This is a genomic window from Cytobacillus kochii (assembly GCF_044790165.1).
Taxonomy (GTDB): domain Bacteria; phylum Bacillota; class Bacilli; order Bacillales; family Cytobacillaceae; genus Cytobacillus; species Cytobacillus kochii.
This window is the reverse complement of the sequence record NZ_CP085254.1, coordinates 402438-633123: the sequence shown is the minus strand read 5'-3', so window position 1 is coordinate 633123 and position 230686 is coordinate 402438. Positions and strand designations below refer to the sequence as shown.

Genomic DNA, 230686 nt, shown 5'->3' with positions numbered 1-230686 from the left:
GCCCTCGTCTAAGATATATTTAACACAATCAAAATGAATTCGTTAAACAAAAAAAGCCTCTATTAAAATAGAAGCTTACATTTGCAAAATCCAAACGATGAGTGGTCCGATGATTGAACCGATAATGGCACATATAGACATTGTAATGGAGCTAATTGAAAAAGCGAGCTCATCATATTCAGCCGCTTTTGCCGTACCCATTGCATGTGAAGTGCCGCCAAGTGCAATTCCACGGCCAATAGATGTGTATATCCGCAAATATTTAAAAATATAAGGGGAAATAATTACCCCGAAGATTCCCGTAATCGTTACCCCGACAACTGCCATGGAAGCATTACCTTCTAACACTTTAGCTACTTCTATTGCGACAGGTGTTGTAAGTGATTTTGGTAGCATTGAAATGATCAGTGCAGAATCAATACGAAGTGCCTTTCCAAGGAGACCCACACTTAACATCGCTGTTAGAGTTGCAATAAACGCCCCACCTATAATCGTGAAAAGGTATTTTTTCAAAAAATCACGTTGTTTGTATAATGGATAGGCTAGGGCAACGACGGTCGGACCTAATAATGATGTAATGAACTGCCCACCTTCCATGTATTTATCATATGAAATACCTAAGCTTACTAGAATGATAATCATTAGAACTGTACCTGACAAAATTGGTAACAAGATAGGTAGTGGATACCTTTTATATAGCGATGAAACAACGAAGTAGATAACTAAAGTGAGAAGTATCATAGAGATTGAGAAGAAGATGTCTCGCATGCTTGATCCGCCTCTCTTTGTTGTGTCTTTTTCGCAAAATACTGGGTTGTTTTACCAGATACTGCCATTGTAATCATTGTACTCACCAATATCGCAATAATCAGTAATAATCCGTGCACAGATAGTAATTCTGGGTAATCCATAACCCCCACCGTTGCTGGAATAAAAAACAACATCAGAATACTAAGCAGAAACTGCGCACCACTCTCTATCATTTTGACGGGCACAATGTTAAAACATAAACAAACAAATAATAGCAACATACCAATAATATTTCCTGGTATGGTTAATGAGAAAAAATGCTGAATAGAGATTCCTATAAAGGAAAAAATATATAAAATACAAACTTGTAAAATAACCAATAAAACTTTCATCATTCACGCTGCTCTATTTTCCTGAGCAACTGCCCTTCTTTCTATTAATAGGATGATAGATTGGCCATCATTTCAGAATAAAAATGATCAAGATGTCTAACCATAGCCTTTTTTGTGCGATCAATATCTCCTGACCTTAACCCTTCTATGATCAATTGATGTTCATTATAAACCGTTTCGATACTCACTCTTTTATTTAATATATATAACCCATACCAATTTACATAATCTATTAAATTACGAATAATTTGATACAATCTTTCATTGTTTGTTAACTCTGCCAAAAATAAATGAAAGGCAGAATCATGATACATAAATGCGACAGGATCCTCTTTCAATTCAAAAAGTTGCTGGTCCTTTTCCTCTAGTTTATGTAGCATCTCCTGATTTAATAATGGGATTAAAAGTTCAATGACGAGCGCTTCATTCGCTTTTCGCAATTGAAATACTTCATTGACATCTTTACGCTCTATCTCTTTCACTGAAATCCCTTTTCTCGGTAATGATTGTACCCAGCCTTCCATTTCTAATTGTTGAAGTGCTAACTTTAAAGGCGTCCGACTAATCCCTAGGCTTTCGCTCAAGGTACGTTCATGAATCGTTGAGCCTGGTGCAATATCATGTTGAATAATCGCCCTTTTTATTTCACGATAGGCATGATCCTTAAAAGAAGGTGGTTGTTCAACCTTTTGAAAAACCATACAATCTCCCCTTTGAAAATTTGGTATCTGCATCTGGTATACCAGATGCCAACTAAGAAAGTATACCAGTTGTTGCAATAAACAACAATAGGTGATTGTAAAGAATATATGCTTGATATCTTTTTATCATCACTATATATTTCACACCCACTTATTATGACAAGAAAAAGACTCCCTAGATGAGAGTCTGAATAAACAAAATATCTTACTTACCGTAGATTATCATGATTGTTTCCATTCCATTGAAATATTTCTTGGTTGGAATCCCAGTGACTCGTACAATCCAATGGCTGGGTTACCGTGATAAGCTGTTAATCGAAATTCTTTGAACTGTTGTTTTCTTAGCTCCTTCATCGCTGCCATCATTAATTGCCGACCCATTCCTTTTCCTCTATTGTTTTCTTGCACATACAATTCATAAATGAAGCCAATTTCTTGCTCGGTCATTTCGTCTCTTTTTCCACCAAGCAGCACCCATCCCATTAATTCATCATGTTCTACAGCAACAAGATATTCTCCCCCGTTACTTCTTATAGATTGAACCATCTCTCTCAGTTTACGCTCTTCTGGTTTAGAACGGTTTAATGTACCTTCATACACTGATTGAACAGATAACTTTAAAATACTTTCTACCTCTTTTTCAGTTGGCTTTCTGATCTCCAATGTGTTTCTCTCCTTTTCTTGCTGGTTTCCAATGCGTCCATTGTCTTATATCTTGGTCAGCTAACCAATCGTAAAATTGCTCACTATTTATGATTCCATTTTCTAAGACTGCTCGATACACAAAAATGGAAGGGTAGGTTAAGTCTCTCTTAGAGAGTTCCTCTTTTATTGATAGGATGTGTGTTCTTGATTCATTTGTTAACGAATATTGCATATCCTTCACAAGATCCCTAGACAAAGGTCCCTTATGACTTTTTGGGAATAACCACATATCGATTTTCCAAATTTCTAGATCATCATACTTATATAAAATCTTAAAATAGAGGCCATTAAATGATTCATTCATGTAATTGTGATATTTAATATCTACTATTTGTGGGTGGTCAACAACCTCCGCTAACATTCTAAACACTTGATTGGCATTAGGTTCATCACAAAAGACTTCGATATCAATATCACGATCGACCATTAAATCATAAGCATAGGCTCCCACTACATATCCTTCTCCTATTCGAGACCACCTTTCAAGTAAAGAAAGCTCCTTCAATATTTGTTTAGCGCGCTCTTTTCGTTTCCCTGCTCTTTCTAATAACATCGTAACCTCCAACTATTTCATTTTTAAAAATTATTTGATTTTATTAAATGTAAGAGGTTTTGTCAAGATAAAAAACGCGTGGTCTCATCTCCCACGCGTGAGTAATATAATCTTTATTCATCATCCAATTGCTGATCCAACCCTGCAACAAGATTATCCATGAGTACTTTTACAGATTGAAGGGTAGCCTTTTGATAACTTTCTCCTGCCCAAAGTGACATGAAGTCGGTCTGATTTTGTTTCGCTGCCACTAATCTTATCGCTTGTGTTAAGTCATTTTGAAGTGGATAAGGTAAGCTAGTTTGGTTTTTCATTTGTTCCATAAAACGGTTGTGAATCCCTCTTGCCCATTTACCCGAAAAGGCTTCTGTCAAACTTGTTTCCTTATTAGAAGAGACAAGCGTTTTCTTATAAGCGGGATGAATGCCACTTTCTTCTGTTGCTAAAAAAGCAGTACCCAATTGGACACCCTCAGCTCCTAAGCGAAAGGCAACTTCTGCATCCGAAGCATCCATTATGCCACCCGCCGCAATGACTGGAATACTGATCTCATCCGTAACTGCTGGAATAAGGTCAACTAACGGAATAAGGGAATGAAGTGCATCACCGATAAAAGTACCACGATGACCGCCTGCTTCTTTCCCTTGTACAACAAGAAGGTCACAACCTCTCTCTTCCCAGAGAACAGCTTCTTCTACTGATGTTGCTGTACCGATTACTTTTGTTCCTTCTTTTTGTAATTCTTTTATCACTCCTTCTTCTGGAATACCAAATGTGAAACTACATATCGGAATAAGAGATTTCATCACAACTTCTAATTGCTGTTCATAAAATAAGCGGTGATCTTTTCTTGGTAATTGAAGCGGTGCATCAATTTGAAGTTCGTTACGGAATACTTCTAATGATTCAATCGCCCTTTCTTCCTCTTCTTTTGTGAAAGCGATATCATTCTCAGGTATAAATAAGTTGATGCCAAAAGGGTGATTGGTTTTTTGACGAATATCATGAATCATCGTTTCCATATCCATTGGGCTCATATAACCCGCACCGATATTTCCAACACCACCATACATCGAGGTTCTACTAATTAAATCAACAGTCGTCGCTCCTCCTGCCATTGGTGCCTGGAATATTGGGTATTTCGCCTTTAACATATCTGTTATTCTATTTTGGTTCCAACTCATTTCCCCTCACCTCTTATTTTAATTTTGCAATAATGCTCTCAGCCACACTATGCCATAAACTTGGATCAGATTGATAGGTTTCTCCAATGCTTTTATAAAGCTCTTTTTGAGCCTGTTCAAAGCTTGGATCTTCCTTAGCAGGTAGGGAGGTTCTTCTCTCCATCACATAATCTTGTAATCTTGGTGCACGGGGGCCCCATACAGCTTGTTCTAAACCTGCTTCATCGATAAATACAAAAATAGGAATTGCTCGTGCTGTTCCGTTTGTTAAGTATTGATCCATTAATTCTAAGTTGCTATCTCTTAGAATAAACCGTACTTCCATACCGATTTCCTCAGCAATTTTTAATAGAACAGGATTATTAATCATCGCATCGCCACACCAATCCTCAGTAAGGACAATCGCTTGCAGATTTTTTTGCTTGACCTCTTGTAATGCTTCCTTTTCTTCTTCACTAAGTGAAAAACCCTCATAAATGGTAAGCATACCTTCTTTGTTTACTTGCATATGATGAAGATATTGCTCTTTCGTTAGACCCTTTTCAAACCATTCTCTTAATTCCATTTCCTTTGCACATCCCTCTTACGTTTTTATCCAATCATATCATACCATTGAACGATTAAAGTATGGCACTAATTTGCTTCATATGATGTTCGTCATGTGCAGCAAGACCGATGAGATAATCATATAGGCTTATTTTCTTATTGCCAATGATTAATGGTTTATGCCAATACGAATCTGGAATTTTAGAGATTCTTTCTATTATTAGTTTTCTTTTTACAAGCAATTCTGCAATGATTGTCTCCTGTGATTGATTTCTTGCTGCTTCCGCGGCTGTTGGATTCATTTCTTCTGCAGAAGGAGCTTTCGGTAGAGGAAGGTCTAATAAAACAAATGGTAGACGCTTTTTTAAAATAAATTCATCCCACGGAATAAAATGACCTACCACTTCAGCGACCGACCATTTTCCTTCATTTATTTCTTTTCGCCAATGGCTTGTTGGGATTGATTCTATAAATTGAATAAACTGTTCATGATGGCGGATCATCGCTTGTTTTTGCGATTGCACGGTATCACCCCTCATCAGTCATTTATAGCCAAATCTCATCACCAAGCTTTACCTTCCCCGTTTGAATCACTTTTGCATAAACACCAAAATGATTATGATTGGTTCTAATAATCTCTTTATGTATGGCAGGCGTCCTTTTTCCATTTTTCGGATCTACAGTAATAATCATGCAACGTTCGCAAGGCTTAGTTATCTCTATCACCACTTCTTCTCCTATTTTCATTTGGTTGGAGATCCAATCATGTTCCGAAAATGGCCGATCGTAATCAGTATGGATAATAAAGTTGGGACGGAAACGCTTCGGATCGATTTCACTTTTTCCAAGTTGCTTACTTAAATATTGTAGTGATGAATGGGTTACTAACAAAAGGGGAGCTTCTTCAATAGCCCCAATGGGTACATAGGATGGCGTAAAAGAATGAAAAGATAAATCTCTTCCACTTTTCAGACGAAGATCTTGCCTCCACCTCTCATCATTCCATCCGTACCTCTCTCCATTTGCTGTATGTATTTGTAACTCCGGGTATGTATCTTCTTTTTCCTCACTGACAAAAGTGGCTTGATATGCTGCCATTTCTTGATATTGAGTGATCGTAAGGTATTTTCCTTGCCTACTCCTATCTATAATGACGTGGCTTCGGTCGCCATACACACCGTATGGTAAAACCCTAGTGGACTCAACATTTTCACCGCCAAATGACTTGACAGGATAACGTAATAATGACGAAAGAACACCAATTCTTTGCATGCTCTTACAACTCCTCTATGACCTGGTGTCGAAACTTGAACCTTCTTCTATTCCTCTCCGACATAATTCCTCTTATTTCCCAGGAAAGTATCTGATTAACGACATTTCCCTCATGATTATCGCTTCAATTCAGCAAATCTCTCAATTGTGAAAGGGGAAATATCCACTGACGAAGTTTTTCCTCGGATTAGTTCGCTTAAAACATGACCAACTACACTACTAAATTTAAATCCATGACCGGAAAATCCCGCTGCGATTGCTACATTCTCATATTGAGGATGTTGATCAATAATAAAATGCTCATCTGGCGTCATCGTGTACATACAGGTTTTACCAAATTGCACATTTGTTTTTTCAGTGAAATATCTCCCTAGAAATGTTGTAAGCTCTTTCTCATCATCCTCATTAAAAGGCTGCACTTCTTGTTTACTCTCTATTCTCTGAACAGCCCCATCATGCCTTCCTAGTTTCAATCCTGAACCGTCTATACTAGGAAAGCCATAATAATGACCTAATGGCGATTCAAATGTAAAAGCTGGAAACTGTTTCGCCTCATAAACATCCTCTTGTGCTTCATACCAGGCGAAAGTTTTCCGAATCGGATTTAATGGAAGCTGCAAGCCCAGATAACTAAGGATGGAATTTGTGCCAGCTCCTGCTGATACAATTAACGAGTCTCCTGAATAATGGCCATCCTGTGTAGCAATATTAACAATTCCTTCTATAATAGATAAGTCAGTAATTACACTATCAGTCACGATTTTAGCACCATAGGACAAAGAAAGTCTCCGGTATGCCTCGATACAATCTTCACACTTCAAAACCCCAGATGTCGGCTCATGATAAGCAACCATTCCTTCATCTAAATGTAATGCACTCCATTTAGTATTGACCGTTTCATGTGTGTAAACATCTAGTGGTAATTGATATTTCTCCGCACTTGTTTTGACCTCCTTCATAAAAAGAGAAGTCTCGCTACCAATATTTAAAACACCTGTTTGTAAAAACAACTCCATTTCGGATTCTTTCTCTACTTCTTCCCATAGTTGTTTAGCCTTTAACAAGAGTGGCACATAAGCATGTCCTTCACCATAAGCATATCTAATGATTCTCGTCTCACCATGATGACTTCCTTTCTGATGAGGTGGCCTATTCGCATCAATAAGCAAAACCTTTTTGCCCTCTTTCGCTAAATAATAGCCTGCCGCCATCCCCATCGAACCTGCGCCGATAATAATTGTATCGTAATGCAATTTTTATCCCCTCCAAGATGCTAAACTATAAGTGTTTTTTTATTTAATTTTCTAAATACTATCACCATTAGCCAATATACCACAGGAACGGGAAGACTTTTGTCGAAATTTGTTGCAATTGTTTAACAATCTCTTCAAAGAAGGGGTCGTGCATACAAAAAGCAGGAAAAATTAACAAAAAAAGATTGATTTTATAAAATATAAAACTCCTCAACAATCAAAGTGTTTTATTTTATAAACCAATCTGTTATCCGAAGAAATCATTAAATGACCATATAATAAGAAAGATACTTACGACACCCCAGGCCACTGTACCTAAAATCCAGTATATAATTGCTTGCATATCTCTATCTCTTTTGTACGCCCCATTTTCACCTTGAGCCACTAGCCTCGCGAGTTTATTCTCCATCCTTTTTTTCATAGAAGCAACTGTGATAAAACCGGAAACAATGATGAATAGAATCATCCAATGCAAAAGGTTCACACCTTTCCCTCCGCTTCGTTTTAACCATCATAACATAAACTAGCGAGGTACTCTTATGCGTGGGTTAAGAAAGAAAAAATATCAAAAGAGATATAGAATATCTGCAAGTTGTTTCTATAAACTGCATTTTACCTTAAGTAAAGTGGTTGTAAGTCAAATTATTTCGATAAAAACGATCGTTGAACTAAGTTAAAAACGGTCAATTACTTGCAAGGTTGTTGGGAAAGCTGTAAGAACTTCAGCAGTTCCTTCTTCGTTTATATAGACATCTTCTTCAATTCTCACCCCACCAAATCCAGGTATATAAATCCCAGGTTCTACCGTGAAAAGTAAACCTTTTTCAACTAAATGATCGTTCTTTTCATGAATAGAAGGCTCTTCATGAACATCAATACCTAATCCATGGCCCACGCGATTATTAAAATATTGTCCATAGCCTGCCTCTTGGATCACTCGGCGAGCCGCTTTATCAATTGAGCCGATTGGGATACCTGCACGGGCTGTTGAAACACCCGAAAGTGTAGCCTGCCTTACAATTTCATAGATATTCTTTTGCTTAGTCGTTGGTTCTCCTAAAACAAAAGTACGTGTGATATCGGAACAATACCCATCCGCAACTACCCCCATATCAATTAAGAGAAAGTCACCTTTTTCGAGCTTGTTCTGATCAGGGTGCCCATGTGGTAAAGATGATTTTGCACCTGAGAGGACCGTTGTAGAAAAAGAAGGACCATCGGCACCGAATTTTCTCATTAAATAATCAAACTCTGATACTAAATCGAGCTCTGTCATCCCTTTTTCAATTTTCTTCAATCCCTCAGCGAGTACTTTTTCAATAATTGTTACTGCATGTAAAACCTTTGTCCGTTCAGCTGGCGTTTTCAGCATTCTTTGGTTTGCTATGAACCTACCTATATCTTGATAATTAAAATGCGAAAAAACGTTTTTAAGTTGTTCTTGTTGATAAAGAGTGATCTCTTTTATTTCCAATCCTACTATCTGATTATTCACTTGGATGACTGATTTTAATTTTTCATATGGATTTTCATCATCACTAATCGGAATAATGTTTTTCACATACGAATGCTCGCTAGCTGCTTCATAGTCTAATGCTGGCACAAATAAGTACTCCTCACTCTTTTGTAGATCAATAACAACCGCCATGAATCTTTCATACGGTTCACTATTAAACCCCGTATAATAGAAAATGTTTTTAGGTTGCGTGACGATAGCAAAATCAAGTTTCTGCTCATTTAAATATAACTGTAATTGTTTTAACCTTTTTTGGTAAATACTCATTTTAAATTCCCCTTTTTTATAGTATATGTAAAATTATTATACTATTACTGTATAAAACATGATAAGATAAAAAAGCAAAAAAAGAAAGGATGTCACCTCAATGGATGATATATATAAGAAAATTAAACAACTTCGGTACGAGCAAGGCATGACATTGAAAGAACTAAGTGAGAAAACGGAGCTATCTGTTAGTTTTTTATCACAAATTGAAAGAGGTGCCTCTTCATTAGCTATCACTTCTTTAAAAAGGATTGCTGATGCTTTTGGGGTTAAAATGATTCATTTCTTTGAAGAAGATGATGATTTTCATTATGTAATGAAAAAAGAGAACCAACGACCATTTAAAATGGAAAGCTCGGACTCTACTTTTATTAAACTAAGTGGTCATTTTCCTGAACGGAAATTGGAACCATTTATCGTAAAGTTAAAACCTCGACAAAAGGATGTTGAACTGCTAAGACACCCAGGTGAAGAGTTTTTCTATATATTACAGGGGGCACTCATTGTAAGAGTGGAGGATGAGGAATATCATCTAAACGAAGGAGAAACCATCCATTTTCCATCAACCGTACCTCATATGTGGGAAAACCCACTCAATCAAGAAACAATCATTATTTCAATTACAACCCCTGCAATTTTCTAATAAACATCATTTTGAATGGAGAAACAAGATGAGCATAAATGATTTGATTATTTTTATTGTTGCCGCTTTCCTTTGTGTCGGTGCACTTGATAAAATATGCGGGAATAAATTAGGACTAGGTGAGCGATTCACTGCAGGAATGATGACGATGGGCTCCCTCGCGTTATCTATGATTGGGATCATTTCTTTAGCACCCGTCATAGCAGCCATATTAACACCTGTGATTTCTCCCGTTTATGAATTTGTAGGCGCTGACCCAGCAGCGTTCGCCAATACTCTTCTCGCCATTGATATGGGGGGCTATTCCCTAGCCACTGAGATGTCCATTAGTGCGGATTCAGAACTTTTCGCTTGGGTCTTCCTTGGCACTATGATGGGACCAACTATCGTATTTACAATCCCTGTTGCCTTAGGACTCATTGAAAAAGAAGACCAACCTTATTTTGCGAGGGGTATTCTAGTGGGACTTATTACAGTACCTTTTGGTTGTTTAGTTGGAGGCCTAGTTGCTGGATTACCGTTTTTGATGATTATCAAAAACTTGATTCCTACCATTGTATTCTCTTTGCTAATTGCTTGGGGATTATGGAAAAAGCCCGAAAATATGATTCGAGGATTTGCCATCTTCGGTAAATTTATCGAAATTATTGCAATTATTGGTCTTACAGCGATTATATTTGAAACATTAACAGACCTAACACTGATCCCCCATTTAACGCCAATTGAGGAAGGGATTCAAACAGTCGGTTCGATTGCTATTTTCTTAGCGGGCGCTTTTCCTTTGGTAGCTTTTATTTCGAAATATTTCAGGAAACCACTCAGTAAGGTGGGATCTTGGTTAAAACTAAGTGATAAATCAACAGCCGGGTTGATTGCTTCACTCGCTCATAATATTCCCATGTTGATCATGCTAAAAGATATGGAACCGAGAGGCAAGGTCGTTAATGTTGCTTTTGCTGTAAGCGGAGCCTTTGTTCTAGGAAGTCATTTAGCCTTTGTCGCCGGTATTCAGAAAGAAGTCGTATTTGCCATGATAATTGGCAAGTTAGTGGGGGGCATTAGTGCCGTTTTATTAGCAATGATTGTAAGTAGGGATCTGAAGAAGCAGCATACATTTCGCTAAAGCGAGTCATCCTCTCAACTGATGATAAACTTTAGTGCTAGGGGAATTTTCTTATTTGTATAGAGACGGAAATCACAAATGAATAGTAACTGCTGGTGTTGAAAATGGTAGTAGATAAAACTGAGTTGTTCGTTTTGGATAGATTATCGTTGAAGATCCGGTTAAGTTAGCATGTGTTTTCTTTTTTGCAGTGTTTGTATGACAGGGGGGCTTTTATTAGTCGCGATTCTCTTGGTTACGCTACTTATATAGCAAGGATTCCTTTTATCAGTCGCGATTCTCCGGGTTACGCTACTTATAGAGCATGGATTCCTTTTTTCAGTCGCGATTCTCCAGGTTACGCTACTTATATAGCAAGGATTCCTTTTATCAGTCGCGATTCCCTTGGTTTCACTACTTATATAACGGGGAATCCTTTTTTTAGTCGCGATTCCATCTTTTGACTCCCAAACACCTGCATTTAGCCATAAAAAATTTCTATCCGATAAAAATACTCTTTTCATTGCAGGGCTGGCACCATTTATACAAAATGTAATGACTTTATTGAACTAATCAACTTTATTGCATTGCCATGACTAAACGAAAAAATCCAGACAATTGTCCGGATTTTTTTGATTAACGCTTTTGTATTTCCTGCATTAATAATTTATTTACGATTTGTGGATTCGCTTGTCCTTTTGTTGCTTTCATCATTTGACCAACAAGGAAGCCGACTGCTTTTTTCTTCCCATTTTTGAAATCATCAATGGATTGAGGGTTATTATCAAGGATTTCAGTAACGATAGCGAGTAGCGCTGATTCGTCTGAGATTTGCACTAATCCTTTATCTTCAACGATTTTCTTTGCTTCTCCACCATTCTCAATTAATTCTTTGAAAACAGTTTTAGCAATTTTTGAAGAAATTGTTCCATCTTCAATTAACGCAATCATTCCTGCTAACCCTTCTGCTGTTAGCTTTGTTTCATGTAGTTCGAGCCCTTCTGCATTAAGATAGGCTGATACCTCACCCATGATCCAGTTTGAAGCTTGTTTCGGCTCTGCTCCCGCTGCAACAGTCGCCTCAAAGAAATCCGCTGTTTCCTTTGTTACGGTAAGGACACCTGCATCATAGGCAGGTAAGCCGAACGTATCAATATAACGTGTTTTACGTGCATCTGGTAGTTCAGGAATTTCCGCACGAATACGGGCTTTCCAATCTTCATCAATCACAATATCTAATAAATCCGGCTCTGGGAAATAACGATAATCATCAGAACCTTCCTTCACACGCATCAACAATGTTTTCCCAGTAGCTTCATCAAAACGGCGTGTCTCTTGTTCAATGACACCGCCCTCACGAAGGACTTCTGCTTGGCGCTTCTCTTCGTACTCTAATCCTTTACGAACAAAGTTAAAAGAGTTTAAGTTCTTCAGTTCTGTTTTTGTACCAAATTCCTCCTGTCCGACAGGTCGTAATGAAATATTGGCATCACAACGTAAGGAACCTTCTTCCATCTTACAATCAGAAACACCAGTATATTGTACGATTGATTTTAGCTTCTCTAAATACGCATAGGCTTCATTTGGTGTGCGTATATCCGGCTCAGAGACAATTTCAATTAAAGGTGTTCCTTGACGGTTATAATCGACTAAAGAATAACCTTTGCCATGTGTTAATTTACCCGCATCTTCTTCTAGATGAATACGCGTAATCCCGATTTTTTTCTTATAGCCATCTACTTCGATCTCAATCCAACCATGTTCTCCAACCGGTTTGTCGAATTGAGAAATCTGATAGGCCTTTGGATTGTCCGGATAGAAATAGTTTTTACGATCGAATTTCGTCACTGGTGCAATCTCACAGTTTAGGGCCATAGATGCCTTCATCCCGTATTCAACTGCTTTTTTGTTGACTACTGGCAGTACACCTGGATAACCAAGGTCAACAACAGTTGTGTTTGTATTTGGCTCTGCACCGAAATGGTTCGGGCTCGCAGAGAAAATTTTTGAATCTGTTTTTAATTCAACGTGGACTTCAAGTCCGATGACTGTTTCAAATTCCATTATTCCTTGTCCCCCCTTACAGCTCCGGTTTTTGTTTATGGAAATCAGTTGCTTGCTCAAATGCATGAGCAACACGATAAACCGTGCTTTCATCAAAGTGCTTACCGATAATTTGCAACCCTAATGGTAACCCTTCTGAGAATCCACAAGGTACAGAGATACCTGGTACACCAGCAAGGTTCACAGGAATGGTCAAAATATCGTTCGCATACATTGTTAATGGGTCTTTCGTTTTCTCACCGATTTTAAATGCCGGTGTTGGCGTTGTTGGTCCGATAATTACATCATACTTTTCAAAGACGTTTTCAAAATCTTGTTTAATTAGTGTACGAACCTTTTGCGCCTTTTTATAATACGCATCATAATAACCTGAGCTAAGAGCAAATGTACCAAGCATAATACGGCGTTTTACCTCATCACCAAATCCTTCAGAACGAGACTTTTTATAAAGGTCAATTAAGTTCTCTGGATTTTCAGTGCGGTAACCGTAACGTACACCGTCAAATCGTGCTAAGTTAGCCGAAGCTTCAGAAGAAGAAAGTAAATAATAGGCTGCAAGTGCATATTTAGAATGCGGAAGGGAAACCTCTTCCCATGTTGCTCCTAATTTTTCTAATACTTTAAGGGAAGCAAGCACCGATTGTTTGACATCTTCTTGCACACCTTCGCCTAAATATTCTTTCGGAACAGCGATTTTCAATCCTTTCACATCACCGGTTAAGCCTTCAGCAAAATTCGGTACACTCACATTAGCTGAAGTAGAATCCATTGGATCTACACCAGATATCGTCTGTAAAAGATACGCATTATCTTCAACAGTACGTGTAATTGGTCCCACTTGGTCAAGAGATGACGCAAACGCCACTAAACCAAAGCGAGATACACGACCATATGTAGGCTTAAGCCCAACAACACCACAGAAAGATGCTGGCTGACGAATCGAACCACCCGTATCTGATCCTAGTGAAAATAATACTTCTCCTGCCGCAACTGCTGCAGCTGATCCACCAGACGAACCACCAGGAACCGTTTCGATATTCCATGGATTGCGTGTCGCTCTGTAACTTGAGTTTTCATTTGAAGATCCCATAGCAAACTCATCCATGTTTAATTTACCGATCGTAATGGTTTCTGCTTCTTTTAATTTCGAAACAACCGTTGCATCATAGATTGGATCAAAATTATCTAATATTTGACTTGCACAAGTTGTTCTTAAACCTTTTGTGACTAAGTTATCTTTGACACCGATTGGCATCCCGAATAACTGACCTTTTTGTTCGTCCGTTCCCAATTTACCATCGATTTCTTTTGCTACTTGACGTGCATGCTCTTCATCTAATGTTAAGAAGGCTTTTACTTTGTCATCTACTTCAGCAATTCTTTTATAAGATGCGTCGACTAAATCAGTCGCTGAAATCTCTTTTTTATGTAAAAGCTCATGAAGCTCAGACACTTTATGATCAAATAAACTCAAAATGTTTCCCCTCCAACTAATCCATGATTGACGGCACTTTAATATAGCCGTCTTGTGAATCAGGTGCATTCTTCAGAACTTCCTCTTGCGGCAGTCCTTTTGTTGCCTCATCTTCACGTAATACATTGTTCATATCCAACACATGGGAAGTCGGTTCCACATGATCGGTATCTAACTCGTTTAACTCTTCGGCAAACGAGATAATTGCATCTAGCTGATGTTGGAATTGCTCTGCTTCTTCTTCCGTAATCGCTAATCTCGCTAGGTTCGCCACATGCTTAACCTCATCAATTGTAATTCTAGACATATAGACACCTCCAAATTCAAATAAAAATACACAATTATATTGATCATATCAAACTTTCACGCGTTAAAGCAACATGAAGATCTGATCGTTTTCACCACCCTTTATTTTACCACGAGTTCAATAGATCGCCTAATGGACAAATAATAGAAATTCACTTTTGATACAGGGGTCAAAAAACTTCCAGATAGAGGAGAAGGATTACGTAGTTTGTAAATTCGTTAGCTATAGAGTAAGACGTCAATGACAAAGTAGGGATGGGTGGTTCAGAGGGTTGAAGAGCCACAAGAGAACCTAGAATTCTATATCGTGGCCCTCGTTCTGATTCTTTACATGAAACCAACGATTCCCCCCTTGGACGCCCTCACCTCTGCGGCTTCATTTGCAACCGGTAATTCTTATCAGCCCCAAAGCATTTTCTACCACAACTCGACAATAAAAGAGAACCACATCCATATAAAAAAGATGAAGCCATTTATGCTGCTTCATCTTTCTCGCCTGCTTTAAAGCGTGTTGTTTTATCCCATCCAATCGTTAAGCCTCTCACACGATGATAAAGATAAATCGCAAACGCGCGAATCAGTAAGATGACGAATAGTTGGGCATACGTAAAATACATAATTGCCCCAACAAAAAGGCTTGTTAGCGAGAGCTGTTGATTTACTGCTAAACTGCTTATAATTTGGATGGAATATACAACATAGCTCATTAACCAAATCATCAATAAAGGAGCGGCCATTTCGGGAAAATTAATACCGAATAAGCTACCGACAAAAATAACATTTGAAGTAATTAAGAAAAATATAAATACAAAATAGGTTAAAAGATGTTGCATACTATGAAAGAAAGTTTTACCTTTCCAAAAATGAATATCCTTGAAGCTCTTCTCTAGTAAATAAAGATTACCAATGAGCCACCTTGTTCTTTGTTTTAAAAAGGTTTGAAGATTCTCTGGTTCCTGTTCCCACGTTTGTGCATATGGAACAATCGGTAATACATATCCCTTCTGGGTAATTCGTATCGTCAACTCCGCATCTTCTGCAAGTGCATACGGGTCATACCCCTCTAGCTCATCAATGACAGAACGTCTTAAAAGCATATTAGTTCCCGGTAAAGAGCCAAGGTTAAACAATTTCCACCTACCGCTTTGCATTGTCAATTGAAATACTTGAAACTCTATTGAGATCATCCGCGTGAGCCAATTTTTATTTTGATTAAGGGTACGAACAACTCCGACAGCTCCGGCTGCATTCTCTGTTTGTTCTGCTATTTCTACTAGCTTTGTCACAGCATCCGAATCTGGCTGATTATCCGCATCGTACACAAGAAAATAATCAGATTGGCTAATACTCAATCCATAATTAAGCACTCTCGACTTTCCCTTAGGCTCGCCAGGCGGGACCTTAATATAGTGAATACGCGAAAAGTTTTCTGCAAAACTTCTAGCCATTGCCGCTGTTTGGTCTATCGACTGGTCGTCTAATAAGAATACATCAAGGTGACCAGGATACCTTAATTTCATCATAGCATTCAGCGTATCCTCAAGAATTAACCCTTCATTATGCGCAGGGATTAAAATAGCAACAGAAGGATATTTCAAAAGAGGTCTACGCTTTCTTTCTCTTTCCCTTTTATAATGCAAAACACCAGAGACTAATAAAATCGTATAATAAATAAGCAAAAACCAAAAGAAAGCCATAATCAAGAGTAACACGACCTTAAACATTCAACTTCTCCTCCAGCAACATCTGATAGACCTCGTCAAAATCGACTATAGCATAATCGCGAAATTCGATAGGTGGCTGAATCATGTTCATTTGCTGACGTAAATTACTTACCAGTCGGTTTTGAAATTTAATGACGCCTTCTTCATTCGTATTTTGCAAGAAAATAATGAAAGACGCACCTTCACTCATAAAGAAATCGAAATCACTCCGCATAGTTTCTTCTATTACATTTTGTATTAAGCCTTGCCAAGCCTTTTGAGTCACTCCACTATTTAAACCAGATACCTTTAATAGGAAACCTGTTTCATTCCTTCTATTCATTCCCCGCAATGTTATTTTGCTACGTTCATAAAACTCCTGTTTTGTAAGCATTAGTCCGTCTGAGTCCATATATTTTCTTAAAGCAACCGTTTCCGCTAATAATTCTTTCATGCGGATGTCCATACTTAAAAAGCTATGCCTGATAAAAAGGAGAGGCACAACAGATAATACATAAGATATAAATAAAGAAATCAATTGCACCTGATTAAAAACCGTTTGTAAATAACTGAAATAACATAATAGAAAACCATATAACACAGTGAGTGCACTTATAACTATATAAGACCATTTTGGGGAAAGGAAAAGAATGACCATAACACTAGCTAGTAGAACTGCCCAATGGAAAAAAAAGACCCCAAGAGATGAGGAGTGAATGGCAATCGCAAATAATAAGAAATTTCCTACCATAAAGAGAAACAATAATAAAGAGAAGTTAGCTTTTCGAATAATCATCCCATAGCCTCCGTGTGACCAAACTCAAACTTCTCTCATCATACTCGATTGTCTTACGATTTTCATTGCATAATCTTTGGTAAACTTTCATTTCACAACAGTTAATCAATCTTCCCAATAAAAATGCGCGTCAAAGACTTTGTATGGCGGTTCACTGAGTATTGTTGGGATGTCTATCTGAAAATCTAAATACTGATCTACATCTGCTTTTGTCAAAATAACATAATGATATGCTTCTACGATTTTTTTTATTGCCCAAATTTGTTTACTCCATGTCTCAGATGGCCATTCACACACAGTATGACTTGCTAAAAAGTCACTACTTCCGCTACTACCATGTCTCGTCATTTCACCTTTACCCATAATAACTACGGGCGCTAGCCTTGAAATATATAACCATAAACCCTTCATAGATACTTCACCATTTGCTAATACTTCTTCCTCTTCCTTTTGCCAGAGAAACACACTAACATAAGAGGCAAATCCACTGCCATAATGGTCAAAATCCGCTTCATACAACAACCCTTTTAATCCACCTATCTCCCCTACCAAATGGGAGATGTAGTGTTCCATCTGGGCATCATCACCTTGTATAAAAGGGTAGAAATCACCCACTCGCTTTCCTTGAATAACCTTTTTTAATAAATTTTCCGTAAGTAACGTCCTTTTATCCATTACTCTCATTCCTCCGCCCCATTAAGATCGTAGAATAATAGATATCGCCTATTTTTTTATCATCCTTTAATTCTCCTTCTACGATAAAGCCAAGTCGTTCATACAGTGCAATCGCCTTTCGATTTGTTTCTAATACTTGCAGCGTTACTTTTCTAATCCCTTTTTGATCTGCCCATTGCAACATTTCTTGAATAAGACTTTTTCCTATAGATTGTCCCCAATATTGTTTTTTCACAGCAACACCAAACTCCAATCGATGTGAAGTCCTCTTTAATTGGCCACCTTTAGCTCTTAGGAAACCCACAAGGTGACCTTTTACTTCTGCTACTAAAAATATACTATTCTTTTCAACTGACTCAGACCGTATCATCTTTTCAAAATCTGCCGTACTTAAAAAATCTTCTCCACGCTCCCGGTCAAAGTAATCCGTCTCCCCGTCCACAATCAACCTTAACTGAGTTAATCCTTCCGCATCCATCACTGTCGCTTTGCGAATATGAAAAATTCTCGTTTCCATTCATTTTCTTCCTTTCTACCACTTTTGCAAACCTATACCAAAGTTGTAACGCTTCCTCTGAATCATTGGCTCCGATTCAACTCGGTTATGTAATTATTGTTCTTGCACACAACATAAACTTCTAACAATTCAGTACTATCTTCATGTACAAATAAGTGTAAAGTTTTCTCATCAAATTTAAAAATATTTAACGCCTTCTGTTTAGATTAAAAACGAATGAATTTCATCCTCATTCGCTTAAAAAGGATCTCCCTATCTTTATATAATCGGCAGGCATTTACTCGTTTTAGTCTAATTGACAGCATCCCCAATCGCAAAATGAGAAATGTCACTCGCCCCCCATCCATACCCGCAATCTGGCTCCTCCCTTTTTGCTTACGGAGACAGTAACTTTCGTTTGTCCTATGATGTTTATTCTTCTTATCACCATTAAAAAGAGACCGTATGCATACGGTCCCCTCCCCCGACTTTCTATCCATTTCTTCATTTTTATAAAAAATCCTTTCTTAAAAACCAAATAAAACACTAATTAACCAGGCTGATGCATAAAACACCATAAACTGAACGCCTGAACCAATTCCTAGGATTTTATTCAAAAGTCCCCCAATTGCCGCCATTGTAAAGGTGAGTACGATACCGACTAATCCTGCTTCGTGAAAAGCCAGTAAACAGGCTAAACCAATAAACATAGCAACGATTGCCTCTTGACTAATAAAGCGCATAACCAAAACGGTTGCCTTTCTCGCGTAATTCATTGAAAACGGGTAAGCAATTAGAGTAGCAATGATAAGACCAATTGCTCCATATAAAAGAAAATCTAAAGGGTCTAGGTAATTATGGAGATTATTAACCGGATCACTTGTAAACACTGGTGGTGCATTAAATAACGGTGATGCTGGTCCTAATGCAACAGGACTCAACGGAATACCAAATGCTATTAAAGGAATGATTGCTTCGGCAATATAGGTTGACTCTGTGACTCCATTCATTGTTGTTAAACTGGACGTTGATTTTTTATAAATCCCTTTCGATCTAGAACCCACAATTTCCCCCATTAAGGAAGTCATCCCTACAGGGCTAAATACAAATGTCAAAGAAGAAATAAAGCTTGTACCAGTCGTTTGCATCGTTTGCCTTTTTGTCAGTATTTTAAATGGATTAGGAAAAAATCCGGCCCATGATTTATTATCTGGTGCCAAATGATACTCTTTAGGACGATCTCTTTGAATGGTCTGTCGTGCATTTCCTGACAGTGCAAACAAAATATCAGTAAACATTGGACCGATCGCAATTCCTAAAAAGAAACTAATGGTTAAATGCTTATCTAATATGCTAAAACTTAATACATCTAAACTTTTAATAAAAAAGGCTAAAGGGATAATCATTAAAACACTTACCCATTTCCCTTTAGAGAAAAAAGCGATTAAAATGGCCGCTAACGTAAAAATCAATCCTGAAGCTGATTTAAAAAAGTCCGCAAATTGTCCAAGGAATTGTCCTAATAAGACAGCTGTCGGTAAGGCGATAAAAGCACCAATCACACCACCCGATACCATTTTCCTTAATGCAATATGAGGCATCCCTAGCCTTCTTAAAGCAGAGGCATGATCAATTAATGGAACAGCAGTTGTATCTCCCGGAATACCCATTAACGCTGTAGGAACGGCATGAGTTAAGTGTTTGGCAAGTACAGCTGCCATAAAAAAGGCAAACACAGCTGCCGGAGGAGCTCCTAACAAGATAACTAATAAGGTAAATGGCACCATTATAGCCGTTTCATCTGTTCCAGAGATTAACCCAATTAAAGAAAATAGAATAGCACCAATTAGAGCTAAGCATATGGATATGAGGAGGATACTCATTTCTTATCGTCCTCCCCAATTGTCCTAAACTTATCGAGAACGCCAAGTGCTTCCATTTCTTTTTTCGTAACAGGATCTTCTTCAATTAATAAATATTCTTCCTTTGGATCTAACTGCATATCTTTAAAAATCTCTTCCATACTTTCAAGAGAAGTTTCTTCTTCTGTCAGCACTCTACTAGGTTTAAATATAAAGGCACATAAAGCAAGTGATAATACACTACCACCAATGCCAAGCAATAAAGAATACGACGATACCATCTTTTCGCTGGCAAACAGAGGAAATAATCTTTCCCCTAAAAGGTAGCCACTTAAACTAAGAATGATACTTATAATAATTGCTAGAATAATATTACGAGGTAAAACTGTATCACCTAATATTTCAAGATATTTAGGTGTTTCATTTATTTTATCTAGTTCTACGCTTTGCTTCTCCTTATCTACATGTAAATTAGGAGCCATTTTAAATCCTCCCTTGTATCTCTTTTGTTAATTGTAAGATTCGATCAAACCTTACATCTTTTTCCTTTACTGCTTCAGCAACGACTCGTCCAATCTCATCCCCTGTTGCACCAGCCATAACAGCTAAGTTTTTTGCATGAAGGGCCATATGTCCTTTTTGGATACCATCAGTTGCTAAAGCTCTCATCGCAGCTAGATTTTGCGCTAAACCAACGGATGCAATACAACAAGCTAACTCTTCTGCTGATTGAATACCTAATATTTTTAAATTTACTTTGGCAACCGGATGAGTCTTCGTAGCGCCACCAATAATACCAACAGGCATCGGAAGTTCAATAGATCCAACTAAGTCACCTGCTCGATTTTCTTCCCATTTCGTAAGGGAACGATATTGCCCAGTTACTGTAGCGAAAGCATGGGCGCCCGCCTCAACTGCCCTTGTATCATTCCCAGTCGCGAGTACAACGGCAGATATACCATTCATAATCCCTTTATTATGTGTAGCCGCTCGATAAGGGTCAGCATCTGCAAATTCGTAAGCGTTTACAATCTTTCGTACAACTTCTTCTCCACCAAGTTGATCCTTTGAAAATACCGCATGAGCTCTAGCTAATCGTCTGTCAGCCAAGTTAGAAATAATTCTAAGAAGCGCTTTTCCTGAAGTAATATTCTCTATCAATGGTGCAATTGATTCCGCCATTGTATTGACAGCATTCGCCCCCATTGCATCCTTTGTATCTACTAATAAATGAACCACAAGTAAAACCTCATTCACCGTTTGGATAATCTTTACCTCTATATCTATTGCCCCTCCACCAATAGCTACTAGAGTTGGATCCTTTTCGTTGCATATTTTCAAAATTTCTGATTTCTTATCATACACCCTTAATCTTCCAGCATACGGATCTTCAACACCTATTACTTGTATCTGTCCAATCATTACCGATCCACTTAATGACGCAAAAAAACCACCTTTATCATACGATGCCTTCGCTGCATTACTTGCGGCAGCGACTACGGAAGGCTCTTCAGTTGCCATCGGTATAAAAGTGTCCTTACCATTAATTTTAAAATTTGTTGCTACCCCTACAGGAATTGAAATTGAACCTAACACATTTTCAATCATGGCATCTGCCGTACTAATAGAAAGGGGTTGTTTGCCAATAAGTATTTCCTTATCTTCCTCTGTCAAATGACACGCTTCTGATATTATTTGAAGTCTCTCTTCAACCGAAAATCGATGAAAACCAGATAGACGACTATTCATTCCATTCACTCCTTAGTACTTTTATTTAATATCATTCAACTTAGTTGAATGATATTAAATAAAATATTACACCCCCTTTAGGTAAAAGTAAATAAAAAATCTGAAAATTATAAAGGGTTTTGGAATCTCTTGAGAAGATCATCCAAAACCCTACTATTATCTTTCATCTGCTTGTATAAAAATGGTTAATACTTTTGCTTCCATTTTTTCTACTGGTAAAAACACATGTGGAATGGTACCAGCAAAATACGCACTATCACCTTCATGTAATAAGTATTTTTCTCCATCATAAGAGAGATAAATTGAACCTTTTAATATGTATATAAATTCGTCTTCTAAATGTGTGTATGGACCTTCTTTAGCTGAGTCCTCCAAAACCGTCACAACAACTGGATCAATCTTACTGAACGGAGATCGATTAGCTAATGTTTCATATAGATAGCCCATTTCCTTATTGCCAACCTTTGTCGTGCGGCTTTGACTCGGAGAAAGCACTAAATTTTTACTTTCATTTTCTTCAAGCACCCAAGATAAGGGAATATCTAGTTGATTAGATATTTTTAACAAAGTTGCCACAGCAGATGCTGTTTGACCATTCTCTATTTTAGAAATGAGACTTTTCGTTAGCCCACATTTTTCTGCTAAATCTTGTTGTGTCATTTGCTTGTTTAATCTAGCTTGCTTAACTCTCTTACCTATTTGCCTTAACTCGATTAGAAACCTCTCCCTCATATCTTTTAATAAAATTATATAATGAGGTTTGTATGGTTTCAAATAAAGTTTCACTCTTTTCAACTAAGTTGAATTAGAAAAAGGCCGTTATCCCACGACCTTTCTCCCTTTATTTTCTAAATATTTTCTTCATCCATTGTTTAAATCCAGCCTCAGTTTGATTCGCTTCTTTGTAAACCTTACTTTGTTCTTGCACATAAATGTCATCATGATCAATGGCATAATCATATGCGAGGACAAGACCAAGGTCCGAGTTGTAGTCCTTGTTCGTGACAATGGTAAATGACATATGCTGTTCAGACGCTAGTTTGGCATATTTCGATATGTCACGATAAGCAATATGACCATTTAAATATACGCGTGCTTGTTTATTTTTCGTCATCGCTTCTTTTACTTCTTTCATGATACCTGGTTTCCTTACTTGCGCCTGTGTCAAAGCGATAACGGTTCTTTCTCTCAGCGTGCCCAGAAATTTTCTACGTTCATCTGGCTTCGTTTCTTTTTTTCCATAAATTCCTTGTGTAATATAATCATCAACCTTCTCAGCCATACCGTTATTACCTCCACCTCATCAATCAAACGTTTCATTAATGGATATGTTCGTTTTAGTATACTTGCCCATTGACTTGAACTCAACTCTTTCACTTAAGCGTATGAAAATTTGGGCAAAAGGTGATTAGTGGACCTGGTATTTATTCACTTTTCTTTGGAGGACTTGGAATCGTAGTACAATCATGAGAGGAACACAAATGTACATTATCGATTATTCTAGACTGGACAAAAACATCATAGAACATATGCTTAATTGGATTTCATTGTGCACTCAGTTTTGGTTTTTGTTTTTAGTGACTTGCTAATTTCTTTTGATACGCACTCAGCTCCGGTTTTTCTTCTGAGTGACTTGCTAATCCTCTTTGATACGCACTCGGCTCCGGTTTTTCTTCTGAGTGACTTGCTAATCCCCTTTGATACGCACTCATATTTACTTTTCCTTCTGAGTGACTTGCTAATCACTTTTGCTAGGCACTCAGCTTCCGTTTTCTTTCTGAGTGACTTGCTAACCCCTTTTGATACGCACTCATATCCACTTTTTCTTCTGAGTGACTTGCTAATCCCCTTTGCTACTCACTCATTTCTACTTTTCCTTCTGAGTGACTCGCTAATCCCCTTTGCTACTCACTCAGCTTCTGTTTTCCTTCTGAGTGACTCGCTAATCACCTTTGCTACGCGCTCAGCTTCCATTTTCTTTCTGAGTGACTCGCTAACCACTTTTGATACGCGCTCAGCTTCCGTTTTCTTTCTGAGTGACTCGCTAACCACTTTTGATACGCGCTCAGCTTCCGTTTTCTTTCTGAGTGACTTGCTAACCCCTTTTGATACGCACTCATATCTACTTTTCCTTCTGAGTGACTCGCTAATCCCCTTTGCTACTCACTCATTTCTACTTTTCCTTTGGAGTGACTCGCTAGTCTCCTTTGCTACTCACTCATATCCACCTTTCCTTTTGAGTGACTTGCTAATCACTTTTGATACGCACACATATTTACTTTTCCTTTTGAGTGACTCGCTAATCCCCTTTGCTACTCACTCATTTCTACTTTTCCTTTGGAGTGACTCGCTAGTCTCCTTTTCTACGCACTCATATCCACCTTTTCTTTTGAGTGACTCGCTAATCCTCTTTGCTATGCACTCATTTCCACTTTTCCTTCTGAGTGACTTACTAATCCCTATTTCTTTCCGCCCTAACTGCATTAGATTACTTTTGTGGCCACCTTCGCTTTTACAAAAAAAAGGCCTCCCCATCTAAAGTAGGGAGGCAAAAAAATTGGAGTTATTATTAGGGCAATACAAAAAATTACACTTGAACTTCTTCATCCTTCGTAAACTGTTCTTCTTCGGTTGAGCCTTTTAGTGCGGTTGTGGATGATGTACCACCAGTAATAGTCATGGAAACTTGGTCGAAATAACCTGTTCCTACTTCACGTTGATGTCTTGTTGCCGTGTAACCATCTGCTTCACTAGTAAATTCACGTTGTTGAAGTTCAGAGTAAGCTGCCATTCCACGATCCTTATAACCTAGAGCAAGTTCAAACATGCTGTGATTTAATGAGTGGAAACCAGCTAATGTCACGAATTGGAATTTGTAACCCATTTTTCCTAACTCAACTTGGAATTTAGCAATCGTTTCTTCATCCAATTTCTTCTTCCAGTTAAATGAAGGTGAGCAGTTATACGCTAGTAGTTTGCCAGGGAACTTCTCGTGAATAGCATCTGCAAATGCCTTTGCTTCTTCTAAGCTTGGCTCTGATGTTTCGCACCAGATAAGATCAGCATATGGTGCATAAGCAAGTCCTCTTGCAATCGCTTGATCTAAACCTGCTTTGGTCCGGTAAAACCCTTCCGGTGTTCTATCACCAGTAATAAAAGCAGCATCATATGGATCAACATCACTAGTAATTAAATCAGCGGCATTCGCATCGGTTCTTGCAATGACTAGTGTGGGTACACCCATCACGTCTGCTGCTAATCTAGCAGATATTAAGTTTTTCACTGCCGTTTGTGTAGGAAGTAATACTTTCCCACCAAGGTGTCCACATTTTTTCTCCGAAGATAATTGATCTTCAAAATGGACCCCAGCTGCACCTGACTCAATCATGCCTTTCATGAGTTCATACACATTTAGCTGTCCACCAAAACCAGCCTCTGCATCTGCTACAATTGGTGCAAACCAATCAATTGATTCATCTTGTTCCATATGGTGAATTTGATCCGCTCTTTGTAGCGCTTGATTAATACGTTTCACTACATTTGGTACACTATTCGCTGGATATAAACTTTGGTCCGGGTACATTTGTCCAGAAAGATTCGCATCAGCAGCAACTTGCCACCCGCTTAAATATATCGCTTTTAACCCCGCTTTTACTTGTTGTACCGCTTGATTGCCTGTTAATGCACCTAATGCATTTATGAAATCTTCCTCATTAACGAGCTTCCATAACTTCTCAGCCCCTCTACGAGCAAGCGTATATTCGATATCAATTGATCCTCTTAGTTTAATAACCTCTTCTGCAGTATAAGGTCTTTCAATCCCCATCCAACGTGAATCATTTGCCCAAGCCTCTTGTAATTGTTTAACTCTTTCATTCGCCATCTGTTAAATCCTCCTTTAATCATTTGAATAAAAAACCCGTCTTTATTGTTGTATTACAATAACCTCTTAACAATTTGTATTATATAACAGACAATCCATTATTGGAACTGTTTTATTCAAAATAATCTGATATTATTTTCGACAAATATCGACAAACACGATAAAACCATTGATATACCAATGTTTCCAAAGGCAATAAATATTTTAATTGTTATAATACAGATTGAAAAACATTCAAAATGACAAACTAGAAAACTTTCATTTGTTTGGTATTAGTTCTATTCTAATGACGAGTTGCTTTATAAAGTTTTAGAATGAGAAGTCTTGAAGTTTTTGCTCTTTTGACTGTAGGAAATCCTTTAAGGATAGCGCAGCAACCCTCTTTTGCTTTGCTATTTTTCTTTCAATTTGTATGGGTAAACTCGCTTTGCTCGGGCAGCTTTCCGTTTTTCTGTAGAGTTGCACGCACTATCTCGCTTTCCTCCGCTATCTTTCCGATTTTCAAACAGAGTTGCACGCGAAACCCCTCTTTTGCTCCGCTATCTTCCCGGTTTTCGGCACAGTTGCACGTGCAATCGCCCTTTCCCCGCTATCTTCCCGTTTCCCCACAATGTTATCCGAGCAAACTCTTTAATACTAGCTATCCAACCAGATTTCAGTAAAAGTCTACTCATAACCACCCTGGCTAAGGATTGTCGAGTAATGTTTGTCATCCACTCACTACTACTTCAACTTTTGTCAGTAGATTTGGTAAAGGTATGTAGATAAAAAAAGGCACTCACCGTATTTTGGTGAGCACCTTTTGAATAAACAGATTAATACATTTCAGAAGTTGTTTTTGCTTGCATGTGTAGCATGATGTAGTCAGGGCCACCCGCTTTTGAGTCTGTTCCTGACATATTGAATCCTCCAAATGGTTGGTAACCGACAATCGCCCCTGTACAACCACGGTTGAAGTAAAGGTTTCCGACATGGAAATCTTCACGTGCTTTTTGGATATGTTCACGGTTGGTTGTAATAACAGCACCCGTTAAACCATACTCCGTGTTGTTTGCCACTTCAATTGCATGGTCGAAGTCTTTTGCTTTTGTGAAACCGACAACTGGGCCGAAGATTTCTTCTTTCATGAGACGAGCTTCTGGATCAAGATCAGCGAACACTGTTGGTTGAATGAAATAACCTTTAGAGTCATCGCCTTCTCCACCAGCTACTAATCTTCCTTCTTGTTTACCGATTTCAATATAACTCATGATTTTATCATATGCAGCTTGGTCAATAACCGGTCCTGTAAAATTGCTTGTGTCTTCCGGATTACCAGCTTGTTTCTCTTTTGTAATTTCAATTACGCGCTTTAACACTTGGTCATAAACATCTTCAACGATGACTGCACGTGAACAGGCAGAACATTTTTGACCAGAGAAACCGAAGGCTGAAGCTACGATTGATTGAGCAGCAAGCTCTAAATCTGCTTCTTTATCTACAACAATGGTATCTTTACCGCCCATTTCAGCAATGACACGTTTAATCCAGATTTGACCATCATTTAATTTTGAAGCTCTTTCGTTAATACGAAGGCCAACATCACGAGATCCTGTAAATGATACGAAACGAGTATCTTTGTGATCTACTAAATAGTCACCTACTTCTGCGCCACTTCCTGGTACAAAATTCAGTACACCTTTTGGTAGACCGGCTTCTTCCATAACTTCTACGAATTTCGCAGCCACAATTGGCGTTGTAGAAGCGGGTTTTAATAGAACGGTATTCCCTGCAACAATAGCAGCAACGGTTGTACCTGCCATAATCGCTAATGGGAAGTTCCAAGGAGAAATGATGATACCAACGCCAAGAGGAATATAATCATAACGATTAAATTCATTTGGTCGACTGTTAACAGGCACACCATCTTTAATTGCAAGCATTTGACGCGCGTAATACTCTAAGAAATCAATCGCTTCAGCTGTATCAGCATCTGCTTCATTCCATGGCTTCCCTGCTTCCTTTGTCAATAAGGCAGAGAATTCATGTTTACGTCTACGAATGATGGCTGCTGCTTTAAATAACACATCTGCACGTGTTTCTGGCTTCACTTTCTTCCATGATTGGAAGGCTTTAACTGCAGCTTGCATCGCTTTTTCAGCTAGCTCTTGGTTCGCTTTTGAAACGCGACCAATGATTTCTTCTTTATTCGCTGGGTTTACAGAAACGATTTTATCTTCAGTAGAGATACGTTCTCCATCGATTAATAAATCATAATCTTGACCTAAATAACCTTTAACCGTTTCTAAACCTTTTAAATACCCTTCACGGTTTTGCTCAACGCTAAAATCAGTAAATGGCTCATGCTTATAAGATTGTACCATTTTTTCATCCTCCTATAAGTTCACATCAGTCATTTTGAAATGTTGCTACAATTGGCACATTTCAGACTGTGAAAAGATTAACCCTAACAATTATTATACTACCATAATTAGAGAAAATTCAGCAATGATTCTACTAATACTATTTTTAGAAAAATAATAAAGTTTCTATTAAATTGATTTTTTTCTCCTATTGATCAAGGATCTACCTAGTTGATACATAATAGTATGCTAGTGATCAAAAGACCACTTCTTTTATATTAAAGTGGTCTCTCGTTTTAAATACATTAATAAGTTGACTCGTAATTTCTATACGTCTTTCCTTTCCATAAAGTGACTAGAGCAATGATTAATCCAATAACAGAAAAGGACAAAATGACTAATTGGATATCAATTCCCTTGGACACGAGTATAGTGACAGTGGCATAAGCCAACGGGTCAAAGCCGTTCATCGCTAAGAAAACAATACTCATCACTCTTCCCATAATCCTTGGGTCTGTATCTTCTTGTGCTGAAGTGAAGAATGGAATAGAAACAAATGTCATCGTAAATCCAATAAAGAAAGCTAAAGCTGTCAATATATACAAATTGGGAATTTGGCTAAATGCTATCGCAACCATTAGTGTTGCAATTAGACCAACAATAGAAGTGAACCCCCTACGGCGTATTTTAACCATCCCAATAATAGCAGTACTAACTAACATCCCCACTCCTAATGCTGATTCAATGTAACTAAGATTGATTGGTGAACCTCCGTACGTCTCTACTAAAATGGGAATCGCAATAGAAATCGCACCAAAAGCAAAGAAATTTAACGTGATTAAAATAAGAATGCCTGTGATCAAAAATTTGCTCGCTTTGACATATGAAAACCCTTCGATCAAATCTTTTATTGGTGTTTGTTTGACTGTATTGTCTACTGGACCTTCTTTTAAGAATGGTGGAAACATAAAGAAAGCAGACAACAGAACAATAATGGCTGAAACTAAATAACCTGTTGTCACGCCAGCGAACTCCATGATACTTCCAGAAATAATCGGACCAACAATAAAACCAATTTGACCTAATCCCTGAATGATTGCGTTCGCTTGTTTGATCTGGTGTACTTGTACCAACTTGGGAATTAATGAGGTTCCGGCTGGTCCAGAAAAAGCATCTAGTGTTCCAAAAAAGAACCCCAAAATAAGCAAATAAACAAATGTTAATTGACCTGCATTGTTTAGTAAAAAAATGAGTACGAGTAAAACACCTTGGATGGTACTCGTAGTGAACATAATGGTCGTCTTCTTATATTTATCAGCAAGTACTCCACCAAATGCCATCATAACTACTCTAGGTACAGTAATGGCAATGAGGATCATGCCTAGTGAACTAGCAGACCCTAAATCTGAAATTACAAACCAAGTAGTTGTCATGAAAAACATACTAAATCCAATAATCGCCAAAAAGCTACCTATAAATAAGAAAATAAAAGGGGTGTTTCTCATTAAAGAATATCGTTGTTCCATTCATACCCTGCCTCTCTCCTTCTATCTACACCCAATCATAGAAGATAACGTAACGTGAGATGCAAGCTTTTTTTTTAATAGAAAATACTTTTTTATAGATGATTGTGGTTTAAAAGGGTAAGAAAAGAAGACAAGAGAGATATTTGGCAAACTAATACTTGATAAAGCCTTCTAAGCTGAGTTAGAAGGCTTGTTTTCATAACCAAGAATTTGAGAGGGTACGTTATTGATGAGTGAACTACATCAACGTAATCCTCCTTTCAACCAAGCACGAGGCCGGTGCATGCCAACTGGAATTTGAATTAAGCTCGTTTTCCCTTTAGAAGCGAGTCCATAGAGTTGATCGCATTGACTGACAGAATACCCCAGTAGTGAATGCCCTCCCAAATCTAAAGCAGACGCATGCAAGAGTAATCGTTGTGTTAGTAGGCCTGCCTCCATCTGTTGAATACGGTATCCTCGGTAACCCAATGAATCTTTATAATGGCTTTTATCCCCTATTACATGCATACAAAGCGGCACTTGATATAAATTAACATTAGGCATCACTAAGCTTGAATGTAAAAGCGGACGATAATCACCTTCTTTCATTAGACGAAGCATATGATTTTCATTGTCATAAGCATAAGCCCCATTCGGTATCCCCTCCACATTGTATAGGCTTCCGTATAAAGCTACGCGCGCAGCAACATGGCCGTCTGTATCATCAAGATCGTGATGATAAGAGAAGGAACATGTCTCCTTTAACAAGGTTGCTAGAGTCGCTTGCCTTATTTCCCCCATCATAAAGTCTGCGTCTGGAGAATACCGTTTCTTACAAATCGATGAGAAATCATATGAATAGTTTTGTGTATTTGGCAAGGTTATATCAGTACCAGAAGTGAATGTTTCACCTTGGCGCCTTACCTTTCTAAAAGACGCTGATGAATCAAACATGGCAGCTTCATTGAGCTTTCTGAGTAACGGATAGTCCATGGTCTTTGACAGGTTATGAGGTAGGTGACCTAATTGCGCTATTTCGGCGCACAATGTATGGGAGGACACCATTTCTTTAGTCGTATGGACAATGGCTTCAGTTGATATCGGAATGACTGCGTAGACACTTTCGTCTTCTTCAGATAGACCTAGTAGATGATTCATTGCTCGGTCTAAAAATTGATAGCAAACTTTCGTATTGTAATCTAATTGATCAGCTACTTCTAATAATTGTCCAATGAGCACCCCAGTATCTAGTCCCTGTAATCGATAAGAAAAATGATTGTATTTATAAAAATTTTTCCAAAAGAAGGTGGAAATAAAAACAGTGCAAAAACAATCTTCAATCACTGTCCCCAAACTTTTGGAAACGAATGTATCAAAATTTCCTTCCCGTAACAAAATGAGGCGGTGATGAGCAACATCATAATGGTAGATGCCTGTTTTAGCATCTTCAAGTTTCATATATACATATATTTCATTAGGATAAAGCGCCCCACCGGAGGGAACATATCTCCGCAATGATTGAGTGTCATGAGGGAGACGGACATATTGAGTTATTCCATAGGTATACCATAGCAAATGCCCAATCTCCTTCAATGTAGGCATTAGATTTTGGTGAAGGGTTGAAGGTACATTAGCGTTTAACGGAATAGCTGGTAACCCACGGTACAATTTATACGGAAGGGGGGCCCCTTCCCAATCGACCTGCCAATCGGGTGGAGCAAGTTTCTCTGTATCAAAGTGGAGATTGTGTATAAATGTATCTAACTCCAATTCTTTCATCCTCCTCTCCTTCCATTATGGAAACGGGTGAGGAAGTGGGTTCAGCTCTTCATACGATAAGTGCTTCTTCCTATACCCTAGCTGCTTTGGCACCTTTAGTACTCTATCTAATCCTTTCACCCGTGTCAGGTGATGACCAAATGTCATTGGCAACATCCCAGGAATAATGACCTTCACACAATACAATCCATTCTCTTGAATAATTGGTGTTGTTTGGTCAACGACAATCACTTCTAGATTATTTTCACGGAACGTCTGAAGAACTTCGTGAAGGTCATCTTTCAAATCGTTGTATACTGGTGGCTTCTTGAATTCTTCAGCAAATGTACGTAATGGCCCTTGATTATTCAAAATAAACGTTAGGTATTCTTCCGCCTCGGGTAGACCGTACAACATGCCATGATCCTCCATTGTTCTTACTTTAAACGGATCTTCAAGCATCTCCTCGTATTTCTGCCTATTTGTTGCTAATTTCTCATCATGAACAAACATCATGCCCGCTAGCTCATAGATGGCACTTTTGACAGCCCTTACTGGGTCCATATGAGCACCTGCAGCACAAATAATATTTACACCTGTTTCTCTTCTATTTTTTGCTACTGCCCACACACTTGGGATACCATGTTCCATCGTCGAATTGTAAAAATGAAGATCGTACCCTGCCACCTCACGTACCCGATCAACCATTAAGTGCAATTCCTTGTCATCTGCAGAACTTAAATCAAGACGTGGCAATGGCAGTTTCGCATACCAAGTGAGTAAAAAGGAATCTCGCTCAACGACTTCCATTACTCCATGAAAAATAGCTTCCTCCAGGCTACCTCCGATTGCACATCCGTTTGAAGTCTCATAAACAAAACCTTCCCCACAACCTAAACTGTAATAAGCAAGTAATTCTGGGACAAGAATAGATCGTTCTTGTAAGAATGAATAACCCCAAACCCAATTCATTGGTTTATTAGGTTCGAATGATTGATACGGAAAATGAGGATTCTCATAATACTCAGGTGAGTGTAAACCAACAGTTGAAGGGTTTAAGGCTTGATCCATAACATCTAGATAACTTCCTCGTACAACCCTTCTTTTTCCCCTAGGCTCGATACCGCAATATCGTTCTAAACCTTCCAAAATAGCTGTTAACTCACTCATTCGATAAGAGTTAGATCTTCCAGCCACTCCCTCGCTTGCACCAAACAGTGGCATATTCATAAGAACATCCGCAAAGGGAAGTGTCCAATCCTGTATTTTTCCATTGATTACTCCCGTCCGATGATCGTAATAATCTCTTAATAGCACGGTTTCTAATTCTTCAATTGAACGACAGCGATAACCAGCACCTTGAATTTTCGGACTAGATTGCAACTTAATTTCCGCTAATTCCGCTGTATCTTCTGGAATGTCCCCACATATTGGGCACATTGGGTCAAAGGAAAAATGATGAGATGAATGCATGAACGTTTTAAGATTTGTAATGAACAGTTGATTTTCTAAATGATCGGTCTCTCCTTGAAGAATATAATCCACTTCTGTACATAATAAAGTTGTCATTTGCCAAAGACCCGTTCGTGATGCCCATGCGTCTTGCGGGCGACTTTCTCCTGATAATTTATAATATAGCCCCCACATTTCTTTAGAATCTGTACCTGCTATGATGCGCCTTACGTCGGCGCAACGTGAACATCCCCGTTTTCCCGGTTGTACAAATGGACCAATAATTCCCTCACCAAAAGAAACAAAGCCACGGAGCCATGGAATATTTTCCTTTCTGAATTTTTCTTCTGCTTGTTGATGAACGGAGGGCTGCCAATTATCATGCAATACGAGCGCCAATGTTGTATCTTCAGGAAAATCCGTTAATAGATCTTGCCGTGCGACTGTATAATTACTAGACAATTGCCTATAGACAAAATCGGCCAGTTTACCATTACCGACGATGACAATCATTAGCGTACCTCCTTACAAATCTGTACACCATAAACCCCAGCTAACTCTTTTCTTAAAAATGGTTCAAAAGAAAGATCGTAAACAACGATCTCTTTATGACCCTCTTTTAATTTGTAGATAGCAGATTGTAATAACTCCGTTTTTGTCATATGCTCACATGAAGGAATGTTTAGTTTTGCTTCTTTCCCTCTTATACCATCATGAGAGTTCATTTTCTCCCCCTCACGGATTGTTGCCTCATTTTGTACATTCAATAGTGCTTTTTGCAAAGCGTGACTTAGTGCTAGTGTGATATTTAAACCAGAACTAATGTATTTAAAGCCATTTGACTCTATGCATATAACAGGAAAGCCTAATATTTCATTTCCCATACGGATAGTGGGTGGACCATTTAAGGTGGTCAGTGACTGTAAATAATATCTACAACTACGATCCTCTATCTCCTCAAGATTTACAGGTAACAGCGATTGTTGCTGGTCAACTGGAAGACCTCTCCTTTCCTCTTCTAAATACCCTTGTAGCCCACGACAAACTGCTTCTGCAAGGCATTCACCAGCACCAATACCCATAAATCCACTTATTCTACCTTTCACCATTTGTGAAACATACATCTCCAGTCCAGTAAGCCCTGCTTCCCTTCTTGCTTCTTCATGTGTTAGACCCGAGCATAAAGCCTTCTTCAAAAGAGTAGCCGGTCCTTTTGCCAATGGATTTACTGCTTGAACATAACATTGTGAAAGCGGAAGCTGTGTTAAGTCCTTTTCTTCCCAAATATGAAGAATCCCTGTTTCTTTAGCAGTTAATAAACTAAAATATTCTAAAAGATTGTTTGCGTTGGGCTGTTCCGTATTCTCTCTCAGAAGTCGGTTGTTTAAATCATAGACAAGTTCAGGTTTAAATGTAAGATTTTCAACTAATGGATGTGAATAGTACGAAATCCATTCACCTTGCAAACTTTCAAGATTTAGCAAATAGAATTGATTGTTTTCTTTCTTATCAATTGCTCCTGTCACCTGCTTAAAAAACTCAAAAACAATAATATTCGCCAATAAAGCACCTGCGGTCGAAGAATAGGGCTGTTGCTTACGTTCTTGTTCCAATATTGCCTCATGCATTCGACGCCATGCAGATTCCCAGCATCCCTCTGTTTCTGAATCAACTACAGGCCCTGCCATTCCCACCTGCTTTAGATATAAGGCAGGAAGGAAGGCTTTCTTTTCTTCTTTACAAACCTGATTAATCTCCTTCACTTCGTCTATATCTGCATTTTGGGAAACATATAATATCCAATCAAATGACTGTACTACTTCTCTCCAATTCTTACTGTAAGGAATTTCCTCCACTTTCACGGTAGGATCATCCTTTTTGGCATGATTCACTATTTCATTAATCCGCTCATGGTCTGTTGGGACTGCTTCTGTCATCATCACATGAAAGGTTGGTAGCCCTGATTCCAACAATGCAGATGTCAGCGAAACGAATAGAGAACCAGATCCCATCACTAATACCTTTGCTTGGCGATACGTTTGAAAACGATACGCACCTGAATCAACAAAACTCTCAATGAATTCAATTTGTGAAGCGTATTTTTCTAGAACACTTGCGGGTAATTGGTGTGATTGATCTTGACTCGTATCTCTAACATAACCTTTCGTAAGTAAAGCCTCACCAATTTCATATACTCTGTTTCGATAGGGAGTGGTCAAACCCGCAGTGAGTTCTTCCAAAGTATGATTTCCATTAAACATAGGTATCAGCTTTTCAATCCATTGATAAATAGTGCCTCCATCCATCCAAAATGAACTGGCGTTATTCCTAAAATAGACGCCTCCCTTTGGGTCTGGTAGATAAAATGTATCATTCTTCACTTTGAGACGTGAGGTTGCTTTCAATTTCGTCATGTAGCCCCTCCTTCGATCTGAGCATTCATTAAATATTCCTTATAATTTATGTATTTGTATTTGTCCATTATGAATAACGAAAAAGAAGCCCCTAACATAGGGACTTGCAGAGTGTATACACACGCTTCATTATTCATTTTGTGACGAGAGAACGAAGGTAACTTACACTGACACTTGCCTTTAAAAAAGGAATTGTTAAATAAAGAACCCGAAGCAACCAAAACAACCAAAACAGCCTGCACATCTAAAACCGCCACAACCACCACAGCGAAAACCACCACAACCTCCGCAACCACCACAGCCGCCACAGCGACGCATATCATTAAATTGAACTGGTACTGGTGCTTGATATTGAATAGGTGTTAATTCACCCACCTGATATTGATCCATTCCAAGTGATTGAAGTTCATTTTGAAAATTTTGCATTTTTTCTTCCCCTTTTTAGGTTTAGTCCGTAGAAAGAGAGTCTAAAACCGCTCTCTGTAACAAACTATGATGTTTTTAGGTAGTTGTTACTGATGTAAAAGCCCATTTGGCAAAGAACATTAAATTTGTTTTTTTCATACCTTATAGAAATACAAAAGGAGGTGGTTCCCATTTATTTAGATTTCTTATCAAAGTTTGGTGTTGGAGGAGCGCACCCGGGTGGTTTTGAATTAACAAAGGCGCTTCTTATGAATGAAGAATTAGACGCTACGTCGCAAATTTTAGATGTAGGCTGCGGAACCGGCCAAACAGCCGCCTTTTTGGCTACTAATTCAGGAGCAAACGTAACTGGGGTTGATATTAATCCGATTATGGTGGAAAAAGCAACCCATAGAATGAAAGAAGCTAAACTTCCAGTACGTATTTTCCAAGGTTCTATCGAGGCACTCCCATTTGAAGATGAGAAATTTGATTTAATTATGTGCGAATCAGTCCTTACTTTTGTCAATCAACCGAAAGCGCTTAAAGAGATTTTTCGTTTATTAAAAAAGGGGGGGCGGTTCATTTCTAATGAGTTTACTGCCAATGTCTCACTCCCTCCATGGATAGCAGATGAAATCAACCGATTCTATGGGATCAACTCTGTCCTCACCGAAGCAGAATGGCACCGTTTATTTGAAGGGGCAGGATTTACGAACATTCGCGTAAGTGGTCAAAATCAGTCGATGCTCCAATACAATCCCAACCCTGATTTTCTTTATTCAAAGCACATTGAACCAGAGCTTTATACCGTAATGACCGAACATTTTAACCTATTATTGAAATATAATGAGCTATTGGGCTACCGGATATTTGCATGTGGAAAATAAACAAATTATTATCCACCCACCCGTGATACACATGATCTCATTGGTAATAGGAGTTCCATCGGGTGGCTACCTCCTTTTTTCAAACAAGAACATAGATTGCATATATTTAGGTGCTAAAGCATATTACATATGTTAGGATTATTTAAATAAACTAAAGGAATGGGACCAATGAAAAAAGCAGTTCTTATAGCCTCCTAAAATCAGAATATATTTTAGGAGGCATTAAAAGATGAAATTCACTAAAATCGACATAAATAATTGGGAACGTAAAGAGGTTTTCAATCATTTCTTAAACCAACAAACTAGCTTTAGTATCACTAATAACATTGATATTACTGAGCTATACCAATTTACTAAAGAAAAAGGATATCAATTTTATCCTGCTTTTATTTTTTTAATTACACAAGTTGTCAATACAAATAAACATTTTAGAATGAATGTTACTGCTAAAGGTGAGTTAGGATACTGGAACAGAGTGATTCCTATGTATACGATTTTTGACAAGGAGTCAGCGTTATTTTCCGCTATTTTCACCGATATCGATGAAGGCTTTGAAAGGTTCCACATGGATTATGTGACCGATACTGAGTTATATACTGGTACAGGAAAATTGTTTCCTAAAGCACCCGTACCTGAAAATGTCGTTAATATATCTATGATTCCATGGACTACTTTCACTGGATTTAACTTAAATATTAATACAAATCCAAATTACCTCCTGCCAATAGTTACTGCGGGTAAATTTTTCAATAAGAAGGGAAATATTTATTTACCACTTTCTCTACAGGTTCATCATGCTGTCTGTGACGGTTATCACACCGCTCTTTTTATGGACACATTTCAGCGCCTTGTTCAAAATCCTAAACAAATGCTTAAGTGAATGAGAAATTATCCACCGACTACATCAATTTAGTCGGTGCTTTTTTTAAAGTAAAGGTCATAGGCAAATACCTAAAAATTATTCCACAAATAGAGCTAGATTTTCTAATGTTGATTGTAAACCTATATCATGATCTTCCTTGTTTATTCCTTTAGGGACATTTTCACATATAATGGTGACTTTTGTTCCTTTTGCAAGAGGTTCAAATAGCCATGTCTGTTTCATTTCACCAGTGAATTCGGGGGATTCTGAGTCAAATATTACTAGTTGTATTATCTTTTTATCGGGAACTAATTCTAAAAATTTCCCTTGATACACATCACTGTTCTCAGTAGTTTTTCCATATGAGGGTTGGTTTCCTCCATAGAAGAGTGTCATTTTGTAAGTTCCCTCTTCCCACGGTTCAAAATCTTCAACATAACCTGACATTCCTTTAGGTGGGAGCCATGATACTAAAGCTTTCGGATGGAGAAATGCCTCATAAATCGTGTGTGATTTTGCCATGATCACTCTTGAAGCTGTATCTGTTCTATTTTCCATATCAAAACCTCCTTCGGTCTATCATTTTTTGTGCAATAAATGTTGATATCACAAATAACCTTAGTTCCACTATTTCTTCTACGGAAGCATAGATTACTCCTTCTTCAGCTAATCTGACCTATTTGATCATAATGACGCTTTTGATAGATGGGTAAGTTTCAATACAAGTTTAACGTACGATTATGAAGAATTTTAGAGAGCATGGGATGCTTACTGATTTCTTCGATTGCTTTCGCCGTTGGACCGATTTACGCGGGATGTACAAGTGCACAGGCAAAATCATTCGTTGTCACTGTCGGAATAATACCTAGTTGCAGGCGGAATTCGTCCCGCTACCTTTAGAGTACTCTCTAAAAATCTTCGAAAAGACAGTATGTTGGGCACTTAATCCTTGTCTTTTTGTTCCAACCAACCTAATCCCATTGTAAATAAAAAAACGACGCTTAAAAGTAGCGGCGTTTTTTCGTTTTATTGATAAATATGAACAAATGGTTCGGCTTCGTTTGCGTTTCGGACGATTAATGATTCTGGTCCGTTGACTGATGTGACGCTTACTTGGACAGAGATGTATTCTGGAAACATACTAACGACTTTGCTGGTTACATATTGGGTGAATCCAACACTTTCTGACTTACCGTAAAATTGTATAGGTATATCTATATTTAGCTGTTGCAATTGATCCCCAATATAGAAACCTTTTCCAATGACACCATTAAAATTAGGGAAATATTTTTCAACATCTTGCTTGAAATTCAAGAAATTCGTATAGTCTTCACGATACTTCTCTTCGGCTGTATTAGATGGGAATAAAATATAGTCTTCTTTTACATCTTCCCAACCACTTAGCTGATTACTCCCCTCAGCGGCATGCGCATAGGCGAAGAAGTTTCCTGGAACGACAGACGTTCTTTCCGATTGTTCAAATAGCGCAATGGTAATCGGTACGTTCTCAAGGCCTTCTTGTTGTCTTAATCTCTTTATAATTTCCTCAGCCATCTTTTTGCCTTCTGCTTCTACTTTACTATGAGAAATATCTTCTTCATACGTGGCACCGTAGGCTTCTTTTTGATAATAATGGACGGAATTAAGTGCCAAACCAATCACGACACCGCCAAGTTTCACCTTATTATCGCCATCTTTTACAAGATAGTTATGTTCTAAAATATGGGCTAAATAAAGAGGTGCACGGGCGTTTCTTTCTTCTTTAGTCCCTTTACCATCATCGACAGGGTTTAGACCGAGATTTTCTTCCTCCGTCATATCTTTTTCTTCTAATTGTTCTTTCGTATATTGGCGACTTAACCATGATGAAATCGTGGTTTTATCAAGGTATTGTCCTTCTTGGAAGAAGAACTTTTCCGTATCAAAATGGTTCTGAGCAACTCTCATTAAACCTGTTTCGAATTCATTAATATCATATTTTGTATTAACATTATTAACGACTAAACCGCGTGACTCACTTGGCTTAAAAGGTAGGATTGTCCGATAGTACGAATCGGATATTTTAAAGTTTGGTATGATCGCCTGTTCTTCTTCGCTGCTCTCATTTTCATTTTGCACAACCTCTTCTTGCTGGTTAAAACTAGGTGCACAACCGGCGAGTAAAAGAACGAATGACAGCGACACTGCCATGAGTTTTTTCACGATTTTCACCTCTTACGAATTTAATTCCTCAATCAATTTTTCCTCGTCCCAAATAGTAATACCTAATTCCTGAGCTTTGGTTAATTTAGAGCCTGCGTCTTCTCCGGCAATGACTAAATCTGTTTTCTTACTTACACTGCCAGAGACCTTGCCTCCTAGAGCTTCAATCTTTTCCTTTGCTTCATTTCTAGCAAGCTGTTCTAATTTACCCGTTAACACAATGGTTTTACCAGCAAAAAAAGAATCAGATTCCGCTATATTTACAGGTTTTGGTCCCTTATAAGTCAGATTCACTCCAACATCTTGTAACTCTTGAATGAGAGATGTTACTTCTTCTTGTTCAAAATATGTGACGAGTGCATCAGCCATTTTATCGCCTATTTCATTAATGCTAATAAAATCATCCATGGTTGCCTGCTGGATTTTACCCATCTCTCCAAATGTTTGCGCAAGCGTTTTTGCCGCTTTCGCCCCCACATGACGGATCCCTAATCCAAATAATAATTTTTCTAAAGAATTATCCTTAGAGACTTCAATGGCCTTTAGCAAGTTGTTAACAGATTTTTCGCCCATTCTCTCTAATTGAATAAGCTGTTCATACGTTAGATGATAAATATCTGCCACATCTTCAATTAACTTTTCTGCAAATAATTGGCTAATTACTTTTTCCCCTAGCCCGTCAATATTCATCGCATTTCGTGAGACAAAATGAATAAGCCCCTCTCTTATTTGCGCAGGACATTTCGGATTAATACAACGAAGTGCAACTTCTTCCTCTAAACGTACAAGCTCACTTTCACATGCCGGGCAATGAGTTGGCATATGAAAATCAACTTCTTCTCCCGTTCTTCTTTCAGGTAATACATTGACAACTTCAGGGATGATGTCGCCTGCTTTCTTAATCACAACGTAATCACCTAGCTTAATATCCTTTTCACGAATAAGGTCTTCATTATGAAGGGATGCACGTTGTACGGTAGTACCAGCCACTCTAACAGGTTCAAGTAATGCTGTTGGCGTTACAACACCGGTGCGCCCAATACTTAATTCAATATCTTTTAACTGCGTGACTACTTCTTCAGCAGGAAACTTATAGGCAATCGCCCATCTCGGACTCTTTGCTGTTGTCCCGAGTTCATCCTGTTGGTCATATGAATCGACTTTAATAACGATTCCATCAATATCATACGATAAGTCTGGTCGGTTTTCTGTCCATTTCTCGATATATTGGATGACCTCATCTATATTTTTACACTTCTGGCGCTCTTTGTTCGTTTTAAACCCCTGAGAGTCAAGAAAGTCCAGACCTTCACTATGAGAACGAATACCCGTTTTCCCCTCGTCAGCCATAGCATAAACGAATATATCTAAATTTCTTGATGCAGCGATTTTGGGATCTAATTGCCTAAGTGAACCCGCAGCAGCATTTCGAGGGTTCGCAAAGGGTTCCTCACCTCGTTCTTCTTTTCCTTTATTTAAACTTAAGAACGATTTCCTTGGCATGAACGCCTCTCCGCGTACTTCAAAGGTTACCGTTTCCTTTACCCGCAGAGGAATGGAACGAATGGTGCGAAGGTTAACGGTAATGTTTTCACCAATGGAGCCATCTCCACGCGTTGCTCCGATTGCAAACAATCCATCTTCATAGCGAAGAGAGACAGCCAGTCCATCAATCTTTAACTCGCAGACATATGAGATATGCTCACCCACTGCCTGGCGAACACGACGGTCAAAATCCCTTAAGTCTTGCTCATTAAATGCATTGGCTAAACTGAGCATCGGCGTGCGATGTTCAACTTTTTCAAACATATCTAATACTTGCCCACCGACCCGATGCGTTGGGGAATCTTCTGTTTTCAACTCTGGATGTTGCTCTTCAAGTGCAATTAGCTCATGAAGAAGCTGGTCATATTCTGCATCAGGCACAGATGGTTGATCAAGTACATGATATTCATAATTATATTGATTAAGGAGATTTTGCAAATCCTTGACCCTTTGTTCTACCTTCTTTTCCTCCAAGACGTTCAACCCTTTCCTTTAACCTTTCGAAATCGGGGCAAATTTAGCAAGTAATCTTTTAATACCTACTGGCTTTGGAAAAGCAATATCAAGCTCCATTCCATCACCTTCACCTTTGACACTTACAACTGTTCCAGTACCCCATTTACCATGCACAGCTTTATCTCCAACTATCCAATTCATCCCGCTACCACCTGTATTTTGTACAGCTGGACGAACAACTGCTTTACGAGCAGGTTGCATACGATTTCCTGAAGGACCATTAAACGTGGACTGACCTCGATTAAGAGGTTTTGCTTTTGGCTCTAATCCTTCTAATAAATCAGCCGGAATTTCCTGAATAAATCTGGACGGTGGGTTCATGTTTGTACGGCCAAATAGTGTACGCATTTGCGCATTTGTTATAAATAACTGCTCTTCTGCTCTCGTAATCCCTACATAAGCAAGTCGACGTTCCTCTTCCATTTCTGCTTCTTCCATTAATGAACGACTATGAGGGAATACACCTTCCTCCATACCCATTAAAAAGACAACTGGAAATTCTAATCCCTTTGCAGAGTGAAGCGTCATTAATACAACTGCATCCGCTTTCTCACCGTCATCATCCAACTTATCAATATCGGCAACAAGCGCCAAATCTGTTAAGAAGGCAACAAGTGTTTTATCTTCGGACGCATCTTCAAAATTCTTCGTTACAGATAGAAACTCATCTAAGTTTTCCAAACGACTTTGAGACTCGATAGATTTCTCCGCTTTTAACATGTCACGATAGCCTGACTTGTCTAACAGTTCCTCTACCAATTCTGTCACAGATAAGTATTCTTGCATTTGTGTATAATTCTTTACTAAATCACGAAACTCTATAGCAGATTTTGTGATTTTTGGGCTTAAGCCAATTAATTCGATGGATTCAAGTGCTTCAAACATTGTCATATCATGCATGGTTGCAAAATTAGCAATCTTATCAACTGATCCAGAACCAATCCCTCTTTTAGGCACATTAATCACCCGCTGTAGACTTATATCATCATCAGGGTTGGCAATTAATCGTAAATAAGCCAATACATCTTTAATTTCTTTACGATCATAGAACTTAATTCCGCCAACAATCGCATATTCAATATTCGATTTTAATAGCATTTCCTCCATGACCCGGGATTGGGCATTTGTACGATATAGAATAGCAAAATCGGCAAGCTTGCGATTCTGACTTTGCGCTAATTCTTTAATTTTACTTACGACAAATTGTCCTTCGCCTTGCTCACTGTCTGCACGATAATACTGAATTTTATTTCCTTCAGGATTTTCCGTCCATAAGTTTTTCGCTTTGCGATTCATGTTTTTATCAATGACGCCGTTAGCTGCGTTTAAAATTCTTTGCGTGGATCGATAGTTTTGTTCTAGCAAAATGACTTGTGCTTGTGCATAATCTTTTTCAAAGGATAAGATATTGGCAATATCTGCCCCGCGCCATCTATAAATAGATTGATCCGAGTCTCCAACCACACATATATTTTGGAAACGATTCGCTAATAATTTTACTAGCATGTATTGCGCTCTATTCGTATCTTGATATTCATCCACATGGATATACTGAAATTTACGTTGATAGTATTCTAATACCTCAGGGACGCGATTAAATAATTGAATCGTCTTCATAATAAGATCATCAAAGTCTAATGCATGATTCTTTCGCAGACGTTTTTGATAATCTGTATACACATCACTTGTCACTTGGGAGAAATAATCACCGGCAGTCTTGGCGAATTCCTCTGGTTCAATTAGTTCATTTTTTGCAGAACTAATCGTCCCTAAAATTGCTCTAGGATCGAACTTTTTCGGATCTAAATTCCGCTCTTTTAAGATACTCTTAATAACAGATTGCTGATCAGTAGAATCTAATATTGTGAAGTTACGATTGAATCCAATCCGATCAATATCACGACGTAATATTCTCACACACATAGAGTGAAAAGTAGAAATCCAGATTTCTTCAGCCACACCGCCCATCATCGCACGAATACGATCTCTCATTTCTCTTGCGGCCTTATTCGTAAAAGTGATTGCTAAAATATTATATGGATTCACGCCCTTCTCTACCATTAAATAAGCAATGCGATGGGTAAGTACACGCGTCTTACCACTTCCTGCTCCAGCCATAATAAGCAAAGGACCATCTGTTGCCTTTACAGCCTGTTGCTGCTCCTTATTCAAACCATTTAATAATTTATTAGATAAATATTGCATTCCTTTTCTTCACCACCATACAAACATTTGTTCTGTTTTTAGTCTATCCTGATTAATTTGGTTAATCAAGATTTATTGTTTCACAGCTTCTACTGTTTTTAATGCGATTTTAATATCATCATAAACGACATTTCCAACGACAACTACATCTGCATAAGCGCCCATTTCTCTTGCTTGTTCCACAGAGGTAATCCCGCCACCATAAAATAATATTGTTTCTTCTAATGTTCGACTTACTTCTTTCACTATTTCTACATTGCCGTAAGTACCGCTATATTCCAGATAAAAAATCGGTAAATGAAACATTTTTTCCGCCATCATTGCATAGGCTTTGACGTCTTCTATCGTTAAATTCGTATCCGCACTCGTTAATTGAGCGACTTTACAATCTTCATTTAGCACGCAATATCCTTGCATAAGAATCTCGTCCCAATTCATGATCTCGCCAAATTCCTTAACTGCTTGATGGTGCATTCCATTAATCCATTTGGAATCTTTACTATTTAAAACCGTCGGGATAAAAAACAAATCATACCCAGGTGTAATCGACTCAAGTGTGGAAACCTCTAACACACATGGAACTGTATATCTACGAACACGCCCCATAAGATCAAGCACCCGCTCAAGCGTAATGCCATCTGTCCCCCCAATAATAATCGCGTCCGTGCCAGACTCGCACACTTTCTCTAAATCTTCATCAGATATATATTTATTAGGGTCAAGCTTAAACGCATGGTGCCACGCGCGAACATCATACATACATAGTTCCTCCATTCTATCTTTCCATTCAATCATTATATCATTTGAGAAGCATTTCAAAAAGGAAACAGCTAATGAAGTAAGAATGGATTTATTTGGCTAAATTAACATCATTGCAGACAATGCGATTCACCATGTAAATGATTCATTCGATTCCGATGCGATTTCTGTTTTGGCTGATTAGATTTTCTTTTGGGATCTGTTTTCTGACGCGTTTCTCTTCTAATCCAATCAGATTTGATCATGGAGTCCAGCTTCTGACGCGTTTCTCTCCTATTCCAATCAAATTTCCTGTTGGATCCAAGTTTCTGACGCGTTTCTCTCCTATTCCAACCAAATTTCCTCTTGGGTCCAAGTTTCTGACGCGTTTCTCTCCTATTCCAACCAAATTTCCCCTTGGATCCAGGTTTCTGACTCGCTTCTCCCTTAATCCAATCAAATTTCCTCTTGGTGTCCAGTTTCTGACTCGCTTCTCACCTATTCCAATCAAATTTCCTCTTGGTGTCCAGTTTCTGACGCGTTTCTCTCCTATTCCAACTAAATTCCCCCTTGGATCCAGGTTTTTGACGCGCTTCTCCCTTAATCCAATCAAATTTCCTCTTGGTATCCGGTTTCTGCCGCGCTTCTCCTCTAATCCAATCAAATTTCCTCATGAAGTCCAGTTTTTGACTCGCTCCTCACCTATTCCAACCAAATTTCCTCATGGTGTCCAGTTTCTGACGCGTTTCTCACCTATTCCAACCAAATTTCCCCTTGGATCCAGGTTTCTGACTCGCTTCCCCCTTAATCCAATCAAATTTCCTCATGAAGTCCAGTTTCTGACTCGCTTCTCCTCTAATCCAACCAGATTTCCTCATGGTGTCCAGTTTCTGACGCGTTTCTCTCCTAATCCAACCAGATTTCCTCTTAGGACCAAGTTTCTGACACGTTTCTCTCCTATTCCAACCAAATTCCCCCTTGGATCCAGGTTTCTGACTCGCTTCTCCCTTAATCCAATCAAATTTCCTCATGAAGTCCAGTTTTTGACTCGCTCCTCACCTATTCCAACCAAATTTCCTCATGGTGACCAGTTTTTGACGCGCTTCCCCCCTATTCCAATCGCTTTTTCTACTAGTACCTGATTTCCTTTCCAAAACAAAAAAACCGTGGGTGCTGATTCCCTCGGTTCGGTCGCTTCTATCGCTGTGGGTTCTATTATTTTTCTGTTGTTTCTTCTTCTTTAATTCTTTCTAATGCCATTTCGTAGGCATCGTTTCCGTAGTTTAAGCAACGTTTCACACGCGAGATTGTTGCAGTACTTGCACCTGTTTCTGTTTCAATCTTATGATAAGTTTTTCCTTCTCTAAGCATACGAGCTACTTCTAGTCTTTGCGCTAATGATTGGATCTCGTTCACAGTACATAAGTCATCAAAAAATCGATAACATTCGTCTAAATCATTTAGTGATAATACCGCCTGAAATAATTGATCTAATTCTTGTCCTCGTAGTTTATTAATTTGCATAATATTTACCCCTTTTTCATTTTTTAGTTAATTGTTACCGACTGATTGATTCCTGGCTCTTGTGGAATGACATTCACCCATGTTTTCCCCGGAGCAAGTGGTTGCTCTTTTCCATCGATTACTGGATAAATTCTTCCTTCTTTATTCACCCAGTTCACTTCAGACATCATACCTCTTTGAATAAGATAACCTTTACCCCCTGAAGTCAAATCAATGTCACGTCGGCCTTCTCCATCTATCACTGTATGCTTCGCTTCTATGATTAAAATATTGCTTAATAACACAGGGTCACCTGTGTCATAGTCTGTTGTCCATTCACCATCTGAAGATCTTTTGTATGCTTTCGTTGTTTCATCATAATCATATGTGACATCAAAACGTTCATCTTTTCCATAACTTACTGCAATCTCCTCGGCCACAGAGCCACTCAGTTTATCCGCTTCTTCGTCAGTTAAATGAGCAAAAGCAGCTGGTGCCCCGTCCAGCTCATAATTCTTTTCCTTAGCCCCTTGTTCAATATGTGCAAAAGAAATATATGAATTATGCGGTGCCTGGCGATCACGCACACGTTCAAAAAGTGTGCCATCATAATATAAGCCATTCAAATGATCCACATATTCATCAGCAAGCATCTTCTTTGCCTCTGGACTATTTCCATGAGCAATATAAAGACTATTAAACCCTTTCGCCAGTTCAATATAATATTCTCTGGCACTGCGTACTGGCCCAACTCTATCCGGTTGTTCACTTTGAAAAATAGCAAGGAATCGCGTGACTTCACCTTCAGCCAGTAATTCATAAACAATATCCGCTTGAGTCAATCCTGATTGTGGTCTTGCTTTCGGATGATTGTTAATCATAACTGCTATAGCACGCTGATTCCCATTTCCCTCTTGAGCTATGCCTGTGAGAGGATAAACTATCTTTTCTTCAGGCGAATCCACACTTTCTTCACCTTGATTATCCATACCATTTAACTCTTCGTTTGCTGGATCCTCAACTGTTTCATTCTTGCTGCATCCTGTCACCAAAAGTATTGCTACGAGAGACGTAGTCACCCATTTGTTCAGCATGATGCACCCCTTATCACTATATGATTACCCTCTTTTACATTTTAACGCATCATAGTTGGAAAGAGTACAGTTTTATTCATGACATCATACATTCCTCGCTGTGTAACCCTGATATAAGGGAGATGAGTGGAGGAAAAAAATAATAATGTATAAATTGGATCGGCAAAACGATAACCTCTTTCTCGCAAATAGGCTAATAAGGTTCTTTCTTCCTCAATCAAATCTTCCACTCTTTTATTCGACATGATGCCCTTTAATTTAAGTGGGATTTCTGTAACAATGTTCCCTTGCTCAGAAATAACAATTCCCCCACCTATTTCTTTCATGTGATTAAAAGCATTCATCATGTCTTTCTTGCTTTTCCCGATTAAGATAATATCACCGGTATTAGAATAAGAACTTGCTAAACCGTCTAACTCCTTAGCAAACCCTTTAATCACCGTATTCACACGCCACTTGCCTTTACGGTCAATTAACATGAAGAAACACTCGTCATGCTCCTTACTTAGCTCATCGCCGGAAATATCAATGGCTAATGAGTAAGGCTTTGTGATAACTGCGCTCTCCATTTTAATACCGAACGGCATCGAAAATTGCATATCATGAGAAGTAAGCTCCCAGTTCATTTCTAGCGGTTCAAATCCAAACTCTTCCCATGCCATATTATCTTCAAATGGTGTATTTTCACCATCTTTCCTTATCCACTTACCTTTTGCTAACACACTAACAGGCGTTGGGTTACTTTCATTCTCAAGGAAATTGATATTAGCCACTCTACCTGTAGCGATATTTCCATGCAGATGTTGGATGTTATAATACTTAGCTACGTTATTTGTACCCATATTATACGCATCTATTGTCGGCACCCCTTTCTCAAGGGCAATTCGGATCATCTGATCAATAATCCCTTGATCGGAAAAGGATGAAGAAGAGCCATCTGTTGTAAAAATAAATGATTCATAATGATCAATGCCCAATTCATGCATTTCATCCAATAACTGCGGTAAATCAGGTCGAATTGATGAATAGCGTAACGATACAGTATATCCTTGCATCAAACGATTCATAATCTCTTGTCCGTTAATCGCTTCATGGTCGCAATCAGCACCGAGCAGCATTAACTTTGCTAAAGTCTTTTCTGACGCCCCAGGAAAATGACCTTCGATTTGTTTTCTCATTCTTTTCGCTTCTTGCATCCAATGGAGCATCAAATCATCACCATCGAGTAACTTCGGCCAGCCAGTTAACTCCCCACCTTGTAATACTGCATCATGCTCTAACCAAGATTTAATATTACCATGCGAAAATGTTGTCTCTTCATTTTGTATTTCCGTTTGCGCATCAAATCGGCACCACCAGTACATCGTTGAAGGGATATTTCTCATTTCCTTCAAAAATGAAAACGCTTTCTTTTTCTCTAATTGTAATGCTAGCACCATATTATCATTAATCAAAGTGGTCGTGCCAAATTGCGCTGCATAACGAGCAAAGGAAAGGGGATTATATAACTGAAATGGATGTGCATGTGGTTCAATATATCCTGGAACAAGTGTCATTCCATTACAATCAACAATTTCACAGCCTTCTAACTTGTCAGGAAGCTTTTCACCGACATAAACAATACGATCACCGAGAATCCAGATATTCGCATGTACCCATTTTTTAATTGCTTGATTTAAGTAACGAGCATTTTTCAGTAACATCGTTGGCGCAATACGCCCATCTAGAACAGATACATGTTCACGTAGATGTTTGTTTTTCCAACGGTATCGCTGTTCTAGCACTCTGTTTCCTCCTTTTATGGTAACTACAATTATCTATTTTTATTTTTCGTTTACGATAATGAAGCAGCATTCATGTTGCCTATTATCATAACATATATAGCTTTTTAACGCAGTAAAGAATAACAAATATTTGTTAATTTTTTGTGAAGGAGGTCCTTTTATGAATGTTAAACCCAATATTGGTATCATTCAGGCATTAATCCGTATTACTTGTGGATTAACCATTGTTGCTTGGAGTGCCACAAAGCTCGTTAAAAAACCTTGGAGTGATCGCTTTCTCATTCTTATTTCACTTGGTGCAATGAAGGTCGCAGAAGGTATTGTCCGCTATTGTCCTATCATTGCCTTATTTGAAAAAGGGAAAGAGAGTATAAAAGATTCTGACCACCAGTTTAAACCACCTATGGATTTTTTAAAAGAGCAAAAGTTATTAAAGGATACTGATTTTGAATGAAAAATATGCCCCCTTATTTTTTTGGGGGGCATTTTCATTTTCCCTATCTATTTTTCTATAGTCGAATGTGCTATCGCCTTAAAGCCAATATCCCTGCGGTAAAAGACTTCTTCTGTTGTTAAATACGTTAGCGCATCATACACTTGCTTTTGTGCGTGTACTAAGTCCATTGCTTTGCTACCAACAAGTAAGACTCGGCCGCCATTTGTTGTGAATGTACCTTTGGCATTTTTCGCCGTTCCTGCATGAAAGACAAATGCTTCTTCTGCTACTTTTTCGATTCCTATTAGTTCGGCACCACTCTCATATGCATCCGGATAACCATTGGCTGCGACCACAACTCCAAGCATTGCCTCCTCATGCCATTCAATCACAGGCTTATGTCCAGCAATTACTTCTAACATGACATGGGCTAAGTCTGACTTCATTCTAGGTAAGATAACTTGCGTTTCCGGATCACCAAAGCGGGCATTGAATTCAATTACCTTTGGCCCTTGTTCTGTCGCGATAAGTCCCGCATAGAGAACGCCACAAAAACTGCGATCCTCTTTAACTAATGCTTCTGCAGCTGGAATTAAAATCGTTGCAATCGCTGTTTCAACCGTCTCCTTGCTGATGTGGGGAACAGGTGAATAAGCACCCATTCCTCCTGTGTTTGGTCCTTTATCTCCATCGAAAGCGCGTTTATGGTCTTGAGCAATTTCTAAGGGAATAACTGTCTCTCCATTAACAAAAGCCATTAATGAAAATTCTTCACCAGCTAAAAATTCCTCAATAACGACTGTAGCAGAAGCTTCACCAAATTTTTCTCCAACTAACATATCCGCTAACGCTGCTAATGCTTCACCTTCTGTCATCGCAACAACAACGCCTTTTCCGGCAGCTAATCCATCCGCTTTAATAACAATTGGTGCTCCTTGTTCTTTCACATAAGCACTTGCAGCCTCATACTGATCAAACACTTCATAGCTTCCTGTTGGAATGGCATATTTCTTCATGAGCTCTTTTGCAAAGGATTTACTTCCTTCAACTTCAGCCGCTCGACTTTTTGGTCCAAAAACAGTAAGTCCAGCTCCCTCCATCTTATCAGCCAAACCTTCAAGTAAAGGAACTTCAGGTCCAATAACTGTTAATTCAACATGATTATCGAGCGCAAAAGCAATCAGCTCTTCTTGTTCTTTCTCGGAAATATCAATGATCGTCGCTACATCTTCCATTCCTGGATTTCCCGGTGCAACAAACACTGTTTCCACTTGGCTGCTTTCACTTAACTTTCTACTGATGGCATGCTCACGTCCGCCTCTACCGATTACCAATACGTTCATTTCATGTTCTCCCCCAGTTTAATGTTTGAAATGTCTCACACCAGTGAATACCATTGCCAGGCCATACTCATTTGCTTTTTCAATCGATTCCTGATCTTTAATCGAACCACCGGGTTGAATAATAGCGGTAATACCAGCTTTAGCTGCTGCTTCAACTGTATCATTCATTGGGAAAAAGGCATCGGATGCCATAGTTGCTCCTTCAACTGCTTTCCCTGCTTGCTCGATCGCAATTTTTGCAGAGCCGACACGATTCATTTGACCTGCACCAATACCTAATGTTTGGTCGCTATTATTGACAACAATCGCATTCGACTTCACATGCTTGACTACTTTCCAGCCAAGTTTGAGTGATTGCCACTCTTCCTCCGTTGGTTCTCTTGTTGTCGCAACAGTAATATTCGCTTCTTCAAGACCATAAGTATCGTAATCTTGCGCTAATAAACCGCCTTCAATAGAAGTTAGACGTTTTTCAGTCTTTTTGTTTCCTTCAAAAGGAATAGTTAATAGTCTTAAATTCTTCTTCCCTTGTAAAATCTCAAGTGCTTCCGCTGTAAAAGAAGGCGCTATAATGATTTCTAGAAAGATTTCATGAAGTTTCGTTGCTGTTTGTGCATTTACTTCACGGTTAAGGGCAATAATCCCCCCAAAAATAGACACAGGATCAGCTGCAAAAGCTTTAGAGAAAGCATCATAAATATCTGTGCCATTTCCGACACCACATGGGTTCATATGTTTTACTGCAACAGCAGCCGGTCCGTCAAACTCTTTAACAATTTGTAACGCTGCATCAGCATCATTAATATTATTGTAAGACAGCTCTTTTCCATGTAGTTGTGTAGCGTTAGCAATCGAAAAGACCGACCCTAAAGGTTTGCGATAAAAGGAAGCTTTTTGATGAGGGTTTTCTCCATAACGTAATGCTTGTTTTAATTCATACGTAACTGTCAACTTTTCTGGCTGCTCTTCTTCTGCTAATTCTGTCATATATTCAGCTATCATTGCATCGTAAGCAGCTGTATGACGGAATACTTTTGCTGCTAGCTTGCGTTTGGTTGCAGCATCTACAATGTCATTTTCTTTTAATTGTGTAATGACTGTTTCGTAATCAATTGGATCAACAACAACTGTCACATGTGCGTGGTTTTTAGCAGAGGCACGTAACATCGCAGGACCACCGATATCAATATTTTCAATTGCATCTTCCACTGTCACATCTGGCTTAGCAATGGTTTGTTGGAAAGGATAGAGATTCACACATACCACTTGAATCGGATGAATCTGATGTTTTTCTAACTGTGCTTGATGAGATGAATCATCGAACTTAGCTAGTAATCCACCATGGATAAGCGGATTTAATGTTTTTACTCTTCCTTCTAAAATTTCAGGAAATCCTGTAACATCACTTACACCGATTACCGGAACCCCAGCTTCAGCAATTGCTTTTTTTGTTCCACCTGTTGAAACAATTTCAAATCCTAATTCGTGAAGTTCTTTCGCAAATGCTGCTACACCATTTTTATCTGATACACTAATAAGCGCACGTTTTTTCATCGTTCATTTTCCTCCCTGTAAGATGTTCCTCTTAGGCGTTTTCGTTTAAAAGCTTTTGTAATACTTCTGGATAAAATTGATGCTCTACTTCATGAATGCGATTCTGCAATGCTTCTTTCGTATCACCTGGTAGGATGGCTACCTTTCTTTGATCAATAATCGGACCCGTATCCATCCCTTCGTCTACATAATGAATGGTTACACCTGTTTGTTTCACTTCTGCAGAAAGCGCTTGTCCAATAGCATCTTTACCAGGGAATGCTGGTAAATAAGAAGGATGGATATTAACAATTCTCCCGCCATATTCACGTAAAAGAACATCCCCAATAAGACGCATATAACCTGCAAGAACAATAAAATCTATGTTTGCATTCTCTAATTCTACTAATATTTGTTCTTCATATGCTGTTTTACTCGTAAACTCTTTCGCACGAAAAGCAAAGGTTGGAATCCCTTCATTTACAGCACGTTGAATACAGTAAGACTCTGGCTTATCACTTATCAGTAGTTTAATGTCTACCTGCAATTCATCGTTTTTAAAGGCATCAACAATCGCTTGAAAATTTGTTCCACTGCCAGATGCAAAAATGGCGATATTTTTCATGATAACCTCCGTCTAATTAAAGGATTGAAATCCCCTCTTGCTGTGTAACTTTACCAATCACACTTGCTTTTTCACCAATTTGATTAAAGTGATTGACTACTTTTTCAGCATCCTTAACAGGAACAATTGCCACCATTCCGATGCCCATATTAAATATATTGTACATATCCTTACGCGCAAGCTTACCTACTTCTTCCATCAGCTTAAAAATCGGCTGAATCTCCCAACTACCCTCGATTAATTCAGCTCCTAAGCCTTGAGGTAACACTCTTGGGATATTCTCGATAAATCCGCCACCCGTAATATGAGCGAAGCCTTTTACATCAAATTGCTTTAATGCCGATAAAACTGATTTCACATAGATTCGCGTTGGTTTTAGGAGTTCTTCACCTAACGTGCTCCCTAGTTCTTCTCTAAACTCTTGCAATGAGAGTTTTGCATCCTCTAAAAATATTTTCCGTACGAGAGAATAACCATTGCTATGGATTCCGTTCGATGCAAGGCCGATTAAAACATCACCCTCTTGAATATTTGAACCATCGATTAAATCACTCTTTTCACATGCACCGACAGAAAATCCCGCTAAATCATACTCTTCTTCACTGTACATTCCAGGCATTTCCGCTGTTTCTCCACCAACAAGCGCACAACCTGCTTGCTCACAACCGTCAGCTATTCCTTTGACAATGGCTTCTATCTTTTCTGGCTCAGCCTTCCCACAAGCAATATAATCTAAGAAGTAAAGAGGTTCTGCACCTTGAACAACGATATCATTGACACACATAGCAACGGCATCAATCCCAATTGTGTCATGCTGATTCATCATAAAAGCTAGCATCAGCTTTGTTCCGACACCATCTGTCCCTGATACAAGCACAGGTTCTTTTAAGCCAAGTGATGACAAATCAAACATGCCTCCAAAACCGCCAAGACCACCGATTACACCAGGTCTCATCGTTTTCTCCACATGCTTCTTCATACGGTTCACTGCTTCGTAACCCGCTTCAATATCTACGCCAGCTTGTTTATAAGCATTCGCCATTCCTATCCACCTCACCAATTTATTAACAGGTATTCTTTCAATCTAGCATCATACGCCAAGTATTCGCACCAAAACGTATTGTTTAATTTCTAAGAATAAAAGTAGCAAACCATGTTGCTACTTTATTATTTATACTTTTTCGTACGGATGTAGTGTGCTTGGATAAATCTCCGTTGGATACTTCCCTGTGAAGCAAGCTAAGCAAAGACCTCTTGTCTCGCCTTCTTCTTCTCTTCCAATGGCATCGATCATCCCTTTTGGACTTAAAAAAGTAAGGGTATCAGCACCAATAATTTCGCGAATCTCTTCTACAGAACGATCAGAAGCAATCAATTCTTCTTTTGTTGAAGTATCAATGCCATAGAAGCATGGGTTTTTGATCGGTGGCGAGCTGATGATTACATGTACTTCAGTCGCACCTGCTTCCTTTAACATCGTCACAATACGGCGGCTCGTTGTTCCACGTACAATGGAGTCATCCACCATGACAACTCGTTTCCCTTCAACAACACCTCTAACAGGTGATAGTTTCATCTTCACTCCTTGTTCCCGCAATGACTGTGATGGTTGGATAAATGTCCGACCAACATACTTATTCTTAATGAGACCCATCTCATAAGGAATCCCTGTTGCTTCAGCATAACCAATGGCTACGGAAATACTTGAATCAGGTACACCAGTTACGACATCTGCCTCAATCGGAACTTCGACAGCAAGATGCTTCCCTAAATTTTTTCGCGCTGTATGGACATTGATGCCATTAATATTGCTATCTGGTCGGGAGAAATACACATATTCCATCGCACACATAGATATATTTGAAGCCATTGCGAACATTTCAGAACGGAACCCATTATCATCAATGACTAATAACTCTCCAGGTAATACATCACGAACAAACTCAGCTCCGACAATATCGAAAGCACATGTTTCGGAAGCAATTACGTAAGCATCCCCAATTTTGCCTAGAGATAGAGGGCGGAGACCATTCGGATCAACCGCAACCATCATTTCATTTTCAGTCATAATTAAGAAAGCATAAGCGCCTTTTACCATGGACAAGGCATTCTTCACACGCTCTTTATGAGAAGATACACCGCCTCGTTTAATTAAATGAGCTAATACCTCGGTATCTGAACTCGTTTGAAAAATACTTCCCTGTGCTTCTAATTGATATTTAAGGGCTGTAGCATTCGTTAAATTTCCATTGTGACATAGAGCTAGACCGCCATTTTGTGATTGGAATAAAAGTGGTTGAACATTCTCATAGCCCCCGCCACCTGCAGTAGCGTATCTAACATGACCAATTGCTGAAGTTCCTTTTAGTTCTTGAATAGCATCTTGAGAGAAAACCTCTGTGACGAGGCCCTCTCCTTTTACACCCTTCAACTTATCTCCATCTGTTACAACAATACCTGTACCTTCTTGACCACGATGCTGTAGGCTATGCAATCCGTAATAAGTAATTTGTGCTGCTTCCGGATGACCCCAAATACCAAAGACGCCACATTCCTCATTTAAACCTTTTATTTCTGCAAGCATGCTGGTATAGCTCCCTTCCACGCTTTATTTAGCACTTCTGTTTGCTCTTTGATCACAAGTTCGTCGTTCACAGTAATTTCAAGTGCTTGCTCATTTGTTACTTCACCAATGAGTGTAGCATTTGTTAATTGTTCAAATGCTTCTTTGTTCTCCTTCTTCACACTTAGAAGGAATCTAGATTGAGATTCACTGAACAATTGTGTTGTCGCTTCCCCAGTTAACTCAAGTTTTGCACCTAATTGATTCGCAAATAAGCTTTCAGCTACTGCCACTGCTAACCCACCTTCTGCAAGATCATGTGCAGATGATAGTAACCCTTGGTGAATAGCTGTTAAGACTTTTTCTTGATTGGCTGCTTCTACTGTTAAATCGATTGCTGGTGCTTGCCCGAAGATTTTTTTGTAGCTTAGCTTCTGTAGCTCACTGCCACCAAATTCCGCTCTCGTATCACCTAATAAATAAATCAGGTCGCCTGCTTGTTTGAAGTCTTGTGTTGTCACATGCTCAATATTCTCCACTAGACCAACCATCCCGATAACTGGCGTAGGATAAATCGCTGTGCCGTTTGTTTCGTTATATAATGAAACATTACCACCTATGACCGGCGTATTTAATGTACGACAAGCTTCACTGATGCCATCAGCAGATTTTTGAATTTGCCAGAAGATTTCAGGCTTTTCCGGATTACCGAAGTTTAAGTTATCCGTAATTGCTAACGGCGCGCCACCAGAACAAACGATATTACGTGCTGCTTCCGCTACAGCTATTTTTCCGCCTACTTCAGGATCTAAATACATATAGCGTGAATTACAATCCGTAGTCATCGCTAGTCCTTTTTTCGTTCCACGGATACGGATAACTGCCGCATCAGATCCCGGAGCTACGACTGTGTTGGTTCTTACCATATAATCATATTGGTCATAAACCCACTCTTTACTAGCGATCGTTGGTTGTTGTAATAAAGACAGTAGCGTTTCTTTATGATCATCAACTGCGGGAATATCATTTTCCATCGCCTGGAATTCACGGTAATAAGCTGGTTCTTTGGAAGGCTTATGGTATACAGGTGCTTCTTCTGCTAGTGCATCTGTTGGTACATCTGCCACTACTTCGCCTTTATGAATCAAACGTAGTTGTTTATCATCTGTCACACGGCCGATTGCCACGGCTTCTAAATCATATTTGGAGAAAAGGTCAACAATTTCTTGCTCTCTTCCTTTCGTCACAACAATTAACATTCTTTCTTGTGACTCCGATAACATCATTTCATAAGCAGTCATTCCTGTTTCGCGCTGTGGCACTAAGTCTAGGTTCATTTCGATCCCTGAACCAGCTTTACTTGCCATCTCTGCAGATGAACTCGTTAATCCTGCCGCGCCCATATCTTGAATCCCTACTAATGCGTCAGATTTTACAAGCTCAAGGCATGCTTCTAATAGCAGCTTCTCCATAAATGGATCACCTACTTGAACAGCCGGACGATTCTCCTCTGATTGATCCGTTAATTCTTCAGAAGCAAAAGTAGCACCGTGAATGCCATCACGCCCAGTTTTGGCACCCACATACATGACTGTGTTACCTACCCCATGCGCTTGCCCTTTTTTAATATCTTTATGATCAATTAAGCCGACACACATCGCATTAACAAGTGGATTCCCTTCATAGGAAGCGTCAAATTGCACTTCTCCACCGACTGTTGGAATGCCGATGCAATTACCATATCCAGCAATCCCCGCTACTACTTCTTCAAAAAGGTAGCGAACACGAGGAGTATCCAATTCTCCAAAGCGTAAAGAGTTGAGGAGTGCAACAGGTCTTGCGCCCATCGAGAATACATCGCGGATAATACCACCCACACCCGTTGCTGCCCCCTGATAAGGTTCAATCGCAGATGGGTGATTATGGCTTTCAATCTTGAATACAACAGCCTGTTCATCTCCTATATCAACAATTCCGGCACCTTCTCCTGGACCTTGTAACACATGCTCGCCTTTTGTAGGGAACTTACTTAATACAGGCTTAGAGTTTTTGTAGCTACAATGTTCTGACCACATAACAGAGAAAAGTCCGATTTCAGTATAGTTTGGTAGGCGACCTAAAATCTTTTCAACCATTGCAAATTCGTCATCTGACAAACCCATTTCCTTATATACTTGTTGTTCTTTTAGTTGTTCTGGACTTGGTTCAAGCATTAACGACATGTGATTCCCTCCATTGTTTCACAATTGATTGAAAAAGTTTTAACCCATCAGCGCCACCTATTAGCTCATCTACCGCTCTCTCAGGGTGGGGCATCATGCCAAGCACATTGCCCGCTTTATTCGTAATACCAGCAATATTACTTAAGCTACCATTCGGGTTAACATCATGGTAAGTGAAAACAATTTGATTGTTTTCTTTTAAACTAGCAAGTGTCACTTCATCACAATAGTAGTTTCCTTCACCATGCGCTACTGGTATGGTAATCACTTCATCTTGTTCATATCCTTGCGAGAACATTGTTTGATTGTTCTCGACTTTTAATTGAACTGGACGACAAATGAATTTTAAGCTTTCATTTCTTCTCATCGCCCCTGGCAGTAAGCCTGCTTCTAGTAAAATTTGAAAACCGTTGCAGACGCCTAATACCGGTTTCCCTGCCTCAGCCGCTTTAATCACTTCCTTCATCACGTGACTAAAACGCGCAATGGCACCGCTTCGCAAATAATCGCCGTATGAAAATCCTCCCGGTAATAGAATGCCATCAAAACCATCTAAGCTTTTTTCATCGTGCCAAACATATTCCACATCACAGCCCAGCTCATCTTTTACTGCATGATACATGTCAATATCACAGTTCGACCCTGGAAAAACAATCACAGCAAACTTCACTGAGCAACAGCCTCCTCGATTTCAAAACGATAATCTTCAATCACGACATTTGCAAGTAATCTTTCACACATTTCTTTTACTACTTCTTCAACAGGACGCTCTGACTTTTCAATCGAAAGCTCCAAGTATTTTCCGATGCGCACATCTGACACTTCGTTGTAATTCATGGAATGCAAGGAGTGCTTAACAGCATTTCCTTGTGGATCTAATACGCTCTCTCTTAATGTGACGAACACCTTTACTTTATACATGAAGTTTTCCTCCCAGTCTGGATAAAATATTTTCATAAGCATCTGTTAAATTGCCAAGGTCGCGACGAAAAACATCTTTGTCGAGCTTTTCATTCGTTTTTAAATCCCAAAAGCGGCATGTATCAGGTGAAATTTCATCTGCTAACAGAATAGCACCTGATGCATCCTTTCCGAATTCCAATTTAAAATCGACGAGGCGGATGCCCAACTCTTTAAAAAATTGTGATAATACTTCATTTACTTTCAATGCTTTTTCTTTTAAAATAGCGACTTCTTCTTCTGTTGCTAAATCCATGATTTCTATATGGTCCTCTGTTAATAATGGATCACCTAAATCATCGTCCTTATAATAAAATTCGACAATTGGTCTTGTTAATGGTTTTCCTTCTTCCACGCCAAGCCTTTTTGCAAAGCTGCCTGCTGAAGTATTTCTCACAACAGTTTCTAATGGAATGATGTCCACTTTCTTTACAAGTTGCTCATTCGGAGATATTTGCTTCACAAAATGAGAATCAATACCAAGCTCCTTTAGTTTTGAAAATAGCAAGCTAGTAATCTCATTATTTAAACGGCCCTTACCGTCAATACTTGCTTTCTTCTCTCCATTAAAAGCAGTAGCAGCATCTTTGTATTCTAGCCAAACGATAGATGCATCATCTGTGTTGTAAACCCTTTTTGCTTTTCCTTCATAAACAAGTGAACCTTTTTGCATGACTTGCGCCTCCCAATCATGAAAATTAGCAATATTCTTACTAGGTGAAATGAATGGGGAGAGGAGGAAAAACTTCTTCTCCCCATTATTTTTTATAAACCTAAACGATTAAAGATCGTATCTACATGCTTCAAATGGTGATGATAATCGAAGCAATCATCTATCTCTTCTTTTGTTAAAAGGGAAGTGATCTTTTCATCTTGATCAATTAAGCTGCGGAATGGTACTTGTTTTTCCCATGATTCCATTGCTTTTGGTTGAACAGTATCATACGCTTCTTCACGTACAAGGCCTTTATCAATCAATGCGAGCAATACACGTTGAGAATAAATAAGCCCTAACGTACGATCCATATTTCGTTTCATATTCTCAGGATATACCGTTAAGTTCTTCACAATATTGCCAAAGCGGTTAAGCATATAATTCAATGCAATCGTTGCATCTGGTAAAATCACGCGCTCCGCTGAAGAGTGAGAAATATCACGCTCATGCCACAATGACACATTTTCATACGCGGTCATCATATAACCACGAATAACTCTTGCCATCCCTGTCATATTCTCTGACCCAATCGGATTACGCTTATGAGGCATCGCTGAAGAACCTTTTTGTCCTTTTGCAAAGAATTCTTCCACTTCACGTGTTTCACTCTTTTGCAGGCCCCGTATCTCTGTGGCAAACTTCTCGATGGACGTGGCAATTAATGCAATCGTGCTCATATAATGTGCATGACGATCACGTTGTAGTGTTTGTGTAGAAATAGGTGCTGGCTGAATACCAAGTTTTTCACAAACATATTGTTCAACAAATGGATCGATATTCGCATACGTACCAACAGCACCAGAAATTTTACCGAATTCAACGCCAGCAGCCGCCTCTTTAAAGCGTGCCAAGTTACGTTTCATCTCTTCATACCATAAAGCCATTTTCAAACCAAAAGTAGTCGGCTCCGCATGCACACCATGTGTACGTCCCATCATTACTGTGTTTTTATGCTCTTGTGCTTTTACTTTAAGAATTTCTACAAAACGCTCGAGGTCTTTTAGTAAGATATCATTTGCTTGCTTTACTATATATGAAAGTGCAGTATCGACAACATCTGTAGAAGTAAGGCCATAATGGACCCATTTACGTTCTTCACCAAGTGTTTCAGAAACGGCACGTGTAAAGGCAACGACATCATGTCTTGTTTCTTCTTCTATTTCTTTAATTCGCTCAATGTCAAATGAAGCTTTTTCACGGATTTTAGCTACATCCTCTTTAGGAATATCTCCAAGCTCAGCCCAGGCTTCGCAAGCAAGAATCTCCACTTCTAACCAAGCTTGGAAACGGTTCTGTTCTGTCCAAATAGCTCCCATCTCTGGGCGAGTATAACGATCAATCATGATTTATCCTCCGATCTTTTCTGCAGCAATTTGCCATATGTCACTTTGTTCTACTTCACGTAAAGCTTCCTCTACGTTGTCGCGAAGCAATGTCACATGACCCATTTTTCGTTTAAACTTCGCTTCTGCTTTCCCGTATAAATGAACCTTCCAATCCGTTACAGCAGGAATGGACTGAATAAGAGGTTCAACATGCTCTCCTAATATATTGACCATTACAGCAGGTTTTAGTAATTCTGTACTTGCTAATGGCCAATTACAAACTGCACGAATATGCTGTTCGAATTGTGAAGTTTCACATGCTTCAATAGAGTAATGACCTGAATTATGCGGCCTTGGGGCTAGTTCGTTAATATAGATCTCATCATTTTCTCCAAGGAACATTTCCACCGCAAGTGTACCAACTAGCTCAAAATCATCGGCAATTTTTTTTGCCTCTTCTAAGGCCGTTTGAGAAGCTACTTCAGAAATTCTCGCCGGTACAATCGTTTGATGTAGAATATTATCTTTATGAACATTTTCCCCAACTGGCAAGAAGGCTGTTTCACCATTGGGATTCCTGAAAACAATCACTGAGATTTCTTTTTGAAAAGGAATGAACTTCTCTAAGACGCATGCACCATGATTTAATAATTCATTCGCCTTTTCTATTTCGGCTTCGTTATGAATTACATATTGTCCCTTGCCATCGTATCCACCCCTTGCTGTTTTTAAAACAGCAGGAAAGCCAAGCGCTTCTATATTAGCATAAATATCTTCCGTTGCGTGAATCTCTGCGTATGGGGCAACAGTCGCACCTGCTTTTGTGATCGCTACCTTCTCTTTTATACGATCCTGTGTCTGTGATAATACATGTGAACCTTGAGGCACATAAGCATTCTCACAAAGCCAATCAAGCGCCTCAGCACTAATATTTTCAAATTCATATGTCACAATATCACTTATAGCTGCTAATTGTTTTATTGCATTCATATCATCATAAGCTGAAACAATCTTCACATCTGCCACTTGACCACATGGGGAATCTTCCGTGGGATCCAGTACAGCTATGCGAAAACCATTCGCTTTGGCCGATAATGCCATCATGCGACCTAGCTGCCCTCCACCAATTATGCCGATTGTTTGACCAGGTAGTATGGTTTGTTTAGACAAGATCATCACTACTTTCTAACACTTGTTGTTTTGTTCTTTCTCGCCTATCTTCTAACCGTTTAGCAATTTCCTCATCAAAGGCGCTTAAGATTTGTCCTGCCAGTAACCCTGCATTTGTTGCCCCTGCTTTACCAATAGCAACTGTAGCAACTGGGACACCCCCAGGCATTTGTACAATGGATAATAAGGAATCTATCCCGTTTAACGCTTTAGATTGAACTGGGACACCAATGACTGGTAGCGTTGTTTTAGCGGCTACCATTCCAGGTAAGTGTGCGGCACCCCCTGCTCCTGCAATAATGACTTTGATTCCTTTAGCTCTTGCACTTTCTGCATAATCAAACATCAAATCAGGCGTTCTGTGTGCAGATACGACTTTTTTTTCATAACCGACTTCAAGCTCATCTAAAATGTCACAAGTATGTTTCATCGTTTCCCAATCTGATGTACTACCCATGATGACGGCAACTTCGATTTTCATCCTTCTCCTCCATTCCTTTTTGTCCAAAAAATGAAAAAGCCCAGATAGAATCCTCGCTCTAATCTAAGAGAGAAAGATTCTGTCTGAGCCATTCATTCATAAATTGAAATGTTATGAATTTAGAGACACTAGTCCCTTGGACAAACAAGAAGCTTTCCCTCATAGTCCGAGTATTTACGGTTCCCGGGTAGAGACTCATGGGCCATATTCCCATTATTATATGAGGGGGTAAAATGTTGTTAGGTTTTCTTTCAATTTCATCTTAACAACTTCCGAATTGTCCGTCAATGATAATCTCGAACGATTAAAGAAGTCAGAAAATTAATGTTCGTGTTTTACTACAAAAGTTGTCCTTCAAAGACTATTTTTTGCCCTGCAGGTTCATATTCTGTCTTCCCATTTTTCTTCATTTCTTTAAAGTACGGTTTTTCCATTCTTCTTATTGGAAAATAGCCTTCTTGCTTCATGCGATCTAAGCATTGATCAATGGTTTCATTTTCCAACACTTCAAATTTCTTTTTCTTTTGACTCACTTAAATAACTTACCTTTCTTAACAGATTTAACCCAGAAGCCACCATATATCGTTTTTGGTTCATAAGCAATGATAAAGGCCTTCGGATCAAGTGTTTTAATCGTATCATACAGCTTTAATTCATACTTTCTTGGAGTTAAGATTTGCAGTGCCATACGGTCCCCTTCAAGCCCATTCGCAGCCCAAGACGTTACACCATATCCTTTGGCCCGTAAATCCTTTGGTAAATCTTTGTCATACTCCTTCGTTATTACATTAACAGTAATATAGCCAAGTGCAAGCTTTTCTTCAATTTTCATCCCAACAATGACACCTATTCCATACCCGACTGCATAGGCGATAATGTTCTGTATCTGGTCTAAATTATCTAACACTAAGCCTAGACCAATGACATAAATAACAATTTCAATCATACTAATAAATGCTGCCTGATAACGCTGCCCTTTTAATGTTAATATCATACGAATCGTAAAAAAGGACACATACACAATATTAATAACCAAAATAATCGTTACCATTACAAGGCCATTCTCTAACATTTTAACACTCCTATCTCACTTCAAACCTTCTTATTACCTTTATACCCAAACTTTCAAGGTTAAATGACTACTTTCCTGTTCGATTCCCCAAATTTCCTAAATTAAACGCTTGAAACAATGTACCATCTTCATATAAAAGAATACTCTGTTATACAGGATGTATGCCTAATGATCGGAAAAGAGGTGGAGAGAGATGGTCTTTTGGTATCCATTTTACGCACATCATGCAAATTTCCAAACTGAAGGCGAAGGGGTTCGTGAAAGTGAGAGACTGGCATTACTAGGCGGCGCTCTCTCTGCTATTGGGAGCATAATCGTAGTCATTGGTCTTTTTGATCAACTAGAAGAAGATGAAGAAGGCATAACTGAATCGGAAAGTGAAGGAATACTTAGTTTAGAGTCATTTAGATTAGCCTTACTAGGAAGTATAATTGTAGCTGCCGGAGAAAGTATCGGAACCGTATCCATTATAAGGGGGATTAAAGAAGATGAAATTATCTCTCGCGAAGAAGAAAGGGAAAAGAATTTAGTAAAAACCAATATGACAAATATGCAAACACAACTCCAATATATGCAAGAAGAGTTGAATCAACTAAAGAACATTACATCAACCCTACAACAAGAAAACTATCAAATACGGACAGAATTGTATCACTTTTATCGGTATTTACAGATTAAATAGAGGTTGCACACTTTCATACTTAAACTCAAAAAAGCATGTAATCTTATAGAGACCTAGTAAATAATCACGAAAAAAGAGCACATACAAATGATGTGCTCTTTTATTTTGCCCGGCAACGTCCTACTCTCACAAGGGGACAGCCCCTAACTACCATCGGCGCTGAGAAGCTTAACTTCCGTGTTCGGTATGGGAACGGGTGTGACCTTCTCGCTATCGCCACCGGACTATGAAATTGTAAGGGAATCGTTCCCTCAAAACTAGGTAATGTTGAAGAAGATATTTATTGAGTAATCGCCTGTTTGGTTAAGTCCTCGATCGATTAGTATTAGTCAGCTACATGTGTCGCCACACTTCCACCTCTAACCTATCAACCTGATCATCTTTCAGGGATCTTACTAGCTTGCGCTATGGGAAATCTCATCTCGAGGGGGGCTTCATGCTTAGATGCTTTCAGCACTTATCCCTTCCGCACATAGCTACCCAGCGATGCCTTTGGCAAGACAACTGGTACACCAGCGGTGCGTCCATCCCGGTCCTCTCGTACTAAGGACAGCTCCTCTCAAATTTCCTGCGCCCACGACGGATAGGGACCGAACTGTCTCACGACGTTCTGAACCCAGCTCGCGTACCGCTTTAATGGGCGAACAGCCCAACCCTTGGGACCGACTACAGCCCCAGGATGCGATGAGCCGACATCGAGGTGCCAAACCTCCCCGTCGATGTGGACTCTTGGGGGAGATAAGCCTGTTATCCCCGGGGTAGCTTTTATCCGTTGAGCGATGGCCCTTCCATGCGGAACCACCGGATCACTAAGCCCGACTTTCGTCCCTGCTCGACTTGTAGGTCTCGCAGTCAAGCTCCCTTGTGCCTTTACACTCTACGAATGATTTCCAACCATTCTGAGGGAACCTTTGGGCGCCTCCGTTACTCTTTAGGAGGCGACCGCCCCAGTCAAACTGCCCACCTGACACTGTCTCCCATCCCGATAAGGGATGTGGGTTAGAATTTCAATACAGCCAGGGTAGTATCCCACCGACGCCTCCACCGAAGCTAGCGCTCCGGCTTCTAAGGCTCCTACCTATCCTGTACAAGCTGTACCAAAATTCAATATCAGGCTACAGTAAAGCTCCACGGGGTCTTTCCGTCCTGTCGCGGGTAACCTGCATCTTCACAGGTACTATAATTTCACCGAGTCTCTCGTTGAGACAGTGCCCAGATCGTTACGCCTTTCGTGCGGGTCGGAACTTACCCGACAAGGAATTTCGCTACCTTAGGACCGTTATAGTTACGGCCGCCGTTTACTGGGGCTTCGATTCAAAGCTTCGCGTGAGCTAACCTCTCCTCTTAACCTTCCAGCACCGGGCAGGCGTCAGCCCCTATACTTCGCCTTGCGGCTTCGCAGAGACCTGTGTTTTTGCTAAACAGTCGCCTGGGCCTATTCACTGCGGCTCATCAAGGCTTTAACACCCTAATGAGCACCCCTTCTCCCGAAGTTACGGGGTCATTTTGCCGAGTTCCTTAACGAGAGTTCTCTCGCTCACCTTAGGATTCTCTCCTCGCCTACCTGTGTCGGTTTGCGGTACGGGCACCTTATTCCTCGCTAGAGGCTTTTCTTGGCAGTGTGGAATCAAGAACTTCGGTACTAAATTTCCCTCGCTATCACAGCTCAAGGTATATGACCATGGGATTTGCCTCATGGTCCCTCTAACTGCTTAGACGCACATCCAATCGTGCGCTTACCCTATCCTCCTGCGTCCCCCCATCACTCAAACAGAATACGGTGGTACAGGAATATCAACCTGTTGTCCATCGCCTACGCTTTTCAGCCTCGGCTTAGGTCCCGACTAACCCTGAGCGGACGAGCCTTCCTCAGGAAACCTTAGGCATTCGGTGGATGGGATTCTCACCCATCTTTCGCTACTCATACCGGCATTCTCACTTCTAAGCGCTCCACCAGTCCTTACGGTCTAGCTTCAACGCCCTTAGAACGCTCTCCTACCACTGAACATCAACGATGTTCAATCCACAGCTTCGGTGATACGTTTAGCCCCGGTACATTTTCGGCGCGGAGTCACTCGACCAGTGAGCTATTACGCACTCTTTAAATGGTGGCTGCTTCTAAGCCAACATCCTGGTTGTCTAAGCAACTCCACATCCTTTTCCACTTAACGTATACTTTGGGACCTTAGCTGGTGGTCTGGGCTGTTTCCCTCTTGACTACGGATCTTATCACTCGCAGTCTGACTCCCATGGATAAATCTTTGGCATTCGGAGTTTGTCTGAATTCGGTAACCCGATGAGGGCCCCTAGTCCAAACAGTGCTCTACCTCCAAGATTCTTACGCATGAGGCTAGCCCTAAAGCTATTTCGGAGAGAACCAGCTATCTCCAAGTTCGATTGGAATTTCTCCGCTACCCACACCTCATCCCCGCACTTTTCAACGTACGTGGGTTCGGGCCTCCATCCAGTGTTACCTGGACTTCACCCTGGACATGGGTAGATCACCTGGTTTCGGGTCTACGACCACATACTCATTCGCCCTATTCAGACTCGCTTTCGCTACGGCTCCGTCTGTCCAACTTAACCTCGCATGTAATCGTAACTCGCCGGTTCATTCTACAAAAGGCACGCTATCACCCATTAACGGGCTCTAACTACTTGTAGGCACACGGTTTCAGGATCTCTTTCACTCCCCTTCCGGGGTGCTTTTCACCTTTCCCTCACGGTACTGGTTCACTATCGGTCACTAGGGAGTATTTAGCCTTGGGAGATGGTCCTCCCTGCTTCCGACGGGATTTCTCGTGTCCCGCCGTACTCAGGATCCACTCTGGAGGGAACGAAGTTTCAACTACAGGGCTTTTACCTCCTATGGCGGGCCTTTCCAGACCTCTTCGTCTATCTCGTTCCTTTGTAACTCCGTATAGAATGTCCTACAACCCCAAGAGGCAAGCCTCTTGGTTTGGGCTAATCCCGTTTCGCTCGCCGCTACTCAGGGAATCGCGTTTGCTTTCTCTTCCTCCGGGTACTTAGATGTTTCAGTTCCCCGGGTCTGCCTTCCATACCCTATGTATTCAGGTATGGATCCTATCCCATAACGGATAGGGGGTTTCCCCATTCGGAAATCTCCGGATCAAAGCTTACTTACAGCTCCCCGAAGCATATCGGTGTTAGTCCCGTCCTTCATCGGCTCCTAGTGCCAAGGCATTCACCGTGCGCCCTTATTAACTTAACCATTGTTCGGCTTGCGATAAGCTACGCATTTCGGCGTCAGCTCACTCGTCAACATCCTCATGTGCACAAGACGCACACTCCGGTGTTTCCTCGCTCGCTTCCTTGAACTGCTTGCTTCTCACAACCCTCACGGTTGTGTGTTTTAAAAAAAGTTTAGTATCTCTACTCTATTACTATTATATAGAGAGAAAATAACTAAGGTGGCGATTACTCGGTAATCTTCTTCATTACATTATCTAGTTTTCAAAGAACGATTGAATCGAGAGATTATACTCTCAAAACTGAACGAACAGTCCAACATCAAGTTAATTCCGTATATTCCTTAGAAAGGAGGTGATCCAGCCGCACCTTCCGATACGGCTACCTTGTTACGACTTCACCCCAATCATCTGTCCCACCTTAGGCGGCTGGCTCCAAAAGGTTACCCCACCGACTTCGGGTGTTACAAACTCTCGTGGTGTGACGGGCGGTGTGTACAAGGCCCGGGAACGTATTCACCGCGGCATGCTGATCCGCGATTACTAGCGATTCCGGCTTCATGTAGGCGAGTTGCAGCCTACAATCCGAACTGAGAATGGTTTTATGGGATTGGCTAAACCTCGCGGTCTTGCAGCCCTTTGTACCATCCATTGTAGCACGTGTGTAGCCCAGGTCATAAGGGGCATGATGATTTGACGTCATCCCCACCTTCCTCCGGTTTGTCACCGGCAGTCACCTTAGAGTGCCCAACTGAATGCTGGCAACTAAGATCAAGGGTTGCGCTCGTTGCGGGACTTAACCCAACATCTCACGACACGAGCTGACGACAACCATGCACCACCTGTCACTCTGTCCCCCGAAGGGGAAAGTCCTATCTCTAGGATTGTCAGAGGATGTCAAGACCTGGTAAGGTTCTTCGCGTTGCTTCGAATTAAACCACATGCTCCACCGCTTGTGCGGGCCCCCGTCAATTCCTTTGAGTTTCAACCTTGCGGTCGTACTCCCCAGGCGGAGTGCTTAATGCGTTTGCTGCAGCACTAAAGGGCGGAAACCCTCTAACACTTAGCACTCATCGTTTACGGCGTGGACTACCAGGGTATCTAATCCTGTTTGCTCCCCACGCTTTCGCGCCTCAGCGTCAGTTACAGACCAGAAAGTCGCCTTCGCCACTGGTGTTCCTCCAAATCTCTACGCATTTCACCGCTACACTTGGAATTCCACTTTCCTCTTCTGCACTCAAGTTCCCCAGTTTCCAATGACCCTCCACGGTTGAGCCGTGGGCTTTCACATCAGACTTAAGGAACCGCCTGCGCGCGCTTTACGCCCAATAATTCCGGACAACGCTTGCCACCTACGTATTACCGCGGCTGCTGGCACGTAGTTAGCCGTGGCTTTCTGGTTAGGTACCGTCAAGGTACCGGCAGTTACTCCGGTACTTGTTCTTCCCTAACAACAGAGTTTTACGATCCGAAAACCTTCATCACTCACGCGGCGTTGCTCCGTCAGACTTTCGTCCATTGCGGAAGATTCCCTACTGCTGCCTCCCGTAGGAGTCTGGGCCGTGTCTCAGTCCCAGTGTGGCCGATCACCCTCTCAGGTCGGCTACGCATCGTCGCCTTGGTGAGCCGTTACCTCACCAACTAGCTAATGCGCCGCGGGCCCATCTGTAAGTGATAGCAGAACCATCTTTCAATCTAATTATATGTATAAATAGATATTATCCGGTATTAGCCCCGGTTTCCCGGAGTTATCCCAGTCTTACAGGCAGGTTGCCCACGTGTTACTCACCCGTCCGCCGCTAATCTTTGGGAGCAAGCTCCCTCAGATTCGCTCGACTTGCATGTATTAGGCACGCCGCCAGCGTTCGTCCTGAGCCAGGATCAAACTCTCCAATAAAGTGTTTGATTAGCTCATTTGCACCTATGGTGCTTTGTTGCTGATAAATCAGCTTTTTTAGAATTACGCTTGACGTTTTACGTTCGTTCAGTTTTCAAAGAACAATCTCGTTCGCTTCAGAAGCGACTTTATTAATATAACATTCTCGCAATCTATTGTCAACAACTTTTTAAAATTCTTTTTTCGAAAGTAATCTTAGAAAGCATTATCAACGACTGTTTTATAATAGTATCATCCCTATCTACTTTCGTCAACAACAAATATAAAGTTTTTTTATAAAAATACTATTGTTGTATATATACCTCCTTTATAAGGCATTTAAACATTTATTTCTTAATCGTTCGAGAAACTCTTATTCTTCTTACAAAGCAATTAGATTTCCTCACTCCTTCGATTTGAGTAAGAAGAATAGAACCAATGTTTTTGTCAAAAACTCAAAATCTCGCTACTCATTTCTTCGCTTTATAAGCTTAACTGTTCCTCTTTGGCTAATGGATTCTTGTCACATCACTTTGAAATACCTAATCACACCATTTCCATCATGATTGTATCAGTTTAGTAGAATTAACTTGTAAAATCTCAGGAAATATATGTAGAAATAGAACATACATAATAGAGAAAGTAAGAGACCTTTGCAACTACCAGTCGCTAAGTTGCAAAGGTCTGCTACCAAAAATGAAATTTTCACCCTATAAATAACAAAATAGCCAGTCCCAATAAATGATGGGAACTGGCTATTTAAGGAGTGGATATTTCCTCCTAGATATTATTTCAAGAAAATAAAGTACAGAACAAATACTACAAATAGGAAGTACATAATTGGATGAATCTCTTTCGCTCTCCCTTTAACAATCATTGTAATTGGATAAAAAATAAATCCAATTGCAATACCTGTTGCAATACTATAGGTAAGAGGCATCGCTAAGATAGTTAAGAACGCTGGTACCGCTATTTCAAATTTCGTCCAATCTATATTACCTAATGAAGCAACCATTAATACCCCTACTATAATTAGGGCCGGTGCTGTAACTGCTGATGTAACTACTGACACAATTGGGAAGAAAAAGATTGCTAGTAAGAATAAGACACCTGTTACAATAGCAGCAAAACCTGTTCTTGCACCTGCAGCGACCCCTGAAGAAGATTCTACATAAGAAGTCGTTGTAGATGTTCCTAAAATTGAACCTGCAACAGTTGCTGTTGAGTCAGCAAGTAAAGCTTTTCCTGCTCTTGGTAATTTACCGTCCTTCATTAATCCCGCCTGATTCGCTACACCTACAAGTGTACCTGCTGTATCAAAGAAGTCTACGAATAAAAATGTTAATACAACCACAAGCATTTGTGTTGAGTAGAATGATGCGTCTCCAAAAGAACCGAATGCTTCACCAAAAGTTGGTGCAATACTTGGTACTGCTCCAACGACTTTATGAGGCACATCCACCAGGCCGAAGATCATACCAACAACTGCCGTTACGACCATCCCAATGAAAATACCGCCTTTTAAACCTCTTGTCATTAAAATAACAGTAATAATAATACCAAAAATAGCTAATAACACATTACCATCAGAGAAATCACCTAAACCAACTAACACTGCGTCATCATTTGCAATAAGACCAGCGTTTTGTGCACCAACAAATGTAATAAACAAGCCAATCCCTGCAGATACTGCAAATTTTAATGGTGCTGGAATCGCATTAATAATTTTTTCTCTAATACCGGATAGTGATAATAGAATGAAAATCACACCCGAAATAAATGTTCCAGCTAAAGCATGTTGCCATGAAATACCCATTGTCAGTACGACAGTATAAGCGAAGAATGCGTTTATACCCATACCTGGAGCAAGCGCTATTGGATAACGAGCGATAACCCCCATGAGGATTGAACCAATCGCGGCTGCTAAAGCTGTAGCAACAAAGACTGCCCCCATGTCCATTCTCATAGCATCTGGAAGATCTGGTACATCTGCTAACGATAGTACAGCAGGGTTGACTGCTAATATATAAGCCATAGCTAAGAATGTTGTAATCCCGCCAATAATCTCACGGCGAAAATTGGTGCCGAGTTCGTCGAATTGGAAGTACTTTTTCATTTTTAATTTTCCCCCTAAAGTTGGCATTAAAAAAACTTCGGAAAGCAACCGAAGTCTTGACAACAGGGATGGTATAAGTAACATGGAATGTAAAAATAAGATTAGTATAATAATTAAAGCACATTCCCTTATTACGCACACACATCAAGTAGTCAAGTCATTTACGGTAACTTGGTAGAAACTTTTGGGCCATATTCCCAACATTATACGAAGATGTTTTTAATATTTAATTCTCTATTATATTAGCAATTAAAAAAGTCCTAGTCAATATAAAAAACGAACATTTTTAGTCCGTTTTTTACCATTGTTCGGAATTAGGTTTATTTTCCACTTTATTTACGTAATTTCATTTGGTTTTACTATAAACCAAATGGATTTATGAAGCAATACTTCTTTTATTTAAGCAATATTTGGTAGGCAAATCGATTACCATTTGGAACATCTAGTTCCACATCCCCAATATAGGAAAAACCAGCTTTCTGAATAACCTTTTGCATGACTTCATTTTCGGGATGGGTGTCAATGCGAATATCACGAAATCCATTGAGCCTAGCAGCGGTAATTAAATGTTGAAGCAATATCGTCGAATAACCCTTTCCTTGTATCTCTGGGTCAATCGCTACTCGATGAATCGATGCATACGGCGTTTCTGCTTTCTCCCAATTCACTAATTGCTCATAAGGTTCTTCTGGCGCAGTTAAAATCGTGCCAATACCGACTTTTCGTTCATCCGCCATCAACACGTAAGCTTCCTTATTCGAAATATCCTGTGTAATGATTTCTCGATTGGGCCCATCTCCATCCTGCCATTGTGGGATACCTCTTTTAACAATCGTTTCCCTTGCTCGGTCAACAATGGACATGATTTCATCTAACTCTTCTAATTGTGCCTGTTTTAAATATAACACCTAACACCCTCCCAAAAAGAATACTTATTAAAAAACCTTAGAATCCAAACTAGGATTCTAAGGTGTATTGTTTTATTCCCACTCAATCGTTGCTGGTGGCTTAGAAGTAATATCATACACTACGCGGTTGATATGGTCCACTTCATTAACGATTCTTGTTGAGATAACTTCAAGCACATCCCAAGGAATACGTGCCCAATCGGATGTCATTCCATCAATTGAAGTAACGGCGCGGATACCAATTGTGTAATCATACGTACGCGCATCGCCCATTACACCTACGCTACGAATGTCAGGTAGGACAGTGAAATATTGCCACACATCTCTTTCAAGACCAGCATTTTTGATTTCTTCACGAAGGATCGCGTCTGATTCACGGACGATTTCAAGTTTTTCTTCAGAGATTGCACCAAGAACACGGATACCTAAACCAGGACCTGGGAATGGTTGTCTCCAAACGATATCATCTGGAATACCTAATTCTGTTCCAAGTGCGCGTACTTCATCTTTAAATAAAGTATTAAGCGGCTCAATTAATTGGAATTGCATATCTTCAGGTAGTCCACCTACATTGTGGTGAGATTTGATTGTTTGCGCTGTTGCAGTACCACTTTCGATAATATCTGTATAAAGTGTACCTTGTGCTAAATAATCAATACCTTCTAATTTATGTGCTTCATCATCAAATACGTAAATGAATTCATTACCGATAATTTTACGTTTTTTCTCAGGATCACTGACACCTTCAAGTTTGCTTAAGAAACGCTCCTTAACATCTACTTTAATGACATTCATATTGAAGCCTTCAGAGAAAGTTTTCATAACGCCTTCTGCTTCATCTTTACGCAATAAACCGTGATCAACAAAAATACATGTTAATTGGTCACCAATCGCTTTATGAATAAGAACAGCAACAACAGAAGAATCCACTCCGCCACTAAGTGCACAAAGGACTTTCTTATCTCCAACTGTTTGGCGAATTTTTTCCAATTCAATTTCAATAAAGTTCTCCATAGACCAATCGCCTTTACAGCCACAAATACCGAAAACAAAGTTTTTCAGCATATCATTACCGTATACAGAATGACGTACTTCTGGGTGGAATTGAACTCCGTATAACCCACGTGCTTCGTCACTAATCGCTGCGACAGGACAAGAAGGGTTAGTACCATCAATTGCAAAACCTTCTGGTGCTTCAACGACTAAGTCACCATGACTCATCCAAACCACTTGCTCTTCAGGAAGATCGGCAAATAATTTAGATTGATTTTGTAATTTTAATACAGCTTTACCGTACTCACGCTGCTTTGCACCTTCTACTTTTCCTCCGAAATGCATCGTCATTAATTGCATACCGTAGCAAATACCGAAGATTGGTAGACCTAATTCAAAAATTTCTGGATCACAACGAAAAGCATTTTCGCCGTAAACACTGTTTGGACCACCAGAGAAGATGATTCCTGTTGGATTCATTTCTTTGATTTCTTGTGCAGTAATGGTATGCGGATGTAATTCACTATAAACGCCAAACTCCCTAATTCTGCGTGTAATCAACTGATTGTACTGACTACCAAAGTCTAGTACAACGATCATTTCCTGGTCATGCAATTCTACTTTCCCCGTCACGCTGTTCACCTCGTCAACATTGATAGAATGATTCCCTCATTCTTTTATTCCACTTCATATATGAAGAGTGACTCCGAATGTATCATTTGTAGGTTATCCAACACCTACTATTTCATACAAAAAACTAGAGTTCTTCCCCCGAAAATATAGTCAGAAGGCAGAAATCTAGCTAGGCTAAATATATTCTGCCTTCATAGTCAGACTGTTATAGGCAGTCTGGTAGAGACTCTCGGACCATATTACCAAGGATATATGAAGGTTATTCGTTAAAATTATTGATAGTCATCATGCATATGAATCCATGACTTCTCATTCAACTATTTTAACAACAGGTTATTTTAACGGTCAAGCGATTGTGGCTTTTATTAAATTTTCCCACAATTCCTTATTTCTCTTCCAAATGCCCTTTTCTTGCTTACCACTATATAGATAAGCCTCGTAACTTGCCGTTAGCTGACTCATCTGTTGATGCCCAAGCAAACGATCGACCTCTTTGGCAAAAGAATGTAAGGTTTGTCCTTGTTTCCTTTTCATCCCGAACCGTGAAAATTCATGTAGTAAAACAAGGTACGCTTTCTCAAAATCCCGATCATTATTACGATGTTTGTATGTCCAAATATAGAAGTAAGGTAGCCATTTACCCCGTTTGATATACGTTAGGTAACCGATGAAAGCAAGCACGATGATTATTAAAATAATCTTTTTCCAATGTTGTTGAACCGCTTCCTTTACCGAATCCCATAGCTTCGTCAAACTAAAAGTGCTTGACGCTGTTTCTGTTTGTTCAGTCGTTTCTGCTTCATCTGGACTCTCTTCTCTTTCCGGTGTTTCCGTTTCCTCCGCGTTATTAGGCGTTGTTTCTTCATCTAAATCAAACTCATATTCTACAGGATTACTAAAACCTGTTGTTGGCTCAAACGGAATCCATCCAACGCCAGGAAAATAAGCCTCCACCCATGAGTGAGCATTGTTATTCGTAATGTCATAAGTACCAACAGTTAATTCATTTCCGTTGGTTCTTTCACCTTCTGTAAACCCTTTAACCCATCTAGTCGGAATACCAGCAGAACGGGCTAGCACGATCATTGCTGTTGAAAAGTTATCACAATAACCTAACTTCGTATCAAACAAAAATTGGTCGACATAATCTTCATCTGGTCCTGGCACAGCCACATCTCTTTGTGAATAAACAAAACCCGATCGAGCAAAATAGCCTTCAATCTCACGAATTTGGTTAAACCAATTATCATGCCCTGCCACAATCTCTTCTGCCAATTCACGCACACGATCAGGGAGATCTTCGGGTAATTGCGTATACCTTTCATAAAACGCTGAATCTAAACCGTGATTATCATTATTAACTGTATTCAATGCATTCACGCTATAAGTGGGTTCATTAAAGATTACGTCATAAGTTGGCATGAGAGAATCCTCTGCATATCTAATTGAAAATTTCTCAAGCGCTTCATTCAATTCAAATGGGATGTTTTCACTTTGAAAACTTTTTATCCCTAATGGATAGACAATTTGAGGACGTGCTCTGTTCATTTGTACATTACTGACTCTTTCCTCAACAACGACATTTTCATTCTCTGAAAATGATTCCAAAGGCACTTCTTCTCCTGATGCAAAAAACTGGCTGCCACGATCTTCTTCTGAAAGCTCCCACCCCTTACCTGTATAGACATCTTTGGTCTCTACTTTCCAATAATGGGGATCTTCCGTTTTCGCAACAAACACAAGAGTATCATCAGGAACAAAAGAGCCACCTAATAAAGAATCATCCTCACCATAGCCAATTTTCCGCACCCCTCCAGCTTCTTCATTTCTACTATCTTCATTAAATGAAGTGATATAAGGAACAGGATCAGGCCAAATCGGATCTGCCTTCGGTGCAGCGAAAGCAATGAGAGAACTGATGAGCACCAATCCACTTAGAGGGATCATCCATTTGCTTAGTTTCGATGGTTTCGTCTCAATATCTTCCTTCTCTAGTTGACGATAGAAGGCGAGAATCCCCATCATTAAAAATCCACAAATTACGGTTCGAATAATTGCCATTTCTGCATTATATGGTGTGAATGTATCAAGAACAGTAATATAGACCAATGTCATGAAAAAGAAAATAAAAATTTGTCTCCGTTGGATGAGCCAATATTGAATAAGGTAAGACATCAACCATAAAAGAATGAAGAATAATAAAGTCCTAAACATGTCTGTTATAGCGGTCCATTGCGCTTGTAACATCGTCAAAAAGTTATCAAATAACTCTTGAATCATCATAGGAAACGAGCCAATCAGTCCATATTGATCAAGAAAATAAATATACATTAAACTGAAGAAAATAATTGCTCCATTAATGACAAAACGGATGACCCAATGCCATTTTAAAAAATCCATCGCAAGGGCAATACATAGGAAAAGTAAGAACACCCACACATTCCCTGTATCCGTTAATTGCTCTAACGGCCTAATCCACTCCCAAATAAGGAGAAAACCAAATAAATAAAGAACCAAAGTAGAAAATCTCTTCATCATCCGCTCCTCACCTCCGAGAATGCGGCAGAAAATTGACCTTCATGCACAATTTGTATACGTATTCCTCTTGAAGTAGCGGTGTCTTTTAAACGAATTTCCTCTTGTACTGCTTGCTCTTCCTTTCTTTTCACAAGAAAAATCGTCACACTTCCTTTTTGAGAATAAAAGCTCGCCTTTTCAATCAAACGTTTGTTTAGTTTGGCAGTAACAAGCAGTAGTTGATCATTTTGTTGGGCAAGACTTCTTTCTACGTCTAACACTTGTTCTAAAGGACGTTTACTATCCGCCTTCACTGTAGCTAGATGATAAAAGATTCGTTGTAGCTGCCCTTCACCACCAAGAATTGGGAACTCCACTCGATTTCTCCCCGCTGAAAGGAACCCTACCTGTGCCCCTTTTCGCAGTATTGCATATACAAGAGAAGCGGTAAAAGAAACGATTGCTTCAAAATACACTTCAGGAAAACGATCCATGAGAAGATATACATCATGAGATTTGCGCTGTTCAAATTCTTTAACCATCATTTCATTACGCTTGGCGGATGTTTTCCAGTTTATCCAAGAAAAACGATCACCTGGTTGATATTCACGGACGCCTGTAGCCATAGAAGTATCTCTCTGCACCCTTTCATCTGAAGCCGTCATTCCTTGATCAAATTGATGACTGAATGGTTGATAAACCATTTCTTCATAAGTAGGATACACAATCATGCGGTCTTCGAGTGACATGTTTACTTCACGTTCGATTAATCCAAGTGGATCACCTATTTTCAGCCGAACATATTGGAAAACGTGCTCTCCGCGAGGGATTTCCTTAAATGATTGCGAAACAACGATGTTTTTACGAAATCCAGGAAATAACAGATGTTTCTTCATCTGGAGCGAAGAAGTTATATGATCTTCGACGACAAGAAAAAATACCGGAAAAGTCGTATCCATATGAATAGAAAGACGTATCGATAGTGTATCTCCTGCACTCACTTCTTGACTGGAAAGTTCTCTCTTTACATGGATACGATGCAACGGATACATTGCCAGTGCAAATGCATATAAACCAAACGGTAAAAAGCTATAAAATAAGAACCAGCTGACAAATCCTCCTTGAAACATCGCATATGAAAAAGTAATGAGTAGTAAAAGGAACAATAACACTAACTTCCATACACCCTTTACTGCGAATAACCACCGCCTCATCCTATTTCACAGCCTTTTGCACTGGTACCGGTGTAACATCGATAATCTTCTCAATCACTTGTTCTGCTTTGACCCCTTCAAATTTTGCTTCTGACTTGAGAATTAAGCGATGACTAAAGACCGCACTTGCTAAATATTGCACATCATCAGGGCGGACATAATCTCTTCCATGCATAAACGCATAGCTTTGTGATGCTTTCATTAAAGCAATAGACCCCCTAGGGCTAACACCTAAATACACATGTTTATGGTTTCTTGTTTGCTCAGCCATATGAACAATATAGCTTTTAATGGAATGATCGACATACACCTCTTTCACTTTCGCCTGCATGTCTCTCAGCTGTTCTAACTCCATTACTGGCTGTATTTCTTCTATCGGGAGTGCACTTTGAACGCGACTTAATAATTCAATCTCTTCTGTTCCTTCAGGATAACCCATACGCATTTTTAACAGAAAACGGTCAAGCTGCGCTTCTGGGAGTGGGTAAGTTCCTTCATATTCAATCGGATTTTGTGTCGCCATAACAAAAAAAGGGCTACCTAATTGATGAGTCACTCCATCAATTGTTACACTCTTCTCCTCCATCCCTTCTAATAAGGCGGACTGTGTTTTAGGGGATGTCCGGTTGATTTCATCTGCTAATATAATCTGACCCATTATTGGACCCGGGCGGAATTCAAATGCCATTTCTTTCGGATTATAAATTGAAACGCCTGTCACATCCGATGGTAATAAATCAGGGGTAAATTGAATTCTTCTAAAGTTCGCACCTAGCGATTTTGCCAGCGCTCGAACCATCATCGTCTTACCCACACCAGGCACATCTTCAAGTAACACATGACCACCAGATAATAAGGCAACCAAGCTCAATTCTGCCACTTCTCTTTTACCGATCATTACTTTATCTATATTAATGAGCACTTGCTCGACAACCGGATTCATTTTATGATTCATTGACCATCCTCCTGATTTTTTAATAAAGGCCATTCTTCTCCTTACTTATACTTCTATTCGCTAAATCTTGCTAAATTCCTGTGAAATCTACCATTCTTCGCACAAATTCATCTTCTTTCTTCCTATGATTTAGGAAAAAAAAGAATAAAAATGAACAAACATTTATAATTCTTATTTTATATGATTTAACACTTAAGATAAATCATTCAGACTCGGTTAAGTTGGCTTATAAATGGTTATATAAATGTTCATCCCTTCACAGTTACGACTAATCCCCCCTTCCCACATATCTTATATAGTTATAACGCTATTAAAGGGAAGGAGATGTTTAATCTGTGCACAAATAATTAATCTATTTAACCATGATCTTAACGTAAATAAAGTGATAAAATATCCTTTTCTTAACAAGGTATCCATCCGTTTTCAACATAAATGAGCCATAAAAAAAACGACATTCGCTCGGGAATGTCGTTTTTTTATTAATAAGATATACCCGTACGATAATGGGTCTCCTCAAAAGAGGCTTGTTCCGGGTCAAAATAATCTTCGTTATAGGCTGCAACAAAGGTATCATTTTCTACATAACCAGAACCCCAAGTAGGATCCATTGTTAGCCATTCACCATCCACCTTCACTTCTACCCAAGCATGGCGGCCACCGAGTGCCCCCCTAGTAAAACCAGAACCAGCATTACCTTCAACAAACCTTGCTTCCATGTCACTCGCCCTCAGCAAAGCAATGGCTAAGTAGGCATAGTCTTGACAAACACCTTTTTTCGTTTCCAATGCCTTTAAGGCACTGTCATCCCAATGAAAGTCATCTGTATTATACTTCTCCACATCATAAGCGATATGTTCGGCCACATAATCATAAATCGCCTTTGCTTTCTCACGGTCGCCTTCCACCCCTTGAAGCAGTTCTTCTGCTAAACTATTAATCTTCGGATGGTCGGACTGAACTCCACGAGACGGTAACAAATCCCGGCGATCTTCACCGGTATTGTCCACCTGAAATTTAGCTACGCTATAAAAGCGAAAGGTATCACTATTTTCTTTCGTAATCTCAGGTACACTAACCGTAATATCATAAGTACCTGGACCAAACCTCAAATAAAAGGAATCGTCAAAGCGAAAATCCTGAACTGGAATCACATCTAATGCCGTATCCTCACCCTTTTTACTCGATACATAAAGGTGTGTTGTCTCACTCGCTAATTCAGCTTCAGGTTGAATCATTCCACTGATGGTATAATCCCCACTCGATTCATCTCCACTGTATGCAGGCGTTTCTAAAGTTACCCCTCGTTCATTATAAAGGCTAGAGTACTCGATTGGCTCCATCGTTTGCTGAGATGTATTATTCACCATGAGAGTCGTAGCCGTTTGATAATAATTCTCTCGGTCACCATCCGGTACCATGACTTCCACTTTATGCAAGCCTTCTCCATAAAAGAGAGGCACCTCATAATCGAATTGGTGCTCTTGATTAACGGCGAGGACATGATTCCAATTATCCGTTCCCTTCGACACGCGAAGCATTACTGTATCTTCCTCATCCAATCCTTCTGCCACACCTTTTAATGGGAAAACTTCTTCTGCTTCAAAGAAGCTTGTATCCAACCCTAACGAAAGTCCTACTTCTTGACCATATGGTGTATACGTCACATCTCTCTTCACATCCGGATTCACATTATGAACAGTAAACCGTGCTGTATCATAATAATAATTCTCCCGCTCATCATCGGGTAATTGTACCTTTATATGATACGTACCTTCGCCATTAAAAAACTGAATATCCTGCTTGATTTGACCCTCTTTTATAGGCGCATAATATTCATGCTCTCTTCCGGCAACCCCGTCTTCCTCTGCCGTCACACTAATCCAAGCATAACCAGACTTCAATCCTCGATAATCCTCAATGCTCCCCTCAATCGTCACCGTACCATTCGCCGCAAACTCCCGGTACTCCGGCGAATCAAACGTTGCACCAATTTCATCACTATACGTCGTTAATGTCAAAGGCTCTAGCTCTAACTCCTTATTCTTTTCTTCCACTAACTGTTCATACGGATCAACCTGCTTTTTCACTTCTTCGCTACTCACGGCTCCCTTATCATTACAGCCGATCAGCAACATACCTGCCATCACAAGTAATATAGGAAACAACGAAACTCGTTTTAACATGTTAACCTCCTTACGAACCCTAATTATCAAACATATCATTACAAAAATCAGTTCAATCATACTTACGATACAAAAGTTAAAAAGTTTCTCTATCCAATTACCCCTTTTTTCACACTTTTACCACTATATGAATAACAATAAAAGATTTTCCTTTGCTTTACAAAAGGAGAAAGGAGTAAATGTGGATTTTGGGGGTTGATTCTTGGAGGTAGATGGTTTGGGATTGGTAAATATCAATTGATAAGTTGGATATTGTCAGCTATTACCTTCGTTCAAAACACTTTACCCAAGGGAATGAAACTGGAAAACACTATGAACTTATTATTCAACACTAACACCCCTAGGTATTACAAAAAAAAGCATCGGAGAGAGTCTGCAGGGTTATTCTCTTATTAGTTAGCATGAGAGATTCCCTCCTTTGGCTTGGGTTTGGTCGAAGTCGAGTTAGTCTCAACATTATTGTGGGTTTCTTAGTAAAGGTAATATCTTTTTATTAAAATCTCGCTTAGCAATCTCTTCCCTATTATTTGCTAATGATTGTTTTATATTTTGATGATCGATAGAAAGTTTCTTTCCTCTCTCATCTAATTCAAAGGTAGCCATGGACTTCTTTAAGTTTGTTTCCACTGTTGGTAACCATGCCTTTATTAGGGCTCTAATTGTAGATTTATCTTTAGACGGAACACCTAGTCCCTTTGTGGATAACAATTGACTTAATTCTTTATAAGGACCTTTTAATGCTCGCTCTCCTATTCCGAATGTATACATTAAAGTGCCATACTTTCCAAATGCATCCTGTAATCTTACTAAGTAGTTAATATCAAAATATCCAGATCCCCTAGTTACTTTTCTTTGCATTTCCCCAATATTATAATAAATCTCTTTAATTTTCTCTGGTCTTTTTGCTGCTTCTTTATTATGTTCAATCATTTGATCCAATTGTTCTTTAAATTGGGGATTACTCTTAATAATCCTATCTCGATTTTTCTCTAAAAGTTGATACATTTTTTCATACGTACTCATACCTTTTTTCATTTGAGGACCTATTCCGTTAATCGTATTATGCATTAGCGTAAAAAGGAAGTCTCCAAGAAACCCGTACCCCTAGTGACCTCCCTTTGCATATTACCTAAATTCATCACAATCTCTCTAATTTTTTTCGGCCTTTCATCCCTTCTTTACTTTGCTGCATTATGGCATTAATAGTGAATTCCATTTGAGGGTTCTCATTGAGAATATGATCTTTGTTTGTCTTAAGGACTTCATACATATCTTTGTAAGGTTTCAGACTCTTTTTCATTTGATGGACCATCTCAGTCCTTGCATTATCAGCTTTTGTATTAAATAAAACCAAGCTGTATAAAGGTACCTTCGCTTTTTCTAATGAAGGAACATTCCCATTACTATCTAAAATTAAATAACCTTTTCACTTTATCGGTTATTCTTTGTGTATAGGAAGTGATGAAATAATATTCATCATTTTGTTTAAAAGCAAAAGTCCACATATCCCACTTTTCAAATAAACGTTTATAAGCTTTAATATTTTTTTTATGATTTTTAGTTAGTTTTACATTAATCACTGGTTATACCTCTTATCTAAATAGTGGTTCCCACCTTCGCAGCACTGCTTTATTCATACTAAGTATACACTAATTAATTTGGTATATTTTCATCATATAACTTATCAATTTCATCTAAAGTTTCATCTAGATTCTCATATGATAAATCAATTAATACATCATTCAACATGTTTATAGAAGCATGATGGCTCTTATAAAACTCTTTAACAGATGAAATCATTTTATCTACCTGTTCCTTGGTAAGTTTATTATTATTCTGTAATTCATAAATTGATTGCATAATCATGTCTTCTTCTTTAAATAATTTAGCTTTCCATTCATTTTCCAGACTAATAATTCCCATTATTTCTTCGTTAGACTTTGAAATTGCACTTATTTTTTCACCACTACTCCACTTAATCCATTTCAGAGTATCATTTACTGTCTTACTTAATTCATCATTAAGCTGGTTTTGGTTATTCACATTTACATAGCTACCATCTGCTGCCTTGGCGATGTCTTTCAGTTGCTGTTCATCTTTACTGGCTAAATCAAATCCAATGACATTAACCACCGGTGAGATTCCCGAATCTTTTAATTCTTTCGCAGCTGCTACCGGATCGCCATCACATGTTTCAATTCCGTCACTGACAATATAGACAACGTTTTTATGCTCTTCTCCAGAGTACTTTGATAGATCCTCTTTCGCTTCCTTAATCGACTGCGCTAGCGGTGTCCATCCTGCTGGTTCAAAAGAATTAAGCGCAGAGGATAATTCTGACTCATTATATGTTTGCGATTCATATACTAACTCATTGGCAGCACAAGACATTTTCTTATCTTCATCTGAACCCGACCCCTCATGGCCATACACTCTTAAACTTAAATTCACATCTTCCGGTAATGTGGATGCAAACTCCTCGATCGATTCTTTAGCTAAATCCATCCTTGTTTTAGAACCCATATAATTCGCCATACTTCCACTGGCGTCCAATACAATTTCTACATTATATTGTTCTTTAGATGCTAATTCTTCGGCTTCCTTAGGCTTGTTTAAACTGCTTTCTTCAATAGAAACTTTCGGGTCTTCGTATGGCATCTTAAATACTGAATACAAATAGTTTGTCAAGTTCTGTAATTCCTCATGACTTGCATCCTCTGGTAAAGCAGGAATATCTTTTAAGATCGCCTCTATCCGCTCATCAACAAACATGATATCCTCAACACCTAACACACCAATAGGATATTCAACAACTTCTTCAATACTTTTAGGCAGTTCTCTCACAACCAATTCTTCATTATCTACGTCTTCCACTGATTCATTTTCCTCGTCCGATTTTTGTTGCTCCTCTGCTACTTCCGCTCCTGCTTTCTTTTGGTCATCTTCTTTTTGATTACTCGCCTCTTTTTCTGCTGAACAGGCGGCCAAGAGAAAGAAAAGAACAAGGAGGTAGAGTGTGAATCGTTTTTTCATGATTGAATCCTCCAGATATATAATTAAAAAATGCAATCGAGTGATTTTTTGAGGTGCCTCACTCATTTATCATTACGGATATCGCTGTTTTTTGTGAATATAAACACCGAAAAGCAGCCTGTAAGACTGCTTTCCTCCATTATACTTATTTCTATTTAGCACTATCTTGGTAAATTGAACTCTACACTTTCACCTTTGAACATATCTTTACCGTCTTCTCCAACAAACGGGCCAAACTGTAAGTCAAATGATTCAAATAGCTCGAACTCATCTTTGTTCATTAAGAAAACATGATATTTTTCACTCTGCTCTCCAGCTTTTAATTCTTTAGGTTCTTCAGGTTCTACCATACCTTGAGCTCTAATATGTCCTCTATCTTTATCTAAATCGACTTTGGAGCTAATATTCCAAAGACTAATAGGAGCATCTGTTTGGTTGTCTAAATTCAATTTAACAGTAATAGCAACGATGCCTTTATCTCCAAAGTTTCTGAAGCGCTCTTTATTATCTGGTGTTGGCTCAATTTCTGTATATTGAACACCTGCTAAAGTCACTTTTACATCATCTAATTGTTTTGTTTCATTAATAGCTGTTTCTTCAAAAATCATTTCTTTATTCGCCATATTTGCAGTTGTTAACCTATCTGGATAAAATGATGTAGCGTTATTTAATTCCTCTTGCTGACCGCCGCTATAAGGGAAGTCGAAAACAGCTTGTTGTTTATTGCTACCTGAGAATTGATTATTATCGGCTGCTCCGCCTTCAATAATGAATTTAGGTTTTACAGAATCTAACGCTTTAAACTCATCATTAGTGAAAATAAAAGAAATCAAACCTGATACTTTCTCTCCAGGTGCGAATTTCCCTACTTCTGTCTCTTTTTCTGATTTCGGAAATTCTTCTCGGACAAAAGTTTTATTAATATCATTAGTTATGTAATCAAACTCACTTCCGAACTGCACTCTATATATATTATTATAATAAATACCTTTATCTGTCGTATTATCAATGGTTACTTTGGCTGTCATTACATAGCCTTCTGTTTGATCTTTAAATGGTATAGTATAATCGGCGCTAACATCTGTCACCTTTACAATTTGGTACTCATCTACACTTACTTTAAATCCATCTAAATCATTTATAAATTGAGGATCTTTGTTCGTGAACACCACTTCAACATTACCTTGGGATTCTTCTTCAATATTAGGATTAAGCATGCCGTCATTACCATTTGAAGATTCCTCTTTTTTTTCTTCTTCCACTTCTGGTTCCGTTGTTGTTTCTTCTGCTTTAACTTCTTTTGTTTCTTCCTTAGGTGTGCTATTCGTTTCTTTTGCATTTCCACATGCCGCCATTAGCATAACGGAAGAAATAAGCGTAATCAAAAAAAGTCTTTTCTGTTTCATTCACTCACGACCTTATTCTGTTTATTAAAATATTCGCTTTCTGTATGGTCCTTGTGTTAGTTAGAAACACCATAAAAGTAGACCCCAACATACATTCCATTAATAAGTCTACTTTAAGAAGCTTCTTTTAACTTCATAAACTACTACTTTCTTCTTTTCTAATGGTATTTAAATGATTTTTACGCATAAACGGCAAAGCAATGGCCACTACCGCTGCAGCAATTGGAAAGCGATCACTTGATAATAACCATTCAAAAAGTGAAATGGGAACGAAGAGGATGTAGACAAATAACATAATAAATAAATAGATTCTTCTCCATTTACGTTCTTTCTGCGACATTATATCCCTCCTTTTTCTGTCTCCCGCCAACTATTAAAAATGTTTGTCAGAAAAATCACTTGAAGTGGTAATAAAAACATGAGTAGTACGATTTTTAAAGCTAAAGTTGTGAAATACACGTCAGTATACAGAGATAATAAATAAATCATGATATTCTCGAATACCAATTGAATAATACTTAATATAAAAATAACGAAAATCGCTTTGAAAAAATGAGCTTTAATAAATCCAACTGATTTTTTCAAAGCGGTTCTTAATTTTCCATTCTCCGCTAAGAAAAAAGGAACAAAATAAAATAATACAAGGACAACTAGACCAGGAATCACATATAATAAGCCACCGATAAAAATGCAAATAGAGTACAAGCAAGCAAACAAATAAATAGGTAATGCTTTTTCTATCGCGAACGAAATCGCTTGCTTGAGGGGATGATCAGCATCCTCACTTTCTAAAAGCGTATACTTAATGAATGGCAACTGAGCAATCGTAAGAAAAACAATCATGAAAATCCCATTAGCCACATCCCCAATCAAACCGGGATATTCAGCAAACCTTGTCTCGGCATAAATATAATTAACAATTATCGCATGCAAAAATAACAAGGGGACATATGTCAAAACTGACAACAACATTAACTTTAAAAAGTCTTGTATATATAAAGAGAAGGAGCTTGATAGAATACTTTTCATAGAGTCCTCCTGGTTATTTTGGGTTTCTTAAGACGGGGACTATTTTGTTTTCGAAATCCCTTTTACCTATGTCTTCTCTGTTTTTTGATAAAGACTGCTTTATATTTCTTTCATCTATTTGTAGCTTATTTCCTCTCTCGTCTAATTCGAATGTAGCAATCGATTTCCTTAATGTATCATTTGTTTTTAACCAGTCATTTAAAAGTGTTTGCAATGTATTTTTATCTTTCTTTGAAGAAAAGATAGTTTCATTAGACATTACTTTTTTTAACTCTTCATAATCCCTTTCTAATGAAATTTCATTTTTAGCTATGGTATACATCATCGCACTATATTTCCCATATTCATCTTCAAAACTGTCCATAAATGGGATATCAAAATAACCGATATTTCTTGTTACTTCTCTTTGCATATAGCCTAAATTGTAAATAATTTCTTTTATTCTCTTAGGTCGTTCAATTACTTTTTCATTATGTTCTACAATTCTATTAATCACTTGTACCATATGAGGATATTCAGACAATAATTTTTCTTGATTATCTAATAATATACGGTTCATTTCCTTATAGGTTAGGGGTTCTTTCTTTGCTTGAATGGCCATCCCTCTACCAGCGTTGTTCGCCATCGTATTAAAAAGTAACAAATAATAAGCAGGTAGTTTTGCTTCTTCTAAGGACAATACTTCCCCAGCTTTATCCATAATTAGATAACCACTAACTTTATTATTTAATTTTGCATAATCCACTATAAAATAATGTTGACCTTTATAAAAGAAAGCAAATTTCCACATATCCCATTTCTCAAATAGCCTTTTGTGCCTTTTTATATTCTTTATTTGTTCAGGTGTTGGATTAACATTTATCATACATATACCTCATTTAACTAAATACAGATTTAAAGAACCCTGTAACAGACTCTTTAGCTTTATTGAACTTATCTTTAACATTTGAGATAATTTCTTTTCTATTCCTATATAATTTTTGACCTAAACTAGCAATTGATAATACCCCACCAACCACTACCATCCCAGCAGCTATTGGTTGAGCACCGGGTATCATAGCAACTGCTGGCGCAAGTCCAGTAATGATTTCTCCTGTATTACCAACAAGGTCCCATGCAGCATTTGTTTTCTCTTCTGAAGTACTTGCTGAGTTTAACTTCCCAACATTATCAACTGTATCTTTAATAGCAAAAGGTAATGTAACTGCGGACACAACAGCATTTGCAGGTGTGAAAGTTTTTGTAGCATTATATAAATCATCAACGCTGGCAATATCAATTATGTCACTAGAGGATCTTATCATTTCGATATTTCTAAATTCATTAACTGTTTTTAAATTATCATAAACTTCCTTCCCCTTCAGCCCAACATCCGCTACATCATAAGCAGCATCAATTGTCGGGTCACCTTTGGCGAAAGTTTTGAATCCTGCTAGAACAAGATTGGAACGACTGGATGCATAATTGCTAAAGCCAGCTGTATCACCAGCACGAACCATTTCATCAGCAAAGTTAACTGTATTACCGATGACGTCATTTGTAACAAACTTTATACCGTCATAAGCCTTTGGATCTTCAAACTCAAAAAACGACTGATTATCAGATACTGTATTATTATACCTATCTAATGTATCCAGTGTCGGATTTTGATAGTCTGGGCTATATGGTGGTTGTGGATTGCCTGCAATGGGTCCTCCGGGTAAGTTTGAAGGATCATTTGGATTGTTTGGGTTATTTGGGTTATTTGGATTGTTTGGGTCATTAGAAGTGTTATTATTGCTATTATCGGAATTTAAATTTTGTTCCCATGGTGCATGTTCCCAAACCGGTGAGGTATTCCAATACGGCGTTACCCATTCAGATTGATTTTGCCATAATTGTTCATTCCACTCTGGTGAAGTTTCCCATCGAGATTGTTCCCACTCGGGCGGTGTCTCCCATTCGGGAGGGGTTTCCCATTCTGGTGGTGTCTCCCATTGAGGTCCACTCCAAGTTGGCGCATTATTCCAAGTCCCCCATGCATGTGCAACACTGGCATAACTACCTATATTCATAAACATGATAACAAATATGGATAATAGTGCAATGAGGACACGGTATGACCTTCTCATTGACAACACCTCCTAATCTTTTTTATTAATAACTAATATTCAGTCCCCATGCGAACGAATCGAATAATTCGAAAGATGGCCCCTGTCCTGTTTGTCTCACATGCCGTTGGTTATCAGAAAAGTATTCATCATACTTAAAGGCTTCGTACTTAGTAGCTGTCTTCACTTCAATTCTTTGGTTTTCGTTTAACCAGATTTCTGTTTCTGATACTTGGCCACCATTTCTTTGAATATTCGTACTTACTTCACTATAAATCTCACTTTCCGCATTACTTAATGATGAAGCAATGAACATTCTTAAAACATGGCTATCTGGTTTATTTAACTCACGCTTAATTATTTTATTGATTGCTTGATGTTTCTTTTCAGATTCTTTTAAGTAGTTGGGAAGTGTAGGAAGGAGCTCTTCTATTTGCTTTGATAATAATTCAGGTTCCTCTAGCTCTGGTGGTTCATAATCTTCATTATCTTCGTTTTCCTCTGCTTCCTCTTTGGCTTCCTCTTCCGCTTCTTTAAATTGATCTTCTAAATACTCATCATAATCTTCTATCGATAAAGCAAGATGCTTCGTTATAATACCTGAAGCAACAATGCTTGCCTGCTCAGCATTATTGGACGCATGTTCTTTTTCAATAAACACATTGGCAAAGCTTAGGATTAAAAGAAACATTAAAAAGAACACACTAAACAATCCAATGATAAATAGCATTGTGTTTCCTTTTTCATTCTTTAAATATTTCATTTACTCCATCACCCTGCCACTTATTTCTCTCGTAAAGGAAACCTTCGGAATATATCCCGCTATGCTATCTGGGATAAAAACCAAATCTAGGTTCACATGCATCCTTAAAGTGAAATGATTGTTACCGTTATTCATCGGATCGAGATCCATTATCTGTATGTTACCTCCGGCTTTATTAACAAGATTTCTTGCAGAACTGGTTGCATCAGTTATATCCTCAGTGACTGCATATGTCTTTGCTGCTTCATTCAATGCAGATTGGGCAATAATTGCCGCATAACCCGCAACCAAAAACTGCCACAAAATCATCATAATCAAGAAAACAAGGGGCACCATTGCTAAGAACTCGATTGTCGCTGAACCATCTTCATTATTGATTTTTTTCTTCATTTGATGCCCCTCCTTTTTAGTTTGAGACATTTTTTTCATAAAGTTTATCAATTTCATCTAAAGTTTCTTTTAAGTTTTCTTTTGATAAATCCATTAAGACTGTTTTTAGTTCTTCTATAGACTCATTATGTTTCTTATAAAATTCTTCTACTTTAGAGACAATTTTTTGGGATTGGTCATCGGAAATTTTGTCATCATTCTTCAGACTATATACCGATTGTTTAGTTAGATTTTTTTCTTTACGTAGTTTATTTTTCCATTTATTATTGACACTAATGATTTCCAGTATTTCTTTGTTTTTCGTACTAATAGCACTTAACGTTTCACTGTTCTTCCATCCAATCCACTTCAGAGTATCATTTACTGTTTTACCTAATTCATCATTGAGTTGATTTTGATTGTTTACATTCACATAACTACCATCTGCTGCCTTGGCGATTTCTTTCAGTTGCTGTTCATCTTTACTGGCTAAATCAAATCCAATGACATTAACCACTGGTGAGATTCCCGAATCTTTTAATTCTTTCGCAGCTGCTACCGGATCGCCATCACATGTTTCAATTCCGTCACTGACAATATAGACAACGTTTTTATGCTCTTCTCCAGAGTACTTTGATAGGTCCTCTTTCGCTTCCTTAATAGATTGAGCTAATGGTGTCCACCCTGCTGGATCAAAGGAATCAAGTGCGTTGGACAGTTCAGACTCATTATATGTTTTTGACTCATATACTAACTCATTGGCGGCACAGGACATTTTCTTATCTTCATCTGAGCCCGATCCTTCATGGCCATACACTCTTAAACTTAAATTCACATCTTCCGGTAATGTGGATGCAAACTCCTCGATTGATTCTTTAGCTAAATCCATCCTTGTTTTAGAACCCATATAATTCGCCATACTTCCACTGGCGTCCAATACAATTTCTACATTATATTGTTCTTTAGATGCTAATTCTTCGGCTTCCTCAGGCTTGTTTAAACTGCTTTCTTCAATAGAAACTTTCGGGTCTTCGTATGGCATCTTAAATACTGAATACAAATAGTTCGTCAGCTTCTGTAATTCCTCATCATTTGCATCCTCTGGTAAAGCAGGAATATCATTAAGTACCGCTTCTACATTCCTATCACCGAACATTGTATCTTCAGAACCTAGTATGCCAATAGGATATTCAATAATTTCTTCTATATTTTTTGGCAGTTCTTTTGCAACTAATTCTTCATTGATGGCTTCCTCAGCTATTTCATTTTCTTCAGAAGCTTTCTGTAATGTTTCTTGAGTTTCAGCATCTGTCTGTTCCTTTTGATTTTGGGTTTGCTGTGGTGTATCATTACTTTTCCCTTCATCAGACGAACAAGCTACAACCATTACGGAAAATAGTAGAAGCAGACAAATATAAACTGTTTTTTTCACATTAAAGCCTCCAACCATTGTTATAGTTAAATTAGCTACCTATGCTTTCTAGCATATCACTTATTTTAGTAACAATTGTCTCTGCCAAACCACTTCCTTGACCATCCATAGCCGTCGCAACCGCAAACATTAAAGCAACGATTACTGCCGCTAATCCTACCCATTCAATTGTTGATACTCCGTCTTCGTTATTAACTGCCTTTTGTGTTCTCGCATACAGAGCCTGCATTTTCCCGTTTACTTTTTCAATAAAATTTTTCATTTGTTTTTCCTCCTAAATAATTGGTTTTATTACTTCTAATTTTTTTGATGGCGTGAGCTAACCTTCAGTTAGAAATAATCACCCCTTTCAAAGATTTATATTTTATTAACTAAAGATATTCATAATACTGTTCTCACCATAGATCATGTTGAGAATCACTAATCCAATAATCAGCAACATAATCAGTGGAGCGATAATGAATGATGTGATTAAAGTGACTTTTGGAGATGCTTTAGCTGCTTTTTCTTTTACCTGTTCTAAGCTTATTTTCCTAATATCCTCAGCTTGTGCTTTAAAAGTCGAAGCCATCGGAACACCTAATCTCGTTGCTTGAATAAGTGATTTAATTAAAGATTGAAAGTCTTCATTTTCATTTCTATCTAATAATCCAGCATAAGCTTTTTCTCGAGGAACACCCAGATCGATTTCTTGAAGGAATTGGGCAAATTCTTCTCTTATTGGACCATCAAAATATTTAATTACCTCTTTGATGGCACTATCTAAATTCGATCCTGCTTGTAAGCTAATACTTACCGTATCTAAAAAGTCTGGTAAGTCCTTTCTTAATAGATCCTGTCTTTTTTTACCTAATGACCTCACCCAAATAATGGGTATAAAAAAACCTAAAATTGGTAAAGTAACAAAAGCAATATTTGCTAGGGGGAACCCCATAATTACCATAAAGAAACCAAGTAAAAGTCCCAATAAAATAAACACGATTTTAAATCCTTGAAATCTCTTCACACTTAATTCATAAGGGTTACCTGATCTTTTTAATAGCTTATCTACCTCTTCAGATTCACTATAAAAATTAATCCTCTCTCCTAATGTGGAGAAGTCATCAGCATATCTGGCGAGAAATTGAATGATTTTTTCCAATCTGCCTTTCTTGCCAGCTACAAGTACGGAAGAGGTAACTGCTATTTCTTGTAAATGAGCTTTCAAGTATTGCTTTTGTTTAGAATACTGATATAAACTAGCTAATCCGAGAGCGAGAGATAGCCAACATAATATAACGGCGAATAATATGAAAGAATCCATAACGCTACACCTTTATGTTGGTAACAGCTCTTACAAGTAATAGCGCGATTACCATCCCTATAATAAAAATAATCATTAATATAGCTCCTGGAACAGTGAATAACAATTCCATAAATCCATCCATAATATTGTTTAACATGAACAACAAGAAGATGGGCAGAGCAGGTAAGATATACGAAACAAACCTTTGTTCAGCGGTAGCTGTTGAAATTGTTTGTCTGAGTACCTTCCTCTCCTCAAGCGTGTGAGCCATTTCATATAAAACTTGTGTTAAGTTACCCCCTGCTCTTTTTTGAATTAATAGAGCAGAGATAAATAGTTTATACTCTCTCGTAGGTACTCGAACTTCTAATTCTTTTAACGCTCGCTCGAAATCGACACCTAATCTCATATTTTGGGTCAATGATTTAAATTCGTCTTTAGCAGGAGAACTCACTTCACTCGCTACGATTTCAAGCCCTTGGACAATTGTCATGCCAGATTTCGTTGCGTTCCCGAGAATTCGGCATACCTCAGACAATTGATTGTTTAACTTCTCTATGTATTTATTCTTCCTTATTAAGAATAAAATCCAATAAGCCCCTGCACAGAGCACAACCGCAATGATTAAGCTTAAGATAAGCGGTACACTAAAGAAGCCGAATAACATGATGGTGACAGTAAAGGCGATAAATAATAGAATGGCAAAAAATTCAGAAGGTAGAATAGATATATTGGATTTTACTAACTTTTGCTTAAAGTTATCGGCAAAATCAGTTTTATCAAACCTATCACCCAATTTTGCAATAAAGCTGTTACGTTCTTCTTTTTCTTGAAATTCCTTTGCTTGCTTTTTAATAATTTCTTTCTTATCACTACGATAACCTAAGTAATTATAAACACCCCATATAAAGAGCAATGTTGCTAATCCAAAAAGTATGGCTGCCTCCATAGTTACTCCACCTCCTATCCTTTAAAAATTTCTTCATCTAGCTCTATTCCATACATCTTAATTTTTTCTAAACATTTAGGTATTTTTCCTGTTGGTTCAAACGAACCTTCAACCTGACCATTTTCCTTTAGCCCTTTACGTCTATAGGTGAATATTTCATCAATATTGATTTCACCTGATTCACTACGATAAACTTCACAAATAGAAACGATTTTTCTTGTTCCATCTGTTAATCGTGTACTTTGAACGATAATATCTAATGCGCCCACAATATACTCTCTAACAATATGTGATGGTAAATCCATACCCGCCATGACAACCATTCCCTCGACCCTTCTCAGTGCATCAAATGGGGTATTGGCGTGTACTGTTGTAATCGACCCTTCGTGACCCGTGTTCATCGCTTGCAGCATATCAAATGCTTCAGAGCCACGAACCTCACCGACGATGATGCGATCAGGCCTCATCCGTAATGAGTTTTTCACCAAATGTCTAATAGAGATTTCGCCCTCGCCCTCCATATTTTCAGGGCGGGCTTCCAATCCCACGACATTTGGTTTATCTAAGCGAAGCTCAGCGGAGTCTTCAATCGTAATTATTCGTTCACCTACAGGAATAGAATCGCCAAGAACATTTAATAATGTTGTCTTACCGCTACCTGTTCCTCCTGAAATAAGCACGTTCATTTTTGCCCTTACAATCGCATCTAAAAAACGAGACATATTTTCATTTAGTGATTCAAAGTTTAATAGATCTTGAATGCGGAATGGTTCTTTGCGAAACTTTCGAATGGAAACGACAGATCCTCCTAAACTGATTGGAGGTATTACTGCATTCACCCTACTTCCATCGGGTAACCTGGCATCAACCATCGGCGAACTGTCGTCAATTCTTCTGCCAAGTGGAGCTACAATACGGTCAATGACATGTCTAACATGGCTTTCATCTCTGAATGAGATGGGCGAAAGTTGCAACTTTCCATATTGCTCAATATAGATTTCATTAAAGTTATTGATAAGAATCTCCGTAATACTTGGATCATTTAATAATGGTTCGAGGGGACCATAGCCAATGGACTCATCTATAATCCTTGTAATCAGTAATTCTTTATCATGCCTCGGAAGAATGATTTTTTCCTCACTCATAAATTGACTGATAAGTTGTTCAATTCTGAGTCTCATTTCCCCTTGTGGCAAGCTGGTTAACAGTTCAAGATTCGTTTCTTTTAATATGCGCGTTTTGTAATGCTCTACAAGCTCTGAAATGTATTGATTTTGAACTGACGACCTTTTTATCGTTCGATTTCGATTATTATTTTCTGTTTTTTTATCAAACAAAGACATCAATCATCAATCCTTAAATTATATTATTCTAACATTTGGTTAACCCATTTCTTCACGCTCTTAGTAAATGGTATCAACTTCTTTTCGACAGCTTCTTTTCTAAATGGTTCACCTTTATTGATATGTGTTTGAACCCCTTTAATGTCTCTTGGTATCTTAAATGCTATAGGGTAAGAAATAATATCTTTTAAATCATTTGGCTTTATTTCATTTTCTCTCCCGACTTCATTTAATAACAATTCCATACGATCCTGTGTTTCGATACCAAGCCTTACAAAAAGATTTTCAACTTGTTTTAACATATTAATAGATGGTGCATCCAAATTCATCACATAATAGATTTTATCTGACTCTTCCAATGCAATATATGTCTGTTCATTCACATATGTAGGAAGATCGACAATGACAAAATCATAGCTCCTTCTACAGGTCCTCAATAATTTAGAAATAAAATCAGAAGGAAGACTTTCACTTACCTCAGCATCTTTAGGGCTTAATAACACTTCAAGCTTTGAGTATTTTTCCTTTTCTGATACGTTTCTAATATGGGTTTCCGCTAATTCGCTAATAACTGGTTGAAGATCTGCAAGCGACCTGTTCGATTCAATCGAAAGATAAGTTTCCGTACCACCGTACTGCAAATTTAAATCGATTAAAATCACTTGTGCAGTGGATTCTAATTTTAATGTTTGTGCAAAAGAACTCGATAGTATCGTGCGGCCACTTCCACCTTTACCACTATAAAACGAGAGAATCTTTCCTCTTCCCCGTTTAAAAGATTGATTAGCTGAAGCTGTTTCTTCCAACTGCTCTCTTTTTTGAATAGCCAGTTGTATAATGCTGTCCATTCTGCCATAAAGCATGGTATTTTCATCCGGTAAAACAAAATAATCAGTAATTCCTGCTCTTGTTATATCCCTTAATGTGTCAAAGTCTCTTGAGAAGGAGATATAAACAATTGGGAGTATATGATTATAAGTGTGGATATATTCAATCGTATCCACTGTTGATTCTGAAGAGGATTCGATTAGAAAGATTAAATCTGGAGATAATCGATCCAATTCTGACCTTATATCAGAATAATTAAGTGTATCTATTTTGTTATATTCATTAAATAACCCCATAATATTAGTAAGCGATTCATCACTATCACTCACTATCAGGATATTGATTTGTTCAGCCATCATGACCACCTCATTTTTGACATACCTTATAATCAGTCTTTTTTATCTGACTTTTCTTCTTTCTTCTCTTCTTTTTCTTTAGGTTCTTCTTTCTTCTCTTCTTTAGCAGGAGCTTCGTCTACCTTCTCCTCTTTCTCTACAGAAGCCGCTTCTTTTGCCTCACCATCGACTTCTTGCACTTCCTCTTCTAAACCAACATTTGCCTTTAGTACTCTCATACTATCAGCGTAATTTTGCATATGTATAATTTCTGGCGCAGCTTCAAAAGGGACTTCCACGACAATTCCTGAAAACTTTTTATCACTTTGTAAGATACGAGCAACCTTTACATCCTTCTTAAAGCTTTCAGTAACTGGATTACCGTCAAACTTGTGTGAAACAATAATGTCCACTCGATCAAGTGCCTCTAACTGTGTATCAAAGCTTACATTTTCAGTCTGCGTTATCATCACGAGACGACTATTCTCATCAGTAGCTGTTGATACAGGTTTAATCATTGGTTGTGTAATCACTTCATCTTCCTTTAATGGTACGACTAAAACTTTGTTAATTAGATCTTCAACATTTAATACATACGATTCATTTACATACCTATTAGGTATTTCAATGGCTTTCACTTGCTCTGGTTTAATAACTGTTCTAGAAGGAATATCATCTGCTGCTACATAAACTTCCGTCATCCCACCAAGATCAGCATTAAGTTCGCTCACTTTTTGAAGGACGAAAAAACCAGCTGCCACTGCTAATAATAATGAAATAGATATAAAGATTATGGCTCTTCTCTTCGATTCCAACATTCTGCTTCTTCTCTCCCACATCATTCATATTTTTCTATATTTAAGTAAAATTTGGTAAATAATTTACTACTTTTTACCTCGTTTAAAAAATTTTAAACCTGATAATTTGAAGTTTTTTCTTTTTTCCTGCTATATATTTACTAACATGAGTAGAAATTTCCGTCAAATCCACTTTTGTCCATGTCGAAATTTGTCTGTGATTTTCGTACTAGTTTTCTCTCAAATTCGAGATTTTTTATGTGATTTTGGAAGGATGTCAGTACAGGAGCAGAGAAATAATTCTAATTACTTTATTGCAAATAATTGAGGAATATATATTTTTATGGTCTTTTAGACTCAATTTGTAAGCAAAGTGGGTAACAACCTAAAATATACTCATATAAGTGTTGGAAATTTCTCTGAAAAATTCCCCTCGGGGTATCGAGAGTAATTTTTCACTCCATGTGATTTATTTTCTTTAAAAGTATAATAAAAAGTTAAATAACAATTGTTTATTAGGTAAAATTTTATATTTATTTCCTTTTTATACCTTATAGTCATTTTATCAATATAGTATCATCCCATTTCAAACGACATAGATACAAAAAATGCTAACCTAGGACAAAGTAATTAAACACAAGATAAATAGTTGACAAGAATCGACATTTTTTCCATACAAAAAGAGATGTAGTTAATTACTACACCTCTCTTAACCCGAATATAATTATTCACCTATGACCTTTGCCCCTTCTAATAGTTTATCTGTTAATTCAACACCTTGTTTCTCAGCTGCATCCTTGTTAACGATTAATTCTAGATTATCAGGGAAACCAACTGGGATGTCACTTGGCTTTTTGCCATTTAATATTTCTATAGCCATTTCACCTGTTTTATAACCGAGGTCATGGTATTCAAAGCCATAGGAAGAGAACGTGCCTCTTTCAACCGAATCACTTTCACCAACAAATGTAGGGATTTTTTCTTTATTAGCCACTGTGATCACTGATTCTAAAGCTGAAACGACGGTATTGTCCTTTGGAATATAAAAGACATCGGAGCGATCAACAAGTGACTCTGCTGCTTGCTTCACTTCTGAGCTAGTTGAAATTGCCGTCAACGCATATTCAAGTCCATTCTCTTCTAATGCCTTCTTCGCATTTTCTACATTAACAATTGAGTTAGCTTCCCCGTCGTTATAAATGATTCCGACCGTCTTTGCTTCAGGGACAAACTTTTTAATAGAAGCAATCGTATTTTTAATCGCATCTGGATGGGTATCAGAAGTACCAGTTACATTTGCACCCGGCTTGTCCAAGTCTTTTACAAGATCTGCGCTAATCGGATCGGTAATGGCTGTAAAAAGAACAGGTATATCCTTGGTTGATTGAACAACAGATTGAGCACTTGCTGTTGCTATTGCAAGAATTAGGTCATTGTCAGCAGTAACCAAGTTTTGAGCAATAGACATATTATTATTAGCGTCCCCTTGAGCATTCTGATAATCTAACTCTAAATTCTTTCCTTCCTCATAGCCTGCATCTTTTAAAGCAGCCATAAAACCTTCTCTTGCAGCATCTAATGAAGGGTGCTCAACAATTTGTGTAATACCAATTTTAACAACTTTTTGCTCCTTTTCATTGTCCCCACTGCCACTTGCCTCATCAGCACCTGAAGAACCACATGCACTAAGAAGCAGCATTGAACTACCAATCAAACCTGCTAATAATTTTCTCATGACCTAACTCCCCACTTATAAAATTTTTAATATTTCGATAATAACACGCTTTGTTGATTTAAAGCAATGAATTTTTTTGCATGCGTTTTCATTATAGTAATGATACTCCACACATATTGATTCCCCTTCTTTTTCATAGAAAAATCGTGGTGAATTTTTACAATTATGTGTGCTATTCTTATATCAGATACTTACATAAAGGAGTTTTTGAATGACTGAGGGCATGTTTAACTTAAAAAAGCTGAAAAAAGCTAAAATGACCTATTATGCAGTCTCCTGCTACACGGATAAGACTTCAAGTCAAGAAACATACGATACCCAATTTGCCTTTCCTGTCGGAGACCTCGATAACGTAGAAGTGACAACAGAAATACTCGATGGTGAGTCGAACGAGGGGCAACGTGTAAAACTTCACGAGATCATGAATGAAAAACAGCTGCAGTTCCCTTTTTATATCATCAATGAAATTCATGCGGAAGATATAAGTAAAGAGATCAAGCTTCTTAAAAAAGACCACCCCTTTAAGAATTTGCTTGGGACAATTTCTTTTGAGGAAATAGTTGCAGCTGAAGATCGTGCGATTTATCAGCTTCACAAGGCTGTTGCGTATAAACAGACTGTTGCTGAAACGATTGAATTTTTGAATGGGAAGTTAGCTGGACAGAAAAGCTCATAAAAATAGCCGAGCCCTTTTAGTTAAAGTCGCTCGGCTTTTTTATTAGGAGCCAACAAAATCTCCCCCGTTAACGTGGATGGTTTGACCGGTGATGTAAGAGCCGTCATCAGATGCTAAAAGGACATAAACGGGTGCTAATTCATACGGTTGCCCTGCTCTTTTCATTGGGACATCGAGACCAAATGTTTGGATTTGTTCAGGGGATTGACTGGCAGGTTGGAGTGCCGTCCAAATTGGCCCCGGTGCAACGGCATTGACACGAATGCCTTTGTCAACAACATTATTAGCCAACGCTCGTGTGAAGCTAACAATTGCACCCTTTGTTGCCGAATAATCAATGAGATCTTTTCTACCGATATAGGCATTAATTGAGGTTGTGTTAATAATGCTGGCCCCATCTTTCAAGTGAGGCATGGCTGCTTTTGTCATATAATAATACGACCGAATATTCACGTCAAAGGTTATGTTCCACTGATCTGAACTAATATTTGTAAATTCATCTTGCAAAAACTGTACAGCGATATTATTCACAAGCACATCACATCTGCCAAAGGTTTGGATGGTCTCTTCTACAATTCGTTTACAATGCGCTTCCTCCCTTTGATCACCTGGGATCAGAAGACATTTCCCACCATAATAAGCGATTGCCTGTTTCGTCTCTTCTGCATCGCGATGTTCATCATAATAGGCAATTACTAAATTCGCTCCTTCTTTAGCAAAGGCTACAGCTGCGGCTCTCCCTATCCCACTATCGCCCCCAGTTACAATTACTACTCTATCCTTTAACTTGCCGGTACCTCTATATTGCGGATTATCATATATGGGCCTTGGGACCATTTCGTATTCCATCCCTGGCTGTCTATTCTGCTTTTGTTTAGGAAAGCTAAATACAATTTCCTCACATTTTGTTTCTTTTCCGTAATTTCCTCGTTCCATAGGGCTTCCCCTCCTCTTCATCATATTATTTTAATTGAGAGAAGGTGGTGCAAACGCGAAAATACCTAGCTCATAAAAATTTTAGGTACTAACATTGAGCACTCAACTTAAGGAGCTGGAAGCTGATGGGATTGTTCGAAAGAAAGCGTATAGTCTCACAAAAAAAGCAGAAACGCTATTACCTGTTTTAGAGCAGTTATGTGAGTGGAGAGAAAAAAACCGCAATAGTTTGTAAAATAGTCCACTAAACTCTCGTAATCTATAGAACCTTAAGTAGTGAACTGTATTAAAAAAGTCTTGCTCCAATTAAACGAAAGCAAGACTCTTGTATTTTTCATCGAATTACACTTTTTCCATGATGAATTCACGCTTACGAATCATATGCACAACTAAATAAACAAGTGGTGTGATGCAAATTGAGGCAATAAATTTAAATAAATATTGCGAGAGAATCAATCCCAATAATGCGGAAGTTGGAATCGTTCCGTAAAAGGCGATCGTAATAAATATCGATGTGTCGACGATTTGACTAATCATTACAGACATATTATTTCTGAACCATAACTTCTTCTTACCATGACGCATTTTTAGTTGATGAAAAACATACACAACAATATGCTGGCTAATAAAATAAGACACAAGACTCGCAACTATTACACGAAAGCTACCACCTAAAATAGCCTGAAATGATGCCTGTTCGCCGAATACGGGAGCAGCAGGTAATTGGATGGTGATCATAATAAAGATAATCGCCAATATTTGTGTGATAAGACCAGCTTTCACCGTTTGTTTACCAGCTTCTTTCCCATATAATTCGACGATAATATCAATGATTGGGTACGTAAAAATAAAAACGACCACTGCTGCTGGAAGAATCGCTAAATCGCCAAGGCTGAATAATTTCACAGCAACTATATTAGCTAAAATAAGCAAGCCCACATAGATGCCGTTTAAATATAGAATCATCGATTATCCACTTTTTCTGGATAGAGATCATGGTTCATTAATCGATGCTCTGCCATCTTTTCGTATTTCGTTTCCGGTCGGCCATAATTGCACCACGGATCAATGCTAATACCACCACGAGGCGTAAATTTCCCCCAAACTTCAATATAACGGGGGTTCAATAAATCAATGAGGTCATTCATAATAATATTGACACAGTCCTCGTGAAAGTCGCCATGATTTCTAAAGCTAAAGAGATACAGTTTCAATGATTTACTTTCTACAATTTTTTCATCAGGGATGTAAGAGATATACATCGTAGCAAAATCCGGTTGGCCTGTGATGGGGCAAAGACTTGTGAATTCTGGACAATTAAATTTGACAAAATAATCTCTACCGCTATGTAAGCTGTCCACAGCCTCAAGTACTTCTGGTGCGTAATCTGATGGGTATTGGGTCTGTTGATTACCTAATAAAGTTAAATCCGTTAATCCTTGTTCTTCTTTTCTTCCTGACATAAAAAAAACCTCCTTGAATCAATTTCGTTCAGGGAGCTAAAACCATCTGTCAACTAAGAAACAAAAAACCACGCCCGAATATGGACATGGTTTTTTTCATGCATCCATAGTTTTTTATAGAGGGTTTAAAGCTATGAACCTCTTCTGGATATCTTCCAGTCTATTCATTTACTTTTCTCAGTTTATATAAGCTTGTGATCACTGTCAATCTTTTCTGTTAGGCGTACACTTCGTTACCATCCGATTCATCTTTAATTTCTCCAACAATTTCAGAAAGAATATCCTCCATTGTTACTAACCCGACCGTTTTGCCTTGATTATTTGTTACAAGGGCCATATGTGTACGTGTTTGCTGCATTTTCAAGAAAACCTCTTTAATGGAGATGGTTTCTTTATAGCTTGGTATCTCATGCATAAATTCTTTAAAATCTTCCTTACGTCCTGCAGCTAAACTCGTTAACATTTCCTTCGTATTAATGAATCCGATATATTCCTTCGTCTTAGATGCAACAGGGTATCTGGTATATTCATATTCATCGATGACCTTTAACATACTATCCAATGACTGATTCTTCTGCAGTGTAATCATTTCTTCTTTCGGAATCATAATATCTTTTAATTGACGACCATCAAAGGCAAAGATGTTCTCCAAATAAGCAAGTTCTGTTTGGTTGATTTCTCCACCTTCATAACTTTGTGTGACAATCAACTTCAACTCTTCTTCAGAGTGCACAGTATCATGACCAGCTGGCTCAACACCAAATCGCCTTAAAATAAACGTTGCGGAACCATTTAATAAACTAATAACTGGCTTCATAATGCGACCAAACCAATATAAAGCTGGCGCCAGTAGAAGTGTCATTTTTTCTGCATATTGAATCGCTAATGTTTTTGGTGCAAGTTCCCCAATAACGACGTGTAAGAACGAGACAATAGTCAGTGAGATAATATAAGAAAGTATTGTCGCTACAGCGGCAGATACTTCAAATTCAATAAACAAAGGTTCTAAAATCTTCTGTACAGTTGGTTCACCTAAAGCACCTAAAACAAGCGCTGTAATGGTAATACCTAGTTGGCAGGCAGATAAATAATAGTCAAGATTATGAGCTACTTTTTTAGCAAGTACTGCTTTTTTATTTCCTTCTGCGATCAATTGATCGAGTCTAGACATACGCACTTTCAATATAGCAAACTCGGCACCTACGAAAAATGCCGTAAACAAAATAAATAATGCAACTAAAAACAAGTTTAATATGATTATACTGTCCAATTATTTCCCTCTTCCTGAGGGATTCACCTCCAAGATGATTACGATGATTGAGGGGTTTCCTCTGCTATTTGATCTTCTAAATATTGATGGAACATGACTTGTTTAATTTGATAATTATCCATTTCAGCCACTTCCCACACATGATTATCGTGATGAACCTCGTCACCCTGCTCTACTACTTCAAGGTTTTTATATTGTATCCAACCAGCAATTGTGTCGATATCTTCACTATCTTCAAATGTTAGGCCAAACCGGTCTTCCAAATCAGTCAACAACACACGTCCATTGATGATATACTTTTGTTCACCTGCTGGACGGATATCCGCTACTTCATCCTCATCAAATTCATCGCGAATTTCGCCAACTAGCTCTTCAAGTACATCCTCCATCGTTAAAACACCAGAAGTTCCGCCGTACTCATCCATAACAACAGTCATATGGACTTGTTCTTGCTGCATTTTCAACAGCGCATCTTGTATACTTGTTACTTCTACAACAAATGGAACATCACGCATATATTGCTCTAACTTTACTTCCCTGCCACTCACAATGTGACTGAGCATTTTCTTCGCATTGACAACACCAATAATACGGTCTTTATCCCCATTTTCGACAACGGGATAACGCGTATAATTATGTTCATCTAAAATGGCGATCAGTTCATCTGGAGTCATATCCTTATCAATTGTCACAAGATCTGTTCTTGGAACCATGATATCTTTTGCTACTCTTTCATCAAAAGAAAAGACGTTCTCTAAATACTTCAGTTCTGTTTGATCAATTTCTCCACCTTGGAAACTTTGTGCCATAACGATTTTTAATTCTTCCTCAGTGTATGCCTTTTCTTGCGGAGCTGGCGCGACACCAAACATACGCAATAAAAGACGAGAAGCACCATTTAAAGCAAAAATAAACGGCGACATAATCTTACCGAACCAGTAGAGTGAAGGTGCAAGCATTAACGTCACTTTTTCCGAAAATTGAATAGCTAAAGTTTTCGGTGCCATCTCTCCGACTACCACGTGTAAATAAGTTACTAATGCAAAAGCAATTGCATAAGAAGCAACATCAGCAATAGTAGCAGAAATGTTTAACCAACTAAAAACAGGATACAACACAGCACTTACAGCCGGTTTACCTAATGCACCTAAACCAAGGGCTGTTACCGTAATACCAAGTTGACAAGCTGATAAATAATAATCCAGGTCCGCTGCTACTTTCTTAGCAAGAACCGCTTTTTTATTTCCTTCAGCAATTAACTGGTCAATCCTCGACATACGGAGTTTGACTACTGCGAACTCAGACGCAACGAAAAACGCCGTCAGAGCAAGTAAAATTACAAGCATTATTAAATTCGTAATGGTTATTATGTCCAATTATTTCCCTCTAACTGAGGGATTCACCTCCAAAATAGTTAACACTCATTCAATCGTTTGAAACAATCTGATAATTCTTTTTCAAGTAAGCGAAACACACGCTTTTTTTCGATTTCGGAACACTGTTGATATCGTTGTTCTACGATTTCAAGCTTCCCTTTTAAACGATTGATTTCCTCTTGGACCTCTATTACCATGGGGTCTACTCCTTGGTTATCCTGTGTATGAAGTACTCTCTGAATCTCTAGAATTGATAATCTCTCTTTCTTCAAAGCTTTAATCCTTTCTAACGTATTCAGGACATCCTCAGGATAAAGACGGTAGTTTGAAGAGGAACGTTCGACACTCAATAAATTCTTTTTTGTGTAATAATCAATCGTCCGTGATGTTAAACCGCTCAATTTCGCCACCTGACCAATTCGCAATAACGCCTTCCCAATGAAGTAACCCCCTTTCTATATTAAGTATTACGTTTCAGTTTTATTTAAAACCTATGTTTATAGGTTGAAACTTTTTAAGAAAAAACACAAACTATTACGTTATAGTTTATGAGAAAATTATATAATGGACTGTAACTGAAATCAAGTGGTAGCTTTTTCAGTCCACAACTCCCCATTCTCAATTATATTTTAACTGATAACAGCAGATATCTCAAAAAAAGAAACTTCATATTATATACCTCTCACTTGATAAAGAAAGATATGATTGATTATTTTACCTCTATGGTACTTTTCGGAGGATGATATAGAATGATAAACGGGCTGATGAGATGACGGTGCCTAAATTGTACTCAGCCGGAAATATTGCCTTGTTCTAGTGAACTCGAATCAGAATAGGCAAACTAGCTTTTGTAATAGTTGGAAACGCGGCAATTACTTTGAACCAACTACTATATTTGACTCGTTTAACAGACAAACGCTTTAAATTTTTCACCGCCCTCAGAATCCTGACTCGTTCTTGCTGGAAACGTATCAAATAGCATAGGGTTACTCTATATTTGACTCGTTTAAGAAGTAATCGCTCCAAAAATTTGGATATTCTGCAAATCTTGACTCGTTTTGGAAAGGAACGAATCAAACATTTGAACCTTCTACTATTTTTGACTCGTTTACCAGATAAACGCTTCAAATTTTTCACCGCCCTCAGAATCCTGACTCGTTCTTGCTGGAAACGTATCAAATTAAAGGGGGGTACTCTATATTTGATTCGTTTAACAAGTAAACGCTCCAAAAATTTGGACATTCTGCAAATCTTGACTCGTTTTGGAAAGGAACGAATCAAACATTTGAACCTTCTACTATTTTTGACTTGTTTAACAGACAAACGCTTCAAATTTTCCACCGCCCTCAGAATCCTGACTCGTTCTTGCTGGAAACGTATTAAATAGCATAGGGTTACTCTATATTTGATCGTTTAAGAAAGTAAACGCTCCAAAAATCGGTACGCCTAACAAATCCTGGCTGGTTGCGAATATACGGAAACACGCCAAGAATGATACAAAGTTATCTTTCCCCGATTTCTTAATTATCTTTCTCCGGTTGCTTTTGTTTTGGATTTTCCCCATAAAAAAACACCTCCATTCTTTAAATGGAAGTGTTGGTTCTTTCATATAATTTTGTCCATCATGGTCGTTGCAATAGAGAAATAAATCAGTAGGCTAAGAATATCATTTAATGTAGTAATAAAAGGGCCGGATGCAATGGCTGGATCAATTTTTAAGCGGTTGATAATGAGCGGAACAACTGCTCCAATCACTGCGGCCATACTTAATGCTAAAAATAGTGAGGCACCGACGATAAAAGCAAGCAGCCAATTTCCTTGGTAGAATAGACCGATAATACCTGTTAATACGATCATACATACGACACCGAGCATCAAACCAGTACCCAATTCCCTTTTCACTATTTGCCATACACCGTTTTTCTCTACTGATCCAGTGGCTAATCCACGGACAGCCACAGCTAATGATTGTGTCCCTGTGTTACCTGCCGTTCCCATAATCAATGGCATAAATGCAGCGAGGATGACAATTTGTTGTAAAGTTTCTTCAAAGCGACCGATGATGTTAGCGGTAATCATACCGAAAAACATCAATAAAACAATCCAAGGTGCACGTTTTTTTGCGGCACTAAAAGCCGTTAAGTTTAAATCTGTCGCCCCTTTAGAAGCAGCAAATTCTCCGAAATCATCATCTGTCTCTTCTTCTAGTACATCGATAACATCATCGACTGTAATAATACCGACAAGCTTTCCTTCTTTCCCAATGACAGGAACCGCTAGAAAATCATATTCTTTAATCAAACGTGCCACGTTTTCTTGATCTTCATTGACCGGTACAGAAACCACTTGTGTGCTCATAATATCATCAATGATTTGATTAGGCTGTGCAATAATTAAATCTCTTAAGGAAACAACCCCAGCAAGACGCTCCTCTATATCGACGACGTATAAATAGTAAATCGTCTCAGCAGCCATTGCCGTTTCTCTTAGTTCTTCAATGACTTGGGCGGCAGTGGACTCAACTGAAATGCGAATGAATTCTTTCGTCATAATGGCACCGGCCGTTCTCGGTGCATAAGTCATCAGCTCGATGACTTTATTGGCTTCTTCTTGATCCATGGATTGAAGGATATCATCTGCATTTTCTACTTCCATTTCAAGCAAGAAATCGGCAACGTCATCAGCAGACATATAATTAAACATCGCGACAGCATATTGAAAGCCTATATGAGTAAAAACCTCTGATTGATCCTCTAAGTCTAGCCCTTGGAAAATATCAGAGAACTCTTCGGGTGTCAGAAAAAGTAGTAATTGTTTTTGTAATGGCAGTTCCATTTCTTTAAACACTTCTACTTGGTCCGTCGGATGCAATTCAAGGAACGTCTCACGAAACATTTTCAAGTTACGTTCAGTGATATATTTTAATACTTGTTTTTGGTAATCTTTTTTTTGTTTTAATTTTAATAATTGGTTCATTTCGACTCCTCCATTTCGGAAGAAGAGCCTATTTATTCTGTATAAGATGAGTGGTGCAGAACAAATACCCTCCTCTTTTCTCCCTATTGATCAATTCCTGTTTACTCGACCTCGGATTGGGAATACTATCCATCCCGCACCACCTCCTTGTTTTTTTAAAATGAAAAAGCACCTCCAACTAACCGTGGAGGTGCATAAAATGCATAGAAAATACAACATGTACGCGTATTGTACAAGCAGTAATTACCCCTCCATTCGTAGAGCTTTAGCACTGTACAGCATAGGTAAATACCAGCTACATTAAAAACCACCTTATGTCGATGGTTCCTGTTGACCCATTGGCGTCTTTGGACATTTTTGGGCAGTAGCATATCTCTATACAGGAGCCTCACCTAACGAGGATTCATATGGATTGCCATGTTCACTTTACATCTAGTGTTACATTCTGTCAACACCTTTAGAAAAATTAATAAAGGTCCCCGTACAAGGGAACCTATTAGATTTAAGCATAGTAGCCAATGATGGATTTAGGTTCTAAAAATTCTTCGATACCAAAGTCTCCCCATTCACGTCCAATGCCTGATTGTTTAAAGCCGCCAAACGGTGCTGAGAAATCAGTTTTTGAATTATTGACTTGGATTTGTCCAGCGCGAATGCCTTTGGCCACTTTTTGTAATGTGTCACGATCGCCACCGTAAACGTATCCAGCTAATCCATAAATGGTATCATTAGCGATTTCGATTGCTTCATCCAAGTTATCGTATGTGAGGATACTCATTACTGGTCCAAAGATTTCTTCTTGGGCAATCGTCATATCGTTTTTCACATTTGTAAAAGCAGTGATTTTCGTATAATAACCTTTCTCCAGTCCTTCTGGTTTTCCAGGACCACCGGCAATTAATTCTGCACCTTCTTCTGATCCTTTTTTAATATACGATTGTACCCTTTCCCATTGATCTGCATCGACAAGAGGACCAACTTGAACATCTTGACTTGTTGGATCACCGACTGGGAAGTTTTCAATCACTTCTTTTACAGCCTCAACGAATTCATCATGCATTCCTTTTGGAATGAGTGTTCTTGTTGCCGCTGTACAAACTTGACCTGTATTTCCTGCGACGAGCGCAACGGCTGTTTTTGCCGCTCCTTTAATGTCTGCATCATCTAACACGATAAGTGGTGATTTTCCACCTAACTCAAGAGAAACTTTCTTGATAGTTGAAGCTGCGTTTTCCATAATTTTTTGTCCGACTTCACCAGATCCTGTAAAGGATACGAAATCAATATCAGGATGTGAACTAATGCCATTACCAATTGTTGAACCTGAACCTGTTACTAGGTTAAAGACACCTTTTGGCAAACCTGCTGCTTCAAAGATTTCCGCTAAAATCATCGCTGCAAATGGTGTATTTGATGCTGGTTTAAGCACTACGGTACTACCAGCAGCAAACGCACTTGCCAATTTAGTAGAGGTTTGATTCGTAGGGAAGTTCCATGGTGTGATGAGTCCTGCTACACCGATCGCTTCCTTGCGAACTAATGTGTTTCCTCGTTCTTCTTCAAATTTGAACGTTTTTAATTCCTCTACCGCTTGTTTAAAGTGTTGTAAACCCATTTGATAATGGACTTTATTGCTTCGCTTAACAGGAGAGCCTAGTTCTTCTGTAATCACTTCTATAATATCGTCTTTACGTTTTTCATATTCTTGACAAATTCGCTCAAGTAACTCAATTCTTTCTTCTACTGATGTTTGAGAGAATGATGGAAATGCAGCTTTGGCCGCTGCCACTGCTTTATCTAAATCTTCTTCTGTTCCTGAACTAATTTTTCCCATTACTTCTTCCGTTGCTGGATTAATGACATCATTGGTTTTAGATCCCGTTGATGTGACCCATTCGCCATTAATATAGTGCTTAGTATAATTTCGCATAAGTATAATCAAGCTCCTTTAGGGATATTATTGATTCTACTTAACCCATTCCCTTTCTCCCCTTTATTAAACATGTCACATTCGTCATGTAACTACCAACTTTTCATCTGTATAACTTTTATTCTTTAGGAAAAGATAGGGCTACGTGCTCGTCACGTAATATCGGTGTGGAGGGATGAACGTTGGAATTTATTGCTCATTTGATTCATCTAATCCAAAGATGGTTAGTGAAACTAAACTACTCTATCTACAAGAGATCTAATCGCCTCCTAAGAATAAATAGAGCTAGGTCAATGGCGCAAAGTTAAACGTTCGGCCAATCACAGATAGTAAAAAGGTAAGCACCTTCATGATGCTTACCTTTTTATTCTTTTTCTTTACTTTTTGCCAGTTTTTCTTTATCCAACGTTCCAGGTGGTTGTTCAAGATAACCCAATTCCACCATTAAATTCGCTATATCCTTTGCATACTGACCCACTTCCATAGCTAAACGTTCATAATTGATGATCAGGTCATGCCTTTGACTTGCTGCAGCACCCGTCGCATAGTTTCCACTCCCGGCAGCTGTTAACATTCCTAATTGAAAAAGGATTAATTTATCCGAGAATACTTCGGCAGTTGAATTGGTAATACTAACATCTCCATCAATTGGTGCTTGAAGACCATTGTTAATCAAAGTAACAGCAAATAATTCCACATGTTTTTCTGAAATATCTTTGCCTTGTATACATATCTTTTGTACTTCTTTTCTTGGTGACATTTGGGCAAAGCTTGTAGCTAATTTTAGCCCAACAACATTATTGAAAAAATTAAGATGAAGATGAGAGATTTCCACAGCATTCAACGACCTTTTGTCAGCAAAAGGATTTAATCCTTTGAAATAACTTTTATCATCCACCATATCAATTTCTTTTGGATAAGGAATAACTGGCGATCGGACAAATACACCTTTATTGATTTGGATTTCTGAACTTTGCTCAAATAAATCAGCTGTCGCAAAAAGTGCCTTATTAAAAAGCTTTCTTATATCTTTTCTTGCACTTAACGCAAGAAATCCACTATAACTAAGCATGCCAGCTTTAGCCATGTGATGAATATAGGTCAGCATAAATATATCTGTATAAACTTTCGGTGCATCTCTATTTACATCAGCAGCAGTAAAACCTTTAGGAATAGGTATTTTCTCTTGTACAAAAACACTTTTTACCTTTGCTATATGGTCTTCTGAAATCTGACAAGCAGTTTGTACTAGTTGAGATATCGTGTTATCCTCCACGGTTTCTCGCAAATAACTTAAAAACTGAACGGACATCGTATTCTGCATATAAGATGTCCATAAAGACGCTAACTCCGAAGAAGAAAGGTTAATCTTTTCTTCTGTCATGCGTGCACTTCCCTTCACAATATTCTGACCTTACTATTTGTTATTGAAAGGAGAATTATACCAAATAGGAAAATAAAAAAGCAGCTCACTTAAATTTTAAGTAAGCTGCTTTTAGACTTAGATTAAGTTTTTCACTACTTCTTCTAATTTCATCTCCCTGGAGCCCTTAAATAGAATGAGGGCTTCTTTCTTCACGATTTTATTAATAAATTGAACGATTTCCGATTTTGTATAAGGAGACACCACTTTGTCTTCCCCCATCATTTGTTTCGCTTCTTTTGCAATTGCAGAGGCTAATATTCCATATGTGACGACAAAATCAATTTCATTCGGGTCAATTGCCTTTGCCATTTGTTTATGGAGAGTTTCAGCACTATCACCTAGTTCTAGCATATCCCCTAGTACTAATATTTTCTGATGATAGCCATCCATTTCCTGTACTGTTTCAATCGCAGCTTGTACAGAGTTCGGACTCGCATTCCAAGCATCGTTAATAATGGTGTATCCTTTTTTTGTTTGAATTGTTTCCATTCGCATGGCAGTCAAATCTAAATTCTTCAATCCAGCGATAATGTTTTCAGGCGTCACTCCCAATTCAAGAGCGACAGCTACCGCTGCTAACGTATTTTTCACATTATGTTTACCAATGATCGATACCTTTAGATCTTTAAATGACTGCTCTCCTGCGATATCAAACTCAAGATATTTTTTATATTCTTTTACTTTTTCATAGTAGTAATTATTCGTTACTTCATGACCGAATGTTTTAACACGCATGGGTAAATTCACATTCGCTAACGCCTGCTTTAAGTGAGCATCATCGCCATAGTATATAAATAAGCCACCATCTCTTAAACCATCAATAATTTCCAGTTTAGCATTGGCGATATTTTCTTCCGAACCTAGTGTCGCAATATGTGCCAAACCAACCATCGTAATAACTACAACATCAGGCTGAGCAATGGTTGACAGACGATGAATTTGTCCCTTTTCACTCATACCCATTTCTAGAACAAGGACCTCTGTGCCTTCTTCGACATCAAGAATGGTAAGAGGCAACCCGATTTGGCTGTTTAAATTCCCTTTTGTCTTATGGACTTTATATGTCGTCTGTAATATGGACTTAACCATATCCTTCGTTGTTGTTTTTCCATTACTCCCCGTTACACCGACAACCTTCATATTTAATTGTTCACGATAAGCAGTTGCCAACTCTTGTAATGCTTGAAGTGGATCATCGACGTAAATCACGGGTACGCCTTCTGGTGGATGCTTATGCCCCTTCTTCCAAAGGGTTGCAGTAGCACCCCGATCGAAAGCCGTATTTACATAGTTATGACCATCATCAATTCTCATAATAGGAATAAATAAATTCCCCTTATGTAATGTTCTTGTATCTATCGAAACCCCGTCAACACGGATATCAGCGTATTCTTCTTGCAGACCTGAACCATTTAACATATCCTGAATTTCAACTAAACTTCGCTTTATCATCCTAAATCCTCCACAATGATTACTTACATCAAATTGTAGACCTTTTTGCAGAAAAAGAAAACTCTTTAGTAAGGTAAAGCTGAAATATTTTAATAGATTTAACTTTTAGAAAAAAAACTCATCCATTCATGATAATATGGAATAAATTAACTAGAGAATAGCGAGGGGGGATTTTATGGCTACACCTAAACATATTGTCTCAGCAGCAACGATTGTTTTAAACGATCATAATGAAATCCTACTCATCAAAGGGCCACTAAGAGGTTGGGAAATGCCTGGTGGACAAGTAGAAGAAGGTGAATCCATCACAGAGGCAGCCATCCGCGAAACGAAAGAAGAATCTGGAATCGACGTAGAGATCATACGCTTCTGTGGCATCTTCCAGAACGTAGAAAAATCCATCTGTAACACCTTATTCCTTGCCAAACCTACCGGCGGAGAACCAACCACAAGTTCAGAAAGCTTAGCAGTTGGCTACTTCCCTATTGACCAGGCGTTACAAATGATTGAATGGCAAAACTACAGGCAGCGGGTGGAGTATTGTTTGGATGAAGGTAGGCACCCTTTTTTTGTCGGTTTTTAAACATATTATGTTTTAACCTAACCTACTATCTAGAGACTGATTTTAGGTTAATGATATTTGTTTCTTCTTGTTTCTTTTCTATGCTTACTAACCGTGCAAACAAAATAAAACTCAACCCGCCCATTAAAGCAATTACACCAGTAATAACAAGAGATGGAATCCATTCACTTACAATGACAACGACACCTGCAGCACTGACACCTAAGAAAATTGAAACACCATACAGCGACATGTAAGTACTTCTCGCATGATCAGGCACACTATTAGCGAGCAAGGCCTGCTGCATCGGGATATACATCATCTCACCAATAGATGCGAGGAACATAGCAACAATAAGCAGCATGGGAATGGTTGTAAAGCTAAGAACCGTATAACCGGTGAAAAACAGCAAAAGTCCAACCAAAAATGTCACACGTTCCTTCCATCTTTTTATGAGTGTAATTACAACGAACGTAAGAGCAACAACAAGTATAGTATTTTCTGTCTTCAAAAGTCCTAGTAGATTCACACCATCTACCTCCATAGGAATGGCGGTAATGATCTGTACTGGATTTGGGAGCTGTTCTTTTAAACGAATACCAATATAATTCGTTAATTGTTCCTCCACAGCTACAATTAATACACTAGCAAGAATAAATATGATAAAAAACTTATGCTTTAATATATTTAAATACTCTTTATACACTTGAATCGTTTGACTACTTTTTTGCCGCTGTACGTTAGGTTGATAGGTTTCTTTAATAAACACCTTTGTCATCAAAATAGAAAGTAAGGACACAAGAGCTGCACTAAGGAGTAGTAAGACAAGGTGGGGAAAAAAGAAGAAAGCGCCGACCATACTACCAATAGCAATCCCTAAATTTCGAACCCAATAGGCATAAGTGTAAATTATTTTTCTTTCTTCAGGGGAACTCACATCAATGATTAATGCTTGATAGGCTGGATTGACGACACCTGTGCTAAATTGAATGGTCATAAAAAATAGAAAAGTGATGTAAGGATAGGCACCAACGGATGTATTGGCAACTGCAGCACCTAAATACCCTATAAATACAAACAGTTCTGCAAGCAATATTACCTTCCTTCTCCCTACTCTGTCTGAAGTAAATCCACCTAATAAGGAGCCTAAAACACTTGCCAACATCACACATAGAAATAGAACACCTGTCACGGCCTTCCCAACTTCTTCAGCAAAATAAATAATGATATAAGGTAAAATCGCCATTGTTGAAATAGATGAAATGAATTGCAACAGTAATCTAATACGGATGGCTGGGTGCAGATTTTTCATACAAATTCCTCCTCTTTTTAATGATTGATTAATCAATCATTGTTGAAGCGAATGAGAAGACTTCCCTAACCGGAAAGCCCTTTATCTGTTACTCTTCAGTTGGTGCAAAAAGATTTAGTGCAGTGACAGCATATTGTTCCCACACATCACTATAGCGATTATCAGTTGAATTTAAACGAACGCCTATTAAGAGACTCGTATACAATGTAGCAACAATAAGCGGATCTTGTTTCTTAAACACCCCTATTTGCTGCCCGTTTTGTACCAATTGTCCGACCTTCCCACGAAATACATCATGGAACTCATCTAATTCCTTAAACACATCAGCATACCGTTCATGCTGTCCCACAACTTGTACAACCAATTGCAAATAACGATTCATTTCTGCAAATGCTCTAAAATGCTCTCTTAACATCTGTTTTGTTTCCAATAAAGGATCAGCAGACGTCTCATCAAAAAATAAAACGCGCTCCTTCAATTCTGCTAATGGTTCAACAACAACGGTATAAAACAATGCTTCCTTATCTTTAAAATAAGTAAACACACTACCAAAACTAACATTAGCAGCAACAGAAACCTTCTTAATTGTCGTACCCTCATACCCTTCAGTCGCAAATAACCCCATAGCCGCTTCAAGAATCTTCTTTTTCCGGAGCTCCATATTTTGAATTTGTTTTTCCGATAATGGCATTTAAACACCTTCTATAAATGATTGATTAATCAATCATTTATTATTTTATATTTATATTATACCATTTATCAACTTATGTGAAGTGATTATTCTCCTTTTGAAAATATCCCTTTAAGTAATGGCTCTTTCTGTTTCGATTTCATAGGAGTATAAAAGCGATTTTTAGGAGTATTTTCTAAGTAAGGCAATAAGATATTTACTTTCTCATCACAGTTAGCAGCATCAATTAATTGCTTTTCAATAATCTTCATAGGTTCCTTTATACTTCCATCTTCGCTATAAATGAACCGATCATCGGCAAATTGCTCTGCCGCTTCCGTTTCATTGTCTGTATACGCATGGACAGATGGGCGAGCCCAAAACACATCTTTGCGCACAATTCGAGCCGGACTTCCCGCTGCTGACACATTGGATGGTAATGATTTTGTCACAAGTGATTTTGCTCCAAGAATAGAACCAGACCCAATATTAACACCTTTTAATATCATCACATCTTGTCCAATCCAAATATGATCACCTAAATAAACGCTTTTAGTTGGATTAATGCGCTTTTTCGTTGCTGCATCATAAATCAAATGTGGATCCGCTAACCTTACAACCACACCTGTGGAAAACATATTATCATGACCAATGAAGAGATTCTTTTGCTCTGAAAGAATAAATCTAGCACTCCCATTAAAAGAATAATTCCGCCCAATAAAGAAGGCACTATTATTCCATACTGAAACATTAAATGTCGCACGTCGATTGGATTTACCAATAATGACAACTGAATGGTTACCATTAAAATGAATATTCGTATTTTTAAATTTGGCGCCACGTTCAACAATTAATGTATTGCCCTCTCCGACAAACTTCACCTTCGAATGATCAAATGCAATTTCCTCTTCTTTCATCCCTATTAATTGGATTTCATTATTTGAAGTTGGTTTTTTAAATATATCTGTGATGGTTTCCATCATTTCCACACCTACTTTTTATTAGCATCAAAACGCATTTATTATACATAAGAATCTATTCATCATACGCATTTTAATCCTAACTTAACGACTTTGTATTTAAGATACTTTAATTTTTACATCACCTGTAATAATCACTTATCAAACGTAATCTAAAATGGTTATTTATTCCTTTATTATGAACAAAAGAAACATATCCATTCTATTAAAGTGCAAAAACCCTTATGAAGTAATCAGACTGATACTTCATAAGAGTGCATAATAGATTATTTTTACCCTCTTGCTGTATCAAGATAGAATCCACAACCATGACCGCCCCATTCAGAAAGAAACTGGTGACCTTTCATATGTGGTTGAAAAACAGACAAATCTTGATCTTCCGGCAATCCTGCCACTACTGCTGCCAAATGAGAAGTTGTAGCCGCATGGTACATATCACCTGCAAATTGCTCTGCCGCAAACTTCCAATTACAAGGAATCACCCACTTTTGCATCGTACCAATAACCTCTGTACCTGCCTCAGAGCGGTCCAGCATCGTATCCATGTATGGTGTGGCATCACTTAAATACGTCAGCAAATCCGGTGCCTCCGGGTCCCAATTGGCAAATACTAATCCTTTATATATCTCCACACGCGCCTGCAACGGACCCCAATCTTCTTTCTTAAAATCAGAAGGAAACGCCTCTTCTTCAAATGGCACATTCACTAATTTGCCAGCTGTGTCATATGCCCAACCATGATACGTACAAGTGAACGCCTTCGCATTCCCACAATCAGCCCGGCAAATCCTCATCCCCCGATGTCGACACTGATTATGAAACACCTTAATACTGCCATCCCTCTGACGTACCATCACAACAGGATCTTCTCCCATATAAGTCGTTAAATAATCCCCCTTCTTAGGCACATGACTCTCATGACCAAGAAGCAACCACGAGCGACCAAAAACCCGCTCCAATTCCAACTCATATAACTCCTGATCCGTATAAATACGTGGATCAATTTTCCCCTGCTCTGCATCCACTAGCGAATGAATCGATGCTGATGTCCAATTTCCAGTATTAAAACTCATAAACTAGAACCACCCTTTCCATTAAACTCCTAAATGAAATCGCTTTCTTAAACTAAGTTTAAAATCTTTTCCAACGAAAAAATACAACAACAATTGCTTTTTATGTCTATATTTTCTAAATATTCTGTGTAGTTTTAAATACATTTAATTCCATATTTCTCACAAGTAATGTAAAATGGCAGGACAAATAGATGATCATTTAAATATGAAAAGAGCCGTTTTCTAATTGGGAAAACGACTCAGGCTACTTATCAACAATTGAAACGCTTAAACTAACTTTCCTAACATATAATTCACTTTTCCTATTTACTAAAGGGAAAGGTACATATATAGAATTTATTTTTATTTAGGAGTACAGCGGCTGAGGAAATACAAGAAACTAAAGTCACTCTATTTACTAATCTTTAAATTTTTTCATTCTCAATCCAAAGAAGATGACCAAAAACAAACCAAACAGAAAAATCATTATAGAATCGTTCATGGTAAAATATAAATGGGATAAGTAATACAGATATACCTATTAAAACGCCATCCTGTATATCTATGTATTTTCCTTATAAAAGCCTCCCAAAGTCAATTTTCTTTTCACTTTATCTTATAAGTTTGTTGAAATGTAGCAACCATTACGGAACCACTTCTACCTTAAGATATTACCAACTTGCTGCGGAGATTTCGTACATATCTCTTTTCTCTGATCAGGTTACAAAAGCATAATTAATTAATACTAACTAGATAGCTTAGTAGAAAAAACGAAAACTACTGTTTTCGAAAAAAAATTTTAATATAAGTTATTTTTAACTCAATATATTTATTCATTTATCTAGTAAATATTTTTATAAATACCACTTTATATTTTTTTAAAAAAAATAGTAGCACATCCCCAATTTAAGAGAACTGTACTACTATTTCCAACATTTTTATCGTTATTTTATTATAATATTGAACAAAAGTAAGAATAAATGCAACCATTATTTGTCATATTCTAAACACCATAAAATACCATCATTTATTAGATATTCTTTTTCATTTGAATCTGTATTTCTAATTTCAAGTAGATTTGAAAGCATTAATTCCTTTTCTGTTTCTGATAGCGTCTCAAGCTCATCTTCTAACCAAACAGTACAAGAATAATATGGAGTAAACTCTTTGGAAAGGTTATCTAACCAATATGGCTTTTTTACTTCATCCGTACATCTTATAAAACGTGATTTATATTCATTAATTTGATTTTCAATCACAATCATTATTTGAGATTCGAAAATATTATCTTCGTGTATATGCAGTCTAATATAAAAATGTTCCAAATTATAAACATGCGCATACTCTTTCCATGAGTCAAAAATATTTATAAAAGTTATAGTGATTCTTTTCTTATACCAATCTGGTATCTTGTCTAAATCTTGAAAGTTAAACATTTTTAAATAATCAACATATTGATTTTGCAATATGGGAAGATTAAATATTTTATTTTCTTTTTCTAGATTCTCTATCTGTTTAATTCTTCTTTTCCAACCTCTAATTTTTTTCAAAATCCACCACTCTCCAGCAATACAAAATTAAATCTTAATACTTCTCCCTTTAACTGGCCCCTTTATCATTTCTCCTGTTAAAGGATCCATACTACCTAGGTGTTTACCCTTATGATCATATACTTCAATATCGTTGTGTGTATGATCCCATTCGTAATACTTTTTCTTTTTCCCACTTCCACTAGTTTTAGTCTTACCTTTAAATATGCCTAATCAATTAAGAATATTAATCAATTTATTCACCGAACAATATAGAGAAATACTAATGAAGGCACCTATTATAAAATAATTCTTAAATCAAATACATTTAGGTTTGGTGAAATGTTTCTTGATAAATATAGAAGTCATTTGGAATGTTATATTAAAAGAAGTGATAAAAGGAGCGTCAATACCAATACCGCTTGGATGAAATTAGTATCATAAAAGAAGGAAGAATTTTCGATGATAGAATTCGTTCTTTTTTATTGTTGCTAAAAAGGAGTATTGAAGTTTGTACTGAATTATTGAAATAACGGCATAGTTAGTTTAATAATCTAGTTAGTTTTGCTCAACTACCTTTGGTGTAGAAAAATTTAATGTTCTTATTTCTTGATGCCTCTACTATTTATCGACCTCAAAATTTCGTCAATAATAAAAAATAAAACTGATATCAATATTGAAAATAAGGTAAAAAACCATAATAAGAAAAAAGGGATAATACCTAGTAGAAGATGGAACGCAAACGTAAAAAAGAATCGTGCTTCCTTAGATTTCTTTAATATTTTTTCTATGATGATCGATAAAGGTAAACCATAAAGAAAAATTCCAGCTCCAGTATAAATAGAATAAATTAAAAATTCATCAAAAAAATGGAAAAAATCTCTTCGTTCATTATATTCACTAAATATAATATCTATCGGAACAAATAAAGTAATTATTAAGGTAGATATAAAAAATGTTAATAGTGAGGCAACAAATTTTCTTTTTACCATTCTTTCACACTCCTTAAACAAGATAATTATAGCACTAATGGATATTATTGGTGAGTATATTTTGGATAAAATATCACATGAACCTGAAGATATATACTTTATTACAGATGAAAAGGATATATATATTATATCTTTGCTCAAAGTTGACCAGTCACCGTTGATGGTACATCTGACAATGGAGGGATTAAAGTTGAAGGTTATACAAATACAATGAAAGAAGCCTTAAAGAAGCCTTTGAAGAAATGAAAGCCCATCTCAATTGAGAAGGGCTTTTTTACTAAAATAGGGTCGTAACTATCTCCAGACCTTAGAATAATAAAAACGCCATTAAAGTTCTTTTTCATACCTGGCCGTTTATATTTTAAAATGAGTAAGATTCACCATCATCTGGAACTAAAACATTAGACATATGTTCATTTTCATTAATAAAACTCTTTAATTCTTCTCTGGACAACCCCCAATGATTTACAGCTTCCATGTGAACAGTAATAATTTTTGCGTTAGGAGCAGCTTTGGAGACTTCATGTACATCCTCTTTCCCCATGATTAAAGAGCCGCCTTGCAAGAATTGATTATCTCCAGCATTTACCACGATGATTTCTGGATTATGTGAATCGATTACTTCCTGAACTTCTTTATACCATACCGTATCTCCAGCAACATATAATGTTTTCTCAGAAGGGTGTTTAAAGACAATACCACATACAAGACCCGCAAGTTTTAAGATCTCTCCTCTTCCATGTTCCCCTTTTGTTTTAATCAATTGGATACCATCAAAGACTGTATCCTCATGTAAAACCTCTACATTTTGGAAACCGTCATTTCGAATTTCTGTTGCATCTTCATCATTCTGGGCAAATATTTTAATTTCTTTTGGTAAAGAATCTTTAGCGGCTTCATCCCAATGATCATAATGAAGATGAGTAACAATAACTGCATCAATATTTTGGATAATATTCTCAATATGTGTGGGTAAGCTTACCAATGGATTGTTTTGGTCTTGTCTTAGTGCATTTGGGAAAGGTGGGTAAGTCCCTTTTTCTGCTAACATGGGGTCAACTAAAAACTTTTTCCCTGCGTATTCAACAACTATTGTTGCATTTCGAACCTGATGTATATTCATATTCATTAACTCCCTTTCTTTGATTTTCCTTCGAACAATCTATATTCTATACTCATACATAAGACACATACATAGATTAAATAAAGTATTAGGGACGTTTGACCTTATTAATGAAAGGAGTTAAATAAATGTTAGATAACACAGATGCGCAAATCTTAGACGAACTGTCGAAGAACAGTCGAATCACGATGAAGGAATTAGGTAAAAAAGTCCATTTGACTGGACCAGCTACTTCAGCCAGAGTTATAAAATTAGAAGATAATGGAGTCATTGAGGGTTATACGATTAAAGTTAGTCAAGTTAAATTAGGGTACTCCATTCATGCTTTTTTAACCATCATTACACAAAGCGTCTATCATCACCCTTACCTGTCATTCATTAAAACAAAGGAACAATTTATTATTAATAATTATAAAATTAGTGGGGATGGTTGTTACCTTCTCGAATGCAAATTCCCGACAAACCAACTAATGAATCACTTTTTGGAGGAATTAAACGAGCATGCAAACTATAAATTATCCATTGTAATTAACAAATAGTTATTAATAACAATGAATAGTGTGAGTAATATACAGAAACTTTAGTCGAAAGGCCCCTTTTTTATTTAAAGGGGTTTTTTTACTTTTTAAAAATTTTTGCACTTGTATCAGCTCGATTCTATATGTTTGCTGGCAGTTTCTTTTATACAGGAACCCCCTATGTTAAAATATAATTGGGTGCCAGGAAATCCTGGCTTTTTTTATTGTTTAATGCGACATTTACGGCAGATAGGTTTAAAGACCATTGTGTCTTTTACTGGAAGTACAGCAAAGCATACGCTACAACTCGTCATCTTCATTTAATTAAACTCCCCAACTGTAAATGTTATTCACTCTTCCGATACAATACCTAAGCACTTTAAATAATATAATTAAAAAAAGAGACAAGGTGAATCAAAGCCCCTCTCTATTGAGAAGGGCTTTGATTTTTAAACGGAAAATGCAGTTTTATTGAATAAGAGATTGATTTTTAATGACACAAGAAGGATGATGTACCGTTAGCATTCTTCTATCATTGAATTTCCAAAAAATATTTTAATTTTCTACTTCAAATCATGGACCGTTTAGGTCATACAGAAGATTCAACGGCAACTCAAGTATATTTGCATATTACAAAAGACCGAAAAAAAAGAAGCTCCCCAAAAGTTCTTAGAACTAATGAGAAGCCTCTGATTTTCTATCAATTTGGCACCGTTTTTTAAAATTCTGGCACCTTTTCGGCACCTATTTAATGGTGCCGATGGTGTGAACGTTGATATAACAAGCTTTTAAAAGCTAGATTACATCATGCCGCCCATTCCACCCATACCGCCCATATCAGGCATTGCAGGTGCGTTTTCTTCTGGTTTGTCAGCTACGACTGCTTCTGTTGTTAGGAACATGGCAGCAACTGAACCAGCGTTTTGTAGAGCTGAACGTGTTACTTTGGCAGGGTCAACGATACCAGCGTCGATCATGTTTACCCATTCGCCTGTTGCAGCGTTGAAGCCAGTGCCTACTTCTTCGCGTTTTAGGCGATCTACGATGATAGATCCTTCTAAACCTGCGTTGTGAGCGATTGTGCGTACTGGCTCTTCCATTGCACGTAAAACGATATTGATACCTGTTTGAACATCGCCTTCTTCTTCTAATGCAGCAACTTTGTTGTATACGTTAAGAAGGGCAACACCACCACCAGATACCATACCTTCTTCTACAGCTGCGCGTGTAGAGTTTAGGGCATCCTCAATGCGTAGTTTACGTTCTTTAAGTTCTGTTTCTGTAGCCGCTCCAACTTTTACGACTGCTACGCCACCAGCTAGTTTAGCAAGGCGTTCTTGTAATTTTTCACGGTCGAATTCAGAAGTTGTTTCGTCCATTTGTTTACGGATTTGGTTTACGCGGCCTGCGATTTGGTCGCTTGCACCAGCACCTTCAACGATTGTTGTGTTTTCTTTTGTTACAACGACTTTAGAAGCGCGTCCTAGAGAGTCGATTGTAGCAGATTTAAGGTCACGACCTAGCTCTTCAGTGATTACTTCACCGCCAGTTAGGATAGCGATATCTTCAAGCATTGCTTTACGACGGTCACCGAATCCAGGCGCTTTAACAGCTACTGCATTGAATGTTCCACGTAATTTGTTCACTACTAATGTAGATAATGCTTCGCCTTCTACATCTTCAGCGATAAGAAGTAATGGTTTACCTTGTTGTACTACTTGCTCAAGTACTGGTAATACTTCTTGAATGCTTGCGATTTTTTTGTCAGTGATTAAGATGTAAGGATCATCTAATACTGCTTCCATTTTATCTGTATCTGTTACCATGTAAGCTGAGCTGTATCCACGGTCGAATTGCATACCTTCAACGATATCCATTTCTGTTGTGAATCCTTTAGATTCTTCGATTGTGATAACACCGTCGTTACCTACACGCTCCATAGCTTCAGCGATTAATTGTCCAACTTCTTCGTCAGCAGCAGAGATGGATGCTACTTGCGCAATAGACTCTTTGCCTTCGATTGGTTTAGAGATCGCTTGTAACTCTTCAACTGCTGTAGCAACCGCTTTTTCGATCCCTTTACGGATACCCATTGGGTTTGCACCAGCTGTTACGTTTTTCAAACCTTCGCGGATCATTGCTTGCGCTAGAACCGTTGCAGTTGTTGTACCGTCACCAGCTACGTCGTTTGTTTTACTTGCTACTTCAGCAACTAGTTTCGCACCCATGTTTTCGAATGCATCTTCTAGTTCGATTTCTTTAGCAATTGTTACACCATCATTTGTAATTAATGGAGAACCGAATTTCTTCTCAAGAACCACGTTACGTCCTTTAGGTCCAAGAGTTACTTTTACTGCATCTGCAAGTGTATCCACTCCACGAAGCATCGCGCGGCGAGCGTCTTCACTAAATTTAATATCTTTAGCCATTATTAAGTACCTCCTCTAATAGTTAAAAATCTTTATAATAAGTATATAGCTGTTTTTTTATTAACCGATCACAGCAAGAATGTCGTTTTCACGTAAAATTAAGTATTCTGTACCTTCGTATTTCACTTCTGTTCCTGCATATTTTGAGAAGATAATAAGGTCGCCTTCTGCAACTTCTAATGCTACACGTTCACCATTTTCTAGTACACGTCCAGTACCAACTGCTACGACTTTACCTTCTTGAGGCTTTTCTTTCGCGCTATCTGGTAGTACGATACCGCTTGCAGTTTTTTCTTCCGTTTCAACAAGCTCGATAATAATTCGATCACCTAGTGGCTTCAACAAGTGAAACAACCTCCTCAATTCATTTGAAAATTATTTTATTAGCACTCGTTAGTCTTGAGTGCTAACACAATTATTATATTAATCAAAACTACTCTTTTTTGCAAGTAAGAACCTTGCAATTTTACAAAAAAAAAATGCGAACCTCTCCATTCTATACAACTTCTATTTGTTTTATGCACTTCATAAGGATGTACTATTTGAAACCAATAGTGTTTAACAGGTAAAATAAATATTAGTGTAACTTCTTTATGAATAGGAGACTAGCCATTGAAAAAAGAGTATTGGTTTATCATTATGATTTATATAGCCATGCAATTATCAGCCATCGTTGGCGTTCCTGCCATTCTTTTTCTAGGTAATATGTTAGGATACAGCTTTGATGAGGTTGCAAAAATTGCCCCGCCACTCTGGATTGTCATTAGTTTTACAATTACCCTTCTCTTAACTTTGTGGTTTTTACGGAAAGAAAGCAAAGAGATGCCAATGAGGAAACAAGCACCATTATCGACTTCTATCGGGTGGGCGATTGCAGGTATTCCGCTAGCATTTATTGCTCAAACCGTTGCAGCGAATATTGAATTAATGCTCGGCATTGAGATGGGGTCAGACAATACACAGCAAATTATGTCTTTAATTGAAACATCTGCTCTCGTGATTATCGTTGTTTCCATTATTGGTCCGATTTTAGAAGAGATCATTTTTAGGAAAATCATCTTTGGTTCCTTGCATAAACGATTGAACTTCTTTTTATCAGCACTAATTAGTTCATTAATTTTCTCTCTCGCGCATGGGGAAATTGAGCACTTAATTCTTTATGCAGCGATGGGCTTTACGTTTGCGTTTTTATATGTAAAAACCAATCGTATTCTCGTACCGATCATTGCTCATGTAGCGATGAATACCTTTGTCGTTGTGATTCAATTGAATATGGATAAGCTAGAAAAATATATGACAGACTTAGAAACGGTACAAATGATTTTTAGCAGATTAGGATGATGTTAGATGAGAACACCTTTGTTCACAGGGATTATCTCCCTTCTTTTTGGATTTGTATTTATTTATTTTGCGATTATTAATCTTCAAAACGGTGGAGGTTGGGGATTTCTAACGATCTTCATTTTGATTTTTGCCACTTTTGATATTGGTGGCGGGATTAAATTAATAGCTATGCATTATCGTATGAAAAAGAAAGAGGATAAAAAATAGAGCTGACTCCATGCGGGTCAGCTCCTTTTTTATGATGGATAGTGTTTTAAGAAGTATACTAATGATTGCAATTCGACCGCCAAATCAATATGATGGATGCGAATATGGGAAGGAACCGTTAACCGCGCTGGCGTAAAGTTCAAGATTCCCTTTACATGACTTTTAACGATTCTATCCGTAATTGGTTGTGCGGCATGAGACGGTACAGTCAAAATGACAACTTGAATATGGTGCTCATCAATCAACTTTTCTAGTTCATCTAAATGACGGACAGGTACTTCGCCTACAGACGTGCCAACCCTACTTTCTGAAACATCAAATGCCACTTCAATCTTTGTATTATTATTTTTTAAAAAATTATAATTTAAAAACGCTGTACCTAGATTCCCTACACCAATTAACGCTACCTTTGTCACTTCATCTTGATCGAGTGTCTTACGGAAAAATCCTAATAAGTAATTTACGTTATATCCATAACCTTTTTTCCCTAATGCACCGAAATAGGAGAAATCTCGTCGAATTGTTGCAGAATCTACTTTCACCGCTTCACTTAATTCTGCTGAAGAAACTCGCTGCTTTCCTGATGCGTGTAAATTTTTCAAAAAACGATAATACAAAGGCAATCGTTTAGCCGTTGCTTGAGGGATTTTCGTTGATTCATTGGACATAGGCTCCACTCCATTCCATTTACTTAAGCCCTTCTAAAGTCACCGTTTTTACCACCGGTTTTCTCTACTAAATATGTTGGTCCTATTACCATGCCTTTATCTACTGCTTTGCACATATCATATACCGTTAAAGCGGTAGCTGTAGCAGCTGTCAACGCTTCCATCTCTACTCCGGTATGCCCATTTGTTTTCACTGTACAATCAATATGTAATACATAATGATCCTCTACCTCTTCCCAATTGAAGGATATATCAATTCCGGTTAAGGCGAGTGGATGACACATCGGGATGATATCAGATGTCTTTTTTGCAGCCATAATGCCTGCCACTTGAGCAACAGCAAGCACATCACCCTTTTTCATCGTGCCATCAGTAATCTTCTGATAGATTTCTTGATTTAGCTCAATACTACTATGAGCAATTGCTGTACGGGCAGTTTGTGGTTTTTCACTCACATCCACCATCTTCGCTCTGCCTTCTTCATTAAAATGTGTAAATTCAGCCATTCATAACACCTCACATGAAAATGATACACTATTTTGATTCATCTGTGTAATGTAGTTTTTTATATATTCTATCCAAATAGTGACTTTATTGCCGAACCTCACCTGATTAAGGTACACTATCACTATAACAGAGGTGAAATATAATGATATTATTACAGGTTAATCAGCTTTCGAAAAGTTTTGTGGCTGATCCTATATTAATGAATATAAAGCTTGAAGTACAAACGAGAGACCGCATTGCATTAGTTGGACGTAATGGTGCGGGAAAATCAACTCTTTTAAAAATTATTGCTGGACATATGTCCTATGACTCCGGTGAAATTATTCAATCGAAAGAAACCAAAATCGGTTATCTTGCACAAAATACAGGACTAGAATCTGAGCTATCTATTTGGGACGAAATGCTTACCGTGTTTGATTATTTGCGTAAACAAGAGAAGGAATTGCGCTTACTAGAAACACAGATGGGCGATGCAACACTCATCGAAAACGGTGAAGCTTACGATAAAATTTTAAAAACCTATGATCAAATGCAAGTCAACTTCAAAGAACAAGGTGGCTATCAATACGAAGCAGACATTCGTTCTGTACTACATGGCCTTAATTTTCAATCGTTTAGCTATGATACAAAAATTTCTGCATTAAGCGGGGGGCAAAGGACGCGACTTGCACTTGCGAAATTATTGTTAACCAAACCTGATTTACTGATTTTAGATGAGCCGACAAACCATTTAGATATTGAAACATTGTCCTGGCTAGAGCAGTATCTTAGTGGTTATGATGGTGCTATTTTAATTGTCTCACATGACCGCTATTTCCTAGATAAAGTCGTCAACCAGGTATATGAACTATCACGTAACCATATTAAAAAATACGTTGGTAACTACAGCAAATATCTTGACCAAAAAGCAGCGAATTATGAACGTGATTTGAAAATGTATGAAAAACAACAAGAAGAAATTGCGAAACTAGAAGACTTTGTTCAACGCAACCTTGCCCGTGCTTCTACAACGAAGCGTGCACAAAGCCGGCGTAAGCAGCTTGAGAAGATGGAGCGAATGGATCGCCCCCAAGGCGATGAGAAATCAGCGACATTCGGCTTTCAAATTGAACGTCAATCAGGCAATGATGTGCTAACCGCTGACTCTTTAGCCATTGGCTATCAACAAGAAAAGATCAGTGATCACATTTCATTTCGCATGTCTCGAGGCGATTCCATTGCTTTAGTAGGTCCCAATGGTATTGGAAAGTCGACTTTATTGAAGACCCTTGTAGACAAGCTACCTGCTTTAGGTGGCACGTTTCAATATGGCTCAAATATCCGCATTGGGTATTACGACCAACAGCAAGCTGATTTGAGTTCAAATAAAACCGTATTAAACGAGCTCTGGGATGATTACCCTCTCATGCCTGAAAAAGATGTCCGTACCGTGTTAGGTAACTTCCTCTTCTCTGGAGATGATGTCTTGAAAATTGTCTCTACATTGAGTGGTGGAGAAAAAGCACGATTAGCACTAGCTAAGTTGATGTTGCAAAAAGCAAATGTCCTCATACTAGATGAGCCGACCAACCATTTAGACCTTGATAGTAAAGAAATTCTTGAAAATGCACTAATTGATTTTCCAGGTACGCTCCTCTTTGTCTCTCATGACCGCTATTTTATTAATAGGATTGCAACAAAGGTGATTGAGTTATCAACAAGTGGAGCAACGGAATTTTTAGGGGATTATGATTACTATGTGGATAAAAAAGCGGAAATTGAAGAAATAGAGCTTTTTGAATCAGCAGACCTGCCACAAGAAAGTATCACTAAACCAGAAAAGCAAAGTTATCAACAAGATAAAGAAGCGAAAAAACTAGAAAGACAACGAAAAAGAAGGCTGACAGAAATTGAACAGTTAATCGAAGAGTTAGAAGCGCAAATTGAAACTTACGATGAACAACTCTGTGACCCTGAAATCTTCCAGGACCACGAGAAAGTCCTCGAGATTACAACTAAAAATGAGGCTATAAAAGCACAACTCGAGCAGTTACTTGAAGAATGGAGCGAATTGGGCGACTTAATGTAATTGAGCGTAGCTGGGGATAATCTAATTATCCCCAGCTTTTCTTTCTTCAAGTAAATTGTCCACATTTTTATTCACAGCACAAACGGATTAACAATAGGTAAAACAACACTTTTCCACATTATCCACAACTTTTATGATACTTATCAACAAAAACTCTGAAAATTTTAACATTATCCACAATTGATGTACTACCAATACTTTATTTGATATTGTGAATAACTTTCTGTCATCACTAAAAATAAAAAGACTAGTGAATAGATGATCATGATTCACTAGTCTTCATTATTATTGTTGAAACTGTATATCTAACCCCGGGTTTGCATTCATACTCATATCTGAGAAAATCCCTTTTTCGAACATTATTGCCCCCACTGCAGCAATCATCGCTGCATTATCTGTGCATAAATGTAATGGCGGAATGACTAAGTCTATCTCTTCCTTATTCTTAAAGGTCTCTGTTAATGCTTTCCGAAGTCCTTTATTTGCTGCAACGCCACCCGCTAATAGTAATTGTTTCACATCATATGCCTCTACTGCTTTTAAGGTCTTGGTCACTAATACCTCAATGACGCTTTCTTGAAAGCTCGCTGCTAAATCCTCTGGTAAGATGGTCTCTCCACGTTGTTCAGCATTATGCACTGTGTTGATAACGGCAGACTTCAATCCACTGAAACTAAAATCAAAGGAGCCTTCTTCTAGCCACGCACGAGGAAGCTTAATTGTCGCTTCTCCTTCATGGGCAAGGCGATCAATATGCGGCCCTCCTGGATATGGCATATTTAGAACTCGCGCTACTTTATCATATGCTTCTCCAGCAGCATCATCCCGTGTTTCACCAATAACTTCAAAATCACCATGTGCTTTCATATAAACAAGCTCTGTATGGCCCCCGGAAACGACTAATGCAAGCGAAGGGAAAGTCATTTCTTTAATTAAGCGATTGGCATAAATATGCCCTGCTATATGGTGCACCCCAATAAGTGGCTTTTGATGAGCAAAGGCAATCGCCTTCGCTGCATTTACACCGACAAGTAGGGCACCCACTAACCCTGGACCCTCTGTCACAGCAACTGCATCGATATCGTTCATCGTCATACTCGCTTTATTTAACGCTTCTTCTAATACAATGGTCATTTGTTCTACATGGTGCCTTGAAGCGATTTCTGGTACAACCCCGCCAAACCTTTTATGACTTTCAATTTGAGAAGCGACAACATTAGCGATGATCTCTCTACCATTTTTAATGATGGCTACTGCTGTTTCATCACAGCTTGTTTCTATCCCTAATATATATTGATCTTTTTTCATTTTATATTCACCCACATTACTAAAGCATCTTCATGATTATCCGAATAATAATTTTTTCTAATTCCGCCTTCTTGAAAACCTAGCTTGCTATACAACCGTCTTGCTATCATGTTACTCACCCTTACTTCTAGGGTCATTTTAAGGGCACCCATTTCTTTTACAACATCCATCAGCTGGACCATTAACGCCTCGCCAAGTTTCTTCCCTCTATATTTGGGTAGTATCGCTACATTTGTTACATGGGCCTCGTCTGTGACCACCCATGCCCCACCGTATCCTATCAATTCTTCTTCGTCTTCTAATACAACGTAGACCGAGAATTGGTTCAATGTCATTTCATTATAAAAGGCCTCTCTACTCCAAGGTGAAGAAAAAGATGCCTGTTCTACTTTTAATACTTCATCAATATCATCTTCGTTCATTAACCGAAACGTTAATTTACTGGTCATTGGAGCTTGCTCCCTTTCGTAGCTTCAATCCATTTTGCCTCTGCCTCAGCAAGACGGATATAATTAGGGACAAAATTATGGATATCAACAGCTTCCTTATCTCTACCTAAAATCGCCAATTCAGAAGGACGAGGATTTTGTTCAGTTACACGTGCAAAATATGCCCGATCCCCTAAGTCTGCTTTAATTTGTTCCTTGTGTATGGATAAATCATTACCGACAAATAAAACCGGTTCTTCTTTATTTAATAAACGTTGCGTCCAATTAACGGTCAACGTTAGATGATCCGATGCTAGATCTAATAACCGACTCTCTTGAAATTGATATAAACCAGTATAAATCTGACCTCTTCTCGCATCAAATAACGGTGAAATGACACCGTTAAAATAACTACCTGCACTCGCTGCCAAAACAGCTAGACTCGATACACCTGAAAGAGGTATATTCAACGTCCAAGCTAATGTTTTAGCTATGGTTACACCAATTCTTACCCCCGTATATGAACCGGGTCCTTCTGCGACAACAATCTTTTCGATATCTTGTGGCAACGTATCGCAATCCTTTAAAAGCATTTCTATCGCGGGCATTACACGAACTGAGTGATTCTTTTTGATATTCGTGATATATTCCCCAATAATTTTGTCGTCATCTACTAGAGCGATCCCTAGTGTATAATTTGACGTGTCTATAGCTAATATTTTCATTTAACTAACTCCTCACACAGCTTCACATAGCGTTTTCCTTTTGGATGGAGCGCTATTCTTCGTTCTTCATTTCCGGTATAATGGATTGCAATCTTTAACCTTTCTTCTGGCAGTTGCTCTTCTATTAGATGTGCCCATTCCACGACTGTCACACCCTGCCCATGAAAATACTCATCAAACCCAAGATCTTCATCGCCATCTTCCACCCGGTAAACATCCATATGGTACAAAGGCAGACGGCCATTGTATTCCTTTATAATAGTGAATGTTGGGCTATTCACATTTCGTTCAATACCAAGGCCTAACGCAAGCCCTTTCGTAAATGTTGTTTTACCTGCCCCTAAATCACCTTCTAATAAAATGACATCACCTGCAGCTGCTTTTTCTCCTAGCCTCTTTGCAAATGCCATTGTTTCTTCCGTATTTTTTGTATCCCACTGGAATTGATCCATTTTATCACCTACATTTGGTCTTTCATTTATTTACAATAATAATGACACATATACATGTAGTTTACATGATTTTTTCATAGACATCAAAGAACACTTTGATTTGTCGGGACAGTAACCTTTTGCGCGCAATTCCTTGCTCTTTTTCTCTTTGTCTTGCGCGTATCTTCCTTTTGCACGCAATTCCCGGCTCTTTTTCTCTTTCTTTTGCGCGTATCTTCCTTTTGCGCGCAATTCCGGGCTCTTTTTCTCTTTCTCTTGCCCGTATCTTCCTGTTGCGCGCAATTCCGGGCTCTTTTTCTTTTTCTTTTGCGCGTATCTTCCTTTTACGCGTAATTCCTTGCTCTCTTTCTTTTTCTTTTGCGCGTATCTTCCTTTTACGCGCAATTCCTTGCTCTTTTTCTTTTTCTTTTGCGCGTATCTTCCTTTTACGCGCAATTCCCGGCTCTCTTTCTTTTTCTTTTGCGCGTATCTTACGTTCCCGCCTAAAACTTTTCAACACTATCTTTTGCCTGTATCTACTATTTAACGGTTATTTCCGTAGAGGCAACTAAAAATAGCTATTTTTAGAAGATACTTAACATATTTTTGGTTTACGCATCCTAATTTGCATTTGTTTTTTTGACAAAAAGAAAACCCGCCTAATGGCGAGCTAAAGTGATAGTTTCTCTAGTAATATACAATATGAAGGATAAACTGATTATTACTATTGGGATAGATTAAACGTAAGGATTTTTGTAAATAATAAAGTGTTATATCTCTATCAAGGACTTACAAATTAGTCATGATGTACTTTTTTACGAGGCACAAAACAATTCTACTTGAACCTTTAGAACCTACGTTTTCTACATAAAAAAAACGAAACAAGTTCCCTGTTTCGATACGTTTCACATATAAAATTAAACTGGCGGTCCGGACGGGACTCGAACCCGCGACCTCCTGCGTGACAGGCAGGCATTCTAACCAACTGAACTACCGGACCAGATTGCGGGGGCAGGATTTGAACCTGCGACCTTCGGGTTATGAGCCCGACGAGCTACCGAACTGCTCCACCCCGCGATAATATTATTTTATAAAAATCATATGCCCGGCAACGTCCTACTCTCACAAGGGGACAGCCCCTAACTACCATCGGCGCTGAGAAGCTTAACTTCCGTGTTCGGTATGGGAACGGGTGTGACCTTCTCGCTATCGCCACCGGACTATGAAATTGTAAGGGAATCGTTCCCTCAAAACTAGGTAATGTTGAAGAAGATATTTATTGAGTAATCGCCTGTTTGGTTAAGTCCTCGATCGATTAGTATTAGTCAGCTGCATGTGTCGCCACACTTCCACCTCTAACCTATCAACCTGATCATCTTTCAGGGATCTTACTAGCTTGCGCTATGGGAAATCTCATCTCGAGGGGGGCTTCATGCTTAGATGCTTTCAGCACTTATCCCTTCCGCACATAGCTACCCAGCGATGCCTTTGGCAAGACAACTGGTACACCAGCGGTGCGTCCATCCCGGTCCTCTCGTACTAAGGACAGCTCCTCTCAAATTTCCTGCGCCCACGACGGATAGGGACCGAACTGTCTCACGACGTTCTGAACCCAGCTCGCGTACCGCTTTAATGGGCGAACAGCCCAACCCTTGGGACCGACTACAGCCCCAGGATGCGATGAGCCGACATCGAGGTGCCAAACCTCCCCGTCGATGTGGACTCTTGGGGGAGATAAGCCTGTTATCCCCGGGGTAGCTTTTATCCGTTGAGCGATGGCCCTTCCATGCGGAACCACCGGATCACTAAGCCCGACTTTCGTCCCTGCTCGACTTGTAGGTCTCGCAGTCAAGCTCCCTTGTGCCTTTACACTCTACGAATGATTTCCAACCATTCTGAGGGAACCTTTGGGCGCCTCCGTTACTCTTTAGGAGGCGACCGCCCCAGTCAAACTGCCCACCTGACACTGTCTCCCATCCCGATAAGGGATGTGGGTTAGAATTTCAATACAGCCAGGGTAGTATCCCACCGACGCCTCCACCGAAGCTAGCGCTCCGGCTTCTAAGGCTCCTACCTATCCTGTACAAGCTGTACCAAAATTCAATATCAGGCTACAGTAAAGCTCCACGGGGTCTTTCCGTCCTGTCGCGGGTAACCTGCATCTTCACAGGTACTATAATTTCACCGAGTCTCTCGTTGAGACAGTGCCCAGATCGTTACGCCTTTCGTGCGGGTCGGAACTTACCCGACAAGGAATTTCGCTACCTTAGGACCGTTATAGTTACGGCCGCCGTTTACTGGGGCTTCGATTCAAAGCTTCGCGTGAGCTAACCTCTCCTCTTAACCTTCCAGCACCGGGCAGGCGTCAGCCCCTATACTTCGCCTTGCGGCTTCGCAGAGACCTGTGTTTTTGCTAAACAGTCGCCTGGGCCTATTCACTGCGGCTCATCAAGGCTTTAACACCCTAATGAGCACCCCTTCTCCCGAAGTTACGGGGTCATTTTGCCGAGTTCCTTAACGAGAGTTCTCTCGCTCACCTTAGGATTCTCTCCTCGCCTACCTGTGTCGGTTTGCGGTACGGGCACCTTATTCCTCGCTAGAGGCTTTTCTTGGCAGTGTGGAATCAAGAACTTCGGTACTAAATTTCCCTCGCTATCACAGCTCAAGGTATATGACCATGGGATTTGCCTCATGGTCCCTCTAACTGCTTAGACGCACATCCAATCGTGCGCTTACCCTATCCTCCTGCGTCCCCCCATCACTCAAACAGAATACGGTGGTACAGGAATATCAACCTGTTGTCCATCGCCTACGCTTTTCAGCCTCGGCTTAGGTCCCGACTAACCCTGAGCGGACGAGCCTTCCTCAGGAAACCTTAGGCATTCGGTGGATGGGATTCTCACCCATCTTTCGCTACTCATACCGGCATTCTCACTTCTAAGCGCTCCACCAGTCCTTACGGTCTAGCTTCAACGCCCTTAGAACGCTCTCCTACCACTGAACATCAACGATGTTCAATCCACAGCTTCGGTGATACGTTTAGCCCCGGTACATTTTCGGCGCGGAGTCACTCGACCAGTGAGCTATTACGCACTCTTTAAATGGTGGCTGCTTCTAAGCCAACATCCTGGTTGTCTAAGCAACTCCACATCCTTTTCCACTTAACGTATACTTTGGGACCTTAGCTGGTGGTCTGGGCTGTTTCCCTCTTGACTACGGATCTTATCACTCGCAGTCTGACTCCCATGGATAAATCTTTGGCATTCGGAGTTTGTCTGAATTCGGTAACCCGATGAGGGCCCCTAGTCCAAACAGTGCTCTACCTCCAAGATTCTTACGCATGAGGCTAGCCCTAAAGCTATTTCGGAGAGAACCAGCTATCTCCAAGTTCGATTGGAATTTCTCCGCTACCCACACCTCATCCCCGCACTTTTCAACGTACGTGGGTTCGGGCCTCCATCCAGTGTTACCTGGACTTCACCCTGGACATGGGTAGATCACCTGGTTTCGGGTCTACGACCACATACTCATTCGCCCTATTCAGACTCGCTTTCGCTACGGCTCCGTCTGTCCAACTTAACCTCGCATGTAATCGTAACTCGCCGGTTCATTCTACAAAAGGCACGCTATCACCCATTAACGGGCTCTAACTACTTGTAGGCACACGGTTTCAGGATCTCTTTCACTCCCCTTCCGGGGTGCTTTTCACCTTTCCCTCACGGTACTGGTTCACTATCGGTCACTAGGGAGTATTTAGCCTTGGGAGATGGTCCTCCCTGCTTCCGACGGGATTTCTCGTGTCCCGCCGTACTCAGGATCCACTCTGGAGGGAACGAAGTTTCAACTACAGGGCTTTTACCTCCTATGGCGGGCCTTTCCAGACCTCTTCGTCTATCTCGTTCCTTTGTAACTCCGTATAGAATGTCCTACAACCCCAAGAGGCAAGCCTCTTGGTTTGGGCTAATCCCGTTTCGCTCGCCGCTACTCAGGGAATCGCGTTTGCTTTCTCTTCCTCCGGGTACTTAGATGTTTCAGTTCCCCGGGTCTGCCTTCCATACCCTATGTATTCAGGTATGAATCCTATCCCATAACGGATAGGGGGTTTCCCCATTCGGAAATCTCCGGATCAAAGCTTACTTACAGCTCCCCGAAGCATATCGGTGTTAGTCCCGTCCTTCATCGGCTCCTAGTGCCAAGGCATTCACCGTGCGCCCTTATTAACTTAACCATTGTTCGGCTTGCGATAAGCTACGCATTTCGGCGTCAGCTCACTCGTCAACATCCTCATGTGCACAAGACGCACACTCCGGTGTTTCCTCGCTCGCTTCCTTGAACTACTTGCTTCTCACAACCCTCACGGTTGTGTTTATTAAAAAAAGTTTAGTATCTTAAATCAATCTATAATAATAGAGAGAAAAAATAACTAAGGTGGCGATTACTCGGTAATCTTCTTCATTACATTATCTAGTTTTCAAAGAACGATTGATGAATGGTAAGCTTTGGTATTCTCGTCAGCTTACGCTTCCTTGAATCCTTCGCTATTTTCACCTTATTTTGAGAGATTATACTCTCAAAACTGAACGAACAGTCTAACATCAAGTTAATTCCGTATATTCCTTAGAAAGGAGGTGATCCAGCCGCACCTTCCGATACGGCTACCTTGTTACGACTTCACCCCAATCATCTGTCCCACCTTAGGCGGCTGGCTCCAAAAGGTTACCCCACCGACTTCGGGTGTTACAAACTCTCGTGGTGTGACGGGCGGTGTGTACAAGGCCCGGGAACGTATTCACCGCGGCATGCTGATCCGCGATTACTAGCGATTCCGGCTTCATGTAGGCGAGTTGCAGCCTACAATCCGAACTGAGAATGGTTTTATGGGATTGGCTAAACCTCGCGGTCTTGCAGCCCTTTGTACCATCCATTGTAGCACGTGTGTAGCCCAGGTCATAAGGGGCATGATGATTTGACGTCATCCCCACCTTCCTCCGGTTTGTCACCGGCAGTCACCTTAGAGTGCCCAACTGAATGCTGGCAACTAAGATCAAGGGTTGCGCTCGTTGCGGGACTTAACCCAACATCTCACGACACGAGCTGACGACAACCATGCACCACCTGTCACTCTGTCCCCCGAAGGGGAAAGTCCTATCTCTAGGATTGTCAGAGGATGTCAAGACCTGGTAAGGTTCTTCGCGTTGCTTCGAATTAAACCACATGCTCCACCGCTTGTGCGGGCCCCCGTCAATTCCTTTGAGTTTCAACCTTGCGGTCGTACTCCCCAGGCGGAGTGCTTAATGCGTTTGCTGCAGCACTAAAGGGCGGAAACCCTCTAACACTTAGCACTCATCGTTTACGGCGTGGACTACCAGGGTATCTAATCCTGTTTGCTCCCCACGCTTTCGCGCCTCAGCGTCAGTTACAGACCAGAAAGTCGCCTTCGCCACTGGTGTTCCTCCAAATCTCTACGCATTTCACCGCTACACTTGGAATTCCACTTTCCTCTTCTGCACTCAAGTTCCCCAGTTTCCAATGACCCTCCACGGTTGAGCCGTGGGCTTTCACATCAGACTTAAGGAACCGCCTGCGCGCGCTTTACGCCCAATAATTCCGGACAACGCTTGCCACCTACGTATTACCGCGGCTGCTGGCACGTAGTTAGCCGTGGCTTTCTGGTTAGGTACCGTCAAGGTACCGGCAGTTACTCCGGTACTTGTTCTTCCCTAACAACAGAGTTTTACGATCCGAAAACCTTCATCACTCACGCGGCGTTGCTCCGTCAGACTTTCGTCCATTGCGGAAGATTCCCTACTGCTGCCTCCCGTAGGAGTCTGGGCCGTGTCTCAGTCCCAGTGTGGCCGATCACCCTCTCAGGTCGGCTACGCATCGTCGCCTTGGTGAGCCGTTACCTCACCAACTAGCTAATGCGCCGCGGGCCCATCTGTAAGTGATAGCAGAACCATCTTTCAATCTAATTATATGTATAAATAGATATTATCCGGTATTAGCCCCGGTTTCCCGGAGTTATCCCAGTCTTACAGGCAGGTTGCCCACGTGTTACTCACCCGTCCGCCGCTAATCTTTGGGAGCAAGCTCCCTCAGATTCGCTCGACTTGCATGTATTAGGCACGCCGCCAGCGTTCGTCCTGAGCCAGGATCAAACTCTCCAATAAAGTGTTTGATTAGCTCATTTGCACCTATGGTGCTTTGTTGCTGATAAATCAGCTTTTTTAGAATTACGCTTGACGTTTTACGTTCGTTCAGTTTTCAAAGAACAATCTTTTTCGGTAATGGAGCGGGTGAAGGGAATCGAACCCTCATCATCAGCTTGGAAGGCTGAGGTTTTACCACTAAACTACACCCGCATTTAATTAATTTGTTGGTTTCACATGGTCGGGAAGACAGGATTCGAACCTGCGACCCCTTGGTCCCAAACCAAGTGCTCTACCAAGCTGAGCTACTTCCCGTAAGTATATGGCGCGCCCGAGAGGAGTCGAACCCCTAACCTTTTGATCCGTAGTCAAACGCTCTATCCAATTGAGCTACGGGCGCCTTGAAGCAACTCTATTATAATATCACACTAATTTTAATGAGTCAAGTATTTTTTAAATCTTTTTGGTGCGGCCGAGAGGACTTGAACCTCCACGGGTTATTCACCCACTAGGCCCTCAACCTAGCGCGTCTGCCATTCCGCCACGACCGCATAAATTGTTTAAGATGAGCCATGAAGGACTCGAACCTTCGACCCTCTGATTAAAAGTCAGATGCTCTACCAACTGAGCTAATGGCTCATAAAAATGGCTGGGCTAGCAGGGATCGAACCTGCGAATGACGGAATCAAAATCCGTTGCCTTACCGCTTGGCTATAGCCCATTATTAAGATATGGCGGTCCGGACGGGACTCGAACCCGCGACCTCCTGCGTGACAGGCAGGCATTCTAACCAACTGAACTACCGGACCTAACCTTTAAAAAGATGACCCCTACGGGATTCGAACCCGTGTTACCGCCGTGAAAGGGCGGTGTCTTAACCGCTTGACCAAGGGGCCATAACATAAAAAAAGAAAAAACAAATATGTATATAAGAATGGCGGAGAAGGAGGGATTTGAACCCTCGCGCCAGTTGCCCGACCTACACCCTTAGCAGGGGCGCCTCTTCAGCCACTTGAGTACTTCTCCAAAATGGCTCCGCAGGTAGGATTCGAACCTACGACCGTTCGGTTAACAGCCGAATGCTCTACCACTGAGCTACTGCGGAATATGTTAAAAGAGAATATGTAGTCAACAAGCACTGCCTTATCGACTCTTTAAATTATAATTACCACCATGTAAAAAGTCAAGCATGAATTTCAATTATTTTTATCAGCAGATATTAACACTAATTTGCCCATACATTGGCCACATCTATACTTGTTTGTGTTGATTCGACGTTTCCTTCTATAGAGTTGATTGCACTGGTTACATTTATACATAATGTAAGAAACTTTCTGAGGTAAAGACGAACAATGCCTCGGTGCACCTACTTTAGCCATTAGCCTCCGAAAATCACTATCTCGATGTTGATAGCCTGCCCCAGCCAAATGCAGATGGTAATGACATAGTTCATGTTTAATAATACCAACTAATTCTTCCATTCCTAGATGCTGATAATATGTCGGATTAATTTCAATGCGATGATCAGACAGCATATATCGTCCTCCGGTTGTTCTTAATCTACTATTGAATTTCGCTGTATGACGAAAAGGAAGATCGAACCACCTCAAGGATACTTCTTCAACTAACCTTTGTAATTCCTTATCACTCATTTCTTCACTCCTTTCAAGGATAAAATTAGCACGTGACAACCTATAGGCGCATACAATTGATATACATTAGCATAGCATAAAGGACCGTGGAAAGTGAGAGAAAGGAGGCTATTCCATGCCTGTTTGGTTACAGAACCAAATGAAACGTGCTTTCTTAGAGAAGGACCGTTATCAAATTAAATTATTGAATCAATGCTGGTACTTTTATAGAAAGAAGCATTGTTCTGGTACGTAGGAAACTCCTTCTCAAACAACCCCACAATGATCTACATAAAAAGCCGTTGGGGGAAATACCACGGCTTTTTATGCTTATTTATTTACCTTGTTGGAGCATGGTTAACGCCACTCTGCCTTTTTGTTGATCTACCGAATCAACCCATACAGTAACAACATCACCAACAGATACGACATCTAATGGATGTTTCACAAACCGATTACTTAGCTTTGAGATATGGACTAACCCATCTTGCTTCACGCCAATATCTACAAAAGCTCCGAAATCAACTACATTTCGGACAGTCCCTTGAAGTTCCATCCCTTCCTTCAAATCATCCAGCTTTAATACTTCTTTCTTTAATAGCGGAGCAGGTAATTCATCCCTAGGGTCTCGACCAGGTTTCATTAATGCATCAATTATATCCTTGAGCGTTAATTCACCAATATTTAACTCTTCTGCTGTTTCTTTTATAGATAACTGGCTTAGCGCTTCGATTAATTGTGCAGAGCCTAAATCGTTAGAATTCATCTTTAACATTTTAAGCAATTTACTTACTTCCCCATAGGTTTCAGGGTGAATCGATGTTCTGTCTAATGCTTCTTCTCCATCAACAATTCGTAAAAATCCAATGGCTTGCTCGTACGTTTTCGCGCCTAATCGAGGAATTTTCTTTAATTGTTTTCGATTAGTAAATTTGCCTTCTTCTTCTCTTTTCTTAACGATATTCGTTGCGACAGCCTTCGATAGACCAGCTACATGTTGTAATAGCGATGGAGAAGCTGTGTTCACATTCACTCCAACTTGGTTTACAGCCGTCTCGACAACAAAATCTAATGATTCCGTTAACCTTTTTTGAGAGACATCATGTTGGTATTGACCGACACCGACTGATTTAGGGTCAATTTTTACTAATTCAGCAAGTGGATCTTGTAGTCTCCTCCCTATTGAAACAGCGCTTCTTTCTTCAACTTGAAAGTCAGGGAATTCTTCACGTGCGATATCAGATGCGGAATAGACACTTGCCCCCGCTTCATTTACGATTAAATAATAGATTTCTTCATTCAATTCTTTTAATAAGTCAGCAATAAACTGTTCTGTTTCTCTTGATGCCGTTCCATTACCTATGGCCACCATCTTCACTTCATATGCTTTGAGCATGGAAAGGACTTTGTCTTTGGCTACACCTAATTTAGAAACAGGCGGATGAGGATAGATTACATCAATCTTTAATACCTTACCTGTTTCATCAATGACCGCTAATTTGCAGCCTGTACGATAAGCTGGATCTACCGCAAGGACGACTTTCCCTTTTAGCGGTGGTTGTAAAAGGAGATTCTTAAGATTTTCAGAGAAAATTTTAATCGCTTGTTCCTCACCTTTTTCAGTAAGTTCACCCCTTAATTCTCTTTCAATTGATGGTTGAATTAAGCGTTTATAACCATCTTCAATCGCCTCTTCCACAAATGGTACATTGATATGGTTTGATACAGTGATCCATTTTCGATTTAAATACTGTAAGATTGGCTCTTGTTCCACCTTAATACTGACTTTCAGCACGCCTTCTTTTTCCCCACGATTTAATGCTAGTATACGGTGAGGAACAATCTTACCTACGTTTTCACTATAGTCATAATACATCTCATACACATGCTTTTCGTCGATGCTTTCATCTTTTACAGTTGATTCAATCATTCCTAGTTTATATGTTTTTTCGCGAATCCACTTCCTACTTTGCGCATCATCAGATACCATTTCTGCAATTATATCTCGCGCCCCCTGAAGAGCTTCTTCAACTGTTGTGACACCTTTTTCCTCATTTAGGAAGTGTGTTGCTTTTTCTTCAGGCGTATCATCATTTTGATAGGATAATAACCAAGTGGCTAATGGTTCTAGCTCTTTTTCTTTCGCTACGGTTGCTTTTGTTCTTCTTTTTTGTTTGTACGGACGATATAAATCTTCTACTTCCTGCAATTTCTCCGCTTTTTCTATTTGATTAGATAATTCCGGGGTTAATTTCCCTTGCTCTTCTATTAACCTAAGTACTTCTTGTTTTCTCTGCTTTACGTTTTGTATGTATTGCCATCTTTCAACAATATCCTTGATTTGTACTTCATTTAACGCACCGGTCATTTCTTTTCGATAACGCGCAATAAACGGAACGGTATTTCCCTCTTCAATTAACGCGATGGTTCGATCAATTTGTTTTGTGGATAATGAAAATTCTTTTGCTATTCGTTCAAAAATATCTTTCTTATCATCCATGTCTCTTCACCTTCCTAAGTGCAAACTGTACTATTGCTTTATTCTACCAAAATTTTAAAGGTAAAGCATTTTTGGCTATAGCCCCGTCTTGATTCGTGTTTTATGTAGAGTATAAAAGAGCAAAACAAAAAGCTTGCTGATTGAAACAATCATTGCAAGCTTCCGATTATAAATGTTGCATCGTCTATAAGATTCATGTTCTGCGCCCTAATTAACTTCGCAGTTGCTTCGATTGGTAAATATTTATTCATCAGTTTTTTTATACCAGAAATGGGGTATCCATCTGAAAACATCAAGAATTTAATTCCGTTTGTATAATCAAAACGGTGAATTTTAAATGCTTGACGCTTTCCTGACAAATAACCCGATGTTGGCAGAGGGTAAATGAGCTTCTCAGTATCTCCATAAAAGAAAAAACGAATATTTCCAGTACAACAGTAGGCTAATTCTTTTGTGTGAAAATTAATCTTAATCACACCTACTGCAGCGCCTCTTTTATGTAAAAGTGACTGATTACTTAAATCCATAATGGTTGAAATATCTAAATCGTGATTTTCTCTAACGGTATTGACAACAGCAGATGAAGCTTCATTTGCATATTCTCCACTACCTAAACCATCAGCTAATACACAAATAAAATAATCATCAGTTGTGTGATAATAAAAAGAATCACCACAAACGGACTGACCACGTTTAGCAAGCTGATCGGTAATGACGTCCATTTGATGTGGATCATTCATCATAGAATATACTCCGAGCCTTCATTTTCGGCATGGATGGCTTCTTGCAATTTTTTAATTGCTCTTCTTTGCAGCCTTGATACATGCATTTGAGAAATATCCAGTCTTTCCCCTGTTTCTTTTTGGCTTAGATTTTCTAGAAATGTATACTGGATAACTTGTTTCTCTCGGTCTGATAAAACATGCAACACTTTTTCAAGTACGAGCATTTGATTGACTTTTTCATAGCCATCATCCACATTACCGACAATATCCAGGAGCGTAACAGTACCACCGTCAGAATCAGCTTCAATGGAATGGTCAACTGATAACGCCTGATAACTTTTGCCCATCTCCATTGCTTCTAAAACTTCTTCTTCTGTTACTTCTAGAGCATCAGCAATTTCCTCGACCTTAGGCGAACGTTGCAAAGCAGTTGTTAATTCTTCCGCCGTAGCTTTAATCTTGGGCCCTAATTCTTTTATTCGTCTCGGTACATGCACGCTCCAAGTCTTGTCTCGTAAGAAACGTTTAATTTCACCGATGATTGTCGGAATAGCAAATGCTTCAAACGTTTTACCAAAAGAGGCGTCATATCTACGAATCGCACCAAGTAGTCCAATCACACCTACTTGAACAATATCTTCGTGATAAGGTCTACCTTTAGAATATTTTCGTGCGATGGATTCAACCAATTTGTAATACTGTTCAACAAGTTGTTCCTGTGCGTATTCGTCCTGATGTAATTGATATTGTTGTATGAGATCATTAATCTCTTCTTTTGATCGTTGTTTAGGTTGAGATTGCTTCTGCATCACTCTCCACCTGCTCTCCTTCTAGGTACTTAGTCATAAAGACTGTTACACCTTTTTGATGATGAATTTTCACTTCATCCATTAATGTTTCTATTAGGTAAAGGCCTAATCCTCCTTCTCGTAAAAATTCAACAGAATCATTTGCTTGGTAAGGACCTGCACTGTCTCTTGCTTGTTGAAAATCCAAGCTCTCACCTTCATCCGCAACCATGACTTCTAATTTATTTTTATAAAGGCCGAATCCTACAAGCACTTCACCATTTTCGTTGTTTTTGTATGCATGCTGAACTGCATTTGTACAAGCTTCACTCGTTGCAATCTTCAAATCTTCAATTTCGTCATAGTTAAATCCCATTCTACTGGCAATACCAGATAAGGTTAATCTAATAATACCGACGTATTCCGGCTTCGATGGGATTTTCATCTCAATGTAGTCGTACGACTCGGTCATTTCTTTTCACCTTCCATTTTGGTGCTGATATCAATAATGTCAGCAAGACCAGTAATTTCGAATAGCCTTTTTAAACGACTAGAAAGCCCAATGATTTTAAATTGACCATCGTGCGCACGTACATTTTTAAAAAGTCCTACAAAAACACCTAACCCGGTGCTATCCATATAGGATACACCCGAAAGATCAACAATCATCTCCACATTATCTTTTTCAGAAAGCGGTATAAGTTCTTTCTTTAATTCTGGTGCAGTGTATACATCAATCTCTCCACCTACAGTTACCTCAGTAATATTTTGATTATGATTTACATCTATATTAATGTTCATATTTTTTGCCCACCTTTTAGGAATAGCTGGTTACTCCTCATTTACCCTTTTAATTTTAGCTTAAACATTTCTTCTTAATATAATTAAAGTAAAATCATCCCTTAATTGGAAATCTTGTAATTTTTCAAGTTCTTTATATACGTTTTGCACGATATTTTGTGCTTTTAAGTGTATATTTTTCTCGATTAAGGCCAATAATTCTTCACGTTCAATAAAGCCTTCTTTTGTTCTTGATTCAGTTACGCCATCAGACATCAAAATAATCATATCCCCAGGCATCACTTCTTTTTCGTACTTTCTATATTTCGTATTCTTTTCAATACCTAATAATAAACCCTTTGCAGGCAACTCAGAAAATGTCTGTGTTTCCGCATGATAAAACAAGCCCGGTTCGTGCCCAGCAGAGGCATAGGAAAAGATATGATGATCGATATGGTATGTGCCATAAAACATCGTAATAAACATAGTTAAATCAACATTTTGTTCCACAACACGATTTAAATTCTCCAACACCAAAGTAGGTGTTTTACGATTTTCTGGTAAACTGTCCATAGCATATTTAATCATAGACATACAAAGGGCTGCTGGTAGCCCTTTTCCAATAACATCAGCTATTGCGATACTTACACTATTATTTTCATCCTCAACAAAATTAAAATAATCACCATTCATATGTTTTGCTGGGACGCTGATTGCTCCAATATCCATGTCTTTTTTACATGGAATCTCTGTCCCAAGCAATGTTTTTTGCACATTAGCCGCGATTTCCATTTCGGTTCTTAATTCCTGTTGAATATGTTTTAAATTTTGGTGTTCGCGGTAAGCAAAACCATATGCCACCATCACTTCAAGCAGTATATCAAAAGACTCCTGCATTCTATCGTTAAATTTTTCTGGAAACATCTCAGCCATAATATTTCTATGGATGCTGACAATTTCCTCTGGAGGAATGTTCCGTTCAATTGCATTCCTACTTAACTTTTGTCCTTGATATAATGCCTGCTCTGAACGGTCAGCTAAATAATTCGTTAATATCTCTCTATATTTGGACTCCAATTTCTGTCTGAAATCCATCTCAAGTTCCCCCTAACGGAGCCATTTAATCGCCCTTATATCTGTACCTTCACCTGGGCTTGAATCTATTTGAAAATCATCCATCAGTCTTTTTACCCCTGGGAGACCTGCTCCTAGTCCGCCCGATGTCGAATATCCATCCTCCATTACTTGGCGCAAATCTTTAATACCTGGACCACTATCAATCGATAATAATCTTAGTCCCGTTTTGCCATTTTCATAGAGCTTCTCTATACAAATTTGACCTTGACCTGCATATAAGAATATGTTTCTCGCAAGTTCACTTATTGCTGTTGTAATTCTTGCTTGGTCAACCGTCCCAAAGCCCAGCTCTTTTGCAACATTCCTACCAAGCTGACGCGCTGAAACGATATCCCATTCATTGATTATTTTAACGCAGGATTGGTTGTCCATTCGGCTATTCCCCCAATTCCTGTTGTAATTTCTCCAAACCTTTTTCTAAATCTAGGGCGGTCAATACATTATTCAGACCGATTCCTAATTCAGTTAACGTAATTGCTACTGCTGGTTGAATGCCTGTAATGACAACTTTAGCACCCATTAAATGGGACATTTCAATCACATCACCTAATACTTTAGCGATAAAAGAATCAATAAAATCTATTGATGTTAAATCGATTACAACACCATTTGCACTCGTATCATGTATTTTCTTTAACAAGTCTTCTTGAAATTGAAGTGCCGTCTGGTCATCTAGTTCCCATTGAATAGAAACAAGTAAACAATCATGTAGTTTTAAAATCGGAATTCTCAAAACGTCACCCCTCCAATGGCACAATTTTACGTTTAGTCATTTCCAATGCTGCTTCTACGCCTGATTTCATCGTATTTTTCGTAATAATTCGGTTTAAGTCGATACCAAGGCTCACAATCGTTTGCGCAATTTCCGAACGAATACCTACAAGCATGCATTTTGCTCCTACTAAGTGGACTGCATCTGCTGCTTGGATAATATGGTGAGCAACCATTGTATCAACAACAGGGACACCTGTAATATCAATCAAGACAACTTCTGAACGATGTTTTACCACACCTTGAAGAAGGTTTTCCATAATTTGCTTCGCACGTTCTGTATCGATCATCCCAATTAATGGCATAACTGTAATGCCTTCAAATACAGGAATTAAAGGTGCCGATAGTTCTTGCAATGCAATCTTTTGATTAGCGATCGTTCTTTCCCAAGAAACAGTGTAATCATTAATTATTTCACTATTCATCGCTTTTAACCAATGATTCAAATCATGCATCACTTTCGCTTCATTCTCTGGACGAATATACTTATCTTTGACCATTTCATCAAATACAACATCGCCCAGTACATCTAGAGCATTTACGACAAAACGTAGAGGCCAGCCTAAACTGACAATTCTATCTGAAAAATTCTCTGATTGACGTTCGTACTCGTCCTTTTTGCCAGAAATTTTCAAGATAGCGAGCTCCACTAACTCTCTTCCATATGTCTCGAAGTTTTGATCTAGGATGACATTGGTAATTGTTTCGTCAGAATCTTCTTTCAATCGGTTCAACCATTCTTTAAAAATATCTTCTTTATTGTGTTGAATATATTTCAAAGTCATTTGTCTTCCCTTACCTCCTATACTAGCACATCTATTGGTTAGTTTTTCCTTATTATCATTGATTGTAAAAAAATCTACATGATTGTAAAAAATCCAGCAAAAATCTACAACTATTGCCTTATATTATAACGCTTTCTATTTGAAACGTCTTTAACAATATATCCAAATTAAGTGTGTACCCTTTTTTGCTTATTATCAAACCTAAAACATTAAATTCCTTTTATTTCTTTTTGTTCAGAAGAATATCTCAAATATAAAATTGGGGGATTTAAAGTTTAAGCTCGTTTCAATAAGTGTATTACATATATTAATAAGTCCTATCATTACAATGAATGGACTTGTTTAAGATTAGGAAGCATATAAAAAAACGCCCCAACTTTTTTGAGCGTTTTCTAAAATTCTATAAGACCTAAACTGACTTGTAAGGCTTCATTTACCTTATCCATCATTTCGTCATCAAGATGGGTGATTTTATCGGTTAATCTCTGCTTATCAATTGTACGAATTTGTTCTAACAATATTACTGAATCTCTCTCAAAAGCATATCGCTTCGCATCAATTTCAACGTGAGTAGGCAGCTTTGCTTTTTGAATCTGAGCGGTAATTGCTGCGATGATTACTGTGGGACTAAACCGATTCCCGATGTCGTTTTGTATAACAAGTACTGGACGGACACCGCCTTGTTCTGAGCCAACAACTGGGGATAGGTCTGCAAAATAAACGTCACCACGTTTAACAATCAAAGGATCAGCCTCCGCTTACAAGACGTTCAACTGCGTTTTCTGCCTCGTATTCCGCTTGAAATGCTTCAGATGCTATCGTCAAGTTTAATTTTGCCATTTCCATGTAACCACGTCTCATGGACTCACGAATATGTCTTTTCTTCCGTTCACGCAAATACATTTTCGTTGCTTGATAAATAAACTCACTTCTGTTTACGTTCTCTTGCTTCGCATAACCATCTAATTCCGTTAATAGATGTTGCGGCAGCTTCACCACTATTTCTGTTGTTGCGCTGGATTCAGACACAAACATACACCTCCACCATCACTACACACCATATTTTTTATATCTACCAATTTTCATATTACCATTATTCTCTTAGGCTGCAAAGGGGGTTTTTTATTTAGTAAGAAATTATCCATAAAAACAGTTGCATTTTCTTTCAATGTCTTCCTAGGAATTTCAGTGATAATTTCCCAAATTATTAATAACTATTATCTACCAACATGTTCATTGATATGCATTAAAGAATCCCATTTCTTGTAGAAATTTTTGTTTGATCCTGAATATAGATTCTTGGTATGCGCATACCTATTTGGCAAGTTACCTCATAATTAATTGTTTCAAGTGTGTTAGCTATGTCATCTACAGAGATGGTCTGACCATTTTGAGTCCCGATTAACGTAACGACATCTCCAACTTGCTCTTCCTCACTAATACGAATCATACATTGGTCCATACAAATTCTGCCGACAATACTTACTCTTCTTCCATTAACAAGGACCTCTTGTGTAGCTAACCTCCTAATCCACCCGTCTGCATAACCGATTGGCAAGGTTCCAATTGATTCCTCTTTTTCAGCTTCGTACGTTGCTCCGTAACTCACTTTCTCGCCCGGTAGCAATTTTTTCACATGAACTATTTTCGTATGAAGTGAAAAGGCCTCTTTTAATTTAAAAGGTAAATGATTTTTAATTTCAGAAGATGGTGACATGCCATACATTGAAATCCCAAATCTAACTGCATTAAATTTCGCCTCAGGATGTCTCAAGCCAGCTGCACTATTACTAGCATGAATATATCTTGGTTGTTCATCCATCCAGCTTATCATTTCATTAAAAGTGCTTAACTGTTCATTAAAATAGGCTGTCTCAAGTTCATCCGCTGTCGCAAAATGCGTGAAAACTCCTTCAACATGGAACTTTCCTTGCTGTAGTTGATATTGAAATATTCCCCATTCTTCTTTTGATTTAATCCCTAATCTACCCATCCCCGAGTCCATCTTCACATGAACTTTTACTTCTTTGTTTATGAATGGTGCAGCTTTCATCAACCACTCAGCTTGGCAAACGGTTAAAGTAATTCCTGCTTGTTCAGCTAACCCGACATCCTCTGGTCGTGAGAGTCCTAAAACTAATATTGGCGCGTCAATCCCTTTATTCCTAAGAGCAAAAGCCTCATCTAAAGTCGCCACCGCTAAGTAAGTGGCACCTGCCTTTAGAGCTGTCTTGGCTACCTCTATATCTCCATGGCCATATGCATTTGCCTTCACAACTGCAAACAACTCTGCTTCTTCTCCAATATGCTTAATCATTGACTCTACATTATATGTGATATAATCCAAATTTATCTCTGCCCAAGTATCACGAAAATATGGGACCTGTTGATTCATACCGTCCACTTCCTCTTTATACTTTTCCTTCTATTATTTGATTATGTCACATTAACGTATAACAGAAAAGACAAACTTTCTTCTTAGACCGAGTGAAGTAAAAGCAGTGTAAGATGTAATTAAGAAGTATGTTAAACTTGGTAACTTTAAGTTACCTTTGATTACCAATTAATCTAGATGATATGGCGTTAATATTGGCAAAATTATCATCCGTAGAAACCGCAAACAACGCAAAGAAACCCGAGGAATCTACCTCGGGTTTATCTTATCTATATTTATTTTACAACTTCCCCTTGTACAGACTGTGCAATTTGGATCATTTCTTCTTTCGATAGGTTAGTCGATGCAATCATATAATCCACGCCATTTTGCGTCCAGGATACCATATTATCTGATACGGCTCCTACAGTGAAGCCAAGGTCAACAGGGTCACCATTCATCATCGCCTCTTCACCACCAGAGGTTTGAACAATAACAGCCTTCTCTTGAATCATTGTGAATGATTTGTCTTCACCTTCATAGGTTAGAATGACACGTTTACCTTCTTCTGTTTCTACTTCTTTTTCAGAAACAAGTTCAACTTCAGGTAGCGATTCTGGATAGAAGACAGTGAAATCTTCTTCTTCTGCTACTTCAGCCATGACTGGGAATTCTAGCTGCGCACCTGTCATATTTTTCTTCGTATCGAAATCTTTATTATCTAGCTCTTCATTAAATTTCACATTGGAGAAATCCACCGTCACAACTGGTGTTCTTTCTGCATCCATTACCTTTACACTAACTGGAGATAAATCCGATTTATTTAAGGTAATCTCTTGGAGAGGCAGCATTTGATTGTTTTGATAACTCGTTTTTGTTTCATAAACATAATGATCTTCCGTTGCTTTAAATTTTGCTTCCTTATCATTTTGAATATCTTCAATTAATGACTCATAAAGATACGCTTGACTACTATTGTTTGGCCAGTCACTTTGGAAGCGAAAACTTTTATTCAAAGCTGGCGTAAGAACAAACACACCTTCTTTGTTCTTTAAGATCATTTGACTTTGATCTTTTTCAGTGTTTTTAAGTGCCACACGATAAAATTCCGGGTTCTTATGCCATATTTCTATATCATAGGATTGCGGCTCGGAACCTGTTTGCAGCGTCATTTTCGCTTCCGCCTTATAGCTTTTTAATGATTCTAGTTTGCTCGATAAATCTTTTGTCACATCCTCCTGGGATTTTGTCCCACATGCAGCTAGTGTGACAGTTATGGCCAGTCCCATGAGTAGCCAGAAAAACTTCTTCTTCATTCCTTCAACCCCTTTATCTTATAATCAACAGTGCAGTCAAACGCTTCCGTGGCCTGTCTCCTCCATTGCACTATTGAATATATGAGACAACCTCAAAGATTATTCCAGACGTTCTAATAGATCAAGAATATTTTTTGGAGCCTGGGGATGATTCGTATGTAATTAATTACAGGCGTTTATTTGAAGGAATAGTAGCTTAATCAACTTTACTTCCTGTCCTAATGAATATTACTCTTTTTCAATTATCACTTGAGCAATGGCATACTCTCTACTATGGGAAATAGATAAGTGTACAAGACAGCCATCAACCGGACGAACAATGATCGGTTGTCCAGTCATATGGTTAGCTGTTTCAATATCTAGAAACGAAAGTGATTGCCCGATGCCTGTTCCTTTCGCTTTAGCAAAGGCTTCTTTCGCAGCAAATCTCCCTGCTAAATATTCTATTTTTCTATGCCCAGTTAGTGTCTCATATTTCTGTTTTTCGCTTGTTGTTAAAATACGTTCGACAAACCGTTCTTTTCTTTTTACTAATTGTTTAATTCTCTGTAATTCAATCATATCGATACCAATGCCTTTAATCATTCTAATCACCATCTTCTAAATAAAATAAATGCTGCATAAAACAAACTATAGTATATTTAATGTATGAGAACATTTTAGGAGGAGTCAATTATTGTTTATCAGGACAGAAAGCTTTAAAGAATTTATTCGCTTCTATCCCATCGTTACTTCTATTATCGCTATTAATATTGTATTGTATTTACTTACTGTTTTGCCCATCCTACCAACCAATTGGTTAATGGCGCATTTTGCAGGTATTAATATTTATATTATGCAAGGGGAGTTTTGGCGACTTGTTACACCTATCTTCATGCATAGCGGATTTGCTCACCTTTTATTTAATTGCTTCTCACTTGTTTTATTTGGACCCCCACTAGAGAGAGCAATTGGCAAGGGGCGTTTCCTCCTTGTTTACTTCCTAGCTGGTATTGGCGCGAATATCGCAACACTCATCCTTGAACCGTTAACATATATTCACGTTGGCGCGAGCGGAGCGATTTATGGTATCTTCGGCTTCTTTATTGCTATTATTGTGTACCGTAGAGATTTACTTTCACAGCAAAATACTCAGCTCATTCTTGCCATCACAGTTATTGGTGTAATTATGACCTTCTTGCAAGCGAATGTAAATGTGATTGCCCATCTATTTGGTCTATTAGCAGGTTTCCTCACTGGTTCAGCAATGATTAAAACGAAATTAAAAGCTGGATATGGTGCAACGAGACCAACAAACCAATGGAAATCTTCAGCCAGACGATTAAAAGGCGTCCCCCTATCAACCATTCTTATCTTTGGGGGCATTATTCTTCTTGCCATTATCGGTCTATTGTCACGTTAATGAAATCGTTCAAACAAACAGCAAATCCGAACAATTTATGTTCGGATTTGCTGTTTCTCATTCTGTATTCTCAGGGGTATAAGAATACCACTTGTATATAGATAATACATCTTCTACTTCTAGGTCAACTACATCTCCTCCAGTTGCACCTGAACCAGACATAGCCTTAGCAGAAATAGTAGCTAACTGATTTTGCTTCTGAAAATACGTTTCTTTCATTGAAATTGATTGTGTTCTATTCTTCCTCAAGTAAACAGTTGTTTTAGAAATAAATCGTGAACGAAGAACGAGTTGATTTCCTATAATCGTCCAACCAGCTGCTTTATAACGGTAATAAGATAAAATAAGCATCAATCCAACGAACACTAAACTAAATAAACCCCACACTGAGAAGAAATAAAGAAGGATAACTGCGACTGGAACAGAGATAAATAATCCTCTCAATATGTATCTTCTTAAAGCCTTTTTTGGTGCTGGAACAAACATATCTGTCAATTGGTAATCATTTAATCCAGTTTCTATCTTCTCGCGGATTCGGTTTCTCTTAATAATCGGTAACAGCATCACTTTCGAGCTATCCGCATCTTTTAATGACCCACCTGCACTTTCAAGGTAAACAGATGCATAGCCAATTGCTTGGCGAACTGGATTCTCATTTATCCTTAATGCTTGAATCCGATGTAGAGGAATCGTTAGTTGCTTCTTCTCCAATAGACCGCGGGTAATAACTAATTCATCTCCCACTTTTCTTACAGTGAAATTAGCATACTTTAACACTGATCCAATGAGAGCAATAAGCCAAGCAAGAACGAAACCAAGGAAAACCATTAAACTGATGAGCATAACACCGCCTGTAATAAAGACACTCAATTCATCAAATACCTTCTCATAAGGAATGACTTCAGCAAATTGTGATAAAAAGGCAAAAACAGCTGAAATCACAACACCTACTCCCCCAGAGGTCGAAGAAAGTAAAATCAACTCTCCAGGTTTAATTTGGTAAAGTATTTGTTCCTCTTTTTGTTCTGTTTCGATTTGCTCATCTAACTCTATATGTGCCTTTTTAGATTGCGATAGGATATCTTGAATCTGCTGTGCCTCATTTTTAGAAATAGCAGTCAATATAGCTTCTGCCTCTAGTCCTGAACCAGCTGTTTCAATGGTCATTTTCACTAAACCAAAAGGTCTTTGTAAAATCCCTTCTGATAAATCAAGACTTTGAATTCTTTCGAAGGGGATATATCTTTTTTTCCGAATAATTAACCCTGATTCAATTCGTAATTCTCCCTCTTCTATTCTGTAGGTAAAACGAAGCCAAGTAAGAATACCGGATATAAGAATAAGAGCGATAATACCTATTGTAATAAAAAGCTGAATCTTCCCTTCGCTATTACCAAATACGACAATAATTAAAATGGGAATAATGGAGTCCTTTAATGTTTTCAGTACATTTGATACGGCTGCAATCGGATGAAGTCTTCTCGGCTCAGACATCATCTACAGCCACCCTTGCTAAGTTAGATATAAAAAATCGCAGTTCTTCTGCTTCTTCTAGATCTAAAGCGGGTATTTCATGAACAGTTGCCGCAGTTGAAACCGTCACGGTAGCTAGTTTATATTTTCGAAGAATAGGTCCTTGGTGAGTATCTACATGCTGCACTCTGATCATTGGGACGAGTGTACGTTTGATAATAAATATTCCATGCTGTAGTTCAATTTCATTCTCTCTCACTTCATAGCGCCACCTTTTCCACCGCACAGTCGGGAAAACTTTAATCGCTAAATAAGCATAAAGAGCAAATATAATTAATGCAACACCAATTATCCACATCGGCCAATCAAAAATGAATGTTAAAACAATAGCGCCAATTGCCAATACAAATGGGATAAGGGAATGTAGTGCACCAGATATTTTCCAAACAGTCAGACCCCGTTTAGAAATACGCTTTTGCGGCTTTGATAACATATATGTAAACCCCCTAAAAATTCCTTATTGAACAACTATAGTATACATGAAAGCCATACTATTTCTCAGTAAAAACTTGGATATTTTTTCATTCTTAGTTATTAATTCTATACGATGATCTAAGAAAAAGGTTTCAATTGGAGTGAAGTTGATTAATCCCTTACCTATCTACTTCATTTACTTATAAAATGTCATATGATCTTTATCTTGTCGGTAGTAAGCTAATCGATCTTGTAAGGTACCCGTATGGAACTCAAATTTATGACCATCCGGGTCAGTAAAATAAATCGAGCGCTTATCTTTTTCGTCCCTTATGCGCCCGGATAAAATATTCACTTTTAAGTCTAGTAAACGTTGATAACAACTTTCAAAATCATCTTCATCAATAGAAAATGCAATATGAGTATAAGATTGGTTAATCTCCTGACGAGGTATGTCTTTTTCTTCATTAAGGGCAATCCACATGCCTTGACAATCAAAATATGCTGTCGTTCTCCCTTTTACAAGCAACTTAGCTACAAAAACCTTTTCATAAAAAGCAATAGAACGATCTAAATCAGAAACAGAGAATAACATATGGTTCAAACCTTTAATCATACTGCCGTTCACCTCATCTTGATTTCATTAAATTTATCTGGCATCCTATTATCCATTATACTGAAGCAGCAGCAAATACTATAGATAAAAACACATCTAGGTTAACGGTTATAGGTTTTATGTGGGCTTTTTATTCCTCTGATTTCCTCCACCATAGACCCTATTGCTACATGTCTACATAACACAAAGAACCGAGCTTCATTTATTGCTCGGTTCTCCCAATATATTATCTATAGCTATTTGCATTTGTTTTCTTATTTCCTTGATAATTCCTTTTACCTGAAGGTTTACCATCACGGGAGCGATAGGAGTTACTTTGTCTTCCTTTCGGGCTATACCCACCTCTAGGACGGTTACTTCTATCTGTGGATCTTCTGTCTCGTTTAGCCGGTAAAGGTTTCTCTTCTGTTAGTTTTACTGGAGTCGTGTCCGGTTCTTTGATCATGAGCTTCAACAATGCTTGAACTACCGTTGTTGCGTCATGTTGTTCAAGTAATTGTTGTGCAGATTGTTGATAATATTGAAGATGATTATCCTCAATGATTTGCTCGACTTTTTCTGCAACAGCCTTTTGTTGCCCCTCTAATGCTTGATCTAACGTCGGAGCAGCCATTCTTTCCATTTTCTTTTTCGTTGTTTTTTCAACGATACGTAAGTATGATTTCTCACGTGGGTTAATAAATGTCATGGCCATTCCTTCTTTACCCGCGCGACCTGTTCGACCAATACGATGAACATAACTTTCCGGATCTTGTGGTATATCAAAGTTATACACATGTGTAACACCAGATATATCTAATCCACGAGCTGCTACATCTGTTGCGACAAGGACATCAATGGACCCTTCTTTAAACTTACGAAGGACAGACATACGTTTAGCCTGGCTCAAGTCACCATGTATTCCTTCTGCATTGTAACCTCTTAAACTTAAGGCTTCAGAAAGTTCATCCACCCTTCTTTTCGTACGTCCGAAAACAATCGCAAGTTCTGGTGATTGAATATCAAGCAGTCTTGTTAACACATCAAACTTATTTTTTTCTTGTACTTCAATATAATATTGCTCAATGAGTGGTACAGTCATTTCCTTCGCTTTCACTCGAACGATTTGTGGCTCTTTCATAAACCGCTCAGCAATACGTTGAATGGCTGGTGGCATCGTCGCAGAGAAGAGTAAAGTATGCTTCTCTTCTGGGACACTTGATAAGATTTTTTCAATATCATCAATAAAGCCCATATTTAACATTTCATCAGCTTCATCTAAAATCACTTTTTTGACATGATCTAGTTTTAGTGTTTTTCGATTAATATGATCAAGGATTCTTCCAGGTGTACCGACAATAATATGAGGTCGATTTTTTAAAGCACGTATTTGACGGTTAATATCTTGGCCACCATAAATCGATAACACTCTCGTTTTTTTCCCAAAACCGAGTTTGTATAATTCCTCTGACACTTGAATGGCTAATTCTCTTGTCGGTGCGATGACTAAACCTTGAATAAAACTATCATTATAGTCAATATGGTCAATCATAGGAATACCAAAAGCGGCTGTTTTACCTGTACCTGTTTGCGCTTGTCCAATTAAGTCCTTATTCTGCAAGCTTAAAGGAATCGTCTCTGCTTGAATCGGGGTTGCCTCTTCAAACCCCATTCTTTTAAGAGACTTCATTGTTTCAGGGCTTATACCCAAATCTTGAAACTTAGTCAATGTATCCAATCTCCTTCTGTTCTTTGAAAAATATTTTATTTCATCAAGTAGGCAGGAAATTTCCCCAATCAAAGTTGTTATAATTACAACGATTTAAGAGAAACCCACTATAGAGAGGATGAGGGAGAATTTATTACCAATGCATGAATTGTGCTATGCTTATTTGTATAAAAAAATAAATGTATGATGACTTCCGCATCCTAAATCTAACGAACAATTACAAATAGAAATTTTTATTCAGACATGTAATGAAAAAAGACATTCTCCTACCAGTGGAGTATGTCCGGGTTTCAATGGAGTTCCTGTTGACACTTTGTTGTATATATTACCATCTCAACGCATGATTTGCAATGCTTTAGCAGGACATAGTATGACAGTAGTATAAAAATAAACCATTGACGAAAGAGAGTTCATTTGAAGAAAATCGCCTTAACTAAAAGGTTATGAAAGAAATTGAAGTACTTCTTTAAACAGTTGCTCACTTTCATCACAATGGCAAATTAAATGTTTTGACCGTTTAATAATAATTTTGTGTTTCTGTTCTGAGGTGATGTGTTTGTAAAGATAATCTGCACTGCGTACAGGAACGATGCCATCATCCTCTCCTTGAGCGATGAAAGTTGGAACCTTCACTTCTTTTAATCGTGGGCGGACCGTCGCTACTAGCTTTTGGAACTGCCTAGCTGCAGCAATCGGCGTGGAGCTGATCTTTTGTTTGTAATGTATAAATAATGGATTTTGCGTTATTCTTGTGCCTTGAAGCCCTTCTCTTAATAACCCTTTAATATCAAGGAAAATTTGTCTTGGATTTAAATAATAGGCAGCTGCACTAAGTAAAACCAGTTTCGCTACCGGGTATTTTACCGCTAATTCACTAGCGATCATGCCTCCCATGGAGAATCCAATAATATAAACAACTTCACATTTTTCTAGTAAGTTTTTTAATTCTTCCTCTGCATGATTGATCCATTTTTGAAACACAATCCCCTTTAAGGACTGCCTTTCTCCATGACCAGGTAATGTAGGAACCGCTATTTCCCAATCCGTATGTTCCTTTATATAATTCGCCAATGGGGCAACTTCATAAGGTGCACCTGTAAATCCATGTATGCATAAACATCCAATCATCTTTTACACCGCCAATGGTAAATTTATCAGGCTATTGAACAGCTTTTCAACTTTAACATAAGCATCTAGTTTATTTTTTACCCTCTATACGGAAAATTAAATCCTCATAACGTAAAAAATGTGAATTATTATAATATAATTCAAAAGATAGAAAAAACCTTATGTTCCATGTGAAACAATAAGGTTTTTTGAATTTTAGTATAGTATTATTGCAATCCCTCAACGACTTCTTCTAACTTCATTCCCCTAGAAGCCTTAACGAGTACAATTGTTTCATCATTGACATGTTTTTTTAGTTCTTCAATTAATGGTGCCTTTTCATCAAAAGCAAATACACGGTCTTCAGACAATACTTCCTTGGCTCCCTTTGCAATTAAGTGTCCTAATCGACCATAGGTAAATACGGCATCGATGTTTTCCGCACAGATGGATAACCCGATTTCTTCATGAAATCTCTCTTCATCTGCCCCCAGTTCCAACATATCACCAAGAACAAGTATTTTCTTCTTATATCCTGGTAAATTCGCTAATAATTCTATTGAAGCTTGCGTTGAAGTAGGGCTCGCATTGTATGCATCGTTTATTATTTTCTCGCCATTTTGACCCTGTAGTATTTCCATCCTCATATTTGTCAGTCTCACTTTCACTAATCCTGCTTCCATTTCCGCAAATGACACATTAAAATGTTGTGCAACAATCATAGCTGATAGAGCATTTAAGACATTATGCATACCTAAAATAGGTAAAGTGAATTCTATTTCGCTCGCATTGACCTGAAACTTACTGCCGTTGTCTAATTGTTGGATATTCACAGGATATAGGTCATTTTGTTCGGTTCTTCCAAAGGTTTTAACCGTAGCTTGCCCTTTATATGAATCAAAGTAATTTCTTAAAAGGGGTTCATCCCCCATGTATACCATCAATCCATCTGACTTTAAGCCATTTATAATCTCAAGCTTTGCTTCAGCAATTCCTTCTCTTGAGCCTAAATCTTGTAGATGTGATTCACCGATATTGGTAATAATCGTTGCATCAGGGCGTGCTAGCTTAGTTAGAAAGTCAATTTCACCTTTTCCACTCATACCCATCTCTAATACAGCTACCTCTGTTGTTTCTTCTAGCGCTAAGATGGTAAGCGGAAGACCAATATGATTATTATAATTGCCTTCGGTTTTTTGGACTTTATATTTTAACGCTAAAAGATTCGCCATCATATCCTTTGTCGTCGTTTTACCATTGCTACCAGTAATCCCTACCACTTTTATACTTAACTGATTACGATAGGCTCTTGCCAGCTCTTGTAATGCAGTTAACGTATCTTTAACGATGATAATGGGTAAGTGAGTCGGTGGATTTGGTACATCCTCTTGCCAAAAAGCAGCCGCAGCTCCTTTTTCAATAGCATCCGACACATACTGATGCCCATCTGTTCGCTCTCCTTTAAAGGGTATAAATAGTTGTCCTGGAGTAATCTCACGAGAATTAATACTTACACCTTGAATTTCTTTTTTTCCGTATGGTGAAAGATCATTCTCTATTTGAATCATTTCTGCTAAATCATTCAAGGTTCTCTTAATCAACTTTTCCTGCCTCCTTTTTGACAGGTGCACTGCGGGGTGCAAAGCCTATCTTTCTATGTAACTGTATACGCTACAGCTTAGCTGTTCCGCTTACAATTACATTGTATGCTTAATTTTTTGTTTTTCTTGATGTCTTTCAATTGCTAAGTTGACAAGACGCTCAATAAGGGCTGGATATTCAACACCTGAATGCTTCCAAAGTAATGGGAACATACTGTATGGTGTAAAGCCTGGCATTGTGTTCACTTCATTTATATAGACTTTTCCTTCCTTTGTTAAGAAGAAATCCGCTCTAACAAGTCCCGAACAATCTAATGCTTTAAAGGCTTTAATTGCCATCGCTTCTAATTCGCTATATTCAGCTTCTGTAACATCAGCAGGAATCATTAAAATTGTATTCCCATCTTCATATTTTGCCGTATAATCGTAGAAGTTTTTATCTTTCGGAATAATTTCACCGGCAACAGAGCACTCAGGGTAATCATTTCCCACTACACCTAGTTCAATCTCTCTTGCATCTACACCTTGTTCGATAATAATTTTACGGTCGTATTTAAATGCTTCAACGAATGCCTCATGGAGCTCACTACGATTCGTACATTTGCTAATTCCTACACTAGAGCCTAAATTTGCTGGCTTAACAAAGCACGGGTATCCGATGGTATCTTCTACTTTGCGATAAGCATCCTCTTCCGCAGTTTCCCATTCCCCTCGAAGGAACCAAACATAATTAACTTGGTTTAATCCAGCTTGAGCAAAGATATTTTTCATGATCACTTTATCCATTCCTGCTGAAGAAGAAAGGACGCCATTTCCAACATATGGTAAATTTAAAAGCTCAAGCATTCCTTGAACCGTACCATCTTCCCCATTTGGACCATGCAATAATGGAAAAATCACATCAAAAGGTCGACTTTCTTGCGTCTCGAAAAGGGTTGGTGCTAACGCTAAAGGTGATAGCTGTTGGCCTTCTGAAAAAGATAATTCTTTCACTGTATCAACGGGCCCAGCAAGTTGTTGTCCCTTGATCCATTGACCTTCTTCCGAAATATAAATAGGATAAATATCAAATTTATTTGTGTTTAATGCTTTAATCACGGCAAGCGCTGTCTGCATAGAAACATGATGTTCAGCAGATTTCCCACCGTACAAAAGTCCGATCTTAATCGTCATCAATAAAACCTCCAATTTTAACAAGTAACTTAAATTTATTTTACCACTTTATAAAATAAGAGAGTAAATGTTTCAACAAGATAAATGCCTATAAAAGTATATGTATGTATAACCATGGGAAAAGGAGCTTACTTCAATTAAAAAATAGCCATTTCTCTCTTGAAAAAAGTTATATCGTCATTGGAGATTGTCCTCATATCGATTATTAATGGCAATGAGAATGAACTCATTTCAGGATATAAAGACCTAATTCCCATTATCCTGAAATATTTAATCATATACCCTTCATTCCTTCTACAACCTATAGAGAGCATCAATATAGATGCAAAATTCTTTGAAGCTGTTCTACCTACTGATATACCACTATTATACTTTTTTTCACTTACTTCTCTGTTAACATTATGTTACAAAAGCTCTAGTTTTCTATTACAAAAAGATTAATATCTGTAATCGTTATCAATATATAATAAAAAATTTCCTTTATAACGAACTGACATTAGGTATCATTCACTAAATAGCGCAAATGATTGCCAGCCCATTTTACCTCATTTATATATTTTATACTAGCTAAAATAAATGGCAAGATTAATCATCGCATCGTTACGATTACAATCGTACGATTTGTCATTTAGTAATAAAATCTGCCAAAAGACCTACCACCTTTATCTACATTCACTTTCTACCCATGCCACATTGACTGCTGTCAAAGTAAAAAGAAGCATCCGCACGCCAGTTATTGGCAATGTGCCGTACATGCTTCTTTCCCAATTTGTAACTTTCTTTTGTCAGTAAAAAGAGAATATAATCGACCTTGCATTCTATTCTCTATACTCCATTCCGTTTGCCATGCCTTTGTTAAAAAACAGTTAAACTCATTCTTTCACCTTTACAGGATAAAAATAACCAGTAGCCATTTCTTTTATTTTCTGTTCATTTTCAAGTGTGTAACTAATAATGAAGCAGGTTGCAGGACCTGAAGAAGTAAGTAAGTCTAATTCACAAGTGATATCAGTTAGGGCAAAGACACGATTCTTAAATAATTGGTTTAACTCAGCTAATATCCCTTTAGAGCCAACAGGCATGACTGTCACTTTTTCCATATTGACGAGTTTTGAACATAGCGCTAGCGGAGCTATATGTAGAGCATCATTAATGACGGCTTCTCCTACTAACGGTCTACCGATAACTGCTATCCGATTATCTTCTTTAAACTCTATCGCATGAATATCTTTACTCGCATGTATTTTCCCCATAACAGATACAGCTGTTGCAGATTGCTTCAACTCAAAGTTACTTTCTGTACTTCCTGTTATAGATAATTCGGTTAGGCCTAGTTCCAGCAAGCCCTTTTCAATTCCTGTTATTAATGATCGCCACACTTGATCTCCAGAAAAATTCTGCAAAATTATCGCTAACGGCGTTGCACCTATAGCTATACATTCCATCATCGACACCCTTAAAGCATAATAAGCGACATCCTCATAAGAAACTTTAATTAAATCCTCATGCTTTAATCCAATACCACCGCTATTATCACTTGCTATGACAAGTGATTCTTCCTTGTTAAATGGAATCACCAGTACATCTCTCATTTGGTATTTTCCATGGATGTTTTTACCGGTTGTATGATTTTGACCAATCTTGGAATGAGGATAAGAGCTATAGCTACGTTAAAAATAGAACCAAGTAAAAGCGAAGGAACGAGTGCCAAATAAAACGCTTCCCCCATAATAAAAAGAAATGGAAGTGGGGCTGCAAACGAGTTTCCAAGCACAAAGAGAATAGAAGCAATCCATCTATGTCCATTGCGGTACAATAATGCAAATATATAACTTAGAATGGCCATCTCCATCGCTACTACCAAATGAAAGGGCCCCATTGGCAACCCACCTAATAGTGCTGACAATAAATGACCTGTCCCTCCAACGATTGCACCAGCCGGACCTCCTAGTAAGGCACTAGCGAGTAGCGCAGGAAATGAATCTAGTGCCACACTAGTGACAATCCCAGCTGGAATCTTAATTGCTGCACCAATCACCGATAGGGCAACAAAAACACTTAGCCATGTTATTTTAATTCCTTTCAAAAGACCCATCACTTATTCCCCTTTTCTTTTACCTCCACGGAACACTTTCGCACTACGTACATATTCTACATCCGGATTCCCTAAGCGAAAGTTGATGACGCGGGCTAATGCAAAAAAGTAATCAGATAAGCGATTTAAAAACATAACAGCTACATCCGGAACAGTATCATCTGTTTTCTTAAGTGATACGACTAATCTTTCTGCTCTTCTTGTGACGGTTCTTGCTATGTGAATAGAAGCAGATGCCTTGGCACCTCCTGGCAAGATGAAACGTTCTAATTCTGGTGCTTCTGCAATAAACACATCAATTCTCTCTTCTAAATAATCAATGGACTCTTGTTTTAGCTTCAGTTCACGTGTCTTTGTTACGTTTGCTAAGTCTCCACCACAGTCAAAAAGTTCATGTTGTATCTTCTCTAAATCATCCAAGACGTCTGCGAATTTTGCTTGATCCAACTCAGTTACAGCCTGACCGACAAAACAATTGACTTCATCAACTGTACCATAGGCTTCAACACGTATATCGTCCTTTTCTACTCTGCCGCCAATAATGCTCGTTTTTCCTTTGTCTCCTGTTCTCGTATAAATTCTCATCTAATCGCCCACTCCCTTATTTAATTTTCTGTGCTATACCATACCAAATAATATCCATTTGCGTTGCCTGTTTTGCCATTTTTTGATACACTCGTCCGCAAACATCCCGTAAAAGTCGATCTTTCTCATCTACTGGTACAATGCCCTTTGTTATATCCGTACCAATTAAGATGACTTTGCGTGTACGTTTGCTGTTTTCCCATGCTGCAAAATCAACGAGGAATTGCTGTACTCTTTGTTGTATCTCCTCTTCTCGACTGTAAGTTAATACATCCTTTACCCAATATTCTATTCCTTCCCATACAATTACACCATCAATATCTGTAAAATTTTCTACTTCAGGTGGTGCCGAACTACGGTAGGCGGAATACCAGAAATGGCTTGCTCGGTGAATACCATATTGTTTTTCTACCCATTCTCCCTTTCCGTTATAGGCTCCTCCTGTAACAAAGTGCATATAATCTCTCCCCCTTTCAATTTAACATCGATTTGATAGCCTCCACTATAAGGAATCTTCCAGTCCCAAAAAGCTTTTGTATTTTTTACTTTCGTATGTAAGATATGGCGGATCACTCCACCGTGCGTGACAATCGCCATTGTTGAAATTGCTTTCTCCAACGCTTCTGCTACTAATGAGTCCCAGGCGTGATCAAGTCGTTGACTAAATTCACTATAACTTTCTCCATCAGGAGGTGATAAGGTTTGCCAATGATTTAACCACTTTCGATATGGTTGATGATTCTTTAATTGCTCATACGTACAGCCTTCCCATTCACCGAAGTTAAGTTCTCTCAAATCACTCATCAAGACAAGCGGTTCATTAGGGAATAATTTCTTACTCGTTTCAATACATCTACCTAAATCACTTGTTACAATGATATCGCAAGGGGGTACTATCGGGACGATAGCTTTCGCCGAAACAAGCGGAGAATCACTCCACCCTAGATAAGCTTTCCTCCTATTGGCCTCTGTCATCCCATGACGAAATAATGTGATAACCAAAGAACCATCCATAAACTCCATTCCACTCCTTCCACACATGCACCAATGACATCGCCTGTTGTGCCCCCAAACCAACCTACGCTTTTTTGTTTCATAATCATAAACAAACATAATGAAATGATTAACATGCAAGTAAATCCGAATATAAGGGAAGGAAAAAAGAAGAACAGCCCTATTGCAACTAGTAAAATATATACACCATACATCACAACACTTCTCAAAGTAGCTGCATCCTGAAACATTTTACCTAACCCACTATTTTTAGCTGTCTTCACCTTCACTAGCATCATGCCCATGACCATACGACTAAAAAAAGGAATACAAGCAATAAAAAAGAAAACAGATGTGCTTTCAAACTTAATAGCAATTTCATAAATAAAAAATAGTTTTGTACTTAATAAGAGAATGACCGATAGCACACCAAAAGCACCAACTCTTGGATCCTTCATCACTTCTAATCGCTTTTGTCGATCACCATAGGAAAAGTATGCATCACTTGCATCCATCCAACCGTCTAAATGAATCCCTCCAGTGACAACGATTAATGTCACCCAAAGAAAAATGGCAGCTGCTAATGGCGAAAAAGGAGAAATCATTAATAACAAATAAAATATAAGCCCATAGATGACACCTTGTATGATACCTAACAATGGAAACGTTTTAATCGCGCCATTTAAATGCTTATTATCCATCGGTAATTGGAGAGGAATCGGAATGGCAGTGAAGAATTGCAAATTAATTAATAATCCTTTTAGCCATATTTTCATAAGGTGTGATCCTCTATACCGATGATTTCTTTAAGAAGATCAAAGTCAATATTTGATTTAAAGTGTGCTGCTAGTTCTGCATACTTTTTATCCTTCTTGTTACTGATATAAACCGGGTCTTTTAAAGGCAAACCTTTATCTACGCGAATCTGATTTAACCAATGTGCACGCCATTCATCGTGATGAAAAACATGATGCATATATGTACCAATAACCTTGCCACCTTTACTTGTATATCCATCATAATGGCCATCCGCTTTTTTCAGAAAATAATGCCTATCATGATTCTCTACTACTGTTTCGCCTAAATGGATTTCATATCCTTTTAATGATTGTACAAATGAGCCTTTTAACTTGGGGTAAAGCGTTCCTTCCACTTGAATGGTTGTTTTTTCAGTGATAAAAGTGGTGTCAGCTGGAATTACCCCGAGTCCATTTATCTCCTTCCCTTCAATTCCCGTATCCGCACCATAAGGGTCGGCTAATCGCCTACCTAACATTTGAAAACCACCGCAAATTCCGATGACTCTGCCGCCATTTTCTATATAATCCTTTAACCATTTATCGAGCTTTCTATCACAGAAATATTGCCAATCATGAATCGTGCTTTTCGTTCCTGGTAAAATGACAGCATCAGGCATGCCCATTTCATCACTATGATTAACCCAGCGGAAAGATACATCATCTTCATATAAAAACGGGTCCATATCGGTAAAATTTGAAAGATACGGTGGTTTCAATATAGCAATATCTATTGGGTTATCCTTTTTAGAAACCTGTATAGATAAGGAATCCTCTGCATCGATCATATGATGATGTAAATATGGCATCACACCGATAACTGGAATACCACAGTGATCTTCTATCCACTTCTTACCGTCCGCAAATAGAGACAGATCTCCTCTAAATTTATTAATAATAATCGCTTTCACTCGACTTCTTTCGTTTTCTTCTAGTAATGATAACGTCCCAACGATACTCGCAAACACGCCTCCTCGATCGATATCAGCTACTAACAACACAGGCACATCTGCCATCTCAGCCACTTTCATATTGACTAACTCACGATCTTTTAAATTAATTTCTACAGGAGAGCCGGCACCTTCCATCACAATCGCATCATAAGTGTTTTCTAGTCTATTAAGTGCTATCGTAATCGCCTCTAGCCCCTTTTCATAGAAAGATGCTCTATAGTCCCGACCAGACTGAATGGTCTCAGCTTTCCCAAACAAAACGACTTCAGAAGTCGAGTCTGATGTTGGTTTTAAGAGAATTGGATTCATATAGACTGTTGCCTCTATTTTTGCAGCTTCTGCTTGTATACCTTGTGCCCGTCCAATTTCTTTGCCATCTTTTGTTACATAAGAATTATTAGACATATTTTGTGATTTAAACGGAGCAACACGCACACCCTCTTCTACTAAGGCTCGGCATATAGCTGTGGCAATCATACTTTTCCCCACATCAGAGGCTGTTCCAACGACCATTAAGCCTTTCATATTCTTCTCCTCCTTTCATCTGAATGAGACAGCCAGCATCTACTAGATAAGCTTCATCTGCAAGTGCCACGATTTTTTGATGGAGTCGTCCTAACATCTTTCCATACACAAGTACAAGTGGTTCATCACTTATCACATCATGGAATATTTCGTTACTTACGAGAATTAACGTATCGACTTTACTCGAAAGTTCTTTTATTCCTTGGACAAGATTTTTAAAAATTTGTTGTTGAAATTCGTAATCAGACCAGCGATTTTCATAAAAAAACTCATTATTAAGCAGAGTTGTTAGGCAATCTAGAAGAATAATATCGTTTGAAGAGTAGTGGGTAGCTAGTTGGTGAACGTTTCTTGGTTGTTCCCATGTCATCCACTTCTTACCACTCTCTTGCCTATGCTTTTGATGATGCTTAATGCGCAACACCATTTCTTTATCGCTTGGTTGAGCTGTCGCGATGTAATGTAATTGCTTCCCATGGTAGTGAGCCCTATCAATTGCCAACTTCTCAGCAAGCTGACTCTTACCACTTCTTACTCCTCCGCTTATAAAGATGATTCGCGCCATCGCTTTAATGCCTCCATCAATCGAATGTTTTCAGCCGGTGATTTTATTGCTAGTCTAAGCCAATTTCCTTCCAATCCGGGAAAGTTGTATGTATGCCTTGGAATCAGTCCCTTTTCTAATAAAAAAAGAAAAAGGCTCTCGCTTTCTTTGGAAAATGAATCTTTTAGTAAGTAAAAATTGGTAGATGAATCTGAATGTAGGTAATCATTACGTGTTAAAAAAGAAAAGATTTTCTTCCGTTCTACCTTCATCAACTCACGTGTTTTCTTCTGAAAGTTATTATCCTCAATACACAGTAACCCTATTTCCTGCGCCACACTATTGACACTCCAATGCGGTTGTATTGCCCTTAAGTCAGTTATAAATTGTTCATTCGCGAGCACATACCCTAAGCGAATCCCAGGAATGGCAAACATTTTAGTCATAGAGCGAATAATAACTAATTGATCGTATTGCAGTAATAACGGTGAGATCGCTTCATACTTATCCACAAAATCATAAAAAGCTTCATCGACAATGAGGTAAACACCTAGACATTCTGCGGCTTCAATCAAACGTTTGATTGAATCTTTCGAGAAGTATTTACCCGTCGGATTATTCGGGTTCGTCAAAAAAACTACATCAATCTCCTTAAAAGTAGCTATCAAACCTTCTATATCTAAATGCCAGTTCTTATTTAAGAAGAAATAGGTGATTTCACACGCATTCGCTCGGCAAGCTGTCTCATATTCGGAAAAAGCAGGTTGGACAATCATTACACGCTTTCTCGCAAATAATTGCCCAATCATTGAGATGATTTCGGCTCCACCGTTGGCAATGAGAACATTTTCTTTTGGAAGTAATGTGGTTTTACTGATACGCTCTGTTAATCTTGTGGCAAACGGATCGGGGTATTCGTATAATGATGAAAGTAAGCTTGACCATTGCCTTTTTACAACTTGTGGAGGCCCTAATGGGTTAATATTCGCGCTAAAGTCAATTGTTTTTGCGGGCATATCTAACTTTAATACTTCGTATAAATATTGTGGATTCGCACCATGCTTAGGCCATTGCAATCAAAACACCCCCTAGCCATAAGATAAAGAGATACAGTGGAATGGTCTTAGTAATAATAGTATTCGCCTCTACAATATGATTCCTTGATAATGGCATATTGGCTTCCCCCATCGTGGCACGATAAGAAACATGCCCTTCATATGTATTTTTACCACCTAACTGAACGCCTAATAAATAAGCCACAGCTGCTTCTCCCCAGCCACTATTGGGGCTTGGATGTTTTTTCGCATCGCTCATCACTAATTGAAAACTCTCTTTCCTTTGTATAAATCTCGGCTTATTCACGAGAAGCATACAAAATGCTGTCAGTCTACTCGGCACCCAGTTCACCACATCATCAAGCTTTGCAGACGCCCAGCCAAAATCAATGTATTTCTCATTTTTATAACCGACCATTGAGTCACAAGTGTTAATAGCGCGATAAACTAAGGCAAATGGTGCACCACCAATTAATGCAAAGAACAACGGGGCAGTAATCCCATCACTTGTATTTTCTGCTACTGTTTCAACTGTTCCCCTAACAATCTCCGCTTCATCTAGCTCGTCTGTATCCCTACCAACAATATATGAAAGCTTTTGCCTTGCCTCACTTAATTGTTCCTTCTTTAAAGGCTCGTACACTTCTATTGCCGCTTCCTTTAAACTTTTTTGGGCGATGGTAGTTGCGATTAACACCGCCTCAAATAATATTCCCACGATAGGGTGGACCGCATAGGCAATCACCACAATACTTATCGATATAACTAATACAATCAATAAGACGGTTGTTAACATAGCTACACCTTTCCATTTTCTATGCTCCCCTATATTCCATTTCTTCCTTAAAAATCCTATTAAAGAACCCATCCACTTTACAGGATGCGGCCATTGCGGCGGGTCACCTATGAATCGGTCAATGACCACTGCTACTGTTAATGCGATTAAATGTTCAATCATCATCTGTTTCCTTTTTTCTTTTACGACTCTTGTGAATCGCTTTTTGTGTACATTCGTAAATACCTTTTCCAATTATTTTTCCTAGGGGTGTAACTGTTCCAGCGAAATCTATTTTCTCTCCGCTTTGTGTTGCAGCAACTAAGATACTATCCGTAGATGTGCCCGTGGCAACTGTCCCGGTTTCTTTGTCTCGTACTTCTAAATCCATTAATACTTTTGCTTTCGCTTCAGTTGCCGTCATCATTGCTTGAATAAATGCCTCTTCAGAAAGATGACCATTGACAAATATCCAACTATTTATAGTGCCTGGGGTTACTACCTCTTTATGTTTGCTCGCCATCGAAGCATCGACAGCGTTTCCTACACCTGCTGTTACCACGATCAACACAGAGAACAGATCCATTTCGTAAAATCCGTAGATCACATCATCCGTATACACCGCTGTCATCATCCCAACCGTTTCCGAAGGCTCAAACCCTTTTTCTATAAGAAAATCTACCATCTCCTCATAAAAATCATCACAGTTATAACTTTTATCAACATGGCGATTAACAAATGTTTGATACCAGCCAATGCCAGAACCAACAACGCCTGATGACATTACCCTTAGAGGTTGGGCAGACTGAAGTGTAATATATTCTTCATTCACCATTAATATAGCCGGTGTAATAATCTCTTCATTTTGCCATTTCTCCTCAGGTATTAGGACTACTTGAGGTGCTGGTACTTTCGGGTGTCCGTGCTTCTTCACTTCAGTCTCATAGACTTCTATAATACGTGCTTCTTGCAATACTTCATTAGGTTTATCATTAGAGACTATTTTTCCATCATTTAATAAAACGATTTGATCACAATATAAACCGGCTAAATTTAAATCGTGAAAAATGGATAGGACCGTTAAACCCTTTTTCTCAGTCCACTCTTTTAACATATCTAGCAATTCTTTTTGATAAGATAAGTCTAAATGATTGGTTGGCTCATCAAGTAATAATATTTCTGGTTCTTGTGCGAGACTTTGTGCCAAAAACACACGTTGTCTCTCTCCACCTGATAGCTCAGTTATATTTTTATGTGCAAAATGCTGTACACCTGTTTGTTTCATCGATTGTTGCACAACTTCTTCATCATCTTCAGACCATGTTTGGAACCAACCACTTTGATGAGCATAGCGGCCAAGCGATACAATTTCCTTTACTGTATAAGAAAAACTATGTTCGGCATGTTGAGGTAGGACAGCAACGATTTTCGCTATTTCCTTCGTGTTATAATTTTGTACTGGTTGATCTTTTAAATAAACTTCACCAGATGTGACCGGTATAAGACCACTTAGCATCTTTAAAACCGTCGATTTGCCGCTCCCATTCGGTCCAAGTATGCCAAATAACTGTCCTTTCTCTACTTCAAAGGAAACATCATGAATGACCTGCTTGCCTCCATAACCACCGTTAATTTGTCGTAAGCTATACATCATCACATTATCCTCTGCCTTCCGCTCTTCTTTTAATTAGAATGATAGCAAAAACTGGTGCACCAATTAACGCAGTAATGACACCAATAGGTAACTCAGTAGGTGAAATGATTGTTCTTGCAAATAAATCAGCAAGTATTAAAAACCCAGCACCTGTCATCATCGATAAAGGAAGCAAGTGTCTATGGTCTGGTCCCCATAGCAATCTGGTTAGATGCGGAATGACTAAGCCGACAAATCCGATTGTACCTGACACTGCTACAGCGGCACCTGTTAAAATCGATCCGGCAATTAAGACCATCATCTTACGTTTCTGTACATTTACCCCGATATGACGAGCTCTTTCTTCGCCGAATGACATCGCATTTAATTCCTTGCTATTGGCAATGAGCATCGCAGACCCAATGATAAAGAAAGGAAGGATGATTTGAACATAGTCCCAACCTCTCATCGATACGCTTCCTAACAACCACCCAATAATCTGTCTCAGTTCATCCCCCGTTAAAGCAATCATTAAGGAAATAAATGCACCTAGAAAAGAACTGAAGATAATACCGGTTAAAATGATTGTCTCTACTCTCATGCCACGATCAATTTGTCGCGCAAAGAAAAGGACAACAATTATCGTTAGAAAAGCTGTTGTAATACTAAATAACGGTAAAGTAAAGGTGCCTACAAACGGAATGGATAAACCGAGAAAGATCGTTAATACAGCACCAACAGAAGCTCCTGAAGACACCCCCAATGTATAAGGGTCAGCTAAAGGGTTCCTTAATAAACCTTGAAAGGCAGCACCTGCAATTGCAAGTGATGCCCCGACAAAGCCCGCCAATACTACTCTAGGCAAGCGAATATTCATAACAATATTACTATGCATTGGATTAACATCATTACTTATCGGTAAACGTAAGATTTCCGCTCCAATGATATTGAATATATCTAACGGTAGCACTGAAACAGTGCCTATAGAAATCCCCATCATCATTGCTACACATAAGAAAACGAACGCACAGAGATAAGCAACACCTCTATTATTTAAATACTTCTGGGTAAATCGCTTTTGCAAGCTCCTCTACTCCTTCTACAAGTCTAGGACCTGTACGAGTTACCTTATCAGAGTGCACATCATAGACTTGCTTCTCTTTAACGGCTGTTACATCTTGCCAACCTTCTCGGCTTAAAAGGGTTTCTACCGCATTTTCCGTATAATACCCGTATGTAGTGATAATCACATCAGGATTCTTTTCGATGACAGCTTCCTCGTCAATTTGTGGCCAACCTTCTTCTTCAATTACATTTTCCGCTTGGATCAAATTGAGCATATCATCAATAAATGTTTTTTGACCGGCAGTATATAAAGAAGGAGCTGCAGAGATTTCAACAAAGACAGATTTTTTCTCTTCAACAGACTTTGCTTTTTCTTCGATTTCTGCCAAACGGGTTTTCATTCCCTCAACTGTTTGACTTGCTTCTTCTGTTGCTCCTGTTGCTTTACCAATCATTTCAATGGAGTCATATACTTCTTCAAAATTTTGTGCATCATTGACAATAAGAACAGGAATACCAGCATCTCTTAATTGATCTAAGCCTTCAGTACTATTATGTGCTCCTGAATTATGTGCTAATACAACATCTGGATTTAAAGCAATAATTGCTTCTACATTAAATTCTTGTCCACCGATCTTTTCAATATCAGCCACTTCTTCTGGATAATTATCAAAATCAGATACACCGACTACCTTCTCACCTAACCCTAATTCGAAAGCGATTTCAGTATTACTCGGGATTAACGAAACAATCGCTTCTGGTTCCTCTTCAATCACCACTTCTTGATCCGCAGCATCCGTTATTGTTACAGGAAAAGCGCTAGTTTCAGTACTCTCTTCAACCTTCTCTTCTCCATCTTTCTTCGGCTCAGCTGTGTCATTCCCACATCCAGCAAGAATACCTGCTGATAGTAAAATCGAGACTAAAAATAAATACCATTTCTTCATGATTGACCCTCCTTAAAATATAAAACATCCCCAGTAGTAGGAGATGTTTGGAAGGAATAATCACGACAAAGAAGCCTTACCAAACACCCCCTATCCTCGTAGGTTACAGTGTTTATGGAAGATAGGCAGGTTTCCTGGCTTATGGTTTATAATCAAAGGCTCCTCCTATAGAACATATATAGCAGTTGTCTTTGTTTATTAACCAGTTACAGTGGCGGGACCGCATTGGTTTTACACCAATTTCCCCTATTAAGTCAAAAATTGACACCTATTTCCTTAAATCTACAATTTTCTGTCGATTTTATTATACCTTATCATATTTTGTGGTGCATTATTATTTTTATGAATCAGTTACTTGCCATTCTTTCAGTTTTTTATCAAAAACCAATCTCGCGTCTGGCGTGGCTTCCTTCCTCATTGCTTCGAACTCATCATACATATCATCCATATTAGCGAAATCTCCAACTGTCCAGAGCGGTATATTAATTTTTGTACGTGTCTGCTCACTCTGTTCAAAAGAAATCACCAGGCCTTCCTTCATTAAATTTCTTAATGCCCTTAACGCGCCTTCTGGAACTTGTGGATATGTTTTTTTCTTTTTTAGGCCTAATAAAGATTTTTCTACTTTTAAATGCTCCATCTTCATAGCAGCAACGTCGCCAAGCATTTTGTAAAAGTCCTGCCAGTCTCGGTAATAGACCTTATTTAACCAACCATCATCATGCGCTAAATAACAATAACGATTGCTTAAATGGTTATAGAAAGGTTTCTTTAAATGCTCCTTTACATGACTAAGATATAGGAGCTCAGCAATTGCTTGAGCGGGCAATTCATTTAACGATTCTTCCTCCTCGAAATCTATCCAGCAAAAATCACCATAACTATAAACATCTTCGTTTATGAGTGCTGGCAGGTCTTCATGAGCCACCCAATCAAACATGGTATGTACATTCAGTTCCCCATTATCATACTGGTGCTTCACTAATAGAAGATGCCCAGTCCTGTTCTGTAATGATTGCATAAACTCAGAAAATTCAATTCCATAAGAAATAACGGACTGGTCCTTTTCGTTTAATAAGATATAGATGAGATCTCGAACACTATGATTTTTCTTTCGCAATTTAGAAACCTCCGAACTGAAAATAGAAAGACGAAGAGCAAATTCAATAGTACCACCTTAGTTATTACCCTCATACCACACACTATTTCGTTTTACTGCAATAATTTATACTAACTACATGTCAATCATAAACAACCGATACAATGCTTCATTTCATCCATTTCATTTTAGCAAAGATAAGGAAATACGATTATTAAAAAAACATTACAAAATAACTATTTCAATTCCTGAATTTTGTTCATACCCTAAAAAAGCCTTTTTGTATCAAACCAATGATAACATTCCACTTCTAACACATACTATGAAAATAACTAATGGATTAGCATACAATCTTAACTTTTAAACCATATATTACTTAAAAAAAATCATGATTTTCCCAGTTAAAGAATGGTAAGATAAGCATGTAATCTCCGTTTACAATTTAAGGTATATCCTCGGTTGAAAGGACTTGAGCTTTATGATTCAGACGATGACAGAAAACCAAATCGCTTTATTGATCATCAAAGCATTAAAGGATAATAAACAAAAAGAATTTAACAGGATTTTAGATGAACTGCAACCGTATGATATTGCTCAAGCTTATGATCATCTGCCTGAAAAGCATAAAAAACGTTTCTTATTATTTATGACTGCTGACCGCCTTGCCCAGTTGCTAGAGGAATTGAATAAAGACATGCAGCTAGAGGTTTTAAATAAATTAGAAAATGAGAAAACAGGAAAAGTCTTGGATTTAATGGATAATGACGACCTTGCCCTTTTACTTCATGATATGTCAGCTGAGAAAATAGAAAATCTCCTTGCCGGTATGAAACAAAGTGAATCTCGCATCATTCAGAATATGATGACCTATCCACCAGAAACTGCCGGGCGCTTAATGACTAACCGTTTTGTATGGATTCGTGATTATTACACAGTCCGAGAAGCAGTAGAAAAGTTAAAATCCTTTGCAGAATATGCTGAAACGATTAATTATTTATACGTGATTGATCAAGACAGAAAATTAGTTGGGGTTGTCTCTCATCGTGACTTACTAATCGCAGAGCCTCTCGAGGTCATCCAAGACATTATGTATGAGCGGGTCATCTCAGCTGCAGTGACGACAGACCAAGAAGAAGTTGCAAACATGGTCTTAAAATATGATTTCCTTGCTATTCCAATTGTGAATGAAGAAAATGTGCTAATGGGTATTGCCACTGTTGATGACTTGATGGATGTTGTGGTCCAAGAAGCGAATGAAGATATTGAAAAGCTATCCGCTTCGGGTAAGGCAATTGACTTTGATACGAAAGCTTTCGTCGCCGCTTATCGAAGGTTACCGTGGCTCATTCTTTTATTATTCATCGGCATTATTTCAGGCAGTATCATAAGCGGGTATGAGGCTACTTTATCGCAAGTCGTAGCCCTCGCCTTTTTCATGCCCATGATTTCTGGTATGACAGGTAACACAGGTACGCAATCATTAGCAGTAGTTGTCCGAGGACTTGTATCCAATGATTTAAATAAAAAAGTGGTTACGAAACTGATCCTTAGGGAGTTAGGGGTAGGTGTGATTATTGGTGTCACTTGTGGTATTTTAATCGCGCTGATTGCATTTTTTTGGCAAGGAAATATTTATTTAGGCTTAGTAGTCGGAGTTTCCCTACTTCTAACTTTAATTATCGGGACACTTTCGGGAGCCACTATCCCTTTATTGTTATACAAATTCGGGATAGATCCAGCCATAGCTTCCGGGCCTCTTATCACAACATTAAATGACATTTTCTCACTTGTTACGTATTTTGGTATTGCCACAATGTTTATTTCCTACTTAACTTAACATTACTTTTTTATTTTATATTGTAAATAAGGAAACTCTTTTTCAATTCTGTACGTCTATATATACGTTTAAACATATTCCCTTGCAGAAGATTCCTAATGGTTTTTTTCTGTTCGTAGCATGACCTTAATGTATAAAATAAAGATAGGTGTTTATATATGGATCGTATACAAAAAAAGAATGATCGCTTTGATTGGACATTAGCCCTAATATTATTTTTGTTCTGCATCATTAGTTGCACTGCTATTTATAGCGGGCAAACAACAGCACAGTATCCAGATAACTTCGTGCTACAACAAATAATCTTTTATAGTATAGGTATGATTGTGATCGCAGCCATTATGTACTTTGATTCTGATCAGATAAAGCGAATGACCTGGATCTTATTCGGTATTGGCACAATACTTCAAGCAGGACTTTTTATCGCACCAGAGTCCCTTGCCTATGAAGTAAAAGGTGCAAAGCTCTGGTACAACGGTCTGCCAGGACCTTCTTTGCAGCCATCCGAGTTCTTTAAAATATTTCTTATCCTCGCACTAAGTAAAGTGATTGTAGATCATTATGCAAAATACACCATGAAAACGGTAAAAAATGACCTTATACTGTTTATTAAACTTGGGCTCGTTACTTGTGTTCCGCTAGGACTAATCATTTTAGAAGATTTGGGTACGGCGCTCGTTATTATCGCTATTTTCACGGGGATTCTACTTGTGTCCGGTATTACTTGGAAAATTATCCTCCCTGTTTACGGAACGGTTGCAGCTGTAGGTGGAACCATCATCTATTACATTATTTGGGCTCCTGAAACATTATTAAAGTATCTATCAGTGGATAACTACCAATTAATGCGGATTTATGCTTGGTTAGATCCGTATACACATAAACAAGGAGCTGGCTTACAACTGTACAATTCTCTTCATGCTATCGGCTCGGGAGAATTGGGTGGTAAAGGTTTTTATGAGAGACAAGTTTATATCCCCGATGTTCACACAGACTTTATTTTCAGTGTCATTGGTGAAGAATACGGCTTTATTGGAGCAAGTGTCGTGATATGCTTATATTTTATACTTATTTTCCACTTAACGAAAATTGCCTTATCAGTCAATGACCCATTTAATACTTATGTCTGCGTGGGCGTTATTAGTTATATTACGTTCCATGTATTTCAAAATATCGGGATGACCATTCAAGTATTACCGATTACAGGTATTCCTCTTCCTTTTATTAGTTATGGGGGTAGTTCCTTAATCGGCAATATGATGGCTATGGGGCTTATTTTTAGCATTAGATTTCACCAAAAGAGTTATATGTTCCAAGACAGCTCTAAATATTATCGTGCATCTTAAGGTTGCTTTTTTAAATATCTAGCGTATAATAATGGAAAATCAAACGGAAATTCAGTGACGAAGAGAGTAGATGTAGGTGAATTCTAAAGCGAAGCAGGGATGGTGAGAGCCTGCGAGAAAAGCCACATTGAAGCGCACTTCGATAGAAGCATGGCAGAATCCAAGTAGGTCATGTCGGTTGTTCGCCCCGTTACAGGCAAGTAGTAAAGGGGTTCGTTACGAACAATTAGAGTGGTACCGCGGGTTTAAGGCTCGTCTCTCAAATTATGAGAGACGGGCTTTTTTATGTTTTCTATATTTTTTGGAGGTGAAAAAGGTGATAGATATGAAAAAGACCATCAGTTCAAGTATTCAAGTTGCAATAGATAACGCCTTAAGTGAAGGTGAGATTCGTCGCTTGTTAGAAACGCCTAAAACATCCGAACATGGCGACCTCTCCTTCCCATGTTTTGCACTAGCAAAGATTTATAAAGAAAACCCAAATCTATTAGCAAAAGACTTAACAGGAAAGCTAACTCATGAATGGATAGATCATGTTGAAGCTATTGGGCCATATGTAAATATATTTTTTAATAAAAAAGCAATCAGTCAACTCATTATTCAAGCCGTACTACATCAAGGAGAGAATTACGGACAATCAGGAAGCGGTAAAGGTAAGACAATCGTAGTAGACTACTCTAGCCCAAATATCGCCAAACCATTCTCAATGGGGCATCTTCGTTCGACAGTCATTGGTCATTCCCTTGCACTTATAGCAGAAAAGCATGGATATGATACAGTTAGGATTAATCATTTAGGCGACTGGGGCACACAATTTGGCAAACTCATTACCGCCTATAAGTATTGGGGAAGTGAAGCTTTAATTAAGAAGGAGCCAATTAAGGAATTACTCCAATTATACGTAAAATTTCACGAGAAAGCTGAGGAACATCCCCACTTGCATGAAGAAGCAAGAGCTTGGTTCAGAAAACTTGAACTTGATGATGCGGAGGCAAAGCAACTTTGGTCGTGGTTTAGAGACGAATCTTTAAAAGAATTCGAGAAAACCTATCAACTGCTCGGTGTCTCTTTTGACTCTAATCATGGGGAGGCCTTTTATAACAATCAAATGAACGCGATTGTCGATACACTGCAACAATCTGACTTGCTATGCACCTCTGATGGAGCAGAAATCGTACCCTTATCAGATGAAAATCTACCTCCTTGCTTAATTAAGAAATCAGATGGAGCGACTCTATATGCTACACGCGATATTACGGCGGCCATTTATCGTAAACAAACATACCAATTTGACGAGGCTCTCTATATCGTTGGTCCAGAGCAGTCCATCCACTTCCAACAAGTCAAAGCCGTATTATCTAAAATGGGGCATTCCTGGGCGACACATATCCATCACATCCCATTTGGGTTGTATTTACAAGAAGGTAAGAAGATGTCGACAAGAAAAGGTCGTGTCATATTATTGGAGGAAGTACTACAAGATGCCATACAATTAGCTTCAGAAAATATTGAACAAAAAAATCCTCATCTAAAAAACAAAGATGAGGTAGCTAAAGCTGTTGGTGTAGGAGCAATTATTTTTCATGATTTAAAGAATGAACGAATGAAACAAATAGAATTTTCTTTAGAAGACATGTTAACATTCGAAGGGGAAACCGGTCCGTATGTACAGTATACACAAGCTAGAGCGCAATCTATTTTACACAAAAGTCAGCAAAAGACTTATAAAATAGAAGGTTTATCAAGTGAATACGCTTGGCAAGTAGCTAAACTTTTATCCCTTTATCCAGATAAGCTCGTCCTTGCCCATGAAAAATCAGCACCGTCCATCATTGCCAAATATTTAATTAGTCTAGCGCAAAGCTTTAACAAATACTACGCTAACGAAAAAATACTTCATAAAGATGAACATTTATCTTCGAGACTCGGTCTTGTCAAAGCAGTAACAATCATCTTAACTGACGGTCTGCATTTACTTGGTATGAAGGCACCTCAGGAGATGTAATTTCACCTTGCACACCAGCTCCCTCTTTAGCCAATTGGGAGCTATTTGATTGAATGAAGCAAAAGTACACAGTTAGTTACCACCAAAAATAGTGCGGCTACAATATGTAGCCTATTGAAAAATGCGATCTATCAGGAAAGAGCTGAAAACAGGCTTACTTCGTCATATTTCTTATTCACACTAAACCAAAGCCTACCCTGTATGTCCCTGTTTAAGAGTACCCTTTTTCTTCTCGCCAATGAGCAATATGTCTTTTCCCTAGAACAGTGAAAAAGTAGAGAAGATAAAGGACAACGATGATTAATCCCAAAATATTTTGTTCAAATGCCTTAAGTGCCACACTCAAAATCGTCGTTAAGTATAGAAATGCTAGTAATGTAGTAATTTCTTTGTTTTCAAAAACATCGGTTGATCTAGCTCCGAATTGAGAACCTAGAAGCCCACCAACAAGTAAGAATATTCCCATAAAATAATTAATTTCTACAGTGAATGCGTAGGATAAGAAACCTGCTGAAACAATAAATAGGACTGCAAATAAGCTCGTTCCTACCGCCTTCTTAGGTAACATACCTAGAAAGGCGATCGACATTGGTACAATAATAAACCCTCCACCTACACCTAAAGAAGTGGAGACAAACCCTGCAAACAAGCCGATTAAGACCATTTTTAATATGGAAGGTTGAACTAACCCGCTCACTCCTTGCTGCGTATTTTTCTTCTTAAACATTTGAACAGAAAAGAAAGAAAGCAACACAATATACATAACAGGAATCGCCCATTCATCTAACTGATGAGCATCTAAAAAGACAACAAAAGGATGGGCAATTTGGGTAGCAATGATCCCACTCACCCCTAAAATAATCCCTGCTTTCCAATTAATATTTTTTAATTTTATATGACCGATAATCCCAGAAGATGAACTCCCAATTGTAAATAACAAACTTGTCGCAATTGCCTCAATAGGGGCAAGTCCAATGAGCATTAATAATGGTGTTAATATAAACCCTCCACCGATGCCAAAAAAACCTGACAACACACTGATTAAGGCACCTAGTAGAAAAAACAATATCAATTCCACAATTCCATCACCTTTCTATGCAAACAACCATCCCCATCATACCCCATAGTAATGAAAAGAAAAAGTGCACATATAATTTCTAAAGGACAAACCATGTAATCTTAAAAAGGGGTTTTCATATATGCAAGAAATTTTACATTTACTTAAAGAATGGTTATTGGAATATGGTGTGTTTGGACTGTTTTTCGTTTCGTTCGCTGACTCTTCTTTCTTCCCCATTCCTCCTGATTTACTTTTGATTCCAATGGGACTAGCAGATAGTGAGCACGTGTATTGGTACGCTTTTCTCACTACTTTCGCTTCTGTTGTCGGTGCAATCTTTGGCTGGTATATCGGCTTACGAGTTGGCAGGCCTGTCCTACGAGCACTTTTTAAAGAGCAACAAATTATGAAAGTAGAACTTTACTTTAAAAAACTTGGTCCATTGGCCATTCTGATATCTGCCTTTACACCATTACCGTTTAAAATATTTACGATTTTATCTGGTATCTCAAAAATGAATATACAGACCGTTATATTATGGGCGACGATTGGAAGGGGCGCAAGGTTTTATTTTGAAGCTTTTCTCATCCATCAATTAGGCAATAAAGCTGTACCTTTCATAAAAGACCACTTTACATCTTTGACCATTTATATGGCTATATTCATTATTATTCTCTTCATTACAACACACTATATCAAAAATAGATTAAATTAATTACTTAATTATAATTATTATAATTAAGTATTGATTTTAATTTTAAATCAGTTATAATGTAATTAAGACAAAACATTCTTGAGGAGATGACTAAATAATGATTACATTAGATACGAAATTAAACGCTGCCCTAAATACACAAGTTGCTAACTGGAGCCTACTTTATACGAAGTTACATCGCTACCACTGGTATGTGACAGGTCCACACTTTTTTACACTACATGAAAAATTTGAAGAGTTATATAATGAGGCAGCTGAGGTAGTCGATGAAATAGCTGAACGCATTCTTACAATCGGTGGCAAACCAGTTGCGTCAATGAAAGAATATCTTGAGGTAGCTACACTAAAAGAAAACCTTGATGAAAAATCAGCAGAAAAAATGGTTGAGAACTTGATCAGTGATTATCAACAGTTACGTGCTGAATTAAAAGAGATTACGAAGCTAGCGGATGAAGAAGAGGAACCAGCAGTTGAAGATTATGCAGTTGGCTTAATCAACTCTTTAGACAAACATATTTGGATGCTTAATGCCTATCTAGGCTAAGTACAATAGAAATAAAAAAAAGAAGCGAGCGAAATAGACTAATAGTTTTTCAGTCTATTCGCAATCGCTTCTTTTTTATTTAGCTGTTCCCCCGTATAATAAACATAAGACAATCAACGACTGTTAAATTAAAGGAGGCAACAAATGTTCAACAATGTCATTCAATCAGAAGAAGAATTAGAAGCTCTATTCACTCCCCCAAGTAAAGCAGCTGCTAATAAGGTCATATCTATAATCGATGAACATTGCAAAGACTTTCTTGCTCGTTCACCGTTTCTTTTTTTAGCAACAACGAATAAAGACGGGCAATGTGACAACTCGCCACGTGGAGATTACCCTGGGTTCGTACAAGTGTTAGATGAGAAGCATCTAGTTATACCTGATAGACCGGGTAACAGGAGATTAGACAGTATGCACAACATCTTAAGCAACCCACAAGTTGGTCTATTATTTATCATTCCTGGTCTAAATGAAACATTAAGAATTAATGGAAAAGCTTCGATTATTCAAGATGAAGACATCCTAGCTAAAATGGCCGATAAAGGAAAGGCACCGCTCTTAGGGATCGCTGTTAAAGTTGAAGAATGTTTCCTCCATTGCGCTAACTCATTTAACCGAGCGGGAATTTGGAAGCCTGAAACTTGGCTCGCAAAAGAGTCCCTTCCTTCACCCGCGAAAATGTTCGCTGCACATATCGCTACAAATGTCATAGAAAAAGTATAAATCCCTATGACTTACAATTGTTTTAATAGGCTTATAGGTTCCTTCTAAAAGATCTTTTAGAAGGAATCTCATTACGGCTACAACCCAAGTATAGATTTACAATTTCAACTTCATCCCCTCATGCGTTGCTTTAAACCCTATTTTCTCATAAAAATGTTTCGCCTGAGATCGTTGCTTATCTGTTGTTAATTGTACAAGCCGCACCCCTTTTGCTTTCGCTCTCACTATCGCTTCTTTTATTAGTGCTTCACCAAAACCTTCTCCTCTACATTCACTTGCTACGCGAACTCCTTCAATGATTGCTCTCCAGGCACCACGATGAGTTAAATAAGGGATATAAGTCAGTTGACAAACACCTACAACATTCTCACCCCATTCTGCTACAATTAATTCATTATGGCTATCTCCGCTAATAGCTTCAAACGCTTCTTCATAATCCTGATGTAGGGGGCTGGACACATCTTCTCGACCCGTTCCTAACACATCATCTGCTAATAATTGAACAATCCTTTCTAAATCCTCTCTTTTTGCCTCTCTAAAAATCATCATAACCAACACCTCCTCTCTTATCTTACTTTCCTCACCTTCGCTTTAAAATGACAAATAATCTAAGACTTACCATTCAATCTGATTATCGATTGACATATAACCTTTTGGTGTTATATTATCAAAATTATAAAACCATAAGGTGTTATATTAGCTAAGGAGGAAATGAAATGAACACAGTAAAGGATATTCAACAATCGATTATTTTAAATGCACCGATAAATAAAGTGTGGCAGCATGTTGCAACTAGTGAGGGAATCGCAGAGTGGTTTATGCCTAATAACTTTCAAGCAACTGAAGGATTCACATTTGAAGTACAGTCCCCGTTTGGTCCTTCTCCTTGCCAAGTACTAGAAATCGATGAGCCAAATAAATTATCTTTCTCTTGGGATACTGACGGATGGGTTGTCACCTTTTTACTGGAAGAAGTAGACAATAGCACAAAATTCACACTCATTCATAGTGGTTGGAAAGAAGCGAATACAATTCTTACTAAACCAAATGAAAAAAGCGAAATTATTCGTGAACGTATGAATAATGGATGGGAAGCCATCGTGCAAAAACGTTTAAGGACGGCAATAGAGCAATCATGACAGCAATTAAGCACGACGTTTTTCAGGCAATTGCTGACCCTACTAGAAGACATGTTCTCCAGCTACTTTCAAAAGAAGAACTATCTATCGCTGCAATCAGTGCTCATTTTCCAATCAGTCGCACGGCGGTAGCCAAACATCTGCATATTCTCTCTGATGCCAACTTAGTGAAGAGCCACAGGAAAGGCAGAGAAAACATCTATCATATTAATCCAGAACCTTTAACAGAAGTAAGCCAGTGGCTGCATTATTATGAACAATTCTGGAATAACAAACTCACTAAATTAAAGTTTATTGTCGAGAATGATAGAGAAGAGTAGTCCTAGTAAAGAAGCGAAAATAGGTATAATCAACTAAATTTCATGATATAATGAACTAAACACATTGGAAAGGTTGGTTTTTAAAATGAACAACCAACAAATCGCTTCTATTCCACGTCCTCTCGTTAAAACGAATCAGTGGGTAATCGTCTTAAGTGTAATTGCGACACTGATAACTGGGCAATTCTTCATTTTACTTATTCCCTTACTTGCTGGCTTGATTGGCTTACTAACAGGGAATAATCCGGTGATGATGATAGCTAAAAAGTTTCTCAAAAAACCTTTATCCTCTTATATACCTGAAGATAAAGCACAACAACAATTTAATCAGCTAATTGCTGTAGTATGTTTAAGTATGGCATTCATTAGCTCTATCATTGGATGGACCATACTATCTTACTCTTTCGCCATTATTGTTGGATTAGCAGCAACCATTGCTCTTTGTGGCTTTTGTATTGGCTGTTTTATTCACTTTCAGTACAATCAGTATAAATATAGACGCTCTTTGCGTTCATAAAATAAAAAGCGAGGTCAATATGAGACCCCGCTTTTTTTATATTGATTACATTGCAGTTAATCCACCGTCAACGATGAATTCAGAACCTGTTGAATAGCTTGATTCATCTGATGCTAAATATAATACCAGGTTAGAAACCTCTTCAGGTTTTGCCATGCGTTTAAGTGGAATATGTTTAGCGAATTCTTCTACTTGTGCTTTCGTATCCTCTTGAATAATCATTGGTGTTTCAATTACTCCAGGATGTACAGAGTTTACACGAATGCCATAGTGAGAGCATTCCATTGCTGCGGCTTTTGTAATCCCACGAACGGCGAATTTCGTATCTGTATAACCGACTGCACCGGCAACAATACCATTCATTGATGAAATGTTAACGATCGAGCCACCTTCTGCTTTTTGCATGGAAGGAATAACCGCTTTCATCCCTAAGAAAACAGATACTTGGTTAATATCTACAATACGACGATATTCTTCTTCCGTTGTTTCAAGTAATGATTTAGACATTGTAATACCCGCATTATTTACCAACACATTAACAGGGCCGAATACTTCCTCTGCTTTAGCTACAACTGTTGCCCAGTCTCTTTCGGTTGTTACGTTTTGTTTTACGAATAAAGCATTTTCACCTAATTCCTTTGCAACAGCCTCACCTTTTTCTGTGTTTAAATCAGTAATCACTACTTTTGCCCCTTCTTCAATAAAAAGACGCGCATGAGCCGCACCCATCCCTTGAGCCGCACCAGTAATAATTGCTACTTTCCCCTCTAATCTTGCCATGTATAATTCCTCCTCTAATCTATCAAAAGTTATTCATGAAACCAGGAAAATTGTCACCGTTTTTTATACTACATATGTAAATTAACAGAATTCTAATCCGTTGTCAAAATAAATGTTTCGAGTATGAAAATAATATTTGCTTAACGCTCTATTTTTCATGTTATACTCTTTATTAAGACACAGTATGAAAGGTGGTAGTCATGGTGGTAAAAGAAGACCGTCGAGTCGTGCGAACACGTACGAATTTAAAAAGTGCCATGTTAAAGCTGTTATCCGAAAAAGACTTTAAAGAGATCTCAATAACTGAAATATCTAAAGTGGCCAATTGTAATCGTGTGACATTTTACTCGCATTATAAAGATAGCTCTCATTTATTAGAAGATATATTTCAAGACTACCTAGAACAACTCGCTCAATATTTCCGTGATAGCTTTAAAGGAAAAAAAAGCTTCTTATTATCTGACCCAACACGTAATGTTCCCATCTTCGAATACGTACAAAAAAATCAATTCGTCTTCTCCCTTATGTTGATTGGCGAAGTGATACCAGGTTCACAAAACCATTTTTGTGAAACCATTACTAGCATTAGTCGCAGTGAGTTACAATTAAAAGAAGAAGTATGGTTTGATATAGAAGCGATTAATTTCTATGAAACCTACGCCCTTTTAGGACTATTTATCTTTTGGATAAAAGAAGACTTCCAAACAACTCCCGAGGAAATGGCTCAAAGACTTTCTTTCCTTCACTCAACCAGCTTGGGAGAGGCCATTGTTAAATAAAATGAACACATAAGCTATACATAGATTTGTCTATTAAATTGAAATCATTCTACATTGATAGGTGCATACCAACTTATATTACTAGTTATTTTTGCTTTGGGTGGTGCAACAATTGTTCCCACCCTATCCTTCTTTAGTTGTGACTGTTTAACCATCTGTGAAAATGGGAATTTTTTCATCGCGTTAACCGGCACTATGCCAATTAACCCGGATAAAAGGGAGAATTAGTTAACCTTCATTTTATTGGGGATTTTTAATATTGGACCACTTAGAGGCTTTCTACTCTTGATGTACGAGCTAATTCAATTGCTCTTCTATCTTTGATACTTTCACTCTCGATGTACGAGTAAAACCCATTTGCTTTGCTATCTTTGGGATTTCTACTCTTGATGTACGAACAAACCCAATTTGCTTTCACTCTCGATGTACGAACAAATCCTCTTTCTTTGGTCTTTCCGCTCTCGTTGTAACCGCAACCCTCTTCAAAAAGGATGTACTCCAAACAAAAAAGAAGCATCTTTTTATGAATGCTTCTTTTTCCATAGGATAATCGCTTACTTTAACAGCAGATTATTTTAATTCAGCTAATACTTCTTCGATTTTAGCAAGCTCAGATTGTAAGCCGCCACCACTTAAATACCAAAGAGCACCATCAAGGTAGATCACACGATTATTTTGGTACGCTTGTGTTTTCTTAATAATATCGTTTTCAAGATCTTTTTCGATATTAGAATTACCATCTACAGCCGCTGTACGGTCGATAACAAATAATACTTCTGGATCAAATTCTAGAATCGCTTCAAAACCGAAGTTTGAACCGTGAGATGAAGATTCGATATCTTGTGTCACTGGTTTGAAGCCATAAACATCATAGATATAACCAAAGCGAGAGTTTTCAGCAAATCCAGAAAGTTTTCCTTCATTATACATAGTCACTAATGAAGTTTCATAGTTGCCAGCTAACTCGTTAATTTCTTCAAGTGCTGTATCGTATTTTGCAAGATATTCTTCTGCTTCTTTTTCTTTATCAAACATTTTTGCAGCTACGTCAACAGAATTTTGGAATGTATCCCAATAAGCATCTTTGCTAGTACCTACAAATACAACTGGTGCAATTTCTTTTAATTCTTCATAAAATGCTGATTGACGACCAGAAATAAAGATAACGTCTGGATCAAGTTCAGCAATATCTTCTAAAAGAGGACCTTTTAAAGAACCAACATTTGTATACTCATCAGATGCATATGCCTCTAAGTGAGATGGCAAAGTAGACTCTTGAGGTAAACCAACTACCCCTTCAACCCCAAGTGCATCTAGTGTATCTAAGAAACCGTAGTCAAAAACAACAATTTTTTCAGGCATGCTTTCAAATTCTACATCTTCAAAGTTAACTGTTGTTCCGGCATCACGACTTTCAGTTGAAGCAACAGTCGGAGACACAGTCATTGGATAAGCAGAACCTTCCGCTGCATTATTTTCTGTTTGTTTATCTTCTGAGTTGCCTGCATCTTCAGCAGTATCGTCATTGGAACCACATGCAGCAAGCATTAAAACAAGCGCTAGAAAAAGACTAGCTAACTTCCATTTCTTCATATGTATGACCTCTCCCTATTGTATAATCTCTTATTAGCAATGATAATCATTATCACTGATAACAATAATCATTATAGATTGATTTAGACCAACCGTCAATACCATTTGCATAATTATTTTGAATTTTTTTAGAAAAATATGCTATATTTGGAATTCAATTATTTAACTGACTGTTTATTTCATCTATCGAAACACTTGTCAAATTTAGATTTTTAACATTTGCTAAAAAAGAAGCAAAAATTAAGATGGTTTAATAAAAGAAGCATCATACTGAATAAATATGCATTTTTAGTTATGTTAATTCCTTATAAAAAGGGTTGATAGTAACCCTCTCTATAAGGAATCTCTTTAAGAAATTTGCGAATTAAAATATACACATATACGGCAACCATCTTGCTCTTGAATAGGAATATCCATATCATAAATTTCTCGCAATGCGACCGAATTAATAATCTCTTCAGTCGGTCCATTCTTTACTACTTTGCCGTCTTTTAATGCGACAATCCGATCGGAATAAACAGAAGCAAAATTAATATCATGCAAAACAATGACGACGGTTTTTCCAAGATCGTCAACTAATTTACGGAGAATCTTCATAATTTGGACGGAGTGCTTCATATCCAAGTTATTTAACGGCTCATCAAGTAAGACATAATCGGTATCTTGTGCAATAACCATAGCAATAAAAGCTCGCTGCTTTTGTCCCCCTGATAACTCGTCTAAAAACTTATCTTCCATATTTGATAGGTTCATATATTCAATGGCCTGATCAACAAATTTCTTATCAGCATCATTTAATCTACCCTTAGAATATGGATACCTTCCAAACTCTACAAGGTCTCTCACTGTTAACCTGACATTAATGTGATTGGCTTGTTTTAAAATCGATACGCGTTTCGCAAATTCATTGGACTTCCATTTCGTCACATCGTTTTGATCAAGCAATACCTCTCCTGTATCTGCTTCTAACAATCTACTAACCATCGATAGAAGTGTAGATTTCCCTGCACCATTTGGTCCGATAAAAGAAGTAATGGTCCCTGGCTCAATTGCGACTGTAACGTCTTCAACAACAGGCTTTTTATTAAAACGCTTCGTTAATCCTTTTATTTCAATCATCCGGCTGACCTACTTTCTTTTAATAATAGATAGATGAAGTAAATACCACCAATAAAGTTAATAATAACACTTAATGTTGTTTTTAATTCAAATACATGCTCAACTAGGAATTGTCCACCGACTAAAGCTATGATACTAATTAAACTAGCACCAAGAATGAGCGTAGAGTGCTTATATGACGAGAGAAATTGATAGGACAAGTTAGCAACAATCAGCCCAAAGAATGTAATTGGCCCAACTAACGCAGTAGAAGTGGCAATCAAGACTGATGATAGAATTAGTACATTCATAACCATACGATCATAGTTAATCCCCAGGTTAATCGCATTTTCACGCCCAAGCGACATAACATCCAATTTATCCATGATGAAATACCCGTATATAAAAGCAAGTAACAATATGCCAAAAGCAATCATTAGTAAATCAGCTTTTACATTTGTAAAACTTGCAAATAACTTGCTTTGTAAACTTAAATATTCAACGGGATCAATCATTACTTGTAAGAATGTTACCAAGCTGCCAAGCAACGTACCAATAATCATCCCAATTAATAAAAGTAAGTAAATCGGGTGTTTGTCTGCTCTGAATAAGAAGCGGTATAACAACAATGCAAAAATGACCATGGCACATATCGCTGCACCAAAATTTAAATATTTGTTTAATACCCATATCGACATAGAACCCGCGAAGAAGTAAATCATCGTCTGAACTACTTCATACATAGAATCGATCCCCATCACAGAAGGTGTTAGGATTCTATTGTTAGTGATTGTTTGGAATACAACTGTAGAATAAGCAATCGCAACTCCGGTAACCACCATAGCTGCCACACGAATCATACGCCTTGGGAAAGCATAATCAAACCCACCTTTTATATCGTAAAAACCATACAGTACTATACAAACGATAGATATGACCGCCAAAACGATTAATTTGGTACTATTTTTTCGCATATGCTCTCCCCCTAAACAACATAATTAAGAAGATGACACTACCGATTACCGCAACTGTTACGTTCACCGGTATCTCATAAGGGTGGATCACAATGCGCCCAATAATATCACAGATTAATAAGAACACAACGCCTAAAAGAGCCGTATGTGGAATCGTTTTTCGGAGATTATCTCCCATATACAGAGACACAATATTAGGTACAATTAAGCCTAAGAACGGAATGACACCGACAGTTAGTACAACAGTCGTAGCAATGATAGCAACAAGGATGAGACCAATATTTAAAACCCACTTATAGCTCAATCCTAAATTTTTCGCAAATTCTTCTCCCATACCTGCAACGGTAAATTTATTAGCATATAAATAAGACAAAATGAAAACTGGGATACTTACATATAAAAGTTCATATCGGCCCGAGATTACTAAAGTAAAACTCCCCATTAACCATGAAGATATATTTTGCAGGATATCAGCTTCATACGCAAAAAAAGTGGTAATAGAAGACAAAATATTCCCGTACATTATTCCAATAAGAGGAACAAATATAACATCTTTAAATTTGATACGATCAAGTATTTGCATAAATACCATCGTACCGACAAGCGCAAAGGCAAAACTAAAAAGAACTTGCTGGGTATACGTTACGTTCGTAAAAAATAGCATGGAAATCATAATACCTAGCTTAGCAGCATCTAACGTTCCCGCGGTTGTCGGAGAAACAAATTTATTCCTGCTCAAACTTTGCATAATCAAACCAGCAATACTCATTCCTGCACCAGCTAAAATAATCGCTATTAATCTAGGTACACGACTAATCAGGAAAATTTGTGTTTCATCAGACTCCCAATCTAGCAAATCCATTGGTTTAATATCAATCGCACCGATAAATAGTGATATAAATGACAGGACTATAGCTGCACAGATTAACATCCATATTCTCATATGTAAACCTCATTATCTGTTTATTCTCATCATGACAACTGAAAATGATTATCAATCTAAGTCCATTTATCATTATATAGTATAAAAAACCCTAAAACAACAGTGAAATCCTATAGATAGAAAGAAAAGTTAGACAATTCGAATCTAAAAAGGAGGATATATTTTGTGCCACCAAGGAATATATGCTCATAAAGTTACGTTGGTCTCTTTAGTAGCCGTTATATTTTACAAGAGATGGATTGATTGCGGGCAAGTCACCGGTCTTATGATGCATGGGTAAGTGTGCGCTTTGACTGCGGAGATTCTGATACTTTAGAGGTAGACTTTCGGTTTTCTCTTCATGTTTAACTCGATTCCTCACTTTTTTTCGGAGCTAATTCAACCGCTTTTGTAAAACCGAATTGACTCTTTTCTCAGCAATGGCGACTTTACCGTAGCCTTGATTGACTCACATTTTTTCACGTTTCTATCTGTGAAGAATGCAGTAATTCCCTGCTACCATCCTCCAATCGTACAGCAATACTGATATCGCCACTTAAACAAAAAAAAGGCTCCGAACACAATGGTTACCCAGAGCCTGATTTGCTATAACAACTATATTATATACCTTTTAATCGCCATACCTATTTCACTAATAAGTTGTTTACCAATCATTTGATTAGGTAAATTAGCTGTTAAAACAGCGGCAAGAACATACTTATTCTCATGATAGAAGTAAGCACAATCATGTTGAACACCTTGTAGCGAGCCACTTTTACTTCCGTAACTAATATTTGGATGGCTCTCTTCCTCTAATTCTGCCGTTAATAATGTGAATTGTTGTTTGGCCATTATACACTCCATGAGCATGTAGCTATCTTTTATCCATCGCCCTTTGTCTTTCATTACTTTTAGCAATTGCACCATATCGTAAGCACTTGTTAGGTTATTCACGCCTCTTTCAATCGCTTGAAAGTCCATCATTTTTCTGTTTAAACATGTTTGTTCTAAATTTAAGCTTTTAATCAAACGATTGATTGTCTCCATCTCCAATCGATCAATGATCCAATTTGTTGCACTATTATCAGAGACAATCATCATTAATGTAAGGATATCTTGCCATGTAAAGGAAGGATTGGGAGATAGCGCTGATAAAACCCCTGCCCCTCCAACAGATAGTCCCCCCTTTACTTCTTCTGCTAAGTGTAAACGACCTTTTTCCACTTCACTTAATGCTGTTAATAAAATGGGCACCTTTATTAAGCTTGCTGACGAAAACACTTGATGGGAATTGACCGATAAAATGCCTTCGTCTGTTTCTATATGTACAGCTGCATCTAGACAATGTTGCTGCAACAACTCATTAACAGCTTGTTTTATTACCTCCAATTTACTCATGATTCCCTCGATGCAGCTGCTTGCTTACCATTCTTACCGTCTTGCAGGTCTTCATTATATAAGTGGCAAGCAACAAAATGTTTATCATCAACCTCTTGCCAAACAGGAGCTTGTGTCGCGCACACTTCCATAGCATGAGGACATCTCGTCCGAAACACACAGCCACTTGGTGGATTGACTGGACTTGGCAATTCCCCTTTTAAAATAATTCGTTCCCGCCTATCCTCTACATCAGGATCAGGTATGGGGATTGCTGATAGTAGTGCTTGTGTATATGGATGTAAGGGTTTCTGATAAAGGTTTTCACTTGAAGTTAACTCTACTAAATGTCCTAAATACATCACGCCGATTCGGTCACTAATATGCTTAACCATGGACAAATCATGGGCGATAAACAGGTAGGTTAACCCTTTTTTCTTTTGTAAATCTTTTAATAGATTCACAACTTGCGCTTGAACAGATACATCCAAGGCTGAGATAGGTTCATCAGCAATAATAAATTCTGGATCCAACGAGAGTGCTCTAGCAATACCAATCCTTTGTCTTTGCCCCCCGCTAAATTCATGAGGGTAGCGGTTTGCATGATCCCGATTTAACCCGACATCCTCCAGTAATTGATATACCCGTTCTAGACGTTCTTTTTTATTTTGATAAAGTCCTTGGACTTCCATCGGTTCAGAAATAATCTCTTGTACAGTTGAGCGAGGATTTAATGAAGCATATGGATCTTGGAAAATCATTTGCATTTTGCGATGGAATTGAAATTTTTCTTTTTCATTCATTTCATGAATATTTTTACCATCATATAAAACATCTCCAGCCGTACGATCATATAAGCCAATGATTGTTCTGCCTGCAGTCGATTTACCGCAACCTGACTCGCCTACAATCCCAAAAGTTTCTCCTTTTTTAATGTCAAAAGAAACCCCATCAACAGCTTTTAAAACGCGGTCTTTCCCTAAATGAAAATGCTTCTTTAATTGTTGGACTGATAAAATCGTTTCAGCTTGCATGTGAATCTTCCCCTTTTTTCCAGAAACGCCTTGCTGCCATTAGTTCTTTCTCGTAAACCGTCCCAGCAAGTGGGATTATCTCAACATTCTTTCCCGTCTTTGGTGAATGCAGTAATTTACCATCCCCATAATAAATACCGACATGATGCAGCGCTCCTTTACCTTCTTCATAAGCGAAGAATAAAAGATCCCCTCGTTGTAGGGAATCAAGTGAAACTTCTTCTCCTTCAACAGACTGATCATGTGCATCTCTTGGTATGATGACACCATTCGCTTTACACGCAGTATAACTTAATCCAGAGCAATCATAACCGTAGCTACTCATCCCACCCCAAAAATATGGTAAATCAAGAAATTGTTCAGCTGATTCAACCACTTTCTCACCATCTTTCACCGACCAATCGGATCTAGATGAAAAAATCTCAACATCACTCCGCTGTAAAGCACCTTCTCCGTCAGGTGTTTGTACAGTAACCAACTCACCTTTTTCTGAAATTAATGGTAAGACCGTTAAGTAACTTAGAGTGAGGATTTCATTTGTTTTAGTTAAATTGGCTTTTTTCGCAGTGACCACAGCAATCGGTCCTTGCATGACATCCCAGCTTTCACAAGCCGTCATTTGACATTTCGGTACCCAACCAGGGTAACCAACACTATTTTTGGAAGAAGGCTGAGTAGGTACAACCACATGAAACCATTCATTTGTCTCTTCTATCACGACGACTTCTTCACCATATAAAAGTTGTGATTGTACGAGATTGGCATCACATAGTTCTAAAGCTTTCTCGTAATCTAGTGATGCAATCCAAGCATTAAGGTCAGGATTTTGCTTGATGCCTTGCTCATCTATTGCTCTAGGAGATTGGGCAGACGTCCATAACGTAGCAACAGGGACATTCGTAATCCATTTATTTACCAAGAGAAACCCCTCCTTTAATATCTACATCTATTATGCCTAACCCCGATTCGTTCGGAAATGTGATCTTTTTGCTCCTATATTGAATACCACCATCAACGATATCTTTCGCCATCATTAAAGGAGCATCAAAGTCAAATCGCGTAATATTTCTTTTACTTGCAGCAAAATGAGCGGCAGCAGTAATACCTACTTTCGTTTCGATCATGCTACCAACCATACATTCTATTCCGCTTGCTTCTGCCAATTGATTGATCATCTGCGCCTGATAAATCCCACCAGCCTTCATCAGCTTAATATTAATTAAATCTGCACTGCGGTTTTTAACGACTTCCAACGCCTGCCTTGGTGTAAAAATACTTTCATCGGCCATGATTAATGTATCAACATGATCCGTTACTTGTTTTAGGCCGGCGATGTCCCAAGCTTTCACTGGCTGCTCAACTAACTCAATGCCTAAATCTAAATCTTCCAGTTTTCGTATCGCAAAAATGGCTTCCTTCTTGCCCCATCCTTGATTAGCATCTAGTCTTAACTTAATTTTATTACCAATTCTACGGCGTACCTCTTTAATACGCTCGATATCAGTTGCAATACTATCTTTCCCTACCTTGATTTTTAATACATCAAACCCTTGTTGCACATAGTTTACCGCATCTTCCCCCATTTCTTCGGGGCCATTTACACTTACTGTATAATCGGTTTCTATTTCATGCGTATATCCACCTAAAAATTGATAGAGTGGTAGCTTGCATAATTGTGATAAACAATCATAGATAGCCATATCGATGGCTGCCTTCGCACTTGCATTCCCAACTATTGCCGTTTGAACTATTGAAAGCATTTGTTCATATTGGGAAAAATCCGTATGCATTAGATTCGGTGCCATCACTTCGTTAATCGCCGCTTCAATACTTCCCATCGTATCACCTGTAATAACAGCTGTCGGCGGCGCTTCTCCCCAACCAACAATTCCGTTATCGCATATTATTTTGATAATGACACTATCCGCTGTATTTACTGTGCGCAGCGCGGTTTTAAATGGCTTTATGAGTGGTATAGCTACGCGATGTGTCTCAATTCTTTTGATTTTCATATTTTGACATCCACCTTTATAAAACTCCATGTTCAATCGTTAAATCTTGTGTCTCGGCATTAAGTTTTGCAGGCACACCAAGCGGTAAAGAAAAATGCGGTGTACAATGACCAATCATAAAGCCTTTCACAGTTGGCTTTCCGATACGTTTAAAATAGTAATCTAACACTTCATCTAGTGATAATGATTGTTCTCTTTCAGGCGTACAATTCTTAAAATTCCCAATGACGAACCCGGCTGCTTGTTGGAGCTTCCCAGCCATATATAGTTGATTCAACATGCGGTCAATCGATCTCGGCTCCTCATGAATATCTTCAATTAAGATAATTTTATCCTTCGTATCAATCTCAAATGCAGTTCCTATTGTGCTAGTAAGCAAACACAGATTACCTCCGACAATGTCACCTTCTGCTACTCCTGAAACAACTGTCTCAAGATTCCCTAATGTCTTAGGATATACCCTACCTTCTGGTTCCATTATTTGCTTCATAAAAGCCTTCGATAACGTTTGATCCTCTTGCACTGAGCCGATATCTGAAGCTAGCATCGGCCCATGAAAAGTAACTAAACCCGTCTTTTGTCGAATAGCTGTATGTAGAAAAGTAATATCACTATAGCCCCAAAAAACCTTTGGATTTTCAGCGATCATTTTATAATCAATATCATCAGCAATTCTAGCTGTTCCATAGCCACCTCCTGCACAGATAATGGCTTTGACTTCCTTATCAGCAAACATCATATGTAAATCTTCTAATCTATTCTCATTCGGCCCAGCTAAATAACCGTATTGTTCAAAGAGAGACTGGCCGAGCTTTATTTTCAATCCTAATTCTTTCTCCAAATAAGCAAATGAACGTTTTAAGTTTTCTTGATTTGGTGGGCTTGCAGGTGCGATTACCCCGACTGTATCCCCCATGCGTAATCTAGCCGGTTTAATGATCATTTCCCCACATCCTTTTCATTGTCATTACTTCAATATATGCGTATGTGTATTCGGTTATTTCAACACTACATATCATCACAAGCAATCTTTTAAGCGTGATTAGGCAAATCTAGACATCAATCTATTTATTTCTCAGGAAATATTGTCGAAGTATAAGAGCTGTTTCACCTATCATTTCTTACTATAAGTGAAGAGTGAACCCCCGAAAGGGCTCACCTCACCTTTCAAACCTTATATCTTAATAAAATTATTTTTTATCCGCCCACTTCAATTCGATATAGCCAACTGGATGGCGAACAATACCAGTTATATTTTCCTTCTGTAAATACACTTGATTGTAGAAGTGAATCGGCATAATCGGCATTTCTTCAAAAAGGATTTTCTCGGCTTCATACATCATTTCAAAACGTTTTTCTTCATTTGCTTCGTTCTTAGCATCTTTAATCAATTTGTCATATTCTTCATTAGACCAACCTGTACGGTTCATTGAATGTCCTGTTTGGAAATTTTCTAGGAAGTTAATTGGATCAGCATAGTCAGCTAAGAAAGAACTTCTAGAGAATTGGAACTTAAGGGCTGTTTGTTCTTCTGAAAAGACATTCCATTCCATATTCGCCAATTTCACACTCACATCTAAGTTTTCTTTAAGCATTTGTTGGATCGCTTCTGCCATTTTTTTGTGATTCTCACTTGTGCTATAAGTTAACGTGACTTCAGGAAGGGTATCATATCCTTCTTCTTCCATTCCTTTTGCTAAAAGCGCCTTCGCTTCCTCAAGATTAGTTTCTACCAGATTACCACCAGCTTCACGGAAATCCTTACCTGATGGATCTTTAAACCCTGGGGAAACAAATCCATACGCTGGCTCTTCACCATTTTTTGTGACGTAATCAACAATCTCTTGTTGATTGATTGCCATAACAAACGCCTTACGAATATTCACATTTTGGAATGGTTCCATCGTTACATTAAAACGGTAGAAATAATCTCCAGCCTGTTCGACCATTTGTGCAGAACCATCAGCAAATAATTCTTCGCTCAACTCCGCTGGAACAGCTGATGTATCAAGTTCACCAGTTTTATACATTTGATATTCTGTTGTTTCATCATCCACCATCGCCCAGTGAACTTTGTCTAACTTCACATTAGTTGCATCCCAATAGTTCTCATTTTTCTCCATTACAAAATGGCTATCATGTTGCCATTCTGTTAATTTGAAAGGTCCATTTGAAACATATGAATCAGCTTCTGCGAACCATTCTGGGTTTTCATCAGCCACTTTTTCATTAATCGGGAAGAACGCCGGATTCGTGATAACGCTCAAGAAGTAAGCTTGTGGACTTGTTAATGTTACTTCGAATGTTTTTTCATCGACAGCCTTTACTTGAACATCATCTGCAGAACCATCTCCGTTATTAAAAGCTTCTCCACCTTCAATGAAATAACCTAAAAACGCGGCAGCCGAACCAGTATCTGGGTTTAGTAGCCTTTTCCACGCATAAACGAAATCGCCCGCTGTTACATCATCGCCATTAGACCATTTCGCATCGTCTCTTAAATGGAATGTATAAACTTTACCATCCTCAGAAACATCCCATTTCTCAGCAATTGCTGGAGCTGGTTGGTGATCTTCTCCTAATCTTGTTAAGCCTTCCATCAAGTTATTCAATGCCGACCAAGAGACACTATCAAAACCGATTGGCGGGTCAAAAGAAGTCGGTTCTTGGGCATTATTCATATACAATACTTTTTCTGCCGCCTCTTCTCCTCCTCCAGTTTCACCATCTGTTTCCTTCCCTGCCTCCTCATTCGCTGTACAAGCAGATAGAACAAGAGCGAAAACTAGTAATAATACAAGTGAGAATAGCTTCTTCATCATATTTCCCCCTTCATCTTTATAAATATTTTATATTTTCAGCTATTTCAGCTGATAAATATTAAGACTGCTTACTTGACCATTATTTTTAATTTTTGCGCCCTTTCATCTTGCAACCAACAATCCACTTTATGTGTATTGGAAAGTTTCTTTTCACGTGGAATGATCTTATCACATACTTCCATAGCAAAATCACATCTTGCTGTAAATGGACAACCAATTGGTGGTGAAAATAAATCTGGGGGTGAACCTAAAATAGGAACCAGTTCCCCACCAATTAGATCGAGTCTCGGTACAGATTGCAACAAGCCTTTCGTATAAGGATGCTGGGGTTGATAAAAAATTTCTCTCCTCGTGCCTTCCTCAACGATTTTACCAGCGTACATAACGGCAATGCGGTCAGCAACTTGGGCGACAACACCTAAATCATGTGTGATCAAAATAATAGATACATCAGTCTTCTTTTGTATTTCTTTAAATAAATCAAGTATTTGCGCTTGGATTGTTACATCTAAAGCTGTTGTTGGTTCATCAGCAATAAGAATTTCCGGCTCACACACCAGGGCGATGGCAATCATCAACCTTTGTCTCATCCCCCCACTAAATTCATGAGGGTAGTTTTTCATACGCATATCTGCATCAGGAATACCGACAAGATTTAACATATCAAGTGCCCGTTTTCTTGCCTTTTCTTTTGTTGAACCATCATGTTGTATAATGCCTTCTATTAGTTGCTTTCCTACAGTCAATGTCGGGTTTAATGCCGTCATTGGGTCTTGGAAAATCATTGAAATATCCTTCCCGCGTACAGTTCTCATTTCTTTTTCAGAAATATTCACGAGGTCTTTATTTTTAAATCGAATCGCACCAGAAGCAATCTTTCCTGGTGGTGAGGGGATGAGCCTCATAATACTTTGTGAGGTTACACTTTTCCCACAACCTGACTCGCCAACAATGGCTAATGTTTCTCCCTTATTTAAGTCGAAGGTAACACCTCTTACTGCTTTTACTTCTCCGCCATACGTCTTAAACGTTACATGCAGATCTTCCACTTCAAGTATTTTCTCCATGATTGTTACCTCCTTAACTTAGGATCCAATGCGTCTTGTAAACCGTCACCTAACACATTAAATGAAAACATCGTTAAACTAATAAATAACGCTGGGAAGAATAGTCTCCACCAATCTCCAGTTAATATAGAAGTGAGTGCATCATTAGCCATCGATCCCCAACTAGCTAGTGGGGGTTGAATCCCTAACCCTAAGAAGCTAAGAAAGGCTTCAGCAAAAATGGCTGATGGTACTGTTAAAGTCATCTGAACGATTATCGGTCCCATCGTATTCGGAAGTAAGTTTTTACGAATGATTCTCCCCGTTTTCGTACCAAAGGTTTTCGATGCCATTACAAATTCATAGTTTTTCACCTGAAGAACTTGCCCCCGGACAATCCTGGCCATTCCTACCCAGCCTGTGATCGACAGGGCAAAAATAATGGTGAATAACCCTGGTCCCATGACCACACTAATTAAAATCACGACTAAAAGATAAGGAAGACCGTATAATACCTCTACAATCCGCATCATTACATTGTCTGTGCGTCCACCCTTATAACCGGCGATGCCTCCATAAGCAACACCAATGGCAAAGTCAATAAGTGCTGCAGCAAGACCCACAAATAAGGAAACCTGGGCCCCTTCCCACACTCGAGTAAAGACATCTCTACCTAGTTCATCTGTGCCAAACCAAAATTCTGAAGATGGCGCCAAGTTTTGATTCGCCAGCATTTGTTCTGATCCATTATGAGGGGAAATCAACGGCCCCACAAAAGACATAATGGTTAAAAGAACAAGAAAAACGAGCCCTGACATAGCCAATTTATTCTTCAATAACCTTTTCCATGCATCTTGCCAATAAGAAAGACTCGGTCTGACAACCGCTTCCGCTTTTCTTTCATCTTTTTCTTTCGGGGAAAACCAATCATCTGGAATATCTGTATATGTATCGTTCGTGTGCTTTTGTGTCTCCATCAGTTCCCCTCCTTTTTATGAAGCTTAATTCTAGGGTCTAATATGCCGTAAGCAATGTCGACAAGGAATAACATAACGATTAATATCGAGCTGTAAAACACCGTAGTCCCCATAATGACTGGATAGTCACGCGTATTAATACTCTCAACGAAATACTTCCCCATGCCCGGGATAGCAAATATTTTCTCAATCACAAATGTACCTGTAAGAATACTGGCAGCTAATGTACCTAGCACGGTTACTACCGGTAAAAGCGCATTGCGCAATGCATGTCTAAAAACAATTGTCACAGGCTTCAAACCTTTCGCTTTCGCTGTGCGAATATAGTCCTGTGTTAACACTTCTAGCATGCTGGATCTTGTAAGCCTAGCAATAATTGCCATCGGCCCAGTCGCAAGCGCTAAAGTCGGTAGCACCATATGCATTGGACTCGACCATGTTGCTACAGGAAAAATCGGAAGGTTAACTGCAAGTTGCTGAATTAGCATGGTTGCCATGACAAAATTCGGAATGGAAATACCTAACACCGCTACAGTCATAGCTAAATAATCTATAAAGCCATTATGTCTAAGAGCGGCGATCACGCCGAGGGTAATCCCCGATATAACAGCCACTATGAGGGTGACCATCCCTAATTCAAAAGAAACAGGAAAGCCCCGACCGAGCATATCATTAACCGATTGCGCCGGCTTTTTAATCGACGGTCCAAAATCAAAGGTAACGACAGATTGGATATAAGAAAAATACTGGACATATAGTGGTTCATCTAAATGATAGAATGCTTCTAAGTTCCTTTGAACCGCTTCACTTGTTGCACGTTCATTATTAAATGGCGAACCTGGTATAGCATGCATAAGAAAGAATGTAAGTGTGATGATTACCCATAAGGTGATGACCATCGCCCCGAGTCGTTTTCCAATGTACTTAAGCATAGACACACCTCCTTAGCAATATGATGTTCTCGAAGCTAATTCAGTCATGACAAGCATGGCACGATAAGCTTCTAAGATGTCTTTCGCTTGAAATTGCACCGTTGTTGTTCCTTCTTCCAAACGTGTTCCAGGCATTAATGCCGCCCACTCTGCTTGACCATAATTGGCAAACTCAATTTTAAGGAGCGGCTTATCTGGAGGCACAAGCGGCCTAACTCTTTCTTTATTCTCTATTGCTTGCACTGTCTTTTCTTTCAATAAAATCTCTGCTTTTGCTGGCGTAAGTGACTTCACTGCTGAACGGGTAATCGTTTCTTTCACTACCGCTGTCGTTATATGAGGTATTAGGCTTTCTGCTTCTTTCGCTGCTTGGTCATCACCAGCCACCATGATGACAGGGACACCATAGTATCCAGCTACATATGCATTGAACCCCAACTCACCAACAACAACATCGTTAATAAACATATTTCTCACATTAAAAAACATAGAATGCGACATCACGCCCTTCATGGAAGCGCGGGCATGATATCCGACAAAAATTGCTCCAGCATAAGATTCATCTATACCTTCTACCATTGAAAAGGGCTTTACATCCCCTGTAATTAAACTTGTATCTGGATGGAGATATTCAATCATCAAATTATTCATTTTCGAATGACTATCATTCACAAGCACCTCTTCACAACCTTGATTGAAGGCCTCTGTGATTACATAGTTCGCTTCATCAGTCATAATTCTCCGACCACGTTCATAGTTGTTTTTAGCTGAATCTACTTGAGTATGATCAGCAAGACCTGTAATTCCTTCCATATCGACTGACACATATAATTTCATTTTGTCCCCTCCACCTTATGATTCTCAGAAAATTGAAAATATTTTTAAAAAAATATCATATCTTCATCATTAGAAATCAAAAAAAATCCAACGACCAAGGCATAGTGAAATAAACCTTTAGTCGCTGGATTTTATCTGCGATAAACAGAAAAAGCAGCTATTTCATTTTTAATTGGTTATATTTAATAAGTGCATTGCGATACGCTACCATTATGGCTTTCTGCGATGATCCAAAATATCTCGTTTCGATTTCATTTAATAAGAAATCAGACTCCAACAAACTTTGCCCAACGAAAATAGATTGGATGAAAGCTGATGTTAAACCTATGGTTGAAGAGCATTCAGCGTCGATAATCTTCCCAGAATCTTTCTCAACCACAAAGGCAATGAAAAAACCATTGTATTGTTGCATAATCGCATTGTTAGAAGAGGTTTTACTCTCTCCAATAATATAGAGGGTATTTGGCGGAAACATTTTTCTTCCTCCTAGCCAGTATGGATATTACAAGAGGTGCTTATGTAAAAACATAAACATTCATTGTAATGCATAAGACCCTTACTTAGAATTGTAAACCATTCGTCCTAGCTTTGACAATCAATTTTCAATATTTTTCTTAATATTTTTTTAATTTTGTCTTATTTATGTTAGATTATATAACATATGAAAGTGCCTTGTCTAGCAGGACTTTTCCCTCTACACTGCGCTCTCCGCCACCTTGAGCGAAAGTTTGGTTGCCTCCACCCTTACCTTTTATCTCTTGGAGTAACTTGCTACAAATTTCCTTCATGCTAAAGTCTACTTGTGTTCCACTCGCACATATACATTGTAGCTTCGTTTCCGTTTCATTAATAAACACAATAAGATTATTATCTTTCTCTGCTGTCATCCATTTGGCCATCCATTGCAATTCACTGATTGAACGATTAAGAAAAACCTTACCGACAACCAAGCAGTTATCGTTTGTCTTTGCTGTAGTCATTAATTGACGTGCTTCAAATTGCAAAAGTTGTTCTCTATTTACTTCTAATTGCTTTTGCAAGCTTTTCATATCCACTAAAAGCTTCTTAATTGTTTGCGCTACTTCTTCCTCAGGTGCACTTAATAACTTGCTTGCTTCATTTAAAACTTTATTTTTTTGATGCAATTGCTGCAATACCCTTGCACCACAAACAAAGTAAATTCGCGTTTTCTTTTTATGTCTCTCTGTTCCGAGAATTTTAATCGCACTTACTTCACCAGTTGAAGAAGGGTGTGTACCACCACATCCATTATAGTCAAATGATGGAATAATCACTAAACGAATATGATGAGAGACCGTTGTTTCTTTGCGAAGTGGATACTTGTAAAGATCCTCTTTCTCTACCCATACTGTCTCTATTTCTCTATTTTCAAGGATGATTTGGTTCGCTACATTTTCCACCCTTTCGAGTTCTTCATCCGTTACGTCTTCAATGTCTAAATCTATTGAAACAATTTCTTTCCCTAAATGAAAGCTAATCGTATGATAGTGAAACGTTTCAGCAAAGGCAGCTGAAAGAATATGCTGACCCGTATGCTGCTGCATATGATCAAAGCGACGGTCCCAGTTAATTTTACCATCGACTTTCTCCCCTTCGTCTAACAACTGCGCCAAATAATGCCTAATCTCACCCTCCTTTTCTTCAACATTCATTACCTCTACACCATTTAGCCATCCCTTATCAGCAGGTTGTCCACCACCGGTCGGGTAAAACGCAGTTTCTTCTAATACGACGTAGCTGCCTTCTGTATCTTTACCTACCTTCGAGATATTTGTTGTAAATGTTTGTATATAAGCATCATTATAAAATAGCTTTTTTGTGAAATTCATCTCTTTATTCCCCCGCCTTTTTTGCCAAATGTAAATATTGTAGCTGTATTTCATCAGGGACCATGCTGCCGCCTGTTCCCCATACGAGATGAGTAGCCTTACTCATATTAGTGATACCAACCTGCTCAGAGTACATTGATTGAAGGATTTTTTTCGGACCTAAGAACCCAGCTAAAGCTGAAGGCTCCAAGAAAATACCCTCCTCACTCTTGAGAAAATGCATCATTTCATACAACTCACGGTCCGAAACAGTATAAACACCGCTTATCGCTTTTTCTAGCATATGACCAACTAATTGAGAGGGGCGTCCAACAGCGAGTCCATCCGCCTCTGTCTTTAGCTCTATTCCAATATCCTGTACCGAAATCTTTTCATGGAGGCCTGTTCGCAAACCTAATAACATGGCCGGTGCGTGTGTCGGTTCAGCAAAGAAACAATGTACATGCTCACCAAAAACTTGTTTTAATCCAAAGGTAATGCCCCCTGGTCCCCCTCCTACCCCACAAGGTAAGTAGACAAATAATGGATGCTCATGATTGATGCTGATTTGCTTTTCTTCTAGCTGTTTCTTTAGACGAAAGGCAGCAACTGCATATCCAAGAAAAAGGTGTTCAGAATGCTCATCGTCTATAAAATACATGGTCGGATCGCTCTCTGCTTGTCTTCTACCTTCAGCTACCGCCGCGCTAAAATCTGAAGTATGCTCGATGACCTGTACACCTTTTTGCTTCAATAATTCCTTCTTCCACTTCTTTGCCTCACTCGACATATGTACATATACGCGAAATCCAAGTTTTGCACCCATTATACCGATGCTTAAACCAAGATTACCTGTAGAACCAACAGCCATACTATACTGTGAAAAAAATGCCTGCTGATTAAATAATTTGCTATAATCATCAGTAAGGTTAAGAATCCCTTCAGATAAAGCAAGGTGTTCTGCATGCTTTAATACTTCATATATCCCACCTCTAGCTTTAATAGATCCCGATATAGGAAGTTCATTATCTGCCTTTAGCAGTAAGTCTCCTTTGACATTTACATGTTTTTCCTTCATATTGAACAATGTGAGTAAAGGAGATTCAATGATTCCCTTCTGCTTGCTTGTTTCAGGAAAAGCTTTAGCAATATATGGAGCAAATCTTTCTAAACGTCTTATAGCATCTTCAACATGTACACTAGATAAAGGACCACGAATCGTAGAATCATATTGTTGATTCAACCATAGTACTGGTTCATATTTAACTAGCTTTTTAATAAGTGAATCATTTGCTAATAACTGTTGTATTTGATTATTTTTCATATTCTATACACCTTCTTATCATTACGCTTTATCCTTATTTTGGCCGAACTATATTGGTTTTGTCGAGTGTAATTGTAAAATTGAGAAAGGAAGAACCCCCATGACTACATTTAAAAAAATGAATCTGCTGAGCCTATTTTATGCACTCATCGCTTATTTCCCCGTACAGCTTTCAAGCAATGTTAATAGAATCAGTCGCTGGACAGGCATAAATGTCAGTATGGTTATCATTATTAGTAATACACTTATTCTGATCATCCTTCTCTTAGGTACTGCCTATATTTTTCATTTAACTACAAAATGGCTACACCATAAAAAAATAAGGTATTTTACTAGCATTACTTGGATTCCTTTCTTTTCCATCATGATGCTTATTACTGCAATATTCTTACCGTTTTCAATGACCATCGAATCACCTAATCCAGTCACCAGTATCATCATTCTTATTTGTGTCATTCTCTATCCTATTTACATATTAATTGTTAATGGGTTCATGGCCATGACTCAATCATCTGAACAACCTTTAGTAGATAAAGTGAAGTAAAGCGTTTCACCACCATATAAGTAAATTTATTCACAAAGAGTTGTACACATCTTGTGTTACAGCCTTTTGTGACTGGTTTTACTTTACGTTAAAAACTAGTCCCTCATGGGGAGCAGGCGGCTGTTCCAAACAGTGAATACCTTTTTCAATTACTCAAAACTCTCCCTCCTCTTTTTCCAGCAAACAATTCACTTCTTAACCAATTTAAAAAAATCCAGCGTCTATCGGAATCGAGTCATGATATTTTAACGATACGGAGCACTTCTATCAACCTTTGGGAAGTGTAGACATCAAGCAATAATTGTATTTCGTTTCATTAGATTCCTTCACTTTTACTATTTCCACGAAATGCTAAAAAAACTGACTCTATATTGTCGTACGTATACGACAATCTGAGTCAGTTTTTTTATTGGTCGATATTTCTTAAATACACTTGCCAGTCTTTTATTCTTTCCCAATCACAAGCCTCTTGATTGTATGATTGGTCCTTTAACAAACATGTGACCTTTGTCTCTTTGAGTGTGTGCAATATTTGTGGTTTATCGTCGACATAATAATCTAGCTGAAGATCTTGAATGATATTCACTTTTTCGTGATCCTTCATTCCACAGAAAAAATGACCTTCTTCAATTGGAAAACCGAATTGCTTCATCCAAGCTTTCGTTTGCTGGCAATAGTCCGCATCTCTTGCTGTAATATAAAAGATCTCATGCCCCATTGCCGCCAGCTTCTGTAAAAGCTCAAGTGCGCCAGGAAAAGCTTTGCAATTCGTAAAAAAGATTTCCTCTTGATGTTGATTCCACATTTTGAAACCTTCATCATCTGTCAAATCATATAAAGAATGGATTTCAAGTGTGTTTAATTGTTGAAGTGCAGATGCTTCAATCTCCTTCTTTAATTTCCGATTATATATACTTAATGCATGTCCTCTTAAATCGATTAAAGTATCATCAATATCAAAACCAAACCTCATCATTTCAGTCCTTTATTTGTTAGTAGGATATCCAACAAACTTAAAGTCTTTGCCAATCGGAGTCACCGTTACATGCTCTAATTCTACCGCTTCACTCATAAGAGCAACCCCTGTACCTTCTAAAAAGGTTGGTGCTTCTTTTCCACCAACTAACTTAGGCGCTAAATAAATAACTACTTTATCAATATAACCGTCCTCTAAAAAGGACGCACTGACATTGCCGCCGCCTTCAATCAGAACAGAAGAAATTTGCTCTTCTTTTAACATAGTCATTACTTCAGCGATAGTTACTTTTTCTGTTGCTGTATGAAAGAGACGAATGCCCTTCTCTTCTAGCTGCGCTTTCTTCTCTTGATCATAGTAGGAACCAGTAAAAATCCATGTTGGTGCTAATCCATCATTAACAAGCTGACTTTCCATAGGGATACGTAAAGTTGAATCTAACACAAGTCTAATGGGATTTCTACCATTTTGTATTCTAGACGTTAGAGCTGGGTCATCATGAAGCACTGTTCCAATTCCAACTAAAATCGCTTGATGGTTACTTCTTAACTGGTGTACATCTAATCTTGCTTCTTCTGAAGTAATCCACTTACTGCTAGCTGTATGTGTAGCAATTTTACCATCCAATGAAATACCTGATTTCAGTGTAATGAAAGGACGATCAGCAGTTATATAATGATTAAATACCTCATTCATCTCTATTGCTGCTTGTTCACAAACACCAATAATTACTTCGATACCTGCTTTTTCTAATATCCTTACTCCATTCCCGCTAACAATAGGATTGGGGTCTAATGAAGCGATTACGCATTTTTTTATCCCCGCTTGAACAAGGGCCTCCGCACAGGGACCCGTTCGTCCATGATGGGAACAAGGTTCCAAGGTAACATAAATCGTCGCCCCTTTCGCTTGATCACCTGCCATATTGAGCGCATGAATTTCTGCATGTGGTTCACCTGCTTTCATATGGGCGCCGATACCCACAATCCGCTGATTATTTACAATAACGGCACCTACAAGCGGATTGGGATCTGTTTGTCCCTTCATCGCTTTGGCATTTTGCAGTGCTAACTCCATGTAAAATTGATCATTACTCATCTCTCGACACCCCTTCAGCTTGAAGATGCCCGGATTTTAACACCTTTGTTTGCAAATACTTTTCATTAAAATCAGAGATATCACCCCATAGAGGTGTCCGACCTACTAATAAGGCTCCTGCATCTGTTAAAGCATCTAATTTCTTGGGATTATTCGTGATTAATGTAATAGGCTTTTTCCTTAATTGTTGTAATACAGTGATTGCTTCATCATATTTTCGAGAGTCATCCACAAAGCCAAGCTCTTCATTTGCCTCAACGGTATCATAACCATTTTCCTGCAGTACATAAGCCATCGCTTTACTAAATAACCCAATGCCTCTTCCCTCATGATTAGCTAAGTAAAACAATGCGCCCGAACCATTTGCCACCATCATTTTCATAGATTGCTTAAGTTGGTATCCGCAATCACAACGCTTGCTGCCAAAAATATCCCCGGTATGACAAATCGAGTGGAAACGCACCAATGCATCTTCACTATCCTCAAAGTCACCGTAAACAAGGACACTCGATTGCTGTGAATCGGCAAGGTTAGCAGAAGATAAATGAGCGACAATCTTGCTCGTATCATCCATCACTTCAGCACTATCTAACCAGCAATACCATTTAAAATGCACAGTTTCTCCATCTAGGTTTACAGGTAAGCGAATCGGCCCTACTAAATAAACAGAACGATCACCTCGATCAATTCTCTGAATCTTTTTTTCTAATATTTCAATTGCTTTTGTTTCTATGTTTATTTGATTCATTTATTTCTCCCCCTAAGACTCAGGCAGAGACAAACTGCTCTCTGTATGAAGCCTCCATCTTTTGTTGCTCTAATTGTAAAGATTCAATATCTGTTCTTCTATATCTTTCAAACTCATTTAAGCATGCTGCACTTGTATCGTTTGCAGCTAAAGCTTTAACTATCGTTGGATATAAAGTTTCTGCATCAATCAAGGCACTATTTAAGCCAAATGCGCCTGTTGGACTCATCGTATGAGCTGCGTCTCCCATTAGTACTAAGCCATCCTTAACCCAAGTTTGGCAACGACAACTTTGTACATTTAGTAAAATAAAATCCTGCCACGATTGAATATACTTTAACACAGATTGTTGTAAATCTGGAAATGCCTGAATTAACTTTTCTATATATGTTTCCACTGGTTGTTTCCTAATCTCTGCAAAAGCACCTTTATCTATATTCCATCCCACTTGAATATAAGAATTCGTTTGTGTAAATAGCGCTAGTTGATGATCGTTTACTAAGCCTTGTCGTATAACAGGTTGCCAATTTTGTGGTGCAGGGAATTTTGCCCAAAGTAAATCGTAATCGTGTTCAATTTTTTCAAATGGAATTTTAGCTAGCTTTCTAATCGTTGAATGCCTACCATCTGAACCAATAACAATGGAGGAGTGAATCATTATTTCTTCTCCATTTTTCCTTTTCGCTTTTACCCCTTTTACTTTCCCATCTGAGAGCATCAATTCAGTAGCCCTTGTACCTGTTAATAGGCGATAGGCGGAGAACTGTAAAGATTCTTTTAATAGAACTGATAATAAATGCTTTTGCGGTACATGGATGCCAACATGTCTTTCATCTGGAGCAGGTGAGACAGTTCTTAGAATTCTCCCGTTCTGCCAGTACTCTATTCCTTCCATCGGCAATATACCTAATTGTTTGACCTGATCAAACAATTGATATTTTTTAAGTACATTTTCACCTAAGTGATTTAAATGTTCTCCTCTGAATTCTTTATCCATATTTTCATTACGTTCTAGCACGATGACATTGATGCCATTTTTCGCTAATAAATATCCCAATAATGCGCCGCCAGGTCCGGCACCAACAATACATACATCGTAGTTAACATCCATAAGGCTCACCTTTCTATTCAACGACTAACTTAATATTGTTTCCAGCGGGGTCACTCACCATATAACTGTCCGCTTGCCTTTCGACCTCTATATTCATCGCTTGAAGTCTTTCAACAGCCTGTTCAAGCTTGTTGTTCGGGAAAACGAGCGTATAGAAAGCCATCCCAACACTATTAGCTGAAGGTGCTACAGCCATGGTTCCGTTCCAAATATTTAAGCCAATATGATGATGGTACTTCCCAGTAGAAATAAACAATGCTTGATTACCATAATGAGTAACTACTTCAAAGCCTAGACCCTCACAATAAAAAGTTTTTGCTTCTTCTATATTATTTACATGTAAATGAATATGTCCCATAATTGTTTCATTCGGCATACCATTCCACTCATTACCGTCCCATTCACTCATAATACTTTGAACATCTAAGGCATTGGTGCCCATGACAACTTCTTCGCCCCTCCAATCCCAAGACGTTTTTGGGCGATCAGCATAAATTTCAATCCCATTTCCGTCTGGGTCTGCTAAATAAAGGGCTTCACTCACATCATGATCTGACGCTCCTTGTAAAGGATAATTCACTTTAATAAAGTGGCGAATGATCTTAGCTAAGTCATTTCTCGTTGGAAGCAGGATGGCAAAATGATATAGCCCTGTTCTTCTCAGCTCTTTTTTCTGCAAACCTTCTGGCGCATGTAATTGCACTAAAGTTTGATTCCCATCAGCTGATAATGACACTTCATGCTTGCTTTGATGCAATACTTGGAAACCTAATATATCTTGATAGAATCTTAGTGATGTTTGTAAATTTGTTACTTTAAGATCTATTTTCTGTGCGTAGATATTTGGCTCTGCATGAAACGTATTCATTTGCATTAACCCCTTTAATTGTCTTTTAGTTATGTTAGTTACTTTATGTAAGTAATTATATTTTTGTTAACTACTTGTGTCAAGTACAATAATCATGTATTGTTAAGATATAAGGAAATCATCGAATAGGGGTGACCATTTTGAATCAAGCACTGATATGTCCTCGATTCGAAAAAGCCATGAGTATCATGAGCCAACGTTGGACTGGTCTAGTAATCTATCAACTATTAGCAGGACCTAAACGCTTTTGTACATTAGAATCTTCAATGAGCATTAGCGGTAGAGTCTTGTCCGAAAGATTAAAGGACCTTGAACAACAAGGTATTGTTAAACGCGAGGTGTATCCGGAAACGCCCGTAAGAATAGAGTATTCGCTTACAGACAAAGGAATGGCCCTAGAGCCCGTTTTACGCGAAATAGAGAAGTGGTCTCAAGAATGGTTGCAAGCCGAATAAAGAACGACAATAAATCCCCATATACGTACTATGGGGACCTTTTTTTATGAGTGAGGTCTTTTGCCCACACTTCTCGCTACTTCCATAGCCGCTTATATGCGCATTTTATTCTTATCAGAGGCACCGTCCCTCTTTTCTCCCCTCCCAAAAAAAAATTTCCGGCACATTGGCCGGAAATTCATTCTTATTTTCTCTTTAAAAATAACGGGATAGACATCACTGCTGCTCCACCTATAAAAAAGAGCCAATTCTTATTAAACTTTCTGGTGTCCGGATTTTGTTTTACTATCTCTTCCTTTTCCTTACCCTCACTTGATCCAAGTCCTTTCACAAAAGCAAGTAGAATACTCATTCCTTCCCTTACCTCTGAATCCCTTAGCATAGATAGCATGGTCACTTCCTTTTTTTCCTTATCTGATTGTTGAACCTCTACCATGCGGGTAAGTGCAGTATTTATTTTATCAATCATCGGTTCCCATTCCTTTAAATCCATTTTTCCTAAGACTTCAAGGAGAAGGAACGAATTTTTAATTGATCCTGTAACTTCAGGATGCTCCATTGATAACAGGACACGGTCAAGAATTTTGTCACTTTGTCCCAGCATACTTTCTACGATATGAAGGATGCCTTTTTCGTGGATTCTTTGTATTAAGTGTATAGAATCAATAATTGCTCGGCGGTTATTCACAATACTATCTTCTAGTTCCTTTAATTCCCTCTTTCTCTGCTCTTCAGGCGACACTTCAATTTTTCGAATAACTGTTGTTGCTTTAGCCATGTTTCCTCCTCCTCTCTCTCACAAGATCTCCAGGGAAAATATAGTCGCTCCTCTGCCATTTCCCTTCCACATTCACACCTACTTGCGGTTGAGGTGTGCCGAAGCGATGATTCTTTCGTGGTAATGGTGACTCTCCATCTTCTTCTATCACCTCAAGCTTTGCTGAAACCTCTTTATATGCAGGCGTATCTGTATCCTTATCTGTATGCGAACTAGTTAAATAGTTAATAGCGCCCTCTCCAGATGTATTCATTGGTAAATAGACTTGCTTACCTTTTACTCGATCAGTGACGAGACAGCTTACCCTTACACTGCCATAGGGAGAAGTTAACCTCACTTTCGTACCATCTCTAATCCCTCTTTCCGCTGCCAATTCGCCTGACACCTCCAGAAAGACATTAGGTGTTTTACCGGAAATCGCTTTAGACTTGTAAGTCATATTACCTTCATGAAAATGCTCTAGCAGTCGACCGTTGTTGACATGGATATCATATTCTTCATTGAAAGTGAGCGGTTGTGTCCATTTCACTGGATGAAGAATAGCTTTTCCACCCGGAAGTGAAAATCCATCTGTGAATAAGAGTGGAGTATCCTTGCCATCTGCTGCTACTGGCCATTGTAGACTTTTATAGCCTTCTAACCGATCATAATTGACTCCAGCCATTAACGGGGTAAGAGATGCGGCTTCATCCATAATCTCACTTGGATGTTGATAGTTCCAATCTCCTCCTAGTTGATTAGCAATAGCCATAATAATTTCCCAATCAGGCTTAGAATCACCAAGGGGTTCCATTACTCTATATAACCGTTGAATTCTTCTTTCGGTATTGGTAAACGTTCCTTCTTTCTCCAAACTAGGACTGGCTGGTAATACAACATCCGCATATTGGCATGTTTTCGAGAAAAAGATATCTTGCACAATAAACAGGTCTAGTTTTTCAAAAGCTGCTTGTACATGATTGATATTCGTATCAACAATCCCCATATCTTCACCTTTTATATATAAAGCCTTTAATTTCCCTTCATGAATGGCTTCTACCATTTCTTGATTATTTAAACCAGGCTCACTAGGGAGGTCCACACCCCACTGCTCCTCAAAACGTTGTCTGACACTTTCATCGGTTACATATTGATAACCAGGGAAACGATCTGGCATACTGCCAAAATCACTTGTTCCTTGCACATTATTATGACCTCTAAGTGGATAAGCACCTGCACCTGGTTTCATATAGTTTCCTGTTACAAGGAGCAAATTAGAGATAGCTGTACTTGTGTCACTGCCCCCACCATGCTGTGTCACACCCATCGCCCAAAGGATAGATGTTGTTTTTGCTTCATGAATTCTTTCAGCGATTGAGATCAGCTCTTCTTCTGATAAGTGCGTCACTTCAGAAGCGTATGATAATGTATAGGGCGTTAAACTTTCGAAGAAAACTTCTACATCATTGACATGCGCAGCTAAAAACGCTTCATCATGCCAGCCTTGATCGACAATATATTTTGTTACTGCTGAAAGCCAAACAAGATCGCTGCCCGGTGCAGGTTGAACGAAAAGGTCTGCTCGTTCAGCTAATTCATGCCTCCGTAAATCTGCCACAATCACTTTTTGACCATTTAATTTCTGCGCTCGTTTCACTCTTGTCGCCAAAACAGGATGGGATTCTGCTGTATTGGAGCCGATAGAAATGATTAACTCTGCTTGCGCAATATCACTAATGCTGCCAGAATCGCCTCCGTAACCTACTGTTCTCCATAGTCCCTTTGTTGCTGGAGATTGGCAATAACGGGAACAATTATCAACATTATTTGTCCCGATGACAGCTCTCGCTAATTTTTGCATTAAATAGGACTCTTCATTTGTACATTTAGAAGATGCAACAAAAGCTAATGAATCCGGTCCATGATTCGTTTTTATCTCAGTCATTTTTGAGCGAATAAAAGTAAGCGCTTCCTCCCACTCCACTTCTTTGAAACCTTCTTCATCTCTTATCAATGGCTTAGTCAAACGCTCTTCACTATTCACAAAATCCCAGCCAAATTTGCCTTTCACACAAGTTGATACACCATTTGCTGGTGCCTCTTCCTGCGGCTCCACTTTTAATATTTGCCTTCCTTTTGTCCACACATCAAACGAACAGCCTACGCCACAATATGTACAAACGGTTTTCGTCTTTTTAATTCTTTCTTCTCGCATAGTTGCTTCTATATCCGAAATGGTTAAAAGAGACTCATAACCTGTTTCAATATTCTTCGTTAGTTCAATCATCGGACGAAGAGATTGTTGTTTAACACCGGTTAAGAATCCGGCTTCTCCTTCCATCCCAACTTCCATCATGGCATTACAAGGGCAAACAGTTGAACAATGACCACAGTTTACACATGACGATTCTTCAATCGGAGAATCCTTGTCCCAAATTACTCGTGGTCGCTTTAAATCCCAATCAATTGTTAACGTTTCATTAACTTGTAAGTTCTGACATGCCTCGACACATCTACCACAAAGGATACATTGATCAGGATCATATCGATAAAACTCATTTCTTTGTACTTCTGCATCTTTTGATGTATGATCAGTCTCTTGATGGGAAATCTTCATTTCCTTGACGGTATTATGTATTTCGCAATTGCCGTTATTAAAGTCACAAACTGTACAATATAATTCATGATTACCTAATATGCGATCCATAGCGATCATCTGTGCTTCATGGATATCTTCACCTACTGTTTCAACGTTATCATTTGGCTGTATGGTCGTTGAGCACGAACGGACATATTCCCCATTTACTTTCACAATACAAGTGTCACAAGTTTCAATAGCTCCTAAACTAGGATGATAACAAAGTGATGGTACCTCAATATTCATTGTATTTAATAGCTGCATAACCGACTTTTGATTACTCACACTTGTTGTTTCTCCATTAATTGTGACCTCAAACTTCTCTGTCACTATGAGCCCCCCTTAATCCCTTTATTTACCTATCTATTATTTCCCCTTTACCCATTCATTCCCTGCATAAACAGCGTTGTATTTTTATAATTTTCCGTTAATTTTAATAGTTATAATCAAATATCCTTCTCTTAAGTAATAATTAAATACGATATGAATCGCAATTCTCTACATAGAAAATAATTAACAATTCTCATTTAAGTAGAATTCTTTTTCACTAAAAATCTCTTTTATTTTATTTCTAAAACGAAAAAACTCATCCTCCCAAACAGTCAAGTTTGGGAAAGGATGAGTAATAAACTGAATTAGTGAATGTTCGTTTTCCTAAAGCTTCCACCTTTCACTTCTGCTACATCATAAACGGTGACAAATGCGCCGTCATCAATTTCAGAAATGATTTCTTTCATTTTGCTTTCTTCTAAACGGTTAATGACACAAGTAATTTCGATGAACTTTTCATGTGAATAACCGCCATAAGCTTCTTTATACGTAGCACTACGCCCAAGACGGTCGCGAATGGTTTCAACCATAGCCACTGGTTCAGTTGTAATGATTTTAAATGTTTTCGATCCACTTAAACCTTCCTCAACGATATGTATCACTTTACTTGCAATAAAATAAGCAATCGCAGATAAGAACGCCCCTTGGAGGCCGAACACAGTAGAAACAATAATAAAGACAAATAAATTTAAGAATAGAATTAAATCACTTGTTCCGAATGGGAGCTTTCGTGAAAGTAGCACAGCAAGCATGTCGATTCCATCAAGTGCCCCACCATTACGTAATGCTAACCCCATACCAAAACCAAGAATAATTCCACCTACAACTGTGACAAGGAGTGTATCACCTTGGATAATGACTGGTATGTGATGCATGAGGCTTGTACCTGCAGCTAATGAAGCAATACCAATAATTGAATAGATGGCAAATGTTTTACCAATTTGTTTATAACCTAACCAAACAAAAGGTATATTAAGAATTGCGATTAAAACACCTAATGGGACATCAAATAGTTGCGAACCTACAATGCTAATGCCCGTAACGCCTCCATCTGATACATTATTAGGAATCAAGACTGCCTCCAGTCCATAAGCAGCGATAAAACCACCTATAATAACAATCAGACATCTAATCACCATTCTTAGTATACTTTGTTTACTTTTCTTTTTACTTTTTGTTTCCATCATAATCTCCTCTTTACTTTTTCAAATTGATACATAGCTAGAATATATTCCTTATCATCCCTTTCTAACAAAAATTTCCCCTTTAAAAAACAGTTACTTCTATTATAACTCAATTATTCTCATCCTTTGTAACAAGTTTCTGTCTGATTCTTAATAATATCCCATATTATGGGCAAACTTAGTTTGAAATAAAGGAGGAGACAAAATGTATAAAAAACAGGAGAAAAAGCTCATTTTATTAGCCTTTTCAATCGCTTTTATTCTCGGCTTATCCATCCTCGGACGCTTGTTCCACTAATGATAAAAGATAATAACGAAAGAAGGGTTTCTATTGGCTAGCGAACAAGGCGTTTTATATAGCCGTGCTTTGACAGAGTTAACATTAACTTTCCATATCATTTATGCAACCATTGGTGTAGGAATCCCACTAATGATTATGATTGCCCAATGGATCGGAATTAAAAAGCAAGATGACCATTACATATTACTTGCTCGTCGATGGGCAAGAGGATTCGTCATTACCGTAGCTGTTGGAGTTGTGACAGGAACGGCAATCGGCTTGCAGCTTTCTCTTCTTTGGCCACACTTTATGGAACTAGTAGGACATATTATTGCTCTGCCATTATTTATGGAAGTATTTGCTTTCTTCTTTGAGGCAATCTTTCTTGGCATTTACTTATATACATGGGATCGATTTGAAAATCAAAAAAAACATTTACTATTGTTAATCCCTGTTGCATTAGGTGCTTCATTTTCGGCTGTTTTTATTACTGTGGTCAATGCTTTCATGAATTCACCCCAAGGATTTGATATTGTCGATGGACAGATTGTTAATATTTCTCCATTGATAGCTATGTTTAGTCCAGCTATGCCGACAAAGGTAGCACATGTTTTAAGCACGGCCTATATGACTTCAGCTTTTATACTTGCTAGTATTGCTGCTTATCGCATGCTTAGAGGTTCAACACATCTCTATCATAAAAAAGCGCTTTATCTAACTTTAAAACTTGCACTCGTCTTCTCCATCTCCACCGCCCTGTTAGGTGACTTCGCTGGAAAATATTTAGCCGAATATCAACCAGAGAAGCTTGCTGCTGCCGAGTGGCATTTTGAAACAGAAGAAAATGCGCCTCTTATTCTCTATGGTGTATTAGATGATGAAGAGATTAAATATGCCATTCGGATACCTTATGCTTTAAGTATGCTTGCCCACAGCAATCCATTTGCCGAAGTCATCGGTTTGGACCAGTTTGATGAAGATGTTACGCCACCTTTATATATTCATTATTTATTCGATATTATGGTGACTTTAGGTATGCTCCTTATTTTAATTGCTTTACTTTATATTATTGGGCTTATTAGAAACTGGTCATTTATCCATGCAAAATGGTTTTTATGGATTATGGTGCTTTCCGGTCCACTTTCAATGATCGCCATTGAGGTAGGGTGGTGGTTCACCGAAGTAGGTAGACAACCTTGGATTCTACATGGATTGATGCGGACAGCTGAAGCGGCAACTAGTAATGAATATGTAGGCTGGATGCTTGTTCTGTTTGCCTGTTTATACCTCTTGCTCGGTGCAGGAAGTATTTACGTACTCACTAGTATGTTCAAGAGAAACACGGTTGAACAAGAATTAGCTGATCGAAAAATAGAAAAAGGCGGTGACACTTTTGAGTCTTGAGATAATTGGTATTTTTGTACTTTGGCTGTTTTTGTTTGGTTACGTTATCGTTGCATCTATTGATTTTGGCGCAGGATTTTTTAATGCCTACAGCTTATATAGAGGCAATCAACATATTTTAAATAAAATCATTCAACGTTACTTATCCCCAGTATGGGAAGTCACCAATGTATTTCTCGTCTTTTTCTTTGTCGGTATCGTTGGGTTTTTTCCACAATCCGCTTATTATTATGGGACCACTCTGTTAGTGCCGATTAGCTTAGCCATTATTTTATTAGCCATTCGTGGATCTTATTATGCTTTTTCAACATACGGAAATCGTATGCCCAAGAGGTATACATACGTTTATGGATTATCTGGCTTATTTATCCCAGCTTCTCTTTCAATTGTTTTTACAATCTCAGAAGGCGGATTTATTTCAATCGAACAAAATGGACCTGTGCTTGATATAGCCTCCCTTTTCACAAGCCCACTCACATGGAGTATTGTTGTACTGAGTATAACGGCAGTTCTTTATATCTCAGCTGTTTTCTTAACATGGTATGCCCATTATGCCAAGGACGAAGAGGCAACTACTTTATTAAGGAAATATGCACTAATATGGGCTATCCCTTCACTCATTACAGCAATTGGGATTATCGTTGAATTAAAGTTCCACAACCCAGAGCATTTTGAACGACTTGTTGATTTATGGTGGATGTTTGCATTGTCTGTACTATTTTTCATCGGGACGTTTATCCTTATATATAAGAGAATGAACTATGGGCTCGCATTCACTTTATTATGCGGACAATATTACCTTGCCTTCTTTGCTTATGGCATTTCACATTATCCGTATTTACTGTATCCCCATTTATCAATATTTGATAGTTTCACAAATGAAGCAATGGCCATCGCTTTAATCATTGCCTTTATAGCCGGTTTAGGTTTGCTCCTACCATCGCTTTATCTTTTATTGCGACTTTTCTTATTTAACAAGGAGTATGTACAAGGGCGAAATGATAGTCATGTATAAGAAGGGAGATCATTTAGATGAGTACATTTATTATTTTTTATGCGCCGTTTATTGTCATCTTATTATCCATTATCATCGGCTTTCGAGTTGCTTTATATGATCGATCAGCGGTTAACCGGAAAGATTAAACGTTTATAGACGTACAATGGAATTAAAAATAATCTATGTGCTTTAGGCTAATGCTTTCACTCTGCCTGCACTATACTTGGAATAATTGTTATATTAGTATAATAGAGAAGAAAATGGAGTATGTACGAAATGAATATCACAACGTAAAAAAGGGGGGAAAAGTTGATTACAGAGTTTCCCCAGCACAGACAAAGGGCAATCACTCTTTATTAACTTGGGTGCGCATTTTTATTTGCGCACCCAATTGACTTCATTTCTTCACTTGAGAATGGTGCTTCCTCCTCTTTGCAAAGAATATTATGAAGTCGCCTTCAAACCAATGACGCCGACAATGATAAACAACACGCTGATGATCCGTTTATTACTTTTTGGTTCTCCGAAAAGGAACATACTAAGTAAAACAGCCCCTGCTGTACCAATCCCAATCCATACCGTATAAGCAATACTCACTTGTAAATATTGAAAGGAGGCATACAGTAGCGCAAAGGATATCCCAAATCCCCCCATATAAATGACAGCATTCCGAATGGTTTTTTGTTCACTATATTTTTTCAACCCAATAACACCAGTAATTTCACTTATTGCTGCTAAAATCACAAGAATCCAGCCCATCATGCTACTTGATCCTCCCTACTATGTTCTTCTATTTGATTATCAGCTAACTTCAAACCGATAACACCGACTAAAATGAATATAATAAATACTACTTTCGCTAACCCCATTTCTCCATTGAAGAGAAAGACATCCATTAAAGACGTCCCTACAGTACCTACTCCGGCAAAGATAGCATAAACGGTGCCAGTTGGTAGATGCTCACATGCTTTGGATAAACAGTGAAAATCTAATAAAATCACTGCAACTACAAGTAGCCAATGCCACCAAAGATACGCTGTATTAAAGCCAAAAACCCAAACAAGTTCAAATAAACACGTTAATATAACATAAAACCAAGATCGATTCATCTTTTTCCTCCAACTGACTGAATTTCAGTCATTTTTATCAAAAACCCACCAATGGTGAGATTTATTTATACAACAAAAATGCTAATTAGCGGAAGGTTGATAACCTAAACCGTATTTTAGAAAGGTTAGCACTTCTTCTTTTTGTTGCTTTGCTTTGTCTTCATCTGTGTGATCATACAAGTAAATTTGCTCCGCTGTAGATTCCACTAATCCAATCACAATCTTTGCTGTACTTTCTATGTTCAGATTGGAACGTACGACTCCTTCTTCTTTAGCCGTCTGCAAAAAATGACTAATCCATTCGTAAAATGGTTGGTACACAGCTTCCCATTGACGAATATGTTCGCTAGAAGCAAGGCCAGCATATACTAAGGCAAGCACTTCTCGATACTCACTCGTATATAAAAAGATACTATCAACCAATTGCTTTAATCGATCAACAAATATCGCCTCACTATTTACTTCATGATGTACTCTGGCAATTAATTTTTCTACCATTACTTCTGCAATAGCCGGCATAACAGAAAGTTTCGATGGGAAATACAAATAATAAGTCCCTTGAGCAATACCTGCTAGTTTCACAATATCTGCAATTTTTGTTTTTTCAATGCCCTTTTCTTGAAAAACTTCTATTGCGGCATGCACAATACGTTCTTTTTTGTCCATTTATCAAACTCCTTAAACATGACTGAATATCATTCATTTTAAAATGGATTTAATAAAATGTCAATGTCAACAAAGCTTCTACCCGAAGACAAAGGATATTCAACCACCTCCATTTGCCCTCGGATTTTTTAGTCTGCTTTATAAAGCATTGTTACAACTGTTCCATATCTTTCTTTACTTTTCACAAACATTTTCCCTTGATTTTCGTTCATTAATTTAAAACAAATCGTTAAGCCAATGCCATTTCCTTTTTCTTTACTTGTGAAATACGGTTCGCCAATCCTTGCTAATCTTTCTTTAGAAATTCCCTCTCCATTATCCATGACACGGATACGGATATACTCTTCATGCTCATCTAAAACAATTTTAACCTTACCACCTTCATGAATGGCTTCCAGGCTGTTTTTAATAATATTAATCATAACTTGCTTGAAATGGGATTTATCCATATTTATATGATGCTTTTGCTTTAATTTGTTAGTAAGTTGAATTTTCTTCCCTTGTTCGGTCGCCATAGCATTGAAGAGGAGGTTAATATTATTCACTTCATCAACTGCATCAAATGGCTTAACAGAAGCCAGTTCATCAGATTTAGCCTCTGGCTTCCCGAGAATTAATAATTCTTTTAATACTTGATTAATCCGATCAATTTCTTCAATAAGAATTCTCTCGTAAGCCGAGTCGGGGTTTCTTTCTCTTAACAATTGTATGAAACCACGAATCGTAGTTAGTGGATTTCTTATTTCATGCGCTACACTCGCAGCCATTTCACCAATTACTTTCATTTTCTCTGATGAAAGAAGCAATTGCTCATTCTTCTTCTGCTCTGTTACATCATTACCAAAATAGATAGTGAACGATTGACCAGAATTTTGATATAGGTGCTTCATGCCCCACTGAATATAATAATTTTTTCCTTTATAATCTGTATAGCGGTAAGGTTGTTCAAACCCGTATGCAACCATTGGCAAAAAGTGAATAAGTGTAGAAGTTTTTTTACCTAATAAAGTACGTTCTTTCTCATCAAATAATTGACAAAAGGAGCGATTCACCTTCACAATTCGCTGATCACTACCTGTAACAAGCAGATAATTAGGATTAATATCCATAATTTCTTCTAATAGTTCACTCTGTTTAATTAACTCAATATTGATATTACGGATTCTTTGCGATTGCATTTGAAAAAAACCTAGAAATAAGATTAAGGCTGCAATGATTGAGTTAAAACTAGAAAAATAAAGCGGAGCAAAAGAAAAACCACTTATAACACCATTAATAAAAATAATCATTGCTGCTATTACTAATTGTAAGTAAAAGCTTCGATAATAAACACCTTTTAAATGTAAGGTGACGATAAACAAGAAAAACCAATTAATAAAAACAAGTAAAACATTAATGATAAACGTAAAATTCAATGGACCGTAGATAGGAATCCAATGGGAAGGTGAAACGTTCACCGTTTCAACAAATCTGTAAGACTCGACTCCAAGTGAAGTAAAGTTTATCAAATACGTAATGATACTAATGATCGTAAATAACCACATTCCCGGTTTATTAAACAATATCCCAAATCGATGTAAAAGAGGGTTTTCTTTTACTAAATAGTATGAGAAATAATAAATCGTTGGCATTATAAAAATCGGACCCATCCGTAAAATACGGAACAACAAATCAATTGTTTGTAAAGAAAGCATCTGGTCAGCATAAAGAAAGGCAATATCCATTTGCCAAAATGACAACATTAAGAGGAAAATGGACAAAGCTTTTGTTAAGGAGGTTTTAGAATAGAATAATATTGATACAGAAATAAACAAGGGGATGAAAGAAACAGTTAATAATAAAACAAACTCCATCTTATGTCATCCTTTCCTTAGAGAAAAGGGCAGCATTATTGTTTCCACCATAGCCTTGTGAAGTAACAAGTACTTGTTCCACTGGGCCATGAATCACTTCATCAACGATCAGAAGCTGCTCGTACTTACCGACATCTACTCTGATGGTTGGCGGAATGAACTGTTCCTGTATACTAATTAAACCGGCCATTACTTGAAACATGCCCGATGCTCCCATCGCGTGACCAACATTTCCTTTAATAGAAGTAATGGGCACACCCTTATCTACAAAAAACTCTCCATAAACCATTGCCTCAATATCATCGTTTGCTTGGGATCCTAAAGCCTGACTATTAATATAAGTCGGCATCCCCTTCTTAATAGTTCTTTCTACAGCCTTAACCATTGCCCGACCTCCTGGATCGGCAATGTAAGATGAGTAAGCAGATTGGAACATGCTAGATTCCGTTAAATACCCTATTATCTCTTTTTTCCGTTTAACCGCTACTTCCTCTGACTCCAATACTAATACCCCTGCACCTTCAGACATAGCAAAACCCTCACCTGCTGAAAAGGGACCCATGAATGTCTCTCCCGTTTGCAAGATTCTCAGTGGCAAAAATCCCGCCAATACCAAATCATTAATGGTAGAGTCTACCCCACCGACAATACACATATCTACCTCATTTGCTTGCAGAAGAATTTTAGCCATATGAATGGCGTCTAAACTTGAAGTACAACTATTTGCTAAAGAAAAGGTTGGTCCTTCAATTTGCAATGAAGTACTTAAACAATTCGCCAAAGTATGGCCATTCATATTCCCTATAGCATAGGGACTCATCCTTTTTCCTTTGTTTAACTTAGTTGAATGGTTAAAAACCTCCGTTATTACGCCACCAGAAGAGCCAACAATGATAGCAGTTGCATAATCTCTCGGTTGAATCTGTGCCATTTCTATTGCCCGATCTGTTGCATGAAGGAGCATTTGCGCTGACTTCGGTAATTTACTCGCTTTTAAATAAGAGTGGCTAATATCATTCTCATTTACTCTTCCAGTAAAAATGTGCACACCGTTAAATTCTTCTCTATTTAATATTGTCTTTTTATCTTTTAATATATTTGAAAAATCCTTGATTGATGTAATGTTAGGGCCAATCAATCCCATTCCAGTGACGACAACTCCCATAAATGCAACCCCTTTTGCATATATACACCTTTATCTTACTATTAATCTAGAAAATAAGATACGTTTCATTCATGACTAAACCCCTTCACACAATACGAATAGTACTATAGTAACATAAGAACACTAAGCATATTCAGGTCTTTTTCACTAACAAAAAAAATTAAGCTATTTCTCCTTTAATAATAGTGTGTATTGTTAAGATTCCCAAGTAGAGGAAGCTCCACATCATTCGGATTCTTCTCCACATAAAAAGGTACCAACCTTTCCAGGCAAGTACCTCTCCTTCTTTCATTTCATTATATCCAATCAATTTTCCGTTGTAGCCGCAGTTTGTTCCCTAGCCTCGCCATTCCAATCTTTAGTAACATCCACCCATTGTTTTGCCCCTGCATATTGATATAATTCTTCACAAGTTAGTTCAATTGCTGAGTTTTTGCTACCACATGCTGGATATACCATTTCAAAACGCTGTAGGGAAGTATCAAGAAAGATATTCATTTCTTTTGTTAATCCAAATGGACAGACCCCACCAACCACATGCCCTGTATGATCAAGTACTTCTTCAGCAGAGAGCATTCTCGCTTTTATGCCAAATGTATGGCGGAATTTTTTATTATCTATTCTGGCATCGCCTGCAGCAACAACTAGTAGGGCTTTTTCTCCCTCACCTCGAAAAGAGAGTGTTTTGGCAATTTTAGCTGGAATAACACCAATTGCTTCGGCAGCTTGATCAACAGTTGCACTTGTCGTATCAAACTCCAATATATCTTTATCTCGACCATATTTCCCCAAGTGAGCTTTAACACTTTCAAGTGACATAATTCTTTCGCGGCCTCCTGTCAATATAATGTAAAAGGATAACATTCTTTAACAAGTAAAAGCAAATGTATTTGTTAAAAATTCAAAAAACATACAAATCATAAAATCAAGTTAGTTTAAATAAAGTTGTAACCATCCTTTCTCCTCTCCGCTTATCATAGATTTAACCCCATTCTTTCTTACTCTGACAACATTTTTTCAATAGGACTATTTTTCATTCCCCTGTTTAAATGTGATACAGTAAAGCTATACATAAAATGATGGAGGAATACTTATGACATCAACTACTTACACGGGCTATGTTGGTACCTATACAAAAAAGGATAGCCAAGGAATTTACTCATTCCAGTTAGAGGATGATCAAATTAAAAATATAGAACTTGCTGCTAAACTTGAAAACCCAACTTATTTAACAATCAGCTCGAGTCAATCACATTTATACGCTGTGATGAAAGAAGGAAATTTAGGCGGTGTCGCCGCTTATGAGTTAGACAGCAGACAGAACGGACTCACTTTATTAAACAAACATCTTTCTCCAGGTGCCTCACCTTGTCATGTAAGTCTAGATCAAAAGAGTCAATACTTATTAAGTGCGAATTACCATAAAGGAACGGTTGACTATTATTCACTACTACAAAATGGCGAAATTAAAAACCTGCTAACTTCAACAGAGATTCATGGTTCAGGACCACATGAGCGCCAAGAAAAACCACATACCCATTTCGCTGGACTCACACCGGATGAGAAGTATGTTGTTGCTGTCGATTTAGGGACAGATGAAATCATTCTATTTCGTAGAGATGGGGATAAACTCACCAAACATTTTACTTTAGCAACACAGCCAGGCTCTGGACCAAGACACATCACCTTTCACCCCAATGGGAAATGGGCCTATTGCATGACTGAACTAAGCTCAGAAATTATTGCACTTCAATATGACGCTGAGAAAGGAGAATTGAAGGAAACTACTTATTATAAGACGATACCTGAGGATTTTTCAGAAAACAATCAAGGTAGCGCCATCCATCTTTCTCAAGACGGCAAATTTTTATACGCTGGCAATAGAGGTCATAATTCAATTGCGATATTTGCAATCGCTGAAGACCGATTGCATTTAACCTTTGTTGCTCATACATCGACATATGGAGATTGGCCACGTGACTTTGTACTAGACCCAACTGAAGAATACTTAATCGCAGCCAATGAACGGTCAAATAATTTAACTTTATTTAAACGAGAGGCTGAATCAGGGTTACTTCAACTATTGCAACAAAATGTTCCTGTACCTGAACCAGTTTGTGTGAAGTTTTCACCTCAACAACCATAAGTGGAAAAATAAATTTAATTTCATAACTAATAATAAAAAAGGGATGTTCTGCTCATGAATAGCCCTTTTTTGTATCCCCTCTATTGATAGGCGATGACTTTATTAACGTTCTATCACTAATAGGACATGCATAAACTAAAATAGGAGACTATTTAAGGAGGAGAAATGATGAATAAAGTTGTTTATCTAGTTGGAGTAGCCATCATTATTTGCTTTGTTTCATTAGCCGAATCCCCTAATTCAATCCTCCACCATGAGAACGAAAGAGAAAGTAAATATCCCTATATTCCAGTAATTAATGAGAATAATGACAGCGAAGAAGTAAGTCAAACCGTTGATGAAACTGACCTTGAAGGTTTAGCTCCTACTTTAGAGCTTCAACTAGTGGACACAGTTTACAAAGATGATGTCATTGTTGAAAAATATCAACAATTCGAGGTTTTTAGAAATGACGAGCAGGAAGTCATTAAAGCTATTCCATTGGATGAATATGAATATTTATCGTATCAACAATAGTTAGTCAATCAAAACATGGACATGAAGTTCTATATTCTCTGGCAAATTATAAGTAAGAATATACCCTTTTGTATACCCTGATATAAAACTATGACCATCCAATATTGTCGGGGAGGTAATATCTACTTCCATTCCCTTCCCTTCGATGGCTGATACTGAACCGCCAGCAATCATATTCCCTAGTTCCCCACTAAAAGATGTTAACATTTCACCTTCTAAGTCCATCCCGAACATAGATTTCCCCAAGAATGAAAAAAGTGAACGATCACCACCAATGAACAATTTACCAGCTATGTCCCCTGAGAAACCGATGAATACCCCATATCGAACAAGGAATGATCCTTCTAGCTCAGTCCTACCCACTAATTCATGATTTATGGGAATTAGCTGTCCAATTGAAGTCTGGACACCTTTTAATAAAAGGTTCATTTTTTCTTTATCCTGTAAGACCTTTTCCATTGCCGGTCACCCCACATCAAAATAGTTGATAGTATTATAGTATATTATACCCGGTTCTTTTGCTATATTTTTCATTAAAAAAATACATGATGAAACCGAAAATGAATGAGCAAAAATAACTATTTTAAAATTAAGACATGAATGGTTTTATAAAATGCTAACTTCTCTTATTCCCTTTTCAACAAACATTAAAACACATAACTTTGACAATTTCTATCCATTTAAGTATGATAATATTATTAAATGCGAAAGGGTGACTCTAAGTCAATGAAGTAAGAATCCTATTTATCGAAAACAAACAATTGAAGGTAATGAGTAAAGGAACGCTTTATTTTGCTATGCTTTCAAACGATGTTTTCAGAATAGGATTGCACTTCATAAGGTTACCCGTGGGATTTCTCCCAACTTTTTTAGTGTACCTTTATGCCTCCTATTCTGAAGAAATAGGAGGCATTTTTTTTCGAGAATTTGTCTCCCAAAACGAAAGGAGATGATCAATATGCTATTATTAGAAGCCACTGATTTGAAAATCACTATAGGTGACCGGCTATTAGCTACTGCTGAAAGACTAACTGTACAACAAAACGACCGTATTGGTTTAGTTGGCCGGAACGGGACAGGAAAGACGACAATTTTAGATACACTTGTAGGAAAAACAGCTGCCGAAGAGGGACAAATCATCCGCAATGGCACGATGGAGTTATTACCGCAATTAAAACATGATGATCAATACAAAAGTGGTGGAGAAACAACGCAACAATATATTAAAGAAGCACTAGCTAAAAACCCGGAAATATTACTTGCAGATGAACCAACGACCCATCTGGACACCTCCCATATTGAATGGTTAGAAAAGATTCTTAAGCATTGGCAAGGTGCTCTCATTCTAGTCTCGCATGACAGAACTTTTCTTGATCGTGTGTGTACAAAAATTTGGGAAATTGATGAGGAGAAAGTAAAGATATATTCTGGTAATTACTCGCAATATAAACAGCAGAAAGAATTAGCATTAGCAGAGAAACAGCAAGCTTACGAACAGTATGAACAGAAAAAAGCACAATTAGAAAATGCCCTCACCTTGAAGGCTAAGAAGGCAGAGAGAGCAACGAAAAAGCCAAAAAATTTAAGTTCTTCCGAAGCACGGATTACAGGATCAAAGCCTTACTTTGCTAAAAAACAAAAAAAGCTCCAACAAACGGCTAAATCAATTGAAACAAGATTGGAAAAGCTTGAAAAGGTAGAAAAAATAAAGGACCTCCCGTCTTTACAAATGACCTTACCTAATGAAAAAAATACGAAGAACCGAATGATTATTAGAGCGGAAAACCTTAAAGGAAAAATAGCTGATCACGTGCTTTTTGAACCCGCCTCCTTTCAAATTCGCGGCGGAGAAAAATGGGCGATTATTGGCCCCAATGGCTCTGGAAAGACAACGTTGATTAAAAAAATTTTACAGAGGCAAGAATTGACTGTCTCCCCATCTTTAAAAATTGGCTACTTTAGTCAAAACTTAGATATTCTGCAAAAGGATAAAACGATTATTGAAAATGTTAAAGAAACTTCTATTCAGGAAGAAACGGTTATTCGTACAATCCTAGCCAGACTACGCTTTTTTCGAGAAGATGTATATAAAAAAGTCTCACTTCTTAGCGGCGGAGAACGAGTGAAAGTCGCATTAGCCAAAATACTTGTGAGTGAAGTGAATACATTAGTGCTAGATGAGCCGACAAATTTTCTCGATATTGAAGCTGTAGAAGCATTAGAAGACCTATTAATGCAATATAAGGGAACTATTCTCTTCGTCTCTCATGATCGCCGTCTTACTAATAAGGTAGCAAACAGGCTACTGATTATTAAAAATAAACAAATTGAAGTATTCAGAGGCAATCACGAAGCTTACGAATCATATGAGCCGGAGGTGAAGAGGAACAATCATGAGGAAGAACGTTTACTCATCGAAACAAAAATAACAGAAGTCCTTTCACGATTAAGTATCGAGCCAACAGAGGAGCTAGAAAAAGAATTCCAGCAATTACTACAACAGAAAAAGAAATGGCAATAAGTTATACAGAGGGACCCTACTTGCATGGTATTCGGGTCCCCTTCTTTTCTTCATATAAAGCCTCATCATTTTACTATTTCCACTTTTAATCAGCTATAAAATCCTGTAAAATCCAATTAAGGTATATTTAACTATATACAATTACGACATTCATCCTCTTCCTCTACAATCATTTATCCTTTTTTTTAAACGGAAATCTTATAGTCAATGTAAACCATACTAATCTACTCTGAGGTGTCGACATGAAGCTATTGCAGATGAATCAACTTGAAAAAACAATTGGAAATACAATTATCTTCCCTAAATTCGATTTAACTTTATATCGAAATGAAATTGTCGCACTCCAATGCAATAACGAAGTTGGCAAACATCTCATCATGATGATGATTGGAAAGAACAATATTTCAAATGGAAAAGTATTATTTGAAGATACAGAGTTAAATAAGCATTTTAAAAGCTTATCTAATAGAATTGGGCTATCTCTACTAGACGACGCTCTCTACGACCGGCTAACTCCCCGAGAATTTTTAACTTTTTATAAGAACCTGCATGACGTCAATATAGAAATAGATGCTTTAATACAAAAAATAAATTTAATAGACAAAGTAAATACAAAGATTAGCAAACTTACATTTTCTGAAAAGAAAAGGCTGCACTTAGGAAGGGCAATCCTCCACCAACCAGATTTACTTATATTAGAAGAACCCGACCAAAACATCGATATAGAAAGTAAAATCACACTACAGAAAGTATTAGAAGACCATAAACAACAAGGAAGAGTCGCCCTTATTATTACTAACAATTACGAAAGTGCACTATCAATGACGGATACAGTGTATCGTTTAAATGAGCACGGACTTAAAAAAATCGAGGTTATGGATGAAGAGAGTAGTCAACAGGATATCGAAGATGAAGAAGCACAGCCGCAACAAGATATGTTGCCTAGCGAAGAAGTCGGCCCAGCTCCTTCAGAAAAGATTCAAAACATGAACAATCCATTGCGTCTTGAAAAAATCCCTGCAAAAGTGGATGACAAAATCATCCTTTTTGATCCGACTGAAATTGTATACGTTGAGAGTAATGATGGCATTTCCCATTTACATGTAAATGGTGAAAGTTTCCCTTGTGCTCTTACGCTAAATACATTATTTGAGAGACTGCATCCTTTTGGATTCTTTCGCTGTCATCGTTCATATATTGTTAATTTGCAGAAGGTGAGAGAAGTCATTACTTGGACAAGAAATAGTTATAGCCTTATTCTCGATGATGCGAAAAAGAGTTCAATCCCATTATCAAAAGGAAAATTAAATGAGTTGAAAGAGATTATGGGCATATAGGTTGTTTCATCTTGACTCTAACAATAAAGGAGCCCTATTTTCACCTACTTCCTTGCTCCATTCACCGCTTAATTGCTCCCATTCATCTAAATATAGACGCTTTTCACCTTGATATTACTGTATTTATCCCTTTTCACAGCTAATATGGAGACAAGAAATGCAAAACGTGAAAAGGGGCCAATTAAATGGAAAATGTCATTGAAGTAAGAGACCTTGAAAAGTCTTTTCAAAACCAACTAGCTTTAAAGAAAGTAAGTTTTCAAGTAAGAAAAGGGGAAACAATTGGTTTCTTAGGACCGAGTGGTTCAGGTAAAACAACAACAATCAAAATCCTAACCGCTCAACTTCATGCAACAGCCGGAGAAGTGAAAGTATTCGGAGAACCAATTGCGAAACTAAAAGATCCCATTTATATGAAGAGAATTGGTATATTAACTGATAATAGTGGCTTATACGAAAGGCTTAGTATATACGATAATCTCGCATTATATTGTGATTTATATGAAGTAGATAAAAAAAGAATCAATGAAGTGCTCACAACGGTAAACTTAATAGAGGAAAGTAAGAAAATCGTGCAAAAACTGTCAAAAGGGATGAAGCAACGAGTGACATTAGCTAGAGCCATGCTTCATAAACCGGATTTACTCTTTTTAGATGAGCCTACTTCCGCCTTGGATCCTGTAAACACAATGCATATCCACCAAGGACTTAAAAAGCTAAACGAAGAAGGAACAACAATATTTTTAACTACTCATGATATGCAAGAAGCTGAGACAATTTGTGATCGAGTGGCATTCTTACATAATGGTGAAATCAGCTTAATTGATACACCAGAGAATATTAAAACACAACAAAGTACTTCATCCATCTCTCTATTATTGCGAAACAATCGTAAAGTGGTTGTGCAAAAAGACGAAGCGGGTGCAAAAGAAATATATAACTATATAAAAGACGGAGAAATCTTAACCATACATTCAGATGAGCCGACACTTGGTGATGTATTTGTAAAATTAACGGGGAGGAAATTATCATGATCTTTTCATTTAAACGCGTCAACGCCATATTTATTAAAGATTGGAAAGATTTGCAAAGAAATTCATATATTCTTTTTACATTAGCCATTCCACTAGTTTTTGCAGCGATGTTAGGTCGCATGAATGCAGCAACAGACGTCCTTTCTACTTATCCAATTAATCTCGCACTAATTATTGCGGGTGCTTTTATCCAAGCTGCGATGGTTGCAGAAGAAAAAGAGAAAAATACGTTGAGGGGCTTGTTATTATCACCTGCCAGTACACTAGAAATATTGATTGGAAAAAGCGCATTGTCTGGACTAATGACCATTCTTGTTATTATCGGATCAATTATTTTCTCAGGGTACACAGTCCCATCCCTTCCACTATTTTCTCTTAGCACTTTACTAGGCTTAGTCTTTTACCTTGCAACAGGAACGATTCTTGGACTGCTTTCACGGACAGTAATGGAGACAAGTATTATCGGTATGCCTGTATTAATTATATTCGGCATGAGTTCCATGTTTAAACCAATGGTTGAAAATGCAACCTTGATCAATATAATTGAGTTGTTGCCTAATGAACAATTAAATCAGATTTGGTTTGGTTTAAGTGACGGTAAGGGGGCAGCTGATATCCTCATGAATTTGTTCATTTTATTCTTGTGGGTAGCCGTTTCTTTCATACTCACCATCGTAATTTATAAGAAACGTAGATTTGATTAATGTATCGAGGTCGGGATATGGTTCCCTCTCCCCGACCTCACCAATCATATACAACAAGATTAGGCCATTTCGCTTTCCATTTCCTTGTCTTATACTCATATATCTCCTTCGTAACGATTACTTTATTCGGTACAATCCTCATGCTAAACAGGTCATCTAAATGATAGGGCGCATACACAGTCATCTTTTCATTTTTCTCCATTTTCACCCCTACGGCAGTAGCTGTTGTTGGCCAGCTCGCAATCGCCTCATTGACGCTTGTATAAGCAGGAATCGCAAAACCAAATTTTTCTTCATACCAGAAATGGACATTCGCTTGATTCTTTATGTCTCATTGATATGGAAACGACTTGAGCATACTACTTAAAATTTGCTGAAACTCCCTTTCGCTCAATTGGTTTCCCTTGTCATAGTAAACAAGGTCAATATCTGATATACCATAATCGATTGCATTGCCAGATAAATGATTCCACACGGTATTTGCCACACATCCCGCAGCTACATAATAATCAAAGGGTAAGTCCAAATCAGATAAACAACTTAATAAATGCATGATTTCCTCATTTTCTTCTAACATTTCCTTTAACTGTTGTTCATAAATAATCATCGTAGTATCTACCACCTTTATTGATTAAAAAGCAACTAACATCATATCTTATATAAGAGTACATTTACATTATTTGGTTTCACGCTTGATTATCATTTTTAGGAAGAAGTCAAAATTCTCTTTTATTTTTCTTAGTTTAAGAACACTTGTATAATGACCTAAACAGTTTAAGCCTGCTTACTTATTGTTGGGAAGAAACAATAACATGACATAAATGAACCAACTACTTAATGGTACAATAAAGTTTAAAAAATCGAAATTGAACGGAAACACTTTTGGAGGAGGACTTTTAATGGAAAAGATGAAGAAACGAATTGAAGTAGCTTCAGGTAAATCACCTGCAGACCTTGTCATCAAAAATGCGCAAATTGTTGATGTGTTTTCAAGTGAAATTATTTCTGGAGACGTAGCCATCACAGATGGATATATTGTTGGAATTGGTGACTATAAAGGACTAGAAACAGTGGACGCTCATAACCGTTTTTTAGCTCCTTCTTTTATTGATGGACATGTACATATTGAATCCTCCATGGTAACCCCTGTCGAGTTTTCAAAAATCCTCCTGCAGCATGGGGTTACTGCTGTCATTTGTGATCCTCATGAGATTGCTAATGTCGTTGGTGAAAAAGGGATCGAGTTTATGCTTCACGCATCTGATGATATTCCATTTGATGCTTATTTCATGCTACCCTCTTGTGTACCTGCCACACCTTTTGAAAATGCCGGTGCTACATTAACAGCAAACGACTTATCTCCTTTTTATGAATATGAGAGGGTGATTGGTTTAGCCGAAGTCATGAATTATCCCGGTGTGATGAAAGGCGATCACGACTTATTGAGTAAAATTCACGAAGCGCATGAAAGAGGAAAAAAAGTTGATGGCCATGCGGCGGGGCTAAAAGGAAAACAACTAGATGTGTACATGAC

214 protein-coding genes, 12 tRNA genes, 6 rRNA genes, 3 pseudogenes, 5 riboswitches and 1 other annotated feature (1 of these 241 running past the window's edge) are annotated in these 230686 nt (G+C 38.3%); of the genes and pseudogenes, 38 read left to right on the top strand and 197 right to left on the bottom strand.

Annotation, left to right across the window (positions count from 1 at the left end):
• Nucleotides 1-75: 75 nt before the first annotated feature.
• From LG276_RS03420 to LG276_RS03365, 12 genes are all read right to left on the bottom strand, one after another.
• Complete coding sequence (locus LG276_RS03420; RefSeq protein WP_224938987.1) at nt 76-768, bottom strand: LrgB family protein; 693 nt, start codon at nt 766-768, stop codon at nt 76-78.
• Nucleotides 738-1145 carry a CidA/LrgA family protein gene (locus LG276_RS03415; protein WP_404293464.1) on the bottom strand — a complete coding sequence of 136 codons (408 nt, stop codon included), beginning with the start codon at nt 1143-1145 and terminating at the stop codon, nt 738-740. The genes LG276_RS03420 and LG276_RS03415 overlap by 31 nt, the downstream gene beginning before the upstream one ends.
• Nucleotides 1146-1186: 41 nt before the next feature.
• Nucleotides 1187-1843, bottom strand: coding sequence for a GntR family transcriptional regulator (locus tag LG276_RS03410; RefSeq protein WP_251163267.1), 657 nt, complete (start codon nt 1841-1843; stop codon nt 1187-1189).
• 222 nt (nt 1844-2065) lie between these two features.
• Nucleotides 2066-2506 (bottom strand): GNAT family N-acetyltransferase, encoded by a 441-nt coding sequence (locus tag LG276_RS03405; protein WP_404293462.1) that lies wholly within the window; start codon nt 2504-2506, stop codon nt 2066-2068.
• Nucleotides 2484-3101, bottom strand: a complete 618-nt coding sequence (locus LG276_RS03400; protein WP_404293460.1) for a hypothetical protein — start codon at nt 3099-3101, stop codon at nt 2484-2486. The genes LG276_RS03405 and LG276_RS03400 overlap by 23 nt, the downstream gene beginning before the upstream one ends.
• A gap of 113 nt (nt 3102-3214) precedes the next feature.
• Complete coding sequence (locus tag LG276_RS03395; RefSeq protein WP_404293458.1) at nt 3215-4285, bottom strand: NAD(P)H-dependent flavin oxidoreductase; 1071 nt, start codon at nt 4283-4285, stop codon at nt 3215-3217.
• Between the two features lie 13 nt (nt 4286-4298).
• Entirely contained in the window at nt 4299-4850 is a 552-nt protein-coding gene (locus LG276_RS03390; protein ID WP_404293456.1) for a thioredoxin family protein, read from the bottom strand.
• 55 nt (nt 4851-4905) lie between these two features.
• The gene (locus tag LG276_RS03385; protein ID WP_289432816.1) at nt 4906-5355 is read right to left on the bottom strand and encodes a DinB family protein; all 450 of its coding nucleotides are present in this window, start codon (nt 5353-5355) and stop codon (nt 4906-4908) included.
• 22 nt (nt 5356-5377) lie between these two features.
• Nucleotides 5378-6103, bottom strand: coding sequence for an MOSC domain-containing protein (locus LG276_RS03380; RefSeq protein ID WP_404293453.1), 726 nt, complete (start codon nt 6101-6103; stop codon nt 5378-5380).
• A gap of 116 nt (nt 6104-6219) precedes the next feature.
• The gene (solA, locus tag LG276_RS03375) at nt 6220-7356 is read right to left on the bottom strand and encodes an N-methyl-L-tryptophan oxidase (protein WP_224938995.1); all 1137 of its coding nucleotides are present in this window, start codon (nt 7354-7356) and stop codon (nt 6220-6222) included.
• Nucleotides 7357-7603: 247 nt separating this feature from the next.
• Nucleotides 7604-7840, bottom strand: a complete 237-nt coding sequence (locus tag LG276_RS03370; protein WP_251163275.1) for a hypothetical protein — start codon at nt 7838-7840, stop codon at nt 7604-7606.
• Nucleotides 7841-8029: 189 nt separating this feature from the next.
• Entirely contained in the window at nt 8030-9139 is a 1110-nt protein-coding gene (locus tag LG276_RS03365; protein WP_251163276.1) for a Xaa-Pro peptidase family protein, read from the bottom strand.
• 100 nt (nt 9140-9239) lie between these two features.
• On the opposite strand from LG276_RS03365, the gene LG276_RS03360 reads away from it, so the two are divergent.
• The gene (locus tag LG276_RS03360; RefSeq protein ID WP_251163277.1) at nt 9240-9782 is read left to right on the top strand and encodes a cupin domain-containing protein; all 543 of its coding nucleotides are present in this window, start codon (nt 9240-9242) and stop codon (nt 9780-9782) included.
• 28 nt (nt 9783-9810) lie between these two features.
• Nucleotides 9811-10905: an ethanolamine utilization protein EutH gene (eutH, locus tag LG276_RS03355; RefSeq protein WP_251163278.1), complete on the top strand. Its 1095-nt coding sequence runs from the start codon at nt 9811-9813 to the stop codon at nt 10903-10905.
• Between the two features lie 615 nt (nt 10906-11520).
• On the opposite strand, the gene gatB is transcribed toward eutH, so the two are convergent.
• The 21 genes from gatB to LG276_RS03250 all read right to left on the bottom strand — a co-directional run bounded on the left by gatB (nt 11521) and on the right by LG276_RS03250 (nt 35792).
• The gene (gene gatB / locus LG276_RS03350; protein ID WP_224939000.1) at nt 11521-12948 is read right to left on the bottom strand and encodes an Asp-tRNA(Asn)/Glu-tRNA(Gln) amidotransferase subunit GatB; all 1428 of its coding nucleotides are present in this window, start codon (nt 12946-12948) and stop codon (nt 11521-11523) included.
• A 16-nt stretch (nt 12949-12964) separates the two neighbouring features.
• Complete coding sequence (gatA, locus tag LG276_RS03345; RefSeq protein ID WP_251163279.1) at nt 12965-14422, bottom strand: Asp-tRNA(Asn)/Glu-tRNA(Gln) amidotransferase subunit GatA; 1458 nt, start codon at nt 14420-14422, stop codon at nt 12965-12967.
• 16 nt (nt 14423-14438) lie between these two features.
• Entirely contained in the window at nt 14439-14729 is a 291-nt protein-coding gene (gatC, locus tag LG276_RS03340; RefSeq protein WP_191816513.1) for an Asp-tRNA(Asn)/Glu-tRNA(Gln) amidotransferase subunit GatC, read from the bottom strand.
• A gap of 472 nt (nt 14730-15201) precedes the next feature.
• Nucleotides 15202-16452, bottom strand: coding sequence for a glycosyltransferase (locus tag LG276_RS03335; protein WP_289432808.1), 1251 nt, complete (start codon nt 16450-16452; stop codon nt 15202-15204).
• Nucleotides 16445-17227: a hypothetical protein gene (locus tag LG276_RS03330; protein WP_404293448.1), complete on the bottom strand. Its 783-nt coding sequence runs from the start codon at nt 17225-17227 to the stop codon at nt 16445-16447. The genes LG276_RS03335 and LG276_RS03330 overlap by 8 nt, the downstream gene beginning before the upstream one ends.
• A 105-nt stretch (nt 17228-17332) precedes the next feature.
• Entirely contained in the window at nt 17333-17902 is a 570-nt protein-coding gene (locus LG276_RS03325; protein ID WP_404293446.1) for a hypothetical protein, read from the bottom strand.
• On the bottom strand, nt 17895-18419 hold the full coding sequence (locus tag LG276_RS03320) for a GNAT family N-acetyltransferase (RefSeq protein ID WP_404293443.1): 525 nt from the start codon (nt 18417-18419) through the stop codon (nt 17895-17897). The genes LG276_RS03325 and LG276_RS03320 overlap by 8 nt, the downstream gene beginning before the upstream one ends.
• Nucleotides 18420-18925: 506 nt before the next feature.
• Entirely contained in the window at nt 18926-20281 is a 1356-nt protein-coding gene (locus LG276_RS03315) for a tripartite tricarboxylate transporter permease (protein WP_095370693.1), read from the bottom strand.
• Nucleotides 20278-20742 (bottom strand): hypothetical protein, encoded by a 465-nt coding sequence (locus LG276_RS03310; RefSeq protein WP_251163283.1) that lies wholly within the window; start codon nt 20740-20742, stop codon nt 20278-20280. Before LG276_RS03310 ends, LG276_RS03315 begins: the two co-directional genes overlap by 4 nt.
• Nucleotide 20743: 1 nt before the next feature.
• Nucleotides 20744-22009, bottom strand: coding sequence for a hydroxymethylglutaryl-CoA reductase, degradative (locus LG276_RS03305; RefSeq protein WP_404293440.1), 1266 nt, complete (start codon nt 22007-22009; stop codon nt 20744-20746).
• A 156-nt stretch (nt 22010-22165) separates the two neighbouring features.
• The gene (locus tag LG276_RS03300; protein WP_224939008.1) at nt 22166-22783 is read right to left on the bottom strand and encodes a helix-turn-helix domain-containing protein; all 618 of its coding nucleotides are present in this window, start codon (nt 22781-22783) and stop codon (nt 22166-22168) included.
• Nucleotides 22784-22850: 67 nt separating this feature from the next.
• The gene (locus LG276_RS03295; RefSeq protein ID WP_224939009.1) at nt 22851-23291 is read right to left on the bottom strand and encodes a YueI family protein; all 441 of its coding nucleotides are present in this window, start codon (nt 23289-23291) and stop codon (nt 22851-22853) included.
• A gap of 292 nt (nt 23292-23583) precedes the next feature.
• Entirely contained in the window at nt 23584-23721 is a 138-nt protein-coding gene (locus LG276_RS03290) for a hypothetical protein (RefSeq protein ID WP_404293438.1), read from the bottom strand.
• A 243-nt stretch (nt 23722-23964) separates the two neighbouring features.
• The gene (locus LG276_RS03285) at nt 23965-24129 is read right to left on the bottom strand and encodes a hypothetical protein (protein WP_251163287.1); all 165 of its coding nucleotides are present in this window, start codon (nt 24127-24129) and stop codon (nt 23965-23967) included.
• 467 nt (nt 24130-24596) lie between these two features.
• Complete coding sequence (gene aceA, locus LG276_RS03280; RefSeq protein WP_289432800.1) at nt 24597-25892, bottom strand: isocitrate lyase; 1296 nt, start codon at nt 25890-25892, stop codon at nt 24597-24599.
• 815 nt (nt 25893-26707) lie between these two features.
• Nucleotides 26708-28255: an L-glutamate gamma-semialdehyde dehydrogenase gene (pruA, locus tag LG276_RS03275; RefSeq protein ID WP_341104564.1), complete on the bottom strand. Its 1548-nt coding sequence runs from the start codon at nt 28253-28255 to the stop codon at nt 26708-26710.
• Between the two features lie 284 nt (nt 28256-28539).
• A complete protein-coding gene (locus tag LG276_RS03270; RefSeq protein WP_281202887.1) occupies nt 28540-29760 on the bottom strand; it encodes an MFS transporter in 1221 nt (406 codons plus the stop codon).
• 243 nt (nt 29761-30003) lie between these two features.
• On the bottom strand, nt 30004-31512 hold the full coding sequence (locus tag LG276_RS03265) for a SagB family peptide dehydrogenase (RefSeq protein WP_404293434.1): 1509 nt from the start codon (nt 31510-31512) through the stop codon (nt 30004-30006).
• Nucleotides 31513-31536: 24 nt separating this feature from the next.
• The gene (locus LG276_RS03260) at nt 31537-33465 is read right to left on the bottom strand and encodes a TOMM precursor leader peptide-binding protein (RefSeq protein ID WP_404293432.1); all 1929 of its coding nucleotides are present in this window, start codon (nt 33463-33465) and stop codon (nt 31537-31539) included.
• The gene (locus LG276_RS03255) at nt 33465-35366 is read right to left on the bottom strand and encodes a putative thiazole-containing bacteriocin maturation protein (protein WP_404293429.1); all 1902 of its coding nucleotides are present in this window, start codon (nt 35364-35366) and stop codon (nt 33465-33467) included. The genes LG276_RS03260 and LG276_RS03255 overlap by 1 nt, the downstream gene beginning before the upstream one ends.
• Nucleotides 35367-35561: 195 nt before the next feature.
• Nucleotides 35562-35792 carry a heterocycloanthracin/sonorensin family bacteriocin gene (locus LG276_RS03250; protein WP_095370703.1) on the bottom strand — a complete coding sequence of 77 codons (231 nt, stop codon included), beginning with the start codon at nt 35790-35792 and terminating at the stop codon, nt 35562-35564.
• Nucleotides 35793-35953: 161 nt separating this feature from the next.
• On the opposite strand from LG276_RS03250, the gene LG276_RS03245 reads away from it, so the two are divergent.
• Entirely contained in the window at nt 35954-36661 is a 708-nt protein-coding gene (locus LG276_RS03245; protein WP_404293427.1) for a class I SAM-dependent methyltransferase, read from the top strand.
• Nucleotides 36662-36890: 229 nt separating this feature from the next.
• Nucleotides 36891-37541, top strand: coding sequence for a type A chloramphenicol O-acetyltransferase (catA, locus tag LG276_RS03240; RefSeq protein ID WP_404293424.1), 651 nt, complete (start codon nt 36891-36893; stop codon nt 37539-37541).
• Nucleotides 37542-37619: 78 nt separating this feature from the next.
• Here the strand turns inward: catA and LG276_RS03235 are convergent, their stop codons facing one another.
• The 9 genes from LG276_RS03235 to LG276_RS03195 form a co-directional block, all read right to left on the bottom strand.
• Nucleotides 37620-38081, bottom strand: coding sequence for an SRPBCC domain-containing protein (locus tag LG276_RS03235; protein WP_404293420.1), 462 nt, complete (start codon nt 38079-38081; stop codon nt 37620-37622).
• Nucleotides 38082-38549: 468 nt separating this feature from the next.
• Nucleotides 38550-39725, bottom strand: a complete 1176-nt coding sequence (locus LG276_RS03230) for a CamS family sex pheromone protein (protein WP_224939026.1) — start codon at nt 39723-39725, stop codon at nt 38550-38552.
• A 12-nt stretch (nt 39726-39737) separates the two neighbouring features.
• Nucleotides 39738-41744: an NAD-dependent DNA ligase LigA gene (gene ligA / locus LG276_RS03225; RefSeq protein ID WP_404293417.1), complete on the bottom strand. Its 2007-nt coding sequence runs from the start codon at nt 41742-41744 to the stop codon at nt 39738-39740.
• 18 nt (nt 41745-41762) lie between these two features.
• Nucleotides 41763-43991, bottom strand: coding sequence for a DNA helicase PcrA (pcrA, locus tag LG276_RS03220; RefSeq protein WP_281202884.1), 2229 nt, complete (start codon nt 43989-43991; stop codon nt 41763-41765).
• Between the two features lie 72 nt (nt 43992-44063).
• The gene (locus LG276_RS03215) at nt 44064-44750 is read right to left on the bottom strand and encodes a heptaprenylglyceryl phosphate synthase (protein ID WP_404293415.1); all 687 of its coding nucleotides are present in this window, start codon (nt 44748-44750) and stop codon (nt 44064-44066) included.
• A gap of 241 nt (nt 44751-44991) precedes the next feature.
• Nucleotides 44992-45393, bottom strand: coding sequence for a hypothetical protein (locus LG276_RS03210; protein WP_404293412.1), 402 nt, complete (start codon nt 45391-45393; stop codon nt 44992-44994).
• Between the two features lie 551 nt (nt 45394-45944).
• Nucleotides 45945-46253 (bottom strand): YerC/YecD family TrpR-related protein, encoded by a 309-nt coding sequence (locus LG276_RS03205; protein ID WP_095370712.1) that lies wholly within the window; start codon nt 46251-46253, stop codon nt 45945-45947.
• 23 nt (nt 46254-46276) lie between these two features.
• Entirely contained in the window at nt 46277-47326 is a 1050-nt protein-coding gene (locus tag LG276_RS03200; RefSeq protein ID WP_404293410.1) for a DUF3048 domain-containing protein, read from the bottom strand.
• A 41-nt stretch (nt 47327-47367) separates the two neighbouring features.
• Nucleotides 47368-49110: an adenine deaminase C-terminal domain-containing protein gene (locus LG276_RS03195; RefSeq protein ID WP_404293408.1), complete on the bottom strand. Its 1743-nt coding sequence runs from the start codon at nt 49108-49110 to the stop codon at nt 47368-47370.
• Nucleotides 49111-49270: 160 nt separating this feature from the next.
• On the opposite strand from LG276_RS03195, the gene LG276_RS03190 reads away from it, so the two are divergent.
• A complete protein-coding gene (locus tag LG276_RS03190; RefSeq protein ID WP_224939033.1) occupies nt 49271-49564 on the top strand; it encodes a DUF2892 domain-containing protein in 294 nt (97 codons plus the stop codon).
• Between the two features lie 47 nt (nt 49565-49611).
• On the opposite strand, the gene purD is transcribed toward LG276_RS03190, so the two are convergent.
• The 14 genes from purD to LG276_RS03120 all read right to left on the bottom strand — a co-directional run bounded on the left by purD (nt 49612) and on the right by LG276_RS03120 (nt 63555).
• Entirely contained in the window at nt 49612-50889 is a 1278-nt protein-coding gene (gene purD / locus LG276_RS03185; protein ID WP_404293406.1) for a phosphoribosylamine--glycine ligase, read from the bottom strand.
• Between the two features lie 18 nt (nt 50890-50907).
• The gene (gene purH / locus LG276_RS03180) at nt 50908-52443 is read right to left on the bottom strand and encodes a bifunctional phosphoribosylaminoimidazolecarboxamide formyltransferase/IMP cyclohydrolase (protein ID WP_404293403.1); all 1536 of its coding nucleotides are present in this window, start codon (nt 52441-52443) and stop codon (nt 50908-50910) included.
• A 31-nt stretch (nt 52444-52474) separates the two neighbouring features.
• Nucleotides 52475-53047, bottom strand: a complete 573-nt coding sequence (gene purN / locus LG276_RS03175; RefSeq protein ID WP_224939036.1) for a phosphoribosylglycinamide formyltransferase — start codon at nt 53045-53047, stop codon at nt 52475-52477.
• A gap of 16 nt (nt 53048-53063) precedes the next feature.
• The gene (gene purM / locus LG276_RS03170) at nt 53064-54089 is read right to left on the bottom strand and encodes a phosphoribosylformylglycinamidine cyclo-ligase (protein ID WP_224939037.1); all 1026 of its coding nucleotides are present in this window, start codon (nt 54087-54089) and stop codon (nt 53064-53066) included.
• A gap of 129 nt (nt 54090-54218) precedes the next feature.
• Nucleotides 54219-55631: an amidophosphoribosyltransferase gene (gene purF / locus LG276_RS03165; RefSeq protein WP_251163302.1), complete on the bottom strand. Its 1413-nt coding sequence runs from the start codon at nt 55629-55631 to the stop codon at nt 54219-54221.
• The gene (gene purL, locus LG276_RS03160; protein ID WP_251163303.1) at nt 55616-57832 is read right to left on the bottom strand and encodes a phosphoribosylformylglycinamidine synthase subunit PurL; all 2217 of its coding nucleotides are present in this window, start codon (nt 57830-57832) and stop codon (nt 55616-55618) included. The genes purF and purL overlap by 16 nt, the downstream gene beginning before the upstream one ends.
• On the bottom strand, nt 57816-58502 hold the full coding sequence (gene purQ, locus LG276_RS03155) for a phosphoribosylformylglycinamidine synthase subunit PurQ (RefSeq protein WP_191816441.1): 687 nt from the start codon (nt 58500-58502) through the stop codon (nt 57816-57818). The genes purL and purQ overlap by 17 nt, the downstream gene beginning before the upstream one ends.
• Nucleotides 58499-58753, bottom strand: a complete 255-nt coding sequence (purS, locus tag LG276_RS03150) for a phosphoribosylformylglycinamidine synthase subunit PurS (RefSeq protein ID WP_095370721.1) — start codon at nt 58751-58753, stop codon at nt 58499-58501. Before purS ends, purQ begins: the two co-directional genes overlap by 4 nt.
• Complete coding sequence (purC, locus tag LG276_RS03145; protein WP_251163304.1) at nt 58746-59465, bottom strand: phosphoribosylaminoimidazolesuccinocarboxamide synthase; 720 nt, start codon at nt 59463-59465, stop codon at nt 58746-58748. Before purC ends, purS begins: the two co-directional genes overlap by 8 nt.
• Before the next feature lie 92 nt (nt 59466-59557).
• Entirely contained in the window at nt 59558-60850 is a 1293-nt protein-coding gene (gene purB / locus LG276_RS03140; protein ID WP_095370723.1) for an adenylosuccinate lyase, read from the bottom strand.
• Between the two features lie 3 nt (nt 60851-60853).
• The gene (purK, locus tag LG276_RS03135) at nt 60854-62008 is read right to left on the bottom strand and encodes a 5-(carboxyamino)imidazole ribonucleotide synthase (protein WP_251163310.1); all 1155 of its coding nucleotides are present in this window, start codon (nt 62006-62008) and stop codon (nt 60854-60856) included.
• Nucleotides 61995-62483, bottom strand: a complete 489-nt coding sequence (gene purE, locus LG276_RS03130; protein WP_095370724.1) for a 5-(carboxyamino)imidazole ribonucleotide mutase — start codon at nt 62481-62483, stop codon at nt 61995-61997. Before purE ends, purK begins: the two co-directional genes overlap by 14 nt.
• Nucleotides 62484-62625: 142 nt before the next feature.
• A riboswitch (purine riboswitch) is annotated at nt 62626-62727 on the bottom strand.
• A gap of 94 nt (nt 62728-62821) precedes the next feature.
• On the bottom strand, nt 62822-63016 hold the full coding sequence (locus LG276_RS03125) for an NETI motif-containing protein (protein WP_251163305.1): 195 nt from the start codon (nt 63014-63016) through the stop codon (nt 62822-62824).
• Nucleotides 63013-63555 (bottom strand): DUF2179 domain-containing protein, encoded by a 543-nt coding sequence (locus LG276_RS03120; RefSeq protein ID WP_095370725.1) that lies wholly within the window; start codon nt 63553-63555, stop codon nt 63013-63015. The genes LG276_RS03125 and LG276_RS03120 overlap by 4 nt, the downstream gene beginning before the upstream one ends.
• A 193-nt stretch (nt 63556-63748) precedes the next feature.
• Between LG276_RS03120 and LG276_RS03115 the strand changes: the two genes are divergently transcribed.
• The gene (locus LG276_RS03115) at nt 63749-64237 is read left to right on the top strand and encodes a hypothetical protein (protein WP_251163306.1); all 489 of its coding nucleotides are present in this window, start codon (nt 63749-63751) and stop codon (nt 64235-64237) included.
• Between the two features lie 107 nt (nt 64238-64344).
• Here the strand turns inward: LG276_RS03115 and rrf (LG276_RS03110) are convergent.
• From rrf (LG276_RS03110) to LG276_RS02980, 27 genes are all read right to left on the bottom strand, one after another.
• Nucleotides 64345-64461: ribosomal RNA gene (gene rrf / locus LG276_RS03110) — 5S ribosomal RNA — on the bottom strand.
• Between the two features lie 75 nt (nt 64462-64536).
• A 23S ribosomal RNA gene (locus LG276_RS03105) occupies nt 64537-67469 on the bottom strand.
• A 325-nt stretch (nt 67470-67794) separates the two neighbouring features.
• Nucleotides 67795-69343: ribosomal RNA gene (locus LG276_RS03100) — 16S ribosomal RNA — on the bottom strand.
• The 16S, 23S and 5S rRNA genes sit together here, the layout of an rRNA operon.
• A gap of 766 nt (nt 69344-70109) precedes the next feature.
• Entirely contained in the window at nt 70110-71438 is a 1329-nt protein-coding gene (locus tag LG276_RS03095) for an NCS2 family permease (protein ID WP_095370727.1), read from the bottom strand.
• Nucleotides 71439-71565: 127 nt separating this feature from the next.
• Nucleotides 71566-71669: riboswitch (purine riboswitch) on the bottom strand.
• Nucleotides 71670-71833: 164 nt separating this feature from the next.
• The gene (locus LG276_RS03090) at nt 71834-72346 is read right to left on the bottom strand and encodes a GNAT family N-acetyltransferase (RefSeq protein WP_251163563.1); all 513 of its coding nucleotides are present in this window, start codon (nt 72344-72346) and stop codon (nt 71834-71836) included.
• Nucleotides 72347-72418: 72 nt separating this feature from the next.
• Nucleotides 72419-73939 (bottom strand): glutamine-hydrolyzing GMP synthase, encoded by a 1521-nt coding sequence (guaA, locus tag LG276_RS03085; RefSeq protein ID WP_251163565.1) that lies wholly within the window; start codon nt 73937-73939, stop codon nt 72419-72421.
• A 207-nt stretch (nt 73940-74146) separates the two neighbouring features.
• Nucleotides 74147-74248, bottom strand: a riboswitch (purine riboswitch).
• 69 nt (nt 74249-74317) lie between these two features.
• Nucleotides 74318-76510, bottom strand: coding sequence for a transglutaminaseTgpA domain-containing protein (locus LG276_RS03080; protein ID WP_224939192.1), 2193 nt, complete (start codon nt 76508-76510; stop codon nt 74318-74320).
• On the bottom strand, nt 76507-77703 hold the full coding sequence (locus LG276_RS03075) for a DUF58 domain-containing protein (RefSeq protein ID WP_251163561.1): 1197 nt from the start codon (nt 77701-77703) through the stop codon (nt 76507-76509). The genes LG276_RS03080 and LG276_RS03075 overlap by 4 nt, the downstream gene beginning before the upstream one ends.
• 1 nt (nt 77704) lies before the next feature.
• Nucleotides 77705-78658, bottom strand: coding sequence for a MoxR family ATPase (locus LG276_RS03070; RefSeq protein ID WP_224939194.1), 954 nt, complete (start codon nt 78656-78658; stop codon nt 77705-77707).
• A gap of 479 nt (nt 78659-79137) precedes the next feature.
• A complete protein-coding gene (locus tag LG276_RS03065) occupies nt 79138-80841 on the bottom strand; it encodes a transglutaminase-like domain-containing protein (protein ID WP_251163560.1) in 1704 nt (567 codons plus the stop codon).
• A gap of 456 nt (nt 80842-81297) precedes the next feature.
• Complete coding sequence (locus LG276_RS03060) at nt 81298-81876, bottom strand: hypothetical protein (protein ID WP_251163559.1); 579 nt, start codon at nt 81874-81876, stop codon at nt 81298-81300.
• A 618-nt stretch (nt 81877-82494) separates the two neighbouring features.
• Entirely contained in the window at nt 82495-83874 is a 1380-nt protein-coding gene (locus tag LG276_RS03055) for a VWA domain-containing protein (RefSeq protein ID WP_251163557.1), read from the bottom strand.
• Between the two features lie 161 nt (nt 83875-84035).
• The gene (locus LG276_RS03050; protein ID WP_251163556.1) at nt 84036-85280 is read right to left on the bottom strand and encodes a DUF5068 domain-containing protein; all 1245 of its coding nucleotides are present in this window, start codon (nt 85278-85280) and stop codon (nt 84036-84038) included.
• Between the two features lie 133 nt (nt 85281-85413).
• A complete protein-coding gene (locus LG276_RS03045) occupies nt 85414-85620 on the bottom strand; it encodes a hypothetical protein (RefSeq protein WP_251163555.1) in 207 nt (68 codons plus the stop codon).
• The gene (locus LG276_RS03040; protein WP_251163554.1) at nt 85620-86309 is read right to left on the bottom strand and encodes a hypothetical protein; all 690 of its coding nucleotides are present in this window, start codon (nt 86307-86309) and stop codon (nt 85620-85622) included. The genes LG276_RS03045 and LG276_RS03040 overlap by 1 nt, the downstream gene beginning before the upstream one ends.
• A 13-nt stretch (nt 86310-86322) precedes the next feature.
• Entirely contained in the window at nt 86323-87174 is an 852-nt protein-coding gene (locus tag LG276_RS03035; protein ID WP_251163553.1) for a hypothetical protein, read from the bottom strand.
• A gap of 13 nt (nt 87175-87187) precedes the next feature.
• Complete coding sequence (locus LG276_RS03030) at nt 87188-88420, bottom strand: hypothetical protein (protein WP_251163552.1); 1233 nt, start codon at nt 88418-88420, stop codon at nt 87188-87190.
• Nucleotides 88421-88445: 25 nt separating this feature from the next.
• A complete protein-coding gene (locus LG276_RS03025) occupies nt 88446-89162 on the bottom strand; it encodes a hypothetical protein (RefSeq protein ID WP_251163551.1) in 717 nt (238 codons plus the stop codon).
• Nucleotides 89163-89552: a TadE/TadG family type IV pilus assembly protein gene (locus LG276_RS03020; RefSeq protein WP_251163550.1), complete on the bottom strand. Its 390-nt coding sequence runs from the start codon at nt 89550-89552 to the stop codon at nt 89163-89165. It lies immediately after the preceding gene.
• Between the two features lie 16 nt (nt 89553-89568).
• Nucleotides 89569-90963 (bottom strand): VWA domain-containing protein, encoded by a 1395-nt coding sequence (locus LG276_RS03015; protein ID WP_251163549.1) that lies wholly within the window; start codon nt 90961-90963, stop codon nt 89569-89571.
• 31 nt (nt 90964-90994) lie between these two features.
• Complete coding sequence (locus LG276_RS03010; RefSeq protein WP_251163548.1) at nt 90995-91225, bottom strand: hypothetical protein; 231 nt, start codon at nt 91223-91225, stop codon at nt 90995-90997.
• A gap of 105 nt (nt 91226-91330) precedes the next feature.
• Nucleotides 91331-92266, bottom strand: coding sequence for a type II secretion system F family protein (locus LG276_RS03005; protein WP_251163547.1), 936 nt, complete (start codon nt 92264-92266; stop codon nt 91331-91333).
• A 4-nt stretch (nt 92267-92270) separates the two neighbouring features.
• A complete protein-coding gene (locus LG276_RS03000; RefSeq protein ID WP_251163546.1) occupies nt 92271-93197 on the bottom strand; it encodes a type II secretion system F family protein in 927 nt (308 codons plus the stop codon).
• 14 nt (nt 93198-93211) lie between these two features.
• A complete protein-coding gene (locus LG276_RS02995) occupies nt 93212-94540 on the bottom strand; it encodes a CpaF family protein (protein WP_251163545.1) in 1329 nt (442 codons plus the stop codon).
• A 23-nt stretch (nt 94541-94563) separates the two neighbouring features.
• The gene (locus tag LG276_RS02990; RefSeq protein ID WP_251163544.1) at nt 94564-95724 is read right to left on the bottom strand and encodes an AAA family ATPase; all 1161 of its coding nucleotides are present in this window, start codon (nt 95722-95724) and stop codon (nt 94564-94566) included.
• Nucleotides 95725-95756: 32 nt separating this feature from the next.
• Complete coding sequence (locus LG276_RS02985) at nt 95757-96521, bottom strand: Flp pilus assembly protein CpaB (protein ID WP_251163543.1); 765 nt, start codon at nt 96519-96521, stop codon at nt 95757-95759.
• Between the two features lie 703 nt (nt 96522-97224).
• Nucleotides 97225-98235 (bottom strand): ABC transporter substrate-binding protein, encoded by a 1011-nt coding sequence (locus LG276_RS02980; protein ID WP_251163542.1) that lies wholly within the window; start codon nt 98233-98235, stop codon nt 97225-97227.
• Nucleotides 98236-98446: 211 nt separating this feature from the next.
• On the opposite strand from LG276_RS02980, the gene LG276_RS02975 reads away from it, so the two are divergent.
• Nucleotides 98447-98911 carry a hypothetical protein gene (locus LG276_RS02975; protein ID WP_251163541.1) on the top strand — a complete coding sequence of 155 codons (465 nt, stop codon included), beginning with the start codon at nt 98447-98449 and terminating at the stop codon, nt 98909-98911.
• Nucleotides 98912-98953: 42 nt separating this feature from the next.
• On the opposite strand, the gene LG276_RS02970 is transcribed toward LG276_RS02975, so the two are convergent.
• Entirely contained in the window at nt 98954-99847 is an 894-nt protein-coding gene (locus tag LG276_RS02970; RefSeq protein ID WP_095370760.1) for an SDR family oxidoreductase, read from the bottom strand.
• A 91-nt stretch (nt 99848-99938) separates the two neighbouring features.
• On the opposite strand from LG276_RS02970, the pseudogene LG276_RS02965 reads away from it, so the two are divergent.
• Nucleotides 99939-100082: pseudogene (locus LG276_RS02965) on the top strand (winged helix-turn-helix transcriptional regulator); the annotation flags it as partial.
• Between the two features lie 107 nt (nt 100083-100189).
• Here the strand turns inward: LG276_RS02965 and LG276_RS02960 are convergent.
• From LG276_RS02960 to murF (LG276_RS02920), 9 genes are all read right to left on the bottom strand, one after another.
• Complete coding sequence (locus LG276_RS02960; RefSeq protein ID WP_224939150.1) at nt 100190-100813, bottom strand: queuosine precursor transporter; 624 nt, start codon at nt 100811-100813, stop codon at nt 100190-100192.
• The gene (gene queF, locus LG276_RS02955) at nt 100810-101310 is read right to left on the bottom strand and encodes a preQ(1) synthase (protein ID WP_095370762.1); all 501 of its coding nucleotides are present in this window, start codon (nt 101308-101310) and stop codon (nt 100810-100812) included. The genes LG276_RS02960 and queF overlap by 4 nt, the downstream gene beginning before the upstream one ends.
• Nucleotides 101311-101527: 217 nt before the next feature.
• Nucleotides 101528-102580: a hemolysin family protein gene (locus LG276_RS02950; protein WP_224939151.1), complete on the bottom strand. Its 1053-nt coding sequence runs from the start codon at nt 102578-102580 to the stop codon at nt 101528-101530.
• A gap of 38 nt (nt 102581-102618) precedes the next feature.
• Nucleotides 102619-103956, bottom strand: coding sequence for a hemolysin family protein (locus LG276_RS02945; RefSeq protein ID WP_224939152.1), 1338 nt, complete (start codon nt 103954-103956; stop codon nt 102619-102621).
• 38 nt (nt 103957-103994) lie between these two features.
• Entirely contained in the window at nt 103995-104366 is a 372-nt protein-coding gene (locus LG276_RS02940) for a MerR family transcriptional regulator (RefSeq protein ID WP_224939188.1), read from the bottom strand.
• A 1195-nt stretch (nt 104367-105561) separates the two neighbouring features.
• Nucleotides 105562-106932, bottom strand: a complete 1371-nt coding sequence (gene mgtE, locus LG276_RS02935) for a magnesium transporter (protein WP_224939153.1) — start codon at nt 106930-106932, stop codon at nt 105562-105564.
• 242 nt (nt 106933-107174) lie between these two features.
• Nucleotides 107175-107339: riboswitch (M-box (ykoK) riboswitch) on the bottom strand.
• Between the two features lie 95 nt (nt 107340-107434).
• The gene (locus LG276_RS02930) at nt 107435-108862 is read right to left on the bottom strand and encodes an aldehyde dehydrogenase family protein (RefSeq protein WP_404293397.1); all 1428 of its coding nucleotides are present in this window, start codon (nt 108860-108862) and stop codon (nt 107435-107437) included.
• 364 nt (nt 108863-109226) lie between these two features.
• Complete coding sequence (locus LG276_RS02925; RefSeq protein ID WP_251163539.1) at nt 109227-110246, bottom strand: DUF3231 family protein; 1020 nt, start codon at nt 110244-110246, stop codon at nt 109227-109229.
• A gap of 117 nt (nt 110247-110363) precedes the next feature.
• On the bottom strand, nt 110364-111740 hold the full coding sequence (gene murF, locus LG276_RS02920) for a UDP-N-acetylmuramoyl-tripeptide--D-alanyl-D-alanine ligase (RefSeq protein WP_251163538.1): 1377 nt from the start codon (nt 111738-111740) through the stop codon (nt 110364-110366).
• Nucleotides 111741-111915: 175 nt separating this feature from the next.
• Here murF (LG276_RS02920) and LG276_RS02915 point away from each other — a divergent pair, with 175 nt between their 5' ends.
• Nucleotides 111916-112323: an NUDIX hydrolase gene (locus tag LG276_RS02915; protein WP_251163537.1), complete on the top strand. Its 408-nt coding sequence runs from the start codon at nt 111916-111918 to the stop codon at nt 112321-112323.
• Between the two features lie 25 nt (nt 112324-112348).
• Here LG276_RS02915 and LG276_RS02910 read toward each other — a convergent pair whose 3' ends face one another.
• From LG276_RS02910 to LG276_RS02880, 7 genes and pseudogenes are all read right to left on the bottom strand, one after another.
• On the bottom strand, nt 112349-113614 hold the full coding sequence (locus LG276_RS02910) for an MFS transporter (RefSeq protein WP_251163536.1): 1266 nt from the start codon (nt 113612-113614) through the stop codon (nt 112349-112351).
• 88 nt (nt 113615-113702) lie between these two features.
• Nucleotides 113703-114305, bottom strand: coding sequence for a TetR/AcrR family transcriptional regulator (locus LG276_RS02905; RefSeq protein ID WP_224939159.1), 603 nt, complete (start codon nt 114303-114305; stop codon nt 113703-113705).
• Nucleotides 114306-114391: 86 nt separating this feature from the next.
• Nucleotides 114392-115264, bottom strand: coding sequence for an acyltransferase (locus LG276_RS02900; protein ID WP_251166503.1), 873 nt, complete (start codon nt 115262-115264; stop codon nt 114392-114394).
• Between the two features lie 272 nt (nt 115265-115536).
• Nucleotides 115537-116337 carry a Rieske 2Fe-2S domain-containing protein gene (locus LG276_RS02895; protein ID WP_281203175.1) on the bottom strand — a complete coding sequence of 267 codons (801 nt, stop codon included), beginning with the start codon at nt 116335-116337 and terminating at the stop codon, nt 115537-115539.
• 968 nt (nt 116338-117305) lie between these two features.
• Nucleotides 117306-117866 carry a hypothetical protein gene (locus tag LG276_RS02890; RefSeq protein ID WP_251163534.1) on the bottom strand — a complete coding sequence of 187 codons (561 nt, stop codon included), beginning with the start codon at nt 117864-117866 and terminating at the stop codon, nt 117306-117308.
• A gap of 27 nt (nt 117867-117893) precedes the next feature.
• Nucleotides 117894-118070: pseudogene (locus tag LG276_RS02885) on the bottom strand (colicin E3/pyocin S6 family cytotoxin); the annotation flags it as partial.
• 377 nt (nt 118071-118447) lie between these two features.
• The gene (locus tag LG276_RS02880; protein WP_251163533.1) at nt 118448-118837 is read right to left on the bottom strand and encodes a hypothetical protein; all 390 of its coding nucleotides are present in this window, start codon (nt 118835-118837) and stop codon (nt 118448-118450) included.
• 61 nt (nt 118838-118898) lie between these two features.
• Between LG276_RS02880 and LG276_RS02875 the strand changes: the two genes are divergently transcribed.
• Nucleotides 118899-119051: a hypothetical protein gene (locus LG276_RS02875; protein ID WP_281203174.1), complete on the top strand. Its 153-nt coding sequence runs from the start codon at nt 118899-118901 to the stop codon at nt 119049-119051.
• Nucleotides 119052-119198: 147 nt separating this feature from the next.
• Here the strand turns inward: LG276_RS02875 and LG276_RS02870 are convergent, their stop codons facing one another.
• Entirely contained in the window at nt 119199-119960 is a 762-nt protein-coding gene (locus LG276_RS02870) for an MBL fold metallo-hydrolase (protein ID WP_251163532.1), read from the bottom strand.
• A gap of 128 nt (nt 119961-120088) precedes the next feature.
• Here LG276_RS02870 and LG276_RS02865 point away from each other — a divergent pair, with 128 nt between their 5' ends.
• Nucleotides 120089-120499 (top strand): Lrp/AsnC family transcriptional regulator, encoded by a 411-nt coding sequence (locus tag LG276_RS02865; RefSeq protein ID WP_251163531.1) that lies wholly within the window; start codon nt 120089-120091, stop codon nt 120497-120499.
• A 779-nt stretch (nt 120500-121278) separates the two neighbouring features.
• On the opposite strand, the gene groL is transcribed toward LG276_RS02865, so the two are convergent.
• A complete protein-coding gene (gene groL / locus LG276_RS02860; protein ID WP_095370803.1) occupies nt 121279-122907 on the bottom strand; it encodes a chaperonin GroEL in 1629 nt (542 codons plus the stop codon).
• Between the two features lie 60 nt (nt 122908-122967).
• A complete protein-coding gene (gene groES, locus LG276_RS02855; protein WP_095370804.1) occupies nt 122968-123252 on the bottom strand; it encodes a co-chaperone GroES in 285 nt (94 codons plus the stop codon).
• Between the two features lie 267 nt (nt 123253-123519).
• On the opposite strand from groES, the gene LG276_RS02850 reads away from it, so the two are divergent.
• Together LG276_RS02850 and LG276_RS02845 are read left to right on the top strand one after the other, a co-directional pair.
• On the top strand, nt 123520-124248 hold the full coding sequence (locus LG276_RS02850) for a CPBP family intramembrane glutamic endopeptidase (protein ID WP_224939222.1): 729 nt from the start codon (nt 123520-123522) through the stop codon (nt 124246-124248).
• Nucleotides 124249-124254: 6 nt separating this feature from the next.
• On the top strand, nt 124255-124458 hold the full coding sequence (locus LG276_RS02845) for a DUF4305 domain-containing protein (RefSeq protein ID WP_095370806.1): 204 nt from the start codon (nt 124255-124257) through the stop codon (nt 124456-124458).
• Between the two features lie 29 nt (nt 124459-124487).
• Here LG276_RS02845 and LG276_RS02840 read toward each other — a convergent pair whose 3' ends face one another.
• Together LG276_RS02840 and moaC are read right to left on the bottom strand one after the other, a co-directional pair.
• Nucleotides 124488-125126, bottom strand: a complete 639-nt coding sequence (locus LG276_RS02840) for a redox-sensing transcriptional repressor Rex (RefSeq protein ID WP_224939221.1) — start codon at nt 125124-125126, stop codon at nt 124488-124490.
• A gap of 23 nt (nt 125127-125149) precedes the next feature.
• Nucleotides 125150-125632 (bottom strand): cyclic pyranopterin monophosphate synthase MoaC, encoded by a 483-nt coding sequence (moaC, locus tag LG276_RS02835; RefSeq protein ID WP_281203173.1) that lies wholly within the window; start codon nt 125630-125632, stop codon nt 125150-125152.
• Nucleotides 125633-125775: 143 nt separating this feature from the next.
• Between moaC and LG276_RS02830 the strand changes: the two genes are divergently transcribed.
• Nucleotides 125776-127701 (top strand): ABC-F family ATP-binding cassette domain-containing protein, encoded by a 1926-nt coding sequence (locus LG276_RS02830; protein WP_281203172.1) that lies wholly within the window; start codon nt 125776-125778, stop codon nt 127699-127701.
• A 285-nt stretch (nt 127702-127986) separates the two neighbouring features.
• Here the strand turns inward: LG276_RS02830 and tsaD are convergent, their stop codons facing one another.
• The 21 genes from tsaD to LG276_RS02725 form a co-directional block, all read right to left on the bottom strand.
• On the bottom strand, nt 127987-129009 hold the full coding sequence (gene tsaD, locus LG276_RS02825) for a tRNA (adenosine(37)-N6)-threonylcarbamoyltransferase complex transferase subunit TsaD (protein ID WP_251163529.1): 1023 nt from the start codon (nt 129007-129009) through the stop codon (nt 127987-127989).
• Nucleotides 129006-129458 (bottom strand): ribosomal protein S18-alanine N-acetyltransferase, encoded by a 453-nt coding sequence (rimI, locus tag LG276_RS02820; RefSeq protein ID WP_224939218.1) that lies wholly within the window; start codon nt 129456-129458, stop codon nt 129006-129008. The genes tsaD and rimI overlap by 4 nt, the downstream gene beginning before the upstream one ends.
• Nucleotides 129455-130162 carry a tRNA (adenosine(37)-N6)-threonylcarbamoyltransferase complex dimerization subunit type 1 TsaB gene (tsaB, locus tag LG276_RS02815; protein WP_251163528.1) on the bottom strand — a complete coding sequence of 236 codons (708 nt, stop codon included), beginning with the start codon at nt 130160-130162 and terminating at the stop codon, nt 129455-129457. The genes rimI and tsaB overlap by 4 nt, the downstream gene beginning before the upstream one ends.
• Nucleotides 130159-130614 (bottom strand): tRNA (adenosine(37)-N6)-threonylcarbamoyltransferase complex ATPase subunit type 1 TsaE, encoded by a 456-nt coding sequence (gene tsaE / locus LG276_RS02810; protein ID WP_224939216.1) that lies wholly within the window; start codon nt 130612-130614, stop codon nt 130159-130161. The genes tsaB and tsaE overlap by 4 nt, the downstream gene beginning before the upstream one ends.
• A gap of 61 nt (nt 130615-130675) precedes the next feature.
• Nucleotides 130676-131113 carry a hypothetical protein gene (locus LG276_RS02805; protein ID WP_281203170.1) on the bottom strand — a complete coding sequence of 146 codons (438 nt, stop codon included), beginning with the start codon at nt 131111-131113 and terminating at the stop codon, nt 130676-130678.
• Between the two features lie 403 nt (nt 131114-131516).
• A tRNA-Asp gene (locus tag LG276_RS02800) sits at nt 131517-131593 on the bottom strand.
• Nucleotides 131594-131596: 3 nt separating this feature from the next.
• Nucleotides 131597-131670, bottom strand: a tRNA-Met gene (locus tag LG276_RS02795).
• A 26-nt stretch (nt 131671-131696) separates the two neighbouring features.
• A 5S ribosomal RNA gene (gene rrf / locus LG276_RS02790) occupies nt 131697-131813 on the bottom strand.
• A 75-nt stretch (nt 131814-131888) separates the two neighbouring features.
• Nucleotides 131889-134821: ribosomal RNA gene (locus LG276_RS02785) — 23S ribosomal RNA — on the bottom strand.
• A gap of 393 nt (nt 134822-135214) precedes the next feature.
• Nucleotides 135215-136763: ribosomal RNA gene (locus LG276_RS02780) — 16S ribosomal RNA — on the bottom strand.
• Nucleotides 136764-136881: 118 nt separating this feature from the next.
• Nucleotides 136882-136955 (bottom strand) — tRNA-Gly (locus tag LG276_RS02775).
• 25 nt (nt 136956-136980) lie between these two features.
• A tRNA-Pro gene (locus tag LG276_RS02770) sits at nt 136981-137057 on the bottom strand.
• A gap of 8 nt (nt 137058-137065) precedes the next feature.
• Nucleotides 137066-137142 (bottom strand) — tRNA-Arg (locus LG276_RS02765).
• Nucleotides 137143-137206: 64 nt separating this feature from the next.
• Nucleotides 137207-137293 (bottom strand) — tRNA-Leu (locus tag LG276_RS02760).
• Between the two features lie 15 nt (nt 137294-137308).
• A tRNA-Lys gene (locus LG276_RS02755) sits at nt 137309-137381 on the bottom strand.
• Between the two features lie 7 nt (nt 137382-137388).
• A tRNA-Gln gene (locus LG276_RS02750) sits at nt 137389-137463 on the bottom strand.
• 11 nt (nt 137464-137474) lie between these two features.
• Nucleotides 137475-137551 (bottom strand) — tRNA-Asp (locus LG276_RS02745).
• 15 nt (nt 137552-137566) lie between these two features.
• Nucleotides 137567-137638, bottom strand: a tRNA-Glu gene (locus LG276_RS02740).
• 39 nt (nt 137639-137677) lie between these two features.
• Nucleotides 137678-137768: transfer RNA gene (locus LG276_RS02735), tRNA-Ser, on the bottom strand.
• Between the two features lie 4 nt (nt 137769-137772).
• Nucleotides 137773-137847: transfer RNA gene (locus tag LG276_RS02730), tRNA-Asn, on the bottom strand.
• A gap of 91 nt (nt 137848-137938) precedes the next feature.
• The gene (locus LG276_RS02725; protein WP_224938123.1) at nt 137939-138394 is read right to left on the bottom strand and encodes a SprT family protein; all 456 of its coding nucleotides are present in this window, start codon (nt 138392-138394) and stop codon (nt 137939-137941) included.
• A 115-nt stretch (nt 138395-138509) separates the two neighbouring features.
• Between LG276_RS02725 and cmpA the strand changes: the two genes are divergently transcribed.
• Nucleotides 138510-138629 (top strand): cortex morphogenetic protein CmpA, encoded by a 120-nt coding sequence (cmpA, locus tag LG276_RS02720; RefSeq protein WP_095370816.1) that lies wholly within the window; start codon nt 138510-138512, stop codon nt 138627-138629.
• Nucleotides 138630-138707: 78 nt separating this feature from the next.
• Here the strand turns inward: cmpA and LG276_RS02715 are convergent, their stop codons facing one another.
• The 14 genes from LG276_RS02715 to acpS form a co-directional block, all read right to left on the bottom strand.
• Entirely contained in the window at nt 138708-140873 is a 2166-nt protein-coding gene (locus LG276_RS02715) for a Tex family protein (protein ID WP_404293390.1), read from the bottom strand.
• 149 nt (nt 140874-141022) lie between these two features.
• Entirely contained in the window at nt 141023-141616 is a 594-nt protein-coding gene (locus LG276_RS02710) for a PP2C family serine/threonine-protein phosphatase (RefSeq protein WP_224938125.1), read from the bottom strand.
• Nucleotides 141613-142407, bottom strand: a complete 795-nt coding sequence (sigB, locus tag LG276_RS02705; RefSeq protein WP_224938126.1) for an RNA polymerase sigma factor SigB — start codon at nt 142405-142407, stop codon at nt 141613-141615. Before sigB ends, LG276_RS02710 begins: the two co-directional genes overlap by 4 nt.
• Complete coding sequence (gene rsbW / locus LG276_RS02700; RefSeq protein ID WP_095370819.1) at nt 142385-142858, bottom strand: anti-sigma B factor RsbW; 474 nt, start codon at nt 142856-142858, stop codon at nt 142385-142387. Before rsbW ends, sigB begins: the two co-directional genes overlap by 23 nt.
• Nucleotides 142855-143187 carry an anti-sigma factor antagonist gene (locus LG276_RS02695; RefSeq protein WP_095370820.1) on the bottom strand — a complete coding sequence of 111 codons (333 nt, stop codon included), beginning with the start codon at nt 143185-143187 and terminating at the stop codon, nt 142855-142857. The genes rsbW and LG276_RS02695 overlap by 4 nt, the downstream gene beginning before the upstream one ends.
• A 60-nt stretch (nt 143188-143247) precedes the next feature.
• Nucleotides 143248-144261, bottom strand: a complete 1014-nt coding sequence (locus LG276_RS02690) for a PP2C family protein-serine/threonine phosphatase (protein ID WP_095370821.1) — start codon at nt 144259-144261, stop codon at nt 143248-143250.
• A gap of 12 nt (nt 144262-144273) precedes the next feature.
• Entirely contained in the window at nt 144274-144675 is a 402-nt protein-coding gene (locus LG276_RS02685; RefSeq protein WP_095370822.1) for an anti-sigma regulatory factor, read from the bottom strand.
• Between the two features lie 4 nt (nt 144676-144679).
• Nucleotides 144680-145036, bottom strand: a complete 357-nt coding sequence (locus LG276_RS02680; protein WP_066192954.1) for an STAS domain-containing protein — start codon at nt 145034-145036, stop codon at nt 144680-144682.
• A 4-nt stretch (nt 145037-145040) separates the two neighbouring features.
• A complete protein-coding gene (locus tag LG276_RS02675) occupies nt 145041-145859 on the bottom strand; it encodes an STAS domain-containing protein (protein ID WP_095370823.1) in 819 nt (272 codons plus the stop codon).
• A gap of 392 nt (nt 145860-146251) precedes the next feature.
• Nucleotides 146252-146602 (bottom strand): type II toxin-antitoxin system PemK/MazF family toxin, encoded by a 351-nt coding sequence (locus LG276_RS02670; protein WP_095370824.1) that lies wholly within the window; start codon nt 146600-146602, stop codon nt 146252-146254.
• A gap of 4 nt (nt 146603-146606) precedes the next feature.
• Complete coding sequence (locus LG276_RS02665; RefSeq protein ID WP_095373546.1) at nt 146607-146888, bottom strand: CopG family ribbon-helix-helix protein; 282 nt, start codon at nt 146886-146888, stop codon at nt 146607-146609.
• A gap of 217 nt (nt 146889-147105) precedes the next feature.
• The gene (gene alr, locus LG276_RS02660; protein ID WP_224938127.1) at nt 147106-148254 is read right to left on the bottom strand and encodes an alanine racemase; all 1149 of its coding nucleotides are present in this window, start codon (nt 148252-148254) and stop codon (nt 147106-147108) included.
• 275 nt (nt 148255-148529) lie between these two features.
• Complete coding sequence (locus LG276_RS02655) at nt 148530-149549, bottom strand: outer membrane lipoprotein carrier protein LolA (RefSeq protein WP_095370826.1); 1020 nt, start codon at nt 149547-149549, stop codon at nt 148530-148532.
• A gap of 228 nt (nt 149550-149777) precedes the next feature.
• Nucleotides 149778-150134, bottom strand: a complete 357-nt coding sequence (gene acpS / locus LG276_RS02650) for a holo-ACP synthase (RefSeq protein WP_224938128.1) — start codon at nt 150132-150134, stop codon at nt 149778-149780.
• Between the two features lie 91 nt (nt 150135-150225).
• On the opposite strand from acpS, the gene LG276_RS02645 reads away from it, so the two are divergent.
• Nucleotides 150226-150951 (top strand): rhomboid family intramembrane serine protease, encoded by a 726-nt coding sequence (locus LG276_RS02645; protein ID WP_224938129.1) that lies wholly within the window; start codon nt 150226-150228, stop codon nt 150949-150951.
• A 57-nt stretch (nt 150952-151008) separates the two neighbouring features.
• On the opposite strand, the gene LG276_RS02640 is transcribed toward LG276_RS02645, so the two are convergent.
• The 21 genes from LG276_RS02640 to LG276_RS02540 form a co-directional block, all read right to left on the bottom strand.
• Nucleotides 151009-152445, bottom strand: a complete 1437-nt coding sequence (locus LG276_RS02640; protein WP_224938130.1) for a PH domain-containing protein — start codon at nt 152443-152445, stop codon at nt 151009-151011.
• Entirely contained in the window at nt 152438-152917 is a 480-nt protein-coding gene (locus LG276_RS02635; RefSeq protein ID WP_095370830.1) for a PH domain-containing protein, read from the bottom strand. Before LG276_RS02635 ends, LG276_RS02640 begins: the two co-directional genes overlap by 8 nt.
• Nucleotides 152918-153094: 177 nt before the next feature.
• Complete coding sequence (gene fosM, locus LG276_RS02630; protein ID WP_251162944.1) at nt 153095-153514, bottom strand: FosM family fosfomycin resistance protein; 420 nt, start codon at nt 153512-153514, stop codon at nt 153095-153097.
• 226 nt (nt 153515-153740) lie between these two features.
• The gene (locus LG276_RS02625) at nt 153741-155222 is read right to left on the bottom strand and encodes a DEAD/DEAH box helicase (protein ID WP_224938132.1); all 1482 of its coding nucleotides are present in this window, start codon (nt 155220-155222) and stop codon (nt 153741-153743) included.
• Nucleotides 155223-155663: 441 nt separating this feature from the next.
• A complete protein-coding gene (locus LG276_RS02620; protein WP_224938133.1) occupies nt 155664-156350 on the bottom strand; it encodes a carboxylesterase in 687 nt (228 codons plus the stop codon).
• A 206-nt stretch (nt 156351-156556) separates the two neighbouring features.
• Nucleotides 156557-157930 (bottom strand): UDP-N-acetylmuramoyl-tripeptide--D-alanyl-D-alanine ligase, encoded by a 1374-nt coding sequence (gene murF / locus LG276_RS02615; RefSeq protein ID WP_251162945.1) that lies wholly within the window; start codon nt 157928-157930, stop codon nt 156557-156559.
• 96 nt (nt 157931-158026) lie between these two features.
• On the bottom strand, nt 158027-159103 hold the full coding sequence (locus tag LG276_RS02610; RefSeq protein ID WP_224938135.1) for a D-alanine--D-alanine ligase: 1077 nt from the start codon (nt 159101-159103) through the stop codon (nt 158027-158029).
• Nucleotides 159104-159975: 872 nt separating this feature from the next.
• Nucleotides 159976-160695: an ATP-binding protein gene (locus LG276_RS02605; RefSeq protein ID WP_224938136.1), complete on the bottom strand. Its 720-nt coding sequence runs from the start codon at nt 160693-160695 to the stop codon at nt 159976-159978.
• The gene (locus LG276_RS02600) at nt 160692-161198 is read right to left on the bottom strand and encodes an ECF transporter S component (RefSeq protein ID WP_306470089.1); all 507 of its coding nucleotides are present in this window, start codon (nt 161196-161198) and stop codon (nt 160692-160694) included. The genes LG276_RS02605 and LG276_RS02600 overlap by 4 nt, the downstream gene beginning before the upstream one ends.
• 3 nt (nt 161199-161201) lie before the next feature.
• Entirely contained in the window at nt 161202-161783 is a 582-nt protein-coding gene (locus LG276_RS02595; RefSeq protein WP_095370838.1) for a cob(I)yrinic acid a,c-diamide adenosyltransferase, read from the bottom strand.
• A gap of 16 nt (nt 161784-161799) precedes the next feature.
• On the bottom strand, nt 161800-162240 hold the full coding sequence (locus tag LG276_RS02590) for a bifunctional adenosylcobinamide kinase/adenosylcobinamide-phosphate guanylyltransferase (protein ID WP_224938137.1): 441 nt from the start codon (nt 162238-162240) through the stop codon (nt 161800-161802).
• Nucleotides 162192-162797, bottom strand: a complete 606-nt coding sequence (locus LG276_RS02585; protein ID WP_224938138.1) for a histidine phosphatase family protein — start codon at nt 162795-162797, stop codon at nt 162192-162194. The genes LG276_RS02590 and LG276_RS02585 overlap by 49 nt, the downstream gene beginning before the upstream one ends.
• Complete coding sequence (gene cobS, locus LG276_RS02580; protein WP_224938139.1) at nt 162755-163552, bottom strand: adenosylcobinamide-GDP ribazoletransferase; 798 nt, start codon at nt 163550-163552, stop codon at nt 162755-162757. Before cobS ends, LG276_RS02585 begins: the two co-directional genes overlap by 43 nt.
• Nucleotides 163549-165051, bottom strand: coding sequence for a cobyric acid synthase (locus tag LG276_RS02575; RefSeq protein ID WP_224938140.1), 1503 nt, complete (start codon nt 165049-165051; stop codon nt 163549-163551). Before LG276_RS02575 ends, cobS begins: the two co-directional genes overlap by 4 nt.
• A complete protein-coding gene (locus tag LG276_RS02570) occupies nt 165017-165616 on the bottom strand; it encodes a bifunctional adenosylcobinamide kinase/adenosylcobinamide-phosphate guanylyltransferase (RefSeq protein ID WP_224938141.1) in 600 nt (199 codons plus the stop codon). Before LG276_RS02570 ends, LG276_RS02575 begins: the two co-directional genes overlap by 35 nt.
• On the bottom strand, nt 165595-166671 hold the full coding sequence (cobD, locus tag LG276_RS02565; RefSeq protein ID WP_224938142.1) for a threonine-phosphate decarboxylase CobD: 1077 nt from the start codon (nt 166669-166671) through the stop codon (nt 165595-165597). Before cobD ends, LG276_RS02570 begins: the two co-directional genes overlap by 22 nt.
• Entirely contained in the window at nt 166658-167611 is a 954-nt protein-coding gene (gene cbiB / locus LG276_RS02560) for an adenosylcobinamide-phosphate synthase CbiB (protein ID WP_224938143.1), read from the bottom strand. The genes cobD and cbiB overlap by 14 nt, the downstream gene beginning before the upstream one ends.
• Nucleotides 167601-169076 carry a heme ABC transporter ATP-binding protein gene (locus tag LG276_RS02555; protein WP_224938144.1) on the bottom strand — a complete coding sequence of 492 codons (1476 nt, stop codon included), beginning with the start codon at nt 169074-169076 and terminating at the stop codon, nt 167601-167603. The genes cbiB and LG276_RS02555 overlap by 11 nt, the downstream gene beginning before the upstream one ends.
• Before the next feature lie 7 nt (nt 169077-169083).
• Nucleotides 169084-170142, bottom strand: a complete 1059-nt coding sequence (locus LG276_RS02550; protein WP_224938145.1) for an iron ABC transporter permease — start codon at nt 170140-170142, stop codon at nt 169084-169086.
• The gene (locus tag LG276_RS02545) at nt 170108-171070 is read right to left on the bottom strand and encodes an ABC transporter substrate-binding protein (protein ID WP_224938146.1); all 963 of its coding nucleotides are present in this window, start codon (nt 171068-171070) and stop codon (nt 170108-170110) included. The genes LG276_RS02550 and LG276_RS02545 overlap by 35 nt, the downstream gene beginning before the upstream one ends.
• A 106-nt stretch (nt 171071-171176) precedes the next feature.
• A riboswitch (cobalamin riboswitch) is annotated at nt 171177-171357 on the bottom strand.
• 53 nt (nt 171358-171410) lie between these two features.
• Nucleotides 171411-172190 carry a hypothetical protein gene (locus LG276_RS02540; protein ID WP_224938147.1) on the bottom strand — a complete coding sequence of 260 codons (780 nt, stop codon included), beginning with the start codon at nt 172188-172190 and terminating at the stop codon, nt 171411-171413.
• Nucleotides 172191-172647: 457 nt separating this feature from the next.
• Here LG276_RS02540 and mgtE (LG276_RS02535) point away from each other — a divergent pair, with 457 nt between their 5' ends.
• From mgtE (LG276_RS02535) to argS, 3 genes are all read left to right on the top strand, one after another.
• The gene (gene mgtE / locus LG276_RS02535) at nt 172648-174006 is read left to right on the top strand and encodes a magnesium transporter (RefSeq protein WP_224938148.1); all 1359 of its coding nucleotides are present in this window, start codon (nt 172648-172650) and stop codon (nt 174004-174006) included.
• Nucleotides 174007-174164: 158 nt separating this feature from the next.
• Nucleotides 174165-175352 carry an FtsW/RodA/SpoVE family cell cycle protein gene (locus LG276_RS02530; RefSeq protein WP_224938149.1) on the top strand — a complete coding sequence of 396 codons (1188 nt, stop codon included), beginning with the start codon at nt 174165-174167 and terminating at the stop codon, nt 175350-175352.
• Nucleotides 175353-175397: 45 nt separating this feature from the next.
• Nucleotides 175398-175615: a binding site (T-box leader), on the top strand.
• Nucleotides 175616-175671: 56 nt separating this feature from the next.
• Complete coding sequence (gene argS, locus LG276_RS02525) at nt 175672-177357, top strand: arginine--tRNA ligase (protein WP_404294370.1); 1686 nt, start codon at nt 175672-175674, stop codon at nt 177355-177357.
• A gap of 211 nt (nt 177358-177568) precedes the next feature.
• Here argS and LG276_RS02520 read toward each other — a convergent pair whose 3' ends face one another.
• A complete protein-coding gene (locus tag LG276_RS02520) occupies nt 177569-178435 on the bottom strand; it encodes a sulfite exporter TauE/SafE family protein (RefSeq protein ID WP_224938150.1) in 867 nt (288 codons plus the stop codon).
• Nucleotides 178436-178556: 121 nt separating this feature from the next.
• Here LG276_RS02520 and LG276_RS02515 point away from each other — a divergent pair, with 121 nt between their 5' ends.
• The 3 genes from LG276_RS02515 (at nt 178557) to LG276_RS02505 (ending at nt 180399) form a co-directional block, all read left to right on the top strand.
• On the top strand, nt 178557-179132 hold the full coding sequence (locus LG276_RS02515) for a YqaA family protein (RefSeq protein WP_224938151.1): 576 nt from the start codon (nt 178557-178559) through the stop codon (nt 179130-179132).
• Between the two features lie 97 nt (nt 179133-179229).
• Nucleotides 179230-179676: a Dps family protein gene (locus LG276_RS02510; RefSeq protein ID WP_224938152.1), complete on the top strand. Its 447-nt coding sequence runs from the start codon at nt 179230-179232 to the stop codon at nt 179674-179676.
• A 144-nt stretch (nt 179677-179820) separates the two neighbouring features.
• Nucleotides 179821-180399 (top strand): pyridoxamine 5'-phosphate oxidase family protein, encoded by a 579-nt coding sequence (locus tag LG276_RS02505; protein ID WP_404293383.1) that lies wholly within the window; start codon nt 179821-179823, stop codon nt 180397-180399.
• Nucleotides 180400-180495: 96 nt separating this feature from the next.
• Here LG276_RS02505 and LG276_RS02500 read toward each other — a convergent pair whose 3' ends face one another.
• Nucleotides 180496-180948 (bottom strand): GNAT family N-acetyltransferase, encoded by a 453-nt coding sequence (locus LG276_RS02500; protein WP_404293382.1) that lies wholly within the window; start codon nt 180946-180948, stop codon nt 180496-180498.
• Nucleotides 180949-181115: 167 nt separating this feature from the next.
• On the opposite strand from LG276_RS02500, the gene LG276_RS02495 reads away from it, so the two are divergent.
• The 3 genes from LG276_RS02495 (at nt 181116) to LG276_RS02485 (ending at nt 182375) form a co-directional block, all read left to right on the top strand.
• On the top strand, nt 181116-181538 hold the full coding sequence (locus LG276_RS02495) for an SRPBCC domain-containing protein (protein ID WP_404293379.1): 423 nt from the start codon (nt 181116-181118) through the stop codon (nt 181536-181538).
• Nucleotides 181535-181858 (top strand): helix-turn-helix transcriptional regulator, encoded by a 324-nt coding sequence (locus LG276_RS02490; RefSeq protein ID WP_251163042.1) that lies wholly within the window; start codon nt 181535-181537, stop codon nt 181856-181858. Before LG276_RS02495 ends, LG276_RS02490 begins: the two co-directional genes overlap by 4 nt.
• A gap of 85 nt (nt 181859-181943) precedes the next feature.
• Nucleotides 181944-182375 carry a DUF4395 domain-containing protein gene (locus tag LG276_RS02485; RefSeq protein ID WP_251162949.1) on the top strand — a complete coding sequence of 144 codons (432 nt, stop codon included), beginning with the start codon at nt 181944-181946 and terminating at the stop codon, nt 182373-182375.
• A gap of 45 nt (nt 182376-182420) precedes the next feature.
• Here LG276_RS02485 and LG276_RS02480 read toward each other — a convergent pair whose 3' ends face one another.
• Complete coding sequence (locus tag LG276_RS02480; RefSeq protein ID WP_224938159.1) at nt 182421-183155, bottom strand: glucose 1-dehydrogenase; 735 nt, start codon at nt 183153-183155, stop codon at nt 182421-182423.
• A gap of 200 nt (nt 183156-183355) precedes the next feature.
• On the opposite strand from LG276_RS02480, the gene LG276_RS02475 reads away from it, so the two are divergent.
• Nucleotides 183356-183934 (top strand): TetR/AcrR family transcriptional regulator, encoded by a 579-nt coding sequence (locus tag LG276_RS02475; RefSeq protein WP_095370861.1) that lies wholly within the window; start codon nt 183356-183358, stop codon nt 183932-183934.
• A 570-nt stretch (nt 183935-184504) separates the two neighbouring features.
• Here the strand turns inward: LG276_RS02475 and LG276_RS02470 are convergent.
• From LG276_RS02470 to LG276_RS02390, 17 genes are all read right to left on the bottom strand, one after another.
• The gene (locus tag LG276_RS02470) at nt 184505-185527 is read right to left on the bottom strand and encodes a siderophore ABC transporter substrate-binding protein (RefSeq protein ID WP_251162950.1); all 1023 of its coding nucleotides are present in this window, start codon (nt 185525-185527) and stop codon (nt 184505-184507) included.
• Between the two features lie 348 nt (nt 185528-185875).
• On the bottom strand, nt 185876-186646 hold the full coding sequence (locus LG276_RS02465) for an ABC transporter ATP-binding protein (RefSeq protein WP_224938161.1): 771 nt from the start codon (nt 186644-186646) through the stop codon (nt 185876-185878).
• On the bottom strand, nt 186643-187599 hold the full coding sequence (locus tag LG276_RS02460; protein ID WP_224938162.1) for an iron chelate uptake ABC transporter family permease subunit: 957 nt from the start codon (nt 187597-187599) through the stop codon (nt 186643-186645). The genes LG276_RS02465 and LG276_RS02460 overlap by 4 nt, the downstream gene beginning before the upstream one ends.
• The gene (locus LG276_RS02455) at nt 187586-188542 is read right to left on the bottom strand and encodes an ABC transporter permease (protein WP_251162951.1); all 957 of its coding nucleotides are present in this window, start codon (nt 188540-188542) and stop codon (nt 187586-187588) included. Before LG276_RS02455 ends, LG276_RS02460 begins: the two co-directional genes overlap by 14 nt.
• Nucleotides 188543-189136: 594 nt before the next feature.
• A complete protein-coding gene (locus LG276_RS02450; protein WP_251162952.1) occupies nt 189137-189919 on the bottom strand; it encodes a serine hydrolase in 783 nt (260 codons plus the stop codon).
• Nucleotides 189916-190932, bottom strand: a complete 1017-nt coding sequence (locus LG276_RS02445) for an ABC transporter ATP-binding protein (RefSeq protein ID WP_251162953.1) — start codon at nt 190930-190932, stop codon at nt 189916-189918. The genes LG276_RS02450 and LG276_RS02445 overlap by 4 nt, the downstream gene beginning before the upstream one ends.
• Nucleotides 190922-191851: an NlpC/P60 family protein gene (locus LG276_RS02440; protein ID WP_404293374.1), complete on the bottom strand. Its 930-nt coding sequence runs from the start codon at nt 191849-191851 to the stop codon at nt 190922-190924. The genes LG276_RS02445 and LG276_RS02440 overlap by 11 nt, the downstream gene beginning before the upstream one ends.
• Nucleotides 191841-192944 (bottom strand): dipeptide epimerase, encoded by a 1104-nt coding sequence (locus LG276_RS02435; RefSeq protein WP_251162955.1) that lies wholly within the window; start codon nt 192942-192944, stop codon nt 191841-191843. Before LG276_RS02435 ends, LG276_RS02440 begins: the two co-directional genes overlap by 11 nt.
• A gap of 16 nt (nt 192945-192960) precedes the next feature.
• Nucleotides 192961-193887: an LD-carboxypeptidase gene (locus tag LG276_RS02430; RefSeq protein WP_251162956.1), complete on the bottom strand. Its 927-nt coding sequence runs from the start codon at nt 193885-193887 to the stop codon at nt 192961-192963.
• A gap of 247 nt (nt 193888-194134) precedes the next feature.
• Nucleotides 194135-195763, bottom strand: a complete 1629-nt coding sequence (locus LG276_RS02425) for a peptide ABC transporter substrate-binding protein (protein WP_251162957.1) — start codon at nt 195761-195763, stop codon at nt 194135-194137.
• Between the two features lie 71 nt (nt 195764-195834).
• The gene (locus tag LG276_RS02420; protein WP_224938169.1) at nt 195835-196833 is read right to left on the bottom strand and encodes an ABC transporter ATP-binding protein; all 999 of its coding nucleotides are present in this window, start codon (nt 196831-196833) and stop codon (nt 195835-195837) included.
• A gap of 5 nt (nt 196834-196838) precedes the next feature.
• Entirely contained in the window at nt 196839-197789 is a 951-nt protein-coding gene (locus LG276_RS02415; protein ID WP_224938170.1) for an ABC transporter permease, read from the bottom strand.
• Nucleotides 197789-198721 carry an ABC transporter permease gene (locus LG276_RS02410; protein ID WP_095370874.1) on the bottom strand — a complete coding sequence of 311 codons (933 nt, stop codon included), beginning with the start codon at nt 198719-198721 and terminating at the stop codon, nt 197789-197791. The genes LG276_RS02415 and LG276_RS02410 overlap by 1 nt, the downstream gene beginning before the upstream one ends.
• A gap of 12 nt (nt 198722-198733) precedes the next feature.
• A complete protein-coding gene (locus LG276_RS02405; RefSeq protein WP_224938171.1) occupies nt 198734-199558 on the bottom strand; it encodes a M55 family metallopeptidase in 825 nt (274 codons plus the stop codon).
• Between the two features lie 157 nt (nt 199559-199715).
• The gene (locus tag LG276_RS02400) at nt 199716-200033 is read right to left on the bottom strand and encodes a DUF3870 domain-containing protein (protein WP_224938172.1); all 318 of its coding nucleotides are present in this window, start codon (nt 200031-200033) and stop codon (nt 199716-199718) included.
• Nucleotides 200034-200208: 175 nt separating this feature from the next.
• A complete protein-coding gene (locus LG276_RS02395; protein WP_251162958.1) occupies nt 200209-201408 on the bottom strand; it encodes a DHHA1 domain-containing protein in 1200 nt (399 codons plus the stop codon).
• A 4-nt stretch (nt 201409-201412) separates the two neighbouring features.
• A complete protein-coding gene (locus tag LG276_RS02390; protein WP_224938174.1) occupies nt 201413-202711 on the bottom strand; it encodes a D-serine ammonia-lyase in 1299 nt (432 codons plus the stop codon).
• Between the two features lie 100 nt (nt 202712-202811).
• Between LG276_RS02390 and LG276_RS02385 the strand changes: the two genes are divergently transcribed.
• Nucleotides 202812-203255 (top strand): hypothetical protein, encoded by a 444-nt coding sequence (locus LG276_RS02385; protein ID WP_224938175.1) that lies wholly within the window; start codon nt 202812-202814, stop codon nt 203253-203255.
• 406 nt (nt 203256-203661) lie between these two features.
• Here LG276_RS02385 and LG276_RS02380 read toward each other — a convergent pair whose 3' ends face one another.
• Genes LG276_RS02380 through LG276_RS02360 form a run of 5 tightly spaced genes read right to left on the bottom strand, consistent with a single transcriptional unit; the run spans nt 203662 to nt 208056 of the window.
• Nucleotides 203662-204228, bottom strand: coding sequence for a 5' nucleotidase, NT5C type (locus LG276_RS02380; RefSeq protein WP_251162959.1), 567 nt, complete (start codon nt 204226-204228; stop codon nt 203662-203664).
• A gap of 12 nt (nt 204229-204240) precedes the next feature.
• A complete protein-coding gene (ribD, locus tag LG276_RS02375) occupies nt 204241-205329 on the bottom strand; it encodes a bifunctional diaminohydroxyphosphoribosylaminopyrimidine deaminase/5-amino-6-(5-phosphoribosylamino)uracil reductase RibD (protein WP_251162960.1) in 1089 nt (362 codons plus the stop codon).
• Nucleotides 205322-206077: a GTP cyclohydrolase II gene (locus LG276_RS02370; protein ID WP_251162961.1), complete on the bottom strand. Its 756-nt coding sequence runs from the start codon at nt 206075-206077 to the stop codon at nt 205322-205324. The genes ribD and LG276_RS02370 overlap by 8 nt, the downstream gene beginning before the upstream one ends.
• A 19-nt stretch (nt 206078-206096) precedes the next feature.
• Entirely contained in the window at nt 206097-207188 is a 1092-nt protein-coding gene (locus LG276_RS02365; RefSeq protein ID WP_251162962.1) for an FAD-dependent monooxygenase, read from the bottom strand.
• Between the two features lie 13 nt (nt 207189-207201).
• Nucleotides 207202-208056 carry a VOC family protein gene (locus LG276_RS02360; RefSeq protein ID WP_251162963.1) on the bottom strand — a complete coding sequence of 285 codons (855 nt, stop codon included), beginning with the start codon at nt 208054-208056 and terminating at the stop codon, nt 207202-207204.
• A gap of 140 nt (nt 208057-208196) precedes the next feature.
• Between LG276_RS02360 and LG276_RS02355 the strand changes: the two genes are divergently transcribed.
• Nucleotides 208197-208511 (top strand): helix-turn-helix domain-containing protein, encoded by a 315-nt coding sequence (locus tag LG276_RS02355; protein ID WP_095370884.1) that lies wholly within the window; start codon nt 208197-208199, stop codon nt 208509-208511.
• Nucleotides 208512-208695: 184 nt separating this feature from the next.
• Here LG276_RS02355 and LG276_RS02350 read toward each other — a convergent pair whose 3' ends face one another.
• From LG276_RS02350 to LG276_RS02340, 3 genes are all read right to left on the bottom strand, one after another.
• The gene (locus LG276_RS02350) at nt 208696-209289 is read right to left on the bottom strand and encodes a DUF1641 domain-containing protein (protein ID WP_224938181.1); all 594 of its coding nucleotides are present in this window, start codon (nt 209287-209289) and stop codon (nt 208696-208698) included.
• The gene (gene fdhF / locus LG276_RS02345) at nt 209282-212236 is read right to left on the bottom strand and encodes a formate dehydrogenase subunit alpha (RefSeq protein ID WP_251162964.1); all 2955 of its coding nucleotides are present in this window, start codon (nt 212234-212236) and stop codon (nt 209282-209284) included. Before fdhF ends, LG276_RS02350 begins: the two co-directional genes overlap by 8 nt.
• Before the next feature lie 305 nt (nt 212237-212541).
• Entirely contained in the window at nt 212542-213420 is an 879-nt protein-coding gene (locus LG276_RS02340) for a YitT family protein (RefSeq protein ID WP_095370887.1), read from the bottom strand.
• 331 nt (nt 213421-213751) lie between these two features.
• Here LG276_RS02340 and LG276_RS02335 point away from each other — a divergent pair, with 331 nt between their 5' ends.
• Genes LG276_RS02335 through LG276_RS02325 form a run of 3 tightly spaced genes read left to right on the top strand, consistent with a single transcriptional unit; the run spans nt 213752 to nt 216247 of the window.
• Nucleotides 213752-215104 carry a cytochrome ubiquinol oxidase subunit I gene (locus tag LG276_RS02335; protein ID WP_224938183.1) on the top strand — a complete coding sequence of 451 codons (1353 nt, stop codon included), beginning with the start codon at nt 213752-213754 and terminating at the stop codon, nt 215102-215104.
• Complete coding sequence (locus tag LG276_RS02330) at nt 215094-216119, top strand: cytochrome d ubiquinol oxidase subunit II (protein WP_251162965.1); 1026 nt, start codon at nt 215094-215096, stop codon at nt 216117-216119. Before LG276_RS02335 ends, LG276_RS02330 begins: the two co-directional genes overlap by 11 nt.
• Before the next feature lie 17 nt (nt 216120-216136).
• The gene (locus LG276_RS02325) at nt 216137-216247 is read left to right on the top strand and encodes a cytochrome bd oxidase small subunit CydS (protein WP_373370948.1); all 111 of its coding nucleotides are present in this window, start codon (nt 216137-216139) and stop codon (nt 216245-216247) included.
• A gap of 298 nt (nt 216248-216545) precedes the next feature.
• On the opposite strand, the gene LG276_RS02320 is transcribed toward LG276_RS02325, so the two are convergent.
• From LG276_RS02320 to LG276_RS02295, 6 genes are all read right to left on the bottom strand, one after another.
• On the bottom strand, nt 216546-216860 hold the full coding sequence (locus LG276_RS02320; RefSeq protein ID WP_224938322.1) for a multidrug efflux SMR transporter: 315 nt from the start codon (nt 216858-216860) through the stop codon (nt 216546-216548).
• On the bottom strand, nt 216860-217210 hold the full coding sequence (locus LG276_RS02315) for a multidrug efflux SMR transporter (RefSeq protein ID WP_251162966.1): 351 nt from the start codon (nt 217208-217210) through the stop codon (nt 216860-216862). The genes LG276_RS02320 and LG276_RS02315 overlap by 1 nt, the downstream gene beginning before the upstream one ends.
• Nucleotides 217211-217291: 81 nt before the next feature.
• Complete coding sequence (locus LG276_RS02310; RefSeq protein ID WP_224938185.1) at nt 217292-217876, bottom strand: TetR family transcriptional regulator; 585 nt, start codon at nt 217874-217876, stop codon at nt 217292-217294.
• Between the two features lie 128 nt (nt 217877-218004).
• Entirely contained in the window at nt 218005-219729 is a 1725-nt protein-coding gene (locus tag LG276_RS02305) for an ATP-binding protein (RefSeq protein WP_251162967.1), read from the bottom strand.
• 1 nt (nt 219730) lies between these two features.
• On the bottom strand, nt 219731-220894 hold the full coding sequence (locus LG276_RS02300) for a beta-ketoacyl synthase (RefSeq protein ID WP_251162968.1): 1164 nt from the start codon (nt 220892-220894) through the stop codon (nt 219731-219733).
• A 306-nt stretch (nt 220895-221200) separates the two neighbouring features.
• Nucleotides 221201-221713, bottom strand: coding sequence for a YbaK/EbsC family protein (locus tag LG276_RS02295; protein WP_224938188.1), 513 nt, complete (start codon nt 221711-221713; stop codon nt 221201-221203).
• Between the two features lie 274 nt (nt 221714-221987).
• Between LG276_RS02295 and LG276_RS02290 the strand changes: the two genes are divergently transcribed.
• Together LG276_RS02290 and LG276_RS02285 are read left to right on the top strand one after the other, a co-directional pair.
• On the top strand, nt 221988-223040 hold the full coding sequence (locus LG276_RS02290; protein ID WP_251162969.1) for a lactonase family protein: 1053 nt from the start codon (nt 221988-221990) through the stop codon (nt 223038-223040).
• A 168-nt stretch (nt 223041-223208) separates the two neighbouring features.
• Nucleotides 223209-223556, top strand: coding sequence for a hypothetical protein (locus LG276_RS02285; RefSeq protein WP_251162970.1), 348 nt, complete (start codon nt 223209-223211; stop codon nt 223554-223556).
• On the opposite strand, the gene LG276_RS02280 is transcribed toward LG276_RS02285, so the two are convergent.
• A complete protein-coding gene (locus tag LG276_RS02280) occupies nt 223557-224015 on the bottom strand; it encodes a chemotaxis protein CheX (protein ID WP_251162971.1) in 459 nt (152 codons plus the stop codon).
• Nucleotides 224016-224514: 499 nt separating this feature from the next.
• Between LG276_RS02280 and LG276_RS02275 the strand changes: the two genes are divergently transcribed.
• The 4 genes from LG276_RS02275 (at nt 224515) to LG276_RS02260 (ending at nt 229152) form a co-directional block, all read left to right on the top strand.
• Nucleotides 224515-226077: a Vga family ABC-F type ribosomal protection protein gene (locus LG276_RS02275; RefSeq protein WP_251162972.1), complete on the top strand. Its 1563-nt coding sequence runs from the start codon at nt 224515-224517 to the stop codon at nt 226075-226077.
• 242 nt (nt 226078-226319) lie between these two features.
• Complete coding sequence (locus LG276_RS02270) at nt 226320-227414, top strand: LytTR family transcriptional regulator DNA-binding domain-containing protein (RefSeq protein ID WP_251162973.1); 1095 nt, start codon at nt 226320-226322, stop codon at nt 227412-227414.
• A 185-nt stretch (nt 227415-227599) separates the two neighbouring features.
• Nucleotides 227600-228448: an ABC transporter ATP-binding protein gene (locus LG276_RS02265; RefSeq protein WP_251162974.1), complete on the top strand. Its 849-nt coding sequence runs from the start codon at nt 227600-227602 to the stop codon at nt 228446-228448.
• On the top strand, nt 228445-229152 hold the full coding sequence (locus LG276_RS02260) for an ABC transporter permease (protein ID WP_224938195.1): 708 nt from the start codon (nt 228445-228447) through the stop codon (nt 229150-229152). The genes LG276_RS02265 and LG276_RS02260 overlap by 4 nt, the downstream gene beginning before the upstream one ends.
• A 37-nt stretch (nt 229153-229189) precedes the next feature.
• Here LG276_RS02260 and LG276_RS02255 read toward each other — a convergent pair.
• A pseudogene (locus LG276_RS02255) lies at nt 229190-229705 on the bottom strand (nucleotidyltransferase family protein).
• A 346-nt stretch (nt 229706-230051) separates the two neighbouring features.
• Here LG276_RS02255 and ade point away from each other — a divergent pair.
• Nucleotides 230052-230686, top strand: the 5' portion of a protein-coding gene (gene ade / locus LG276_RS02250; protein WP_251162975.1) for an adenine deaminase. Its footprint extends 1102 nt past the window's final position; only the first 635 of its 1737 coding nucleotides appear in the window; the start codon lies at nt 230052-230054; the stop codon falls past the right edge of the window.

Coding starts and splice junctions, on each gene's coding strand:
- LG276_RS03420 (WP_224938987.1), bottom strand. CDS start 768: ATGCGAGACATCTTCTTCTCAATCTCTATGATACTTCTCACTTTAGTT.
- LG276_RS03415 (WP_404293464.1), bottom strand. CDS start 1,145: ATGATGAAAGTTTTATTGGTTATTTTACAAGTTTGTATTTTATATATT.
- LG276_RS03410 (WP_251163267.1), bottom strand. CDS start 1,843: ATGGTTTTTCAAAAGGTTGAACAACCACCTTCTTTTAAGGATCATGCC.
- LG276_RS03400 (WP_404293460.1), bottom strand. CDS start 3,101: ATGTTATTAGAAAGAGCAGGGAAACGAAAAGAGCGCGCTAAACAAATA.
- LG276_RS03395 (WP_404293458.1), bottom strand. CDS start 4,285: ATGAGTTGGAACCAAAATAGAATAACAGATATGTTAAAGGCGAAATAC.
- LG276_RS03390 (WP_404293456.1), bottom strand. CDS start 4,850: ATGGAATTAAGAGAATGGTTTGAAAAGGGTCTAACGAAAGAGCAATAT.
- LG276_RS03380 (WP_404293453.1), bottom strand. CDS start 6,103: ATGCAAAGAATTGGTGTTCTTTCGTCATTATTACGTTATCCTGTCAAG.
- LG276_RS03365 (WP_251163276.1), bottom strand. CDS start 9,139: ATGAGTATTTACCAAAAAAGGTTAAAACAATTACAGTTATATTTAAAT.
- LG276_RS03360 (WP_251163277.1), top strand. CDS start 9,240: ATGGATGATATATATAAGAAAATTAAACAACTTCGGTACGAGCAAGGC.
- eutH (WP_251163278.1), top strand. CDS start 9,811: ATGAGCATAAATGATTTGATTATTTTTATTGTTGCCGCTTTCCTTTGT.
- gatB (WP_224939000.1), bottom strand. CDS start 12,948: ATGGAATTTGAAACAGTCATCGGACTTGAAGTCCACGTTGAATTAAAA.
- gatC (WP_191816513.1), bottom strand. CDS start 14,729: ATGTCTAGAATTACAATTGATGAGGTTAAGCATGTGGCGAACCTAGCG.
- LG276_RS03335 (WP_289432808.1), bottom strand. CDS start 16,452: ATGTTTAAGGTCGTGTTACTCTTGATTATGGCTTTCTTTTGGTTTTTG.
- LG276_RS03330 (WP_404293448.1), bottom strand. CDS start 17,227: ATGATTATTCGAAAAGCTAACTTCTCTTTATTATTGTTTCTCTTTATG.
- LG276_RS03325 (WP_404293446.1), bottom strand. CDS start 17,902: ATGGATAAAAGGACGTTACTTACGGAAAATTTATTAAAAAAGGTTATT.
- LG276_RS03320 (WP_404293443.1), bottom strand. CDS start 18,419: ATGGAAACGAGAATTTTTCATATTCGCAAAGCGACAGTGATGGATGCG.
- LG276_RS03315 (WP_095370693.1), bottom strand. CDS start 20,281: ATGAGTATCCTCCTCATATCCATATGCTTAGCTCTAATTGGTGCTATT.
- LG276_RS03310 (WP_251163283.1), bottom strand. CDS start 20,742: ATGGCTCCTAATTTACATGTAGATAAGGAGAAGCAAAGCGTAGAACTA.
- LG276_RS03305 (WP_404293440.1), bottom strand. CDS start 22,009: ATGAATAGTCGTCTATCTGGTTTTCATCGATTTTCGGTTGAAGAGAGA.
- LG276_RS03295 (WP_224939009.1), bottom strand. CDS start 23,291: ATGGCTGAGAAGGTTGATGATTATATTACACAAGGAATTTATGGAAAA.
- LG276_RS03290 (WP_404293438.1), bottom strand. CDS start 23,721: ATGAGTGCGTATCAAAGGGGATTAGCAAGTCACTCAGAAGAAAAACCG.
- LG276_RS03285 (WP_251163287.1), bottom strand. CDS start 24,129: ATGAGTGCGTATCAAAAGGGGTTAGCAAGTCACTCAGAAAGAAAACGG.
- aceA (WP_289432800.1), bottom strand. CDS start 25,892: ATGGCGAATGAAAGAGTTAAACAATTACAAGAGGCTTGGGCAAATGAT.
- pruA (WP_341104564.1), bottom strand. CDS start 28,255: ATGGTACAATCTTATAAGCATGAGCCATTTACTGATTTTAGCGTTGAG.
- LG276_RS03270 (WP_281202887.1), bottom strand. CDS start 29,760: ATGGAACAACGATATTCTTTAATGAGAAACACCCCTTTTATTTTCTTA.
- LG276_RS03260 (WP_404293432.1), bottom strand. CDS start 33,465: ATGATTGTCATCGTCGGTAATGGTAAACTGGCCGATTTTGTCTATAGG.
- LG276_RS03255 (WP_404293429.1), bottom strand. CDS start 35,366: ATGACGAAATTGAAAGCAACCTCACGTCTCAAAGTGAAGAATGATACA.
- LG276_RS03250 (WP_095370703.1), bottom strand. CDS start 35,792: ATGCAAAATTTTCAAAATGAACTTCAATCACTTGGAATGGATCAATAT.
- catA (WP_404293424.1), top strand. CDS start 36,891: ATGAAATTCACTAAAATCGACATAAATAATTGGGAACGTAAAGAGGTT.
- LG276_RS03235 (WP_404293420.1), bottom strand. CDS start 38,081: ATGGAAAATAGAACAGATACAGCTTCAAGAGTGATCATGGCAAAATCA.
- pcrA (WP_281202884.1), bottom strand. CDS start 43,991: ATGCAATATTTATCTAATAAATTATTAAATGGTTTGAATAAGGAGCAG.
- LG276_RS03215 (WP_404293415.1), bottom strand. CDS start 44,750: ATGTATGATGTTCGCGCGTGGCACCATGCGTTTAAGCTTGACCCTAAT.
- LG276_RS03205 (WP_095370712.1), bottom strand. CDS start 46,253: ATGCAAATTAATAAACTACGAGGACAAGAATTAGATCAATTATTTCAG.
- LG276_RS03200 (WP_404293410.1), bottom strand. CDS start 47,326: ATGCTGAACAAATGGGTGACTACGTCTCTCGTAGCAATACTTTTGGTG.
- LG276_RS03190 (WP_224939033.1), top strand. CDS start 49,271: ATGAATGTTAAACCCAATATTGGTATCATTCAGGCATTAATCCGTATT.
- purD (WP_404293406.1), bottom strand. CDS start 50,889: ATGAACGTATTGGTAATCGGTAGAGGCGGACGTGAGCATGCCATCAGT.
- purH (WP_404293403.1), bottom strand. CDS start 52,443: ATGAAAAAACGTGCGCTTATTAGTGTATCAGATAAAAATGGTGTAGCA.
- purN (WP_224939036.1), bottom strand. CDS start 53,047: ATGAAAAATATCGCCATTTTTGCATCTGGCAGTGGAACAAATTTTCAA.
- purM (WP_224939037.1), bottom strand. CDS start 54,089: ATGGCGAATGCTTATAAACAAGCTGGCGTAGATATTGAAGCGGGTTAC.
- purF (WP_251163302.1), bottom strand. CDS start 55,631: ATGCTTGCAGAAATAAAAGGTTTAAATGAGGAATGTGGCGTCTTTGGT.
- purL (WP_251163303.1), bottom strand. CDS start 57,832: ATGTCGTTAATGCTTGAACCAAGTCCAGAACAACTAAAAGAACAACAA.
- purS (WP_095370721.1), bottom strand. CDS start 58,753: ATGTATAAAGTAAAGGTGTTCGTCACATTAAGAGAGAGCGTATTAGAT.
- purC (WP_251163304.1), bottom strand. CDS start 59,465: ATGCAAAAAGGTTCACTTGTTTATGAAGGAAAAGCAAAAAGGGTTTAC.
- purB (WP_095370723.1), bottom strand. CDS start 60,850: ATGATTGATCGTTATACTCGCCCAGAGATGGGAGCTATTTGGACAGAA.
- purK (WP_251163310.1), bottom strand. CDS start 62,008: ATGATCTTGTCTAAACAAACCATACTACCTGGTCAAACAATCGGCATA.
- purE (WP_095370724.1), bottom strand. CDS start 62,483: ATGAAAATCGAAGTTGCCGTCATCATGGGTAGTACATCAGATTGGGAA.
- LG276_RS03120 (WP_095370725.1), bottom strand. CDS start 63,555: ATGTTAGAGAATGGCCTTGTAATGGTAACGATTATTTTGGTTATTAAT.
- LG276_RS03115 (WP_251163306.1), top strand. CDS start 63,749: ATGGTCTTTTGGTATCCATTTTACGCACATCATGCAAATTTCCAAACT.
- LG276_RS03095 (WP_095370727.1), bottom strand. CDS start 71,438: ATGAAAAAGTACTTCCAATTCGACGAACTCGGCACCAATTTTCGCCGT.
- guaA (WP_251163565.1), bottom strand. CDS start 73,939: ATGATCGTTGTACTAGACTTTGGTAGTCAGTACAATCAGTTGATTACA.
- LG276_RS03080 (WP_224939192.1), bottom strand. CDS start 76,510: ATGATGAAGAGATTTTCTACTTTGGTTCTTTATTTATTTGGTTTTCTC.
- LG276_RS03075 (WP_251163561.1), bottom strand. CDS start 77,703: ATGAGGCGGTGGTTATTCGCAGTAAAGGGTGTATGGAAGTTAGTGTTA.
- LG276_RS03070 (WP_224939194.1), bottom strand. CDS start 78,658: ATGAATCATAAAATGAATCCGGTTGTCGAGCAAGTGCTCATTAATATA.
- LG276_RS03065 (WP_251163560.1), bottom strand. CDS start 80,841: ATGTTAAAACGAGTTTCGTTGTTTCCTATATTACTTGTGATGGCAGGT.
- LG276_RS03060 (WP_251163559.1), bottom strand. CDS start 81,876: ATGAAAAAAGGTATGAGTACGTATGAAAAAATGTATCAACTTTTAGAG.
- LG276_RS03055 (WP_251163557.1), bottom strand. CDS start 83,874: ATGAAAAAACGATTCACACTCTACCTCCTTGTTCTTTTCTTTCTCTTG.
- LG276_RS03050 (WP_251163556.1), bottom strand. CDS start 85,280: ATGAAACAGAAAAGACTTTTTTTGATTACGCTTATTTCTTCCGTTATG.
- LG276_RS03045 (WP_251163555.1), bottom strand. CDS start 85,620: ATGTCGCAGAAAGAACGTAAATGGAGAAGAATCTATTTATTTATTATG.
- LG276_RS03040 (WP_251163554.1), bottom strand. CDS start 86,309: ATGAAAAGTATTCTATCAAGCTCCTTCTCTTTATATATACAAGACTTT.
- LG276_RS03035 (WP_251163553.1), bottom strand. CDS start 87,174: ATGATAAATGTTAATCCAACACCTGAACAAATAAAGAATATAAAAAGG.
- LG276_RS03030 (WP_251163552.1), bottom strand. CDS start 88,420: ATGAGAAGGTCATACCGTGTCCTCATTGCACTATTATCCATATTTGTT.
- LG276_RS03025 (WP_251163551.1), bottom strand. CDS start 89,162: ATGAAATATTTAAAGAATGAAAAAGGAAACACAATGCTATTTATCATT.
- LG276_RS03020 (WP_251163550.1), bottom strand. CDS start 89,552: ATGAAGAAAAAAATCAATAATGAAGATGGTTCAGCGACAATCGAGTTC.
- LG276_RS03010 (WP_251163548.1), bottom strand. CDS start 91,225: ATGAAAAATTTTATTGAAAAAGTAAACGGGAAAATGCAGGCTCTGTAT.
- LG276_RS03005 (WP_251163547.1), bottom strand. CDS start 92,266: ATGGATTCTTTCATATTATTCGCCGTTATATTATGTTGGCTATCTCTC.
- LG276_RS03000 (WP_251163546.1), bottom strand. CDS start 93,197: ATGGAGGCAGCCATACTTTTTGGATTAGCAACATTGCTCTTTATATGG.
- LG276_RS02995 (WP_251163545.1), bottom strand. CDS start 94,540: ATGTCTTTGTTTGATAAAAAAACAGAAAATAATAATCGAAATCGAACG.
- LG276_RS02990 (WP_251163544.1), bottom strand. CDS start 95,724: ATGGCTGAACAAATCAATATCCTGATAGTGAGTGATAGTGATGAATCG.
- LG276_RS02985 (WP_251163543.1), bottom strand. CDS start 96,521: ATGTTGGAATCGAAGAGAAGAGCCATAATCTTTATATCTATTTCATTA.
- LG276_RS02980 (WP_251163542.1), bottom strand. CDS start 98,235: ATGAGAAAATTATTAGCAGGTTTGATTGGTAGTTCAATGCTGCTTCTT.
- LG276_RS02975 (WP_251163541.1), top strand. CDS start 98,447: ATGACTGAGGGCATGTTTAACTTAAAAAAGCTGAAAAAAGCTAAAATG.
- LG276_RS02970 (WP_095370760.1), bottom strand. CDS start 99,847: ATGGAACGAGGAAATTACGGAAAAGAAACAAAATGTGAGGAAATTGTA.
- LG276_RS02960 (WP_224939150.1), bottom strand. CDS start 100,813: ATGATTCTATATTTAAACGGCATCTATGTGGGCTTGCTTATTTTAGCT.
- queF (WP_095370762.1), bottom strand. CDS start 101,310: ATGTCAGGAAGAAAAGAAGAACAAGGATTAACGGATTTAACTTTATTA.
- mgtE (WP_224939153.1), bottom strand. CDS start 106,932: ATGAACCAATTATTAAAATTAAAACAAAAAAAAGATTACCAAAAACAA.
- LG276_RS02930 (WP_404293397.1), bottom strand. CDS start 108,862: ATGCGAAATTATACTAAGCACTATATTAATGGCGAATGGGTCACATCA.
- LG276_RS02925 (WP_251163539.1), bottom strand. CDS start 110,246: ATGACAGAAGAAAAGATTAACCTTTCTTCTTCGGAGTTAGCGTCTTTA.
- murF (WP_251163538.1), bottom strand. CDS start 111,740: ATGATAAAGCGAAGTTTAGTTGAAATTCAGGATATGTTAAATGGTTCA.
- LG276_RS02915 (WP_251163537.1), top strand. CDS start 111,916: ATGGCTACACCTAAACATATTGTCTCAGCAGCAACGATTGTTTTAAAC.
- LG276_RS02910 (WP_251163536.1), bottom strand. CDS start 113,614: ATGAAAAATCTGCACCCAGCCATCCGTATTAGATTACTGTTGCAATTC.
- LG276_RS02905 (WP_224939159.1), bottom strand. CDS start 114,305: ATGCCATTATCGGAAAAACAAATTCAAAATATGGAGCTCCGGAAAAAG.
- LG276_RS02900 (WP_251166503.1), bottom strand. CDS start 115,264: ATGGAAACCATCACAGATATATTTAAAAAACCAACTTCAAATAATGAA.
- LG276_RS02895 (WP_281203175.1), bottom strand. CDS start 116,337: ATGAGTTTTAATACTGGAAATTGGACATCAGCATCGATTCATTCGCTA.
- LG276_RS02880 (WP_251163533.1), bottom strand. CDS start 118,837: ATGGTAAAAAGAAAATTTGTTGCCTCACTATTAACATTTTTTATATCT.
- LG276_RS02870 (WP_251163532.1), bottom strand. CDS start 119,960: ATGAATATACATCAGGTTCGAAATGCAACAATAGTTGTTGAATACGCA.
- LG276_RS02865 (WP_251163531.1), top strand. CDS start 120,089: ATGTTAGATAACACAGATGCGCAAATCTTAGACGAACTGTCGAAGAAC.
- groL (WP_095370803.1), bottom strand. CDS start 122,907: ATGGCTAAAGATATTAAATTTAGTGAAGACGCTCGCCGCGCGATGCTT.
- LG276_RS02845 (WP_095370806.1), top strand. CDS start 124,255: ATGAGAACACCTTTGTTCACAGGGATTATCTCCCTTCTTTTTGGATTT.
- LG276_RS02840 (WP_224939221.1), bottom strand. CDS start 125,126: ATGTCCAATGAATCAACGAAAATCCCTCAAGCAACGGCTAAACGATTG.
- moaC (WP_281203173.1), bottom strand. CDS start 125,632: ATGGCTGAATTTACACATTTTAATGAAGAAGGCAGAGCGAAGATGGTG.
- LG276_RS02830 (WP_281203172.1), top strand. CDS start 125,776: ATGATATTATTACAGGTTAATCAGCTTTCGAAAAGTTTTGTGGCTGAT.
- tsaD (WP_251163529.1), bottom strand. CDS start 129,009: ATGAAAAAAGATCAATATATATTAGGGATAGAAACAAGCTGTGATGAA.
- rimI (WP_224939218.1), bottom strand. CDS start 129,458: ATGACCAGTAAATTAACGTTTCGGTTAATGAACGAAGATGATATTGAT.
- tsaB (WP_251163528.1), bottom strand. CDS start 130,162: ATGAAAATATTAGCTATAGACACGTCAAATTATACACTAGGGATCGCT.
- tsaE (WP_224939216.1), bottom strand. CDS start 130,614: ATGGATCAATTCCAGTGGGATACAAAAAATACGGAAGAAACAATGGCA.
- LG276_RS02725 (WP_224938123.1), bottom strand. CDS start 138,394: ATGAGTGATAAGGAATTACAAAGGTTAGTTGAAGAAGTATCCTTGAGG.
- cmpA (WP_095370816.1), top strand. CDS start 138,510: ATGCCTGTTTGGTTACAGAACCAAATGAAACGTGCTTTCTTAGAGAAG.
- LG276_RS02715 (WP_404293390.1), bottom strand. CDS start 140,873: ATGGATGATAAGAAAGATATTTTTGAACGAATAGCAAAAGAATTTTCA.
- LG276_RS02710 (WP_224938125.1), bottom strand. CDS start 141,616: ATGATGAATGATCCACATCAAATGGACGTCATTACCGATCAGCTTGCT.
- sigB (WP_224938126.1), bottom strand. CDS start 142,407: ATGCAGAAGCAATCTCAACCTAAACAACGATCAAAAGAAGAGATTAAT.
- rsbW (WP_095370819.1), bottom strand. CDS start 142,858: ATGACCGAGTCGTACGACTACATTGAGATGAAAATCCCATCGAAGCCG.
- LG276_RS02695 (WP_095370820.1), bottom strand. CDS start 143,187: ATGAACATTAATATAGATGTAAATCATAATCAAAATATTACTGAGGTA.
- LG276_RS02690 (WP_095370821.1), bottom strand. CDS start 144,261: ATGGATTTCAGACAGAAATTGGAGTCCAAATATAGAGAGATATTAACG.
- LG276_RS02685 (WP_095370822.1), bottom strand. CDS start 144,675: ATGGACAACCAATCCTGCGTTAAAATAATCAATGAATGGGATATCGTT.
- LG276_RS02675 (WP_095370823.1), bottom strand. CDS start 145,859: ATGACTTTGAAATATATTCAACACAATAAAGAAGATATTTTTAAAGAA.
- alr (WP_224938127.1), bottom strand. CDS start 148,254: ATGAATCAACAGGTCCCATATTTTCGTGATACTTGGGCAGAGATAAAT.
- LG276_RS02655 (WP_095370826.1), bottom strand. CDS start 149,549: ATGAAGAAGAAGTTTTTCTGGCTACTCATGGGACTGGCCATAACTGTC.
- acpS (WP_224938128.1), bottom strand. CDS start 150,134: ATGATTAAAGGCATTGGTATCGATATGATTGAATTACAGAGAATTAAA.
- LG276_RS02640 (WP_224938130.1), bottom strand. CDS start 152,445: ATGTCTGAGCCGAGAAGACTTCATCCGATTGCAGCCGTATCAAATGTA.
- LG276_RS02635 (WP_095370830.1), bottom strand. CDS start 152,917: ATGTTATCAAAGCCGCAAAAGCGTATTTCTAAACGGGGTCTGACTGTT.
- fosM (WP_251162944.1), bottom strand. CDS start 153,514: ATGATTAAAGGTTTGAACCATATGTTATTCTCTGTTTCTGATTTAGAT.
- LG276_RS02620 (WP_224938133.1), bottom strand. CDS start 156,350: ATGATTGGATGTTTATGCATACATGGATTTACAGGTGCACCTTATGAA.
- LG276_RS02610 (WP_224938135.1), bottom strand. CDS start 159,103: ATGACGATTAAGATCGGACTTTTGTACGGTGGGAAATCTGCTGAACAT.
- LG276_RS02605 (WP_224938136.1), bottom strand. CDS start 160,695: ATGAGAGATGTACTGGTGATTCCATTTAACAAGGAAGAATCACTTGTC.
- LG276_RS02600 (WP_306470089.1), bottom strand. CDS start 161,198: ATGGGTCTTTTGAAAGGAATTAAAATAACATGGCTAAGTGTTTTTGTT.
- LG276_RS02595 (WP_095370838.1), bottom strand. CDS start 161,783: ATGAGAATTTATACGAGAACAGGAGACAAAGGAAAAACGAGCATTATT.
- LG276_RS02590 (WP_224938137.1), bottom strand. CDS start 162,240: ATGCACTTTGTTACAGGAGGAGCCTATAACGGAAAGGGAGAATGGGTA.
- LG276_RS02585 (WP_224938138.1), bottom strand. CDS start 162,797: ATGGATGGTTCTTTGGTTATCACATTATTTCGTCATGGGATGACAGAG.
- cobS (WP_224938139.1), bottom strand. CDS start 163,552: ATGAAAATATGGCTAAAAGGATTATTAATTAATTTGCAATTCTTCACT.
- LG276_RS02575 (WP_224938140.1), bottom strand. CDS start 165,051: ATGAAAGGCTTAATGGTCGTTGGAACAGCCTCTGATGTGGGGAAAAGT.
- LG276_RS02570 (WP_224938141.1), bottom strand. CDS start 165,616: ATGGCGCGAATCATCTTTATAAGCGGAGGAGTAAGAAGTGGTAAGAGT.
- cbiB (WP_224938143.1), bottom strand. CDS start 167,611: ATGATGATTGAACATTTAATCGCATTAACAGTAGCAGTGGTCATTGAC.
- LG276_RS02555 (WP_224938144.1), bottom strand. CDS start 169,076: ATGTATAGCTTACGACAAATTAACGGTGGTTATGGAGGCAAGCAGGTC.
- LG276_RS02545 (WP_224938146.1), bottom strand. CDS start 171,070: ATGAAGAAATGGTATTTATTTTTAGTCTCGATTTTACTATCAGCAGGT.
- mgtE (WP_224938148.1), top strand. CDS start 172,648: ATGATTCAGACGATGACAGAAAACCAAATCGCTTTATTGATCATCAAA.
- LG276_RS02530 (WP_224938149.1), top strand. CDS start 174,165: ATGGATCGTATACAAAAAAAGAATGATCGCTTTGATTGGACATTAGCC.
- LG276_RS02515 (WP_224938151.1), top strand. CDS start 178,557: ATGCAAGAAATTTTACATTTACTTAAAGAATGGTTATTGGAATATGGT.
- LG276_RS02510 (WP_224938152.1), top strand. CDS start 179,230: ATGATTACATTAGATACGAAATTAAACGCTGCCCTAAATACACAAGTT.
- LG276_RS02505 (WP_404293383.1), top strand. CDS start 179,821: ATGTTCAACAATGTCATTCAATCAGAAGAAGAATTAGAAGCTCTATTC.
- LG276_RS02500 (WP_404293382.1), bottom strand. CDS start 180,948: ATGATGATTTTTAGAGAGGCAAAAAGAGAGGATTTAGAAAGGATTGTT.
- LG276_RS02495 (WP_404293379.1), top strand. CDS start 181,116: ATGAACACAGTAAAGGATATTCAACAATCGATTATTTTAAATGCACCG.
- LG276_RS02490 (WP_251163042.1), top strand. CDS start 181,535: ATGACAGCAATTAAGCACGACGTTTTTCAGGCAATTGCTGACCCTACT.
- LG276_RS02485 (WP_251162949.1), top strand. CDS start 181,944: ATGAACAACCAACAAATCGCTTCTATTCCACGTCCTCTCGTTAAAACG.
- LG276_RS02480 (WP_224938159.1), bottom strand. CDS start 183,155: ATGGCAAGATTAGAGGGGAAAGTAGCAATTATTACTGGTGCGGCTCAA.
- LG276_RS02475 (WP_095370861.1), top strand. CDS start 183,356: ATGGTGGTAAAAGAAGACCGTCGAGTCGTGCGAACACGTACGAATTTA.
- LG276_RS02470 (WP_251162950.1), bottom strand. CDS start 185,527: ATGAAGAAATGGAAGTTAGCTAGTCTTTTTCTAGCGCTTGTTTTAATG.
- LG276_RS02465 (WP_224938161.1), bottom strand. CDS start 186,646: ATGATTGAAATAAAAGGATTAACGAAGCGTTTTAATAAAAAGCCTGTT.
- LG276_RS02460 (WP_224938162.1), bottom strand. CDS start 187,599: ATGCGAAAAAATAGTACCAAATTAATCGTTTTGGCGGTCATATCTATC.
- LG276_RS02455 (WP_251162951.1), bottom strand. CDS start 188,542: ATGAGAATATGGATGTTAATCTGTGCAGCTATAGTCCTGTCATTTATA.
- LG276_RS02450 (WP_251162952.1), bottom strand. CDS start 189,919: ATGAGTAAATTGGAGGTAATAAAACAAGCTGTTAATGAGTTGTTGCAG.
- LG276_RS02445 (WP_251162953.1), bottom strand. CDS start 190,932: ATGCAAGCTGAAACGATTTTATCAGTCCAACAATTAAAGAAGCATTTT.
- LG276_RS02435 (WP_251162955.1), bottom strand. CDS start 192,944: ATGAAAATCAAAAGAATTGAGACACATCGCGTAGCTATACCACTCATA.
- LG276_RS02430 (WP_251162956.1), bottom strand. CDS start 193,887: ATGATCATTAAACCGGCTAGATTACGCATGGGGGATACAGTCGGGGTA.
- LG276_RS02425 (WP_251162957.1), bottom strand. CDS start 195,763: ATGAAGAAGCTATTCTCACTTGTATTATTACTAGTTTTCGCTCTTGTT.
- LG276_RS02420 (WP_224938169.1), bottom strand. CDS start 196,833: ATGGAGAAAATACTTGAAGTGGAAGATCTGCATGTAACGTTTAAGACG.
- LG276_RS02415 (WP_224938170.1), bottom strand. CDS start 197,789: ATGGAGACACAAAAGCACACGAACGATACATATACAGATATTCCAGAT.
- LG276_RS02410 (WP_095370874.1), bottom strand. CDS start 198,721: ATGCTTAAGTACATTGGAAAACGACTCGGGGCGATGGTCATCACCTTA.
- LG276_RS02405 (WP_224938171.1), bottom strand. CDS start 199,558: ATGAAATTATATGTGTCAGTCGATATGGAAGGAATTACAGGTCTTGCT.
- LG276_RS02400 (WP_224938172.1), bottom strand. CDS start 200,033: ATGTTTCCGCCAAATACCCTCTATATTATTGGAGAGAGTAAAACCTCT.
- LG276_RS02395 (WP_251162958.1), bottom strand. CDS start 201,408: ATGAATTTCACAAAAAAGCTATTTTATAATGATGCTTATATACAAACA.
- LG276_RS02390 (WP_224938174.1), bottom strand. CDS start 202,711: ATGAAAAATAATCAAATACAACAGTTATTAGCAAATGATTCACTTATT.
- LG276_RS02385 (WP_224938175.1), top strand. CDS start 202,812: ATGACTACATTTAAAAAAATGAATCTGCTGAGCCTATTTTATGCACTC.
- LG276_RS02380 (WP_251162959.1), bottom strand. CDS start 204,228: ATGAGGTTTGGTTTTGATATTGATGATACTTTAATCGATTTAAGAGGA.
- ribD (WP_251162960.1), bottom strand. CDS start 205,329: ATGAGTAATGATCAATTTTACATGGAGTTAGCACTGCAAAATGCCAAA.
- LG276_RS02370 (WP_251162961.1), bottom strand. CDS start 206,077: ATGAATCAAATAAACATAGAAACAAAAGCAATTGAAATATTAGAAAAA.
- LG276_RS02365 (WP_251162962.1), bottom strand. CDS start 207,188: ATGGATGTTAACTACGATGTATGTATTGTTGGTGCCGGACCTGGCGGC.
- LG276_RS02360 (WP_251162963.1), bottom strand. CDS start 208,056: ATGAATACGTTTCATGCAGAGCCAAATATCTACGCACAGAAAATAGAT.
- LG276_RS02350 (WP_224938181.1), bottom strand. CDS start 209,289: ATGGCTAAAGCAACAACAGTTATTCGAAAAATTGAAGTGTCGCCTGAA.
- LG276_RS02340 (WP_095370887.1), bottom strand. CDS start 213,420: ATGGAAACAAAAAGTAAAAAGAAAAGTAAACAAAGTATACTAAGAATG.
- LG276_RS02325 (WP_373370948.1), top strand. CDS start 216,137: ATGAGTACATTTATTATTTTTTATGCGCCGTTTATTGTCATCTTATTA.
- LG276_RS02320 (WP_224938322.1), bottom strand. CDS start 216,860: ATGGGCTGGATTCTTGTGATTTTAGCAGCAATAAGTGAAATTACTGGT.
- LG276_RS02315 (WP_251162966.1), bottom strand. CDS start 217,210: ATGAATCGATCTTGGTTTTATGTTATATTAACGTGTTTATTTGAACTT.
- LG276_RS02310 (WP_224938185.1), bottom strand. CDS start 217,876: ATGGACAAAAAAGAACGTATTGTGCATGCCGCAATAGAAGTTTTTCAA.
- LG276_RS02305 (WP_251162967.1), bottom strand. CDS start 219,729: ATGGAGTTTGTTTTATTATTAACTGTTTCTTTCATCCCCTTGTTTATT.
- LG276_RS02300 (WP_251162968.1), bottom strand. CDS start 220,894: ATGGGAGTTGTCGTCACTGGAATGGGATTGATTGGCCCTAACATTACA.
- LG276_RS02295 (WP_224938188.1), bottom strand. CDS start 221,713: ATGTCACTTGAAAGTGTTAAAGCTCACTTGGGGAAATATGGTCGAGAT.
- LG276_RS02290 (WP_251162969.1), top strand. CDS start 221,988: ATGACATCAACTACTTACACGGGCTATGTTGGTACCTATACAAAAAAG.
- LG276_RS02285 (WP_251162970.1), top strand. CDS start 223,209: ATGAATAAAGTTGTTTATCTAGTTGGAGTAGCCATCATTATTTGCTTT.
- LG276_RS02280 (WP_251162971.1), bottom strand. CDS start 224,015: ATGGAAAAGGTCTTACAGGATAAAGAAAAAATGAACCTTTTATTAAAA.
- LG276_RS02275 (WP_251162972.1), top strand. CDS start 224,515: ATGCTATTATTAGAAGCCACTGATTTGAAAATCACTATAGGTGACCGG.
- LG276_RS02270 (WP_251162973.1), top strand. CDS start 226,320: ATGAAGCTATTGCAGATGAATCAACTTGAAAAAACAATTGGAAATACA.
- LG276_RS02265 (WP_251162974.1), top strand. CDS start 227,600: ATGGAAAATGTCATTGAAGTAAGAGACCTTGAAAAGTCTTTTCAAAAC.
- LG276_RS02260 (WP_224938195.1), top strand. CDS start 228,445: ATGATCTTTTCATTTAAACGCGTCAACGCCATATTTATTAAAGATTGG.